The sequence below is a fragment of the Clostridium sp. AWRP genome, from assembly GCF_004006395.2.
Taxonomy (GTDB): domain Bacteria; phylum Bacillota; class Clostridia; order Clostridiales; family Clostridiaceae; genus Clostridium_B.
In genome coordinates this window covers 3863988-4094673 of sequence record NZ_CP029758.2, presented here as the reverse complement: position 1 = coordinate 4094673, position 230686 = coordinate 3863988, and the positions used below count along the sequence as shown (strand labels likewise).

Below are 230686 nucleotides of genomic sequence, written 5' to 3'. Positions count from 1 at the left end.
GATTTAAAAAAGGAATTGGAGAAAGAAGTCGAGTTCAATCTTGAAAGGGAAAAATTAAAAGAAGTCTTAAAGGAAATTGAGGTACAAATTTTAGAATACATTGATATTAGAAAAAAAGTAATAGACTATATTTTAAAGCTAAGAGAAAAAAATTTGGAACAGTACGAAGATGATGAAGATAAGGTTATAGAATATTTTAACCATGAAATGTACGAAAAAGAAGAACAGTATAGGCTAGTAAATAAAAGCATAAAAGAACTTACTATACTGAGCAATTCACCTTATTTTGGAAAGGTAAGGTTTAAGGATAATTATGGAGAGGAAGAAATATACATAGGTAGATTTGGTGTGACAGGAAGGAAAAGTTACGAACCTATTGTAATTGACTGGAGATCACCTGTATCTGCTTTGTTTTATGCAGGTAAACTGGGAGCTGTAAAATATACATCTCCTATGGGAGAAGTAGAAACAGAAGTGCTTTCTAAGAGACAATTTATTATAAAAAAATCTAATCTAGTAGGTATGTTTGATTCCAGCATAGATGTAAAAGATGAAATCCTGCAAATGGTACTTAGCAAAAATGCTGGTGAAAAGTTAAAAGATATTGTAATGACTATACAAAAAGAACAGGATAATTTAATAAGACAGCCTAGAACAGGAGCTATTGTGGTAAATGGAGTAGCAGGAAGTGGAAAAACTACTATAGCACTGCATCGAGTAGCTTACTTATTATACAATTATAGAAAGGTTCTTCAAGGAAAGGTACTGATATTAGGTCCTAATAGCATATTTATAGATTATATTTCACTTGTACTTCCAAGTTTAGGAGAGGAAAAGGTTACTCAAATTACTTTCAGAGAATTTGCAGAGGATATGCTAAATGTGCCTTATATAATGGATTTTAAGGATTATATGGAAAAAGTATTAAGTCACCAAAAAGATTTTTCTGAAGAAATTAAGTATAAGGGTTCTTTACAATATGTGCAGGATATAGATGATTTTATTGGCGGCTTGGAAAAAGATTGTTTTAAGATAGAGGATGTGTATTTTTACGATAAACTTATAATATCTGGAGAAGACATAGATAAGATGTTTAATTATTATTTTAAGGATATGCCTCTGTTTAAGAGAAGTGCCAGGATAAAAAGAGTCATATACTCAAAAGTAAGGGATGAAAGAAACAGGCTAATAATATCTATACAAAAAGAATATGAGAATAAGGTGAAGAGTCTAACGGAAAATGAACTAAATGATTGTGGAAATGAGCTGGAGTATAAAAGACGAAATGATATAAGAGATGTAGTAAAAGAAGTAATTAATATCAAAAAAAATAAGTTAATCTGGCTTAAAAATCCTGATGTAATTACATTATACAATGATTTTAATGGAAATAAACTGCTGATTTATGATGACTTAGCTCCTATTTTATATTTAAAAATAAAGTTGGAAGGGTTAAGATATAGAGATGAAGTAAGACATATAGTGATAGATGAAGCGCAAGATTATTCTCCGCTGCAGTTTCGGGTTATTTATGAACTTACAAGGTGCAGATCTTTTACTATAGTAGGAGATACCAATCAGAAAATTATATTTTCAAAAGAGATACCTGCCGTGGAGAAATTGGAAAGCATACTTCCGGATTTAGAGATAAAGCGTTTTTCATTAAATAAAAGCTATAGATCCACAAATGAAATAATTGATTATGCAAATAAATATCTAGATGGGGATAAAACCGTACCTCTAGTTAGAAGTGGAAAAAAAGTTGTGGAAAAAAGGGCAGATAATTCCAAAGAACTTGTGGACAAAATACTCGATAATGTTGTAAAATTAAAAGAAAGAGGTTATGAAAGTATAGCCATAATTTGCAGGGATTTAAAAGACACAGAAGCTATAGGTAATTTAATAAAAGCAAGAATTCATATAAATGTGCTCGATAGAGAAGATATGATTTATTCCAGCGGTGAAGTTGTACTTCCAAGTTATTTTGCCAAAGGTTTAGAATTTGATGCAGTTATAATGATAGATACCTGTGAAAAAAATGAAAATACATTAAAATATATAATGGCTACAAGGGCACTGCATGAATTATATGTGTATAAGACTTCCTCGATTAATTAAAAGTTTACTAAGCTTCAGGTTTAAATAAATTATCCTGAAGCTTAGTGTTTGTTTATCCAATTGCTACCATTGCTAATACTCCCATCGCACACAGCGAAAGCGACTATCACCAAATCAAAGATTTGGAATCTGCTTTTCTACCAAAGTGGGGGGATAAGCACTGCTACGCGTCTGGATAAGTTCTTCTAAGGTTTAGCTGGAGAGAGTAATCCTTATAAGCAAACTCCATCTGAACCTAAGAATCACTTGATAAAGGAGATATGGGCTATGGGGGATAAATTACTAGAATCAATTGAAAAAGCTGAATTAAATCATACACTTGATAAAAGTGAAATAGTTGAATTATTTAACAGTAAAGAGCATGATGAAGAACTTTTTAAAGCGGCAGACAGAGTAAGAAAAAAATATGTAGGGGATGAAGTGCATTTAAGAGGACTTATAGAATTTTCTAATATATGCAAAAGAAATTGCATGTACTGCGGACTTAGACGTGATAATAAAAATATTAAAAGGTATAGAATAGAGCCGGATAAAATAATTGAATTAGCAAAAAAAGCAGTAGGGTACGGCTACAAAACAGTTGTTTTGCAGTCTGGAGAAGACGATTACTATACGGTAGATAAGCTAAAATACATAATATCAAATATAAAAAAAATGGACATAGCTGTAACTCTCAGTATAGGTGAAAAAACTTTTGAAGAATATAAAGCTTTTAAAGAAGCTGGAGCAGATAGATATTTAATAAGGATAGAAACTACGGATCCGGAATTGTATGCAAAAATGGACCCCGGGATGAGTTATGAAAATAGAAAGCGCTGCTTGAAAGATCTTGGAAAGTTAGGATATGAAGTTGGTACAGGATGTCTTATAGGTCTTCCTGGACAAACTTTTGAGTCGCTTGCAGAGGATATATTATTTTTTAAAGAAATAGACGCAGATATGGTAGGAGTAGGGCCTTTTATTCCAAATGCAGATACACCTTTAAGAGATGAAAAAGGTGGAACGTTCATAAATGCTCTTAAAGTTATGGCTATAAGCAGACTGATTATGCCGGATATTAATCTTCCCGGTACAACAGCTATGGAAACTTTAAATCCAAGAGGAAGAACTATAGCTCTTCAGAGTGGTGCTAATGTAGTTATGCCAAATGTAACGGAAGGTGTGTATAGGAAACTTTATGCACTCTATCCAGGTAAAATTTGCACAGGTGATACTCCTGCCCAATGTAGGGATTGTATAACTGGTAAAATAATTACCATAGGAAGGGTCATATCTGGTTCTAAAGGATTTAGAGTAAAAAAATAGTTGAAATCATTAAATATTTGTGATAAACTTAGAACAATTTAATAAATTAGTTACCTTAGGGTAGAGGTGCTGTAACTATCAGTATTTATTTTTAGTCGGCGGACGTTGAAAAATAAAGAAAGGAGCTGCAGCCGAAAAAACTAGTTTGGCGAAACTGTTTTTGGCTTTGTACATAATATGTTCAAAGCTGTCATTGAAAAGGCATATTCATTTTATATGATTTAATGGATATACTTTTAGTGGAGAGCTACAAAGGTACACGACCATGCATGTTTGTGTAGTATAGGTGTTGTGTTCCTTTACTACACTATTTTTTTACAATCAACAATTTAGGGAGGAGTATTATGGCAATTATTGTTCAGAAATATGGAGGGAGTTCAGTAGGAACTCCAGAGAAGATAAAAAATGTAGCAAAAACGGTAGTTAGTAGGGTTGAAAATGGAGACAGTCTAGTAGTTGTAGTATCAGCTATGGGAGATACTACAGATGACTTAATAGCCCTTTCTAAAAAAATTACAGATACCCCAGATAAGAGAGAATTAGATGCACTTTTGTCTACTGGCGAAATGATGTCCTGTGCACTGCTTGCTATGGCTATCAAAGATTTAGGATGTGATGCTGTAAGTTATACAGCTTATCAAATTGGCATAAAAACTAGCGGACAGTACGGCAAATCTCTTATATGTGATATAAATGGAGAAAAAATAAAGAAAAGTTTGGATGAAGGAAAAGTTGTAATTGCAGCAGGTTTCCAGGGTGTAAATGATAAAGGAGATATAACTACTCTAGGAAGGGGAGGGTCAGATACCTCCGCTGTTGCAATAGCTGTAAAACTAAAAGGAAGTTGTGAAATATATACAGATGTAGATGGCATATACAGTGTAGATCCTAGAAAATATAAAGATGCTAAAAAGCTAGATGAAATAGATTATGAGGAAATGCTTGAACTTTCAAGTTTAGGTGCTCAAGTTATGCATTCTAGATCTATAGAATTAGCTCAAAAGTATAATATACCTGTATATGTGGGATTAAGCAATAGTGATATAAGAGGAACAGTTATTAAGGGGGTAGATAGTATGAATTTAGAGAGTAAACCAGTAACAGGACTTGCAACAAGTGATGAAGATGCAGCAATAACATTAACAAATATTGATAACGACATAAACATTATTTCCAATTTATTTGAGAAGATAGCAGAAAAGAGAGTAAATGTAGATATGATAAGCCAAACTGCACCTGTAAGTGGAAAGGTGAATATATCATTTACTGTACCAAAAGTTGATTTAAAAGACTGTCTTGCTATTTTAAAAAGCTATTTCAATGAAGAAACTAAGGTTGATATAGATGAAAACATTACTAAATTTTCAATAGTTGGTATAGGAATGAAAACTACATCTGGAGTAGTTTCAAAGATGCTTAAATTATTTAAAGAAAACAATATAGGTGTAAAGATGATAACTACATCTGAGATAAGAATTACTTGTGCTATAAAACAAGAAGATAAAATGAAGACTATAAATGTAGTAGCAAAAGAATTTAATTTATAGTTTTATTCGGGTAAAATTTATTGATAGTTATTATGAATCTTGACGTGTATTTAGGAGTATGTTTATGAAATTAAAAGCATACTTAAAAACTTTTAGGAGGAAACCAGTGTGAAAATGATGGGTAGCATGGAAATCAGAAACAATGTTTTATACATTGGTGGGATGAGTACAGGGGAATTAGTGAAAGAATTTAAGACTCCTCTCTATGTAATGGATGAAGAATTAGTAAGAGATAGGTGCAGGAGATATTACAAATCTTTTGAGGCTGGTAAAGCTAATAAGGTCACTTATGCAGGTAAAGCCTTTTTAACTCTAGCTATGTGTCAAATAATAAACAGCGAAGGCCTTTACTTGGATGTAGTGTCAGATGGAGAATTGTATACTGCTTTAAAGAGTGGCTTCCCTATGGAAAAAATTTATTTTCATGGAAACAATAAAACCTTAGATGAAATAGAAATGGGAGTGAAGTTAGGTGTAGGCAAATTTGTAGTAGATAACTTTTATGAAATGGAAAAGATAAATTCTACAGCAAGGAAATATGGAAAAATACAAGAAATACTCCTTAGAGTGACACCAGGAATAGAAGCTCATACCCATGACTATATAAAAACTGGTCAGATAGATTCTAAATTTGGTTTTACTGTGTTAAATGATGAAGTTATGAATATAATAAAAAGTGCAGTTGATTTTCCTAATTTAAAATTTGCAGGAATCCACTGTCATATAGGTTCTCAAATATTTGAGACAAAACCTTATGAAGACGAAGTTGAAATTATGTTAAATTTAGTTAAAAGAATAAAAGATGAATTGGGCTGTGAAGTAGAGGAATTAGACCTTGGTGGAGGATTTGGAATATACTATACCGAAGGGGATAAACCTAAATCTGTAGAAGATTTTTGCAGTATTATACTTCAAAAGGCAAAGGAAAAAGCTAAAGAGCTTGATTTAAAACTTCCTACGCTTGTTATAGAACCTGGCAGGTCTATAATTGGTAATGCGGGAACAACTCTTTATACTATAGGCTCTATAAAGAATATTCCAGGAGTAAGAAAATATGTATCTGTAGATGGAGGCATGGCGGACAATATAAGACCGGCTTTATATGGTGCAAAATACGAGTGTGTTCTAGCAAATAGAGTAAATGACGGCGCAAAAGAAACAGTTACTATAGCTGGAAAATCATGTGAATCGGGAGACATATTGATAAAAGATGTGGAGCTCCCGGAAAGCAAAAGCGGTGACATATTAGCTGTGTTTACCACAGGAGCTTATGGATATTCTATGTCTAGTAACTATAATAAGATTTTAAAGCCTGCGGCAGTTTTAGTAAAGGAAGGAAAGGCAAGGCTAATTGCTAAAAGGCAAACCTTTGATGATCTAATAGAAAATGAAATAATGTTATAATTTAAATCCATCCTGAGTGTGAATTAATATTTTGTGCTTTTATTGGGAACAATAATCAAAGCAAAATTCTTTTTCACAGGAAAGGATGGATTTTTTATGCTTTACATTGTATGCATTATAGGTATAGGGATAATTTTATTGCTCATAATGACTTATAACAAACTCAATAGGGTTGATTGTGGGAATGAAAATGTAGGAGAGGATATTTCTACACTAATTGTTGATAGAGAAGAATTAAAAAAATATGCTAGAGAAATATCAACTGTTCCATCTGCAGTTCAAAGAAAAAGCTGCAAGAAGCAATTAATAAAGAGTTTGGATAAAAGTTACGGAAGGATTTTAGCTGGATACAATTTTTTTGATGAAGAAATTAAAAATAGAGAGGAAATAGTATCCTGTGCGGAATGGCTTTTAGATAATTTGTATTTGGTAAAAAAGGAATACAAAGATATAAAAAATAATATGTCTGAAAAATATTACAAAAATCTTCCTGTAATGACTGAAGGTATTATGAAGGGTTTTCCTAGAATATATTACATTGCTAGGGAAATGTTATCGAAAACTCAAGGAACTGTAAAAGAAGATACCATAGAGACATTCATAAATGCATATCAGGAAAACACGATACTAAAAAGTGGAGAACTCTGGGCAATACCTATAATGATAAGGATAGCTTTGATTCAAAATATAAGTAGTATAACTGATCGTATGGTATTTATGCAAAAAGAAAGAAAGAGGGCAAAAAGTGAAGCAGAGGATATTATAAATTCTAAAGAGAATGAAAATGAAATAATTCATAAGTTAAAGGATAAAAATATTAAATTTACGCCCCATTTTACAGAAGGATTCATTAAAACATTAAGGGATAATTTTGTAGGAAATGCTGAAATATACAAATGGATAGATGAAGAGTTAGACAAAGAAGATAGCAGTGTTAAAAGGATGGTAAATATAAATCATCAAAAGCAAGGTATATGCCAGATTTCTATGGAAAATTCCATAAGTGGAATGGTAGAAATATCTTCATTGAACTGGAAAGAAAATTTTGAAAGATTGTCCTATGTAGAAGAAATATTGAAAATGGATCCTGCAGGAATTTACAGTGAAATGGATTTTAAGTCTAAGGATTATTACAGACATATAATAGAGAAACTGTCTAAAAATATAAACATACCTGAATCCTTTATAGCAAAGAAAGCTATAGAGTGTGCAAAAGAAGCTTGTGGAGAAGAATACGAAAAACATGTAGGGTATTATTTAATCGATAAGGGTATAAGCTGTCTTGAGAAAAAAATAAAAAACAGTACAAGAGAGTATAAAAATTTGCATTACAAAGCTCAAAATAAAATAACAGTTAACTTCTATATAGGTAGTATTGTATTTGGAACTATTTTTTTAGATGCGCTTATAAGTGGTATAAATTTTTATGTAGGAAATTTACCTTTGTGGAAATACATATTAGGAGCAATTGTGCTTTTTATACCTTTAAGTGATATATTTATATCCATATTCAACTGGAGTGTAAATAAACTTGTAAAACCAAGGTTTATACCTAAAATTGAATTTAGAGATGGTGTACCTGAAAAGTTCAGTACGGTAGTAGTAATACCTGCTATTATAAACGATATTAAGCAGGTTAAAAAACTGATAGGTGATATGGAGGTTTATTATCTCGCAAATGAAGAAAAAAATTTGTATTTTGCACTATTGGGGGATTTTAAGGATGGTTTTGAAAAAGAAAAGAAATATGATAAATTAATAGTAGATACAGCTTTAAATGAAATAGAAAAATTAAATAGGAAATATTCTGCAGATGGAAAAGATAAATTCTATTTTTTGAGCAGATTTAGAAAATATAATAAGAAAGAGGGAAAGTGGATCGGATGGGAAAGAAAACGTGGAAAGCTTATGGAGTTCAACTTTCTTATAAGGGGAAACGATAATACAAGTTATGATGTTATAAGTGGCGACATAAAAAATTTATATGATGTAAAGTATGTTATAACTTTGGATGCAGATACTAAATTGCCTAAAGACACAGCTAGATTCCTCATAGGAGCTATGGCTCACCCACTAAACATACCTTATCTGAATAGTGATGGTAAAAAAGTAATAAGAGGACATGGCATTATGCAGCCTAGAGTAAGCGTCAGTGTATTAAGTGCAAATAAAACGCTCCATTCTAGAATATTTTCAGGTGAAACAGGAATAGACGTATATACAAATGCCATTTCTGATGTGTATGAAGATTTATTTGACGAAGGTATATTTACGGGTAAAGGCATTTATGATGTAGATGCATTTAACAGCGTTTTAAAAGGTGAAATACCCGAAAATTCTGTATTAAGCCATGATCTTTTAGAAGGATCTTATGCAAGAGCTGCTCTTGTGACCGATATAGAACTTGTAGATGGATATCCTGCTTACTATAACACCAGCTGCAAAAGACTTCATAGGTGGGTAAGAGGAGACTGGCAGCTGCTTCCCTGGCTGTTTAAAAAAAGTTCTTTAAATAGGTTATCAAAGTGGAAGATAATAGATAACCTAAGAAGAAGTATTATAGCACCCTCCATAATGGTGTTGATTATAGTGTCTATGATATTATTTAGAAATTTAAATGACTTTTTGGTAGTAGCTTTTATTTCAATACTTTCACCTATACTTTTTGATGTATCTGAAACAGTAGTTTCTCCTGTAAAGGGAAATGGACTTTCAGGTAGAATAAGTAATTTTAAAACTGTAGTAGAACAATTTTTCCTAATACTAAGTTTTCTACCTTATCAAGCATATTTGATGATGGATGCTATAATTAGGACTCTTTACAGGCTTTTTATAAGTAAAAAAAATTTACTTCAATGGCAGACTGCAGCAGATGCAGAGGCCACTTGTAAAAAGGGTTTGGAAAGTTATTTAAGATCTATGTGGATAGGCAGTGTACTAGGTATTATTGTAGCTTTTTTAGGTTTTAGAAGTTCTGTAGAAGATGCTGTTTTGGTAATACCTTCCTGCATAATCTGGATTTTTTCACCATGGATTGCGTTTAACATAAGCAATGAAAGAAAAAATACTGAGGAAGAGATTCACAAGGAAGAAAAAAATATATTGAGAAGATTGGGAAGAGAAACTTGGGCTTATTTTGAAGATTTTATATCACCTGAAAGTAATTGGCTCTCTCCGGACAATTATCAGGAAGAACCTCATAAGGGAGTAGCCTACAGAACTTCTCCTACTAATATGGCTATGGGAATTTCGTCTAATATAGTTGCTTACGACTTAGGATATATAGGCATAAAAGAGCTCATATATAGGCTCCAGCATATAATATCCAATATGGAGTCTTTAGAAAGGTATAGGGGACATTTTTATAATTGGTATGACATAAAAAATAAAGTTCCTCTAAAGCCTAGATTTATATCTACAGTTGATAGCGGAAATTTAGTGGCATATATGTGGCTTACAGAAGAATCACTGGAAGAATATCTGAGCTATCCTATAATAAATAGAAATTTGCCAGATGGATTTAAGGATACTTTGAAGCTAGCGCAAAATGAATTATATAGTAATTCTAAAATTGAATATGCTTATGATAGTTTTATAGATAAACTTTCTAAGGATAATTTAAATATATTTTCCTTAGAAAGTTTCTTGCAGGATTTAAATAGAGAATGTATCAAATTCATAGGGATTGGTAAGAACTTATATTGGAATGAGAAAGTTAAAAATATGACCTGTAAATTTATGGATGAATTAAATGAATTCTTCCCCTGGATTTATTTTATAAAGGAAAATGACAAATTTCATGATTTTAGGTGTGAATTGAACGAATTGGCAACTAAAATTCCTTTAAAAAAGGTTCCGGAAGTTTTTAACAAATTAATTAATCTTATAGATAAAGATAATAAAAAAGATTTTTCAGAAGAAGAAAATAAATGTAAAGATGATTTGAAAAAATTATTATTGGACAGTAAATTAAATTTATGTAACTTCATATCTAATGTAAAAAATATAATAGGGAAATTGAAAAGCATTGATGAAGATCATAATTTTAGTATGCTTTATAGTAAAAAAAGACAGCTTTTTGCTATAGGATATGATGTTGAAAAGGATACTATTGGCAAAAATTATTATGACCTTCTAGCATCTGAGGCAAGGCAGGCTAGCTTTGTATCCATAGCTAAAGGTGAGATTAAACAAAATCATTGGTTTAATCTTGGCAGGTCCATGGCATCTATGGGAGGTGGAAAGGCATTAGTTTCTTGGTCTGGAACTATGTTTGAATATTTAATGCCCCTTATAATTATGAAAAGCTTCCCTAATACCTTGTTAAGTGAAACTTATGAATATGTGGTTAAAGCCCAAAAAAAATATGGTGAAAAAAGAAGAATTCCCTGGGGAATTTCAGAATCTGCTTATTATGACTTTGATATAAATTCTATATATCAGTATAAGGCTTTTGGAATACCGGCAGCTGGATTAAAAAGGGGACTTATTAACGAATTGGTAATTGCACCTTATGCATCCTTAATGGCTCTTCAGGTTGATTTTAAAAGTGCATTTTGTAACATAAAAAATCTTATAAAATCTAAGGCTGAGGGCAGATATGGATTTTATGAAGCTATAGATTATACAAGGGAAAGACTTGCAAGAAATCAAAAGTATGCTCTGGTAAAGTGTTTTATGATACATCATCAGGGAATGAGTTTTATGTCACTGGATAATGTGCTTATGGAAAATGTACTTCAGGAAAGATTTCATAGAATTCCTAGGGTAAAATCTGCAGAACTTTTACTTCAGGAGAAAATTCCTAATAATATAATCTATAATCATGAAGAACATAGTACAAATGAAAAATCTATAGTAAAGAATGAAAATATAATTGCTAGAAAGTTTACGGGAGCATGTACAGAAATACCAGTAGTGAATATAATTTCTAGCAACAATTATTCTATGATGATAACTAATAGCGGAAGTGGATATAGCAAAAGAGGGAACATGACAATTTATAGATGGCGTGAGGATGCTACAAAAGATGATACGGGAATGTTTTTTTATATAAAAAATATAAATTCAAATGAATATTGGAGTGCTGCTTATGAACCTTGTGAACATGAAGGAGAGGAATATGAAGTAGTATTTTCGCCTGATAAATCAGAATTTAGAAGAAAAGATGGAAACTTAAGAACTTATACAGAAGTTACTGTATGCCAGGAAGAAGAAGGTGAAGTGAGAAGAATTTCTATTACAAATACAGGGGAAAAGAGGAGAGAAGTTGAAATAACCAGTTATATGGAAGTAACCTTGTCACCTTATAATGCTGATTTAGTTCATCCTGCATTCCAAAAATTATTTATAGAGACTGAATTTATACACAATCCTGTATGTTTGCTTGCAAGTAGGAGACCTAGAAAAAAAGATGAAAAGAGGCCATGGTTAGTGCAGACTATAGCAGTGGAAGGAGAAGAATTAGGTACTATCCAGTATGAGACTAGTAGGATGAACTTTATAGGAAGAAATAGAAATCTAAGAAATCCAAGGGCAATGGATAATGATGCGCAACTTACTAAGTCCGTAGGAGCTGTAATTGACCCTATAATAAGTATTAGGGTAAGAATGGCCGTAGACCCAGGAAAAACATGTAAGGTAGCTTATACTACTGCAATTACAAGTTCCAGAGAAAAGGCAATTGAGATTGGAAATAAGTATAGAGATATGTGTAATGTAAATAGAGCATTTAAACTGTCATGGACAGAATCTCAGATGGAAATGAAATATTTAGGTGTGAAATCCAATCAAATAAATATGTATCAGAAAATGGCCTCAAGAATTTTATTCTTAAATAGCTCTCTTGAGCAAAGAAAAGAATATATTATAAATATACGAAAAGGACAGTCTGCTTTATGGCCTTATGGAATTTCAGGTGATTTACCTATAGTACTTGTTATTATAAGGAATGAGAATCATATGCCACTTGTAAGGCAGCTTTTAAGTGCACATGAGTATTGGATGTGGAAAGGGTTGTCGGTAGATTTAGTCTTTATAAATTTACAAGATAGCTCATATATGCAGTCTCTTCAAAATAAGTTAGGGGATGCTGTGAATTCCAAAGCTTCAAGATGTAAGAAAAATATAGATGGGGGAATATTTTTATATAACAAGGATACTATGAATAAAGAAGATATAGAACTCTTTATAGGCATATCTAAATTTGTACTAGATGGGGATAAAGGAGAACTGTTTGAGCAGATTGAAGATAGTTCATATTTACCAGAGGATAGTATGGAGAAGATTGATGAAAACACAAACTTAGTCTTTGAAAATAAATCTTCTTATAATTTTCAACTTCCAGAGCTTCAGTATTTTAACGAGGTAGGAGGATTTTCTTCAGATGGAAAAGCTTATACTATAGTACTAAAAGATCATAAGCATACTCCGCTTCCCTGGATAAATGTAATTTCAAATAAAAAGTTTGGATTCCATATTTCTGAAAGTGGTGCTTCTTATACATGGAATAAAAATAGTAGAGAAAATAAACTTACAACCTGGTCAAATGATCCAGTTATGGATGGGGAGTCTGAGAGTATCTATTTAAGAGACGAGATCACGGGACAGATATGGAGTATATCTCCCGAACCTATAAGAGATTTAGGACAATATGTAATAGAACATGGATTTGGGTATTCAAATTTTAAACATGAGGCTAATGGAATAGTAGGTGAAATGGATGTTTTTGCTGATATGGATGAAAGCGTAAAAGTGTTCAAAATAAAGCTAAAGAATATAAGTGGAAAGAGAAGAAAGCTTTCAATAACTTATTACGCAAAATTAGTATTGGGAGTTTGTCATGAGCAGACAGCACAGTATATATGTACAGGATTTAATAAGGAATTGGAATATATATATGCTAAAAATCCATATAGTGAGCACTTTAATCAAGGAATATGTTACATGAAAATTTTAGGAGGAGAAGAACTTTCTTATACTGCTAGTAGAAAAGAATTCATAGGTAGGGGAGGAGATATATCTAAACCTAAAGCACTGGAACTTCAGCAATTTTCTAATAAAGTAGGAGCAGGATTTGATCCTTGTTTAGCCGAGAATGTAAAAGTAGAACTGGATACAAATTCAGAAGAAGAGGTACTAATTCTATTTGGAGAGGAAGATAGCTCTGAAGAAGTAAGAAGGGTAGTTGAAAAATATAGTAGTATAAAAAATGCATATATGGAATTAGAAAAGGTTCAGGAGTATTGGTCGAAATTGTTTGGAACTATACAAGTGGATACTCCAGATGAATCTATGAATATAATGTTGAATGGATGGCTTATGTATCAGGTTATATCTTGCAGATACTGGGCAAGAACAGCTTTTTATCAATCCGGAGGTGCCTATGGATTTAGAGACCAGCTTCAAGATGTAATGGCTATTTGCTATATAGATCCATCTGAAACTAGAAAACACATAATATACAGTGCTTCAAGACAGTACCTTGAGGGGGATGTACAGCATTGGTGGCATCCGTTTGTTGAAAGTGGAATTAGAACTAGATTTTCTGATGATTTACTGTGGCTTCCTTATGTAGTAGAAGACTATATACAAAATACAGGCGATTACAGTATATTATCTGAAAGAGCTTTGTATTTGGAAGACAATGCCCTTCAAGATGGAGAAGACGAGAGATATAATATATCAAAGGTGTCAGAGGAGAGCGGAACCATATATGAACACTGCATAAGAGCAATTGAAAAATCCCTTAAATTTGGGAGCCACAATATACCACTTATTGGTTCTGGAGATTGGAATGATGGTATGAGTACTGTAGGAAATAAAGGCCAGGGTGAAAGTGTATGGCTTGGATGGTTTTTATATAATATACTGGATAAATTTATACCTATATGTACATTTGAAGGAGATGTGAAAAGTTCAAATAAATACTCAGAGCTAAAAGAATTTATAAGGGAAAATATAGAGGAAAATGCATGGGATGGTGGCTGGTATAGAAGAGCCTATTTTGATGATGGAACTCCACTTGGTTCTGTAATGAATGAAGAGTGTCAGATTGATTCAATTTCCCAATCTTGGGCTGTTATATCAGGTGCTGCAAAAGAGTCCAGAGCGAAAGAAGCTATGGAAGCCCTAGAAAGAAATCTCATAAGAGGAGATAAGGGAATTATATTGCTTTTAAGCCCCGCTTTTGATAAATCCAATTTAGAACCAGGTTATATTAAAGGATATGTGCCTGGTGTCAGAGAAAATGGAGGTCAGTATACCCATGCTGCTATATGGTCAATCTTAGCATTAGCTAAAATGGGATATAATAATAAGGCATACAGTGCATTTTCTATGATAAATCCTATAAACCATAGTAGCACATATTTAAATTGTCAGGCCTATAAAGTGGAACCTTATGTTATGTCAGCAGATGTATATGCAGTTGAGCCTCATACCGGAAGAGGAGGATGGAGCTGGTATACAGGTGCAGCAGGGTGGATGTATAGAGTTGGAATAGAGTCAATACTTGGAATGAAATTCAAGGAAAAATTAGGATTTACAGTTTCTCCTTGTATACCAGACAGTTGGAGTGGCTTTAGTATGAAATATACGAGAGGAAAGTGTGTTTATAACATAAAGGTTTTAAAAGACAAGGAAAAGGGAATATGGTTAGATGGAAACAAGGTTTCACAAGATATAATACCTTTTTTAAGAGAAGGCCAGCATGAAGTAAAAGTATATATATAATCCAGGAAAAAATTTCCATAGCATTTTTTACGGGTTTATAGTAGAATATATGATAATATTCGATATAGTTTAAATCCTTTGAAAGAGGGCAAGTAAATTTAAAAACAGATTTTTAGAGAGCTGTATGAGGTGGAATTACAGTAATTATGCTTGAATTGAATGGATTCTTGAGGAGAAAAATGAATTAAATTAGTAGTTTTAACCGTAAGTCTTACGTTATAAAGACAGGATATTTTGTAATCCATATGAGAAAAAGATGTAATTTTATCTTTTTGAATTTAGGTGGTACAGCGGTAAATACGCCCTATGATTTTTATATCATAGGGATTTTTTTTTATAAATGCTTAAAGGGAGGCAATAATCATGGAAGAAAAGAAAAAAGTAATATTTAGTGGCATTCAACCTTCAGGAAATTTAACTATAGGAAATTATTTTGGAGCTTTGAAAAATTGGGTAAAACTCCAAGACAAATATGATTGTTATTTTTGCGTAGTAGATTTACATGCGATAACTGTAAGGCAGGAGCCAAAAGATTTGAGAAGGAGGACCCTGGAAGTCCTTGCAATATATTTAGCAGCAGGTATAGACCCAGAAAAAAATACTATATTTATTCAATCCCATGTTCCTACTCACTGTGAAGCAGCATGGCTTTTAAATTGTTTTACTTATGTAGGAGAATTGGAAAGAATGACTCAGTATAAGAGCAAATCTAAAAAATACGAAAATGGTGGTTCTATAAGTGCAGGACTTTTAAACTATCCTGTACTTATGGCAGCAGATATATTGATTTATAATGCAGACCTTGTTCCTGTAGGTAAAGATCAAACGCAGCACGTAGAATTAACTAGAGATATAGCAGAGAGGTTTAACAATCTATATAGTCCTACATTTACTATGCCAGAAGCATATATACCAGAGGATGGAGCTAAAATAATGGATTTACAAGAGCCTACAAAGAAAATGTCTAAGTCATCAGATAATCCTAACAGCTACATACTTATTATGGATAAACCAGAAGATATAAAAAGAAAGATAAATAGGTGTGTTACTGACAGTATTGGAAAAGTAAAATATAATGATGACCAACCAGGAGTTAAAAATCTTATAAATATAATGAGTGCTGTAACTGGAATGAGCCATGAAGAAATAGAGAAAAAATATGAAGACAAGGGTTATGCTGAATTTAAAAATGATACTGCAGAAGCTTTAATAGGTGAGCTAAAGCCAATACAGGATAAAGTCAATGCGTTCCTTAAAGATAAAAAATATCTAGAGGACATATATAAAAAAGGTGCAGAAAAGGCTTATTATGTATCAAGCAAGGTACTTAGAAAAATGCAGAAAAAGATAGGATTTATTCCTGTTTCAAAGTAAATAGAATTTTTACAAATAAAATAGCCAGCTTCAATTCGATAGAGAATTAAAGCTGGCTTATTTTATTCTGTTTTACCTATATCTGATAGCTCAAGGCCTTTATTGTGTTCAAGTGCCCAACTAATAGACCACTCACTTTGAAATATTAAAAGGTCTCTTCCTTTTAGGTCTTTTACTTTTTTAGTATCACTTGTTAAAATAAGATCTTCTACCTTTGCGGTAGAACTTTCTATCCACCTTATAGCTCTATAAGGAAGCATGTCGACTTTTATATCTACATTGTATTCATTTTTCATTCTGTATTCCAGTACTTCAAACTGAAGAACGCCAACCACACCTATGATGATTTCTTCAATTCCTATATTTAACTGCTTAAATACTTGAATTGCACCTTCTTCTGAAATCTCACTTATACCTTTTATAAATTGCTTTCTTTTCATGGTATCTATGGTTTTTACTCTGGCGAAATGTTCTGGGGCAAACACCGGGATGCTTTCAAATTTAAATTTTTTATTAGCAGCACATAATGTATCTCCTATATTATAAATTCCAGGATCAAATACACCTAGTATATCACCTGCATAAGCTTCTTCTACTATTTCCCTATCTTGAGCTAGGAACTGTTGTGGCTGAGAAAGCCTTACTTTATTTCCTCCCTGGAAATGAAATACTTCCATACCCTTCTTAAATTTACCTGAACATATTCTCATAAAGGCAATTCTATCCCTATGTGCTGGATTCATATTTGCCTGTATTTTAAATATAAAAGCAGAAAAATCATCACTAAAAGGATCTACTTCTCCAATGTCTGATTTTCTTGGTAGAGGGGGTGTAGTTAAATTTAAAAATTCTTTTAAAAAAGGCTCTACTCCGAAATTGGTGAGGGCGCTTCCAAAGAATACAGGAGTAAGTGAACCTTCTCTAACTTTTTTTATGTCAAATTGGTCTCCTGCAATATTTAAAAGTTCTATATCGTCTTTTAGTTTTTCATGTAAAGCTTCACCTAATAAGTCTTTAAAAACATTGTCATCTACAGAGCCTTCTATGGATTCTACTGCTGTTTGACCATGATTTCCACCGTTAAATACTTCTATTAGACTTTTTTCTCTATCATATATTCCCTTGAAATCTTTACCGGAGCCTATAGGCCAGTTCATTGGGTAGGATTTTATTCCTAAAACATTTTCTAGGTCATCCATTAATTCAAAAGGATCCTTACTTTCTCTATCCATTTTATTTATAAATGTAAATATGGGAATTCCACGTAAACTGCATACATTAAACAGTTTTTTAGTCTGTGCTTCAACTCCCTTTGCTGCATCTATTACCATTACTGCACTATCTGCTGCCATTAAAGTTCTATATGTATCTTCACTAAAATCCTGATGGCCTGGTGTATCTAATATATTTATACAAAAATTATTATAGTTAAATTGCATTACTGATGATGTTACAGAAATACCTCTTTGTTTTTCTATTTCCATCCAATCAGACACTGCGTGTTTTGAAGCCTTTCTTGCCTTAACAGAACCAGCAAGTCTTATGGCGCCCCCGTATAATAACAGTTTTTCAGTAAGAGTTGTTTTACCTGCATCTGGGTGAGATATTATTGCAAAAGTTCTTCTTTTTTCTATCTCTTTTTTTAAGTCTGCCACTACCTTTTCTCTCCTCTTTTTTTATTAGTTTCATCACTGATTTTAACTTTATTATATATTAATGTCAACTTGTGTTGTTCGTAAAATTTAAACGTTTAATTCTAATGTTTATGGTTTAATATAAGGTCTTTTACGATTTAAACTTATTTTTTGTAAATGATATAATTATTATGAAATATTATTTAATGGTATAAGATAGCACCTATATATGGAGGGAACTTATGTATAAACTAGTAGGAATTGATATGGATGGTACTTTGCTTAGAAATGACAAAAGCATTTCAGAGGAAAATTACAATGCTATTCAAAAGGCTAAAGAGCTTGGAATAAAAATTGTACTAGCTACTGGAAGACCTTTAAAGGGAATTGAAAAGTATTTAAAACAATTGAAATTGACTTCAGAAGAAGATTATTCTGTAGCTTTTAATGGAGCAGTAGTTCAAAAAAACAATAATGGTGAAGTTATAAGTGAAAACTTACTTAAGCATAAAGATTTAGAATACTTGTATAGCTTAAGTAAGGAATTAGGTGTGAATATTCACACCCTTACTTTTGATTTTTGTGCTGCAGCTAAAGTAAATAAATATAGTAAATTAGAATCTTCTTTAAATAGGATGCAGCTTAAAATATTAGATTTGAACGAAATTCCTGATTATGTACCTATAGTAAAAGTTATGTTTGTAGATGAGGAAGTAAAGCTTTCAAGGGCCATAGAAAATTTACCTAAAACAGTATATGAGAAATATACTGTACTTAGAAGTGAACCATATTTTTTAGAGTTTATAAACAAAAATGTAAATAAAGGATTTGGTATACAAGTTTTAAAGGAGAAACTAAATATAAGTAGGAATGAAATAATATGTATAGGTGATGCAGGAAATGATATTCATATGATAAAATATGCAGGGCTTGGTGTAGCAATGGAAAATGCTTTTCCCGAAGCAAAAAGAGCTGCAGATTATATTACAAAAACTAATGAGCAAAATGGAGTGGCACATGTAATAAATAAATTTATACTAGAACAATGTGCTGCAAAATAGAATTTCAATAGAGTTTCTAAACGAAAAATCGACTTATACATAAAATACAGTTGAGAGTTAAGAGTGAATGATGATTTTCTTTTATTAACATTACAGAAAATTATCCATAACTCTTAACTTTCCACTTTCAATTATCCGCTTTTAGTTTTTAAATTAATTTTTCATAGTTTCTAAATAGTAATTACTTACATATATAGCCTTTTTCTTCTTGTAATAAAACATGTCTAATGGCTTCTGGATAAGTAATTTACCTTTAGCCAAAATAAAGTCTACTAATTTTACAGTTACATAAGCTAATAACATTCCAGCAAAAACATCTATTACCCAATGAACTTCTAGATATAGAGTTGCGAATATTACACTTAAACAGAAAAAACCAAATACACATTTCCATATTTTATTTCTTTCTCTAAGAACTAATAAAAACATAGCAAAACATATGGATGTATGCATAGACGGAAAACAATTAAGAGCAACACCTGCAGCAGCGCTTGGACTTAAATGTCTATCAAGACCATCAGGTTGTCCAAGTACGTACCATACTTCCTGTAAATGAAAAATAAGATAAAATGGAGTTATTAGAAATATCTGTACTACATGTGCAGATAAAACATAACGCAGCATTTTTTTAAAATCCTTGGCTAAGGTAGATCTATATATTGCAAGTAAAACGGGTAGTACAAAACCGTTATTATATACCATTCTAAAAAACCAGGTTAAAGTTTCTGTTTTATAAATTCTTGCAAAACTTCCATCGTTAAAAGGTATTTTACTAAATATAGGATTAAAATCTACTACTATTTTTCTACTTATTTGCCAATGCAGCATTTTCCCCCAAAATGCATATCCGTGCTGTTCTATGTAAAATATGAACGCAAAAAATGGAATACATAATATTAAGAAAGGGATTAATTTAATATCATTTCTAATATCTGAATAGACTGTAAAGCACATTAAAGCAAGCATACCCAAATATATCTTACTAGTCAAACTGATAGATGGATATTGAACTAGATACAAAGTCTTTTGTAAGAAATATAAACCTATAAGAATAAAGTAGTATTTACTTAGTAAATTCAATAATATTTTAAACGTATGCTGCGTAGTTTTCCATATTTTATTTTCTACAAATTTATACATGAAATTTATACCCCCCTTATGGACAAATAAATTATATCACTAGTAAAAGGGTAAGTATATAAAAAAATTTAACAATATTTTATCTTATTTTACATAAATATAACCTAATTATCTTTTTTATATTTATTTGGCATTAGGGAGGAATAAGTTAAAATTAAGTATAAAATGTTAATTTTATGCAGCATACTAAAATCGTTTTTTGCCAATAAATGCCGTGTCTATTATAAAAACAAAAGCACATATTAAAAGTAGTATGTTTATGAAAGTTAATCCTATTTTAAATATGAAACCTATAAATAGCAATATCAAAAAAAGACTGCAGAGCCATTTAAAAAAAATCATTTTAAAATCTCCCTTATATAATTAAATAAAAATATCAAATGTATAAAATAGTATTTCCTATTTTGTATGAATTAATTCAAAAGTGTATCGTTACATTTTGAATTTTTTATAAAAAAAAATATAATGTTATTAATTCAAGTTTAGGGGGTTATCATTATAATGGAACAAAAAAGATTAAGTGTAGGTGGTTTAAAAGTTAGAGATATTATTCAGGTATCACTTATGGCTGCAATAACTTATATTGCTACAGCTATAATTAATATACCAACAGGAGTATTGGTTAAAGGTGTTGTACATATGGGAGACAGTATGGTACTTTTAGCGGCTATATTAATTGGAAGAAAAAAGGCATTTTTATCTGCAGCTATAGGAATGAGTCTATTTGATGTTCTTTCATCCTATGTTATTTGGGCTCCTTTTACTTTTCTTATAAAAGGAATTATGGCTTGGGTTGCAGCAACTATTGCTTACAGGGGAGAATATAATGGTGAAAAGTTTTGGAATAATATAATCGCATTTATTGTAGCTTGTATTTGGATGGTAGCTGCATATTATGCAGCAGGAGTGCTTATAATGCATTTTGTTACAAATATAGCTTTTTCAAAAGCAATTATTTTATCTGCAGCAGAAATCCCAGGAAATATAGCTCAGAGTATTGTAGGGATAGCTATAGCACTTCCATTAGCAAAAGTTTTAAAGAGAGCTAATTTAGGTAAATAATAAAGGAGAGGTTTTTACCTCTCCTAATTATTTACCTAGTTCTCATTCTATTTTTTTCAGCTTTTCTTTTTCTTCTACATTCAGGACATCTTACGGGATCATTTTCAAATCCTTTTTCCTTATAGAATTCCTGTTCACCCTCTGTAAATACAAATTCTTTTCCGCAATCTTTACATACGATTGTTTTGTCTGCCATAAAAAAACCTCCTTAACCTAGGACTAATTTTATTCTTGATAACCTACCTCCTAGGATTAAAAGGAGAATATAGCACCTTGAAAAAATTTGACCTAATATAAATATTATAATTAGAGTAAAACTCTAAGCTAATTATACCATATTTTAATAAAAAAACAATATTTTAAATAATTATAGGCTTGTACCAATTCGTTGATATGACTAGGATAGGGGAAAATGTTAATTAACGCAAATGTTAATTTTAATTAAAGTTGAATGAATTAAAAATATGTCAAATAACAATAGTAATAGAGTATAATTAAATTAAGTTTTATATATTAAACTCAAAAAAGTAATGGGGTTGTTTTCATGGATATAAAAAAATTTTTTAATTTGTTAAAGAAAATGGAAGGACCGAAATTAGATTTTAAACAATTACTAAATATTGATACTGATAGTGGAAGAAAAGAATTAGCTAAGGATGTATGTGCTATAGCAAATTCTAGAGGGGGAAGAGGATATATTATAATTGGAATTGAAGACAAAACTAAGAAAATAATAGGAGTAGACAGGAATTTTGGTGAAGAACAAATACAACAGATAATAAGTTCTAGAATAGAACCTCCAATACCAATTTCTTTAGAAAACTTAAAGTATAAGGGAAAAGATATAGTTATTATAAATATATATGATGGACCTCAAAAACCATATCAGATGAGAGAAAACGGAGCTTTTTACACGAGAAGAGGTTCAACAAATGATACTATGCGTAAACAGGAAATAATATCGGCTTTTCAGCAAAATTTAAATGTAAATACGGAATTGTGTCCTATACCACATAGCAAATTAAACTGTATAGATACTTGTATAGTAGATAAGTATTTTTTGTCTCAAGGAATAAAAGTAAATGATGAAAATAGATTGGGGTTAATGGAAGATGCTTCAATAATATATATAGATAAAGATTCAGGCAAGTATATGGTAACGTTAGGTGGGCTTCTAATTTTTTCTAATATAAATAATGTATATATTCCCCATAATATGATAAAAATAGTTAATAAGATAAATAAAAATTTTAGAAAGGTGAGTATAATTCAAGGAAATTTACTGTCAATTATGGATAAGGCACAAGATGCTATTGAGAATATTATAACAGTAAAACCATATCCAACAGAGGGGGTAAGTGAAGGAATAAGAAATGCCGTAATGTATAGGGACTATTCTGATTTTTCTAGGGAAATAGAGGTTATAGTAAACTATAATAGTATAGTAATAACTAGCCCAGGAATGTTATCAAATAGAGAAAATGCAAGTTACTATAATTATGCAAGAAGAAATATGTGGATATATGAAAAAATAATTACACTGGATTCTAAAAAGAGATTTGCAGGAACTGCAGCAAGTTTTAGTAGAATTAAAAAGCTGTTTAAGAATGTGGGAAGAGTTAAATTTATAAATTCTATAAAAAATGATTATTTTAAGATTATATATCCTGGTACTAAGAAGTTGGATAGCTAATATACTAGTAATATGGATAGAAAAATAAAAATAATATTTTCCAAAATAATACACTTAAGTTATTGAAAAAATATTCTGAACATTATATAATTTATCTATAAGGATGACACCTGAATATTAAATTAAGGGGTGATAAAAATGATTCATGTATTTTGCAGCAAAAGAGGATCTGGGAAAACTAAAGAACTGATTAATTTGGCTAATGAAAAAATAATGATAGGGAGGGGGCATGTTGTCTATATAGATGATGATAGGGGACCACTGTGGCAATTGAATAGAGGAGTAAGATTTATAGTAACAAGTGACTTTAAATTAAAAAAAATAGAAGAGTTTTATGGTTTTTTGTGCGGCATACTTTCAGAGGATTATGATATTGATACAATTTTTATTGATGGATTGTTTAATATTGTAAAAGAAAATCTTCAGGATATGGCGCATTTATTTTATGCCATTGAAAAGCTGTCGGAGGAATACAAGGTTAATTTCTATATAAGTGTAAATGGAGAAAAAGAGGAGATACCTGAGTGTATTATGAAGTATGTAGCCTGATTAATGAAGTGAGTTGTTTGTGAGAAAATAATGCTGGTTTTTATATAGTTAAGACTGGAGAATATATCTTCAGTCTTAAAATTTTTTAAATAGCTTAAATTAGCATTGTTTTAGGTCAATTTAAGCTATTTATTTAACTAAATTAAAATTGCATAGGTAAATCATTTAAATGTTGATAAAAATAGGTTTTAAATATATACTATACAATATATAAGAGTACTATTGTACTTACTATTTGAAAGGTAGGGATTTAGGTTGCCTAACGTTTATGACATATTATTGGAACGTGGATACATAAAACAAAGTACACATGAAGAAGAAATAAGGGAACTATTAGGAAAAGAAAAAGTGACATTTTATATAGGATTTGACCCAACAGCAGACAGTCTCCATGTGGGACATTTTTTACAAATGATGGTTATGCATTATATGCAAGAAGCAGGACATAGACCGATAGCTTTGCTTGGTGGTGGTACTACAATGGTTGGTGATCCTACTGGAAAAACTGATATGAGAAAGATGCTCTCTAAGGAACAAATAGAACATAATGCAGAGTGCTTTAAAAAGCAGTTTTCAAGGCTGGTGGATTTCAAGGATGATAAAGCTATTCTTGCTAACAATGCAGATTGGCTTTTAAATTTGAATTATATCGAATTCTTGAGAGATATAGGAGTTCATTTTTCCGTGAACAAAATGCTTACAGCAGAATGCTTTAAACAGAGATTAGAGAGAGGATTGTCTTTCCTTGAATTTAACTACATGCTAATGCAGGGATATGATTTTCTAGAGTTAAATAGGAGATATGGCTGTGTTCTCGAATTAGGGGGAGATGACCAGTGGTCAAATATAATAGCAGGAGTAGAATTAATCAGGAAAAAGGAGCAGAAACCTGCTTTTGGGATGACTTTTACTCTTTTAACTAAAAGTGATGGTAAAAAGATGGGTAAGACAGAAGGAGGAGCTATATGGCTGAATCCTGAAAAAACATCACCTTATGAATTTTATCAGTACTGGAGGAATATAGGAGATGCTGATGTGGAAAAATGTCTGGCTCTTTTAACTTTTCTTCCAATGGATGAAGTGAAAAGACTTGGCTCACTTCCAGGTGAGGAGATAAATGAAGCTAAAAAAGTACTTGCTTATGAAGTAACGAAGATTGTACATGGTGTAAAGGAAGCCGAAAAAGCTAAGGAAGCAGCAGAAGCTTTGTTTTCTGGTGGACAAAATATGGAAAATGTACCTACTGTAGAGATAGGTGAAAATTCACTTGGATGTTCTGTAGTTGAATTACTTGTTAATTTACAAATACTCCCTTCAAAAAGTGAGGTAAGAAGGTTAATACAGCAAAATGGACTCACTGTAAATGACGAAAAAATAACTGATCCAAAACTTTTAATTACAAAGGATAGTTTTAAAGATGGAGAAATGCTTATAAGAAGAGGAAAGAAAAAGTATAATAGGATTATACTTAAATAATAAGCAATTCACAATGCACGATGCACAGTTCACAATTAAGGATGATTTTCTTTCGTTAGAACCTCAGAAAATCTAAAATATAGCACCATTGAAGCAAAGCTTCAATAAGATTTGAATTTAAAATTTTTCGCAGCACAGCGGAGAAAAATCTACCTAAATTGTGCATTGTGAACTGTACATTGTGAATTGCTTTAAATATTATATTTCCACATTATTAGAGCATCTTCTTTATTATCTCTGTAATATTCTTTACGTATACCGTTTTGTAAAAAACCGTACTTTTTATATAAATTTTGAGCACGTACATTGGATTCTCTAACCTCTAAGGTCATACTTTTTATAAATTCAATTTTGCATATTTCTATAAGGGCTTCTAAGAGTAAACTACCAACACCTATACCCCTATATTCTGGATGAACTGCTATATTTGTTATATGACCTTCGTCCAGTATAACCCACATGCCTGCATAGCCTATAACTATTCCTGATTTTTTAGCTACAACATATTTTGTAAGTGCACTGTTTTCAATTTCTTTCTCTAGAGACTTTCTACTCCAGGGTGTAGGAAAACATAAAGAATCTATTACAAGTATCCTATCAATATGTTCTAATTTTAAAGGGCAAATTTCTATATCATTCATGAACTTGAGACCTCAGCTTTTTTTCATATTCCCTTTCAGCTTGGGATTTTCTTAGATAAAAAGGTGCAAAACTATATAAATCGTCTTGTATACCGGATTTTAGAAGTTTTAATCCTAATTCACCTAAAGAAGAAGCTCTTGCCAAATTTAAATTTGCAGGTGAGAAACGAATTTGTTTTATATTTGAAATTAAATCATCCTTAAATTTTGGAACAGCATCTCCTATGAAACACACGGGTTCATTATAGTTGTTCAATGTTTTAATTAGATCTTCTATGGAAAGGAGCATGTGGTTGCCTATCATATTTAATTTATTATCTGTAAAATTATAGAGGGCGGTGTATACATTTCCTCTAAGTGCATCTAATATAGGACAAATAATACCAGAGGTATAACATAAATTATAGGCTAACGCATCTAATGAAGACACTCCTACAAAGGGTTTGCCTGTACCCTGGCTTAGTCCTTTTATTACAGCAGCTCCAATTCTAAGTCCTGTAAAAGAACCAGGACCTTTTGAAACAACAAAGCCGTCTATAGAATGAATATCCATATCTAAGTTTTTTAAAAGAGTATCTATCATAGGCATTAATACTGTGGAATGTTGCTTTTTATAATTAAAAGTAATTTCACCAAATAATTTATTGTCGTCTATTACAGCACAAGTTGCTGATTCGGTGGAAGAATCTAAACTTAATATTTTCATGTTCTTATTTTAGCTCCTTTATGTAATCATATCTATTACCATGATATTTTATTATTATTTTTCTACAATTTAAACCTTTTTCTGGGATTTTATAAATATTTACCCATATACATTCTTTAGGTATTAATTCCTCAATATAATTTGCCCATTCTATAATGCTTACAGCATCACTGAAAATATACTCATCAAATCCAATTTCAGCAATTTCATCTATATCATTAACCCTGTATACATCAAAATGGTATAATTTTAATCTACCATAGTACTCATTTACTATGGTAAATGTAGGGCTTGTTATAGGATCTTCTATATTAAGTCCCTTTGCTATTCCTTTTGTAAAATGGGTTTTCCCTGTGCCTAAGTCACCATTTAGACAAATTATGTCACCAGCATTTAATAAGCTGCCTATTTTTTTGCCTAGATTAATGGTATCTTCAACACTATTTAAAATAAATTCCACAGCAAATCACCTCATAGAATATTGTATCTAAAATGTATTAAAAAGTGAAGAAATATATTATTTCATTTCAGAATTGTAGGAAATAGGTATATGATCTTCATAAGAACTTAAATTAGGAAGATTACTTATTGCTTCCTTTAGATGGTTTAGCGCATGGTTACATATAAATCCTCCAGATACCATTTCGTCCATTATGTTAAAGGCTTTTTCCGAACTCATGCCATTTCTATAAGGCCTATTTTCTGTAAGGGCTTGATATATATCACACACTGCCATAATTCTGCATTCTTCAGATAATTCATCTGCTTTTAAGCCTTGAGGGTATCCACTGCCATTTAACTTTTCGTGATGATTTGATGCCCATTTGCTTATATTAGGAATATCGCCTATTTTATTTAATATTATTCTAGTATAATATGCATGAGATTTTATTATACCGAATTCCTCACTTGACAGAGAACCATTTTTGTCAAGTATATAGAGAGGAATGGATAGCTTACCTATATCATGCAGGAGACCTGCAATTTTCATTTCATGACACTTTTCTTCTGGATATCCAATGAATTTTGAAACTAAATAGGCCAGATTTGCTATACCCTGGGAATGAGTTGCAGTGAATTTACTTTTGTTATCTATTATGTTTGCAAATATTTTAGATATCGCTTCAAACTCATGGAGATTCATAAACATATTTAACTTGGGATGGGTTTCATCTAGTATAAAGTCAATAAAATCTATATTTTGAAGATTAAGCCAAAATATATCAGAAGATGCACTTTCTAAAAATGCATTTGCAATTGTTTCAGAAAAAATTTTTTTAGAATTTTTTCTAATCCATGAGATAATATTATTTTTTTGCTGATAGTTAGATATATTTTCGTTATATATAAGTTCTGTTAAATCAGAAATCCTTATTATTTGACTTTCTAGAGGGATCATATTTCCCTTTAATCCTATAGCGCCACTTCCATCAAAATTTTCATGATGATATAGTATTATATTTGATATATCATGAAAGTAGGGAAAAGACTTAGTTATTTTATTACCAATTTCACAATGTTCTTTTATAAATAGATTAGAAGAATGACTCTGAGATAAAAAGGTAGCAGCTCCTATATCATGCAGTAGAGCTGATACATAAAGTTGTTTTTTAAATTTATCACTTAATTTTAGATGATTTGCAATTTCAAGCGCTATATAGGTAGTCCTCTGGGAATGATGGATAAATCGATGATCCGAATAGTTTATATTAGTTATATTTTCAATGATTGGATCATTTCCAGTAAAGCTATCATATTTAGAACTCATTTGAGCTAAATCCAGTGCAATTGACATGGCCCTTATTGTTTTGTCCATACTAACCTTCATGGATAAACCCCCCTTAAATAGAATATAATCTGTACACCTAATTTTATCACAATGAAATGTGTCAATAAATACTTATGGATAAGCAATGTAAAAAATAAAAATTATTTGTAAAATAGGTATTGTGATTTGCAATGTTAAAATACATTATGTAAAATGTATTTGTTATGATTTAATTTGTTTGCATTCTGGATAGGAAGGTGAAACTCTTGAAAAGAGTATTGAGCTTAATTATGTCTTTTTTAATAATTTTTATTGTTGTTGGATGCAATAGTAAAGAAGAATATAAAAATAACAATAAATTGCAGGTAAGGAATAATGTACAATTAAATATAGTTACTACAGATAAATTTCTATATAATATGGTAAAGTCTATAGTAGGAAACAGACATATAGTAGAATATATGTTTAATGATAGAAAAAGTGAAGTAGATTTTAAATTTACTGAAGATAGTGTAAAAAATGTATCTAAAAAAGATATATTTTTTTACGTAGGTGCAGATTATGAGCCTTGGGTAAATACTTTTGTGGACAAATTAAATAGAAGTAAGGTTGGGGTTATAAATGTTTCAAGAGGAATAAATCTCTTATCTTATAGCAGAATAGTGAAATATAATAATACAATTTTAAAAGATAACCCTTATTATGTTAACAATATTGATAATTATAGGATAGCACTTATGAATATTAAAAACGCGCTTGAGGATAGAGATGCTAAGAGTAGAGATTTTTATGAGAAAAATTTCTCTGAAACTTTGAATAAATTAGATGATTATAAGAAAGAATTAAAATCAGTAGATGGAGAATTGAGCAATTACACTTTTATTGTTGTAGAAGATGAACTCAGTTATTTTGCAAAGTATAATAATTTGAAATTTTTAGATGTAAGTCCAAGGGAAGATAATAACATAATGCCTTTGGATTCAGCAGGTCAGAAAAATTTAGAACAAAAATTAAAGGATAATAAGGTAGTTCTTCTTTATAATAATGATGCTGTAGTTAAAAGTAATGAAGAGTTGATAAAAATTTATAATATAAAAACTTCTAAAATAGAGATTTATAATGGGGATTTTAACTATGCAGAAACCCTTAAACATAATATAAATAGTCTAGAAAATATTTATAAAAAATAAAAAGCTTGCATTTTATTAGTTTATATTATATAATTATTAACGTCTTAGGGGTATAGCTCAATTGGTAGAGTGCCGGTCTCCAAAACCGTAGGTTGTAGGTTCGAGACCTACTACCCCTGCCAAGATAAAGTCAGTAGAATCAATGGTTCTGCTGGCTTTTGTTGTGCGTCCAGTATGAATGCAATCTAAAGGGTGAAAGTTCCTAGCACGGGTTGATAGTACCAAGTGCATAGCTTAAGACAAGGGTGTCCATGGTGACGTGGAATCTGAAGGAAATCGGCGGCAAAACTTTGGTCTAATGGACACAAACTACATATAAGGCATATGTCTGTGGGTGAGGTTGCAACACAAACTGAAGCCCTAACCTATCCGAGACAGACGGTGTAAATGTAGCAGATAGATGGAGTAAAAGATTGGGTTCTTACCTGAGGAGGTCTGATAGGTATGTTATGGATATGAAATTAGAAATAATAATCTACGCAGTGATGTGTAGTTGAACTATCAGAAGTCAGCAGAGGTCATAGTACCACGCAGTATGCGTCAGCGTGGGAAGGACTGAACAATAGGAGGTTTCAGAATTTAAAAGATACGAAGAATTATGATAAAAGCAGACAACTTCATAAGAAAGGCTATCTACAAGGAAAGAGAGTGGAACTCAAAAGCAATGTAGAGTGCATAGTAATTCTTCTATGTCCAATAAAGGAAGTCATGGTATTGATGGCATGACATTAGACGAACTTTTGCAATATCTAAAAGAACATGGGTAGGAATTAAGGCAATCAGTACATGAAGGAAGATATAAACCACAACTTGTCAGGAGGGTGGAAATTTAAGTTTTTAGGATTTTCCTTTTATAGGGGTAAAGGCGAGTATAGAATAAGAATTCATGAGAAATCTTTGAATAGATTTAAAGCCAAACTTAAGAAATTAACTTCAAGAAGTAATGCAATGAATATGGAATATAGGTTTTTAAAATTAAAACAAGCAATAGTTGAATGGGTAAACTATTTTGCTATCGTGAATATGAAAAGTATTCTTAAGAAGCTTGATGAATGGTTAAGGCGAAGGGTAAAAAGGTGTTTTTGAAAATAATGGGAAAACATTGAAATAAAACACGATAATCTTGTAAAATTAGGAACACAAAATAATAAAGCATGGGAATTTGCTAATATAAGAAAAAGCTATTGGAGAACATCCAACAACCCAATATTAGAGAACGTACCTAGATTTGTGTAAAAAGTCAAGAAGTAACTTTTTATTTTAGTTACTTGCACATATGATATTACCTATCCATATTAAAGCTTTTACTATTATGCAATTCAAAATTCATTGTGTACTCTTGATATTATTTATCCAGTTTCTTAAAGGTTAATCAGTTATTCCCAAGTCATTTGACACGCTGACTGCAGAACTGCCTTCTTCTAATACAAGTCTTATAGTATCAGTTCTAAACTATGCATTATACCTTCCATCATTACCTGACATTTCTTGTCTCCGCCATATGATTATTATATCTAACTCATATGTGTTCATCAATTCGAGTACAGGTCGTAAAGCATATATCTGAGGCGTATGTTGTAGATTATCAGAAATAGCTTGAAGGTTATTTTTATATGATTATAATTGAATCTATAGATAATGTTGGATATAGGAGAGTATAGAGAATTGAATGAGAATGAGCAGTTAGTGTTAATTAAAGGAGAAGATAAGACTGAAGAAGTAAAATATTGTAGTTATGATGAATTAACAGGAAAATACAATGTGAATTTTAAGAATTCAGCTAAAACTTATAGCTATGTATATTTAAGCGTTGATTGGCAGAAAGCTGAACAGATTATACATATATCAGATGATATTGCTGTGTATGAAGGTGATATACCGTTATGGGGACTTGATAAGGTAATATATTTTCGTAGCAAGATCAAACTGTTTTATAAGAACGGATATAAAAGTCTTTATGATATGTATGATATTAGAATTGAGAAATCGGCTTTAGAGGATAAAAAGAATAATAATTGCTTTGAATATTTAAAAGAGATTGCAAATGAAATAAAGATGCCTAAGGGTGAAGGTGAGGTAGAAAGTAGTTTTTTAGGAAGTTTATATGAAAAACTCAAGTTTGTTAATCCGCATAGTGTGCTTGCTGATTACCTAAATCCTCATGAAATAAAAGATACTAAAATTAATAAAAATGCAATTTTCCCATTTGGTTTTAATCTAAGCCAGAAGGAAGCCACTGAAAAGGCATTATGTAATAAACTGAGTGTCATTGAGGGACCTCCGGGTACAGGTAAGACTCAGACTATTCTTAATATTCTTGCCAATATAATTCTGCAAGGAAAGACTGCAGCTGTAGTATCTAATAATAATTCAGCAACTCAGAATGTAGTTGATAAGTTGAAAATTTATGATATTGAGTTTATTGCTGCATATTTAGGCAAATCCGATAACAAGAAAGAATTCTTTAAAAATCAGACAGGAGTGTATCCTGATTTTGCATCATGGAAAGAAAATTATGAAAAACTTGAAAAGATTAAAGGAAGCATTGAATCAGATCAGGCAAATATCTTGAAACTTCTTGAAGTACAGGTTGAGCTTGCAAAGCTTAAGGAAGAATATTCTCAAATTGAACTCGAAGCAAAACGATTTAAAGAGGAAGCTAATAATTATAAAATAGATAAATCATTGAAATTTATTGGTAGAATTAATGCCGATAAGTTAAGAGATCTTATTTTTGAATATGAAATTAAAGATATACAATCATCATTTTTTATTAAAATTAGGAATCTTTTAAAATATCGGATAACAAGTTTTAAATTCTATAGAAATAATAAGGAGACTATAGTTAACGAATTAAGAAATGCATATTATGGGTTAAAGGTTAAGGAATTAATCGAGAGCATCGCAACATATGAAAAGCAGCTTAATAATCATAGTTTTGATAGTCTAATAGATGAATATACTAATAATTCAATGGCTATATTAAAGGATACTCTTGCTAATAGATTTAAGGGGAATAAATCAAGAAAATTATTTGGCATAAATTCTTTTAAGGCAAATTATAAAGATTTTATTAAAGATTATCCAGTTGTCTTAAGTACAACACATTCATTAAGAACATGTATACCGAGTGAGTATTTATTTGATTATGTAATAATCGACGAATCATCACAGGTTGATCTTGCTGCAGGTGCATTAGCATTGTCATGTGCTAAAAATGCTGTAATTGTTGGAGATTTAAAACAACTCCCTAATATAATTACGAGAGAAGTTAGAGAGAAATGTGATGATATATTAAAGAGATATTATGAATTGGATCAAGGGTATAGTTATGCAGATAACAGTCTTCTGTCATCTATAATAAGTCTCTATAAAGATATCCCTAAAACACTTCTTAAAGAACACTATAGATGTAATCCTAAAATTATTGAGTTCTGCAATAAGAAGTTCTATAATGATGAACTTATAATTATGACAAAGGAATCAGAAGATTGTCCTATAATGGTAAAGAAAACATCAGAAGGAAATCATGCAAGGTGTCGCAGAAATCAGAGGCAGGTAGATATTATTAAGCAGGAGATACTTCCTAGTTTTAATAAAGATGAAAAGTCCATAGGTATTATATCTCCATACAGGGATCAGATAAATCTGCTACAGAAGGAGATCAAGGATGAGTATGTGAAGATTGATACGATTCATAAATTTCAAGGACAAGAAAATGATATAATTATATTGTCTACTGTAGCAAATGAAGTCAATGATTTTATAGATGATCCAAATTTAATTAATGTAGCAGTTTCTAGAGCAAAAAAGAAGTTTATCCTTGTTACTAATAATGATTGTGATGATAATAAGGATAGCAATATTGCAGACCTAATAAGATATATAAAATACAGTAATGGTGAAGTAAGTATAAGTAAAGTAAGTTCTGTGTTTGATATGTTATATAAGTGTAATGCTCAAAAAATGAATAGATATTTAAAAGGACATAGCAATAATTCTGAATTTAATTCTGAAAATATAGTCAATTCACTTCTAGATAATATTCTAAAAGATTATAATTCAATTGGTAAAGTAATGCATTATCCTCTAAACTTAATTATAAAAGATAGAAGTTTATTAGATGACCGTGAAAAAGAATTTGTGTCATGTCCTTGTTCTCATAATGATTTTATTATATTTAATAAAATGGATAAAACGCCTATATTAGCAATTGAAGTTGATGGTACTGCATATCATGAAGATAATCTTAAACAACTTGAGAGAGATGAGATAAAGGATGAGATACTTAAAAAATATAATATTCAATGTTTAAGACTTCCTACTGATGGAAGTGAAGAAGAGAGGAAGATAAGAGATATTTTAGATAGCATATTGGCTTAAAAGTATTTGGTAAAAGAAAAATTATATATTCATTGAAGAGCAAAATATTTTTTAATATATAAAGCTAATTAATTAAAGGGAGATATTATAGGTGAAAGAGTACACTGACACAAAAAAGGATAATAAAGAAAATCATTTACATAGAATTTATATAGGTATCCTTGGAGACTATTTGGAGACTAAAGATATAAAAAAATGGATTATAATTTAATGTAAGATAATGATACTAAAGTGTTGATATACAAGGAATTGCTGAAAGATAATTTAAGTTAGAATAAGCACTTTACCGCACTCCAAAATTATAGGGCATATTAACATCTCCATTCACATGTAATAGAGAATTATTTGTGATTGTCACCTGTGTATTTTTATATATTTAGTACAACATTAACTAAATCTGTAAAAACTTTCTTTAAGTGTTTTGAAAACCAATTGATGGATCCCTGCCGCTCTTTCAGTAAGATATAGTTTGTGTATATATTTTAGAATTACTGCCTAAATCTTTCTTTAAATTCCATTTTGTACTCAGTGTTTTAGTGAAGAACTGGATATTAAAAGTATTTTTGATGCATTTTTGTATAAAATGGTGATATTATGTTGATAAAGGCTGATTTAGTATATAAGAATGATCATACAGATAGTAATTTAGAAGGAGGTTTAAATAATGGATTTTAGAATTACATTTGACCGAATACCAGAAATATTTGATAAATATAGACCTCGATATTGTGATGAACTCTTTACAGAAATTATTACTGTATCTGACTTAAATTCAAGCAAAGATGTACTTGAAATTGGTCCAGGTACAGGACAAGCAACAGAGCCTATTTTAAAAACTGGCTGTAATTATAAGGCAATTGAACTGGGGGAGAACTTTACAGAATTTATGAAAAACAAATATGGGACTTATAGTAATTTTGATATTGTAAATGCTGATTTTGAGACATACAATTTTGGAAATCAAACATTTGATTTAATATATTCAGCAGCTACAATTCAATGGATACCTGAAGAAATAGCGTTCTCAAAAGTTTACAATATACTAAAACCTGGTGGCATCCTTGCAATGTTTATGACCCGTTCAGATGAGAAAAGTGCAAATGAAGAATTGTACAATAGAATAGCCGAGGTATATAAAGAACATTTTTTTGTTAAGCAAAGATATAATCATAAAATGAAATATGATAATGTTGTGAATTATGGCTTTGTTAATTACAAATATAAAGACTGGAGAAAGGTAAGAAAACTCAATGCTGATGAATATATTTCATATATTAGTACACATTGTGAGCATATAACTTTAGAAGAACCTTATAAGTCCAAATTTTACATGGGAGTAAGAAAGGCTATTATGGATGCTGGCAATAAAATCATTATTAAAGATACTATTCCATTATATCTTGCTCAAAAGCCACTATAAATTTCAATTTAAGGTTGAGTAGTAGAGATTGTAATACAAATAGTAAATTTGTGGAGGAACAAGAAAATGATAAAAGACAGTTCAACCGAATGTTGGAATCAGGTGAATATAGACGAATGGATTGAAAAAGCTCAAACAAATGATTTTAGAATATATTACATAATGCCATACACATTAGAAAAACTTGGAGATGTCAAAGATAAATATGTTCTTGATTTGGGATGTGGCGAAGGTGGTTATTCGAGAGCATTATCACGTAAGGGAGCAATCGTTACGGCTGCTGACTGTTCAGAAGTTTTTATTGAGTACGCAAAAAATAAAGCAAAAGAAGAAAGTTTAAGGATTAAGCACTATGTTCTTAATTCAAATACACTAAATGTAATTGACGACAATTATTACGATATAGTGCTTTGCTCGATGATGTTAATGGATGTTGAAGATTTAGATGGGACCTTAAAGGAAATTCATCGTGTTTTAAAACAAAATGGAAAGGTATTCATTTCTATTTTGCATCCATGCTTCAAGGGCAAGAAAACTAAATGGATGCTAAATAATGAAAATATACAGGTGCTTGTTTCTGATTATCATAATCCAAAAGAATGGATTGGAGAAATCAAAGGAATGAATGCTCCAATTTTATATAGACATAGGACTTTGTCAGATTATATAAAAGCGTTTGTCAAAAATGGCTTTAAGTTAATTGATATGAACGAACCAATACCAACAGAAGAACACTCTCAAATGTCATCGAGAGTCGCTTGGTTGAAGAAAATACCGATGTATTTGTTTATAGAATTAGAAAAATAATTTCCAATTTAAGGGCGAATACTATAAATAGTAATTTATCTAACAGAATATTTGTATTTTTAGAAGGAGATTAGTAGGATTGTGTATATATGATTTTAAGACCAGGATACAGATTGTAAGGGGATGGTCAGATGATAAAAAATATTGCGTTACAACACCTGATGATAAAAAGTATTTGTTACGTATTTCAAAAATAGAGCAACAAGAACGGAAGAGGGTTGAATTTGAAATGATGCAGTGTGTGGAGGCTCTCGGTGTACCTATGTGTAAGCCGATTGCATTTGGCACTTGCGACGAAGGTGTATATTCCTTACAAAGTTGGATTGAAGGAAAGGATTTCGAAGAGGCTCTTACGAGATTAACTGATGCAGAACAGTATGCTTATGGAATTGAGGCGGGTCAAATACTAAAGCATATTCATACTATTCCAGCGCCTGATACACAGGAGGAATGGGAGGTAAGATTTAATCGTAAAATCGAGCGAAAAATCCAAATGTATAAAGATTGCCCGATAAAATATGAAAATGGACAGTCTTTTATTGACTATATAAATACGAATCGCTATTTGTTGAAAAGTCGCCCACAATGCTATCAGCATGGTGATTACCATGTTGGCAATATGATGATTGATTATGATGGTAAACTGCAGATTATTGACTTTGATAGAGATGATTTCGGTGACCCATGGGAGGAATTTAATCGAATTGTTTGGTGTGCACAAAAATCGTCACTTTTTGCTTCGGGCATGGTAAATGGCTATTTTGATGAAAATGTACCAATGGATTTTTGGAGATTGCTTGCATTATACATTTCAAGTAATACCCTATCATCTATACCTTGGGCAATTCCATTTGGGAAAAGTGAAATTGACACGATGATAAATCAAGCCAAAGAAGTTCTTGAGTGGTATGATAATATGCAAAATCCTGTTCCCATCTGGTACAAGGGTTGCATAAAATGAGCATAAAGAGAAGTCGCCAAATTTCCAATTTAATGAGGTGAAATAAATAAGGATAGAAGAAGGAGTATACAAAAGTATATATTTAGAGAAATATCAATATATATTCTTAACAAAATATTGGATGCTGCAAGAACTGGTTGGGACTGTTGCACTTGGATATCCTGATGAGAAACTAAATCCAAGACCGAGAAAGACACCGGAGAGCATTATTGAATATAGGCTTTAAAAATCAATACCTTTCCATTATGTCAATACAGAAGAGTATATTATGGCATATTATTTGAAATAGCCCAAGACTCCAATTTAAAGTTGAGTAGTATGAATTAGTAATTTGTAGTACAGATTATTTATATTATGTGACACGGTTCAAAGATTTCCTAAATGAGCATGAAGAGTACGCTAAAGAGTATAGTGATTTGAAAATATCTTTAACAAAGCAATACCCAAATGATAGGATTATATATACAAATGAAAAAGAAAGTTTTGTAAGAATGATATATCAAAAAATTGATTCTGGAAAATACAAGAGTAACATAATCAAATAAGCATAATTAGAAACTATTTTACTGCGGAATGTTATTAATATAATTCACTAATCGTAAAACTACCATATATGAACCATTGTAATTTATTGTTCCTTTACATTTACTTTTTAAAAAATATATTTTTAGGAGAGATAAGGTTGAAAATTTGGAGATAGGCTAAGTGACTTTCAAAAAATATTTGAAAGCATTGACTCCTCAATGTTAAAGCTTTGCTATGATTATGGACATGGAAATTTAGATGAGAATGACATTGACATACTTCGTAAATTTTACTATAGGCTAGGTAGTATACACGCACATGACAATGACCAATTAGCCGATATCCACTGGCCAATTGGAAATGTGGACTTGGGTTCAATTAAATGGGATGAAGAAATTAAATTTTTGAATAGCCTTAATTATAAAGGTGCTTTTATTTTGGAAGGTTACCAAAATGACCAGTTAGAATCTTTAAAGTATCTGAAGAAACTAAATTTGGTGTAGTTAGGAAGATACTAATAATTGTAAATTTACCATAAATATTGAAAAACTAAAAGATATTATTAATGTAAGTTCTTACCGCTCCACAGTATAACAAGGTTACCTAAGTTCACAACATTCTTATATTGTTCATTAATTATAAAAGAGGTCGGGGGGTTATAATATGAAAAAAGTAGCTATAATTTTAATTACTATATTGTTGCCTGTGTTTATAGGTTGTTCAAATAAAGATGTAATTAAACACAACTACACTTATAAAGGAGAAAATGAATTTTGGACTGCCCAATATAAGGTAAATTCCACAGGCACATTTACTAAGAAAAATGACAAGTTACATTATGAAGGTAATTCTAACGGAACATTAACAGTAACCTATAAGAAAAATATATCCAAGTTATCTTCAGTAAAACATCTGGAAATATCGTATAAAAGTAGTGCTGGAAGTGGAAGTATAGGGCAAAACTCTCCAAAGAAAAAAACTTATACTATGACATCAAGTAGTACAGATGGAGTAATAGAGGATAAAGACGAAGTAATAAAAGTTACCATAAATCTTGATGGAAATATACAAACAATTGAATTAAAAAATCATATGTAATTTTTATTGATTGCTTTCGCTTGTGTTACAATTTTCTAATTATATTACACTATAGGCTGAAGTTTTGAGACCTACTACTGTAAGATATAAATGCTTTCACGATTTAGTGAAAGCATTTTTTAAGAAACTGATTAACAGTATATTGTTCCTTTTTTTTATCACTATTTGACCTTCCAATTCTATCACATAAGCCTAGCAAAGCCACTTCATGGATATCTGTGTGCTCTTTCATGCCTTGTATATCTGCAAAGGGCAAATTATTTACTACAAAGAGTATTTGCATATGGTACCTGATAAGTTCGCAAACTCCTTCAATGAAGTCTTTATCTTCTGTAAAAAATAGCAAAAATTCTTTTGACAGAGCTGCTCCAACCTTATCATGGTCATAGGAGGTTATTTTACCCTTTCTGTCCTTGGTTGTAGAAGGTTTTCCAATATCATGAAGTAGTGCCGCCCACATAAATACTTTTTGATTTTTACTTTTTGATTTTACATTTGCTGCCTCATCTACTACAAGTAGAGTATGATTCCAAACAGTACCTTCTGGATGGTATTTTGGAGATTGCTTTGTAATATTCAGTTTGTATAGCATATCAAAGGGATACTGCTGAAATAATGGCTCATTATAGAGTCCCTTCAAATAATTCGATGGTTTGGAATCATTCAGTAAGTGATACTCTATATTCAGGTACAATCTATTCAAATTCATCATCTCTTAGTGTTGGGGCCTAATGCTTCTTTTTTTGTGTTATGATTTTGATTTTGTTTATCACTATGTGTAGAATTAACAGCATTACTTAGATTTTCTTGTATATTTTTGGATTTTATGTTTTCGTTTTTTTTACTCTTAGACATATCTTTCACCTCTAAAATCAGTATTCCAATATGAAAAATATTTATTCTACTGAAGCTTGTTTAAGGTGTGGAAGATGCTGAGACAATTCTTATAAAATCAACTTTTGCAGTTTAAAAATATTGAGACCTAAATGAATTCACAATTCACAGTTCACGATGCACAATTTCGGTAGATTTTTCTCCGCTGTGCTGCGAAAAATTTTAAATTTAAAGCTTATTGAAGCTTTGCTTCAATGGTGGTATATTTTAGATTCTCTGAAGTTTTAACGGAAGAAAATCATCCTTAATTGTGAACTGTGCATCGTGCATTGTGAATTAATTGTGTCGTAATTTTTTTATATTAAGTCAAAATTTTATATGATGGAAAGTTGAGTTATAAATTAATTGACTGTTTTTATCATATTCCACAATATAGGAAAAAATTAAATGTTTGACATACAAATCGGCAAAGTTTATACTTATATAGGTTTTTTAACATAATGTAGACTAAATTTGATAATTATGAGAAAATAAAAAGGAACATAGTTTTTTTATTAATAAATAATTTATATGAGGATGTGACTTATGCCAAGATCAAGAAAAACAAAAAGAATTAGGAAAAATAGAAAATTTAAGGTTATGACTTTAATTTGTTTTATAATAATGATTGCAGTTGCTTCTTTTTGTAACTATAAATTTCGCTTTCAAAAAAAATTGACTGCTTCTTTAGAAGTATCATCTTCTGCGGATTCTCATAAAAGTAAAAAAACAGAGGATGCTATACCTAAAAATGCATTAAATTCAATTCCTCAAACTACTGATTCTCAGAATAAAGATTTAAGGAAGTTTCCATATCCCTACAGTTCTATGCTTGCAATATGTTCTGATATTGATGATGGAACATTGGAAGAATTTGAAACGTATCATAAATTTTTAAATACCAAATCTGAGACGTCATATGGACAAGGACTAGGATTAGATATTGGAGATTCATTTTGGATGTATATGGGTGATAATAGCAACTCTGTAGTTGATGTTCATGGAAGACATAATGTGAAAGACATAATGACATTTTTTAATGGGACAAGTCAAACTGAAAAACACAATGCTGATGAAATAACTCACTATATTAGGTCAGGATGGATAGACTGTATCCATACTTTTGGAGATTTTTCAACTGAAAATCAAAAAGGTACTCTCTTTAATAGAAATTTGGCTAAAAACGCATGGAACGTTTTAAATTCTGAGAATTTAAAACAAACGGTATGGATAAATCATGGTAATAAAGCTAATAAACAAAATTTTGGTGCATATGGTACTGGAAAATTTATGAGTTATCAACAAGGGGACAACCCTAAATCACCTTACTACCATACAGATATAACTTTAAAAAGTGGTATTAAATATGTTTGGGATTCATGGTCAGATCACAATTTTGGACATGATTATCCACTCTATGAAATTTCATTGAGAGACGGAAAAAAAGTGTGGGGATTTCATAGGTATACAAATGATTTAGTAAATAATAAAATAGATTGGATCTGGACTCCCAAATATATTCACAGACAGCTTACGAAAGCCAATCTTGACAGCATAGTAAATAATAAACAATATAGTATAGTAGCACAACATCTGGGTATTAACACAGAAGATTTATTTACACAAGATAATATAAGTTCACTGAAGCTATTAAAAGAATACCAGGACAACAATAAAATACTTGTTGCGAAGACTTCCAGAGTTTTAAACTATGCTGATATACATAAGTACTTAACTTATCAGAAATTAACTCAAAACGGCAAAACTTATGTTAACATAACTTCCATAAATGACCCCATATTTGGAAGATACATTCCTACAATTGATAATATAAGAGGAATTACTTTTTATTGTGATAATCCTAAAAATATAGTGTTATTAATAAATAAATCCAAAATAGGTAATGATAATTTAGAAGTAAACCCTAAGGATGAAACAGGTAAAGCAAGTGTATCTATAAAGTGGTTTAAACCGGATTATAAAGATTACACACACAAATGAAGTTTTAAAAAATTTTTCGTATATAAGTTAAATTTTATTTAAATTGTACATAAAATAGTCCATATTTTAAGTTAAAGTATGGACTATTTTCTATTAACACAGATATTTAACATAATTGATTTAGTGTTATGTTTTTGATACAATCAACATAAGTAGACAAAAAGTAATAATAGTAATTAATTAAATTTAGTATTGATTAGTTTTGATTGATTTTATCATGAAATTACTTTAATGCTTACTTAAAACAAATAAAATAGTATGGGGGATGAAGTCTTTGAAAAAAAACAAAATGTTAATGTTGGTTTTGAGTTTATTACTAGTGTGCGGCATGTTTATAGGCTGTGGACAGAAAAAGCAAAGTACTACTACAAATGACACAGATAAAAAGACATTACTTATTTATTGTGCTGCAGGAGTAAATAAACCTATGGAGGAAATAGGCAAAGAATTTGAAAAGAAATATGGGACGAAAGTTCAATATACCTATGCTAATTCCTCAGAACTTATAAGCCAGATGGAAGTTTCTAAAAAGGGAGATCTTTGTGTATTAGCATCCAATGAAGATTATGAAACAGCAAACAAAAAAAATTTGGTTTTGGATAAAAAGGACTTAGTATACCATATACCTGTAATTGCTGTACCGAAAGGAAATCCTGCAGGTATTAAAAGCATAAATGATTTCACAAAACCTGGAGTTAAGGTTATTCTAGGAGATTCTAAAACTTCTCCATTAGGAAAACTTGCATCTAAATTATTTCAAAAACAGGGTATAGAGAGTCAGGTAAAAAATAATATAGTTTCTACAGTTACTACAGTAAATGAAATGGTAACGTTTGTTTCTATGAAAAAAGCAGATGCATCTATTATGTGGGAAGATAATGCTTTAAATGCGTCTAAAAGCATAGATTTAGTACAAATTCCTAAAGATCAAAATTTGATTAAAGTAGTACCTATATCTGTTTTAAAGAGTTCTAAAGATAAAGAATTAAGTGATAAATTTGTAAATTTTGTTACTTCCAGTCAGGCAAAATCAATATTTATTAAGTATAATTTGAAGCCTATTAAATAGAAACTAGAGGTCTTAAGTATGTCAAAAAATAATTATAAAGACATTCTTTTTAAAATTTATATATTTCTTTTTATAAGTATATTTATGGTTTTTATAACTTTAACCATATTTGTGGTTTTTCAAAAAAGTTTTCCTAACTTAGCATCTATCATTATGGACAAGGAAATACAATTTGCAATTAAATTGACATTATATACATCTACAATATCTACTATAATTTGTTTGATATTTGCTGTACCTATAGCTTATGGACTTGCCAGATATGATTTCTTTGGCAAAATGATTATAAATTCTATAATACAAATATCAAATTCAATTCCTCCAATTGCAGCAGGAATTGCTTTGCTTATGTTATTTAGTACAAAACAGGTTGAAAATATGATAAATAAGTTAGGTTTAGATCCAGTGTTTTCGGTTAAAGGAATTATACTAGCAAACTTCTTTATAAATGTTCCGTATATGATAAGAATTTTAAAGGGTACTTTTGAAGATGTGAATCCCAGACTTGAATTTGTAGGCAGAACTCTTGGATGCAGCGTCTGGGGAGCGTTTTTTAAAATAACAATTCCTTTAGCTAAAAACGGATTGATTTCAGCTGTAATAATTACGTGGATAAATGCACTTGGGGAATTTGGAACTGCACTTATGCTAGCAGGTGCTATTAGAATGAAAACGGAAACTCTGCCAGTAGCTATATTTTTAAATTTGTCAGCAGGAAACCTTGATAAGGCTTTAGCTGCTGCCACTATACTTATAATTATATCTATAATTTGTCTATTTGCATTTGAATGTGTGCAAAAATGCAGTACAAAGAAAGTTAATTACTAGAATTTCATAAGGAGGCTAATATGCTTAGAGTAGATCATATTTACAAAAAACTTGGTGATTTCGAACTTTGTGATATAAGTTTCGAAGTACTGGATGGAGAGTATTTTGTAATATTAGGAACTACAGGAAGCGGAAAGACTGTTGTTTTAGAAGCTATTGCAGGTGGGTATGATATTGATAGGGGAAATATATATATAAATGATGTTAACATAAATAATATTCCGCCGGAAAGTAGAAATATTGGATTTGTATATCAGGATTATTTGCTATTTCCCCATTTATCCGTTAGAGAAAATATATTATTTGGATTAAAGACGAAGAAAATGAATAAAAGTATTATGGATGAAATTTTGCAGAAAATAAGTTCAATGCTAAATATAGAACATTTACTGGACAGAAGGCCACTTACATTAAGCGGTGGAGAACAGCAGAGAGTTGCTTTTGCAAGGGCTGTTGTAACTTCACCAAAGATACTACTCCTTGATGAAATAAGTAGTGCTTTGGATCCAGGTACTAAGAAAAAGTTTCAACATAACTTAAAAAAAATGCATAGAGAATTAAATACTACAACTATTCAAATAACTCATGATTTTAATGAAGCAGTATACCTGGCAGATAGAATAGCAATTATGGGGAATGGAAAAATGTATCAAATAGGTACTGCTGATGAAATATTTAATCATCCTAAATCAAAGTATGTGGAAGATTTTATAGGTAATGGTATATGATTAAAATGTTTTAACAGAGGGGAGACGTTACAAATGTATATTTCAGATGAACTCATTGACAAATTTATTAAAGAAGATGTTCCCTATATTGACTTAACTACTTTAGTTTTAGAAATTGGTAATAAAGAAGGTAAGATACAATTTTTTTCAAGGGAAGACGGAGTACTATGTGGAACAGAAGAAGCGGCAAAAATATTTAGCAAATTAAATATAGAACTGACAAAAATAAAAGCTTCTGGCAGTTTAGTAAAGAAAAATGAGGTCTTTCTTGAAGGAAAGGGCAGTGCCAGTGACTTACATATGGCATGGAAAATTTGTCAAAATATTATTGACTATAGTTCTGGCATTGCTACTAAAACAAGGAAATTAGTTGATAAGGCAGCTAATATAAATTCAGATGTTTCTGTTATAACTACAAGAAAAAATATACCTGGTACTAAAGAATTAGCTATAAAAGCAGTTGTTTCGGGAGGAGGCTTTCCTCATAGATTAGGATTATCGGAGACTATACTAATTTTTAAACAGCATTTAAATTTTTTAGGTGGTATCCATGAATTAGCCAAGATGATTAAGAAAATTAAGGGTAAGGTTTGTGAAAAAAAAGTAATAGCTGAAGTTGATTCAATAGAAGATGCAGTTGAACTTTGTAAAAGTGGAATTGATGGAATTCAATTTGATAAGGTTCCCTGTGATAAATTAAAGGAAAATGTAAGTATTCTAAGAGATATTAGTCCATCTATGGTTATATTAGCTGCTGGTGGGATTAATGAAAGCAATATTGAGGATTATGTTGAAACAGGAATTGATGCTATTGTAACAACTTGTGTTTATTATGCAAAACCTATTGATATAGGATGCAAAATAGAGCCTATAATATAGATATTTATTAGGATTGATTATATTTCTGTTTTATATTAGTCTCATAATGGTGCTATCATATCATTATGAGACTAATTCTGTATCATTATAATAAAATTGTATTTCTATTTTATCTAACCTCAATTATAATCTGTTAGAAGAAAATTTAAAAAAATTTAGTTTTAAACAGTATTTTTGTCTTATGCCAAGAATTCTGCTTGTTATAATATATATATTTCCAATTTGTATATCACATTTTGGCTTGAAAATTGCTTGTATAATTTAAATAATTGAAAGGGGAGATTATTGATGAATAAAGAATTATGGAATAAATGTATACAATTTCATGGACATGAGTGTCCGGGACTTGCCATAGGATTTAAGGCATGTGAGGCGGCAGTAGAGAAAATGAATTTGAAATTTTCATCTGATGAAGAAGTAGTATGCGTTACTGAAAATGACGCTTGTGGTGTTGATGCGGTACAAGTTATAACAGGATGTACTTTAGGAAAAGGTAATCTAATATATAGAGGTACTGGTAAAATGGCTTTTTCATTTTTTAACAGAGAAAATGGAAATAGTATAAGGGTAGTTTTAAAACAATTTAAGGGCGAAATGAGTAGAGAGGAAAGAGAAAGGTATATTTTAGAATCACCGGTAGATGAAGTATTTGAAATAAAAAAACCTAAATTTGAGGTTCCCAAAACTGCAAGATTGTTTAATACAGTTATTTGTGATAAATGTGGAGAAGGTGTTCCGGAACATAAAATTAGAATGAGTGAAGGAAAGAAACTTTGTTTGGATTGTTTTGAAGAATATACGCGAGGGTGGTAAAAAGAATGGACATAAGCTTTTTTTCTAATTTATGGAATATTTCAAAAAAATCATATGATATGGAAGAAAAATTTTGGGATGAAAGGGCTGAAGAATTTAATAGCAAAGATATAGAAGAAAAGGAGAGTAGAGATTTTATCTCTATACTAGAATTTATTGAAGCAAGTAAAAATAATAAATTTAAGAACGTATTGGATATAGGATGTGGTACAGGATTTTATTCTAGAAAGTTTTCGGAAATATCTGAATGCGTTACTGCTGTAGATATTTCTGAAAATATGCTTAAGTGTGCCAAAAAAAATTTAAGGGCAAAGTGCAGAAATAATGTAAAATTTGTAAAAAAAGCATGGCCAGACTTAAGTTTAGAAGAATTTAAATGGAAAGAAAAATTTGATTTGGTTTTTGCATCTATGACACCAGCTGTGGATAGCTGTGAAGATCTTATAAAAATGATTGATTGTGGGACAAATTTGTATTTTTTAAGTGGATTTGTGGATAGAAAAGACAGTTTAAAAAATGATATTTCTGAAATAATTTTAGGATTCCATAATAATAAACCCTATGGAAATAAAATGTATAGTGCCCTTAATATACTATGGAATATGGGCTATTATCCAAAGATAAGTTATGTAGATTCAGATTGGAGTAAAAGTCAGCCTGTAGATCAATGTTACAAAAAATGCTTGCTTCATTTTGGAAGAAAAAAGTCTTTAACAGAAGAAGAAAAAGTTTTAATTAGAGATTACATAGAAAGCAAGTCAATAAATGGAATTGTAGAAGAAAAGGTAACTTCTAAAGTGGCATGGTTTTGCTGGAAAAAGTAGAAGCATATAAAATAAGCAAAGGAATTGGTTAAATTGAAAGAAGAGATACATGAAAATTACGAAGAGTATACAGGAAGAAAAAAGATTGTAATTTTATTTGTACTGTTGCTAATTATAATATTTTCTTTATTTTCTATTTGTGCTGGTTCATCAAATATTAAACTGTACCAAATTTTAATGACTATTTTTCAAAATGGGGATGGGTTATCCAATGTTGTAATCTGGAATATACGTCTCCCAAGAGTTTTAGCTGCTATTATAGCAGGTGCAGGTCTATCTGTTGCAGGATGTGTAATGCAAAGTAATTTGAGAAACCCTCTTGCATCACCGTCAACTTTAGGAATATCCAGTGCTGCAGCTTTTGGTGCAAATATTGCTATTATAGTATTTGGAGCAGGAAGCGTTAAAAGTACCGGTAGTGATGCAGTGCTTATAAATAATCCATATATAGTTACTATTTGTGCATTTTCCTTTTCTATGCTGGCTACTGTTGTCATTTTAATGATTGCAAAACTTAGAGCTCTTTCCTCAGAAGCAGTACTTCTTGCCGGAGTAGCTATAGGGTCACTTTTTTCTGCTGGCATTACACTCGTTCAGTATTTTGCCCAGGATGTTCAGGTAGCAGCTGTTGTATTTTGGACATTTGGTGACCTTGGACGTGCTTCTTGGAAAGAGGTAATTATAATGGCAATTCTTATCATAGCATCAGTAATTTATTTTGTTATAAGGCAGTGGGATTATAATGCTATGGACAGTGGAGAAGAAGCTGCGAAGAGTCTTGGAGTGAGTGTAGAAAGAGTACGGTTTGGCGGAATGTTTGTTTCTTCTTTAATCACTGCAGCAGCAGTTTCTTTCCTAGGTATTATAGGATTTATAGGACTTATAGGACCTCAGATAATGAGAAGAATTATTGGAGGGGATCACCGTTTCTTGATTCCGGCATCTGCACTTATGGGATCACTTTTACTTCTTGTTTCTGATACCCTTGCAAGAACCATAATTTCACCTATAATACTACCTGTTGGTGCTATTACGTCTTTTATGGGCGCACCTATGTTTTTATATTTGCTTATGAGGGGGTATAAGAAAAAATGATTTTATCTGTAAAGGGGCTTACATTTAAGTACCCGAGTAGATCTGTTCTTAAAGATATTAATTTTTCAGTAAAAAAAGGGGAATGTGTTGCGATTTTGGGGACAAATGGAGCAGGAAAATCCACCCTACTTAAATGTATAAATCATATATTAAAGGCACAGTCTGGTACTGTATTAATTGAAGGTGATGAAATTTTTAAGCTTAGCCCTATGAAGCTTGCTCAAAGGATAGGTTATGTTTCCCAGCAGCAGGCAAGTGTTAGGACTACTGTTTTTGATTCAGTGCTTTTAGGGAGAAAACCGTATATAAAATGGAATATTTCAAAAGAGGATATTGAAATAGTGAATAAGGCTGTTAAAACGCTGGGACTTGAAGATTATTCTTTAAGATATTTGGATGAGTTAAGTGGTGGTGAATTGCAAAAGGTTGTAATTGCAAGGGCACTTGCTCAGAAACCAGAGGTGCTTCTTTTAGATGAACCCACAAGTAATTTGGATTTAAAAAATCAACTTGAAGTCATAAGAATTATTAGGGAAATAGTTAACACTCAGCAAATTGCCGCCATAATGATAGTTCATGATTTAAATCTTGCTATAAGATTTGCAGATAAATTTGTTCTATTAAAAGATGGGAGTATTTTTGCTGCAGGTGGAAGGGAAGTAATGACACCTAAAAACATTGAAAGCGTTTATTCTGTTTCGGTAGCTATTGAAAAGTATAGAAATACTCCTGTAGTTGTACCATTATAAAAGGGAGAGGTTATTATGTATAAAAAATTTTCATGTATGATAGTTGCCATGTTATTTTTAATTACATGTGTATTTAGCGGCTGCGGCAATAAGGGAATATCTAAATCATCTGAGAAACCAGAAAAAATAAATTTAACTGATATGGATGGAAGAAAAGTTACGATTCCTGCAAATATTAAGCGCGTAGTGGCTATTGGATCAGCAATGAGATTATATTGTTATGTTAATGGTATAAATGAACTTGTTGGTGTAGAAAAGGCACAGCAGACAAGTTCTGACGGACGGCCTTATATGCTTGCAAATCCTGGACTTAAGAAATTACCTGTAATAGGACCTGGATTTCCAGCAGATCCTAATCCTGAATTAATCCTTAATGTAAAACCTGATGTAATTATTGCAGGAGATATTGTTGATAAATCAGGGGCTGAAGAACTGCAAAATAAGACAGGAATTCCTGTAGTAAATCTTACATGTGGAAATAATGTGGTATTTGATCAAAAGATGTATACTGCATTGAAACTTATAGGAAAGGTTATAGGAAAAGAAAAAAGAGCTAATGATATAGTAGATTATATGGAAAATTGTAAGAATGATTTAAGTAAGCGAACTAAAGACATACCAAATGAGGAAAAGCAGAGTGTGTATGTTGGCGCACTTTCCATGAAAGGAACTCACGGTATTGAAAGTACATCAGCTCATTATCCTCAACTTGAAATATTAAATGCTAAGAATGTTGCAGATGAAACTGGGAAAAGTGGATCAGTTATGATTGACAAAGAAAAACTTTTAACATGGAACCCTCAAAAAATAATTATTGACGAGGGTGGATATGCTTTAGTACAGCAAGATTATGAAAAAAACTCCAAATTCTATAATTCCCTTTCTGCAGTAAAAAATGGAGAATTATATGGCCAATTACCCTATGTTGCCTATTATAACAATATAGATACTGCATTAGCAGATACATATTATCTTGGTAAAGTTCTCTATCCTGAAAAATTTAAAGACATTAATCCAGAGAAAAAAGCTGATGAAATTTATAAGTTCCTTCTTGGAAAAGAACTTTATTCTCAAATGGCAAAAGATTATGGAGGATTTAAAAAAATAACATTGAAATAATTGAATAGGTTGATAAACACAAAATAGGCTTATATTGTAGATGTTCCTATAATCACAATATAGGCTTAGTTTTTAGCTGAAATTAATTGATTTGTTAGAATTTTTTTGATATTGTTATATATAGGTAAACAAAACATATATTGTTCAAGATAATTTAGATAAGAAGTATCAGGTGATTCTTAGGTTCAGTTGGATATGTAAAACATATTAAATAAAAGTTTAAATATGGAGGTAGGGTTTAATGGGAAAAGTAGTTTCTTTAAATATTAGTGAAAAAAGAGGAACTGAAAAAATTCAAGTTCCCTCAGTTAATGTCATTGAAAAATATGGTATTGAGGGGGATGCACATGCAGGAAATTGGGATAGGCAGATAAGTATATTACCTATAGAGGCGTTGAAAAAGGTTCCTTCTGATAAAGTTGCGGAAGTTAATAAAGGTGGATTTACTGAAAATATTACTATATCAGGTATTCCCCTTAACAATCTTGGTGTTGATAGTTTAATTCGAATCGGAGAAGTTGTAATTAAAATACTTTATGTAGGAAAAGATAAATACAAAGAATGTGGCAGGCCTTATATAGTTAGTAGAGAAGGCAGATTTGGCATAGTAGTTAAAGGTGGAAGAATAAATGTTGGTGATCCTGTAGAAGTTATCTAGTTTTATAATGATAAAACGTTCTCAAAATGAAATATGTATTTTCTCGGAATGATATTGTTTTAATAGGGACAATATCATTTTTTATATGCATTTTTATGTAAAAGCTTATCTTGTCCAATGGCTGTCGGCTCCAATACTTCCATGTATTCTATTAATATATATTAATTGAAGAATTGGTACAAAAGTTGCTAATTTATTTAAATAATATATTAAATTAGGCATTTTCAAAAATAGACTAGCATATAGACTAGTTATTTTTTGAAAATGCCTTAGGGAAGGTGATAAATTATGCATAGGAAAATTTTAAGTTTATTGCTTGTAACTGTATGTGTAATAACGCTTTTATTTGCAGGATGTTCTTCTAAATCAGCTGAAACTTCAGGTTCAAAATCTGAAAAGATAACTGTAACAGATTTAGTTGGAAGAAAGGTTACATTAAATGCAAAGGCAAATAAAGTTGTAGCCATTGGACCAGGGGCATTGAGACTTTACTGTTATATAAATGGTTCAAAAAAGTTAGTAGGTGTGGAACAGATGGAAAAAGGTAAAGCTGTAGGAAAACCATATATGATGGTAAATCCTGAAATTAAGAAGCTTACAGCTATAGGTCAAGGTGGACCTAATAATTCACCAGATGCTGAAAAAATACTCTCTGTTAAACCAGATGTAATTTTTTCCACTTATTGCTCAGACAAATCGTCTGCTGATGAGTTACAATCTAAAACCAATATACCTGTTGTAGTTATAAGTTATGGGAAACAATCTACTTTTGACCCTGATGTGTATAACTCTTTACAAATTATTGGTAAAGTTACTAACAATGAAAATAGAGCAGAGAAAGTAGTTAACTATATGAAAAATTGTAAAAATGACTTATATAAAAGAACTAAAGATGTTCCTGAAAATAAGAGACCAAGTACATATATTGGAGCTGTAAGTATGAAAGGTTCTCATGGTATTGAAAGTACTCAAGGAAATTACTCACTGCTTAAAGCTGTAAACGGAAAAAATGTAGTGGATGAAACAGGAAAAACAGGTACAATCATGATAGATAAAGAAAAACTTCTTAAATGGAATCCAGATAAGATTTTTATAGATGAGGGAGGACTGCAGGTAGTACAGGAAGATTATAAAAAGAATCCTGATTATTATAATAATCTTTCTGCAGTAAAAAATGGTGAAGTGTACTCACAGATGCCTTATAATTTTTATGATACAAATATTGAAACTGCCATGGCAGATGCCTACTATTTAGGAAAAGTTCTGTACCCTGAAAAATTTAAGGATGTTGATCCAGTAAAGAAAGCTGATGAAATTTATAAGTTTATTCTTGGAAAAGAAGTTTATTCACAAATGGCAAATAGCTTTGGTGGATTTAAAAAGATAACTCTAAAATAATAGGGGCTGTTGTAAGTTAAAAATAAACTTTCTCACATATAAAATTTTGACTTAATATAGAAATATTTCGACCTAAATGAATTCACAATTCACAGTTCACAATGCACAATTTCGGTAGATTTTTCTCCGTTGTGCTGCGAAAAATTTTAAATTTAAAGCTTATTGAAGCTTTGCTTCAATGGTGCTATATTTTAGACTTTCTGAAGTTTTAACGGAAGAAAATCATCCTTAATTGTGAACTGTGCATCGTGCATTGTGAATTAATTGCTTCGCAATATTTTTAAGTTGGAATTGATATATAATTAGCATATGCTATAATTATATATAGGGTACAAAAATAATTTTTAAAAATTAATGAAAAAGGTTTGAGGTGGGAATATGTATACTTGTGCTATGTGCAGTGAACATTATTGTAAAAAGGGAGAACTTGACAAATTGCCTCTTAATTGTCCATGCAATGAGAAAGAGGAACAGGATAAAATAAAAAAACTATATTCTGAAGATGAAAATTATAAATTGGCACATAATTCGGCATTAGTTGAAGCGGAAGGATATTGCAAAAAAACAAGACTTGAAGAGATAATGGACTTTGCAAATAAATGTAATTTTAAAAAATTAGGAGTGGCTTTTTGTGTAGGGTTAAGTAAGGAAGCAAAAATTTTATGTGAAATATTAAAACATAATGGATTTGAAGTTGATTCGGTGATTTGTAAAAATGGAAGTATACCTAAAGAATTTTTAAATATAAAAGACAGTCAAAAGGTAAGGCCAGGCACTTATGAACCAATGTGCAATCCTATAGGACAAGCTATTTTATTAAATAATGCTAAAACGGATTTGAATATAATTTTAGGATTATGTGTAGGACATGATTCATTGTTTATAAAACATTCTAATGCACCCATAACCGTTTTTGCAGTTAAAGATAGAGTACTTGCACACAATCCTTTAGGGGCTTTATATCTTTCAGATGGATACTATAAAAATAAGTTGTATAAATAATTGATAAAAGTTAATGCTATATAGTAAAATTTTAAATAAGGTTTATTTTTATAATGTATAGTATAGTAGCTTACTGAGTTTGAGAATTAGATTAATATTTTGGGGGAATAAAAAATGAATAAAAATGAATTTTATACTGATCTATTTCATAATTTTAGAAAACTTGTAGAAGACAATGGACTTTTAAATGATGAAATAAAAATAACAGGAAAAGCATTAACTGCAGAAGAGGCTATAGGAAATACTGAGAGAAAAGATTTTCCTATTATAAAAGGAAAAGAAAAATTACTTCAAGCAGATTTTAAAGGTGCCAAAGGTCAGGCTTTTACAGATATGCCCAATAATTTTCATGGGAATTTAAAACAAATAATTGAAATGCCTTTACAGACAAATTTTGATACAGCTGTATATATTGCTACTTTAAATGCTGTATGTAGATATTTAGGAATAACAGATAAGACAGTGCATTGTAAAGATGGGGAACCAGAAAAGTGTGCTTTAGAGTTAGTGGAATATATAAAAAATAAATATGGGAATCCTAAAATTGCGCTGATAGGGTTTCAGCCAGCTATGTTAGAAAATTTAAGTAAAAATTATAAAGTTAGGATTGTAGATTTGGATGCCAATAATATAGGAAAAGTTAAATATGGTATAATGGTTGAGGATGGAAGTAAACCAATTGAAGATTTATTGAATTGGTGTGATATTGTGGTTGCTACAGGCAGTACTGTAGCTAACAAAACAATAACAAGTGTTTTACTAGATAAACCAACTATATTTTTTGGAACTACCCTTGCAGGTACGGCAGCTTTGATGAAACTTGAAAGATTTTGTGCTTGTTCAAAGTAATGAAGAACAATAATTAGTGAAATTTTATATTCATTTTTAGATTAAATATATATAAAGTGAGGTAAAAGGATGAATATTGCAGTGGCAGCGGAGGGTGAAAATTTAAATAGTGTAGTATCTGATAAGTTTGAAAAATGTTTATATTTGTTGATTGTTAATATGAGCGATTTAAGTATTAAGGTTATAAAAAATGAAGAACCATGTAAAGGTTTATCTCAAAAAAACCTTGCTGATGAGATATTAAAGTGTGATTGTGAGGCATTGATTACAGGTGATATACAATTGACAGCATTTGATATTCTAGCAGATGCAGGAGTAACAAGGTTTTTTGGAGCAGGTTATTCAGTTGAGAAAGCTCTTGATCTAATGGATAAAAGATTATTAAAATTAATTAGAAACTGTAATGGGACAGATAGCTGTAGTAGCAATTACCACTAAGTATATTTATATTAAGTTAATAAAAGCACTCTTTTTTAACAATAATTTTAGATAATGAATTTACAATTATTTGTGATAAGGAGTGTTTTTTTGCAGCCATCGGATAAATATTTGTTATTTTAGAAATAGCATTATGCAAATATTAAAATTACTATCTAAAAATTTCATAAAATAGATGATATAATGATTGTCAAGGGTGATACAATATATTTGTCAGGAAGAAATATAAAGTTATTCTTGAACTCAGGTGGAGTTTGATTATGAGGAATACCTATCCATCTGAGTCTTAGAAGAACTTATCCAGAGGCGTATCAGCCGTTATCTCCCACCTAAAAAGTATGGGAGTGTTACGGATGGTAGCCATCGGATAAAATGATTTTAATATAATAAGGAGGATTAGATAGATGTTAGAATTAAAGAATTTATGTCTTGAAATAGAAAATGATAATGGAAAAATCAATATTTTAAAAGATATAAACTTAAAGTTTAAAAAGAATAAAATATATGTAATTACTGGTCCAAATGGCGGTGGTAAATCATCTTTAGCTAAAACAATAATGGGAATATATAAAGCTTCTTCTGGAGATATATTATTAGATGGAGAAAATGTCGCAGGTTTAGATATTACCGAGAGAGCTAAAAAAGGTATAGGCTTTGCATTTCAACAGCCAGCAAGATTTAAAGGTATAAAAGTAAATGAACTGCTAAACCTAGCTTCAGGAGATAATAAGGTAAATACATGTAAATTACTTCAGGATGTAGGACTTTGTGCTCAAGATTATATAAATAGGGATGTTGATTCAAGTCTTTCTGGTGGTGAACTTAAGAGAATAGAAATAGCAACTATACTTGCCAGAAACCTCAAAATTGCATTGTTTGATGAGCCTGAAGCAGGAATAGATTTATGGAGTTTTAACAAATTAGTTGAAACTTTTGAAAATATGAATAAAAATAAAGAAACGACTATAATTATAATATCTCACCAAGAGAGAATTTTAAATTTAGCAGATAAAGTTATCATACTTGCAGATGGTCAAATTAAAGAAATAACTTCAAAAGAAAATATACTTGATAAAATAAAAAAGAATGATAACTGTAAATGCGGCGAAGTTTGTCAAAAAGGAGGTACTTTTTAGATGTTGGATGAATTGGATAAAAGTATGTTAAGTCAAATGTCAGGACTTCATGAATTGCCAATTGGTGCTTATAATATAAGAAGAAATGGAGAAAAGGTTGGAAGAAATACTACAGCCAATATAGATATAGTTACAAAAAAAGATAAGCCTGGTATAGACATAATAGTAAAACCTGGTACTAAAGGTGAGAGTGTACATATACCTGTAATTTTAACACAAGAAGGGTTAAATGATGTTGTGTATAACACTTTTGAAATTGGTGAAGGGTCAGATGTACTTATAGTGGCAGGTTGTGGTATACATAATCCAGGTGAGAAAAAATCCCAGCATGATGGAGTACATGAATTTTTTGTCAGGAAAGGTGCTCGCATAAAATATGTGGAGAGACATTTTGGAGAAGGCAGTGGGAATGGTGAAAGAGTATTGAATCCTAAAACAATAATAGAGGTTGAAGAAGGAGGATATGCTGAATTAGAGCTAGTCCAAATAAAAGGGGTAAGCAGTACTAAAAGGGATACAGAAATAAAACTTCATAAAAATGCTAGAGCTGTAGTATCAGAGAGACTTCTTACATATAAAAATCAAGACGCAGAGTCGAAGATAAATGTGGAAATGGTAGGAAGAGATTCTTCTGCACGAATAATTTCTCGTTCTGTGGCACGAGACCAGTCAAAACAACTATTCCATTTAAATATGTCTGGATATGAGAGATGCAGGGGTCATATTCAATGCGATTCCATAATAATGGATAAAGCAACGGTACAATCTATACCTAAAATATCAGCATTTCATTCAGATTCACAACTTATACATGAAGCTGCTATAGGAAAAATTGCCAGTGATCAGCTTATAAAACTTATGTCACTGGGACTTTCAGAAAAAGAAGCTGAAGATACTATATTAAAAGGATTTCTTAAATAGCTGAAAGATGTAAAAATAGCATGTTAAAAATATCCTTTTTTAAAGATATTCTTGACATGCTTCATAATTTCACTGGTTATTGTGTAGAATAATTAATCAATTTTGTTTAATACATCAGCTATAAATTTCTTTTTCCCAATTCTATCCATAACTGCTGAAATTCTTTCAGCTTTATTGCCGGTTTGTTTATAATATTCCATAATGGTATCGACAACTGATACTATTTCTTCTTCTTTAAATATTTTTCCAAGTGAGTCTCCAATTCTCATTCCTCTTCCAAATCTTCCACCAACAAATATTTCTGCACCTTTTTCTTTAGCAGTAGCAGCATTACTGTTGCATACTCGTACACATTCACCACATTCTACACATAAGTTTTTATCATGAACTACTTTTTTATCTACTAACTGTAATGCTTTTTGTCGGCAATTTGTTACGCAAAGTCCACAGCCAACACAATTATCCGAATTAAATTTAGGTACACATCTTCCCATAACTCCGATATCATTTATATTAGCTTTTCCACAGTTATTAGCACATCCAACTATTCCTATTTTACATTTATGTGGAGTATCAGTTCCAAAGTATTTGCGGTCTAATTCTCTGCAGATTGCTTGGGTGTCAATATTGCCATGGAGGCATACAGTTCCCTTACAGGAAACTAAAGGTCTTACTTTTTGACCTGTACCGCCGTGGCGTAGTCCTAAAGCTTTAGCTTCTTGGATTACTTTTTCTGCATCTTCATCCTTGATCCATGGAACTTCAATTTGAAGTCTTGTTGTAAGTCCCGAATATCCTCGTCCATATTTTTCTGCAATTTTATTAATGTTGTTTAATTCTTCCACTGTAAAATTGCCGGCTTTACTTAAAAACCTAACTGAATAATGTTCTTTGTCATTTTGTAATAAAAATCCTAATGCTTTCATTTCTTTTTGTCTTTTTGCACTAACCATAGTGATTATACATCTCCTTTAAAGTTATCATTCATTTTTAATAAGATTGCTATAATAAGAAATGTCTTTACCTTTGTGTTTTATTTGTTTAGCAGTATTACTTGTTTTTATAATATCACTTGTGATTAAATAAGGGAATATACATTGTGTTATAATAATGATAAATAAAACCTCCAATATAAAATAGAAGTGGGTTTGACAACCACAACTAAAATATATTGGAGGTGTGTCTGAAATGGATAATAGTAGCTTATCACACAGCAAGTGGAATTGTAAATATCATATAGTTTTTGCACCAAAATACAGAAGAAATAAAAAATGATACAAAAATATATAAAAAAGCACCTTTTAGGTGCAGTAAGTAAAGACATGCGGTTGGCAGATCGTTCAGTGTGTGAGTAGCACTGCCAATAACATGCCATTATAGGGATAGAGCAAACCACCCTATTTTACGGGTGGTGCTGATTATACCAGTTAAATAATAACTTTGATAATTATATTAAGTAAAATTTTGTATGTTAGAAAGTTGAGGTTATTATTCATTAACAAGTTGCTCCACCAGTTAAATGAAGTTTTGCTTTTAATATTTCTTCTTTTCTCTGCAATATATCATCTGATAATAATTCGGCTTCTACATTTTCAAATCCAAGCCTTTCAATTGTCTTAGCAAAACGTTCTCCAGTTTTTCCTTTTTCTCTAAATAAGAGAAGAGCTTTTTCAATAATGCTTAATGCTTCTTCTTTATCTGTGAAAATCTTATTTAGTGCTTTGCCTGTTACTGTAAGTTTACCCCAACGGCCACCTATATAGATTTTGTAGCCTATGGTACCATCTTCAATTGCATCAAAATGACACTTCCCAATACAGCGTCCACAATTGTTACATATGTTGGTATCTATGTTCAAGATGCCATCCACTACTTTGGCAGCTTTCATGGGGCAAGCTTCTTCTACAGAACACTTTTTACATCCATTACAGCTTTCTTCATCAAAATTAGGTATTCTTTGACCTATAATTCCTAAATCATTTAAATTAGGTTTTACACAGTTATTTGGACATCCGCCTACTGCAATTTTAAATTTATGAGGTAGTTTTACATCCACATATCCTTCATAAAACTTTTTATGAATCTCTTCTGATAAAGCGTAAGTATCAATGAGACCATATTGACAGGTTGTTCCTTTACAACTTACTATAGGACGTACTTTAGAGCCTGTACCGCCAGTAACCAAACCCTCTTTTGCAATATAATTTCTGAAATCATCAATTTTATCATATGGAATACCCTGACATTCCATTGTAAGACGTGTAGTCATAACAACTGTACCATTACCATATAATTTAGCTGCTTCTGCAATGCAATTCATTTTGTCGGTGTTGATCTTACCATTTACAGTAATTACTCTTGCAGAGAAATTATCTGTACCCTTGTTACTTAAAAAACCAAGGGCTTTTACTTTTTTTTCATTTTCAGCACTAACTGTTAATGTAGCCATAAACTTGGTTCCTCCTTAAATAATATTTTATTTATTTAATATGGTTAAATGTTAATCCTCCTTCAAGGACCAATGTATTTTTATATCCATAAAATTTTAGTCGGTTTTGTAACATGTAAGCACGTTTTCCTTTTGCACATACAAGCAGTAATTTGTCATCTTTATTAAGGTTTTCCACTTCTCCATTTACCTTTGTAAGATCAATGTATTCTGCTGATTGTATCGTAGGAGTGATGGAGGCATCTATTATTTTGTAATCAGAACATTCTCCTCTCTGATAATCAGCAGGGGTAACTGTTGAGAAGTCACCATCTATCTTATTCAACAAGATATTCACAGTAGTTGTAAAAGGATGAATTGCTGTTGAAAAAGGTGGTGCATAGGCTAAATCCATGTTTTCTAAATCTTTTAAGGTAGCATTTAAAGTAAGTGCTGTTGCAGCAATATCAACTATTTTATCAACAGCACCTTTCCCAAGTACCTGTATACCTAGAAATTTTTTTGTAGTTTTGTCTGCAACCATCTTTATAATGAAGAAAGAAGAATCAGGATAATAATGAGCTTTGTCATCTACAACGCTTATAACGCTGATTGGATCATATCCTTGATTTGATGCAGCTTCTTCTGATAATCCTGTTTTTCCAACATTGAGTTCGGGAAGTTTTGTTATTCCGGTACCAAGAACACCTGGATAAGTTACTTTTCTATTGTTTATGTATTGTGCTAGTGTACGGCCTTCCATGTTTGCAGAAGAACCCATTGGTGACCATGCTGATGATTTTGTTATTCTATTTGTTACGCATACACAATCTCCAATAGCAAATATATCTTTTAAATTTGTTTGTAGATATTCATCTACTTGAATTGTCTTATTTGGCATTAGTTTAATACCAGAATCTTTTAGAAAATCAGTATTTGGCTTGATACCAATAGAGAGAATAACTGCATCCGTTTTCATTTTCCTTTTATCTGTTTGGATCTTTTCAACTTTTGTATCTCCAATAATAGCCTCTAATTTTGTACCAGGAAAAGCAATGATACCTCTGTCTGCTAGATGATTTTCTACATAATCTGCAATTTCAGGATCAAAACCTGGTAAAATATGATCTGCCATATCTATAACTGATACTTTTATATTTTGTTTAGCAAGATTTTCAGCAGTTTCTAAACCAATAAATCCGCCTCCAACTATAACTGCACGTTTTACATTACCGGATTTTAGTAAATCCTTTATTGCAGTAGCATCATCTGGTGTACGCAATACAAATACACCATCTAAATCTATTCCTTCAAAAGGAGGTTTTATAGGTTTTGCACCAGTGGATATGATAAGCTTGTCATACGAATAGGTAGAAGTCTCTTTTGTATTTAAATTTACAGCGTCTACTGTTTTTTTATCACTGTTAACTGCAGTTACTTCTGTTTCCGTTAAAACATTAACTCCAGTAAGCATAGAAAAGCTTTCAGGAGTATTTACAATTAATTGATCTCGTCTTTTAATAACATCTCCAATATAGTAAGGAAGACCGCATCCTGCATAAGAAATATCTTTGCTCATTGTTAGAATTGTAACTTCATCTTTTCTATTTTCACGTTTTAATTTTGCAGCTACTTTTGTGCCAGCAGCCACTCCGCCAATTATTAAGATTTTCATAATGTAACATCCTCTTTCATTAATATTTGTATAATCTTATATGTTTAGCAGTACTGCTTATTTTCATAATATCACTTGTTATTAAATAAGGAAAATGATATTATTTAATAATAATAATAGGTAAAACCTATTAAAAATTTGAGAGAGGATTATAACTAATATGACAATTCGACATTTAAAAATTTTTATTGCTGTAGTAGAGACAGGTAAAATGAGTACGGCTGCAGCTCGATGTTATATCTCGGAACCAACTGTTAGCCAGGCAGTTAGGGAATTAGAGGATCATTATGGTGTATTGTTATTTGAACGGATTGGTAAAAAACTATATATTACAGAAGCAGGGAAGAACTTATTTGCTTATGCTAGAATGCTAGTAAATCAGTTTGATGAACTAGAAGATAATATGCTGAAGGGATTTTCAGAAAAGCTTAGGATTGGAGGTACTATAACTGTGGGTTCCTGTATTATGCCTCAACTTATAAATCAATACCACAAAATAAAACCTCAGGTTGAGACCTTCGTTTATATTAATAATACTAAGTTTATAGAAGAAAAATTACTCAAATCTGAATTAGATATTGGTATTGTGGAAGGTAAAATTAAAAGCCGGGATTTAGTTGCGCTTCCAATGATAAATGATTATCTTGTAATAGTATGCAGTAAGAACCATAGATTTTCAGGATGTAGTAGTATTTCTGTTAAGGATTTGGAAAAAGAATATTTTGTAATGCGTGAAGAAGGAAGCGGTACAAGGGAACTTTTTGAGAACTATATTTCCAGGTGTGGAGCAAATATAAATATTAAGTGGGAAGTAACTTGTCCAGATATGATGAAGAAAATAGTAATTATGAATAATTGTCTTGCAGCTATATCTGCAAGATTAGTTGAAGAAGAAGTAAAAAAAGGTCTGTTGTATGTGATAAAAAGTAATGAACAAGCTTTAGACAGATCTTTTAGTTTGGTATATTACAAAAATAAATTTGTTAACGATAATATGAAGAGCCTGATGCATATATTAGAACAATATAAAGAAAATGATATTTTAAGCGGGATTTCTACTGGAACTTTAATGGACATATAATGTTTTTAAACTTAATCAGTGCTATTAATGTAAATATATTTGGATCATCGTTAATTCCATTAAGAAAAGCAAAAAAATTTTTTTCAGTCATAACAATTTCCGCATTTTTAGTCACACTAGAGTTTTTTCTTAGTGATTTTGTGTTTGCTTGAGTAGAATTTTGTACTATATTGATTTCTTTTGTATCTGCTATTTGTTGATTTAATCCACCTGGATTCACTAAAATACCAATGATTATTGGAATCCCAAATATTAAGTAGCCAAACCTTGGTTTATCATTTGGAGTACTTATTATTTTAGGCATTTGAAAAAATTCCCAAAACCAACAAAGCTATGGAAGCGAACATAACGTACTTATTCATAGTAGGGGTTATAAACATATTAATCTTTTTTGAAGAAACTAATTTATAAAAATAGAATGAAATTGCAAGAAGAAATATACACCATGTAAATTCTCCTAATGATATTTAAGGTGGAAGCTGTTGACAGTTTAGGTATATATGTATATTATATATGTAAATGCAATCGATTTGCAACAACTTTATTTAAGGAGTGAAAAAATGTATAGAAAAATAATCTCAATTTTAATGTTAATGTGTAGTCTTGTAACTTTTTCGGCATGTGGTAATGCTAATGTGAGCAGCAATAATAAGGCTGCAGATAAAAAGGAATCTCATGGAAAAATTCAAGTTGTAGTTTCCTTTAATGCTATGAGAGAATTTGCTGAAGCAGTAGGTAAGGATAAGGTAGAAGTTAAGACAGTAATTCCAAATGGGGTTGAGCCTCATGAATATGAGCCTAAAGCAAAGGATCTTGAAGATTTAAACAAAGCTAAAGTATTTGTTTATAATGGGCTTGGAATGGAGTCATGGGTGGACAAGTCTTTAAAAGTTATAAATAACAAACAATTAGTTGTTGTTGAGGCATCAAAGGGTTTTGAGTCAATAAAGAATACTGATGAAGGTGAAATTAAGGAACATGGACAAAATGATCCTCACGTTTGGGTAAGTTTAAAGGGTGCGGAATTTGAAGCAAAGAACATAAAAGAAGCTTTAGTAAAGGCTGATCCATCTAATAAAGATTATTATGAGAAAAATTATAAAGATTTTTCAAATCAACTTAACAGTTTATATAATGATTATAAGAAAAGGTTTGATAAAGTAGCTAATAAAAATTTTGTTACAGGTCATGCAGCCTTTGCTTATCTTTGTAGAGATTTTGGACTAAAACAAAATAGTGTAGAAGATGTATTTGCAGAAGGTGAGCCAACAACTAAAAAGATGGGAGAGTTAATTAATTACTGTAAGCAAAATAAAATAAAAACTATATTTGTAGAGGACATGGTAAGTCCTAAGGTTTCAAATACCCTTGCTAAAGAAGTCGGAGCAAAAGTGAAAAAGATATATACAATTGAAAGCAAGGAAGATAATAAAAATTATATTCAAAGTATGAAGAGTAATTTAGAATTAATATATAATAGTTTAAAATAGGTTAAGGCATTTTCAAAGAAATTAAAAATAGGAGTTATGCACTAAGAAATTAGTGTCTAACTCTTATTTTTGTTCTATTATGCATTTAATATAAATATTATAATTTAGTATAAACGTAATAGAGGGAGGTAAAGTACAATTGATAACTCAAAATGATAAATTGGGAAAAAACTTTCTTATAATGATTATTTTTATGCTTGTTTTTCCTATTTTGTTTTCAAGCATTTCAATATTAATGCTATCAATTCATTTTTCACTGCCTAATATTCAATTTAAATCTTTAACAGATAATAAAATGTTACAAGGATTTTCAACAATTTTTTTAAGTATAATTTTGGAGGCATTTCCTTTTATAATGGTTGGAACAATATTGGCATCTATAATTCAAATATTTGTTACAGAAGAAACTTTAGCTAAGATAATACCTAAAAACAAGTTTTTGGGATTATTAAGTGCTGCTTTAATAGGATTAGTATTTCCTATTTGTGATTGTGCAATTGTTCCTGTTGTAAGAAAATTAATAAAAAAAGGTATGCCATTACATATAGGTATTACTTTTATGCTTTCCGTACCTATAATAAATCCAGTAGTACTTGCTTCAACTTACTACGCATTTTCAAATAATATTTACATAGTTATTATGCGTGGTGGATTAGGTATTATTGGGGCAATGATTATTGGTAATGTGATTAGCATTATATGTGATAATAGTTCTGTATTAAAAAAGGTAGACATGGATTTCCAACATCATCACAGGCATTATCATCATCATGATAGTGATTGTCAATGCGGATGTGGACATTCCCATTATAATTCAGGTAAAAAACATAATATAGGATTAACAATTATGGAAGTAGTGGATCATACAACTATAGAATTAAATGATGTTGGAAGGTTTGTAATTATTGGTGCATTTCTATCTTCACTAATGCAAACAGTTGTACCAAGAAAATATATTTTATTAGTTGGACATGACAAAATATATTCCATACTTGTTATGATAGGTTTAGCATTTTTATTGGCAGTATGCTCTGAAACTGATGCATTTATTGCAAGAACATTTGTTGGGCAATTTACTACAGGGTCTATTATAGCTTTTCTTATATTTGGGCCAATGATTGATATAAAAAATACACTTATGTTAAGTGAGACTTTTAAAAGTAGATTTATAATAAAACTGATTTTTGTGATTTTTACAGTTTGTTTTATTATAGGAGCAGTAGTTAACTACTTACCTTTTAAGGAGGGATTGATATTGTGAAATTGAACAAAAGTGAATTTAAATGGTTTGTAATACTCATATGTTTTACTTATTATGTTTACAACTTACTTTCATCCGGGAAAATTTATCTTTATCTTAATCCTAAAATGATAAAATATGTTCGCTTTTCTTTCATTACTTTTCTTATACTCACCATTTTTCAACTAAGAAGACTTTTTATACCTACACAAATCAACAAAAGAAAGGTTTATTTTTGTGTGTTTTTAGTTCCATTGTTTTTAGGTATTTACATAAATCCGCAGGGATTAAATGATGAACTTATTTCAAAAAAGGGTGAAGTAGTAATGAAAAATAGCATAAGTAAAAACATCTCAACTTCCCAAACTCAATCAAAAAGTATTCAGAAAGATACTCCAAAAGATAATATTTTAGTTGTTGATGGAAAAAATTTTACTCATATAGCAGATGATATTTGTTATAATAATCCAAACAAATATAAAGGTAAAGATATAATTATAACAGGTTTTGTATTTAGGGATGGTGCAAATTCTAAAGATAAATTTTTAATTGCAAGATTAATGATGGTTTGCTGTGCTGCTGATACAGAGGTTACAGGATTAGTATGTGATTGGAATAAAGCTTCTACATTAAAAAATAACAAATGGATTAAAATCACAGGGAAAATTGATGTAGAAACTGAAAATATTAACGGTGAAAAGTCCAGTACTCCTGTTATAAGAGTTGAAGGTGTAGATTCAGCTCAAAAGCCACAAAATCAATATATATATCCAGAATAGCTTTAATATAAGGAAGAGAAGTAATAAAAAAGCCTATACATTTTATAATGCATGGGCTTTTATACTATAAATGAGAAGAAATAAATCTATAGATGTTTTCATATTGGCATTTGACAATAATTATGCATAGATGTATTATGAAAATAGCAAATGCCAATATATAAACAGTAATTAAATTTGTTACAAATAAAAGAATTAAGCTAGAAATTGCATTAAAATTTTTGGCAATACTATAAATAATGGAGGAATATTATTATGGAAAAAATTCAAGGAAATATGAAGTCATGTCTTCAACCGATGCCTAAAATATTAGTTTCTTGTAGGGATGTAAATGGTAAGAATAATGCACTAGCAGTAGCATACTGTTGTAACTGTAGTTATGACCCACCAATGATTATGGTAGGTATTGTTCCATCTAGATATTCTTATAAAATGATAAAAGAAACAGGTGTTTTTGTAGTAAATATTGTTACAAAAGAACAAAAAGAAATGTTTGAATATTTAGGTAGTCATAGCGGCAGAAATGAAGATAAATTTTCAAAACTTAATATTAAAGTTGACGAAGGAATAAAGGTAAATGCTCCTTTATTAGCAGACTGCCCTATAAACATAGAGTGTAAGGTAGAGGATTCTATAGTTACTGGTTCACATGAAATGTTTGCAGGAAAAATTGAATATGTTCATGCTGATAAAGAGATGATTAAAGATAACGGAGATATTGATTTTTCTAAAATTCAACTTCTTTAATTTAAATGAGTTGGTGATTAAAATGAATTTTAAAATAGTAACTCTCATAGAAAATAAACCTGGTGTTGATCCCAAATTATATAGTGAACATGGATTATCACTTTACATAGAAGTTAATGGATTTAAAATATTGTTTGATACTGGCCAAAGTGGAAATTTTATTAAAAATGCTGAAAGATTAAATGTTGATTTAAATAATTTGAATTATGTTATTTTAAGTCATGGTCATTATGACCATAGTGGAGGTTTTAAAAAGTTTGTAGATAAAGTTAAAAGCCCATATAAATTAATTGTAGGGAAAGAATTCTTTAATAGAAAATATAAATTTACAGAAGAGAAAACTTACAAGTATATTGGCAATTCCTTTAATGAAGAATTTGTTAATAAAAATAATATTCCAATAAAATATGTTGAAGAAGATATATTTTACATTAACAAAGATATAATGATATTTTCCAATTTTAACAAAAATAATGATTTTGAATTAACAAACCCCAAATTTCAAATAAAACAAAATAGAAACTATACATTGGATGATTTTTCAGATGAAATAGTATTAGTAGTTAAGCTTGATAAAGGATTGATGGTTATAGTTGGTTGTTCTCATGTAGGAATAATTAATATTTTAGAGACAATTATAGAAAAGACGGGTATGCCAATCTATGGTATTGTGGGAGGAACCCATTTGCTAGAAGCTAATGATTTAAGGTTAAATAGTACAATTAAGTTTATAAAAGAAAAGGATATACGAGTTTTAGAAATGTGTCACTGTACAGGAGAAAAAGCCATTAAAGAAATGAAACTTCAATTAAAAAAAAGATTCTTATATAACAACACAGGAAATGTAATTATCTAGATTTAATATTAAAAATATTAAAGGGCAATATACAACCTTTTAGTAAAAGTTTTTTACTAAAAGGTTGTATATTGCCCCTAAAATATTGTTTTTAAAGATTTTTATTATGATGTTTTAAGATCAATGTTAATCAAATTTCTTTCTCTAAAAAATTCCCATTATAAAATGTTGAACTCCAAGTGAAGTAAGTGCTAAAACTACCCAGCATGTAAAGCCTAATAAAATTGGACTTAAACCATTTTTTACAAGTTTTATAATATTAGTATTTAATCCTACAGATACCATTGCCATTACAATAATAAATTTTCCTGTCTCTGATAAAAATGTAGTAAATACAGTTGGCAGAGGAATAAATGTGCTAATTATTGATGCAGCCATAAAACCAAGTACGAACCAGGGAAATATTTTACTTAGCCTATAAGATCCTTCTTTATTTTTGGCTTCTTTCTTAGAAGTGTAAATAGCTAGCACCAATGTAATTGGAACGATAGCCAGGGTTCTTGTGAGTTTTACTATGACTGCAAGATTGCCTGCTGCATTGCTGTAGGAATAACCAGCGGCTACTACAGATGAAGTATCGTTAACAGCTGTCCCAGCCCAAAGACCAAAGCATTGATTACTCATGCCAAATAAATGTCCGAGGAATGGAAATAAAAAGGCTGCAATGGCATTAAAAAGAAATATGGTTGATATGGAATGGGCAACTTCCTGTTCATTTGCATTAATAACAGGAGCTGTTGCTGCAATAGCTGAACCACCACATATGGAGGAACCAATACCTATTAAAGTTGCCGTTTTCCCATTTATCCTTAATAATTTACCTACAATATAAGCAGTAATAAATGCTGCTGTTAGTGTGAAAGTCATTAAAAGAATTGTTTGTTTTCCTACTTTAAAAACATTAAAAAGATTCATGCCAAAACCTATAAGGATAATGGAATATTGAAGTAATTTTTTTGCAGTATAGGTTATACCTTCGTTAAAACAGCTTGGCCTTTTCCAAAATGCTAAAACCATTCCAAATAAAATTCCAAGCACAGGACTTCCTATAATAGGAAAAGCATTTCCAAGTAGCCATGCTGGAATAGCTATAATTAGTGCAAGTATAATTCCTGATACTTTATTAGTTATTGTTTTCATAATATCTCCTCCTATCTGCCATTCATAATACACCTTGACATTACATAAGTAAAATATTATTATTTAATTAATATAATAAGTATATACTAATGCATAAGGAGAATATTATGACTTTAAGACATTTTAAAATATTTGTTGCTGTATGTGACAAAATGAATATGACTAAGGCTTCTGAAACACTTTTTATGTCTCAGTCAGCAGTTAGTCAGGCAATTTCTGAACTTGAAAATCACTATGGTATACGACTTTTTGAACGGCTTTCAAGAAAACTTTATTTGACTCAGGCAGGAGAAAAACTAATGAGTTATGCTAGATATATTATTAAGTTAAATACAGAATTAGAAAATGATATGAAGACTTTGCATGAAAATGGATCTATACGTATTGGTGCAAGTGTTACTGTTGGAGCTTATGTTTTACCTAAATTTGTTTCACATTTTCAAAAAGTATATCCAGAAACTGATATACAAGTGTATGAAGAAAATACCACAAAAATTGAAAAAATGCTTCTTCACGATGAAATTGACATAGGTCTTGTAGAAGGAGAAACGACAAATTCAGATATTTTAAACAAACCATTTATGGATGACGAATTGATACTTATTTGTGGAGCTTGCCACAGATTTGCAAAACTTCCTTATGTGGAACCTTGCGAACTTCAAAAAGAAAAATTTATTATTCGTGAAAAAGGAAGTGGAACTCGTAAGACATTTGAAGATAAAATGATAGAAAATGAATTAACATGGAAGGCTTCATGGATATGTAACAATACTGATACCATAAAAATTGCAGTTGCAGAAGGATTAGGAGTGTCAGTTATTTCTAGAAATTCAGTGACAAATGAATTATCCTCTGGTACCCTTTGTGAAATACCTGTTAAAGGTATTAAATTTAAAAGAAAGTTTAAAATCATATATCACAAGAACAAATATTTAACAGAGACAATGAAACGTTTTATAGATTTATGTACAATAAAGTAGTAAGGTTATAAATGAATTTACAATGCACCATGCACAATTCACAATTAGGGATAATTTTCTTCCGTTAAAACTTCAGAAAATCTAAAATATAGCACCATTGAAGCAAAGCTTCAATAAGCTTTAAAAAGTTTCAAATTTAAAATTTTTAGCAGCACAGCGGAGAAAAATTTACCGAAATTGTGAACTGTGAACTGTGAATTATGAATTCATTTAGATCGTAATTTTTTTATATTAAGTCAAAATCCTATATAAGCGAAAGTTGAGTAATAAAAAAGGAGTGTAGATTATAATGTATGATTTTGAAAAAATGAGTATTTCTGAATTAGAAAAAAAGCTTGCAGAACTTAAAGACTCTCTTGAAGATATAGAAGAAGAAAGATCACTTGTACTAGGACAGAGAGGTATTCATTTATCTAGTGCTACAGTAGGAAAATATGAAGCAGAGATAGAACAAATAAATAAACGCATTAATGAGTTAGAAGAATTATTGCGGAAAAAACGCTGTGATTGATATTTTGGGTTAAATACAAAAATGAGTATTATAATTGGCATTTGATAATAATTATAAATGGAGTTATTATATAAGTAGCAAATGCTAATTATAAATTTAGGAGATGATTTCATGTCAGAATGTAATTCATGCCCATCTAATGGGGGATGTGATAAGGATAAGCAAAAATGTATGATTGAAAATAATCCTTTAAACAAAGTAAAAAAAATTATTGGCGTTATGAGTGGAAAAGGTGGAGTAGGAAAATCCTCAATTTCAGTTCTTATTGCAAAACGTTTAAAGGAACTGGGATATAGCACAGGTATCTTAGATGCGGATATAACAGGGCCAAGTGTACCAAGGCTTGTTGGTCTAAAAGACAAAAAAGTTATTTCAGATGGGGAATTAATGCATCCTGTAGATACAGATGATGGTATAAAAGTTATGTCTTTAAACTTATTAGTGGACAATGAAAATGATCCTGTTATTTGGAGAGGACCGATGATTGGTGGTGTAGTTAAACAATTTTGGACAGATGTACTATGGGGAGAACTTGATTATTTAGTTATTGATATGCCTCCAGGAACAAGTGATGTTGCACTGACAGTTATGCAGTCTATTCCTATAAATGGAATAGTTATGGTATCTGTTCCCCAGGATCTAGTTTCAATGATAGTTTCAAAAGCTGTAAATATGGCAAGGGCAATTAATATTGATGTATTAGGTGTTATTGAAAATATGAGCTATATAACTTGTCCGGATTGTGGTAAAAAAATAAAACCATTTAATGGAGAAAGCACAACTAAGTTTTTAGAAGAAATGAATTTGAAGCTTTTAGGAGAAATTCCTGTTTTAAATAGCGTAGGTAATTTATCAGACCCTACATATAAAAATGAAGATGAAGACCTTGAAAAGGTTTTTTATCCTATCGTTGATAACGTAATGAAGAGTTTAGAAAAATAAAGACAAATACTTATAAATTACCCGTAACCGTTTTGCAGTTACGGGTAGATTTTTTAAGCATATTCTGATGAAGTTAATTTAAAACAAAATAGTTTAAAGGGAGTTATGGGTATTTGAATATAAATTTATAAAAATATAAGTTATTGGCATTTGACAATAACTTATATTAGTGATAGTATTAAAATAGCAAATGCCAATAACGTAACTGAGATATGAGTTTATTTTAGAATATAGTTCATATCTATAGCAAAAGTATAATTGAAGATTTGGAGGGATAGTGATGAAAATAGCAATTTCATCAGCAGGAAAAAATGCTGAAGATTTACTTGATAGTAGGTTTGGAAGGTGTAAGTACTTTCAAATTCATGACACTGAAAGTGGAGAAATTAAAATCATAGAAAACAAAGGTCAAAGTTCAAGTGGAGGAGCAGGTATTGCTGCATCTAATCAATTAATAGATGAGAAAGTAAATGCTATTATTACAGGAAATCTTGGCCCTAATGCATTTGAGCTTATTCAAAAATCAGGAATCAAAGCTTATAAGTGCAGTAGTATAGATATAAACTCAGTTCTTCAGAAGTATAAAAATGATGAACTTGAAGAAATAAAAATTTCTGGTCCAGCACACCATTGAAGAATTTATTAAGTTGGAGATGAGTGTATAGTGAATATAGCAGTACTTAGTGGAAAAGGAGGAACAGGAAAAACTACAGTATCTACTAATCTTGCTCTTGCTTTAAGGGCAAATTATGTAGATTGTGATGTAGAAGAACCAAATGGTTTTCTGTTCCTAAAACCTAAAGTAGATATAGTAGAATCGGTGAAAGTAGAATATCCAATAATAGATGCCCGTAAATGTACTGTCTGTGGTTCTTGTGCAAATGCATGTCAATTTAATGCCCTTGCAAAAGTGAAGGATGATCTTTTTCTTTTTCAAAAGTTGTGTCATGGCTGTGGTGCTTGTGAAATTGTATGTAAATACAATGCTGTAACTTATGGTAAAAGAGAAATAGGGAAAATTGAAAAAGGGACATCAAGAGATATAAGATGCAGTAGAGGAATTTTAAATATAAGTGAACCTATGGCAGTACCTGTTATTAAAGAATTACTTGAGAATTTATCAGGAGAAGTTAATTTAATTGATTGTCCACCTGGAACTTCCTGTAATGTAATAAATACTTTAAAATATGCTGATGCTGCAGTGCTTGTTACAGAACCTTCAGAGTTTGGACTTCATGATTTAAAAATGGCTGTAGAACTTGTGAAAATGTATAACATACCTTTTGGTATAGTTATAAATAAAGACGATAAAAAGGACAATATAATAAAAAAATATTGTAAAGAAGAAAAAATTACGTTACTAGGTACTATTGACTATAGTAAGGATACAGCAATACTTTATTCTAAGGGCGAAATATTATATGATGATTTACATCACAAAGCAATATTTGATAAACTTTCACAGAAGATAAGGGAGGTGTTAGCTTGGAATTAGTAGTTGTAAGTGGAAAAGGTGGAACAGGAAAAACTACTATTGCAACAGCATTAGCTGAAATTGCAAAAGATGTAATAAGGATAGATTGCGATGTAGATGCCCCCAATCTTTACATGTTTTACAAAGGAAAAGATATAGAAAAAAAAAGTTTTATAGGTGGGAAAAAGGCTTCTATAAATGAATCTATGTGTAAAAAATGTGGAAAATGTGAAACCATATGCAAATTCCAAGCTATAACAGACTTTAAAGTAGATTTATTTGAGTGTGAAGGTTGTGGTTCATGTACATTAGTATGTCCTCATAATGCTATAGAATTAAAAGATCAAAATGTAGCAAATACTTTCATTACTGAGTTAGATAAAGGAATAATTTCAAGGGCAGAAATGAAAATAGGGGGTGATGGGTCAGGAAAATTAGTAAACTATTTAAGAAAAAATGGTAAAAAGTTTAATTGTGATGATAAGCTAACTATAGTAGATGGATCACCTGGTATTGGATGTCCTGTAATATCTTCTGTAGCAGGTAGTGATGCAGTGTTAGTTGTTACAGAGCCTACAAAATCAGGCCTTGAAGATTTAGCAAGAGTAGTAAACCTATGTAAACATTTTGAAATTTTTACTATGGTATGTATAAATAAATATGATATAAATGAAGAAATAACTAAAAAAATAGAAAATTTTGTATTTTTGCAAAATTTAGAGTTGGTAGGCAAAATTCCTTATGATGATACTGTTATGAAGTCCATAAATGAATTAAAACCTATAACTTTTTATAAGGAAAGTATGGCAGAAAAAGCTATTGAAGATATGTGGAATACTATAAAAAGCTTTTTCTAAATTTTTAGCATTAAGTATAAAATTAATAAAAATTATAAATTATCAATTAAAATATAAGGAGGAAATTTAAATGAAAATAGCAATTGCAAGTGATGGAAAGTATGTAAGTGGACATTTTGGACATTGTGAAGGTTTTACAATATATGATGTAGATAATGGAAAGGCATCTCAGGGACAATTTACTGCAAATCCAGGACATAGACCAGGATATCTTCCAGTGTTTTTAAAAGGTTTAAATGTAAATGTAATTATTGCAGGAGGTATGGGAGAAACAGCACAACAGTTATTTAATGAAAATCAAATTGAGGTAATAGTTGGTGCACAAGGTTTATGTGATGATATGGTACAAAAATATATTAAGGGTGAATTAAAATCCACAGGAAGTATTTGTGAGGAACATAAATACGAAGGACATTGTAATGAATAATCATTTCATGAATTAGGAATAGTAAAAGAAATGAAAATATTTAGTAGAAAACTCCTGCATATGCATTTTAAATGTTTTAATTGTAATAGTATAATTGATATAGATAGTCAAAGTTTAAACTTTGACTATGTGAGATTAAATCAAGTAATTCTTAGGTTCAGATGGAGTTTAAAACTCAATCTGATACCAAGAACTCTGTTTATAGGATTATGTAGTAAATGCAGGGAGGAGTTAAAATGCCAAGGCCAACAAAGTTTAGAAGAGTAGAGTTTTTCCCGGAAAATACTTATTTTGTACCCTGGGGAAAACATAAGTGTGAAATTGAGGAAATTGTTTTAAAGGTAGAAGAACTTGAGGCAATGAGGTTAAAGGATATTGAAGAATTAAATCAAGAAGAATGTGCTCAAAAAATGCAGGTATCCAGGCAAACCTTTCAAAACATCATAGATAGTGCCAGAAAAAAAGTAGCTGTTGCCTTAACAGAAGGAAATGCCATAAGAATAAATGGAGGTAACTATACTACAACCTATTGTAAATTTAAGTGTTTACATTGCGGTAATGTATATGAAATAAAATATGAGCAAGATAGATATACTTGTCCTATTTGTGGTTCAGAAGAAGTTATATGCAATAAAAAGGCAAAATTCTGCAGAAAATGGTGTAGAAATATGAAGAGTGATAATAACGTCTAATTGTGGAAAAACTATTTGAAAGTATTGCAAATAAGACTAAAAATGCTATAATTAAAATAGCATATGACAAAAATTGGAGGGAAAGTTTATGAAAATAGCATTACCTAATAACGGAAATATGGTTAACCAACATTTTGGTATGAGTCAGAGTTTTGTAATTGTGACTGTTGAGAACAATAAAATTGGAAATGTTGAAGAAGTATCTACAGTTCAGTTAGCTCATCAACATGAGGGACTTGCAAATTTACTAGTAAAACATAATGTTGATTTAGTAATAACTGGAGGTATTGGCGGAGGAGCTTTGATGGGATTGCAGCAGTGTGGTCTTAAAGTAATAAAAGGGGCATCTGGGGAATACAAAGATGTTGTTCAAAGTTACATTGATGGAAAATTAGAAGATAAAAATGAGCTTTGCAATCACCATTGTGAACATTAGGTCTGCAATTTTGATTAAATAGCTAAACACTAAAATAAATTAATATCATAATTAAAAAATAGTCCGCAGTGTTTTTTATCCGATGACTACCTGTGCTAATACTCCCGCTCTTTTCCAAGTGGGAGTAAAGAGCATCTACGTCTCTGGATGACAATTTCTAAGCATCAGATGGATTTAAAATTTCATCTGATGCTTAGAAATCTGTTTATAATAATAGACATTGATGGGCTATTTTATTGTTATTGAATAAAATCATAAAAGGAAGAGATATAAATAATAAAATTTTATAAAAGCAGGAAAGATAGGTTCTAATATAGAATAATATAAGTATAAATATTTACTAAATGAGAAAGAGGTGTTTGGTATGGCAAAAACTAAAATATTAATACCTTTAGATGGAACTGACAGGAGTATGCATTCTCTTGATCTATTAAAAAAAATGTTTAAGAAAGATGAAGTAGAAGTTACACTTATGAATGTTTCAGAAATAGTTATAGTAAATGATATGGTGATTACGGATAAAGTTGATAGGGCACGTGAAACAGGAGAGATTGTTTTAGACAGGGCAGAAAAAGAACTCCAGGGATATATTGTAAACAAGTTTTTTGATTTTGGATATGCTGGAGATGAAATATTAAAAAAAGCTTCACAGGATAATTTCGACATAATAATAATGACTAAGTCTACTAAAAAGGGATTAGCTAGGATGGTTGGTTCTGTTACTAGTAAAGTTGTTAAAAATTCGCCAAAGATAGTCATAATAGTTCCAGAATAGTTTAATTTAGTAATTGGATTAAGTTTCCAAACGCTTGTTAAATATATACCAAACTAGTATAGATATTTTTTAAAATACTAGATTTGAACAAGTAGCAGCTTACCTAAAAAAAGTTAAAAAAATTTTTTGATTTTTTTAAAAAGTCCTTTTCAAGTTGTACATTATTATGGTAATATGTAATTGAAGAAGTTATATAGTAATATTGTAAACGTTTCTTGAATTTTTTACATCCATGTAATGCTTGAAAAACTAAAATATGTCACACGCAATTGTATATTTCAAATAACAATATTTATTTTCTCATTAAATTCACAAATAATTTATTAATAACCAAGATTATACTTAAATGGATGTTTATTTTTTAACATTTTTTATAGTAAATATATTTATTTTATGTAGTAAAAAGGTTATAATTATAATTGTATTTATTACAATTAATTAAAATAAAAAAATAGGGTTTTAGGTAAAATTAAGTTATTTTAAGAAGTAATTACAACAAAAATTGAAGTTATTTCTTTAAGGAGGGAATTATTAAAATGGAAGAAAAAGCAAAGTCAATTGATCAGGCTACTTTACAATTATTGGACAAGGCAAAAAAGGATGGAGTAAGAACTGCTTTAGATAGAAAAGCAGACATGAAGGTACAGTGTGGATTTGGGTCAGCAGGAGTTTGCTGTAGAAATTGCAGCATGGGTCCTTGTAGAGTAAGTCCAGTACCAGGAAAAGGTGTAGAAAGAGGTATATGTGGTGCTACAGCAGATGTAATTGTATCTAGAAATTTTGCAAGAATGGTTGTAGGCGGAGCTGCTGCACATTCAGATCATGGTAGAAGTATAGCACTTAGCTTATACCACTCCAGTAAAGATGGAGACATAAAAGTTAAAGATGAAAAGAAATTGAAAGAAGTTGCAAAAATATATGATGTAGAAACTGAAGGAAGAGACATATATGACATAGCTCATGATGTAGCTAAAAGAGGATTAGATGATTATGGTAGACAAATGGGAGAAGTTAAGTTGCCACCTTCTCTTCCACCAAAGAGAAAGGAAATATGGGATAAACTTGACATAGTTCCAAGGGCAATTGATAGAGAAATAGCTGCAGTTATGCATTCAACTCATATAGGATGTAATGCAGATGCAGAAGCTATGATTAAAATGGCTATGAGATGTTCACTAGGTGATGGATGGCTAGGATCATATATGGCTACAGAATTTAGTGATATAATGTTTGGAACACCTAAGTCAATTGAGACAGAAGCAAATCTTGGAGTACTTGAAAAGAATTCTGTAAATGTAGTTTTACACGGACATGAACCTCTTCTTTCAGATATGATAGTAGAAGCAGCATCAGATCCAGAACTAGTTGAACTTGCTAAATCAGAAGGTGCTGATGGAATAAATTTATGCGGAATGTGCTGTACTGGAAATGAAGTTTCCATGAGACATGGTATTAAAATAGCAGGAAACTTTATGCAGCAGGAATTGGCTGTAGTTACAGGAGCAGTAGATGGACTTATAGTTGATGTACAGTGTATTATGCCAGCACTAGCAAAATTGTCCAAGTCATATCATACTAAGTTTATAACGACTTCACCAAAGGCACATATCACAGATTCAACTTATATCGAATTTGATGAAGAACATCCACTTGATTCTGCTAAACAGATTTTAAAGGAAGCAATATTAAACTTTAAAAATAGAGACAACAGTAAAGTAATGATTCCTGAATTGAAATCAAAGGGAATTGTAGGATACAGTGTTGAAGAAGTAATAAATAAATTGGATAAAGTTGTAAACACGCAAATAGGACCAATGCAAACTGTAAAACCTTTGGCAGATGTTTTAACATCAGGAGTATTAAGAGGCGCTGCAGGTGTAGTTGGATGTAACAATCCTAAAGTTACTCATAATTCTGCACATATTGAGACTATAAAGGGATTAATAAAGAATTATGTAATAGTTGTTGCTACAGGTTGTGCAGCTCAAGCAGCAGCAGAATATGGATTAATGCAATTAGAAGCAGCAGAAAAATATGCAGGACCAGGACTAGCTACTGTATGTAAGCTTGTTGGTATACCACCAGTACTTCATATGGGTTCTTGTGTTGATATAAGCCGTATATTAGACTTGGTAGGTAGAGTAGCTAATTTCTTAGGTACAGATATGAGTGATCTTCCAGTTGTAGGTGTAGCACCAGAATGGATGTCAGAAAAAGCTGTTTCTATAGGTACTTATGTAGTAACTTCAGGTATAGACACTTGGCTTGGAGTAACACCTCCAGTAACAGGCGGTCCAGAAGTTGTTGACATTCTTACTAATAAGATGGAAGACTGGGTAGGAGCTAAATTCTTTATAGAAACAGATCCTAAGAAAGCAGTTGAACAAATGGTTAATAGGATGAATGAAAAACGTAAAAAATTAGGTATCTAATAATAAAGATAAGCAATTGTCATGCCAAAGTTAAAATGGCTTAAAAGCTAAGTTTGATTTTGCATGGCTCAATATGATATAAAAATGTGTTCTCAAAATGATATGGAGCCAATATTTCATATCATTTTGAGAAGAATTTTGATTTATAGATGGTATAATGTAGAATAAAAATTATAATTTATCTACAAATACATAAATTATAAGGGAATATATTTGCAGATAAAAGTATATATTAAGTTTGTATTTTAAATAAATTATATAAAATGGTTGTTCAAAATGGGAGGGACTACATATGAAAATGAAAATGGCTATAACAGGCAAAGGTGGTGTAGGTAAAACTACATTTTCAGCGATAATGAGTAAAATATATGCAGAAGAAGGATATAATGTTTTAGCTGTGGATGCAGATCCTGATCCCAATTTGGCGTTAGCATTAGGATTTCCAAAAGAGATAGCAGATGAGATTGTTCCGATTTCAGAAATGAAAAAGTTAGTAGCAGAGAGAACAAATTCTACTCCAGGATCCTTTGGAAAAATGTTTAAAATAAATCCTAAAGTTGATGATATACCAGAAAGATATTGTAAGGAATACAAAGGTGTAAGACTTTTAACTATGGGAACAGTTGATACAGGCGGAACAGGTTGTTTCTGCCCGGAAAATGTTTTGCTTAAAAAACTCACGTCACATTTAATGCTCCAAAACAAAGATATCGTCATAATGGATATGGAAGCAGGTATTGAACATTTGGGAAGGGGAACAGCACAAGGTGTAGATGTATTTATTGTTGTTGTAGAACCTGGAATAAGAAGTATACAGACGTTCAAGCATGTTAAAAAATTAGCTAAGGATATAGGAATAGAAAAGATATTTGTGGTAGCAAATAAAATTAGAAATAAAGCGGACGAAGAATTTGTATTGGAAAATGTAGATGAAAAAGAATGTCTTGGATTTATACATTATAGTGACACAGTTGGAAGTTCTGATAGAGTCAATCAATCTCCTTACGATTCCAATGAGGAAACTGTTAAGGAGGTAAAAAATATAAAACAAAAATTAGAAATGGGGGTTTTTTAAATGACTTATAAATCAGACATCGAAATAGCTCAAGAATGCACAATGAAGGACATTAAGGAAATTGCAAAGAAATTAAATATTTCCGAAGATGATATTGAATTGTATGGTAAATACAAAGCAAAGGTAAATTACAACTTGTTAAAGACTACACCTAGTAAGAATGGAAAACTTATATTATGTACAGCTATAAACCCAACACCTGCTGGAGAAGGAAAAACTACTACAGCAATAGGTGTAGCAGATGCATTAAATAGAATGGGAAAATCTGTTGTTGTTGCACTTAGAGAACCATCTATGGGACCTGTATTTGGTATAAAGGGTGGAGCTGCCGGCGGTGGGTATGCTCAAGTAGTACCTATGGAAGACATAAACCTACACTTTACAGGTGATATACATGCACTCACTGCTGCTAATAATTTACTTGCAGCAATGATAGATAATCATATATATCAGGGCAATAAACTTAACATAGACCCAAGAAGAATTGCTTGGAGAAGATGCGTAGACATGAACGACAGACAGCTCAGGTTTGTAGTTGATGGATTAGGCGGAAAAGCCAATGGTACACCTAGAGAAGATGGATTTGATATAACAGTTGCTTCAGAAATAATGGCTATATTCTGTTTATCAAGTGACATAATTGATTTGAAGAAGAGAATTGCTAAAATAGTTGTAGGATATACTAGAGATGGCAAACCTGTAACAGCTCATGATTTGAAAGCTGAAGGAGCTATGGCAGCACTTCTTAAAGATGCATTGAAACCAAATCTAGTACAGACTCTTGAAGGAACACCAGCATTTGTACACGGCGGACCATTTGCGAATATAGCTCATGGATGTAACTCAATAATGGCTACTAGAATGGCTCTTCACTTTGGTGAATATGTAGTTACGGAGGCAGGCTTCGGTGCTGACCTAGGTGCTGAAAAATTCTTAGATATCAAGTGCAGAATGGCAGGATTAAAACCAGATGCAGTAATAATAGTTGCTACAGTTAGAGCATTAAAATACAATGGCGGAGTTCCAAAGGCTGATTTAAATAATGAAAACTTAGAAGCTCTTGAAAAGGGACTTCCAAATCTATTAAAACATGTAGAGAATATAACTAAGGTATATAAATTACCAGCAGTAGTTGCGTTAAATGCATTCCCTACAGATACACAGGCAGAATTAAAATTAGTAGAAGATAAATGTAAAGAATTAGGTGTAAATGTAAAATTATCAGAAGTTTGGGCTAAAGGCGGCGAAGGTGGAATAGAAGTTGCCAAAGAAGTACTTAGACTTATAAAAGAAGAGAAAAATGACTTCCAGTTTGCTTATGATGAAAAATTACCAATCAGAGATAAAATAAGAGCAGTAGCTCAGAAGATATATGGTGCTGATGATGTTACTTTCACAAGTCAGGCAGATAAAGAAATTGACGAGCTTGAAAAATTAGGATTCGGTCAAACTCCAGTATGTATAGCAAAGACCCAATACTCCTTAACTGATGACCAAACTAAACTTGGAAGACCAACAGGATTTAATATTACAGTAAGACAGGTTACAATTTCTGCTGGAGCAGGTTTTGTAGTTGCAGTAACTGGTTCAATAATGAAGATGCCAGGTCTTGGAAAAGTTCCATCTGCTGAAAAAATAGATGTAGATGAGAATGGAGTAATAAGCGGATTATTCTAAAACATTTAGGAGGAAACAATATGAAATTAGCAGATAAAAGTTGCACAGATTTTATAGAAGTTCTTGCATCTAAAGCTGCAACTCCTGGTGGAGGCGGAGGATCAGCTATTACAGGTGCTATAGGAATGGCACTTGGAGGCATGGTATGTAACCTTACAATAGGAAAGAAAAAGTATGCACAGTATGATGAAAAGGTAAAAGGCATACTTAAAAGATCTAATGAGCTTCAAGCAGAGCTTTTAAAGATGATGGATGCAGATGCAGAGTGTTTTCTACCACTTTCAAAGGCTTATGGAATGCCGAAAGACACTGAAGAGCAGAAAAAAATAAAAGAAGAAACTCTAGAAAAGTGTCTAAAACAAGCATGTAGTGTTCCAGTAAGTATTGTTAAACAAGCTTATGAAGCAATAAAACTCCATGAGGCACTTGTAGATAACTGTTCCAAACTTGCAATAAGTGATGTTGGTGTAGGAGTTCAGTGTCTAAGAGCTGCTATTATTGGAGCACAGCTTAATGTCATAATCAACATTAATTCCATTAAAGATCAGGAATATGTTAAAAAGGTAAAAGCAGAGACGGAACCTTTAGTTGAAGAAGGCATTAAGATTGCAGATAAGGTATATGAAAAAGTAGTTAGTGCACTTTCCAAATAAAATTATTATTCTCCGGAGGAAACTTGAGTTTCTTCCGGAGGCACTTGTAAATTAGTTTAGTATGGTACAGATAGCTAATTTTAATATGAAGGAGATATAAGTATGGGTCAGATAATTAAAGGTAAACCAGTGGCAGATGCTATAAGTGAAACTTTAACTAAAGAAGTTAATGATTTAAAGGTAAAGGGTATTACTCCAAAACTTACATTAGTAAGAGTTGGAGCAAACGGAAGTGACCTTGCTTATGAAAAAGGAGCTCTAAAAAAGTGCGAAAAAATTGGAATAGAGGCAGTTGTTAAAGAGCTACCAGCAGATATATCACAAGACAAGTTTATTAAAGAATTGAAAAAAATAAATGAGGACAAGACTGTAAATGCAATAATGGTATTCAGACCATTTCCTAAGCAATTAGATGAAAGCGTTATAAAATATATAATCGCCCCTGAGAAAGATGTAGATTGCTTTAGTCCTGTAAATGTTGCTAAATTGATGGAAAAAGATACAACAGGGTTTGCACCTTGTACACCATCTGCTGTTATAGAAATTCTTAAGCATTATGAAGTTCCTATGAAGGGAAAAAATGCAGTTATAGTAGGAAGATCAATGGTAGTTGGAAAACCAGCGTGCATGCTCTTATTAAATGAAAATGCTACAGTTACCGTATGCCATTCAAAAACTACTGATATGCCAAAGGTTTGTTCCCAGGCAGACATACTGGTAGTAGGCATAGGAAAAGCTAAAATGATAGATTCAAAATATGTAAAAGATGGTGCCGTAGTTATAGATGTAGGCATAAATGTAGATGAAAGTGGAAAGTTATGTGGAGATGTAGATACAGAAGACTGTGAAGCAAAAGCTTCAATGATAACACCAGTTCCTGGAGGAGTAGGCTCAGTTACGTCATCTATACTTGCACAGCATATTGTAAAAGCCTGTAAGCTACAAAATAACCTATAAACCTGTGAAATAAATGGAGGAATAAATATGATTATTTCAGAAAAAAAATCTTTTGATGAATTATTGGATTACCTTAAGGACAGTGAAAAAGTAGTAATCACAGGATGCTCTTTATGTGCAACTACTTGTAAAGTAGGCGGAGAAGAAGAAGTATTAGCAATGAAAGCCAAGTTAGAAGAACAAGGTAAAAAAGTTTTAGGATATAAAATACTTGACCCTTCCTGCAATCTTTTAAAAACAAGAAAAGATTTAAAGTCCTTAAAAGCTGAATTAAAAGAAGCAGATGCAGTTGTATCTCTAGCTTGTGGTGATGGGACTCAAACTGTAGCAAAATTAGTAAAGATTCCCGTTTATCCAGGTAATAACACTATGTTTATAGGTGAAGTAGAAAGAGTTGGGCAATATGCAGAAGCTTGTAAAGCTTGTGGAAGTTGTCAGCTTGGATGGACAGGAGGAATATGTCCAATTACAATGTGTGCAAAGGGACTTTTGAATGGACCTTGCGGTGGTGCAAGAGATGGTAAATGTGAAGTTGATCCTGAAAATGATTGTGCTTGGATATTGATATATAACAAATTAAAAGAACTAGGAAAGCTAGACAATCTAGACAAGATAAGAGACCCAAGAGATTATCAAATAAGTGCTCATCCTAGAAAAATAAATTTAAATGCTAAGTAGTAATCAGAAGGGGGATTAAAAAATGAGCTTATTGAAGGAAGCTTTTGAAAAGGGAGAGTTTGCAATTACAGCTGAAATGGCACCTCCAAAGGGAACGGATCTTTCTCATTTAATTGAATGTGCCAAAAAGATAAAAGGAAGAGTTCAAGGAGTTAATGTAACGGATTTCCAATCTGCTACGTTAAAAGCTACATCTTTAGCTACTTGTAAAGTATTAAAAGATGCAGGATTAGAACCTGTATTTCAAATAACAGGAAGAGATAGAAACAGAATAGCAATTCAGGGAGAATTGTTATCTGCGGGTGTTTTTGGAATTGAAAATGTTTTAGCTCTTACTGGAGATTATACTGCTACAGGAGATCACCCTGGTGCAAAGCCAGTTTATGATCTAGATAGTGTTGGAATATTACAGGTGGCAAGCATTTTAAATGGTGGAAAAGACATGGGTGGAACTGATTTAAAAGGGAAACCAGATTTCTTTTTAGGGGCCTGTGTTACACCTAGATATGATCCGTTAGAGCTTCAAGTTATAAAGATGAAGAAGAAAATTAAAGCTGGAGCTAAATTCTTTCAAACTCAAGCTGTTTATGATATGGAAACTTTAAAGAAATTCAAAGAAGAGACTAAAGCTCAAGGTGTAGATGCTAAAGTTATGGTAGGCATAATACCTTTAAAGTCGGCTGGTATGGCTAAATACATGAATAAAAATGTACCTGGTATATTCGTACCTGATGAACTTATAGATAGAATGAAGAATGCTGAGGATAAAGTTCAAGAAGGCATAAAGATAGCAGGAGAATTTATAAAGACCGTAAAAGAATCAGGACTTTGCGATGGAGTTCATATAATGGCAATTGGTGCGGAAGAAAATGTGCCATTAATATTGGACGAAGCAGGATTATAAAAATATAGGATTAAAAAATAAGGGGCGATTAGAAATGAAAGTAGTTGTAATTGGTGGAGGACCAGGAGGATATGTAGCTGCACTGCAAGCTGCTATTTTAGGTGCAGATGTTACTGTAGTTGAAAAGAAATATGTAGGAGGGACTTGTTTAAATGTTGGATGTATACCTACAAAAGCATTACTTGCTTCTACAGATATTTTAAGTGCGGTAAAACAAGCATCAAAATTTGGAATTAATATTGAAGGTGAAGTAAAACCTGATTTTGATGCAATTATGCAGAGAAAAGATAAAGTGGTAGATCAACTTGTAAAAGGTATAGAATTTATGTTTGAACATAGAGGAGTAAAGCTTGTAAGGGGAGCAGGAAAACTTATAAGCAATAAAGAGGTAGAGGTTACAAAGCAGGATGGATCTAAAGAGTCCATAACGGCAGATAAAATTATACTTGCTACTGGTTCTGTACCTGTTACTCCTGGAGTATTCAAGTATGATGGTAAAAAGGTTATAACTTCAGATGAAGTTTTAAATTTGGAGAAACTTCCAAAGTCAATGATACTAGTTGGTGGAGGTCCTATAGGATGTGAAATAGGATTCTTCTTGAATAGTATGGGAGTAGAAGTTAAGGTAGTTGAAGCTCTTCCACATCTTGCACCGCTTGAAGATGAAGATGTTGCAAAACAACTTCAGAGAATTTTTAAACAGCATAAGATAAAATATTTTGTAGGTGATGGTATAACTAGTGTAGATGTTAAAGGTGATACAGTAACTGCTACATTAGGAAGCGGAAAAGTTTTAGAGGCTGAAACACTTCTTATAGCAGTAGGAAGAAGGGCTTATGCTGATGGCTTAGGTTTGGATGATATAGGTATTAAAAAAGATCAAAAAGGAAGAATAATTGTAAATGAATATTTAGAAACTAATGTAGAGGGAGTTTATGCAATAGGTGATTTAATTCCTACTGCTGCTCTTGCACATGTAGCTTCAAGAGAAGGTATTGTAGCTGTTCAAAATGCAGTTTTAGATAAAAAGAAGAAGATGAGTTACAAAGCAGTACCTGGCTGTACATTTGTAGAACCAGAAATAGCTTCTGTAGGTATGAAAGAGAAAGATGCTGAAAAAGCAGGAATCGAGTACAAGGTTGGAAAATTTGATTTTAGAGGACTTGGAAAAGCTCAAGCTATGGGTAAATTCCAGGGATTTGTAAAGATTATTACAGATGAAAAGGACGTAATAATTGGAGCTGCTATTGTAGGTGATAGGGCAACAGATATGATTTCAGAATTAGGTGTTGCTTGTGAGCTTGGTTTAACAGCAGAACGAGTTGGTGAAGTTATTCATCCACATCCAACTTTGTCTGAGGCAATGATGGAAGCTCTTCATGATGTACACAAACAATGTGTTCATTCTGTTGATTAAATTGTTTAATGTGTATAGGGTTATCGTGCCCTATACATATAATATATAATTAAAGATGTTTTCTACATAAGAGGCATAAAATTTATAATAGGCTTTTTATAAGTAATCTGAAACACAGCAATATAAGGAGGTTGTACTATGGGATATAAAATAGCTGTAGCAGGTAAGGGTGGTACCGGCAAAACTACTTTGACAGGTCTTTTAATAGATTATTTGACAAAAAAAGGTTCAGGACCTATTTTAGCAGTAGATGCTGATGCAAATGCTAATTTAAATGAAGTACTTGGAACAGACATTGAAGAAACTATTGGAGAAATAAAAGAGGACGTAAATAGAAAATCACTTGAAGGGGATAATTTTCCTGGAGGTATGATGAAAGCAGATTATTTAAAGTATAAATTAAATGCATCAGTAGCTGAAGGAGACGGTTATGACCTTATCGTTATGGGAAGATCCCAGGGACCAGGATGTTATTGTTATGTTAATGGAATACTTAAAGCACAAGTGGATTCACTTTCTGGTAATTATGATTACATAGTAGTTGATAATGAAGCAGGAATGGAACATTTGAGTAGAAAACTTATAGATCCTATTGATACTCTATTTCTGATAAGCGATTGTTCCAGGAGAGGCATACAGGCTGTTGGAAGAATAAAACGGTTAGTTGCTGAACTAAAGTTAACAGTTGGCCAAATCTTCCTTATTGTAAATAGAGCTCCAGAAGGTAAATTGAATTCAGGAATAAAAGAAGAAATAAAAAAGCAAGAACTGGATTTAGTAGGAGTTGTGCCGATGGACCAAATGGTCTATCAATTTGATTCAGATGGAAAAGCATTAGTAGAGCTGCCAGAGGATTCTTCATGCAGAAAAGCATTGAATGAAATACTATCAAAAATTCAATTCAAAAATTAAATTAAGGAGGCATACATTATGTTCAAAAAACCAACACAAAAATTTTCAGGCAAAATTGGTGAAGTTGAAATTGGAACAGGAGAAAAAACATTAAAATTAGGAGGAGAATCAGTATTGCCATTCTATACTTTTGATGGAGATACAGGAAATACCCCAAAAGTGGGTATGGAAATTTTAGATGTATATCCAGAAGATTGGATAGATCCTTTAAAAGATATATATAAGGATGTTGCAAAAGACCCTGCTAAATGGGCACAATTTGTAGAAGAAAAATATAGTCCAGATTTTATATGCTTGAGGCTTATAAGCGCTGATCCAAACGGTACAGATGCTGCACCAGAAGATTGTGCTAAAACAGCTAAAGCAGTAGTTGAAGCTATAAAAACTCCATTAGTAATTGCAGGTACAGGAAACCATGAAAAAGATGCAAAATTATTTGAAAAAGTTGCTCAGGAAACTGAAGGACATAATATACTTTTAATGTCTGCAGTAGAAGATAACTATAAGACAGTAGGAGCTGCAGGTGTAATGGCTTATAATGACAAAGCTGTAGCTGAATCTTCAGTTGATATAAACCTTGCAAAACAGATAAATATTTTAATGAATCAACTTGGAATAGACAATACAAAGTTTGTTGACAACGTAGGATGTGCAGCAGGTGGATATGGTTACGAATATGTTATATCAACTTTAGACAGAGTAAAACTTGCAGCACTTGGTCAAAATGATAAAACTCTTCAAATTCCTATAATAAGCCCTGTTTCTTTCGAAGCTTGTAAGGTAAAAGAAGCAATGGATTCAGAAGAAGATTCACCACAATGGGGAAGTCAGGAAGACAGAACAATTTCCATGGAAGTTGCAACAGCATCCGGAATATTAGCGTCAGGAAGCGATGCTGTAATATTACGTCATCCAAAATCTGTAGAAGTAATTAGAAACTTTATTAAGGAATTATTAGGTTAATTAAAATTTATACTGGGATTAAATAAGGAGGATTAAAAATGGCTTTAACAGGATTAAATATATTTAAATTAACACCAAAAAAGAATTGTAAGGATTGTGGTTTTCCTACTTGTCTAGCTTTTTCAATGAAAGTAGCAGCAGGAGCCGTAGAAATAGGAAAATGTCCTCATATGAGTGATGAGGCAATGGAAAAATTAGCTGAAGCTACTGCACCAATTATGAAGACAATAACTATTGGTAAGGGAGATAATGAATATAAATTAGGTGGAGAAACTGTTTTATTCCGTCATGAAAAAACTTTTGTAAATAGAAATAGATTTGCAGTTGCATTTTCTGATAGTATGGATGATGCCGAAGTAGATGCTAAGATCCAACATATAAAAGATGTAGATTATGTTAGAATCGGTGAACAAATGAAAACCGAATTTGCTGCAATAAAATATGCAGGAAATAAAGACAAATATCTTGCTTTGATAAATAAAATAAAGGCAAGTGGAGTAAAGGTAGCTTATGCTCTAGTTTGTGAAGATGCAGCAGTAATGAAAGAAGCTCTTCCACTAGTTAAAGATGAAAATCCATTAGTTTATGGAGCTAATAAAGATAACTTCAAAGAAATGGTTGAACTTGTAAAAGGAGATAAATTAGCTTTAGGTGTAAAGGCAGACGGATTGGAAGCTCTTTATAGTTTAGTAGAAGAAATACAAAAATTAGGATATAAGAACTTAGTACTTGATCCAGGTGGAAAATCCATTAAAGAAGCTTTTGAAAATACAGTTCAAATTAGAAGAATAAATATTCAAGGTCAGGATAGAACTTTTGGATATCCTTCTATACTATTCCTAGATGAACTTACTAAGGCTGATAAATTTATGGAAGTAGCTTTATCTACATTATTTACTTTGAAATATGGCTCATTACTTGTTTTAAGTGATATGGATTATGCAAGAGCACTTCCTCTTTATAGTATAAGACAGAATGTATTTACAGATCCACAAAAACCAATGACAGTTGATTTGGGTATACATGGAATTAACAATCCAGATGAAAACTCACCAGTATTATGTACTGTTGACTTTGCCCTTACTTACTTCCTAGTTTCAGGAGAAGTTGAAAGATCTAAAGTTCCAGTATGGATGGTTATACCAGATGCAGGCGGATATTCTGTTCTTACATCTTGGGCTGCAGGTAAATTTACTGGTGCTGCAATAGCTGATGAAATAAAGAAGTGTGGAATATCAGAGAAGACTAAGAACAGAACTCTTTTAATCCCAGGAAAGGTTGCAGTTTTGAAAGGTGAATTAGAGGAACTTCTTCCAGACTGGAATATAGTAATTAGTAGTACAGAAGCTATGTTTATTCCTAAGTTATTAAAAGAGTTAACTGCTAAGTAGTAATTATTTAAGTAAAAAATAGGCAATGATTAAAAATTTTTAATTATTGCCTGACAATATAAATTAATACTATTTTATAAAGATTAAGGTAAATAGGAGGTCATCTGAACATGGATAAATTTATGATCATAGGCGAAAGAATTCACTGCATATCTCCATCTATAAGGAAGGCTATTGAGGAGAGAAATCCTGAACCAATATTTAAAAGAGCAAAAGAACAATTGGATGCAGGAGCTAATTATCTAGATTTTAATATAGGACCAGCAAGAAAAGATGGAGAAGAAATAATGCAGTGGGGTGTTAAGGCTCTTCAAAGTGAATTTGACAATGTTCCACTAGCACTTGATACAACAAATAAGAAGGCTATAGAGGCAGGACTTAAAGTTTACAATAGAGAAAAAGGAAAACCTATCATAAATTCTGCAGATGCAGGAGAAAGAATTGGAAATATAGATTTAGCTGCAGAGTATGATGCTATGAGCATAGCACTTTGTGCAAAAGAAGGAATAACAAAAGATAATGATGAAAGAATAGCATATTGTACAGAAATGCTTGAAAAAGGTATGGGTCTTGGAATGGAGCCTACAGATTTACTGTTTGATCCATTATTTTTAGTAATAAAGGGCATGCAGGATAAACAAAAAGAAGTATTAGAGGCTATTAAATTAATAAGTGATATGGGTCTTAGAACTTGCTGTGGATTAAGCAATGTTTCAAATGGAGCACCTAAGGAAATAAGACCAATAATGGATGCAACTTTTGCAGCTATGGCAATACAATGTGGTCTTACTTCTGCAATAATGAATCCATGTGATAAGAGATTAATGGAGACAATAAAGACTTGTGATGTTGTAAATGGTGCTGTTTTATATGCAGATTCTTACTTAGAGTTATAATTTAGAGTTATAATATATAATATTTTAAATTAGGAGGGGCTAAAAATGAATTTATTTCAAACTGTATTCACTGGTTCAAAGCAGGCTTTAGCAGCTGCTGAAGGCATAGTTAAGCAAGCTGTTGACGAGAAGGGTAGAGACTATAAAGTAGCATTTCCTGATACTGCATATTCATTACCAGTAATTTTTGCAGCTACAGGAAAAAAGATAACTAATGTAGGAGAATTGGAAGGTGCATTAGATATAGTAAGAAGTTTGATAGTTGAGGAGGAAATGCTTGATAAGCTTTTAAATTCAGGACTTGCAACAGCTGTTGCAGCAGAAATTATAGAAGCTGCAAAGTATGTCCTTTCAGATGCTCCTTATGCAGAACCATGTGTAGGATTTATCTCAGATCCAATAATTAGATCATTTGGAGTACCGCTTGTTACAGGTGATGTTCCAGGTGTAGCAGTTGTACTTGGAGAATTCCCAGATTCTGAAACTGCAGCAAAAGTAATAAAAGATTACCAATCAAAAGGATTACTTACTTGTTTGGTAGGTAAAGTAATAGATCAGGCTATAGAAGGCAAAGTTAAGATGGGACTTGACTTGAGGGTTATTCCACTTGGATATGATGTTACATCCGTAATTCATATTGTAAGTTTTGCTATAAGAGCTGCGCTTATATTCGGAGGAATTAAGGGCGGACAGTTAAATGAGATATTGAAATATACAGCAGAAAGAGTACCTGCTTTTGTAAATGCATTTGGACCATTAAGCGAACTTGTAGTTTCAGCAGGTGCAGGAGCTATAGCACTTGGATTCCCTGTACTAACTGATCAGGTTGTACCGGAAGTTCCTACATTGTTGTTGACTCAAAAAGATTATGATAAAATGGTTAAAACTTCATTAGAAGCTAGAAATATAAAGATAAAGATAACTGAGATTCCAATTCCGGTTGCTTTTGCAGCAGCATTTGAAGGTGAAAGAATAAGAAAGAATGATATGCTTGCAGAGTTTGGTGGAAATAAGACTAAAGCTTGGGAATTAGTTATGTGTGCAGAGCAGGGAGAAGTTGAAGATCACAAGATAGAAGTTATAGGACCAGATATAGATACTATAGATAAGGCTCCTGGAAGAATGCCTCTTGGAATGCTTGTTAAAGTAAGTGGAACAAATATGCAGAAGGATTTTGAGCCAGTGCTTGAAAGAAGACTTCACTATTTCTTAAACTATATAGAAGGAGTAATGCATGTTGGTCAGAGAAATCTTACTTGGGTAAGAATAGGTAAGGAAGCTTTTGAAAAAGGATTTAGATTGAAACATTTTGGTGAAGTAATATATGCTAAGATGTTAGATGAATTTGGTTCAGTTGTAGATAAATGTGAGGTAACTATAATAACTGATCCAGGTAAAGCTGAAGAATTGGAAGGCAAATATGCTGTACCAAGATATTCAGAAAGAGATGCAAGACTTGAATCATTAGTTGATGAAAAAGTTGATACTTTCTATTCATGTAATTTGTGTCAATCATTTGCACCTGCACATGTATGTATAGTAACTCCTGAAAGACTTGGACTTTGCGGTGCAGTTTCATGGCTTGATGCTAAAGCTACACTTGAATTAAATCCAACAGGACCATGTCAGGCAGTTCCAAAAGAAGGCGTGGTTGATGAAAATTTAGGTATTTGGGAAAAAGTAAACGAAACTGTTTCAAAAATTTCTCAGGGTGCTGTAACTAGTGTTACATTATACAGTATATTACAAGATCCAATGACTTCATGTGGATGTTTTGAGTGTATTACAGGTATAATGCCAGAAGCAAATGGTGTTGTAATGGTAAACAGAGAATTTGGTGCAACAACTCCTCTTGGAATGACATTTGGTGAACTTGCATCCATGACAGGTGGTGGAGTTCAGACTCCAGGATTTATGGGACATGGAAGACAATTCATAGCTTCAAAGAAGTTTATGAAAGGTGAAGGCGGACTTGGTAGAATAGTTTGGATGCCAAAAGAATTAAAAGACTTTGTTGCAGAAAAATTAAATAAGACAGCAAAGGAATTATATGATATAGATAATTTTGCAGATATGATTTGTGATGAAACTATAGCTACAGAATCTGAGGATGTAGTAAAATTCTTGGAAGAAAAAGGTCATCCTGCATTAAAGATGGATCCAATAATGTAGTAAAATTTTTTAAGTACTCAAATGATAGTGACAGGAGCAACTGTCACTATTGTTTTAATAAATGAATTATTGAGTTGAGAGTGTAAGTCTGAAATTTTGCATAAACCATTTACTCATCCAATTATAAAAAATTTAATTTATAAAGGAGTGTTACTTATGAATTTTCCAAAAGAATTAAAGTATAGTAAAGAACACACATGGGCAAAGATTGAAGGAGACACAGCACTTATAGGCATAAGTGATTTTGCACAGGATCAACTTGGAGAGATATTATTTGTAGAAATGCCAGATGTAGGAGATGAAATTACTCAAGGAGTTTCTCTTGGAGTTGTTGAATCATCTAAAAAGGCTTCAGATGTAATATCTCCATTATCTGGAGAAGTGCTCGAAATTAACGAAAAACTTGATGATGAACCAGAATATATAAATGAGAATGCTTATGATGCATGGATAGTAAAAATAAAAGTAAAAGATAGTGGAGAAGTTAAAAACTTAGTAGATGCTTCTGAATACGAAGCAGGTTTGAAATAAACAAAGGTTACTTTTCACAAGGAGGTATTCACAAAATATGGTAAAAGTTAAATTTACTCCATACAACAAAGAAATAGATGTTTTAGAAGGAGAAAATCTGCTGGAGGCTATAAGAAAAGCAGGTGTATTTATAGACACTCCATGTAATGGAAGTGGGTCCTGTGGAAAATGTAAAGTTAAAATAACAACTGGAAATGTTATATCAGAAGATAGCAGGCATATTACGGAAAAAGAAAAGAAGGAAGGATATGTGCTTGCCTGTCAGTGTAAGGTTAAAGAAGATATATCAGTAGAAATACCAGGAACTGCATCCTCTTCAATGCATGGAATGAAAATAGAAGATTTCTCAAGCAAGAGAGAATATGAAATATTTGAAAGAGCTAAAAATCAAATATTAAAATGTGGTATGGAATTTAGAACTTATGTAAGGAAGGATTATTTAGAGTTAGATCCTCCTAATTTAAATGATAATATATCTGATTTTGAAAGATTAAAAAGGCATATTAAAAATCATTTAAATTGTAATAATGTATTTTGTAGATTACCCATATTGAGGAAGATACCTCAGCTTTTGAGAGAGTCAGATTTTAAAGTAACCATAACTCATATACCTAGAGGAGTAGGTAAAACCACAATCATTGATATAGAAAAAGGGGATACGACAGATAAGATTTATGGAGTGGCAGTGGATATTGGTACTACATCTGTGGCAGCGTGCTTGGTGGATTTATACAATGGCGAATTAATTGCAAAAGCTTCATCTGGAAATGCTCAAATAAAGTATGGAGCAGATGTTATAAACAGAATAATGTATTCTACTAAAGGTAACGGACTACAGAAATTGAATTACGCAGTGATACAGGAAACGATAAATCCCCTCTTAAATAAGATGTATATGGATTCAGGAATAAGAAAGGAACAAGTGGTATCCTTTGTTACGGCTGGTAATACAACTATGTCTCATCTTTTTTTGGGGTTGTATTCAAATTTTTTAAGAATGGAGCCATATATACCTGCTTTTGTTAAGACTCCTTTTATAAAAGCTTCCGAACTAAATATAGAAGTTAACCCTGAAACATTTATATATTTGATCCCTTGTGTAGCAAGCTATGTAGGGGGAGATATAACTGCAGGTGTATTGTCTTCGGGAATGTGGAATACTGAAGATAATATACTATTTATAGATTTAGGAACAAATGGTGAGATTGTATTTGGAAATAAAGAATATCTGATGACCTGTGCTTGTTCTGCAGGGCCTGCCTTTGAAGGTGGAGAAATAAGTTGTGGAATGAGGGCATCAGGAGGTGCTATAGAAAAGGTTAAAATAGGCAGCGACTATGAACCTATAATTAGCGTTATTGGCAATGAAAAGCCTCTTGGAATATGTGGCTCAGGTATTATAGATTTAATATGTTCAATGATGTTTGCAGGAATTATCGATAGGAAGGGTAAAATAGTAAAAAATTTAAAAACTAATAGAGTTAGATTTGATGAAAACGGAATTGGGGAATATATTTTAGTTTTTAAAGAACAATATGATTTGGATAGAGATGTAAGTATAACAGATGTGGATATAGACAATTTTATCAGGGCAAAAGCAGCAATTTATTCAGGAATTACTACACTTTTAAATAACCTGGGAATGGATTTTACTATGATTGATAAAATCTATATAGCAGGAGGCATAGGAAATAGTTTAAATATAGGTAATGCTGTAAAGATAGGAATGCTGCCTGATATAGATCAGGATAAAATAAATTATATAGGTAATAGTTCTCTTATGGGATGTTATTTGACACTGATGAGTGAGGATGCAAGACACAAATTGGAGGAAATAGCAAATCATATGACCTATGTGGAACTTAGCGTAGATCCATTATATATGGATCAGTTTGTATCAGCTTGCTTTTTACCACATACGGATATAGAAAAATTTCCTACTGTTAAGAAACTTTTAGATAAGTCTCTTTAATCATATTGAAATTAATATTCTGACATTTTATCGTTATGTTATTTTAATAACATAGTAAAAGGAGTATACTTAAATTGAAGTTGATTTTTAACTTAGGGTAAACATTTATTTTGATATCAGAATTAACACCCTGTTTATATGTAAAATTTAAGAGGAGGTAATAAAAATGTGTGAATCAACAGCTTATTTGGTAACACCTGAAGGTGAACGTAAAATTATGGATTATGTAGTGGATATAATTCCAAAAGAAAATGGTAAGTTGTCATTGACAGACATTTTAGGAGAAGAAGAGATAATAGAAGGAATGTTAAAAGAAGTAAGACTTTTGGAGCATAAGATTGTAATAGAAAAGGCAATGTAGCTATTGTATAAGGAGGTACTAGAATGAACAACGAACATGAATGCTACCACCATCATGACGATACACCTCATACTCATGAACATTATCATGATGGTGTAGCTCATACTCATACACATGTTCACGATGATGATCACCATCATACACATGAAATGTTAGATGGAGATGAAAGTAAGGAAGAAAAGACATTAAAGATACTTTTGGGTCATTGGGTGGAGCATAATAAATCCCATGAAGAAGGATTTGCAGAATGGGTAGAGAAATCGAAAAATATGGGAAAAGTAGAAACTTCACAATTTATTGAAAAGGCAATCGGATTTATGAAACAGGCTGACAATATGTTGGAAGAAGCAGAAAAGCATATGGAATAGCTTAGATTAAAGTTTGTTAAACAACTTCAATTTTATGAAAAGATATGGGATTGAAGTTGTTTAGTACTATATACCATCTATGAGGAGATTATATAATTATTAGAAAATTAAAAAAATAATAATGCTATTTGTTTTGGAGGGATGTAATAGATGTACGAGAATGGTATAGACAAAAAACCAAAGGATCAAATACCCTATGATCACTATAAAAGTGTATTTAAAAATTTTAAACCTGAAGAAATGGCAAAAAATACAGGGTGCGTATACAATGAATCCAGAGGAGCGATAGAAGTAAAGTTGATGGGGAAAAATGTAATAGTAAAATATCCTTCCGGTGAGGTTCTTAATGAGGATGGTTCTGAAATAGAAAAATATCCTCCTAAGACTTTAATTTTGAGATATCTGATGCAGGGCAAAGGATTAGCACCTTCTGATAAATATATAACTTATAGAGAAGTAGATGGGGGAAATGTATATTATAGTAATTTTTATGGGAGATGTCTATTAAGATTATCTAAAACTTTTGGAAACAATATAAACAAATTTAAAGAAGTGTTTGAAAGTCTAGGAGCTCAAGAAGTAAGCATGGGGGATGCTGCTTATAAATTTAGATTTTTAAACAACATATATGTTATTTTTGCATTATGGGAAGGTGATGAAGAATTTGCACCTTCGTCCCAGATATTATTCAATAGTAATGTGCCATTTTATTTTACGGCTGAAGACTTAGCTGTGGTAGGAGACACATCTATAGGAATTATAACAAATTTAGCATATAAAAAATAAGAGATGGGGGTCTCGAAATGGAAAATAATATGTTAAAGCCAAATGAAATATGTAATGCTGCTGTAGGAGCGGGGTGTTCTAAAGCAGCACTAAATACTTATCAACAAGCAGTACTTGGAATACTCGCGGGGGCGTTTATTGCATGTGGTGGTGTTGTTTCTGCAGTTGCGTCTCATGGCATAGCGAATGTTGGAGTTGCAAAGTTTGTAGGAGGAGCTGTTTTCCCGGTAGGACTTATATTAGTAGTTATATGTGGAGCAGAACTTTTTACAGGAAATTGTCTTATGGTTGTACCACTAGTTGGCAAAGAGATAACCTTTAAGCCTATGATTAAAAACTGGATAGTAGTTTACATATTTAACTTTATAGGATCGGTTCTTGTAGCTTTTTTAGTATTTGAATCAGGGACTTTTGGAATGAGTAGTGGAAAGCTTGGTGGAACGGTTATAAAAGTAGCTTCAACTAAAACATCACTTTCTTTTGGTAGTGCTTTCTGCAGTGGAATAATGTGTAATTTTTTAGTATGTCTTGCAGTGTGGGGTGCTTTTGCAGCTAAAGATATAATAAGTAAGATTGTAATAATATGGTTTCCTATAATGACTTTTGTAACTTGTGGATTTGAGCATAGTGTTGCCAATATGTACTTTTTAACAGCTGGACTTTTTGCAAAATCCAATGCTTCATTTGTAGCAGCATCAGGAATTTCACAAGATAAAATAGTATCTGCAGCTGGAATAGTTCATAATTTAATACCTGTAACTTTAGGTAATATAGTCGGAGGATCAATATTTGTTGGGTTAGCATATTTTGTTGTTTATAAATATAAATCTTCTAAACCAAAGGAGAGCGTATATAGATAAGGTATTTTTATACCCTTGATTGTTATTTAATTATCATTCTTTATTCTTGAATAGTGTGATTGCATATGTTAAACTTAATTTAATATTAAGAAATATGGTTATAACAGAGTAAAAAGAGAGCCAAAATTTTAAGACATTTAATTGGTGCCTTAGGTTGGCTCTTTTTATTTTTTACTACTATATAAGGAGGAATATTCAGTGTTTGATGTTACTATCATAGGAGCTGGAGTTGTTGGAAATGCTATAGCAAGAGAATTGTGTAGATATAAACTTAATATATGTGTGATAGAAAAAGATTCTGATGTGGGAAATGGTACTAGCAAAGCAAATAGTGGTATAGTTCATGCAGGGTTTGATGCAGAACCAAATACGTTAAAAAGTAAACTAAATCTAATTGGAAATAGCATATTTGATAATCTTTCCAATGAATTGGACTTTACTTTTAAAAAAGTTGGTTCATTAGTACTTTGTTTTAATAAAGCTGAAGTAAAAGATCTGGAGAAATTAAAGCAACAGGGGATTGTAAATGGAGTTCCTGATCTAGAAATAATAGGAGGGAATAAAGTAAGAGAACTAGAACCCAATATATCAAAGAAAGCAGTTGCTGCACTATATGCTCCAACGGGAGGAATAGTTTGTCCTTATGAAATGACCATAGCACTGGCTGAAAATGCAGCTGTAAATGGAGTGAAATTTAAACTAAATACAAGAGTAATATCTTTAAAGAAGGGTAAGGCATTCTATGTAATAGAAACAAATAGAGGAAATATAAAAACGAAACTTATAATAAATGCAGCAGGATTGTTTTCAGATGAGATTAATAATATGATAAGTGATAGAAAGATTAAAATAATTCCAAGAAAAGGGGAATATTGTTTATTTGATAAGACATCAGAACATACAGTTTCAATGACTATATTTCAAGTGCCTACTGAGAAGGGAAAAGGAGTTTTAGTTACTCCTACAGTAGATGGAAATTTGCTTATAGGGCCTGATGCAGAGGATATAGAAGATAAAACAGATTTAACTACTACAAGTAGAGGGGTAGATTTTGTGCTTTCCAAGGCAGCTTTAAGTGTAAATAAGTTGCCAATGAAACAGATCATAACTTCCTTTTCTGGCCTTAGAGCACATAGTGTAGAAGGAGATTTTATAATTGGAGAAGCAGAGGATGCCGAGAATTTTATAAATGCTGCAGGTATTGAATCACCGGGTTTAACTAGTTCCCCGGCTATAGCAGAAATGGTTAGAGATATTGTAGTTAGTAGGTTAAAACCGGAAAAGAACGATAAGTTTAATCCTATAAGAAAAGGAATACCTAAATTTAGAGAAATGACAAATGAAGAGAGAAAACGTATGATTGCCAGTAACCCAAAGTATGGTAAAATTATATGTAGATGCGAAACTGTTACAGAAGGAGAAATACTAGATGCCATAAGGAGGCCTCTTGGTGCAAGAACATTGGATGCTGTGAAAAAGAGAACTAGGTCAGGTATGGGAAGATGTCAGTCAGGATTTTGCTTACCGAGAGTAGTTGAGATTTTGGCAAGAGAATTGAAGATCTCACCACAAGAAGTAACTAAGTTTGGAAATCATTCAAATGTATTAGTAGGAAAAGATAAACAGAGTTCTTGGCATCAGATAAATTAGAATGATTTGGAGGTTTAAAATATGCAAGAATATGATGTAGTAATAATAGGAGGCGGGCCTGCAGGTCTTGCAGCTGCTATATCAGTTAAAGAAGCAGGTATAGATAATATACTTATACTAGAGAGAGAAAATGAGCTAGGAGGAATATTAAATCAATGTATTCATAATGGATTTGGTCTTCATACTTTTAAGGAAGAATTGACAGGACCTGAATATGCTCAGAGATTTATAGATAAGGTAGAAGATTTAAAGATACAATATAAGTTAAATACTATGGTGCTTGATTTAAGTAAGGATAAGTGCATAACGGCTGTGAATGAAGAAGAAGGTATAATTGAAATAAAGGCTAAATCTATAATTTTATCTATGGGATGTAGAGAAAGACCAAGAGGAGCCATAAATATACCGGGAAGTAGATGTGCTGGAATATATACAGCGGGGGCAGCTCAAAAATTTGTAAATATAGAAGGATATATGCCGGGAAAAGAAGTTGTAATACTTGGTTCTGGAGATATAGGTCTCATAATGGCAAGAAGAATGACACTTGAGGGAGCAAAGGTAAAGGCAGTTGTGGAACTCTTACCTTATTCTAGCGGGCTTAAGAGAAATATAGTGCAGTGCCTTGATGATTTTCAAATTCCACTGAAGTTAAGCTATACTGTAATAGATATAAAAGGAAAGGAAAGAGTGGAAGGCGTGACTATTGCTGCAGTAGGCAAAGATAGAAAGCCTGTCAAGGGTACTGAAGAATATATACCTTGTGATACTTTGCTTTTATCCGTTGGACTTTTGCCGGAAAATGAACTTTCGAGAAAAGCTGAAATAAAGTTATCTGATGTAACAGGAGGACCTATAGTTGATGAAAGTTTAGAGACTAATGTAGATGGAATATTTGCCTGTGGGAATGTATTACATGTTCATGATTTAGTTGATAATGTAACATTAGAAAGCATAAATGCAGGTAAGAATGCAGCTAGATATGTAAAAGGTGTAAAAAGATTTAGCGGACATGAAATAGAAGTTATAGCTGCTAGTGGTGTCAGGTATACAGTACCAAAGTATATAAATCCTAAAAATGTAGAAAAATCAGTAGATGTTAGATTTAGAGTAGGGGATGTATTTAAAGATAGTTTTATATCAGTTTATTTTGATAAGGCGAGAGAAATGTATATAAAAAAGAGAATACTTACTCCCGGAAAAATGGAAACAGTTAATATTAGTAAAGAGCTGCTGAATAAATATACGAATTGTAGGGAGATAACAATAAAGCTGGAAAGGGAGAAGTAGTATGAATACAAGAGAATTAACTTGTATAGGATGTCCTATGGGATGTCAGCTTTTAGTTAAGCTCAACGAAGATAAAGTTGTAGAAGTCACTGGAAACAATTGTAAAAATGGAAAAGAGTATGGAGAAAAGGAATGTACTAATCCTACTAGAATAGTTACTTCTTCCGTATATGTAGAAGGTGGAGAAATAGATGTACTTCCGGTTAAAACGGAAAGGGACATCCCTAAAGACAGGGTATTTGATTGTATAAAGCTGCTCAAGGGGAAAGTTGTTAAGGCACCTATTAAAATAGGAGATATAATAGTAGAAAATGTAGTAAATTTAGGAGTAAATATTATAGCTACGAAAAATGTAAAAAGAAGTAAGAGAATCTAATCTCTTTACTTTTTTTGATACAGCAAGCAAACAGTAGTGTAACAGTAAATAAATATTATTCTAGAAGAATATGTTATAATAATATTAAGAATTTACTGGAGATAAAGCTAGGAGGTATAATATGGATAAAATTACATTAGATGAATTGACAAATCAGCTTGGAAACTTTACACAGTTAAAACTTGAAAGCATACCAGATATAGATTTATATATGGATCAGGTAACTACTTTTATTGAAGAAAAGTTAGGATATTTAAAGAGAAATAAGGAAGATACGGCTATTACTAAAACTATGATAAACAATTATACTAAAGCAGGTATACTAATGCCGCCTAAAAAGAAAAAATATTCTAAGCAGCATATGATACTTATTATATTGACATATTACTTAAAACAAATTTTATCCATAGGTGATATACAGAGCTTATTTTCTTCTCTAGCTGAATCTATAAAAGAAGGAGAAGATCATACAAAAGATTTAGATAAGATATACCAGGATTTTTTGAAAATAGAAAAAATTGAAATTGAGAGTTTTGTAAAAGATTTTAAATCGAAAATTACTGAGAATGATACTTTTGATTGTAATGGCAAAGAACTGGAACAGGATGAAAATAAACTTATAACAGTTGTAGTTATGTTGATTGTAAGGGCGAATATAGAAAAGAAAATGGCGGAAAGTATAATAGATAATTTCTTTGGAAAATAAATTGTGTACATAAACTTGCAGACTTGCAAATTTATGTACAAGTACAATAAGAGTTTAAAAAATTATTTAAATAGTTTATTAAAACAATCTTTGCAAATCATGACTGTACCTTTGTTTGCAGATATTAGTTCACTACTACTTACTGATTTTTGGCAAATTTCACATACGCGATGTTCATGCTCCTCATGGAAACTTGATGTTTTTTTAGTGTTTTTAAAGCTTCTTTTCTTATTTGGAGGAGGTGAGTAGTTTATAGGTTCATCTATGGTATCTTTTTTAAAAACATTGTAGCTCATGTCATAAGTACTCTCACCAAATAACTCCAGTTCAAATCTAGGATAATCCTGATCATAATGTTCTTCTATGATTAATCTTCTAATTTGGGCATCATTTATTATGAGCCCACTTTTTTCAATACCATCAAATATACTTTTAGTTATGTTGTTGGTATCAGGGTGTCTTTTTTTACTCTTATAGTATACTTTTAAAAGGGCTATAAGGGATTCTTCTATAACTAGTCCAGGATTTTGACTCCTGCATTCATAAGCTATTTCTTCTTCATAGAGGGCATATCTGTCGTGATATTTTCCAGAATTATAGGGCAATATGGCTCTTCCATTTACGTTAAACAGCTTAAAATTTGATTTGGATATAGGAGAACCTTTTACTATAATTTTTGCATAAGGTTTGATCATATTTATTTCTCCAGTATATAAAGTTTAGATAGTTCAATTTATCACATATGAAATTTTGACTTAATATAAAAAACTTGTGAAGCAACTTTTTTAATTAATAGTTAAGAATAAAGAATTAATAGTTAATGTGGATTTTTTTCCGTTACACTACAAAAAATCTTTGATTAAGCTTTTCATCACTCGTTTTGCTAAAACGAAACATTGCTGATTTATATAAATTTAAAGATTTTTTGCGACAGCTAAAAATCATCCTTTATTATTAATTTTTCATTATTAATTCTTAACTTGCCAAGCTTTGCTTCGCAATATTTTTAAAATGTGAAAGTTGAGTTAAATAATAATATGTCTATATTATACCATATGCATGAATTTTAAGTCCCGGGAAATAATTATGAAGTACAATGGAGTGCGTAAGTTTTATAAATGAATTTGTAATACTATTACGTCCTTTTAATTTTCACTTCTTCCCTCAAAATAGTTATACCATAAAAAGCTTATTAAAAATAACAAAATAGTCGCAATTAAACAAATATATATCCCACTATGAAATTCATTTATTAAAAACAAATGCTTACCATTATCAATTTTTAGACTAATATAATAACCAGGTATTCTACCTCCCCAGCTGCAAGGAGTCCATTTCCAAATTCCATCTCCAAGTCCTGTAAGCATAAGGGCAGTAATAAAACTTTCTGCTATTCCAAGTCCTATAGACGCTCCACTTCCAAATCTAAAACTACACAACAAATGCAATAAGTATAAAAAGATTTCACAAAACAATAAAATTAAAGTCATCTTCCCATAGAAGACTGCATTAAATACATTTTTATGAACTAAAAATTCTAATCCCAAACCTAAAATACCAATAGCTACAATTAAAGAACCTAATCCCATAAGAAGCAGCATACACAATTTGCTGAAAAATTTAAGCAGTTTATGCCTTGCCATCAAAATTTCCTGAAAATTTCCTGCATCAGCTTCCTGTTCTACAACCATGGCACAGACAATTCCAATTATAAGCGGAAATCCCGTTGATAAGACTTCTGAAACAGTGTCTATAGTTGCAGGCAATGATGTGTAATATGATGCTACAAATAGCATTGAAATTAATATTGGAACTATAATGTGTATCCATATTATTGGAGTATGACGTATTTTCTGAAAATCTGATCTTATAAGTTTAAAAAGTTTACCCATTTATTTTGCCTCCTGTCCTTCATACCATTTTGTAGTTAAAATTGTAAGTATTACAAATAAAACTACTGTAATTATAATTCCAGGTAAAATAACACTATGTGATAATAACTCAGGTTCAAATCTTTTACTTCCAGGAACAGCTGGAAGTCCATTTGGAAGTATTTTCACAATTGGACACATTAATCTAGCTGGAATTGCATATGGTATTAACCATAATACTTTTTTTAGAGAAAATATTACCGCCCCTAATTCATATGCAGCAATATTAATTAATATTGTTGGAAACATTCCAACTTTACTTCCGAGAAACAAGCAAAGAGGTACCTGCCATAAAAAAGTAATGACTAAAACTAAACTCCCTAATGCTGAGTTTGTTATTGGAACTCTTCCTTCTGGATTTTGAAAAGGAAGAACATTACCAATTACTACACCTCCAAATAAATGAATTATAGAAGCAATAGCAATCATAAGCACACACACAAGTATCTTGGATATCCATACTTTTTTAAGATCTACAGGAAGTGAAAGCACTGCCATGTTTTTCATTTTGTTGTCTTTGACAGCAACTAATGTACATAACAAAGATACCATTCCTGGAAGCAGTATTGAGTACCACCAGTTATACATGTTTATTTGAAAATATGAAAGTTCTAGTGCCAATGCAGAAAGTATTGTAAAAATTGGTGCCAGAAAAATAAGCTTTCCTATAAATGTATGCTTTATTTTCAAATATTCTGATTTAAAATAAGCTTCCATACTATTCACCGTCCCTTCTATATTTTCCAGCAACTTCTATAAACAATTTTTCAAGATCTTCTCCCTTTTTCATATCTCCCTGATATCCTAAAATTCCACCTGAAATAATTCCAATTTCTTGAACTACCTGTTCAACTTCACTTAGTATGTGACTCGACAATATCACTGTAATCCCCTGCTTCGGAAAAGATCGAATCAATTCACGAAGTTCCTGTATACCAAAAGGATCCAATCCATTAGTGGGTTCGTCTAGAATTAAAAGCTTTGGATTGTTTAAAAGAGCAATTGCAATTCCAAGCCTCTGCTTCATTCCCATAGAAAATTGCTGTGCTCTTTTTTTACCTGTATTTTTCAAATCAACTATTTCAAGAACTTCATCAATTCTTTTATCAGGTAGTCCCAAAACTGTAGTACGTACTTTTAAATTTTCCTTTGCAGTAAGATTTCCATAAAGGGGTGCACTTTCAATTAGCGCTCCCACATTTTTCAAATCATTTCTGCTCCAGTTATGGCCTTCAAAAAAGATTTCTCCACTACTTTTATGCAGCATTCCAGTGATCATTTTTAGTGCTGTAGACTTTCCTGCTCCATTTGGTCCAAGAAGCCCATAAATAGAATTTTTTTTGACTTTAAGTGATATATTGTTCACTGCCATTTGTCCCTTGAAATTTTTACAGAGATCTTTAGTCTCTAAAATTAAATCATTCATTGTAATCATCCTCCTGTTTGATTACATAGTAATTTATAATTATAAAGATTTTATAAAGATGCACCTCTGGGGTGCAATTTTTCCCAATGTTACTATACTATAAAAAGGATAAGTAGTATAATTCAATGGTAGCTAAACAAGTGGATTAGAGACAAATTTTAATAACTCAACTTTCGCACATATAAAATATTGACTTAATATAAAAATATTGCGAAGCAATTAATTCACAATGCACGATGCACAATTTACAATTAAGGATGATTTTCTTCCGTTAAAACTTCAGAAAATCTAAAATATAGTATTATTGAAGCAAAGCTTCAATAAGCTTCAAATTTAAAATTTTTCGCAGCACAGCGGAGAAAAGTCTACCGAAATTGTGCATTGTGAACTGTGAATTGTGAATTTATTATATGAAATGTAGGAAGGTAAGAAATTATGGAAAGAGATATAAAAATACTTGCTATAGAGAGCAGCTGTGATGAAACTTCTGCAGCTGTGGTGGTAAATGGAAGAGATGTTTTGTCTAATATAATATCTTCGCAGATAGATATACATACGAAATTTGGAGGAGTAGTGCCAGAGGTAGCCTCAAGGAAACATATAGAGGTTGTAAGTCTTGTAGCACAGCAGGCTATTGAAAAGGCTGGTATTACATTTGATGATATAGATGCTGTAGGAGTTACTTATGGACCAGGACTTGTAGGGGCACTCCTTGTAGGACTTCAGTATGCAAAGGGTTTGGCTTATGCACTTAACAAGCCTTTAGTAGGAGTAAATCACATAGAAGGTCATATAAGTGCTAATTTTATACAATATAAAGATTTAAAACCTCCTTTTGTATGTATGGTTGTATCTGGAGGGCATACTTATTTGGTGTATATGAAGGACTATGGAAAATTTGAGGTTATGGGTCAAACTAGAGATGATGCAGCTGGAGAAGCCTATGATAAAGTTGCAAGGGCTATTGGACTTGGATATCCAGGAGGACCTAAAATTGATAAGTTAGCGAAAGAAGGAAATCCAGATGCAATTAAATTCCCTAGGGCAAATTTTCATGATGGAAGTTCCCTTGATTTTTCCTTTAGTGGGTTAAAGTCTGCTGTGTTAAACTATTTAAATCAAAAAGAAATGAAAAATGAAAACATAAATAGAGCTGATGTAGCAGCGTCGTTTCAAAAAGCTGTAGTGAGCTTTTTAGTAGACAATGCTATGAAGGCATGCAAGTTGAAAAATGTAAGCAAAATAGCTGTAGCAGGAGGAGTAGCTGCAAATAGTTGTCTTAGAGAAACTTTAAAAAATGCAGGTCATGAAAAGAATATAGAGGTTTTATTCCCAGAGATTATATTATGCACGGACAACGGAGCTATGATAGGAAGTGCTGCATATTTTGAGTATATGAAAGGGACTAGAAGTCCTCTAAGTTTAAATGCAATTCCAAATTTAAAACTAGGAGAAAGATAGAGAAGTTATAGAGTCCCTAAATAAAAATTTGATATATACAGTAGAATATGCTGCCAAGTTTCACCACCGTAAAAACTTTTAATAAGTCTAAAGCTCGGTATTTTGAAAATCTAAAGGACTTAGATAAACTCGTACCTCAGACAATATCTAAGTCCATAAGATTTTCTAAAATACCTCGCTAAGACTTGTGGAAAAGTTTTTAAAGGTGGTTTAAATTTTGGCAGCATATTTACTTTGTATAAGTTGAAATTTCAATTAGAAACTCTATTACGTTGAATAATTTACCACAATATATTGAGTAGCATAAATAATATATAGAATATACTATTTACAAAATGCATTACACGATATATAATAAATGGTATCGATATTGATTTTCTGTATGAAGAAAAATTGCAAATAACATACTAATATATATATTATCAAACTGTAAACTATAGATAATAAATTCCATTGTAACGTATACATACAGTATTCACATACTATACAACAAAATTTAAAAAATAAAAGTATTATGCAAGGCAAAAAAAATAAAAATTCAATTGAAATAATTTTAATACTTATATATAATAGTAATGTGACTCAGATATTTAATAGTAAATATTAATAAATATTAATGAATATTAATATTTATACAAAATATATAATTTTTATAAAAGGGGATGGCGTATTTGTTAAAGAGGTTTAAGAGGGTTCTTGTAGCGAATAGAGGAGAAATAGCCATAAGAATATTCAGAGCATGCAAGGAATTGGGAATAACTACTGTAGCGATATATTCAAATGAGGATAAGAGATCTCTTTTTAGAACTAAAGCTGATGAATCCTATATGATAGGAAAAAATAAGGGACCTGTAGAAGCATATTTAGACATTGATGAAATAATAGATATAGCTTTGAAGAAAAATGTAGATGCAATACATCCGGGTTATGGATTTCTATCAGAAAATCCTGAATTGGCAAAAAAATGTAAAGAAGCAGGTATTGAATTTATAGGGCCTACATCAGATATGATGGAGATGCTCGGTGATAAGATAAAATCTAAAATTGTTGCAGAAAAGGCTGGGGTTCCAACAATACCAGGAGTTCAAGAGGCTATAAAGACAGAAGAAGAAGCTCTAAAATTTGCTAAGTTCTGTGGATATCCTGTTATGATTAAAGCAGCTGACGGTGGCGGCGGCAGAGGAATGAGAATAGTAAGGGAAGAAAAAGATCTCATAGAATCCTACAACAGTGCTAAAAACGAATCTAGAAAAGCTTTTGGTTCAGAAAAAATATATATTGAAAAATATATTGAAAGTCCAAAACATATAGAAGTGCAGGTACTCGGAGATAAGTACGGCAACATTGTCCATCTATATGAAAGAGATTGTTCTATACAGAGGAGACATCAAAAGGTTATAGAATTTACACCATCTTTAGCTCTCTCAGAAGAGAAAAGACAACAAATATGTGAAGATGCTTTAAAAATTGCAAGAACTGTAGGATATACAAGTGCAGGTACCTTGGAGTTTTTGGTTGATAAAAACGGAAATCACTATTTCATAGAGATGAATACTAGAATTCAGGTAGAACATACTGTAACTGAAATGGTTACAGGAATAGATATAGTTCAAGATCAAATACTTATTGCAGAAGGGCATTCACTTGATTCTAAGGAAATAGGAATAAAATCTCAAGATGATATAGAGTTAAAAGGATATGCAATACAATGTAGAATTACGACAGAAGATCCTTTAAATAATTTTGCACCAGATACAGGAAGAATAGATATGTATAGAACTGGTTCTGGATTTGGTATAAGACTTGATGGAGGAAATGGATTTACAGGTGCAGTAATAAGTCCTCATTATGATAGTTTGCTAGTAAAAACGGTATCTTGGTCAAGAACTTTTGAAGATGCCATAAGAAAGGCAATAAGGTCTATAAATGAGACTGTTATATCAGGAGTAAAGACAAATGCAGACTTTATAATAAAAGTGTTAAGTCATGAAAAGTTTATAAAAGGTGAATGTGATACTAATTTTATTGAAGATAATCCAGATTTATTTGATATAAAACCAAAACTAGATAAAGAGATGAGTGTACTTAAATTTATAGGAAATAAAGTAGTAAATGAGACTCGTGGAAAAAAGAAAAAATTCAATATGCCCATTATACCAAAAGTGGAAGAAAATGTTAAACTAAGTGGAACAAAGCAAATACTTGATAATAAAGGAGCAGATGGATTAGTTGATTGGATAAAATCACAAGATAAGCTTCTTATTACAGATACTACTATGAGAGATGCCCATCAGTCACTTATGGCAACTAGGGTGAGAACTAGAGATTTGCTTAAGATAGCAAAAGCCCAATCAGTATTGACAAACGATCTTTTCTCCATGGAAATGTGGGGCGGAGCAACTTTTGATGTAGCTTATAGATTTTTAAATGAATCTCCTTGGGAAAGACTTGAAAAACTTAGAGAAAAAGTACCTAATATACTATTCCAGATGCTCATAAGAGGAGCTAATGCAGTAGGATATAAGAACTATCCTGATAATGTTATTAGAGAATTTATAAAACAATCTGCAGCTTCAGGCATTGATGTATTTAGAGTATTTGATGCTTTAAACTGGCTTAAAGGAATGGAAGTTTCTATAGATCAGACATTAAAGGAAGGAAAGATAGCTGAAGCATGTATGTGCTATACAGGAGATGTATTAGATGACAAGGAAGATAAATATACACTTCAGTACTATGTAAACTTAGCTAAAGAAATAGAGAAAACTGGAGCACAGATTCTTGGAATAAAGGATATGTCTGCCCTATTAAAGCCATATTCTGCTTATAAACTTGTAAAAGCACTTAAGAATGAGGTATCTATTCCAATACATCTTCATACTCATGATACTACAGGTAATGGTGTGGCAACAGTACTCATGGCTGCCGATGCAGGACTTGATATAGCTGATACTGCATTCAATAGTATGTCTGGGCTTACTAGCCAGCCAGCTTTGAATTCAATAGCAGCAGCACTTAAAAATACACCTAGAGATACTAAGTTAGATGCAGATAATCTTCAAAAAATATCTAACTATTGGGAAGATGTAAGGCCTATATACAGTCAGTTTGAGTCAGGACTTAAGTCAAGTACTGCAGAAATATACAAGTATGAGATACCAGGAGGTCAATATTCAAACTTAAAACCTCAGGTTGAAAGTTTTGGGTTGGGAGATCGTTTTGAAGATGTAAAGGAAATGTATAAGAGAGTTAATAAAATGCTTGGCAACATAATTAAAGTAACTCCTTCTTCAAAAATGGTAGGAGACCTGGCTATATTCATGATACAAAATGATTTAGATGAAAAGAATATTTATGAAAAAGGTAAGAATTTAACTTTCCCAGATTCTACAATTTCTTACTTTAAGGGAATGATGGGTCAGCCTATGGGAGGATTTCCAGAAGAACTTCAAAAAGTAGTTTTAAAGGGAGAAGAACCTTTTACAGTAAGACCAGGAGAACTTTTACCACCAGAAGATTTTGCCAAAATAAAAGAGTATTTAACTAAAAAATATAAGAGAGAATTTAATAATAAAGAACTTATAAGCTATGCTATGTATCCTGATGTATATGAAGGTTATCTTAAATTCTTAAGTGAATATGGTGATCTTAGCAGAATGGAAAGTGAAACATTCTTCTATGGACTTGCGGAAGGAGAACTTTGTGAAGTTGAAATAGGAGAAGGAAAGAGTTTATTTGTACAGTTATTAGAGATTACAAAAGTTGATGATGAAGGATACAGATTCTTAGTATTTGAGGTAAATGGTATTAAGAGAGACATAAGGATAAAAGATAACTTGGCTTTCTCTGGATCAGGAATAAAAGAAAATTCATGTGTTATGGCAGATGAAGATGATGAAAAAGAAATAGGATCAAGTATACCTGGAAACATTGTTAAAGTACTTGTAAAACCAGGAGATAAAGTAGAAGAGGGCCAGAGCTTAATTGTAATAGAAGCTATGAAAATGGAAACAAATGTTTCAGCTGCTGAAGCAGGAGTAATTGATGGAGTATTTGTAAAAGAAGGCCAGCGAGTTAAAACTGGAGAACTTTTAATTAAATTAAAATAGGATAAATATTATTAAAGGTACTATTAGAGTTTCTAATAGTACCTTGTTTTTTAATACTCTATAGCTTAACTTCACTAACTTAACCAGTTATGTTAGAATATATTAATAATGACAATTTAGCGGTGTAATTTATAGGAAAGAGGTATGAAGATGAACAAAAATATTGGATTTATTGGATGCGGAAACATGGCTCAAGCTATAATTGGCGGAATAGTAAAGTCAGGATTAATTAACAGTAAAAATATAATGGTAAGTAATAGATCTTATGAAAAACTTAAATCTACTGAAGAGAAATACGGAATTTTGACAGCTAAAAGCAATGATGAAGTGGCTAGATTTTCAGATTTGCTTTTTTTGAGTGTAAAACCAAATGTATATAAGAAAGTTATAAAAGAAATAAAAGATGAAATAAAAAAAGATGTAGTTATTGTTACTATAGCTGCAGGTGTAGATATTAAATCTGTAGAAGGATGGTTTGAAAAAAAATTATCTATAATAAGAACTATGCCAAATACCTCTGCTCAAGTAGGGGAGAGTATGACTGCAGTATGTGTTAATGGTGTAGTTAAAGAAGAAGATTTAAATTTTACGCTGGATATTTTTAAAAGTTTAGGAAGAGCGGAAATAGTAGATGAAAAACTTATGGATGCAGTTGTAGGTGTAAGTGGATCTTCAGGTGCCTATGTATATATGTTTATAGAAGCACTGGCAGATGGTGCAGTTTTAAGTGGAATGACAAGAAAAATGGCCTACGAATTTGCAGCACAGTCAGTTTTAGGTGCAGCAAAAATGGTACTTGAGACAGGACAGCATCCTGGAATACTCAAAGATAATGTATGTTCTCCAGCAGGTACAACTATAGATGCAGTTTATTCACTTGAAAAAAATAACTTTAGGGGAACGGTTATTGAAGCTGTGAAAAAATGTACAGAAAAATCAATTGAAATGTCAAAGCGTGTTTGATGTTATAGTAAGAAAGGTGCAGAACATATGGAAGGTATAGGATTAGTTTTAGAAGGCGGAGGTATGAGAGGATTATACACTGCTGGAGTATTAGACTTTTTTATGGAGAAGAATTTGTATTTCCCTTATGTTATAGGAGTATCGATGGGAGCTTGTAATGCATGTTCCTACATTTCAAGACAAAAGGGAAGAAACAAAAAGATAAACATAGACTATGTGAATGATTCCAGATATTTGAGCTGCAGAAATTTGATATTTAAAAAGGGACTTTTTGGAATAGATTTTATATTTGATGAAATACCAAATAAATTAGAGATATTTGATAAAAAATCTTTCAATAATGCAAGTGAAAAATTTATAATAACAACTACAGACTGCGATAGAGGTGAGCCTGTATATTTTGATAAAAATCAATGTTTAGATGAAGAAATATTTAATGTGATAAGGGCTTCTAGCAGCTTACCTTTTATGGCTTCTATAGTAAAATTTAGAGGACTAAATTTATTAGATGGAGGAATTTCAGATCCCATACCTATAAAAAAATCTATAAAAGATGGGAATAATAAAAATGTAATTATTTTAACCAGAAATAGGGATTATGTAAAAAAGCCTTTTAGAATGAAATTTTTAGCTAATAAAATATACTATAATTATAAAGGCTTAGTGAATGCAATGATAAACAGACATAAAAAATACAACAATACTTTAAGCTATATAGAACAGCTTGAAAAAGAAGGAAATGTATTTGTGATAAGGCCTAAAGAGCAGCTTAAAGTTAGGAGAATAGAAAAAGACAAAAATAAACTCACTGAACTATATAATCAAGGGTATAAAGAAGCCTCACAGTGTTATGATAAATTAGAGCAATGGATTGTGGGGTAAATAATAGGAAGGAAGAATTGATATGGATTTAGGGAAAACATACAGTGGATTTAAATTACTAGAAAAGAAAAAATTAGATGAGATAAATTCTGAGGGAATGCTTTTTGAACATGAAAAAAGTGGTGCTAAATTATTTTTCCTAAAAAACGAAGATGACAACAAAGTATTCTCAATAAGCTTTAGAACGCCACCGGATGACAGCAGAGGCGTTCCGCATATACTTGAACATTCTGTATTGTGTGGTTCAAGAAAGTTTCCTGTAAAAGAACCTTTTGTAGAACTAGTGAAAGGTTCTCTCAATACTTTTTTAAATGCGATGACATTTTCAGATAAAACAATGTATCCTGTAGCAAGTGTTAATGACAAGGATTTTGTAAATCTTATGGATGTATATTTGGATGCAGTTTTTTATCCTAATATATACAAATATCCAGAAATCATGATGCAGGAAGGGTGGCATTATGAACTTAACAGCAAAGAACAAGACTTAACTTATAAAGGTGTAGTATACAATGAAATGAAAGGTGCTTTTTCATCTCCAGAGTCTATACTTATTAGAAAAATGATGGAATCTCTCTATCCAGATACTCAATATGGAGTAGAATCTGGAGGAGATCCGGATGTGATACCGGAACTGACCCAACAGCAGTTTGTAGAATTTCATAATAAGTATTATCATCCATCAAATAGTTATATATATTTGTATGGTAATATGGACATTATGGAAAAACTTAAATTTTTAGATGAAGAGTATTTAAGTAACTTTACTAGAAAAAATGTAGATTCTACTATATTAAATCAGACTTCTTTTAGTAGTGAGAGACAGATGACAATTAAATATCCTATTTCAAGTAATGAAAGAGAAGAAGATAAAACATTTTTAAGTATGAATTATTCAGTGGGGAGAGCTGTGGACAGTGAGCTGTACCTAGCCTTTGATATACTGGAGCATTTACTTTTAGAAACTCCATCTTCACCTTTAAAAAAAGCACTAATCGATGCCAATATAGGAAAGGATGTATTTGGAGTATTTGAACCAAGTATGCTTCAGCCTATGCTTGGAATAGTATGCAAAAATTCTAATGAAAGTGAAAAAGATAAATTTAAGCAGGTAGTTGAAACTACTTTAAAGGATATGGTTAATAAGGGTATTGATAAAAAGCTTGTAGAAGCTTCTTTGAATATAAAGGAATTTCAGCTTAGAGAAGCAGATTATAGGGGATATCCTAAGGGATTAATATATGGTATGAAGTCCATGGATAGTTGGTTGTATGGTGAAAAACCATGGATTCACCTAAATTATGAAAAAATATTGGATAAGATAAAATCTGAATTAGACAACAATTATTTTGAAAAACTTATAGATAAATATATTTTAAAAAACAACCATAGGTCTATGGTAATAGTTAAACCTGAAAAGGGTCTTGAGGAAAAGAAGGAAAAAGCGTTAAAGGAAAAACTAAGTAATTTTAAGAAGGGACTTTCAGACAGTGAATTAGAAAACATAATACAAGATACTCTAAAATTGAAAAAGAGACAGGAAAGTGGGGACAGCAAGGAAGACTTGATGAAAATACCACTTTTGTCCATATCAGATATAGAACCAAAGGCCAAGAGATTGAAGCTTGAGGAAAAGGAAGAGGATAAAGTAAAAGTATTGTTTTATCCAACATTCACTAATGGAATTTATTATTTAAACCTTTATTTTGATAGTAATACAGTAAAAGAAGAACTTATTCCATATGTATCACTTTTAAGTGCGGTACTTGGAAAGGTCAGTACTAAAAATTGTTATTACGAAGAACTGGCCAAAGAAATAAATATATATACAGGTGGAATAGGTTATTCTGCTCAATCTTTTGGAGAAAATGGAAACAGCCACAAATTTTATCCTAAGTTTGTAGTAAGATCAAAGGTTCTTGTGGATAATTTACCAAAGTTAATTTCAATATTGAATGATGTAATAAATCATACAAAATTTGAAGAAAAGAAGAGATTGAGGGAAATAATTCAAGAAACTAAATCTAGAATAGAGATGGCCATTTTTGAAAGAGGTCATGTAGTAGCTGCAAATCATGTTTCATCTTATTTTTCGCCTATAAGCAAATATGAAGATATGCTCAGTGGTTTAGAATTTTACAAATTCATATCAGATTTAGAAAAGAATTTTGATAGTAAGTCAGAGGAAATAAGTAAAAAATTAGAGGAAGTTTCAAATAATATATTTAATAAAAATAATCTTACTGTAAATATAACCTGTGATAAAAAAGATTATGGCAATTTTAAAAGTGCTTCTAAGGATTTATTTCATGAATTAAAAGATAATGAGATATGTAAAGTAGAGTATAATTTTGATTTGAAGCCTAAAAATGAAGGACTTATGACTTCATCTAAAGTTCAATATGTAGCTAAGGCCTATAACTATATAGATCTTGGATATTCTTACAGCGGCAGTCTTCAGGTATTAAGATCCATAGCTAATTATGAATATTTATGGAATCAGGTAAGAGTTCAAGGAGGAGCTTATGGAAGTTTTGCATCTTTTCAGAGAAACGGAAATATGTTTTTTACATCCTATAGAGATCCAAACTTGAAGCATACTGTTGAGGTATATGATAATGCAAGCAAGTTCTTTGCAAATTTTAAAGCAGACAACAGACAGATGACTAAATATATAATAGGTACTATATCGGATTTGGATTTTCCACTGTCACCTTCCATGAAGGGAGAACGTGCTGCTGAATACTATATAAGACACATAAGTTATGATGACCTACAAAAGGAAAGAGAAGAAATACTAAGTACTAAACCTGATGATATAGCAGGATTTGCAGAACTTATTTCCAGTGTAATGAATAAAAATAATGTATGTGTACTTGGAAATGAACAAAAAATAAAAGAAAATAAAGATATCTTTAATAATATGCTTAGTTTGTTTGAATAAGCGTAAAATAATCCACAGAGTGAATACATAGTTATTCACTCTGTGGATAACTTTTAACTTTAAAACATTTTACTAAACTGCGGTATTTTCAGGTGTATTATCATACTTTCCTGATTTTAAATCTATAACCCAGTGTCTAATACTCTCGTAAAGTATAACTACCAATATAGCCATAACGATTAGAGATAATACTGTAAGTGTAGTTTTACCGTGTGGAATGTAGTTGCCAGTTATATTTTCAACTGAAGCTGTTAAGGTTGCCACACTTATAAATGCCATAGGTATTACAGTGATAGGCATGTATTTCTTTTTGCCCATTCTTATAAGTACGGATGTACCTATTGCAAAGGCTATAGCTGCTAAACTTTGATTTGCTACACCAAATAGAGGCCATATAGTGGATATATTACCTGTATATAATAGGTAACCCCAACATACAGACATAAGCAAGCTGAAGAATATTATGTTAAACCAAGAATCTTTTTTTGCAAGAGGTTTGCAGAATTTACCGATTAAGTCTTGAAGTAAATATCTACCTATTCTGGTACCTGAGTCTATAGTAGTAAGTATAAATAATGCTTCAAACATTATACAGAAATGATACCAGTAAGACATCAATCCTTTAAGTCCAGGAATCTGATAGAATACGTAAGACATACCAACTGCAAGAGATACAGATCCACCAGTTCTTCCTGCCAAGTTTTCTCCTACTAGCTGCTGCAGCATAGGAAGTTCTTTTGGAACCATACCTAGTTTTGCAAATACAGCTGGTGCTGAATTTATGGCAAAGTAATCAGCTGTTGGAAGACAAGTTGCAGCAATTAATGCCATTAAAGCTATAAATGATTCTAGAAGCATAGAACCAAAGCCTATAGGAAGAATATCTTTTTCATTTGAGATAAGTTTAGGTGTAGTACCAGAACCTATTAATGAATGGAAACCTGATAGAGCACCACAGGCAATGGTTATAAATACAAATGGGAATACCTTACCTGAAACTATAGGACCGCCTCCAGCTACAAACTTAGTAATAGCAGGCATCTGAAGGGTTGGTCTTACAAATATAATACCTATTGCAAGGACAAACATAACTCCAAGTTTCATATAAGTACTCAAATAATCTCTTGGCAGTAACAAAAGCCATACAGGAAGTACAGCTGCACAAAAACCATAAGCTGCAAGTATAAGTGACATTTGTTTTACATTGAAAGTAAGAAATGGTGCTAAAGCTGAATGCTGAACAGTTGGTCCTAAAATAACTCCAAGTAATATAAGTACCATACCAATAATTGTACCTTCAGCTATTTTACCTGGTCGTAAAAACTTAAGATAAATACCTATAAAAAGTGCGACTGGGATAGTAAAACCGACTGTAAACGTTCCCCATGGACTACTGTTAAGGGAGTTTACTATTGGAAGTCCAAGACCTGCCATTGTTATTATGAGTATGAATATAACTGAAATTGATGTAATGTAGCCCATTCTTTCACCAAGATTTTTTCTGGCAATTTCGGCAATTGATTGTCCATCTTGTCTAACTGAAGCAAATAAGATAACCATGTCGTGAACGGCACCGCCTAGTACACCCCCTATTAAAATCCAAAGTGTACCTGGAAGATATCCGAATTGTGCTGCTAAAACTGGTCCTATAAGTGGTCCGGCACCTGCAATTGCAGCAAAATGATGGCCAAGAAGTATCCATTTGTTAGTTGGTACATAATCATGTCCATCTTCGAACTTTTTAGACGGAACCTCTCTTGTTTCATCTAATGCTAGAACTTTTGCTGCTACAAATGATCCGTATATTCTGTAGCCTGCGACTAATACGAGAGCACCTATAATTACTAGTACTATAGAATTCATATAAAAACCTCCTTTTTAATTTTTTAATAATTATAAATAATCCATTAATAATTAATTATATGAATTTTATTACATGTTTATAATAGTCTGAATTTATTGATTTTCATACCCAAATATTCCAAAGTGCAAAAAAATGGATGCGAATGGTTAAAAATAACAAGCGAATGGTATTTACAATAAGTTGAATAGCATAATTGAATTTTACAGTGTGAAAATTTATAAAAAAAATTCACAGTGTGAATATATTTTCATACACACTGTGAATAAAACTTTTAAGGATAAACTTTATTTAACTAATTATTTTTTCTTCTTGAGGCTTATCATAATCTCCGGACTTTAAATCTTTAATCCAGTGTCTTATGCTTTCATAAAGTATAATTATTACTATAGCTATGAGAATTATAGATAACACTGTAAGTGTAGTTTTATGATTTGGAATATAGTTTCCTGTTATATTTTCAACTGATGCAGTTAAAGTAGCCACACTTATAAATGCCATAGGTATTATTGTAATAGGTATATACTTTCTCTTGCCCATTCTTATAAGTACTGAAGTACCTATTGCAAAGGCTATAGCTGACAAACTTTGATTTGCCACACCAAATAGAGGCCATATTGTAGATATATTACCTGTGCACAGTAAATAGCCCCAACAGAAAGACATAAGCAAACTGAAGAATATTATGTTAAACCAGGAATCCTGTTTTGCAAGAGGCTTACAGAATTTCCCGAATAAATCCTGAAATAAATATCTTCCTATTCTAGTACCTGAGTCTATAGTAGTAAGTATAAATAATGCTTCAAACATTATGCAGAAATGATACCAGTAAGACATCAATCCCTTAAGTCCAGGAATTTTATAGAATACGTAAGACATACCAACAGCTAATGATACTGAACCGCCAGTTCTTCCTACTAAGTTTTCTCCTACTAACTGCTGCAGCATAGGGAGTTCTTTTGGAACCATACCTAGTTTTGCAAATAGAGCTGGTGTTGAATTTATAGCAAAGTAATCAGCAGTTGGAAGACAAGTTGCTGCAATTAATGCCATTAAAGCTATGAAAGATTCTATAATCATTGATCCATAACCAACAGCTAAAATATCCTTTTCATTGGCAATAAGTTTAGGGGTTGTACCGGTACTTATCAATGAATGGAAACCTGATAGAGCACCACAAGCTATAGTTATAAATATAAATGGAAATACTTTACCTGGAACTATAGGTCCTCCACCATTTACAAATTTAGTAAGAGCAGGCATTTGAAGTTCTGGTCTTACAAGTACAATACCTACTACAAGTGCGGCCATAACTCCAATTTTCATGTAAGTGCTTAGGTAACCTCTCGGAATAAGTAAGAGCCATACAGGAAGAACAGCTGCACAGAAACCGTATATAGCAAGTATAAGTGACATTTGCTTTACATTAAAAGTTAAATATGGAGCAAGTGCTGAACTTTGGATAGTTGGTCCTAAAATAACTCCTAATAATATAAGTGCCATACCAATTATAGTACCTTCACCTATTTTACCTGGTCTTATAAATTTAAGATAAATACCTATGAATATTGAGACCGGAATAGTAAAACCTACGGTAAAAGTTCCCCATGGACTACTGGCAAGAGAGTTTACTATTGGAAGCCCAAGACCTGCCATAGTAATTATTAGTATAAAAATGACAGAAATTGATGTAATATAACCCATTCTTTCGCCTAAATTTTTTCTTGCAATTTCGGCTATGGATTGACCATCTTGTCTAACTGAAGCAAACAATATGACCATATCGTGAACTCCTCCAGCTAGTACACCACCTATTAAAATCCAAAGTGTACCTGGAAGATATCCAAATTGTGCTGCTAAAACTGGTCCTATAAGTGGTCCAGCACCGGCAATGGCTGCAAAGTGCTGTCCTAAAAGCATCCATTTGTTTGTAGGCAAATAGTCATGTCCATCCTCAAATTTTTTAGCAGGAACTTCCCTTGTTTCATCTAGAACTAGGACTTTTGCAGCTAAAAATGATCCATAAAGTCTGTAGCCTATGACTAATACTAAAGCTCCTATAATTACTAGTACTATAGAGTTCATATAAGTACCTCCTTGTAAAATTTTTAATAAATTAAAAGTTCTTGATTAATAAATAACAATGGTAACGTTATTACATATTGATAATAGTCCGAATTTATTTGCTTTCATACTAATATACTCTAAAATGGTAAAAGAGGGTGATAAATAGTCGAAAATAGACGTTAATCGGTAAGAGGTATTTATATAATAAAATTAACAAAGCAATTGAATTTTGTTATTATAATATAAGGGGTGCTATTATATTTTTTAGGTACAAAAGTTAAGATAGTTGGTCCCTGTTAGTTCTCATAGATAATTATACGGGGAGTGATATACTTTGATTTATCTTAAATTACTTCAGAACATGGCCTTAATTGCTTTATCTGCATATATGTACAATCATTCTAGTATTTTAAAACAACTAATTAAAGATGAGCTAGGAACTGTAGATAAAATTCTACTTGTAATATTTTTTAGTATTTTAGGTATTTTAAGTAATTATACGGGTGTAAATGTAGAACCGGCTAATAACATTAATTCGGAAAATATGGTTCTAGGGTATCTGGGAATGCATGATGCTATAGCTAATACAAGACCTATTGCGGCCATAGTGTCCGGATATATTGGAGGACCTTTAATTGGAGTTATAGTAGGATTGATTTCAGGAGTCCATAGATATACTTTAGGTGGATTTACGGCTGTTGCCTGTACTATTGCAACTATAGTAGAAGGGTTTATAGGAGGTATTGCAAGAAAATATTCCAAGGACGAAAGCCTTAACGTAAAACACGCATTTTTTGCTGCCATAGTTGCAGAATGCTTTCAAATGATAATAATTTTAATATTTGCAAGACCCCTTATAAATGCACTTATATTAGTAAAAATTATAGCTGTCCCGATGATACTTATAAATTCATTAGGTACTGTTATTTTTATAAGTATAATAAAAAGTGTTAAGGAAGAATATAATAAAGTTGGAGCTATAGAGGCACAAAAGGCTTTAAATATTGCAAAGAGAACTGTAAAATATATGAGAAAAGGACTTGGTGAGGAAACAGCTAAAAATGTATCAAAAATAATATATGAAGTAGCAAATATTGATGGAATACTTATAGGAGATAAAAGTGATATTTTGACTTGTTCTGTTAAAAACATAAATAAGATAAGCTTAAGAGAAAGTATATATAAGTGTGATAAAATTCCTGTGTATAAAATCATAAATGAAGGACAGATGTTTTTTGTATGTGCACCATTTAATATACCAAACTCTGGTTTTCAAGGAGTACTGGGACTTGGATTGAAGTCAAAAAAGGATATTAACAATTATTTTATACAATTTGTACAGGAATTAAGCGATTTACTTTCTAACCAGATAGAATTATATAAACTAAATAAATTAGCAGAAGAAGCATCCATAGCAGAATTTAAAGCGCTAAGATCCCAGATAGAACCTCATTTTTTGTTTAATGCTTTAAATACCATATCGTCGTTTTGTAGGACAAACCCCTCTAAAGCTAGGGAACTTATCATAGATTTATCAAATTATTTTAGACAAACTTTAAAGAGAGAAGATGATTTTGCCTATTTAAAAGATGAATTAGAATTTACTAAATCATACATTTCTATTGAAGAAGCTAGATTTGGAAATAGGCTGAAGCTAATTATTGATATACCAGATAAAATGATGACAGCCAAGGTTCCTGCATTCATACTACAGCCTATTGTAGAAAATGCTATAAAACATGGAATACTACCTAAACCTGAAGGTGGCAGTGTATATCTTAAGGCATCTTTTAAGGATAAAGACATACTATTTTCAGTAGAAGATACCGGGGTAGGTATGAGTAATGAAAGATTAAATGAAATTTTAACTAAATGGCCTGGAATAGGATTGAAGAATGTAAATGAAAGATTAAAACTATTATATGGGGAAGACCATGGACTAAGTATAGAGACTTCTTTAAATAATGGAACTAAAATTAGTTTCCTCATATCAATGAAGGAGGTTTCATCGGTAAATGGATAAACTGAAATGTGTTATTGTAGAAGATGAGATTCCTGCTGCGGAGGAATTGAATTATATAATATCAAAATATGAGGATTTATGTATAGAAGGAATTGCATACGATGGTAAAAGTGGACTAGATCTTATAAAAAATAAAAAACCAAATGCTGTATTTTTAGATATAAATATGCCTTTAAAAAATGGTATTGAACTGGCAAAAGTCATTAAAAAATTTGATAAATCAATAGATATAATATTTGTTACTGCTTATGAACAATATGCGGTTCAGGCTTTCGAAATATATGCCCTTGATTATGTACTTAAACCTTTTGATGAAAAGAGAATAGCTGTTACTATAAGAAGATTAATTAGCAAATGGCATGAAAGAAATTCAGAAAATGAAAAAATACCTAATATACTAAATGAAATAGTAAGTAAAATAGACAAAGAGAGCAATTTGGTAAAAAGAATTCCTTGTGATAGGCAGGGAAAGATAATATTAGTAAATGTAAAGGATATCTATTATTGCTATATAGAAGATGATAAAACCTATGTTAAAACTAAAAATGACAGATATCTAGTGGGAACAACTCTTTATCAGATAGAAGAGAAAACTAATTTTTTTAGATGTCATAGGAGTTACCTGGTAAACATGGACAATATAAAAGAATTATATTCTTGGTTTAATGGAACTTACAAGCTAGTTATGGATGATGAAGAAAAATCAGAAATTCCTATAAGCAGAAGTAACGTAAAAAAATTGAGAGAATTGCTTAAGATATGAACTATAGAGTTTCTAAGCAAAAAATTAAATTGTGAAAAGGAGAAATGTATTATGGCAGTAGTAAATGTAAGTCTTCAAGTGTTACCCGTAGTAAAGGATAAGGATTTGTATGGTGTTGTTGATAAGGTTATAGAGTATATAGCTTCTACCGGTGTAAAGTATGAAGTAGGACCTATGGAAACTACTATGGAAGGTGAATTAAGTGAACTTCTGAAAATAGTAGAAAAGGCTCAAAGTATATGTGTAGAAGGAGGGGCAGAGAGAGTTGCATCTGTAGTAAAAATAGATTATAAGCCAACAGGTGTGACTATGGAGGAGAAAATTGGAAAATACAGATAAATTGGTTTTCAACTTTTGTACAAGGAAGAGGTAAAGAATAATGAACATCAAAGATATAGCGGTTTTAGGAACTGGAACTATGGGACATGGTATAGCATTACTTTCTGCAAAAGCAGGATTGAATGTAGCTATGTATGGTAGGTCTGATGCAAGTTTGGAAAGAGGATTTAATAATATAAAATCTAGCTTAAATAGTTTAAAGGTTGCAGGAAAATTATCAGATAGCGAATGTGGAGAAATTTTAAGTAAAATAAAAGGTGTTAAAACAATTCAAGAAGCTGTTAAAGATGCTGATTTTGTAATAGAATGTGTAGCTGAAAATTTGGAGTTAAAACAGGATATCTTTAGGCAGTTAGATGAAATTTGTCCATCAAATGTAGTTTTGGCTAGCAATACTTCAGGACTTAGTCCAACAGCTATAGCTAAAAATACAAAACGTCCTGAAAGAGTAGCAATTGCACATTTTTGGAATCCACCACAGCTAATTCCGCTGGTAGAAGTAGTACCAGGAGAAAAAACATCCGAGGATGCAGTGAAAATAATCATGGATTGGGTTGAATTTATAGGTAAAAAGGCTGTTCGTATGGAAAAGGAATGTTTAGGCTTTATAGGAAATAGACTTCAACTTGCACTTCTTAGAGAAGCCTTATATATAGTAGAACAAGGTTGGGCAAAACCAGAAGAGGTAGATAAAGCCATGGAATATGGACATGGTAGAAGATTACCTGTTACAGGCCCATTATGCAGTGCAGATTTAGGAGGCTTAGACATATTTCATAATATATCTACATATTTATTTAAAGATTTATGCAATTATACAAAACCTTCTAAGTTAATGCAGGATAAAGTTGAAGCTGGAAATTTGGGAAGTAAGAGTGGACAAGGGTTTTATAATTGGACACCAGAAGCTTTAGAAAAGAAACAAAAAGAACGTACAGAAGTACTTTTAGACTTTTTAGAGAGAGATTCTAAGGGAAAATAAAGTTTTTAAATAACAAAGTACAAAGTTCAAATATCAAATAAGGATAATTTTCTTCCTAACATCAGAAAATAGAAATAATGCGAAGCAAAGCTTAATCAAAGATTTTTTGTAGTGTAACGGAAAAAAATCCACATTAACTATTAATTCTTCATTATTAACTATTAATTCAAAATAGCTTATGAATATAGTAGGAGGATTTGGAATGATACTTATAAAAAACGGATATGTCATTGATCCATTGAGCAAGTTAAATGAAAACATGGATATTTTAATAGATAATGAAAATGTGGTGAAAATTGCTAAAAACATAGATGAAAAAAATGTAGATAAGGTCATAGATGCGTCTTCTTGTATAGTTGCTCCAGGTTTTATAGATATACACAGTCATTTTAGAGATCCTGGTTTTACTTATAAAGAAGATATATTTACTGGAGCAAATGCAGCTGCAAGGGGAGGATATACAACGGTTATATGTATGGCGAATACTAAACCGGTGGTAGACAATATTGAGACTTTAAACTATATATTAAACAAGGCTAAAATGGCAAGAATTGAAGTACTTCAGGTAGCTTCTATAACAAAAGGAATGGATGGAAAAGAAATTGTAGACATGAAAAAGTTAAAGGAAGCAGGAGCAGTAGGATTTTCTGATGATGGTAAACCAATTATAAGTTCAAAAACAGCAGTTGAGGCTATGAAGATGGCAAGGGAGCTTGATGTAGTTCTTAGCTTTCACGAAGAAGATCCGGAACTAATAAGTGAAAATGGAATAAATTCAGGGAAGATAGCAGATGCATTAGATATAAAAGGTTCTTCAAAAGAAGCAGAAAATGTGCTTGTTGCAAGAGATGCAGCACTTGCAATATCAACTAAAGCAAAAATTGACATTCAGCATATAAGTTCTGGTTTATCTGTTGAACTTGTTAGATGGGCAAAAAGAATGGGTGCAAATATAACGGCAGAGGCAACACCCCAGCATTTTAGCATAACAGAAGAAGAAGTCTTGAAAAAGGGAGCAAATGCAAAAGTAAATCCACCTTTGAGAATGGAAAGTGATAGAAAGGCTATAATTGAGGCGTTGAAAGATAACACAATTGAAATAATAGCTACAGATCATGCACCTCATTTAAAAAAAGAAAAAGAAGGTAAAATTTCTAAAGCACCAAGTGGAATGATAGGTCTTGAAACTGCACTTTCTCTTGCAATTTCAAAATTGGTTAAGCCAGGATATTTAAGTTATATGGATGTTGTAGAAAAATTTACTCTAAATCCTGCCAAATTATATAGATTGGATAGGGGATATATAAAAGAAGGACATAGGGCAGATATTGTAATATTTAATCCTGAGGAAGAATATGTGGTAAGTGATTTCTATTCTAAGTCCTGTAATTCTCCTTTTATAGGTGAAAAGTTGTATGGAAAAGTAAAGAGAACGATATATAAGGGAACTATTGTGTATGAAGACGAAAGATAGTGTGATATGTGAGAAATAAGGTATAAAGGTAACATAAAAAGTGAAATGCCTCAAAATAGAAGCAATAAATGTCAAGTTGTAAAAAGTACAAATTAAATATTATGTATATGAGCCTTGCTTAATTAAAAGAAGCAGGGCTTTAATTATGAAATCATGTTTCCTGCAAGTTGATTTTTTCAACTAAGATCAACTATAACTCCATTTACGGGAAATAGGTCAACATCTAAAATAGTATTTAGAGGCGATAGAAAGAAATGAATATTTTAATAATGTAGATAAACAGAGTTCTTGGCATCAGATGGAGTTTTGACTCCACCTGATGCTTAGAAATCGTTATCCAGGGACGTAGCTGCTCTTTACTCCCACTTGGAGAAAAGCAGATGTCCCAAATTCTTTGATTTGGTGACAGTCGCTTTCACAGAGTGCGTGGAAGTATTAGAGCAGGTAGTCATCGGATAAATGATTTAAGGATAATAATTGTAATGGAACAAATACTCGTATAGATGAGAAAATAATCAAGAAAAAACTAAAAGAAAGGTTAGGTGAAAAAAGTGAATGCAATAAATATAAAAAATCTTAAAAAGTCTTATGATGGTCAGATTAATGCTTTGAACAATATAAGCCTAAGTATACCAAAAGGCGAGATATTTGGATTTCTTGGCCCTAACGGTTCAGGAAAAACCACTACAGTTAGAATTCTTAATGGAATTCTTTCGGCAACGTCAGGATATGCTGAAATTTTAGGGATACCTGTGGGAAAAAATAATATTGAGATTCATAGATTATGTGGAGTTATGACTGAAAGTTCTTCCTGCTACGAAAACCTTACTGCTGAGCAGAATCTTATATTTTTTGGCAAAATGCATGGAATGAGTGAAAAATTGCTTAATGAACGTACTAATTTTATACTGAAGAGGCTGGAGTTATTAGATGTAAAAAACAGGAAGATAAAATCTTTCAGTACGGGAATGAGAAAGAGGCTTTTTCTGGCTGTAGCATTAGTTCATAATCCTAAGATTTTATTTCTTGATGAACCTACTTCTGGTTTAGATCCAGAAAATGCACTAAATGTTACAAGGCTTATAAAAGAACTTGCAGAGGAAAACGAGGTTACAATATTTCTTTGTACCCATCAATTAAAATATGCTGAAGATATCTGCACACTATATGGTTTTATAAATAATGGTAGTATCCTCGGGTTAGGTACATTTGAGGAACTTGCTTTAAGGAAAAATGCAGCTCTTCAATTAAAAATTAGAGGAAAAAATATTTCGGAAAAACTTGGATTTATCCATGAAGGTAATGATATATATAGCAAATCTATTTTAGGAGACAAGGAGGTAAATACTTTGATACAAGGAATACTGACAAGTGGTGGAGAAATTTACGAGGCGATGCAGAAGAAATGGTCACTAGAACAACTTTACTTTAAATATATAAAAGGCACATCTAATGATGTAACTTTATAAGTCTGGGGGTGTTAGAGTATGAATATAAGTGAAAAAGCATTGATCTATAAAGATATAAATGAAATAACAAGTTCAAAACGTGTTATTATGCCTATGACTATTGTACCGATTATTTTGATTGTAATCATACCATTAGGAATACTTATTGGTGCGAACTTTATTGGAAATGATTCAAGTATGCTTACAAAAATGACTCCTCTCCTAAGAAAATTGCCTCCTGAATATGCAGCATATACTCCAGCTAAGCTTTTAATAAAAGTAAGTATAGACTTTATGTTTCCATCATATTTTCTCATAATTCCAATAATGTGTTCAGGAGTTATTGGAGCCAGTAGTTTTGTTGGAGAAAAAGAGCATAAAACTTTGGAGTCTCTACTTTATACACCAATATCAATGGAACAACTGCTTAGAGCTAAGATTTTAGGCGTTTTTGTGCCATCTTACATCGTGACTTTCATTTCATTTATAGCCTTTGGCATTATATGTAACATAGGTGGTTTTATCTATTTTAGAGGACTTATTTTTCCAGACATAAAATGGCTCATAATCATACTTTGGATTTCACCTGCAATCAATTTATTATCACTAACATTTACTGTTATGGTATCGGCAAAGTCAGAAACCTTCCAGGAAGCACAGCAGGTAAGCGGCCTTCTTGTTATTCCAGTGATTCTTCTATTAGTAGCTCAAATGACAGGTATACTTTTACTAAATAATATTGTAATGCTTATAGCAGGTGGTGTTCTCTTAGTACTTGATTATCTATTGATAAAAAAGATTTCCTCTAAATTTATCCCTGAGAAATTGATTTAAATATATGTTTGTAATTCTTTGAATGTACTTTAAATTCAAGTTAAAAACTACATTTAATGTGTAGATATCAACAATTTATAGCTGTTTCTAATTTAAAAATAAACTTATGCGTAGAAATATTTTACAATAAACAAGTACATTTAAATATTTTGTATATAAGTCTTAGTTGAAAATTTATGAAAAAGCTTAGGACTTTTGAATTGTCTGAGGTACGAGTTTTCAAAAGTCCTTAGGTTTTTGTGAATTTTCTGCTTAGACTTATCAAAATATTTAATCGTGCTTGTGGTTGTAAAAATATTCGGAGCATAAGTTTATTTTTATTTTGAAATTCTATAAATCTATAACATTTTCTCCCAGTCAGCATATAAAGTGTCTATTTCATTTTGTGTATCTGAAAGTTCCTTATTTACAGCACTGCTTTTTTCAGGATTAGAATAAACTTCCTCTAGGCACAGTTTCTTCTGAAGTTCAAGTACGTGATCTTCCAAATTTGAAATTTCTTCTTCAATGTTTCTAACTTTAGATTTCTTTTCACGTTTAGACTTTTCAAGTTCTCTTTTCTTTTTTTTCTCATGTTGTATTTGAGTTTTAGTCTTTGAACTTTGCTCTTCTTCCATTTCAAATCTTAAGGGATTCTTTTTCTTTTCCACATAATAGGTGTAATTACCTAAGTATTCTTTTGCACCATTCTCATTTAATTCATATATTTTATTGACGGATTTGTTTAAAAAGTATCTATCATGGGAAATTACAAGCACGGTACCATTGTAGTTTAATAAAGCTTCTTCTAAGGCTTCACGGGACGTTATATCAAGATGGTTTGTAGGTTCATCTAAAAGTAAAAAATTAGATTTAGACAATATGAGTTTTAATAGATTTATCCTGCATTTTTCTCCACCACTTAAAGAAGATATTTTTTTAAACACATCATCTCCTGTAAATAAAAAGCTGGCTAGAGCATTTCTTATTTCTGTAGTGGTAAGTTTTGGAAAACTGTCCCATACTTCGTCTATAATTGTTTTTTCAATATTTAAGTCAGATTGTTCTTGGTCGTAGTAGCCTACCAGTACATTTTTGCCTAATTTGCAAAGACCATCATCCTGTTTTAATTTGCCTAAAATTATTTTAAAAAATGTAGTTTTGCCTCTACCATTTTCACCAATTAAAGCTGTTTTTTCTCCTTTTTTTATATCAAAATTTAAGTTTTTAAACAATAGCTTTTTATCAAAACTTTTACTTAAATTCTCTACGTGGAGTACGTCATTTCCACTGTTTATCTGAGTTTTAAATGTTATGCCTTTAATTTTTTCATCTTTGTCAGGAGCAGCTAGTCTGTCAATTTTGTCTAACTTCTTTTGTCTGCTTTCTGCTGCCTTTATGCTTTTTTCCCTGTTAAAAGATCTATATTTTTCAATGATTTCTTCTTGCTTTTTTATTTCTATTTGCTGTATATTATAAGCTTTTAACTGGACTTCATAATTTTTTTGCTTTAACTCCAAAGAAGTAGTATAATTTCCGTTATAAAAATTTATATGACCGTTTATGAGTTCCATAGTTGACTGGGTTATAGCATCTAAAAAGTATCTATCATGAGATATTATTATGATAGTACCTTTATAGGATTTTAAATATTCTTCTAACCATTCTATAGCATCTAGATCCAGGTGGTTAGTAGGTTCATCTAAAAGAATGATATCAGGTTTAGATAAAAGCAGTTTACAAAGTGCCACCCTTGTTTTTTTCCCACCACTTAGCACAGTTATAGGATCGAGAAATTCATTTTCTTGAAAACCTAATCCACTTAAAACTCTGTTTATTTCAGCTTTGTAGGTGTATCCACCTCTGTTTGTATAAAGCTCTGAACAGGTGGTATATTTATCTATCAATTTATTTCTATATTCTTCATTTTTGGCATCGTAAGGTTCGTTCATCAAGGTTTCTAATTTATTCAATTTATTTTCTAAATTAATTAGATCCTGAAACACAGTAAGCATCTCGTCATATATAGTATTTGAAGAATCCAATGACAGATGTTGAGTTAGATATCCTACTGTTTTAGCCTTATCTATAAATAAATTTCCACTATCATAATTTATTTTACCTGTTAAAATGTTAAATAAGGTGGATTTGCCAGCTCCATTTGGACCGATTAATCCCACTTTTTCTCCATCATTTATGTTGAAAGTTATATTTTCAAGTATAATTTCTACTCCATAACTTTTATGAATATTATTGCAACTTAAAACAACCATTAGTAACACCTTCCTTAATCATTAACATTTTACTATGTATAGTAACTTTTTTGTAGTCCTATGTTATAATTATAATTAGAAAATTATAATATGGACTAATTGATGTTTTAAATTTATTTTTAAAAGAAATTATAATTAGTTAACTTTCAAGTACATTTGTAAGGATTGGTAATGTAGGCAAATTAACAATGGTTGTTAATGCTCATTATTTATAAATGTTAAAAGGTAACTAAAAAAGGTGAGTACTATGTTGTATAAAACATGTAAATAATTAATATAATTTACATATAAATGTATTGATTTATGTCTGTATGAATAGGATAATTAAATATATATCAAAGTAATTTATTTAGATACAATAATGGTATTCTAAAAATCAAAAAGTATTTAAGAGAAATCAAAGAATATAGAAGAAGGTGTAGTATGGATAAAAAAAAGAATATATCAATGGCTGTTATAAAGAGATTGCCAAAATACCATAGGTATTTAATGGATTTAATGAAAAATGACGTAGATAGAATATCCTCTAAGGAATTAAGTGAAAAAATAGGGTTCACAGCTTCACAAATAAGGCAGGACTTAAACTGTTTTGGAGACTTTGGACAGCAGGGATATGGGTATAACGTAGGTGAACTATACGGTCAAATATGCAATATACTTGGTCTTACGAAAACTTATAGGACTGTTATAATAGGTGCAGGTAATATAGGGCAGGCTATAGCTAACTATACTAGATTTGAAAAAATAGGTTTTCGGTTAGAAGCTATTTTTGATATAAATCCTAAACTTATAGGTATTAGAATTAGGGATATCGAGATAAGGGATATAGATTATTTAGATGATTACTTAAAAGAAAATAGTATAGATATAGGAGTTATATGTGTACCTAACAATAATGCCCAAAAGGTTTGTGATATTTTAGTCAAAAACAAAGTTAAAGGTATTTGGAATTTTGCTCCTGTAGATTTGGTTACGCCAGAAGACATAAAGATTGAAAATGTTCATTTAAGTGATAGTTTATTAACATTGACATGTCTTTTAAATGATATAGATTAAAAACTTAAATGAATTCTTTAAGTTAAAAAATTCATTTGTTAGAAAATAAATTTAAATTATAAATATTTATAAAAAATGAGCAATATTATGAATATAGTTTATATTTTTAGCATATTGTAATTGTTTTCTTGTGCAATTTTCATAATTATATGATATAATTATATAGGTTTATATTAGGTCAAATATGAGTTGAGAAAGGGGCAAAAAGCCGTTTAATCAGATGTATCTTATTGGGGGGTATTTACTGATGCTGTAGGGTGAATTTCATCCGAATTTACGCCCTCGGAGTGGAAGACCGAACGAAAGTAGCTAATTAGCAAAATCGAACACTATGAAAAGGGAAATAGGCATAGATCTTATGATTTATGTACTAAAAAAATGGCATAAAAGTATGTACAAGATTGTTAACAAAAAAAATTTATCACCAAACATATTCTTAATGGATATTGAGGCACCAAGAGTTGCAAAATCCTGTTTACCGGGACAATTTATTATAATCAAAATGGATGATAAAGGTGAAAGAATACCTCTTACTATCTGTGATTATGATGCAAAAAAAGGAACAGTTACTATAGTATTTCAGACATTAGGGGCTTCAACTAAAAAAATGGCTAAATATGAAGTGGGAGAGTATTTTGAAGATTTTGTTGGACCACTTGGACATTGCTCAGAACTTGTAGAGATGGATCTTAAAGAACTTAAGAAGAAAAATATAATGTTTGTAGCAGGTGGTGTAGGTACTGCACCAGTTTATCCACAAGTAAAGTGGCTTCATGAACATGGAGTAAAGGCAGATGTTATAGTTGGATGTAAATCAAAAGATTATCTGCTATTTGAAGACGAATTGAAACCAATTTGCGATAATTTATATATAGCAACTGATGATGGAAGCTATGGATATAAAGGTTTTGTTACAGATCTTTTAAAAGAACTTATTGACAAGAAAGAGAAAGAATACGATTGTGTAGTTGCCATAGGACCTATGATAATGATGAAGTTTATAACTCAAGTTACAAAACAATATGGAATTAAAACAATAGTAAGTTTAAATACTATAATGGTAGATGGAACTGGAATGTGCGGAGCTTGTAGAGTTACTGTAGGCGGAGAATTAAAATTTGCCTGTGTAGATGGTCCTGAATTTGATGGTCATCTTGTAAATTTTGATGAAGCTATGAGAAGACAAGCTATGTATAAGACTGAAGAAGGAAAGAAACTTCTGAAAGCAGAAGAAGGGGACACTGGAAGCAGAGAAGGCAAAAAGTGTAGGGCAGAAGAAAAATTTGAAAGAATGAAAAGAGTACCTATAAAGGAACAGGATCCTAAAGTTAGGGCTACTAATTTTGATGAAGTTTGCCTAGGGTACACTGAAGAAGAGGCTGTAAAAGAAGCTTCAAGATGCTTGAATTGTAAAAAGCCTATGTGCGTTACTGATTGTCCTGTTACAATAGCTATACCTAAGTTTGTTGAACAGGTAAAAAATAGAAATTTTGAAGAAGCTGCTAAAATAATATCAGAATCAAGTGCACTTCCTGCTGTATGTGGAAGAGTATGCCCTCAGGAAACTCAGTGTGAAGGAAAATGTGTACTTGGCAAAAAAGGTGATGCGGTTGCTATAGGTAAGCTAGAAAGATTTGTAGCAGATTGGTCAAGGAAGAATAATATCGATCTATCTAAGACTTTACCTAAAAACGGCAAAAAAGTAGCTGTTATAGGGAGTGGTCCTTCAGGACTTACTTGTGCAGGAGATTTAGCAAAGCTTGGATATGACGTTACTATATTTGAAGCACTTCATGAAGCAGGAGGAGTACTTGTATATGGTATTCCAGAATTCAGACTTCCAAAGGATACTGTAGTAAAACATGAAGTTGAAAATGTAAAGAAATTAGGAGTAAAAATAGAGACAGATGTAATAATAGGAAGAACTGTTACTATAGATGAACTTGTAGAAAAAGAGAAATTTGATGCTGTATTTATAGGTTCAGGAGCAGGACTACCAAGGTTTATGGGAATACCTGGAGAAAACTTAAATGGAGTATTCTCTGCAAATGAATTCTTGACAAGAAGTAATTTAATGAAAGCATATAGAGATGATTATGCAACTCCTATAAAAGCAGGCAAAAAAGTAGCTGTAGTAGGAGGCGGAAACGTAGCTATGGATTCTGCAAGGACAGCTCTAAGACTTGGAGCAGAAGTATACATAGTATACAGAAGATCTGAAGCAGAACTTCCAGCAAGAGCAGAGGAAGTACACCATGCAAAAGAAGAAGGAATTAAATTCAATCTTTTAACTAATCCTGTAGAAATATTAGGAGATGAAAAAGGTTGGGTTAATGGAATACGCTGCATTAAGATGGAACTTGGAGAACCAGATGCATCTGGGAGAAGAAAACCAGTTGCAATAAAGGGATCAGAATTTGATTTAGATGTAGATACTGTAATTATGGCCCTTGGTACTTCACCAAATCCACTTATATCAACTACAACAAAGGGACTTGAAATGAATAAGCGTAAATGCTTAATAGCAGAAGAAGAGACTGGGCTCACTACAAGAGAAGGAATATATGCAGGTGGAGATGCCGTAACAGGTGCTGCTACTGTAATACTTGCAATGGGTGCAGGTAAAAAAGCTGCTAAGGCTATAGATGAATATCTGAAAAAATAATTATATATTGAATAAAGAAGCTGTATCAGATTTTTGGTACAGCTTCTTTAATATTCGTTGAAAATTATCTTAATAAAATGGTATACTATCAGAAATAAGTATACGATTTTGGTAAAAATTTTACGGAGAAAAGGAAGTATAATATGGATTTCAATTATGTAGAGGATTTTGAAAATGGGATTATAATAAAAAATGTTCGAAATTTTGAATTAGCTCATATATTCGAATGTGGGCAGTGTTTTAGATGGCATAGAGAAGAAAATGGCAACTATATAGGCGTAAGTTTTGGAAAAGTAATAGAGGTAGAAAAAAAGGGAGAGGATGTGATTTTATATAATACATCGCAGCAGGATTTCAAGGAAATTTGGGCAGATTATTTTGATTTGTATAGGGACTACAATGAAATAAAAAATATACTTAATAAAGATCCTGTTTTAAAGAAAGCTATAGAATTTGGAGAAGGGATTAGATTATTAAAGCAGGATCCTTTTGAATTGATAGTTTCTTTTATAATATCTGCTAATAATAGAATCCCGATGATACAGAGGGCTATAAAAAATATAAGTAAAAAATGGGGAGAGCCTTTAGAATATAAAAACAAGATTTATTATAGTTTCCCTAAAATAGATAAATTAAAGGAAGCTACTTTAGAAGAACTTGCTTCTTGCGGAACTGGCTTTAGAAATAAATATATTAAAGACACTGTATCGAAGATTTATTATAATGGAACTAAAACTAAAGAAAATTACGATGAAAAATATGATATTGATTGGATTAAAGATCAAGAGGATGAGGTATGCCATAAAGAGTTGCAAAAATTTATGGGCATAGGTCCTAAGGTATCAGATTGTATTATGCTTTTCTCTATGCAGAAATACTCTGCATTTCCCGTAGATGTATGGGTTAAGAGGGCTATGAATTATTTTTATCTGGCACCAGATGTATCACTAAAAAAGATAAGGGATTTTGGAATAAGCAAGTTTGGTAAGTTGTCAGGATTTGCTCAGCAGTATCTATTTTATTATGCTAGAGAAAATAATATAAAGTTATAGAACATATATTATTTATCTGTATCATTTTTAAATGTAATCTGTTTAAGTTCATTTGCTAAAATTATATTAAAAAAGCATTGATACATAAAACAAAATTGTATAATAAAAATGTATTACATCTACTGTTACATTTTATATTTAAAGCTGTTATAATAAAATAAACAGTTTATAAAGTGTAGCAGGAGGAAAACATAAGATGAAAGATTTTGAAACACCCTTAAAAAAACTAAAGTATTTGGTGCTAAAGGAGGTTTCTTCTTTAACAAGAGAAAACAAATTAAGTGAAAGAGAGTTGAAAAAAATACCCTATAAAATAATTTCTGGTGACAAGGAAGAATATAGATGTTGTGTGTATAAGGAAAGGGCGGTTGTATATGAAAGGGCTCTTTTGGCTTCAGGATTTGTTCCAACATATAATACTACATTGGATCTAAAGAAAATTGTAGATAGAGAACACATAATGTATGTGCTTTCAGCTGCCTGTGATAAATGTCCTATATATAAATATCGTGTGACAGAGGCTTGCAGGGGATGTATTCAGCATAAATGTATGGAAGTATGTCCGGCAAAAGCAATATCTAAGGTAGATGGAAGGGCTCATATAAATCAAGATATTTGCAAAGAGTGCGGCATGTGCAAAAAAGTATGTCCTTACAACGCCATTGCAGAAGTAATGAGGCCTTGTAAAAAGTCTTGCCCAACTGGAGCTTTGGAAATAAACTCAAAAAATAGGATGGCAATGATAGAAAAAGAAAAATGCATTAATTGTGGTGCATGCATGGCAGCATGTCCATTTGGAGCTATATCAGATAGAAGCTATATTTCTGAGGTAACTAAGGCACTTATGGGTGAGAATAATGTGTATGCAGTAGCAGCACCTGCTATAATAGGACAGTTTGGATGCAAAGTTACAGTAGGTAAGTTAAAAGATGCATTTAAAAAAGTAGGATTTGAAAATATGATGGAAGCAGCTTGTGGGGCTGATGCAGTAACTGTAAATGAAAGCAATGAATTTGTAGAGAGAATGAAAAATGGCGATAAGTATATGACAAATTCATGCTGTCCTGGATTCATGGGTTATATTGAAAAAGAATTCCCAGGTGAAGTAGCAAAAATATCAAGTACGGTTTCACCAATGATTGCAGCAGCAAGGGCAATTAAAAATCAGGATAAAAATGCTGTAGTAGTTTTTGTAGGACCTTGCACTGCAAAAAAGTCAGAGATAACTATAGAATCAATAAAAGAGGCAGTAGACTATGCTATGACTTTTGAAGAAATAGCAGCTTTGTTTGGTGCTTTTGATGTTGATCCAGAAAATTGTGAAGATGTGCCAATAGACGATGCATCTGTGTATGGAAGAGGATTTGCACAAGGTGGAGGCCTTACAGCAGCTATAGAAAATTATATAGGAGAAGAGAAAATAGATATTAAATTTGAGCCTGTAAAGGTAAGTGGAAAAGATGAGATAAAAAAAGCTATGAATTCAGCTAAAATTGGGAGACTCCCGGGTAATTTTATAGAGGGAATGATGTGTGAAGGTGGATGTATTGGTGGACCTGCTACTATGGTTTCTTCTATGAAAGCTAGAGGACAATTGATTAAATTTAGTAAACAATCTGATAAAAAATCTGTGCTTTCTAATGAAAAACTTAAAGAATTTGGAGATGTAAATCTAGAGAGATAAACTATAAGGTTTGTAAAGCAAGAATCAACTTATACTACGGATATTTTTAGCAATTAAAAATTAACATTCACTATTCATTCTTAAGTGTTAACTTAAAAATATGTCTGCGTATAAGTTGATTTTTAAGTTAGAATACTGATATTGTTAAATAAAGTTTAATAAATTATACAAAAAATTGTGATAAGATTTAAAGTATATAACAAAATAAATTGAACATAATGAATATTAATTACATTAAATTAGGTGGTATGGATTGAAAAGATTAAAAAGAATTTTAAAAAAATATAGATCTTATATAGTGTTAGCAATTATATTGTTTATATTAATTGGAATTGCATATGAATATTATAATAAATACATGTATATATTTAGAGATCCAAATAAAATAAAGAATTGGATTATGTCCTATGGCAAATATGGGATAGTAGTATTTTTGTTTGTTCAATTTTTGCAGGTAGTTGCTTTTTTTATACCTGGAGAGATTGTTCAAATTGCAGGAGGATATATATATGGAACATTGTTTGGAAGTATTATATCAATTTTAGGCATAACTTTTGGCAGCATAGCAGCTTATAGTATATCTAGAATTTATGGAAAGCCGCTTGTAAACAAAATAATATCTGACAAGGATTTAAAATTTTTTCGTAAAATGTTGAACTTAGGAAGTATAAACTTTATAGTATTTTTGTTATATGTAATTCCAGGAATACCTAAGGATGTTCTAGCTTATATATGTGGAATATCAAACATTAGCTTTAAACATTTTATATTTTATTCAACTTTAGGAAGGCTGCCTGGAGTAATTATTTCAGCATATTTTGGATCAAAAATATATACTGGAAATAAAATAGTTCTTATATTAATAGGAGTCACAATGACACTTTTATTTGTAATAGGCGTGCTAAAAGGAGAAAAAATAATAGCTAAGATAACGAAAAATAGAACTTCAGAAAGCGATAAACAACTTTAATTGGATTGTTTATTGCTTTTTTAATAAACAGAATTCTTGGCATCAGATGGAGTTTTGACTCCACCTGATGCTTATTAACAGGCTTCTTAGTGCAGGTAGTCATCGGATAAATTTTAGATATTTTGTATATATAAACCTAATTGGAAGATAATAATGGATATGGTTTTACATATGAAAAGTTTATATATTAAGATATGTATGAAATTAATAGTAATAAAGCGAAATAGCTATCTAATTAAAGAATAATCAATATTTTTACTGTAAAATAGGTTAATAACTGGTAAATTTAAATTTGAAAATATATATATTATTCATTATTATAATAATTGTATTAGCACTCACAATTAATGAGTGCTAACAATAAAAGCTAAAAATTAATTTTAAATACATTTAAATATTTTTAAGGAGGGGTTTAGATGAAAATTAGACCACTTGGAGACAGAGTTGTAATTAAAAAATTGGAAGCTGAGGAAACTACAAAGAGCGGTATTGTTTTACCAGGAAGTGCTAAAGAGAAACCACAAGAAGCAGAAGTTGTGGCAGTAGGAATTGGTGGAACAGTAGACGGAAAAGAAGTTAAAATGGAAGTAAAAGTAGGAGATAAGGTGTTATTCTCCAAATATGCTGGAAATGAAGTAAAAATAGACGCACAAGAGTACACTATTTTAAAACAGGACGACATATTAGCTATAATTGAGTAGTTGATTAATTCAAACAGAAAAACAAGTATTTATATAACGGTTAATTGTAAGGAGGGTTTTTTATGGCAAAAAGTATTTTATTCGGTGAAGATGCAAGAAAATCAATGCAAGAAGGCGTAAATAAGTTAGCAAATGCAGTAAAAGTTACACTTGGACCTAAGGGAAGAAATGTAGTACTTGATAAGAAATTTGGTTCACCACTTATCACAAATGATGGTGTTACAATAGCAAAGGAAATAGAATTAGAAGATCCATATGAAAATATGGGAGCACAGCTTGTAAAAGAAGTTGCTACAAAGACAAATGATGTAGCAGGAGATGGAACAACTACAGCTACTTTGCTTGCGCAAGCAATAATAAGAGAAGGCTTAAAAAATGTTACAGCTGGAGCAAATCCAATGCTTATAAGACAAGGTATAAAGATGGCTGTAGACAAAGCCGTAGAAGAAATTAAGAAAGTTTCAACAACTGTAAAGGGAAAAGAAGATATAGCAAGAATTGCAGCTATATCAGCTTCTGATGAAGAAATAGGTAAATTAATAGCTGATGCAATGGAAAAGGTAGGCAACGAAGGTGTCATAACTGTTGAAGAATCAAAAACTATGGGAACTGAATTAGACGTAGTTGAAGGTATGCAGTTTGATAGAGGCTATTTAAGCCCATATATGGTTACTGATTCAGAAAAAATGGAAGCTGCAATAGAAGATCCATATATATTAATAACAGACAAGAAGATATCAAATATTCAAGACATATTACCATTACTTGAGAAAATAGTTCAACAAGGAAAGAAGTTACTTATAATAGCTGAAGACGTAGAAGGAGAAGCACTAGCAACTTTAGTTGTAAATAAGTTAAGAGGAACATTTACTTGTGTAGCAGTAAAAGCACCTGGATTTGGTGACAGAAGAAAAGAAATGCTTCAGGACATAGCAATACTTACTGGAGGACATGTAATATCAGAAGAATTAGGAAGAGACTTAAAAGAAGCTGAATTAGAGGATTTAGGAAGAGCTGAATCTGTAAAGATAGACAAAGAAAATACTACTATAGTAAACGGACGAGGAGATAAAAAAGCTATAGCAGATAGAGTATCCCAGATTAAGGTTCAAATAGAAGAAACTACTTCAGATTTTGATAAAGAAAAACTTCAAGAAAGACTTGCAAAACTTGCAGGTGGAGTAGCTGTAGTAAAAGTTGGAGCAGCAACTGAAACTGAATTAAAAGAGAAAAAATTAAGAATAGAAGATGCGCTTGCAGCTACAAAAGCAGGTGTTGAAGAAGGTATGGGACCAGGAGGCGGAACTGCTTATATAAATGCAATTCCAGAAGTTGAAAAATTAACTTCAGATATACCAGATGTAAAAGTTGGTATAGACATAATAAGAAAAGCATTAGAAGAACCAGTTAGACAGATAGCAGCAAATGCTGGTGTTGAAGGTTCTGTAATAATTGAAAAAGTTAAAAACAGTGCAGTTGGTGTTGGATATGATGCATTAAAAGGTGAATATGTAAATATGGTAGAAAAAGGTATTGTAGATCCAACTAAGGTTACAAGATCAGCACTTCAAAATGCAGCATCTGTAGCATCTTCATTCTTAACTACAGAATCAGCAGTTGCAGATATTCCAGAAAAGGCTCCTGCAGGTCCAGCAGCAGGTGCACCAGGAATGGGCGGAATGGAAGGAATGTATTAATCTAAAAGCAAATATGAATGGAAAATTGAACCCTAGCATTATGTAAATGCGGGGTTTAATTTTTATCCGATGACTATCTGCTCTAATACTCCCTCTTTTCCAAGTTGAAGTAAATAGCAGATACGTCCCTGGATAACGAGTTCTAAGCATCAGGTAGAGTTAAACTCCATGATGCTAAGAACTCTGTTTATATTAAAGCAGTATAATAGAAAGTTTTTTAAATACCTGTATATAAGGGGAATTTAAAGGGAAATCTATAATATAATTTAGGACTATTTTAGATATATGAGGAATTTTTCATTGACAAAAAGAAAAAAATTGAATAAAATAGTGTAAATAGTTATTAAAAGAGATAGAAATTCATTAAAATTTGTAAAAAGTGAATATCTTTTTGTCCAGCTCATATATACCCTCAATAAGGGAGGGAGTATCTACCGGAAGCCGTAAATTTCTGACTATGAGCGGAATTATTATGGTACAAGTCATATTAATTTCGCATACATATGGGAATTTAATATGGCTTTTTTATTAAATCTTATCAAAAATGATTAAGCAGAAATATATTATATTATAATTTAGGAGTGATTTTAATTGGCAAAAATTTTAAAAAAAGCATACACTTTCGATGATGTACTTTTAGTACCAAACAAATCAGAGGTTTTACCTAGAGAAGTTTCTTTAGCTACTAATCTAACTAAAACTATAAAGTTAAATATACCTCTTATGAGTGCAGGAATGGATACTGTTACAGACTCAAAAATGGCTATTGCTATGGCTAGAGAAGGTGGTATAGGTATAATACATAAAAATATGACCATAGAAGAACAGGCTATGGAAGTAGACAAGGTAAAAAGACAGGAAAATGGAGTAATAACAGATCCTTTCTTTCTTTCACCTGATAATAGCATAAATGATGCACTTAGCCTTATGAGCAAGTATAGAATATCTGGAGTGCCTATAACCATAGAAGGGAAATTGGTTGGTATAATTACTAACAGAGATATAGTTTTTGAAACAAACTATAATAAGAAAATTTCCGAGGTTATGACAAGAGAAAAACTTATAACAGCTCCAGAAGATACTACTATAGAAGAAGCTAAAGAAATATTAAAAACAAGTAAAATAGAAAAGTTACCTTTAGTAGACAAGAATAATAATTTAAGAGGACTTATAACCATAAAAGATATAGAAAAAGTAAAGAGATTTCCAAACAGTGCTAAGGATTCTAGAGGAAGGCTTTTATGTGGTGCTTCTGTAGGAGTTACAAAAGATATGATGGAAAGAGTAGATGCTCTTGTACGAGTAGGAGTTGACGTTTTAAATGTTGATACAGCTCACGGACATTCTAAGGGAGTTTTAGATGCAGTAAAAACTATAAAAGAAAAATATCCAGATGTACAAATTATTGCAGGAAATATTGCAACAGCGGAAGCTGCTAAAGATTTAATTGAATCTGGTGCAGATGCAATTAAAGTAGGTATTGGACCTGGATCTATATGTACTACTAGAGTAGTAGCAGGAGTAGGAGTCCCACAACTTACTGCAGTAATGGACTGCGTAGAGGAAGCTAATAAATGTGGTATACCAGTTATTGCAGATGGTGGAATAAAGTATTCAGGAGATATAGTAAAGGCATTAGCTGCTGGAGCAAAAGTAGTTATGATGGGATCAATGTTTGCAGGTTGCGAAGAAGCACCAGGTGAAACTGAAATATATAAAGGAAGAAGTTATAAAGTTTATAGAGGAATGGGCTCTCTAAGTGCAATGGCTTGTGGAAGTAAGGATAGATATTTTCAAGAAGGAAATAAAAAATTAGTTCCAGAAGGTGTAGAAGGAAGGGTTCCTTATAAAGGATCTGTAGCAGATACTGTATTCCAACTTTTAGGAGGAATACGATCAGGAATGGGATACTTAGGATCACCTACTTTAAATGATTTGTATGAAAAAGCTACTTTTGTAGTTCAATCTTCAGCAGGACTTAGAGAAAGTCATCCACACGATATTTCCATGACTAAAGAAGCTCCAAATTACAGTGTTAGACAGTAAAAATTATAGTCGAATAGAAGTTTTTATAATATAATTGTATTTGTAATGTTTAATATAAAATGATTTTCTATAATTGGTTAGGAGGAAGTTCATGGAAAAAGAAATGGTCGTTGTAGTTGATTTTGGCGGACAATATAATCAACTCATAGCAAGAAGAGTTAGAGAAAATAATGTATACTGCGAAATACTTCCCTATACTTGCTCTATAGATAAGATAAAGGAAAAAAATCCTAATGGAATAATATTTACAGGTGGACCCAATAGCGTATATGGCGAAAATGCTCCTAGAATAAGTGAAGAGATATTTAAATTGGGAATACCTATTTTAGGTATATGCTATGGACATCAACTTATATGTAATATATTAGGTGGAAAAGTTAAAAGTGCAGAAGTAAGGGAATACGGAAAGACAAAGATAGAACTTGATGCAGATAGTGATTTATTTTCTAATATAGATAAAAATCAAATCTCATGGATGAGTCATACAGATGTTGTATCAGAACCTCCAAAAGGATTTAAAGTAATAGCAAAGACTAATGGATGTCCTGTTGCGGCAATAGAAAACACTGATAAAAAAATATATGGAGTCCAATTCCATCCTGAAGTTGAACATACACCTTTTGGAAGAAAAATGCTTTCTAACTTTTTATTTAAGATATGCAATTTAAAGGGAGATTGGTCTATGTCTTCTTTTGCAGATGAAAAGATAAAGTTAATAAGAGAAAAAGTAGGAAATAAGAAAGTAATATGTGCCATGTCCGGTGGAGTAGATTCTTCCGTGGCAGCAGTTCTTGTACATAAGGCTGTAGGAAAGCAGCTTACCTGTATATTTGTAGATCATGGCCTTTTGAGAAAAGACGAAGGGGATCAGGTAGAGCATGTATTTAAAAAGCAGTTTGACATGAACTTTATAAGAGTAAATGCTAGAGATAGATTTTTAGGAAAATTAGAAGGTGTATCAGATCCTGAAAAGAAGAGAAAGATAATAGGAGAAGAGTTTATAAGGGTATTTGAAGAAGAAGCTAGAAAATTAGGAGATATAAGCTTCCTAGTTCAAGGCACCATATACCCAGATGTAGTTGAGAGCGGTCTTGGGACTTCTGCAACTATAAAGAGCCATCATAATGTAGGTGGACTTCCAGAAGACATGGATTTTAAGCTTATAGAACCACTTAGAGAATTGTTTAAAGACGAAGTTAGAGCTGTGGGAGAAGAACTCGGAATACCCCATAAATTGGTTTGGAGACAGCCTTTTCCAGGCCCTGGACTTGCAATAAGAGTACTTGGAGAAATTACTGAAGAAAAGCTTGCAATAACAAGAGAGGCAGATGCTATATTTAGAGAAGAAATAGCAAATGCAGGCTTAGATGAAAGGATATGGCAGTATTTTGCTTGTCTTCCTAATATACGTTCTGTTGGAGTAATGGGTGATGAAAGAACATACTGCTACACAGTTGCATTGAGGGCTGTAGTATCTAGTGATGCTATGACTTCCGATTGGGCAAGAATACCATATGATGTTTTGGACAAAGTAAGTAGAAGGATAGTTAATGAAGTTAAAGGAGTAAACAGAATTGTATATGACGTAACTTCAAAACCACCTTCCACAATTGAATGGGAATAAAACATATATATTTAAATTTAATATTAGTAAAAATGGAGTGCTGTAGAAATACTTTTTAAAGTAGTTTTGCAGCACTCTATTTTTGCATATATGAAAAAATTTACCTAGAAAAGTCAACCAAATTGAGCATTAATAAGACATATTAGTAATTGATAGAATTAAATTTTTATAATATACTGAAAATATATGATTATTTAAATTACGACAGAATAAACAATTATAACTGAAATTAGACCATAAATTTACAAATATTTTGTGATTGAGGAAGGGATTTATTATGATTTCTATAAATATGCTGGAACAGTTAAAAGCTATATTAGAATTGCAATTAGACATGATACCTGGTGGAGTGTTATATTTAATTGTTGAAGGAGACACATTTACATGGAGAAAAGCATCAAAACAATTTGATTTGGATATGTTTAAGGTTGGTGATAAATTAAATTTAAACAGTATAGTAGGTAGGGCAATGAGAGAAAATAGAACATTAATGGAAGATGTTCCAAGATCCCTTTATGGGGTAAGATTAAAGACAATTGCAGAACCCTTAGTGGATGAAAGTGGAAAAGTTGTTGGGGCACTTTCAATTGTATTTCCAAGGCTTCACCTTATAGCAAAATCCTTTAATAATTTTGCACCTGTTTTATCCGAAATGTTTCCAGAAGGAGTTTTTATCTATTTGACTGATTTATACAAAGTAATGTATAGACAAGCCTCAAAACAGTTTGATATGCCTACTGTAACTGTAGGATATAAATTATTAGAAGGCGACATTGCAAAAGAAGTTATAGATAAGAAAAAGCAAATTGCAGTAGAACTTGACAGTTCAAAGCATGGCATTCCTACTTTGGATGCATGTTACCCATTGTTTGATGAAGAAAACTCAAATGAAGTTGTGGGTACATTAGGAATAGTGATTCCAAAAAAAGTTGCAAGTGATCTAAGAGATATGTCTGCTAATCTTGAAAGCGGTATTTCTGGAATTGCTTCTGCAATTGAACAGTTATCCATATCTGCAACAAACATACACTCAAATGAAATGGATCTTAATAATGGTATTAAGGAAGTAATAGATTTGTCTGAAGAAATTAATACAGTATCAGTATTTATAAAAAATATTGCTGACGAAACAAATATGCTTGGATTGAATGCTGCCATAGAGTCAGCTAGAGCAGGAGAAAGCGGAAAAGGATTTGAAGTTGTTGCACAGCAGATAAGAAAATTATCTAAACAGTCAAAAGATACAGTTCCACAAATTAAGAAATTAACGGACAGCATTAAACAGAAAGTTGATGAAACTCGAGAAAAAAGCCAGGGTTCTCTATCAGAAAGTCAAGAACAAGCGTCTGCTACAGAAGAGATTACGGCGAGTATACAAGAATTAAGTTCTATGTCAGCAGAATTAAATAAAATTGCACATAAATTGTAAAGGACATTGTATTATAAAAATGTATTTAAGAGTGTATCATAACAGTATGTGGTTGTGATACACTTTTAATATGCAATACATTAATAAATAATGTAATCAGGAAAATTGATATATATTAAAAGATAAAAAGTAAAAATAAAAGGCAAATTTATTAATTTTTTAAGGATTTTAGTATAAACTATTTTATAGATATATAATTATGGAGGTAAAATATGTTTAAAGGATGTTTGAACTTGGATTTGAGTAAATGTGAGAATTATTTGAAAAATTATGAGATAGAAGCCCTGGAACCTTTTATAAATCAGGCTCATGAAATGCTGCATAAAAAAACAGGAATAGGCGGCGAATTTACAGGATGGATTGGTTTGCCTCTAAATTATGACAGAGAAGAGTTTGAGAGAATAAAAAAATGTGCTAAAAAAATTAGAGATAATTCTGATGTCCTTGTAGTCGTAGGAATAGGAGGGTCTTATCTGGGAGCTAGAGCAGCTATAGAAATGTTAAGTCATACTTTCTATAATAATTTGCCTAGAGAAAAAAGAGGTGGTCCTGCAATATATTATCTGGGAAATAATATGAGTTCAACTTATATGGCAGATTTTATGGAGATCATAGATGGAAAAGATATATCTATTGATGTAATATCCAAATCAGGTACTACAACAGAACCCGCCATAGCATTTAGAATGCTTAGAGAATTACTTCAAAATAAATATGGTCGTGAGGGAGCAAAGGAGAGAATATTTGCTACAACGGATAAGAAAAAAGGTGCTCTAAAATCTCTGGCAGATATGGAAGGATATGAAACCTTTGTAATTCCGGATGATGTTGGAGGAAGATTTTCTGTACTCACAGCAGTAGGTATGCTTCCAATAGCTGTAGCTGGTATTAATATAGATCAATTAATGCAAGGTGCTGCAGATGCAGTTATTGCCTATGGAAATTCAAAGTTAGATAAAAATGATGCCTATAAATATGCAGCAGTGAGAAATATTTTACAAAGAAAGGGTAAATCTATAGAAATATTAGCTAATTTTGAACCATGTTTGCACTATTTTGGAGAATGGTGGAAACAACTGTATGGAGAGAGTGAAGGAAAAGATAATAGAGGAATATTTCCAGCAGCAGTAGATTTCTCAACAGATCTTCATTCTATGGGTCAATATATACAAGATGGATTTAGAAGTTTAATTGAAACTTTTATAAATGTTGAGAAACCAAGAAAAGAGGTTACAATAAAGTCGGATGAAGGAAACCTTGATGGATTGAATTTTATTGCAGGAAAAACTATGAATTTTGTAAACCAACAAGCCTTTAGAGGTGCAATTTTAGCTCATAGTGATGGAAATGTACCTTGTATAGTATTAAATGTACCTGAATTGACAGCATATTATTTTGGACATATGGTGTATTTTTTTGAAAAGTCATGTGCTGTAAGCGGCTATCTTATGGGAATAAACCCTTTTGATCAACCTGGTGTTGAAAAATACAAGAAAAATATGTTTGCACTTCTTGGAAAACCTGGTTATGAAAATATGAAATTAGAACTTGAAAAACAGATATAGAGGTTTTAAGCAAAAATCAACTTATACTTCGGATATTTTTTACAACCTTCAGCTCGTTAAAAATTTTTCACTAAGACTTATATACAAAATATTTAAAAGAGCTTCATTATTGTAAAAATGTGCCTCCGTATAAGTTGATTTTTAAGTTAGAAAACCTATAAAGATTTTTATAAATTAACTGTTAAGTATGTAAATATAATATATAATAAAAAGTGTTGTAATATATTTTTATAGGTGTAGGGGGGAGATTATTTGAAAAAGTATTTTATAAAAAGATTTGTAATATTTACACTTATATTTTTTGTGTTATATTTTATTAACCTGCAGGATAAAAATTTTGGATCAGTTTTTAAAATTATTGGCATTTCTTTATTGTCAGGGGGGTGCCTTGGAGGACTTATGCTTTTGCTAAAGATTACCTTCGGAAAGATGGGACAAAAAAGAAATCAATAGTAAAGGAGAAAATACGTAAAATTATACGTTGTGGATTAGATGAAAATATTAGTAGATGCAGATGCCTGTCCTGGAAAGTCTATAATAGAAAAGGTTGCTAGAGAAAATAATGTGGAAGTTATAATGTACTGCGATATAAATCATGTTTTAAGCAGCAATTACAGTACTATTAAGTACGTGGATGGTGGATTTCAAAGTGTAGATATGGTTCTTATAAATAAAGTTGAAAGTGGAGATATAGTTATAAGTCAGGATTATGGGGTAGCAGCTATGACGTTAGGTAAAAAAGCTTATGCCATAAATCCTAAAGGGTACATATATGATGACAATAATATGGATCAACTTCTTTTTGAAAGACACATATCTTCAAAAATAAGAAGGTCTGGGGGAAAAACCTTCAGCCCTAAGAAAAGAACAAAACAAGATGACGAGAGACTTGAAAAAAACTTACTTAAATTAATACTCAGCTGTAAGGATAACTTTTACAAATGAGAATGGAATACTCCTTTTAAAATAGTTTATTTTTAAAGGGAGCATTTTTGATTTTAGCTAGGTCTCAATATTGTTATACATTAGATATATTCCAATTTATTGACTTAGTGTTAAATTATAATAGAAATATACAAAAAATACTATTACAGAATATGGAACTATAGTATAATAAAATTATGGGAATTAGTGCCTAGGAATATTATTTTACATGGGGGATGATGTAGATGAATGAACTTGCTATAAGCTGTAATCTAGAAAGTCCACAGGAGCAAAAATCAAAAATTATTATAAATATATATAATAACTTAAAGGAAAAACTTGTTTATAAGTATATGATTGGATGTAATGGAACCTGGACTGTGTTAAAAGATTTTACAGAATGTGAGAATGTAGAGTGGATTCCGAAGAATGAAGGAAAGTATATATTAATGGTACAAGCTAAAAAGGTAAATGGAAGTAAAAGTTTTGATTATGTATCCAGGATGGACTATGTAATAGGAAAAGTGGAGGAAAAACTAATAACTGCTGTACATATGGATAAGAAGAAATTAAAATTAGGTGATAAATTAAATATAACAGTTAGTACATCTAAAATGCCTCTTATGTTTAGATACTGGATAAAGATAAAAGATGAATGGGAAATGATAAAAGACTATTGTGCTGAAAACACACTTTCATGGACAATTAAAAGTGAAGGTAAGTGTCAAGTATTAGTAGAATGTAAAAATGTGGACTCAAAAAATAAATATGATGACTTTAAAATTGAAGAATTTCAGGTGCTTCCCTTAAAAGAAATTAAGATAACGGATTTCAAGTGTCTGACTGATAAAATTTTAGAAGATTCTGAACTTACTTTTCAAGTAGATGCACAGTATGATATAGATAGAACTATACTTTATAAATTTTTTAAAATAAGTTCTAATGGACAGGTACAGTGTGTACAAAATTATTCTACCAAGAGGACAGTAAGTTATGTGGAACATAAGAGCGGTGAGTACAAGCTCTTATGTATGGTAAAAGACATGTACTCCCAAAATAAATTTGACGATAGGGCTATGCTCAATTTTGAAGTTAAAAAGTACAGTAAAATTTATATAAAAAATTTTACTACAGATATAAATTATCCACAATTATGTGGAACAAAAGTAACTTTAAAGGCGGAAACCATAGGTGGAAGAGAGCTTTTATACAGGTATATAATTTATGGAAAATCCAGTGAGGATTCTGGATATACTCATTTTAATAGTTATGTTTGGGAAAGTAAGGCTCCAGGAGATTACAAGATAACTTTGATGGTGAAGGATAAATCCTTTCAGGGAAGTTATGAGGCTATGGAACATTTAAATTATGTTATAGATGAGAAAAGCGATGAACCTGTCAGAATTGAAAAAGTTTTAATGGATAAAAATGATCATGTTCTAATAAATGAAAATATTAATGTAGATGTAGAAGCATCAGGAGGGGTAGATCTTAGATACTCATTTATAATAAGGGAAAAGGAAGTAGAGTTATACAAGATAAATTATTGTAAAAATAGCCACATGAAATTTATTCCTAAAAAAGAAGGAAATTATGAACTGGAGGTTAGAGTAAAAGATAAATATTCAAAGAGAGAATATGACTGTCATTCCATAATAAATATAACGGTTCTAAGCTATATACCTGCTGCAATTGATTATGTGCTGTATCCAGCAAGGGAGTATTATTTAGTAGGCGATAAAATTTCTATAAATTGTATAGTTCAAAATACTAGAAATGTGGTTATGAAATATGATCTCAATATAAATAATCATCAGGTGGAAGAGACGGATTTTGTGAATGAAAAGACCTATGTGTTTATACCAAAATACAGTGGTAGATATAAGGTAGATATATTTGCAAAGAATGTTAAAGGAACCAGAGAATTTGATTGCAAAAAGGAAGTTACAATTAAAGTAAATGAAGCACTACCTGTAACAAATACGAGAATAACCTGTGACAATGCAGATTTTATATGCAATAAACCAGTTATATTTACAGCTCATAGCGAAGGTGGTAAAGATGTACTATATGAATTTTATATAATGGAGAAAGGGGATTGGAATTTAGTTCAGAACTATAGTAAAAAAAATTACTATACACTTATTCCCTTTGAAAAAGACGAATACAAAGTGCTTGTACTTAGTAAGAGTCAGTACGATAAAGTGTTTTATGAAGATTATACCATATTTTCCTTTAAAGTTAATTGAATAGCTATAAAGTTATTACATATTAACACGATGAAAATAAATAGATTATGTTTTTAAGCGGGTGAAAAAATGAGTGTAAATAACGTAAGTAATGAGAATCAAAATACAAATCTTCAAAAAGTATTGCAATATGAGATGATGACTCAAATATTTAAACAAGCCTTTGGAGATTCTGATTCCTTTCAACTTGTAATGGAAAGCTTAACTAAAGCATTATCAGACAGCAGTGGAAATATTGACTTGTCTAAATTAAACTTGGGACAAGAAGATCTTAGTAAACTAGGATATGGGGCAGGCCAAAGGTTAAATACTGTTTATAATAGTGTAAAAAGTGACATACAGAGTGGATCTGCAAGTATTGATCAGGCAATTGCAAATGCTTCAAGAAAATATGGGGTGGATGCTGATTTGATAAAGGCAGTTATAAAACAAGAATCTAATTTTAATCCAAATTCTACATCCGGTGCAGGAGCTGAAGGACTTATGCAGCTTATGCCAGGTACTGCTAGAGAACTTGGAGTTACGAATTCATATAATATAGATCAGAATGTAGATGGAGGTACCAGATACTTAAAAGAAATGCTTAATATGTATGGAAATAATAAAGAACTTGCATTAGCTGCATATAATGCGGGTCCCGGAACCTTGCAATCTAGGGGTGTTAGTGGTACTTCAGGTATTTCAAGATTGCCTTATGAAACGAGAGATTATGTACAAAAAGTTATGAAATATTACGGAAAATAGTACAATTTTTTATAATTAGCTTTAAATGACATGATAATAAATATTTAATTACACAAAATACAGGATATTAGTAGAGTATATTAATATCCTGTATTTTTGTGTGATGCCAGGAACTCTACTTATGAATAAATCAAGTTAATTATCTGAATTTTGAGTTAAGAATTCTTAATTATAATAGTATATTTTATATAAATGCAGAAAAAGGTATAATATATGAGAGGAGGCGAAAATATGGATAGAATAGACAAGATTTTATCAAATTTAGGTTTTGGAACCAGAAAAGAGATAAAAGCTGTAGTAAAAAATGGAGAAGTAAAAATAGATGGTACTGTTATAAAAGATAGTTCCATGAAAATAGATCCTGATAAAAGTACAATAGAAGTTGGAGGTAATGTTGTAGAGTACAAAAAAAATATATATTTATTAATGAATAAGCCTCAAGGAGTAGTGTCGGCAACTTTTGACAACTATGATGAAACAGTTATAGATATTCTAGAGCCTGAGTATCAGGCGTTTAAACCATTTCCAGTAGGAAGGCTAGATAAAGACACGGAAGGACTTTTGCTTATTACAAATGATGGTGAGCTAAATCACAGGATGATATCACCTAAAAATCATGTAGACAAAGTTTACTATGCTGAAATAGATAAATATTTGGATGAAAGAGATGTAAATAGGTTTAAAAAGGGAATACAACTAAAAGACGGATATAAATGTTTACCTGGTAAACTACATATTATAGAATCGAATGAAGATGGTGCTAAGGTAGAGGTTACTATACAGGAGGGAAAATTTCATCAAGTTAAAAGAATGTTTAATGCATTAGGAAAAAATGTAGTTTATTTAAAGAGAATAAAATTTGGACCTATGGAGTTGGATAAAGATCTAAATTTGGGACAATATAGGGAATTATCTAAAAATGAGATTGAAAGTATAAAAAGAATTTGAATATGAATTAAATTCAATCATAATTATATTAAATTTACAATTATATTTGCATAAATGTATGAGATTTTACTTGATATTTTATTCAAGTTTTACTATAATTAAGTTGCAAGGATAAATAAAAGGAATGAATAGCCCCCTTTTTATTTATGAGCAAAACAGTCCATGCCCCAATGGGCTGTTTTGCTTTTTTGAATTTAATTATCTACAATTTTATAGATTAATGTTTTAATACGTGATAAAATTAAAGGGGTGATATTAACATTAAATGTACATGAATAAGGAGTGTAGTTCATGGAAGAATATAAATCTAAATTACAGAGTAAAGAAATGGATTACTTATGTGAGGCAGTATTGTCTTTAAAGACAAAAGAAGAGTGTTATAGATTCTTTGAGGATATATGTACTATAAATGAAATAAAGGCATTAGAACAGAGGCTTCAGGTAGCTGGAATGTTGAAAAACAAAAAAACATATTTGGACATTGCAGCTGCAACAGGGGCAAGTACTGCTACCATAAGTAGGGTTAATAGGTGTTTGAATTATGGAAGTGACGGTTATAAGATAGTCCTAGGAAGATTAAAATAACATATTCAATCAGTACAAATAAATTTTTTGTGTGTTGATAAAAATATCAGCACATTTTTTATGCTTTTCATGATTAAATTAATTGTAGAATGTTATAATATTAAACAGGAAGTATCTCTGTATCTAATTTAAATTAGGGGAGATAAACAAACAGGAGTGAATGTTATGGATTTAAAAAGTCTTTTGAATAAAGAACAGTATGAAGCAGCCGTATATGTAGATGGCCCTCTATTGATTTTAGCTGGGGCAGGTTCTGGAAAGACCAGAGTTTTAACTTATAGAATTGCGCATATGATTAAGGATCTAAATATATATCCTTCTAAAATACTAGCTATAACTTTTACTAATAAGGCTGCAGGAGAGATGAAAGACAGGATAAAAGAGTTAGTAGGAGATGAAGTAGATGGAATGTGGGTATCTACATTTCATTCAAGCTGTGTAAGAATACTTAGAAGAGAAATAGACAAATTAGGATATAATAAGAATTTTGCAATATATGATAGTTATGATCAAAAAGTGCTTATAAAACAGTGTATGAAAGAGTTAAATATAAGTGACAAAGATATAACTGACAGAGAGATAATAAATAAAATTAGTGGACAAAAAGATAATTTAATATCTCCACAGCAATTTAAAAAGGAGAATGAAGGAAACTTCAGAATGAATAGAATTGCAGATGTTTATTTGTTATATCAAAAAAAGCTCAAGGACAACAATGCACTGGATTTTGATGATCTTATATATAAAACTGTACAGCTTTTTAAGGAAAATGAAGATGTACTGGAATTTTATCAGAGAAAGTTTAAGTACATAATGGTAGACGAGTATCAAGACACCAATAGATCTCAATACGAGTTTGTAAGGCTTCTTGCAAAGGAACATAAAAATATATGTGTAGTAGGAGATGATGATCAATGTATTTATGCTTGGAGAGGTGCGGACATAAAAAATATTTTAGATTTTGAAAAAGATTATCCCAATGCAAAGGTAATAAAGTTAGAGCAAAATTATAGATCCAAGGGTAATATATTGAAGGCAGCTAATGATGTTATAAGTAATAATTCAAATAGAAAAGAAAAAATGCTGAGAACTGAAAGTGAAAATGGAGACAAAATAAAATTGTATAGGGCTTATTCAGATATAGATGAAGGCAGATATATTGCATCTAAGATCAAAGAAATATTGAAAAAGGATGAAGGCAAACATTACAAGGACTTTGCAATACTTTATAGAACTAATGCCCAATCCCGTATATTTGAAGATGTATTTATGAAATCAAACATTCCCTATAGAATTATTGGAGGCTTAAAGTTCTACGACAGAAAAGAAATAAAGGATATTATGGCTTATTTAAAATTTATAAATAATCCTTTGGATGATGTTAGTTTAAGAAGGATAATAAATGTGCCAAAGAGAAGTATAGGGGATTCTACAGTACAGAAAATACAGGATTTTGCTAATTCTATGAATGAATCCATGTATAATGTACTTTTATCTATAGACGAGGTTTTAAATTTAACAAAGAGAAATATTAATTGTATAAATAAATTTGTGAGTCTTATAAATAGTTTTATAAGAAGCAGGGACAAGATTACTGTGTCCAGCCTTATAAAGGAGATATTAGATACTACTGGATATTTAGAGGAACTCAAAGATTCAAAGGAGGCAGATAGTATAAGCAGGGTAGAAAATCTACAAGAACTTGTATCTGCTGCTGCAGAGTTTGAAACTTCTTCAGAAGATTCGTCTCTTTCTGCATTTTTGGAGAAGGTGACTTTGGTTTCAGATGTAGATAATTTTGATCAAGATGCTGACTCAGTTGTACTTATGACAGTACATAGTGCTAAAGGGTTGGAGTTCCCTGTAGTATTTATGGCGGGAATGGAAAATGGAATATTTCCGGGAACCCAGTCTTTAAATGAGTTTAAGGAAATGGAAGAGTCTAGAAGGCTTTGTTATGTTGGAATAACAAGAGCTAAGGAAAAACTTTATATGACTTCTGCGGAAACCAGGAGGGTATTTGGAAGAATGGTATCTTACCAGCAGTCTAGTTTTATAAGTGAGATATCTCATGACCTTATAGAGTATGACAGCTTAAAAAAATCCGATTTTACTAGTTCTATAAATAAGCAATTAAATAAAAATACTTTTTCCTGGGGTAAAAAGGTTCACCAAAATAATTTGATAGAAAATCCAGTATCTCCTTCTGTAGAAAGTGTTCCAAAGGGTAATTATTTAAAATTAGAGAATATAAAAGAAGGAACAAAAGTTAAACATGGGAAGTTTGGATTAGGGACTATTGTAAGTATATCTAAAAGTGGTAGTGATATAAAACTTACTATAGTTTTTGATAAGATGGGAATAAAAAATTTAATGTACGGAGTAGCACCGCTGGAAGCTGTATAAGATTCATTGATTGTTTATGGAGGATTTTAACGTTGATATATGAAGATAGGTATAATGAATTAAAGAAAATAATTGCTTATCATAATGATAGGTATTACAATCAGGATAATCCTGAAGTATCTGATTATGAATATGATATGTTAATGCAGGAACTGAAGAATATAGAAAAAGAACATCCGGAGATTATCACTCCGGATTCTCCTACTCAGCATGTAGGAGGTAATGCTAAACGTGAAGCAGGTGTACTTGTTAGACATAGGGTACCTATGTTAAGCCTTAGGGATGTTTTTAACAAAGAGGATGTTGAACAATTTGTTAATGATGTTAAAGCTCAATTTCCTGATGTAGAATTTGTAGTAGAAACAAAAATTGATGGTTTATCAATGGCTTTACGCTATGAAGATGGGAAGCTTATAACTGCTATTACTAGAGGTGATGGTATTGTCTATGGTGAGGATGTTACAGTAAATGCTAAAGTGATAAATGATGTAGTAAAGTCACTTAAAGATAAGATTCCGTACCTGGAGATTCGAGGAGAAGTTTATATGACTAAAGAGGCTTTTGAGAAAGTTAATGAACATCAGGAACTCTTGGGTAAAAAGGTATTTGCTAATCCTAGAAACTGTGCAGCAGGGACTCTTAGACAGTTGGACAGTAAAGTTACAAAAGAAAGAAATTTATCTCTTTTTATTTTTAATGTTCAGGATGTTCGGGGGATGGAGTTTAAAACTCATACCCAAGGGTATGAATTTCTAAAAAAACAGGGTATTAAAGTTATTGAGAATTATACAGTATGTAAAACTACTTGTGAAATATGGGATGCCATTGAAAGAATTGGTGAAAACCGTGGAGATTTAGATTACGATATTGATGGTGCGGTTATTAAAATTAATAATTTAGCATACAGAACTGAGCTTGGCAGTACTTCTAAAGTACCAAAGTGGGCTATTGCTTATAAATATCCACCTGAAGAAAAAGAAACTAAGCTTCTTGATATTCAACTTACGGTAGGAAGGACTGGGAGGATTACCCCTGTTGCTATGTTTGAGCCAGTAAGGCTGTGTGGTACAAGCGTATCAAGAGCCACTCTCCATAATCAAGATTTTATTGATGAACTGGATGTGGGTGTTGGTGATACTATCGTAGTATATAAATCAGGAGAAATTATCCCTAAGATTAAAAAAGTTATACACGAAAAACGTCCTGAAGGAACAGTTAAATTTCAGTTTCCAGATAAGTGTCCTGTATGTGGCAGTCCAGTTGCTAGAGAAGAAGGTGCAGCTGACATTAAGTGCACTAATATTAATTGTCCATCTATGCTTGTAAAAAGAATTATTAATTTTGTAAGCAGGGACTGTATGGATATTAAAGGATTTGGTGCAGCTTATGTTGAACAGCTTGTTGATAAAGGATATATAGTTGATATACCAGATATTTATTATCTTAATAAACATAGGGATAAGCTTGTTGAAGAAGGTATAATCGGAAAAGAAAAGAACACAGATAAACTTCTTGATGCCATTGAAAATTCGAAGAAAAATGATCCGCAGAGGTTATTAGCAAGTTTAGGTATATCTAATGTTGGTAAGTCAACAGCTAAAGAACTTATGAAATATTTTAAATCTATTGATAATCTAATTAACGCAGATATTGATGAAATCAAGAAGGTATCTGATATTGGTGATATAAGTGCCTCAGCAATATTTGAATATTTTAAAAATGAAGATAACCTTAAAATTATAAGTGAACTTGCTAAATGCGGTGTAAATATGGTAATGAATGAAGATAAAGAAGCAGATAATTTACTTGAAGGCAGCAAGTTTGTTATTACAGGAACACTTCCATCAATGGGAAGAATTGAAGCAAAGGAGCTTATAGAGAAGCACGGCGGCAAGGTATCAGGTTCGGTATCTAAGAAAACTACATATGTACTTGCAGGGGAAGATCCTGGAAGCAAAGTAACTAAGGCACAGGAATTAGGTGTTAAGGTAATATCTGAAGTGGAGTTATTACAAATGTTTAAATAAAAAGAAATAATAGAAATTTTTAAACAGGGAAATATAATAAGGAGCATAGAAGAATTATTAAAATTTTCAATTAGAATAATAGATAAAAATGAATTTGAAAGCAGGCTATAAATATTTACAAAGAGGTAAAAAAGGATTATGATAAGAATAGTTTAATTTTATATGAAAGTTAAACTATTTGTATAGTATAGAGGTTTTAGGTAGAGGTAGCTTATTTTCTTCAATATGTTACTAAATTTTGCTTGGGATCACTATAGTGGAGGATAAAAATGAAAAGGACAATAAATTTATTAGGGTGGATAGGGGTTATTTTTACTATCTTGGCATTGATATTAACGCTCCTTACTACATATCATTTTACATATGTAAAGTACTTTAATGGTTATTGCACACTGCAGTGGAGCATATTTGTTACTATGGTAGCTTGGGCTATAAATATGATAATTTCTAGAGCTAACTTTAGAAATATAGTATACCCTATAACATGCGTAGTGATAGCTTGCGCAACTATGTTTTTTATGTATATGAAAGTTTATTAAGGCTATAGAGACAATCTTTTGGTAGATTGTCTTATTTTTTTAGGTGTGCCCAACTTGGGGCGACAGCTTGGGGGTGAATATATTGAAATCTATTGGAATTGTTACAAATAGCAATTCTTTAGTGGCTGAATTTTTGAAAAGCAGTGTAGAAAATATATATAAGGGTTTTGTTGTAATAAATAATTATTATTTGAATGAGCTTAAAAGTACAGATAAGATAGATGATGATGTGATATTGATAATGAATCATGGAATAGCAATTGAAATAGAGAGATATGTAAAAAATAAAAAAAATATAATAGTTATTGAGAGAACGATAAAAGAAAATGAAGTTTATAAAATATTTAATATTCCCCAAGGTACTAAAGCTCTTGTGGTAAATAATGCGAAATCAGCTACATTAGAAACCATATCTCTATTATATAGGATAGGTGTAAATAATATTACCCTTATACCTTATGACGAAAATCAAAATTATGAAAACATAAAATTTGCAATAACTCCTGGTGAAGTTTCCAGAGTGCCAAAATATATTGAAAAAGTTATAGACATAGGAAATCGGTGTATTGATATATCTACTTTTATTAATATTTCTAATAAATTAATGTTTAAAAGCAGAGTAATTGATACCAGGCTATTTAAATATTCGGAAAAAATTGTAAATTTAGATATTGGTATCAAGGATAAATATAAAGAGCTTTACATTAAAAATGAAGATTTGAATGCAGTACTTAATATGTCCAAAGAAGGAATAATTTTTACAGATTTAGATGGGAGGATATCATTTTACAATAATGCTTTTGAAAAGTTATTCAATATAAGAGAAAATATAAAATGTAAAAATATAAAAAATGTATTGGATAAAAATTTGGTATGCTTGCTTGGGAAAAATAGTGTTAAGGACGAACTTATAGAATATAGGGATAAGTTTATAGTAGTTAATAAAGAAATTGTTAACTACTATGGACAAAAAAAAGGATGCTATATTAGTATAAGTGAAGTTACATATTTAGAGCAGCTTGCAAAAAAACTAACATTAAAATATACCAATAAAGGACTTATAGCAAGGTATGATTTTAATTCCATAAAAACAAATTCAAACAGCATAAAAGAATGCATAAAACTAGGAAATAAGGTTGCAAAATCAGATTTGACAGTTTTAATAACAGGTGAGAGTGGTACTGGCAAGGAACTTTTTGCCCAATCAATACATAATGCATCTTTGAGAAAAAACAGACCTTTTGTTGCAATAAATTGTGCCGCAGTTCCTGAAAGCTTGCTAGAAAGTGAATTGTTTGGATATGAAAGCGGGGCGTTCACAGGCGCACGTAAAGAAGGAAAGGCAGGATTATTTGAACAAGCTAATATGGGAACTATATTTCTGGATGAAATAGGTGATATGCCCTTAACACTGCAAGCCAGATTGCTTAGAGTGCTTCAGGAAAAACAGGTAATGAGGATAGGTTCTGATGGACTTATAAATGTTGATATTAGAGTTATTGCAGCTACAAATAAAAATTTGCTTCAAATGATAGAAAAAGGACAATTTAGAAAAGATTTATTTTATAGAATCAATGTACTTCCTATAAATATACCACCTGTAAGAGAAAGAAAAGAAGATATCATTTCTCTTATAAAATATTTTATGGGAAGAAAAAAGACCATAAGATTATCTGATGAAGTCATAGAAATTTTTATGAATTATTCTTGGCCGGGCAATATAAGGGAAATTCAAAATGTTGCTTCCTATATAAAGATTATGACTGATGATGAAGAAGTAAAAGCTAGAGACTTGCCTTACTATTTGGTTGACTATAATATAGACTTTGATAAGGAAATTACGTATTTGAAATCTAAAAACTGTATTTTAGATTCAGTATTAATATTGAAAATTGTTAAGGAACAGGGAATTTTGAAATCAGGAATTGGTAGAAAAAGCATAAAAAAGATTATGGAAACAAAAAATATAAAACTAAGTGAAGCTGAAATAAGAAGAATAATGAGTATTTTAAACAAATTATCATTAATAACATGTAACTTGGGAAGAAGCGGAAGCAAAATTACAACAAAAGGGGACAATTTTTTAAAATGGATGGAAAATAGGGTAAAATTATAACCTAAATAGCCTATTCAATATAAATAACCTATGCAAATAAAACGTGCATAGGTTATTTATTTGCTTTAACTTATGGCATGAAAAATGCTTATAAAATAAATAATTATGAAAGGTGGGTGAGATTTACATAAGACTCAATATTTTGACTATTTTAAACAAAATATATTTTCAGATTAAATGAAGAAGGGAGATTACGAAATGAATAACACAAAAAAGTTTGGATTTTGGAGTATTGTATTGCTTGGAATTAATGGCGTAATAGGTTCTGGTATTTTTTTACTTCCAGGTAAAGCTTATGCTGTAATGGGTTCTAAAAGCATAGGGGCTTATGTTATAGATATGATTCTTGTATTATCCATGAGTCTTTGCTTTGCTGAGGCTGCGGGATTGTTTGATAAAGCAGGAGGACCATATATTTATGCAAAAGAAGCTTTCGGCAATTTTGCAGGTTTTGAAGTTGGAGTAATGAAGTGGATTGTAAGCATTGTAGCATGGGCTACTATGGCAGTGGCATTTCCAACAGCATTGGGGGCAATATGGCCTCAAGTTGCACATGGAATGATGAAAAATATAATAGCTATTTCAATAATATTAGGATTAGGCATAATTAATATTTTAGGTATAGAAATAGTAAAGTATCTTAATAATATTGCAACTATTGCTAAATTATTGCCTCTTATACTTTTTATAGCAATTGGAATATTTTTTATAAAAGGTGGTAATTATATTTCAACTGTACCTATAAATTCATCTGCTTTAGGTTCAACACTCATAGTTGTATTTTATGCTTTTACTGGATTTGAAACTATTGCAGTTGCAGCTGAAGATATGGACAACCCAAAGAAAAATTTACCTATTGCAATAATAATTACTATGGTTTTAGCGTCTACTATTTATGTACTCATACAAGTTGTATCTATTGGAATATTAGGAACACAACTTGCTCAGTCTTCGACACCTGTAGCTGATGCGGCAAAAGTTTTTTTAGGACCATTAGGTAAAATTTTAGTTACTATTGGAACTATTATTTCCATATTAGGAATAAATATTAGCTGTTCTTTTAATACCCCAAGATCTGCTGTTGCATTATCTGAAGGAGGAGTGCTTCCAAAAGTAATAAGAAAAAAAAGCAGGTTTGGCACACCGTATGTAGCAATTATAATAACAGTTTGTGTTGCAATTCCTTTGGTTTTAACGGGAAGCTTTATACAGCTTGCTGCAATAAGTGTTGTATCAAGGTTTACCCAATACATACCTACATGTCTTGCAATTATTATGCTTAGAAAAAAGAGACCAAATGAAAAATCAACATTTAGAGTTCCATTTGGACCAGTACTTCCGATACTAGCTGTGGCAGCAAGTATATGGATTTTGACAAAGGCTACTCCTAAACAATTGATTTGGGGACTTGGTGCCTTAGTCATTTGTGCACCTATTTATTTTATAATGAAGCATTATAAAGTAAACAATTTATCTAAAAATGTGAATGCTTAAAAATTAAAGATATTATAAAAATTATATTGAATTTAAAATAGTTTTCATGGAGGAAAAGATATGAATACAATTATCGGAATATCAGGTAATATATTAGCAATGGAAGGTGGACCAGTTCCTGGCATGAAAAGGACATATGTGAATAGTGATTATGTTTCATCTGTAACTTCGGCTGGGGCCTCACCTATAATACTTCCTGTGATTGAAAATGAAGAGTATATTTTTGATCAAGTAAAAAGAGTTGATGGAATAATTATTTCTGGTGGATATGATGTGAATCCCATATTATATGGAGAAGAACCTAGAAAGGCTCAGGGATTCACTTCATATGAGCTGGATAATTTTAATTTTAAGCTCATTAAGGCAGCATGCAGCTTGAAAAAGCCTATACTTGGCATTTGCAGAGGATTACAAGTAATAAATGTATATTTTGGAGGAACATTATATCAAGATCTTGATGATAAAGATGGATTTTATATTAAACATTCTCAAGATTCCAGTAGAGCCTTTACAGGGCATACTATACTTGTAAAAAAAGATAGCATATTGTATCCAATACTTGGAGAAAAATCCATGGTAAATAGTTTTCATCATCAAGGTATAAAAGATTTAGCAAAGGGATTTAAGGTTGGTGCAGTAGCCAAAGATGGTGTAATAGAATCCATAGAGAAAATAAAGGATAATTTCATTTTGGGTGTTCAATGGCATCCGGAGGGACTTTCAGGTAATAGCGATCAAATGCTTGAAATATTTAAAAAGTTAGTGTCTGTTTCAAGGAACAAAAGTGCATAAGATTTTTTTATGATATTGATATATCAACTAAGATGATATAAAATATAACAAAAATGCAATGAGGTTTATCATATTTATTCTGTTGAAAACGGATAGCTAAGACTATCCGTTTTTGTACAAAATAGGTTTGAGGAATAAAATAATTATTTAGTTTTTACTCCATTAATAAAAAGTGAATAGGAGATGCATTTATGAGAGTGAAAAAAGAAGAAATGAAATATGTAGCCCAGCTTGCTAAACTTGAATTTAATGAAGAAGAAGAAAAAGAAGTCATAGAAGAACTAGATAGAATGTTTAAATATATGGAAAACTTAAATGAACTAGATACAGATGGTGTGAATATAACCATAAATCCATATTGTATGGAAAATAAATTTAGAGAAGATATTGTGGAAGAATCTATGGATATAAAAGAAGTACTGGATAATTCACCACAAAATCTTAAAGAATATATAGTAGTACCCCAGGTAATAGAATAATTTTACAGGAGGTGGTTTTATGAAGTTGACTGCACATGAAATTAGAAATATGTTAGAAAACAAGGAAATAAGTGTAGAGGAAATTGTAAGTTCATATTTAAATAGAATAGACAAATTTGATACTACATTGGGAGCTTATTTATATGTAGAAAAAGAGGGAGCACTTAAAAGAGCAAAAGATTTGGATAAGAAAATAAAACATGGTGAAAAAATGGGAAGACTTTTTGGAATACCTGTTTCTATAAAAGACAATATAAGTGTTAAGGGTATGCAAAACTCTTGTGCTTCAAAGATGCTTCAGGGATACATATCTCCTTATGATGCTAGCGTAATAAAAAGAATAGAGGCTGAGGATGGAATAATAATTGGGAAAGCAAATATGGACGAATTTGCCATGGGATCTTCAAATGAAAAAAGTGCTTTTAAGTTAGCCAGAAATCCATGGGATTTAAGCAGAGTTCCAGGAGGGTCTTCAGGAGGATCAGCTGTTTCAGTTTCAGCTGGTGAATCTGTAATGTCACTTGGAACGGATACAGGTGGTTCTGTAAGACAGCCTGCATGTCTGTGTGGTGTAGTAGGTTTAAAGCCAACTTACGGAAGAGTTTCTAGGTATGGAGCAGTTGCTTTTGCTTCAACTTTAGACCAAATAGGTCTTATGTCAGCAGATATAGAAGATTGTGCATGTTTAACCCAATGTATAGCGGGACCTGATAAAAATGACTTTACTACAGTAGATATGAAAGTACCAGATTATAGCAAAAGTTTGACTAAAGATATTAAAGGAATGAAGATAGGTATACCTAAAGAATATTTTGAGGATGGGTTAGATGATAGAATTAGAAAATCCATAGAAGAAGCTGTAGATGTACTAAAAACAAATGGAGCTGAGGTTAAAGAGTGTTCTATTCCACTAGTAAAGTACTCCATGGCAGTTTATTATGTAATTGCAAGTGCTGAAGTTTCCTCAAACTTAGCTAGATTTGACGGAATAAGATATGGGTATAGATCAAAAAATTTTAAAGACTACAGGGACTTATATTTTAAATCTAGAAGTGAAGCACTGGGAATGGAAGTTAAGAGAAGAATAATGTTAGGAACATATATGCTTTCTAAAGGCTATTATGATGAGTATTATGAAAAGGCACTTAAAGTTAGAAACCTTATAAAAAACCAATTTAAGGAAGTCATGAAGGAATTTGATGCACTTATAGCACCTACTTCACCTACTACTGCATTTAAAATAGGCGAGAAGAAAAAGAATGCATTATCTATGTACCTTTCAGATGTTTATGTGCTCCCTGCTAATGTATCCGGCATGCCGGCTATATCTGTGCCGTGTGGTATGGTAGATGGACTTCCAGTAGGATTTCAAATTATGACAAATTATTATAGAGAAGACACAATCTTTAATATAGCGTATAGTTTTGAACAATCTACTAACTGGCACAAAATGAGTCCGCAAATTAGTGAGGTGTAAAAATTATGGAATATGAATTGGTAATTGGTCTGGAAGTTCATGTAGAGCTTTCAACAAAAACTAAGATGTATTGTGGATGCAGCACTGAATTTGGAGGAGAACCCAATAGTCATGTTTGTCCAATATGCCTTGCACTTCCAGGTGCGCTACCTAGAATAAATAAAAAGGTAATAGAGTATACCATAAAATCGGGAATTGCTCTTAATTGCTCAATAAATAAAAAGAGCAGAATGGATAGAAAAAATTATTTTTACCCGGATTGCCCTAAGAATTATCAAATAACTCAACACAGATTCCCTCTATGCAGCGATGGATACATTGAGGTAGAAAATAGTGAGGGGAAAAAAAAGAAAATAGGTATTGAAAGAATACATATGGAAGAGGACGCAGCAAAATTAATCCATACAAAGTCAGGTACCTTGATCAATTATAATAGGGCAGGTGTACCTCTTATAGAGGTAGTGTCCAAACCAGATATAAGGACCCCAGAGGAATCTACCTGTTATCTTCGTAAGTTAAAAAATATTTTGAGATCCATAGGAGTTTCAAATTGTAAGATGGAACAAGGTTCTTTAAGATGTGATGGTAATATATCTATAAGACCTAAAGGCAGTAGAAAATTTGGTGTGAAAGTGGAAATAAAGAATGTAAATTCTTTTAAAGCTCTTGAAAAAGCTTTTGAGTATGAATATTTAAGGCAAGTAAAGGCTGTAGAATCTGGAGAAAAGATAATACAAGAAACCAGAAGATGGAATGAATCCAAGAATAAAACTGAAGTTATGAGGGCTAAAGAACAAGCTAGAGATTATAGATACTTTCCAGAAGGGGATTTAACAGCTATAAATATTTCAAATGAATGGATAGAGAAAATAAGAAAAACTATACCTGAACTTCCTTATGATAAAGTTGAAAGATTTATTAAAGAGTACAATGTCTCAAAACACGATGCTGAGGTACTAATATTAAATATGAGGGCAGCAGATTTCTTTGAGAAAACTGCTAAGCTAAGCCAAAATCCTAAAGCTGCTTTTAACTGGATTATGGGAGATATATCAAGGCTTATGAATGAAAGATCGGTATCATTAAGTAAACTTAAATTTAAGCCGGAAGATCTAGTAAGTTTAATCAAATTTATAGATTTAGGTATGATTTCTAATAATATAGGTAAAGAAATAATGGAGGAAATGTTTGTAAGTGGTGCAAAACCTGAAGAAATAATTGATAAGAGGAATCTTTTACAAAACAGCAGTGAAGATGAAATCCTGAAGATAATAAAAAAGGTTATGAAAGATAATCCTAAACCATTAGAAGATTATAAAAATGGTAAGAAAAGAGCTATTAAATTCATGATAGGTTTAGTTATGAAAGAAACTAAGGGAAAGGCAAATCCTAACATTGTAAATGACATTGTAAATAGAGAATTTAATAAAAACTAACTAGATAAAGGAATAGAAAACTATTTTAAAGCTTTCTTATTCCTTTTTCTTATTGTCTGGTTTAGTTAAAGAGCTGCCATCTTTCTTTGTCAAAAAATATATATATTGAGTTAGTTTTTCTACTAAATAGTTTCTATATTTTAATTGAGATAACATTTTCTTCATAATTATAAATCCCCAAATTGAAACAAACATAATAGTACACATAGTTAAAATACCTAAAATTTCTAATACAAGTATCATATTTACACTCCTTATATCTAAATGTACGTGAACATTATATCATAAAAAGCATGGATTAAAAATAATACAGTCTAATTTGTTTATTTTTATAATAAGTGACAATAATTTAAATAGTATCCTATGAATTGGGAATGAGGAGATATATATGAAGAAATTTATTTATATAATGTTAGGTATGCTCATAATTTCCATAGTTTCTATAACTTTAATTGGAGGAGCTTTGCAAAAGAAAGTTGAGCAAACTGAAAGCAATAATTATAAGAATAATGTGATATATAATTTGGGTAAGTTACCTGAAGATCTTATAATGCTTGATTCCAATAATTTAAGGGAAAAGGATATACTTGCAAACACATTTGAAGGGCTTGTGAATTGTGATGAAAATGGAAAAATAGTTCCTGCACTTGCCGAAAGCTGGGATATAAGTCAAGATGGAACTAATTATACTTTTAAAATAAGAAAAGATGGAAAGTGGAGTGATGGTTCTGATATTACTGCAGATGACTTTGTGAACTTTTTTTCTGATATTTTAAATAAAAATACAAATAACATATTTTCAGATCAGCTAAATTGCATATTTGGAGTAGAAGATTATAGAAAAGGCAAGTGTGATTTTAACAATGTAGCGATAACTGCTTTGAATAATAAAACACTCAATATAAGATTAAATTATCCCTGTAATTATTTTTTGAATATACTCTCTCAGCCTATATATGCACTTAGAAATATTGATTCTAAACTCATAGATTGGAAAAAGGACTATAGATCAATAATGTATTCAGGAAGTTTTTGTATAAACAATATATCTGACAGCGGGGAGATTACATTAAAGAAGAATTCTCATTACTGGAACAAGTCACAGGTGAAAAGTAATAGTATAACATTGAGTTCTTTAAAAACTAGGGAAAGTGCACTTGCTGCATTTCAAAGTTCTACAATAAATGTGTTCACAGATCCTCCTTTAGGAGAATTAAAAACTATAGAAGGTAAGGCAAAATATAAAGTTTCACCTTTACTTCAAGGGGAAGGGATAGCTTTTAATTTAAAAAGGAGTGGTATTGCAAATGACAATAGTTTTAGGAAGGCAGTAGCTGCTTCTATTAATAGAGATAATATAGTTAAAAACATATTAAATAGCACTGCTTTGGAGGCAGACTCTTATATACCTCGATATACAGGAGATGGACTGAATGGTAAATATATAAATAAGGTATTTTTTCAAGGTAATGAAGATATAAAAAAGGCTTCTGATATGATGAAAAATGTAAGTCCTAGTTACGGAGAAACTTCATTAAAACTCATATATTTGGACACAGTTGAAAACAAAAAGATATGTGAAACCATAGGTAAAAGTATAAAAAAAACTGTTGGAATAAATGTGAAGTGTGAAGGATATGAATCTTCTAAATTCAATGAGAAGTTAAAAAAAGGTGATTATGATATGGCAGAGATAAAATACGAGGGATACTATGATTATCCTATGTCATTTTTGGATATGTGGAGGTCTACATCCCAATATAATTTATATGGGTATAGAAATGTGCAATTTGACAATAAATTTATGAATGGGTCATTTGAGAAAGATGGAACTAAAAGAATAGAAATACTTAAGGAAATGGAAAATATGTTGATGGAAGACATGCCAATTATCCCTCTATATTTCAATAATGTAATTATAAGTGAAAAAGACTATGTACAGGGTATTTATACTAATAAATTGGGAAATATAAAGTTAGATAAAGCTTATTTAAATGTTCATTGATAGGGCATATGGTACTTTTTGCAAGGCTTGAAAAGGTCTCATAAATATGAGACCCTTTTGCTAATTAGAATTGAAATTTGTAAATTGGTTTGAGTCGCTTTTTAATTGTTCTTTTGGAGTAAAATATATACAGTTTGTTTCTAAAGATGAAAGGTTTGTAATAGCATTAATTTGATCTAAGGTACATTTTCCGTTCTTTTCGTGTATGCAACTTTCCGAGCAATTAATATTCATCATTAGGTATCACCTACCTTATAGAAGCAGACTTAGTTTTAAAGCTAAATTATGAAGTGCTTGTACTGTAGTTATATTATTATGTCCCAAATGTTAAAAAATATTTTTAAAAACTTTTAGTGTTGCTGTACTACTAGTGTGCTATATTAGGACTTAAAAGATGTATTACAAGAAAAAATATAGACATATTTTTATAGGCGTCAAAGGAAGTTTTTACAGATTTAAAACTTTCCTTTTTTCTACTGTAAGTTACGTATTTGGTAAAAACAGGTGCTATCTCACATGATTCAGGTGATGGAATTGAATCTGTTTTAAAATTTTGTTCTTCTCTTAAATCTTCAGATTTAAGAGAAAAGTTTTCGTACCTTTCTGCACTACTTAGATCAGGGGCATCAGGCCAACTTAAAATTATACCTGAGTCTATAAGCTGACGCTTAAATATGTCAAGTACTATTAAACTGTTTTTGTCTTTATCCTTATATACATCTACATCTATGAGAAAGACTGTAAGATATAGAATTATTTCCAAACATGTAAATTCAATGTTTTTTTTGGAGGTATTTTTAATAAATAATCCTTTTTCTGCATCATACAACTTTAAAAGTCTTTTAAATATAAAGTCAGCATTGTCCTTAGACTTTATAATATTTGTGTACTTATATATAAGCATATAATTTATATAATTCAATGAATCATTTTCTACATCTGTTTCTCTTAAAGGTTCAGCTAAGGTGTTGTCAGAATAAAATTTTTCAAATATGAGCTCTGATATGTCGAGTATTAAATCTTTACAGGTCAAGTCTTTGGAATAACTGTAGAATATATTAAGACCAAAGCATAATTTTGTAAGTTCTTCAAAAGATAAATCATACAAGTCTTCTTTTAATTTTATAAGCATATTTAAAATGTCAAAAGAAAAATTCCTAAAGTCCTCCTTTTCCTCTCCTTCAAGTAAAGTACTGCATTTGTAGTAGGCAGCCATTAAAAGTGCCTGAGATGAAAATTTGAATTTTTTATTTTTATCTGCAAATTTTAAGTCATCCATAAGGGAACCGTCTTCTAGTTTTTTATCTGTAAATACACCTTCATTATTTCTAAAGTGCAGGGCATAAAATTTTAATTGACTTTTACAAAGTGATTCGTACAGTTGCCCTAAATTATAATTTCTTTTATCTATGTTGTTAAATAGATTATAGTAATCAGAAAGTTCCAGTAAACATAGAGTCATAAGTGTATTGCTATCTATGTTTATTTCTTTTTTAAATTTATCCTGGTTCCAACATAACTCATTGTCCATATTTATGAGAATAGGGTTTGCTTTCCTATAAATACATATAAGTGGAGAAACACCTTTAAATGTGTTAATATCAAAGTTGGGTATGTTTTTTATATCAAGTTCTTTAACTGGAGTGGAAACTCCGCATTCTGAGTGCAGTACAATTTCCTTTAAAGATTCTTTTGATAAATAAAATAGTTGATTTTTGATGTTAGCCGGGTTTACCTTATTAATTCTCAAAAAAGGTCCTATATATTTCAAAATATTCACACCTACCATAAATTAATCCTTATATATATAATATGAGGTGAGATGTAAAATAGTGCTTGTTTATTTTTAGAAAGAAGGAATTTTTATGAAAGCTGGAAAATTAAATTGGGAAGATTTAAAAACTATAATAGATGAAAATAGGAAAGTAGTACGAGAAGATGTGAGAATAAGAAGCGGTATAGGAGAGGACTGTAGTGTAGTTAATTTTGGTGACATGGAATGTGTCATGTCTACAGATCCTATTACAGGGGCTAGTGTGAACAGTGGAAAGCTTGCAGTTCATATAAATTGTAATGATATAGCATCTTGTGGAGTCAAGCCTGTTGGAATTTTAGTTACGATTTTAGCTCCAGAAAGTAGTTCTTTAGAAGACATAAGAAGAATTATGGAAGAAATCAGTGAGGAAACAGAAAAGATAAATGTGGAAATTTTAGGTGGGCATACGGAAATAACAAGAGCTGTAAATAAAATGGTAATATCCTGTACTGTAATAGGAAAAGGAAAAAGTGGAGAAGCTGTAGCTACTTCGGGTGCAAAAGAAGGGGACGATATACTGGTAACAAAACATTTGTGCCTGGAAGGAACTAGTATTGTAGTAAATGATTACGAGGATAAATTAAAGAATATACTTACCCCTGAGGAAATAAAAGAAGCAAAAGATTATATAAAATATATAAGTGTGGTAAAAGAAGGAATTTTATCAGCAAAATTAGGAGTAAATTCTATGCACGACATAACTGAAGGTGGAGTACTAGGAGCATTGTGGGAAGTTGCCAAGGCAAGTAAAGTGGGATTTAAAGTATATAAAAATAAGATGCCAATTACTAAAATAACAGAAAAGATATGTAGTAAGTACGCAGTTGACCCTTTGAGGTTTATATCTTCAGGAAGTATGCTCATTACTACAAAGGATGGAAATAAACTCATTAAATTTTTGAAAAGCCAAAATATTAATGCATATATCATAGGTAAAATTACCAGAGAAAAGGGAATATTGGTTTGTGATGAATTTGAAAAAGAAGTTGTACCACCTAAAAGAGATGAGTTATTTGTACTAGAGGAAAAGTTGAAATAATTGATGTATAATTAGTAATATAGTTTTGATTTTGGAGGTAAAGTATGAGAATTGATGGTAGAAAATATGATCAAATTAGACCTATAAAAATAACAAGAGATTATACAAAATATGCAGAAGGATCAGTACTTATAGAAACAGGAGATACAAAGGTAATATGTACTGCTTCTATAGAAGATAGAGTACCTCCTTTCCTAAAAGGAAAAGGAGAAGGATGGATTACATGTGAATACAATATGCTGCCTAGGGCTACTCAAGTTAGAAAAATTAGAGATATAACCAAAGGAAAAATTGATGGAAGGACAATGGAAATACAAAGAATAATAGGAAGAGCACTTAGGTCTGTAGTGGACTTGAAAGCTATGGGAGAAAAAACTATATGGATTGACTGTGATGTAATTCAAGCAGATGGAGGAACTAGAACTGCTTCTATATCAGGAGCTTTTGTAGCACTAGTAGATGCTGTAAATAAACTTCATAAACGTACCCCTTTTACAGTTTATCCTATAAGAGACTTTGTCAGTGCTATAAGTGTGGGAATAGTAAATAATGTGAGAATGCTTGATTTATGTTATTTAGAAGATTCAAGAGCTCAAGTAGATATGAACATAGTAATGACGGATTCAGGAGAGTTTGTTGAAATACAGGGTACTGGAGAACAAAGCCCATTTACAAGAGAGGACTTGCAAGAATTTTTACGTTTAGGTGAAAAAGGAATAAACAATATGATTCGTGCACAAAAAGAGAGTTTAAAAATGGATTCTCTATGGATAGGTACAGGAGGAAAGTAATGAAGAAACTAGTAGTGGCAAGCAATAATTATAATAAGATAAGAGAAATTAAACAAATACTCTCTAAATATCCTATAGAAGTTTTGTCTATGAAGGACATGAATTTAAATGTGGATATCTTAGAGGATGGAGAAACATTTTCAGAAAATGCCTATAAGAAAGCCAGTACTATATACCATATGCTGCAGGATAAGTGTATGGTTCTTGCAGATGATTCAGGATTAATGGTTAAAGGACTAAATGGGGCGCCAGGAGTGTACTCTGCAAGGTTTGCAGGGGAACATGGAAATGACAAAAAAAACAACGAAAAGCTGTTAAACCTTTTAGAAGGCATGAAATTGCAAGATAGAGAAGCAAAGTTTGTATGTGCACTAGTACTTATAGTTGATTCAGAAAGGACATTTAGAGTTGAAGGCGAAGTAAAGGGTATGATATGTGATGAAGAGAGAGGAAATAATAAATTTGGCTATGATCCGCTGTTTTATGTGCCCGAATATCAAAAAACCTTTGGAGAGCTGCCCTATGAAATAAAAAACTCTATAAGCCATAGGGCTAATGCGCTTAAAAAATTGGAGGAGCAAATGAGGGACATTATGGAGGAGGTTTAGAATTTGCAAATAGGAGTAATAAGTGATACACATAGATATAAGCAAGTGGTAAAAAAAGTTATACAGGTATTAAATCATATGGATTTGATTATTCATCTTGGAGACAATGTAGAGGATGTAAAAGAAATAGAGAAATTTTATCATGGTAACATTATAAACGTAAGAGGAAATTGTGACTTTACTCTAGATGTCCCTCCTGAAAGGATAGAAATCATAGAAGGTAAAAAATTTTTAATAACTCATGGGCATAGGTATGATGTTAAATACGATTTGTCTAGGTTAAGATATAGGGCTTTAGAGGAAGAGGCAGATATAGTCCTATTTGGGCATACTCATGTATCTGAAATAGCCTATGAGGATGGTATATACTTTGTTAATCCAGGAAGCCCGTCTTTGCCTAGAAATGGGCTGAAAAGCGCTGCTATCATAAGCATAAATGATAAAATTATAAGGCCAGATATCATAGAATTATAAATAAAAATAAAAAAAAGTAAAATAGGGTATTGACGAATTAGAATATATCGTGTAAAATAATTGATGTTGTCAGGAGTTACAAAAAAGATTTCAAGATAAACAAGATGATTTCTTAATAGCGGGGTGTGGCGCAGATGGGAGCGCGCGTGGTTTGGGACCATGAGGTCGCAGGTTCAATCCCTGTCACCCCGACCATTTAATTAAGATAGAGCTTAGTTAAATGTAAGGAAGAAATAAAATAGTGAATTCTTTTTATTTGACATGAAAGATTATGCGGGTGTAACTCAATGGTAGAGTGCTAGCCTTCCAAGCTAGTTATGAGAGTTCGATTCTCTTCACCCGCTCCAAGCGTGCGTCTTTAGCTCAGTTGGATAGAGCAACGGCCTTCTAAGCCGTGTGCCGGGGGTTCGAATCCCTTAAGACGCACCATAAGCGCCATTAGCTCAGTTGGTAGAGCATCTGACTCTTAATCAGGTTGCCCGGGGTTCGAGTCCCCGATGGCGCACCAAGATGTGGTGAACGTAGTTCAGTTGGTAGAGCGCCAGATTGTGGTTCTGGTTGTCGTGGGTTCGAGCCCCATCGTTCACCCCACTGTTGGGGTGTAGCCAAGTGGTAAGGCAATGGACTTTGACTCCATCATTCGTAGGTTCAAATCCTGCCATCCCAGCCAAAATGGTTTACTAGCTCAGTTGGTAGAGCACATGACTTTTAATCATGTTGCCCGGGGTTCGATTCCCCGGTAAGCCACCATTTTAATTTAAAATTATTACATTAGTCTATGCAGGTGTGGCGGAATTGGCAGACGCACTAGACTTAGGATCTAGCGCTTTACGGCGTGGGGGTTCGACTCCCTTCACCTGCACCATTTGTAATAATAAGTACAACTTTTATATATGCGGGAGTGGCTCAGTGGTAGAGCGTCACCTTGCCAAGGTGAACGTCGCGAGTTCGAATCTCGTCTTCCGCTCCAAATAAATTGCGGGTGTAACTCAATGGTAGAGTGCTAGCCTTCCAAGCTAGTTATGAGAGTTCGATTCTCTTCACCCGCTCCAATATGCGTCTTTAGCTCAGTTGGATAGAGCAACGGCCTTCTAAGCCGTGTGCCGGGGGTTCGAATCCCTTAAGACGCACCATGACTAGCGTTATTAGCTCAGTTGGTAGAGCATCTGACTCTTAATCAGGTTGCCCGGGGTTCGAGTCCCCGATGACGCACCACAAATTCAATTTAATAGCGGGGTGTGGCGCAGATGGGAGCGCGCGTGGTTTGGGACCATGAGGTCGCAGGTTCAATCCCTGTCACCCCGACCATTTAATTTAATAAAGATATGCGGGTGTAACTCAATGGTAGAGTGCTAGCCTTCCAAGCTAGTTATGAGAGTTCGATTCTCTTCACCCGCTCCATTTTCATATTTATAATTAAATAGTATGAGCACCCATAGCTCAGCTGGATAGAGTGATGGACTTCGAATCCAGAGGCCGGGAGTTCGAATCTCCCTGGGTGCACCAGAAACCATTGATAACACTACATTCTAGTGTTTTTTATTTTGCCCAAATTTAGATAATTGTCCCCAAATTGTCCCCCAAGTTTTCAATAGATATATTATTCGATATTAAAAAGACTATTTATTTTATCAACTGCTTCAATTTTTTGCTCAGGCATGACATGAGTATAAATATTTGCTGTGGTAGAAATATCACTGTGGCCCAGAAGCGTTTGAACTGTTTTTATTGGAACACCCTTTTCAAATAACCGAGTGGCATATGTATGCCTTAAGCTGTGAAATTTTTTGTGAGGTATATTATTTTTGCTTAATATTTTACTATACATTTTTCTAAGATTTTCAGGACCAGTTGGTGTTCCAAGTGGAGTAGAAAAGATATAGTTATTTTCAGTATAAGCAGATCCTGCTTTAAGTTTTTCCTCTTTCTGTTCTAATTCACGTTTTTTTAATACTGGAATTAAATTTTCAGGTATTGGAACAGTTCTAATAGAATTTTTAGTTTTAGGTGATTGCTCTATTAGTTCATAATGTTTTTTGGCACCATCAAATAGATATACACTTTTTAAAGAACGTTTTACTGATACAGTGCTATTTATAAAATCTATATCACTCCATTTAAGTCCCAATAGTTCACCTTCTCTTAATCCAGTACCAAGAGCTAAAAGAAATAATGCTTTTAATCTATTATGTTCGATAGCTTTTATAAATTGACTTTGCTCATCTAGTGTAAATATAGTTATGTCATTCACTGTTTCTTCTTCACGTACTGAATTATCTTCAGGAAGGGTTATTGATTTTCCCATACAATAATTTCTTATCATGTATCCTTCAGCAATACAATAATTAAAAAATGATTTAAGCAGCTTATTTAAATTTTTGACTACATTGGTACTTTTGCCAATAGCTATTAAATTATTATAATATCGCTGTATATCAAGTCCTTTGATATCTTTTAATTTTATAGGATACAATGGTGAAGGTTTTATATAAAGTCTATAAATACCTTCATATCGTTCAAAGGTAGAAGGCTTAACTGTATTTTTAATTTTTTCAAATAGCCATAATTTACATACATTACCTACGGTAAGTTTATCGTAATCATTGGAAAGTCCGCTATTTAAGCCATTCTTATATTCTTCCAGTTTATCTTCTGCCTCTTTTTTAGATTTACCGTAAAATGTTTTCCTGATTCGTTTTCCATCAGAATCTCGACCTAAATCAACACGAAGTCTGTAATATTTTTTACCATTCCTAACACAGTTAGTTTTAGTGGCCATTATATCACCTTTCTTTCATAAGTATAAATTTCGTACTTTTAAGAAATCAGTATTTAACAGTTTCTGTTCAACGGAATTTGTTGTTCCAAAATTAATTTATGTCACCAACGGACACAGTGTCCATAGCTTAGTACATTTTTCATACTGAGCTTAGTTTTTCAGATTTTAAATCCGCTAACAGCCATTATTTGGGTGTGAAAAATATTCATATCTAATTTACGTTGAGTACTTTCCTTTTAAAAGAGTTCCAAATTATACAATAGGACTTTTTTACATATATCGTTTTTAATAGCGGCAATATTTTGCTGTATGAATTTCGTATATCAAGGTAACTGATTATTAGTTAATTGGTTTACAATAAGTAAAGCTTTCAGAAGTTATTTTGATAAAATTTTATATAATTCAGGACAAGCTTTTTTTAGAGCTAAGTCTTGAGAATACATTATGTCCAGATCAATTCTTTCCTTTAAAGTTTTAAAATTTTCTTTAGAGATGTTATTTTGAGGGTAAACGCTCAATTTATCTTTAATACTATCTTTATAGTTTTCTAAGTTGGTAGTATGTTGATTTTCTATAAAATCTATTAACGATTTAAAGATATCCATTAAATAGTCAATAGAAGAAAAAAAGTCTATAAAAAGTTTAATATCATATTTGTAGAGCAAATTTAAAAATTTAATTAATTTGTTTAATTCATTTAAAGTATCTTTTTTTGGCATTACAGGCATATCTTTAAAAAAGTAATTAAGCATTTCGATGTTTCCTTTTTCGTTAGTATTTTCTAATAGTGAACTTTTATTAAGTGTTTTAGGCATGTTATTAAGAAGAATCTCAAGTGAATCTGAAAACTCTTTTAATGCTTCTTTTCCATTTGGTATTGAGATAATTGATGTTTTTCCACTATCTTTTAAATTTTCTTGTATTGTATTATCTGTATTTAGCAAATCTTGCAAACATAATTTTTCATAACAAATTAGATCGCTTAACTGTACATCTAAACTTAGTGCTATGTTGCTTAATACTTTTATGGTAGGGTTTCTACGGTTATTTTCATAATTTTGTATAGTAGTGGTAGTGACATTTATGCTTTGAGCTAACTCTTTTTGTGTTAATCCTTTTTTAGTCCTAAATTTTTTTATATTTTCACCAACATTCACAGTATCACCTCAAACTTATTATATATTAACACTAACAAAATGTATATATATAAATAAAAAATAGTGTTGACACTAACAAAATGTTATTATAATATATAAATATAGATTAACAATTTGTTAGTGATAAAGAGGTGATTAAATGTTAAAAGTAAATATTAATAAAATTATTTTAGCAAGAGCAGAGGCCAGAATGACTGTTAGAGAACTTTCAAGGGTTTCTAAATTAGCTGTAAGCACTATCAATAAGATTGAAAATGGCTATGCAAAGCCCAATCCAGTTACTATAGGAAAGTTAGCAAAGGCTTTAAATGTTGAAGTAGAACAGATAATTGATATTGAAAAATAGTAAAAATTTATCGTATCTTAAAATTTGAAAATGACAGCTCATGTACAAACATTAAAAAGAGTCAGTGCTTCAATAAATTATTAGAAGGAGGAAAAAAGTGAGTAAATATGTCCTTAAAGTAGAGAAAATTGGAGTTGATAAACCAAGGAATTTTGGTGTGCCATATGGAACTGAGGTTACTGTAAATCATTTTCATTTTATGGAAAATCAGATTTCAAGGATAGAAGTAAAGAAAATTGAAGATTGCCAGGATACAATTTTTATAAATTTATATAGTGGAAACATGAGAATAGGACATGTAGTTGCTAAAGGAAAAGATTATGTATTGGATATAGACACTATTGGAAAATTACAGCGATATTACGATATAAGGCCAGCAGCTGAATTTGATAAGGAGGGATAGGAATGGAAAAATATAAAGTTTTACAAAGTAAGCCAAGCTCTAAAAAGGTTATGGATATTGAAGAATTTCGTAAGGAATATGAGTTAGGTAAACAGGCAGCTTATAACTTGGCACATAGAAAAGGAGCTCCTGTAATTAGAAATGGAAAAAAATTTCTTTTTGTAAGATCAAAAGTTGATGAATGGATGGAGAGCTTAATTGGAGAACAAATTTAGCAATGGTATACAAAAGGCTAACAAGTAGGTGGTAAGATGGACAAGATTAGGCCATATATAAAATTAGATTTAGAAATTGCTAAAATGGAGATTGAAAATAAGCAAGTAGAGGCTTGTTTTGGTAGGTATATAGCATATAAAGAAAATTTACAGAGAATAAGCAAAAAAAATTTCTTGCCTAGAGGACAATTTTATCTTACTGCAAGAGGCGTATATGAGGACTTGAATTTATCTAGTACAAGAGAGGCAAGTAGATTAATTAAATTATTTGAAAGTCATGGTATAATTAGGTCTATTTTTAAGTCAAATAGTAAGAAAAAACCATCTATATATTCTTATATTACAGCTGAAACGGTTAATGAAACGGTTAACGAAACGGATGGTGAAATGGTTAAAGCATTGAGAAATAAGGTATTACATAGTTATGCTGAAACGGTTATTGAAACGGATAATGAAACTAAAGTTGAAACATCTAAAAAAGAATATATAAAAAGAAATAATAAAAAGAATATTAATAGTCATTTCAAAAATGACAAGAAGTATTTAGAGATATTTAATTACTGGAATAGCAAAAAGATAATAACTCATAAAAAATTAACTAAAGATATGGAAAATGCAATAGATAAAGCTTTAAAAACATATTCAGATAAAGAAATAAGACAAGCAATATACACCTATTCACAAGTACTCCAGAGTGATTTCTATTTTAATTATAAATGGAGCTTAAAGGATTTTCTTAATAGAAAAAATGGAATAAGTACGTTTATGGATGAAGGTACTAACAAATGTAACTATGATGAATATTTAAAATCTAAACAACTTAAAGAAAAAAACAAATCAAATAGTAGTAATGAGTGCAGGCCAAATGCAGGAGCATTTCAAGAAATTGAATAATGTGATTTATAAAATAGGAGGGTGATAAGACATGAAACTTTATAATATACAAGCTGAAAGAGATTTGTTGGGATCTGTGATTATTAAACCTGATAATTTATGTGACTGCATAGATTTATTGAAAAGTGATGATTTATTTGAGGATAGTCATAAATTATTATATTCCGCTATTGTGAGATTATATACGAATGGTAGAGATATTAATATAACTACTATTGCGGAGGATTTAAGTTCAAAATTGAGTTTAGTTGGTGGAATAACTTATATTTCACAGCTTACAGGTCAGACTCTGCAGCCTGAAAGTGTAAAATCATATGCTGAGATAATAAAAAAGTATTCCAATGCTAGAAAATTGCTTGCACTATTGAAAAAAGATGCAACAAAAATAGAAAAAACAGATGCAGACATAAAGGACATAGTAAGAGAATTACAGGATCTAAGTTTAGAGTTTGAAAGCAAGATTAATGTAGATAGCGGAGAATTAAACAAGCCTATGGTAAATGTATTGGACAGTCTTGAAAAAAGATATCTAAACGGGGGAGCTATACAGGGAATAGAAACAGGTTATAGGGTATTAGATAAAACCTTAAATGGATTAAATAAAAGTGATTTCATAGTTGTATCTGCTAGGCCTTCAATGGGTAAAACTGCTTTTGCAATAAACATAGCTTTGAATATAGCTAAACAGCATAATATAAGCTTTTTTTCGCTAGAAATGTCAAAGGAACAGTTGCTGGAAAGGGCATTGGCAGCTAAAGCTCTAATTCAAATGAATAATATTAAATCAGGCAAATTAACAGATAAAGAATGGATGAGGGTAAGCCAAGAAAGTGGTATTATAGTAAATTCCGGTTTGAAAATATATGACAAAATATATTCGCTAAATGGCATAAAAGCAGAGTGCAAAAAGAGAAAATTACAAAGTGACTTAGATGTAGTCATAATAGATTATTTAACTCTCATTGATGGTGCAGAAAAATCAACTAACAGGGTTCAAGAAGTAAGTAAGATATCTAGGCAGTTAAAGCTTATGGCCAAAGAATTAAATATAAATGTCATTGCATTGGCGCAGTTAAGCAGGGCACCAGAGGGAAGAAATGACCATAGACCTATACTTTCAGATTTAAGGGAATCTGGTTCAATAGAACAGGACGCAGACATAGTTATTTCTCTTTACAGAGATGAGTATTATAATCCCAATACTGATGATAAAGGCATTATAGAGGCTATAATTGAAAAGCAACGAAACGGTAGAACTGGAACAATAAAACTAGCGTGGATACCAAAGTATCAATTAATTACAGATCTGTGTATAAAATAGGAGGGTGATTAAAAATGAGTAGATCTAATTTATTAATTGAATATAAAAAAGAGGTAATAGAGTATTTAGCAAATGTAGGCTTGATGTCAAAAGATACAGAAACTAACAGGATGATATATAAAAATCTTGCTGAAATGGTTTATATAATTCTTAATGAGGAGCATGATGATAAATTTTATAATCAATGTTTACATTTTATTGATTGTGTTGCTAATAATCTTTTAAAAATAAATATTTATTCAGCAGAGTATAAACCTGAGCCAGCTGGAGAAATATTTAAAAAGTTATATGCAAAACTTAAGTGTTTACTAAATTTAGAGGAAGTTTAAATGAAGGACAAGCCATTAATTGTAATTATACGTAGCGTAAAAATTAAATATCTGCAATGTAATGATATTGATTTGAAAAAGTATATTGGCAAAGTCCTTGCAGGGGATATTGACATTAAACGTGATAAATTAATAGAAAATTCAAAAAAATAAGGGGGATTGAGGATGAGGGAAATTTTAGATTTGATAAAAGTTATCTATAAAAGTAGCAAATTCTATTTACTAGAAAAGAGTTTTAAAAAGGTTAGAGGTATGAAAGCTAAAATAGATGGCATTACATATATAGTTATTAATAGTAATATAGCAACCATAGAAAAAAGTAAAACACTTCATGAATTAATAAGGGAGCAGCATGATATTTTTATCAGTCAAGGCAGGTGAAGCATAAGTGATTAAATTAAAGGCATCATATGATACGGAGGAGGAAAGGGATAAGCTAATAAAGCTTATAGAATATGGATTTAGGGTTAAAAGAGGACCAAAAACATATAAAAAAGAAGGTCCATATAAAAAAATACGAATGGACCTCTTAAATAAATAACTAAGCTTACATATCAAGTAAGTCTTATAACACAAGCAATTATAAGTTTACTTGATATGTAGGGCTTATGTCAACGGAGGGTATTAAATTGGATAAAAAATATGAAAAAGTATTAGGTAAACAGAAATATTACTTTAAATATCTTAATGATTTATTTGGAATAATTAATAGATCACAGACAGATCGTTTGGGACTTTCTTCATTAGCTATAGATTGTTTTAATTATGGTGTTATGATAGGAAAAAGGCAGCAGAGGAAAAGAAACATAGGCAGTGATAATATATGAGCTTATCAATATTTATGGCTTATATAGATTATTGTAAGGCATATCATAAAAAACCTAATATTAAGGATCTGCAGCAATGGAAGAAAGAATATAATCATAGATGAATAAAAAATTTAACTACTATGTAAAATAGGTATCCGTTATTTAGGGTGCTTATTTTGTCTAATAAAGAATATTGAGTTAACAGATACAATACGTGTAAATAAAAAATTTTTATCAAAACATTCTGAGTTAGAATTAATACTAAATAGTTCTAACTCAAAAAAATATATAATATCAGTGCAAAGCACTGATATATCTACGGTTTAATTACTAAATGATAAAGCTCTTATTTTTTTACTCAATGGCCGTTAGCTAAAGTATAATTATTGTATTGATAATACTAACTAAAATAATAATAAATTAAAAAATGTGAAATACAGTCTTATGTCTGTTTTTTACACGAATCGTTGCCATACCCCATTTTACAATAGTTTTATTATCTATAAGATGATTAATAGCTTCACATAGTTTATCAGAAACAGCACTTAGTGATTTAAATAATTTATTTTTAAAAAACTTCTCACGAATTTCATTCCAAATCATTTCAATAGGATTAAGCTCAGGAGTATGATGAGTTGGTCTATTAAAGGTGCCAATAACCTGCCCAAGATATTAGCAGAAAAAGCAAGTAAGAGGATATGCAATGTAATTGATGAAGTATGTTCTGAAGTTATTCCAGAGGATAAATTAGAGACAATAACAGAAATGATCCCACTAACAGCAGCTGACGTAAATAGGAAAGCAAAGAAAAGCAATACAGAGTATTTTTGAGCGGAGAAATTTTAGTGAACTTATTTATAGATAAGTTTAAAATTCCGGACAAAAAGTTAAGGGGATAAGTACGCCCTTTCGGGTTGCGGGCGAAGCCCTTTGAAAATGAAATTTTTAACTAAAGTTGTAATGGAAAAATTCAAAAAATAAATTGCCCACTAGAACTTGACACAAACTCTTGCTGAGAACCACTTGCATTATATATCTAAAAGATATATAATGGCTATATCTTTTAGATATATAACAAGGAGGAATCATAATGATTAATGAACTCTTTATTTTGGGTGAATTAATGGAGGAACCGCAAAGCGGTTACGACCTCCGTAATGGATTGCAAATTTTTTTAGGTCGTCATCGTAAAATTAGCTATGGGGTACTTTATCCTTTGCTTGAAAAATTAAGAAATGAAGGTTTTCTGGAGATGACGAATGTAGAATCAAACGGAAAGACCAAAAAAATCGCTTCCATTACCAAAAAAGGGGAAAAGCGTTTTTTTGAACTCATGAAAATGCCTGTTCCTGATGGTGCACATAGTGCTGATCTTTATCTGATAAAGCTCAATGTAATGCAGCACCTTTCTTTAAATGAACAGATGCAATTGTTAGATAAATTCTATCAAGAGCAAAAAGATATCATTCAGGATGCGCGGCAAGCACTTAACAAATTAGCGAAAGAAAATTCAAGAGATCACTGGTATGCAAGCAAGAAATTTCAGCTGTTGTTAAACCAAGCTGACGTTACAATTGAGTGGATTAACAAATTTAAGAAAGAATTAAAGAAAGGACGGTAATAGAATGTCAAAAGAAATAAGAATCGCCATATTAATGGCTGCCAGTCTCTTTATGGAAATGCTGGACGGAACAATCGTAACCACTGCACTACCAAAAATGTCTCAATATTTTCATACAGGTGCAGCAACCACCGCTCTACTCGTAAGCGCGTATTTAATTACCTCGGCCATTTTTATTCCGTTGAGTGGATGGATGGCCAAACGATTTGGAAAAAAGAAAATCTGGATCATTGCTGTAATAATCTTTACTCTTAGCTCGTTAACAAATGCCTTAGCGCCTAACTTCCTTTTCCTTTTATTAACGAGAATCATACAAGGCATTTCAGGCTCTCTGATGACCCCCACGGCAAGACTGATTGTCCTAGAAAAGACACCGGCTTCAAAGTTATTAAAAATGGTTAGTTACCTCATTTGGCCTGCATTAATAGCACCCGCTATTGCACCGCTGGTCGGTGGGTTTATCGTGACTTACTGGAGCTGGCAATGGATTTTCCTGATTAACGTTCCAATCGGTTTCATAATCGCTTTATTGGGTATCAAATGGATCGACGCCGATGATGGTAAAACGAAAAACGATTTTGATCTTTTAGGATTTATAGAGATTACCTTTGCATCAGGTGTAATTTTAGTTGGAGCGGAACTGGCTACACATGGCAAAAATTATTGGGTTAGTGCAATGGGCTTGATAGCCGTAGGTGTAATATTGGGTCTCATAGTTTTTAAACATTTGAAAAAAACAGAAAATCCATTATTCTCAATTCAAGCATTAAAAGTAACTTCCTTTCGGATTTGTCAGACAAGCGGTTCGGTTTTGTGGCTGTGTGTTGGGGCATTGCCCTACATACTAACCGTTTTTTTACAAACAGTTTTTCATTGGTCCGCCGTCAAAGCAGGTAGTTATGTGCTGTTCATTTTTATTGGAAACATTGGCATTAAACCTTTTACCAATGCAATTATTCGCAAACTGGGCTACCGCAGCGCTCTGTTGTCATCCTTCGGAATGGTATTTATTACATCGGTTGCTTTAGCATTTATTCGCTCCAATACTTTTCCTGTTTATATTATGTTTCTTGCCTTGGTCTCAGGTGTAGGGCGTTCATTGGCCTTAACAAGTTATAATGGCCTGAGTTTTTCTGAAATAGCACCTCAAGATCGAAACAGCGCAAATACATTGAATGTTGTCGTCATGACATTAGCTCAGGGGCTGGGGATATCACTGGTTACCGTTGTTGTGGATATACTGCAATTTTACTTCTCTATTCACACCGCATATGAATTGGGCTTTGTTTTCCTTGGCTTGTTGATGATATTCCCGGTAATCGAAGTACTGTTTTTACCTAAAAATATAGGACACACCACAATCAGTTAGTGTTACTTGCTGGAATATATAAATTATCTGGAGAAAAATGGTGATACTAATTATGTTTTGAAAGTGGCGATATTATCCAATCCCACCCTGTAATAGATTTTACAATAGTTTTATTATCTATAAGATGATTAATAGCTTCACATAGTTTATCAGAAACAGCGCTTAGTGTTTTAAATAACAGTACTTACGCAGAATGATTTAATCATAGGAAAATCAATAGCTTAAACATTAAACTATTATATAAAAGGTTGTTGCTATGGGAATTACCATAAATTAATCATATAGTTGAAGTCCCTATTTGTAGTATATTTTAGACAGGGATGTATTTTGGAAAATAACAATAATTTCTTTAATAATATTTCTGTTAACAAATATGGAATTCATGATTTAATTATGGATTTAGTATACAAATTTAATTTTGATAAATCTTTATTTCCACAAAATAGCACTATTACATTTGTAACTTTTTGTATGGGAATAATTCTTTTCAATAATCCTGCTGCTACGCATATTGCTCAAAAACTTGCATGGGTATCTCATGATTCATTAACGAGATTATTACCGTTAGTTTCTATAAATAATAACAATATCATTATTTTATTTATCCAGTGTATACAGTCACAAACGGCTAAACTGGGTTATTTAATCATTGACGATGTTATTATCAGGAAACCTTTTGGTAAAAAAATTTTTCCAACTACTTCCGTTTATGATCATACAAATAATAGATATGTATGGGGAATGCATATAGTTGTTTTGTTGTGGTCAAATGGATGGTTTAAAGTACCTGTTTGCTTTCGAATATGGATTCCAAAGCAAAAATGCGAAGATTATCACACAAGGCTTGAACTGGCAATAGGATATGATAACCTTCGCTCACAAATTTGGATTACAGGTCGAATACGTCACATTCGATACCTAGTATTCCTCAAAAGCATTATTAACTTTACTAAAAAAATGTAACTACCACTACGTGTGTATGCTTAAAAATAACCGTAAGGTAACTTATAAAAATAGGTTTAACCTTAATGTAAAAACTGTAAGTATGCTTTTCAATAAAAGGCAGTACAGATTTTATCCAGCTACAGGTTTTTATATCAAAGCTATAAGGCCTAATACCAGCAGCTGTGTTATGAAGTGAAAAGTATCTTCAATAAATTGGATAAAATAAACGACCATTTGATTTACTTTATTTTATATTTTACACGTTAACGAAAATAAGCCATTTTTGTAGTAAATAAATTCAGTAAATAATTCAGAGTAAATATATTGACTTGATTTAGCGTTTAGATTACTATAAAATTACTAATTATCGTAGAAAGGATGTTTTAATGTGATATTTGGATATGATCGTGTAAGCACGCAAGAGCAAAATTTAGACAGGCAATTGGATTCATTAAAATTAGCAGGTGTAGAAGAAATAGTACAAGAAAAAATAACTGGAACAAAATCAGATAGGCCTGAATTAAATAGGCTCTTAGATAAAGTAAGAAAAAATGATGTTATATTAGTATCAGATCTTACAAGGTTAAGCAGAAGTACAAAAGATTTATTTAGTTTAGTAGATCAGATTGAAAAAAAGGTGCAAATATTAAAAGCCTAAAGGAAAGTTGGTTAGATACTACAACACCTCAAGGAAAATTAATATTTACTTTTATGGCTGGAATAAGCCAATTTGAAAGAGATTTAATAAGCCAAAGAACAAAAGAGGGTCTTGCTGCAGCAAGAGCACGCGACGGAAAAGGTGGCAGGAAAGCAAAGTTTGACGATAATAAAAAGAAGGCAATATATAAATTATATCAGCAGAAAGAAACAACAGTAAAAAATCTATGTACTATGTTTAATATAAGTAAACCTACTCTATACAAGGTTATAGAAGAAATTAGTAAGAGCCAGGTATCATAGTGATATTATAAAGTTATAATTAATACGCAGTTGTAATTTATTGTTCATCAACATAATCTAAAATGACAGTCATCTCTTGACATTTACTTTGGACAGATAATATTCCACTTAAACAGAAAAATATATTTAATGTTCTGCTCAAAAGTGTCAACAATGTAGTAAATGAGGGAATGGGTATGGATTTGTGTAAAAACCAAATCTATACCCATTATTTTTGTATAATGGAATGGAAGATTTGGAACAATATTCTTAAATAAATTAGGAGGAGTTTCAAATGAAAGAAATTGAAGTACCAGATATCGATTATAAGGAAGAAGTTAAAAAATGCAAAACTATGGAGGACGTAGTTGGCAGAAATGGTTTGCTGCAGAGACTTTTAAAGGATGTTATACAAAATATGCTTGAGGCAGAAATGGAAGAACTGCTTGGCAGAGAAAAATATCAAAGAAGTGAGGATTCAGAAAATAAAAATTATAGAAATGGATACTCAAAGAAAAGTATTAGGAGCAGTGTTGGTGATGTAAATCTTGATATACCAAGAGATAGAAAAGCTGACTTTGAACCTAAAGTTGTAAAAAAATATGAAACTGTATGCAATGAACTGGATAAGAAAATTATAGGATTATACGCAAGAGGTATGTCTACAAGAGACATTCAGTCAGAACTGGAAGAATTATATGGCATCGATGTATCGCCAACAATGATATCAAAAATAACTGATAAAGTTATGGATTCAGCTGCACAATGGCAGAATAGGGCACTGGATGACGTGTATCCTATTGTTTATATGGATGCAATACATTTTAAGGTTAGGGAAGAAAATAAAATAGTCACAAAAGCTGCCTATATATGTATGGCCCTTGATATGAAAGGATATAAAGATATTTTGGGCATATGGATTGGTGAAGCCGAAGGAGCAAAATTCTGGCTGTCAGTTTGCAATGATTTAAGAAATAGAGGAGTAAAAGAAATACTGATTGCCTGTATGGATGGACTAAAAGGGCTTCCAGATGCAATAAAATCCGTATTTCCGGATGTTAGTATTCAAAATTGTATAATACACCAAATAAGAAATTCTATTAAGTATATAGCTTCCAAAGATAAAAAGGAATTTATGAAAGATTTAAAATGCGTATATAAAGCACCTACTGAAGATTCTGCAATTAACGGCCTGGATAATCTAAAGAAAAAATGGGATCAGAAGTATAGTATAGTAATTGAATCCTGGTATAATAACTGGGATAAGTTATCAACATATTTTAATTACTCACCGGAAATCAGGAAAATTATTTATACTACAAACGCATTAGAGGGTTTCAACCGACAGCTTAGAAAGTTTACGAAGATAAGAACAGTATTTCCAAATGATGAAGCACTTAGAAAATCTCTTTACCTAGCTACTGAGAAAGTCATGGAAAAATGGACTTCTCCATCCCAAAATTGGGGAATGACATTGGCACAATTAACTATTGTGTTTAATGATAAACTAGGCGAAGAGATACTCTAAGATTTAGCTAAAATTTTTATATTTTTTCTTATTTTATTGCATAATTAAGTATATTATACAAACAATAAGAATGTAATATTAATCAGTATTAGTATTACTCAAATATAAAAAAATATAACTGAAAATCAAAATTTCCAGTTATATAAAACTAAATCAAATCTATTTTACACAAATCCATCTATATTCTCGTAAATGATGACACTTTTGAATTGTGTCTATGAGGTATTTTAATTAAATTTTGAGTACCACACGCTATAAGAATTAATTGTAAAATATGATGGCTTAATTTAATGTGTTAAAAATATATTTGACTTTCATACATTAGCTTGTTCAACAAAGCGTACCCCCATGTTAAATGCGTTTTGGCAGTCTTGAGGAAATTGTTCTTCTCTAACTTTTCTTTTTTTCTTTTCATCAAATAATGGTGCAACATATTTTGAATAATCATCAAATTGGTACGTGTCATTGATGACTAAGGATTCAAAAGAACCAAAGGTTTTTTCCACATATAGTTGTAGAGATTTAAGTTCATCTTCATATTCAGCTTTAAATTGCTCGCTGGTTACATTCATTGTATAAATGAATCCAGCTGGTATTTTTTGGGGGAAAAGACTTGAATGATTTGTATCATAAACTAAATATTGGAATATGAGTCGTTCTAAAAAAGATCTCATGGCTCCGGTAACTGAGTGTAAGTATATTGGAGAGCCAAAAATAATTGCATTGGCATTTGAAACTTTTTCAAGAATAGGTGTTAAATCATCCTTTAAGGCACATTTTCCATAACTTTTTCCATTTTTTATCTTACAGGCAAAACAACTTACACAACCTTTATAATTTTGATCATAAAGATGAATAAGCTCTGTTTCAGCACCACAGGAAGATGCCCCTTCCAGTGCCTTAGTAAGAAGAGTAGCTGTATTTTTATTTTTTCTAGGACTCCCGTTAATTGCGATTACTTTCATTAAGTTTACCTCCATTTGCATGATTAATTGATTTTATGTTATGAATTATATATCATAATAAGAAAGAAAGTAAGTATGCACTTATTTGTTATATACTAACTATAAGGTAAGTAAAGGAGCAATATTATGGATAGTTTTGAAGATAAATATGGATCTTGCGGAATGCATTATACAATTTCTATAGTTGAGGGAAAATGGAAGTGGATTATACTATGGAAAATATATAAAGCTAAGGTAATAAGATATAATAAATTAAAGAATAGTTTAGAGCCTATTGCTCATAAGACATTAAGTGCACAGCTGAGAGGACTTGAAATCAGCAATCTAATCCATAGAGAACAGTATAATGAAGTTCCACCTAAAGTTGAATATTCCTTAACGGAAGAAGGAATGACATTAATACCAATTCTTGAACTTATGAGCAAATGGGGCGATGAACACATTAAAAAATAGATCTATTTTGAAAACTAAATATTATTCTGGTTACAATCACATAAATTAAAGCTAATATAAAGAAAAATACGATAGAAAGAAACTAATTTATTTCTTATAGCTAAACGGATTAACTACGATTTTATGTGGAATATCGCACACTGATAAATATTGACACTTTTATGACTGTTGATATGGTGATATGTATTCAATCTGAAGTAGAGTTAAGTCGGAATGTTCTTATAAAGCGGATTATTAACAAGGTTATCAACATATTATACACAGAAAACTGTATAGAAAGAAAAGAGGTGAGTTTTAGTGAGAGTTTGGTACTTACAATACACTCTCTCACTAAAGATAATATATGAAAAATAAAATATCTTTAAATAGTATAGCTGGAGATATATTGGATGTTGGATATTTTTAACTACAGCAAATGAAAAATGCTTATGAAGCGGATAAGCTAAGGATCGAGTTAGATAATTATATACCAGAAGGAAAGAAAATATAAGTGAAAGGCAGTAGATATAGGTAGTTTGTTTGATTCTTATACAAATGCTATGAATAAATTTTTCTTTAAATATTAATATAAGGGGTGATCTGTTGGTTACTCCTTTTTTAAATTACTATTTGAAAATGAGAGTTGAATACATGGAGGGATAACATGCGTACATTAAAACCAATTGAAGAAAAGCTTATAAAGTATTTTAATAGAGATAAAAAAATGAAAGTAGAGCGGATCATTATTAAAAGTTACGTTGCACACAATACTCCGAAAAAAGTGCAATAATAACGTTCCGAAAGAGTACATGGATGAAGTGTTGATATTAAAGGGTCTTAGGAGGCTGGTGTTATGGAACTTTACTAATAAAAGTTGATAAAACTACAGTTTTTTCAATATAATCAAAACAAAACGAATACTAAAATAGGCTTTAAACGTTGATATAACTAAGCTTATGTGTGTAATAATGTTTTGAAGTACTACACCCTTTTTACGGAACATTACTATTAATAAAATACAGTGTAAGCGCTGAATTATAAGGACTTAAGGTGATTGGAACACTGTTATTTTTAATGCAACGTTATTTGTGTGCAATCATATTTTTAGATTTTATAAAAAAGGAACTATCTTTACATTTTGTACCCCCTAAAAAGGAGTTATTATTTTATCTAAATATTTTCGTTGATTTATTAGGAGGAGTTGAGATGGATACAGAGACATTTAAAAATATAGAAGACCAATTATGTGACCACTTCATAAAGTTGAAGGAAATAGCCTATTTAGAGCAGGAATGTGAGGAACTTAAAGCACAAGCGGAAAGTATTGAATATGATATAAAAAGTTGTAATGTAAGTATTGATCCAGAAAGACATATGAGCCCACTTCTCATGGAAAAAGTACAGACAAGTCCTACAGGTGAGAGTGCAGCGGAAAAAGGTATTATAAGAGAAATAGAGAATTTAGAGCATGAATTGGATTATGTGAAAAGAAAGGTATTTGAAAATAGATCCAGGATAAGAGAATTAAATAGGGACACCACTAAATTAACAAAAGTTCTCTCAACTCCTCCGCTGCCCAAAGAATATATGGATTTTATTACTTACAAATACAAGTTAAATAGGAGTGTTACCTGGATAGCTAATGAAATGTATGGAGGGATTAGGAGTACCGCTTATAGGAGAAGAAAAGAGGTTATAAATTACATATCAGAGTTAGGTATGGTTAAAATGACTATACCTAAAGTTGTTTGAAGGGTAGGGGATTCGTAAAATGCGAATCCCTTTTTACGATTTTAGTTTATGATGTAGTGGAATTAATGAGATACAGAGTCATAAAAGAGTTATAGGTAGAATAAGATAAAAACATTAAATAATAAATGTAAAGTTCTGAAAGAATTTTATTTATATGTTATAATATCACAAATAGTGCGAGCTGCGAAGCAGCATGCGAGTGCGTGATGTTTCCTCTTGCCAACGGAAGTGATTCGGTTGGCATTAGTAAGTTATTAACATATAGTAGGAAAATCCTATCAGGTAATGCCTAACCAGTAGCCTGTACCGAGTCCTTGGAGTCGAATCGGTAACGTTAGATTTAAGCGTAGGACAGGGAGAAAACGAGCCAAAACGAAAGTGAAGCTATTGAGCCGCGAAATTATTATCTAAATGAAGAGGTCGATACAATTATTTGTGTAGCAGACAACATTATACAAATCAATATGGTAAGATTTATATAACTCTTCCGGGGTCTGAGTGCTTGGCGAGTTTGATGATAAGTATGTTATTAGAACAGCTGAGATCCTATAATGTCTGAGAAATTAGTATGCAAAATCAAGTAAGGGAACGAGCAAGATGAGCAAAAGCATTATAGGAAGTCCGACTAACTCATAGTACTGTAGAAATCTGTGAAAGCAGGCGGAGGGAAGGGGTTAGCACAACATAGCTTCAAGTGAGCTTCAAATTATGCAGACAGGAGAGCTGAAGAACATGATTAATGAGCTACTTGGAATACAATATAATATAGAAAAAGCTAGATTAGATGGAAAGGTTCAAAACCTTGCATATTATATCAATGAAAGTGCTATTATAGCTAGCCATAAAGAAATGGATAGAAAGAAAGCAAAAGGCATTGATGGAGTATCAAAAGATGATTATTCTGTAAATCTAAAAGCTAATGTGGAACGTTTGTTAAAGCAAATGAGAAATGGGAGCTATCAGCCAGAACCTATAAGAAGAACATATATTCCAAAAGACGGAAGCAAGAAGATGAGACCTCTAGGAATATCTTGCTATGAAGATAAGCTAGTAGAAAACGTAATAGCAAAGATATTAATAGAAGTATATGAACCTAAATTCTTTAATGAATCCTATGGATTTAGACCAAATAGAAGCTGCCATCAAGCAATTAGAGAAATCATAGAGGATGTTCAATATCATAAGGTGAGTTACATTGTTGAAGCTGATATAAAAGGATTCTTTAATAATGTTGATCATGAATGGTTAATAAAGTTCCTGGAACATGATATTGCAGATAAGAAATTTATAGAGATAATTAAGAAATTCTTAAAAGCTGGAATAATGGAAAATGGTAAATACCTAGACAGTGAACGAGGAACACCGCAAGGTAATGGAGCATCTCCAGTTCTTGCAAATATATATTTACATTATGTACTGGACTATTGGTTTGCTGTCAAAATCAAAAGGAAATGCAAAGGCGAAGCCTATTTGATAAGATATTGTGATGATTTTGTATGTTGCTTTCAAAATAAATGGGAGGCAGATGGGTTTTATCAAAAGCTAATAGAAAGATTCGATAAATTTGGATTAGAATTTGCTTTAGAGAAAACTAAGATACTAGAGTTTGGTAGATTTGCAAAGAAAAATAGAGCAAATCGAGGATTAAGAAAGCCAGAAACCTTTGACTTTCTTGGATTTACATTCTATTGTAGTGAAGATGGTAAGAAAGGATTCTTTCGATGTAAGGTTAAGACTAGTAAGAAGAAATTCAGAAGTAAAGTTAAGACTATGAAAGAATGGATTAAGAAGAATAGGATAATGCCAGTAGGTGAATTGATTAAGAAAATTAATCAGAAACTAAGAGGACACTATCAGTATTATGGGGTCACTGATAATACAAGAAGTGTGAAGTGCTATCAAAATGTTGTAAAATGGTTGCTCTTTAAATGGTTAAATAGAAGAAGCCAAAGGAAGAGCTATACAATAGAAACATTTTACAATGGTTTATTGAGAACTTTTCCGTTATTAGAACCGAAAATAAGCGTAAGTTTATTCTATAGATGATTAATATGATGTGAAAAGCCGTATGCCTTAATAGGGCACGTACGGTTTTGCAGAGGAACATGGGCGGTGACGCCTATGTTTACTTAAGAGTAATAAGATGATGAATTTTATTTAAAAATCTAAGATGTAGATTACTCAAGTAGTATTTATTAACTTTAGGAGTGTTTCATGATTAAAATAAAAATAAAAGAAAAGTTTAAGAAAAAAATGTTAAAATTAAAGTCACTTTTTTATTTAGCTTTAACATATATTATATTTTATAAAACGTATGAATTGCTAGGAAACTTAGATGAAATATTTAAGTATGGAAATATAATATATAATATTATAAAGTCAATATTGAGTGTTGGTAATATTATAGCCTCCTCATTAATAGGATCAATAATATTTTATTACATAATTGAATTTAAAAATTTTAATGATAACTGGCATAATTACATAGATTTGAAAAGTTGTATTTCTTTTTCTATAGATTATAATATACAATTTGTTAAGAATGTGAAAGGATTCGGAAAATTGATAACTAATAATGATATGGCTATAAGGAAAATAGATGATACATTAAATCAGATAAGTATTACTATGAATAACATTGAATTTATAAAAAATAATAGAAAGCAATTAAAAGTTTACTTATATGAAAATAAAAGTGAATTAGAAAATATGAAGAAATATTTTAACAAAAGTATTAAATATTTTAAAGATGGACAAGAAAATATATCCAAAATGCAATTTAAGCCTATATTAGAATTATATAAATCTTTGTATCACAGTAAAAATGTTACAGGATGTTTCAGGCTTAATTATGATAGTTATAGCTATTTATCAATGTTAGTTGATATTTACATTGAGCATTTAGATCAATGCACAAAGTTATATTATGCATTATGCTTAGTGATTATAAATCACAATTTTATTGGTTTTGCTAATAATTTAGAAAATGATTCTATTATTGAAGAACAATTTAAATAACGACAAAGGACAATCAAGGGATACTATATATTTTTGTAGAAATACTTTATAGAAATATTATGCAAAGAGGGATGGTATTATGTATTTATCTGAAGAACAAATTATTAAAGTAATAATTGAGTACGTAATGGATAAAAGATATACTCAAGCTATTTTAATAGAAGGTGAGTGGGGTTCTGGAAAGACATTTTTTGTGAAAGGAAAACTGTTTACTGAATTAAAGGATCATATTGGAACAAAAACCGAATATAAACAAAGTATAATATATACTTCACTTTATGGAATTGAAAATTTACAGCAAGTAATGAAAGAAATATATGCATCTTTGATGGAATCATTTTTAGATGATAAAATAGGTCAAGGTAAAGGGGAGGCCATAGGTAAAGGTATAAATTTTATGTCAAAGCTAGTATCTGCTGGATTAGGACATTTTAATATAGATAAAGAAGATTTACCTAATATTACAGAATTAAAAAAACTTAAAAATGCTGTTTTGATTTTTGATGATTTAGAAAGATGTAATATATCTGTTAATCAGATATTTGGATTTATTAATAATCTTGTTGAACATAATGATATTAAAGTTATTATCGTTGCAAATCAGGATGAAATTGGAAATATGAAATTAACTGAAGATTTAGCTCAGAAATATGCTATTGTATTAAATAAAAATTTGTGTTTACAAACTGGTAACGATAAGAAAGAAGGTAATAATGGTAGTCAAGAACAAAATCAAGATAAGCCTATCAGCAAAGATGAACTTATTAAATATACTGAAAAATTGTTTTCAAATGATATTTTGTATAAAAAGATAAAAGAAAAACTTATAGGTGTAACAATTCATTATCATTCAGATTTTAGGAATGTATATAAATCAGTTCTTAAAGAGTATATTAAAGATAATGATGTTAATAAATATCTTTTTACTAAAAGAAATCTTGTTTTAAATATTTTTGAAAGCAAAGAACATTATAATATTAGAACTTTGATATTTGCTATCATGGCATTTGAAAAGATAGATATTTTAATAAAAGAAATAAAATTTGAGCAGAAGTACATTGATGAACAGAGGGAAAATATTTTGAAATATTGTATGACATTAGCTATCCATTTAAAGTTAGGTAAGAAACCATATTCATGGAAAGATGGAACTGTTAAGTCAGGAAATATAAGCATTGATGATGATTATCTGTTTGGAGAACATATTTTTGGATACAAATTTGTTGATGATTATTTATTATATCGAAGTTTTAATTGTGAGGAAATAAAAAATCTTCTTATTCATATTATGGAAGATCGTAAAGAAGAAGATCAATATAAAAAATTTCAAAATTCATTAAGTTATAATAGTTTAGTAGCGTGGTGGGAATTAGAGGATGATGAAATAAGAGATAAATTGACGTACATTTTAAAAGAATTAGAAGAAAAAAATATCATCCTATATACTTTAAAAGTATAATTGTTACTTTAATGCAGCTAAAATATAAAGGATTTAAAAAAATTGTATATAATGAGTATGTATCTAAAATGGTAAATTATTTACAAGAAATGGAAGAAAGCTTTGATAAACAGATTCTGGAAGTATTTAGTACTGATGAAGATTTTTTGAATGAGTATAATAAAATTGTTAGTCCTATAAGTGATATATTAGAAAAAAAGAAAAAAGAAAAAAGAAATTAATGATTGCTTATTAATTATGGATGGATGGGGAGAAAAATTTTATGAATATTGCCATAATAATAAACAACAAATTAATGTATTAGATAATAAGTTTTTCTTTAATATTGATATTGAAACAATGCTAAAAAAAATTGAAAAATCATCTGTTAAGGATTTGTACGGTTTATTATCAGGAATAGAGGAAATATATAGTTTTAGTAATCTTAATGATGTTTTTAAGGCTGACATTAATAATTTAGAAAAGATTATTAGCAAATTAGATATTGATCAATTATCTGATGGAAAAATCACTAAAAGATTTGCATTAGAAAAAATCAAGGACAAATTGGATAAGTTATTAAGATCAATAAAACATTAATGCTGGATTTTAATAGTATATAGGCTATATTGATATTATAATGAACTTTTGTTTAAGTATGAAATATTCTTATTAAGTACATTAAAATATAAAATATCTACGTTATAATATTTATATACTTGTGGTATAATATTAGTAATAAGAGGGTGGATTATGAATTTAGTCTGCTTAGTAAAATTGTATAATGGTTAAATAATAGATAGGTCTCGGAAAAGGCTATCTATTATTTTTTTTGGAATTATTTATGTTTACTTTAGTATCAGATGATATTTCATCAGGTCTTAAAGTAATTTTATTTTCAATTTTTATATCCGAATTTTTGTTAGATAATGCTACTATAACAATAGCAGTTATTGAAAACAAACTAAAGAATAACAGTAAGTATCCTTCTGACATAAACTGCATCACCTCTTCTTCATACGCAGACATTATTAACCATAATCCACCCACAAATAAAGAAGAGGTACCTATACAATTTTTCTTATTACATTTTAAATTATAGCATATACTTTGATTACTGGAAACTTGCGAAAAGGGAAACTCCACTTATGTAGGTGAGTAGCAAAATGATATGTACCTTTTATATTGAGCATATAACCATTATAAGAGCAACTTATAAATAGACATATAATTATTCAAACAGATAACTTAAAGCTAATTATACAAGCTGTGTGGAAGATATAAGCATATAAATTTGAACAATAGGTTGAATACACAAATATTTTAATGTATAGTCATTTTTAACTTTGCATTAAAAGACGTTGATATTACTTGAGTTATGTATATAAAAAATTGTCCCCATTTTGTCCCCAAAGTTTTAAATTAGTATGAAAAATATTAAATTTCAACGATGATGTATAAGACGCAAATCCTTGATGTTAAGCCGTTTTAAAAAATAATAAAAAGTATTGATTTATGAAATTCGAATCCAGAGGCCGGGAGTTCGAATCTCCCTGGGTGCACCAGTATCAACGCTTTCACGATATCGTGAGGCCTTTTTTATTGCCAAATAACACAACCACCATAAAAATATATAAACACAAATAAAAAGATGCCCTATGAATTTATAGAGCGAACAAATCATTATCTACATATTTTGTCTTTCCATAAAACTGCTTTCGTACAAGCTTTCCGGTATCATCGTGTCTTATAGTAATTGTAGTTCTCCATTCCTTTAGAACTCCATCTTTATAATATTTTTGTATGGACCCTTTAGCATTTGCTTTTTTAGAGGGCATATATTACCCATTCCTTCCATATGTAATTATGACTGCTGTTTGACTGTGTATTTTGATGAATTTAGTGTATCATCAACCACATCTGTAAAAGCTTTTTTTAAGTGTCTTAAAAAATAATTTTTATTAAACTCATTTCCATTGATATATTCTAAAATCTCATATTTAAGCTTTATTTTGGATTGTTCATCACAGAATAGAACAAGGTTTTCAAGTTTATCTATTATTGAATCAAGCCCAACTTTTGTAATAAATTTAAGCTTGTTTATATCTTTAAGTTTATCCTTGTAGGTTGTAAAGAATTTTCAGAGAGACAGTGGACTTGCAGTTGATGGTATTGTTGGGATTAATACGTGGAATAAGTTGTTTGGATAAATATTGTGGATAGTTGTCTTCAATACATATAAGGAATGTTTCTATCACGAAGTTTATGGAAACATTCCTTATAACATAAAGATTCATCAAGAAATTAGAAATCATTACTAGACAAGTAAAGAACCTAATAATGCTAATTTTCATTGAAATTTATAAGTAATTCTATATATGAAATAGAAAAAATATGAGGAGAAATGATAAATTAGTGAAAAGCTTACTTTTCAGTACATGATATGCTTGTTTTCATTACTTCTAAATCTCGAGAAAAATGCTTATGTAAAAGATTTTAAAATTTTTTATTTTCTATATGAAGGAATTTTATATAATATATAGAATACATACTAAAGTATAGTAATATCAAAGAAAAATATAGATTATCCAATTTTTCTTTGATGAAATGTAATTTCATCATCAACTCTACATGAAATGGTAGCTGTAAAAACAGGAATTGTAGGAGGTATAGATAGAGGCAAAAAGTAATTTTATTACATTCAGTATATAATAAAGAGTGAAAGGAGACTTACGAATGTTAAAAAAATTAATAAATTTTTGTATAACTACCACTATAGTATTTGGTATATCTACTGCAGCATATGCTAAGACAAGTTATAATGTAACAAGACTTTGTGGTAATGATAGATATGAAACGTCAATAAAAATTGCAGAGAATTTTCAGAGCGGTACCCTTCAAAATGTAATACTTGCAAGTGGGAGTAATTTTCCTGATGCATTGGCAGGAAGTATTCTATCAAAGAAATATAATGCACCAATACTTTTAATAAATAGTGACCTGAATAGTAATTCAGAACAATTAAATTATATAAAAAATAATGTTGATAAGAATGGAAACGTATATATTCTTGGGGGTACTGGATCTGTAAGTGATAAATTTGTAAATCATATAAAAGATTTAGGATATAATAATATCACAAGACTTGGAGGAGATAATAGATTCAGCACAAATAAAGAAATAGTTGATTCTATGAATGTTAAAAGTGGAACTCCAATTGTAATTGCAAATGGCTATGGTTTTGCGGATGCATTAAGTATATCAAGTGTAGCAGCAGACAATGGTTATCCTATATTTATGACGAAAGCTGATAGTCTACCAGATGAAACTAAGGACTTAATTTTAAGTATCAATCCAAGTACGGTTTATATAATTGGTGGACAAGCCTCAGTGGAAGATAAAGTGTTAACACAGTTAAAATCACTTGTTCCATCTTTAAGTGATGATAATATAAAAAGAATAGATGGACAAACTAGATATGATACTTCATTAAATATATGTAAATATTTTAATGTGAATACAGATACAGCTGTACTTGCAAGTGGAGTAAATTTTCCGGATGCATTATCTGGAAGTACACTAGCTTCAAAATTGAATGCACCTATAATACTTACAGATGGCAAAAATATAACAAATCAAAAAAGTTTTATGGACCCAAAAGGCTATAAAAATGTAACTATACTTGGTGGATTTGCTTCGGTAGACTTAGCTGTAGAATATCAGATAGTAGATCCATCAAAAATTCCTCAGGCTGAAAAAGATTATTTGAATAATTTGAAAAATTATTGCGAGTCCTATAAACAGGAAACAGATACATTTTTAAATAACTTGGATACAGTCCAAAATAAAATTAGCAACTTAAAATCAACATCAACTTATAATACTGTGAAGGATATAGATAATAGCATATCCCAATCAATTTCAGCGGTGAATGAAGTCAATTCATATCTGTCAGATTATAAAAATAATTTAAACAGCTTAAAAGATAAAGTTGCAAATTTACAGGTACCAGACAAACTTAGTAACTTGAATAGTCAGTATTTAAATAATATAAATACTCAAATTGATGATATAGGTAAGTCTATAGAGTATATGAACAGTTATGTATACAAGTTTAATTCTTTTAAACAGGCAGTAGATGATTTAGATTTTGATAAAGCTAAATCTATAGGAAATTATATAATTCAATCGCCAGATATACAAACTGGAAGTGCTGGGATATCAAGTTTATACGATACAGTTAATGCAGCTATAAATAGTTTACAACAATAATTTTAATTTATTAGAATTGAAAGATGTCATTCCTAGATTTTTATGTTTGGTGATGACATCTTTATTATATTTATAAAGGTGGATACAATTCTGTTTTTTTACTATAGTTGAGAAAGTTTCATAACATATATAGATATCCAAGTTGATAAATAAATGATTCTGAATTTTATATATAAAACTCCAAATACTATAAGAAATAAATATGGTATTCTAAGAATTATAATACTCTAATCAATATGTATCCAGTGCTTCAGTTTTATGTTATTAATTTAAAATATAAGATATTATTTACTGCTATTTATATTAACTTATTCTTTTTATAGGATCATGACCATATATTTCATACATTATACCTGTTTTCTTGTCCACACCAATTAAGTAATCAGTAGCAGAATGATCAACTTTATCTTCTGTATAAAATAGGTAATATTTATTGCCTGCTTGTTCAGCCATTTCATCCGAGTAATCACTTCTCTTTGGTACAAATATATCACAGTCGGTAAATTTATTACAAACTATTTGGTATGCCTGCTTTTGAGTTAATAAGTTTTCGCTGCTGTTTGAGTCTTTACAATTTTGACCATTTTTAGCATTTGTTACTTCCAATTTATACTTTGCTTTTTCTTGCTGCTCTTGAACTGTTTTTGCAAATGCATCTTTTAAATTCTTAACATCTGAATTATTAGGATCTATCTTTAAGGCTTCATCCAGATATTTATTAGCATCATCGTATTTGCTATTTTTAGCGGCATCATTAGCAAGTTGGATGTCCTTAGATATTTCTTGTTTCTTAGCATTTTCATCTTTTAGACTTTGAGCTAAAGCTAGATTATTTTGAATATCAGGATCATTTTTATAGTTTAGAGCCTTCTTAAATGTTTGAATAGCCTTATCATAATCTTTCCCAATCATATATTGTTTTCCTTGGCTAGCCAAGCTGTTGAAAACTTTTGATTCACTATATTCATTGTATTTATACATGCCAAACGCTGATAGAACAAAAATTATAATTAGTAATAATATGACTAATAATATTTTATGTGTTTTATTCAATTTTATAGTCCCCCCTGTTGATATTTATTCTATAAATCATACAAAATTCCTTTATAAATATTACATATAAGTAAAAAAGAAATAAGTAAGACATAAAATTTAAGTTAATGTAAATGTAAAAAGTAATAATGTTTAATTATATATAATATTGTGGTAAAATATGTATAAATATTAAAAAATAGGAGAAGAAAGTAATGAAATATGATGATGTAAATTATACTTTGGAAAAACATCTTGAAAATATATGTGATCAAAATCATAAATAAGATCAAAGAGATTTGTACTCAAATCTGTAACACAAGCGGGAATTCGAATCTCCCCGGGTACACCACAAAGCATTGATAACACTACATTCTAGTGCTTTTTATTTTGCCCTAAAATAAAATTTGACCCCATAAATTTATATAAACCATTTATGTTATAATTTTTATATGTTTAGGTCGAAGTCGTAAATTATTATGTAGTTACTCAAATTAATATAAAACCCAAACATATTGGTGCAGTTTTATACATTCAAAATGGAGGTTATAATGGATAATTTGTGGGAACGCTCTATACCTTTTTATAATACCAGCATTAAGGAAATAACAGCTATATTCACAGAATATGATAAGCATTTTGAAATATTGAATTATTTCCCTATAAATGTTGGCTGTAGAAACAGTAATTATAAAGTTCATACGAATAAAGGATACTTTTTGTTAAGGATATGCCCATTAAACGATATTAGTTATAAAAAAGAGAGAACTATTAGTGAATTATTTTATGGGTACTTAAATATCCCTAAATTGCTTTTTGTATCTGAGGATAACATTACACAAAGAATATGTTTAATATACGAATATATATATGGTGAGTCTATACAAGAAATGTTGATACAAAAAGGTAAGTTAGAGAATAGCATTATTATTCAAGTTGCCGAAAGTGCTTCATATATACATAACTGTTATATTACAAATAAAGGTGTATTTGATAATGATTATCCACCGTTTGTAACATGGTATAATTTATTTCTTGAAAAAGAAATTGTTGCAGAACGTATTGGAAAGAAAATTAAGGAAAGAGTTAAGACGCTTATAGCAGATAAAAAAAGAGACTTGTACGAAATTGATAAGTATATAAGTTTTACTCACTCAGATTTTCGTCCTGCTAATATGTTAATTGATAAAAATAATAGTGTTTGGATTGTTGATTGGGAATTTTCCGGCTTTGGTCACAGTTTAGGAGATATAGGGCAGTTTTTTCGATATGAAAATAGCTTTAACCAAAAGCAAATTAGAATATTTCAGGAGGCATATAATAATTCTTCTAAAAGAAGTTTGCCATCTGATTGGTATAAATTGAGCAAACTTCGAGATTTAGTAAATCCACTACAAATGCTCGGTGCAAAAGAAAATCTTCCACAAAAATATACTGACTTAAAAGATATTGTTTTAAATACATTGGCTTTTTTTGGTTACTAATATTTGGTTGAAAAATTACTTTATTTATAGGACTCATTTTGGTTTATATGCAGTTTTCTTATTAAAGTAATAATTAATAAGTAGTTACTGTAAATAATGACATAATAACTACACTTAAAGTATTGGTATAGCTAGATTTAACACTGAATTATTTGAAATTATCTCTATAGTAATATATGATGAACTAAAATTGATAATCGTGTGGGAGGTATTGTATGTTTAATTTAGAGACCTAGTAGAAGAAACTTATGTTATTGGAGATTGTAATACAAAAGGTGCTATTATGGTGTTAAAGGCTGATTTAGCATATAAAATTGCGCACCCCAGCTAAGGTTAATTAAACTAGCAGGTGGAAATGCTGCCTGAATAAGACAGACAGGGGTTACTACTGCTGAGCTATCCATCAATTGAAGGTTTTATTTGTAAATAATAGGGCAGCAGTTATCTGCTTGTTTATAATCCTTGTACAGTGCATAAGATAAACATTTTAGTCCTCCTCTGCATTTTTCTGAGTATGCACATTTAAAACATTTATCAGGAATGTTTTTATTTCTTAAGTCTTTGAATACATTATTATTAAAATAAATATCCTTTAGAGAAGTTTTAAGAGCATTCCCACATGGTATAGGCATTCGTCTGCAAGGAAGTACATCTCCATTTTCAAGAATAGTAATTAAGGAGTCTCCTGCACTGCATCCATAAGGCATTTCTCCACTTTTTAGAAATTGCAAAGCTCTATTGGAATAAATTTCAAGACCATTTAGTTTATTCCTAAGAGTTTTCTTCTTTTCATTAACTATTATAGAGAAATATTCTAAGGCCTCTTTAGAAGTAAATAACATATCCAACATATCCTGTCCGTTTCCTATAGGAACAAGTCTATCTGTCCATAATTTTGAAGCCTTATATTTTCGTGCATACCTGGCAACTACAGGAAATTCTTTATAATTACCTTTGTGTGCCGTAAATGATACTAAAGTTCTTATATTATGTTTTCTGAGTATTTTAACAGCATTCCAAGTTCTATCGAAATTTCCTTTGCCTCTTAAAGCATCGTGAGTTTCTCTGTTTCCATCAATACTTACTTGTGTATGAGCTACATTCAAACTTTTCAATTTTTTAGCTATGTCATCTGTAATATAACTGCCATTAGTAAGTATTCCAAAAGAAAAATACTTTTTATTTTTACTAAATACGTTCAATATCTGAAGAAAGTCTTTCCTGGTGAAAGGTTCTCCTCCTGTTATATTTATATGTCCTCTAATAAAATCTTTATTTTTACTTTTTGAATAAAGTCTTAATAGGTCTTTATATTGCTCTAAAATATTAAGAATTTCATTAAATGAAAGCTCTTTTCCTGCATAGCATTCTTGATAACAGTGTTTGCACCTTTGATTACATTTTGCTGTTATATGCCATTGTAAGGTTAACCGGCTGGTTGGTACACAAAACATATCAATCCCCACCACATCCACCGCATGATGAACAACTACTACAGCTGCTGCAGGAAGAACAACTGCTGCAAGATGAGCATCCTCCTCCTGGGGTATTATTTGAAGATGAATCATCAATAGAAGAATGATAATTTTGAGCTGCTATTATAGAGCTAAATAAAATTGTTTCAGGATAATTTATCAATGAAGTTGGTCCATATAGACACATATAATAGTCTAATTCTTCATCCGATGCGTTTGACGAAGAAACCTTTGGATATTTTGATTTCATTTCATCTATTATTAATGGTTTAGTGCGGACTCTATTAATTAAGGAGTAAATAAATAACATCAATATATAAAGAACTACTAATCCTAAAATAGGTTTTCCGTTAATAATGCCTAGACAAAGTTTCATTATAAATGGGATTGTTAAAGCTAGAAAGCCTACTGTACTTATAATTTTTTCATTATCATTGAATGAATTGATATTAATAGATTTTTTATTCTCTAGTTTTTTTCTAGTTTTTTTAATGAGATTTTCAACTTTTTCAAGCAAAATGTCTGAATGCATGATACTATCTGGGGTATCTCCATTAGCATAATGTTTTAAAATCTCCAGTTCTATTTCATCTGGAACAAATAGAGAGATTTTACTATCTTTATTTGTTTTTAAATAAGGATTAATTTTCTCACCTTCTAATGAAAGATATTTGTCTTTCCATAGCTTATAAAGATAGAACTCAATAATTTCGCTGTATACATTGTTATCTTTTAGCACTATTAATTCTATTGGTGTTATTAGATTTTCTTGAAGTATCTCTTTATGATATCTATGTCTTAATCTAGTTCTAGTAAAAAATAGAGAAATTCTTGTAAAAAGAATAACGCATAAAACATATTTAAAAAATAGCACAAGAAATTGAGGTCCAGGTATACTCTTTAAATAGTGTATCACTTTAATCACTCACCTTTATATTTTTTAATTAGTTTAGAGATATTAACCTATAGGTTGTACATTGTTATAAGAAAGAGAAAAATCCTTTTTTTGCATATCTAATAAATATGCTGGAGATATTCTTATAATTTTATCATTAACTTTTATTACTATAGTTTCATAAAATTCACTTAAACAATTTAAATTTGTTTTCTTAGTTGAGTATCCTATGATGTCACACTTATAAGCTTCATTTTTATTTTTATAATATATGTCTTTTAAATCAGCTGCTGTACGGCTTAAAAGTTTCCATTCTTTTAACTTGTTTACCTTGTCATCTAAAGTGTTAAAAATAGTAGTTGAATTTAAATCAATAGTTTCGTTGGAAGTATCAAAACTATTTCCTTTATTGAAATTTTTAACCAATTCTAGGAATTTGGATTCATTTAAAATTTTTATAGAAGATCCGTTTTCATTCAATTCAGCTGCTTTTTCTTCTTTGGAACTCATTCCATCTTCACCTACAAGAGATTTATCCTGATTCCCAACTATTAAGTAATCTGTCTTTTTAGATACACCACTTTTTAATGTGCCACCTAAGTTAACTACTTTTTGCATAGCTTCTTTTCTACCTAAACTTTCAAGTTCACCTGTGAAGACTACATTTTTATTATAAAATGGGCTGGATGTATCAATAATATTGTCATTGTCAGGTTTAATTTCAGATATTTTAACTGTATTGAATTTGTTATTAGTGAAACTATTTTTAGTATTTGTAATAAAACCTTTTTGAGGATTTAGATCTTTAAAAGTTTTTATTGGAAGGCTAGTATATGTATGACAAAAAGATTCAAGATTTTTTTTATGAGCACGTTTTATGCATTCAATTACTAAATTGGCACATGCTACAGCATCATCTAAAGAATTATGATGATGTCCTAAATCTACTCCAAAATATTTGGCACGATCTTCTAAGGACTTACCAATTCCTTTCCCTCTACATAGTTTTGTGGATATAGGTATACTGCAGATATAGTTGAAATTGGGCATAGAAATATCATATTCTAATAAGCAATTTTTTAGTACTGACATATCAAATACGGCATTGTGAGCAATTATTATATTATCATCAAAATAAGTATGTATATAGTTCCATATATCAGGAAAAAGAGGTGAATTCTCTATGTCCTTAGGAGTTATTCCATTTATAGATATATTCTTTTTATTAAAATCAAGAGTTGGTGGATGAATTAAAAAGTAATCTTTTTTACATATTTCATTATTTTTTACAGCAGCAATTCCAAGTGAACAAGCACTGTTGAAATTATTATTTGCTGTCTCAAAATCTATTGCTACAAAATCAAATAGCATAGTAGTTTCCCCCTTATATTTTATTCGTAGTTTCTGTCTTTTTTATCACCTCGCAATACTTACATTATACATGTTACTTTCTAAGTAGGTACTGTGTCAATATAGGTGTATCTTTAAATAGTATATCTATATTATCTTAATGTGATTTTTGAAAATAATAGTGTTATTATAGTGATTATAAGGATGATTTAGTATATAAAAATCCTAATACAAATAGTAATTTGTAAGCATTGAGAAAGAGGATATAGGGTAGTATGGATAAAGAAATTACAAATAAAAAGTTCTGGGAAAAGGTTGCAAAACTATATACACCAATGCAGGAAAGAAAAAACGCAAACCTATACCGGGAATTATGTGAAATTATATCAAAATTGTTGAATGAGGATATGCAGGTATTAGAATTGGCTTGTGGAACCGGACAACTTACATTTCCACTATGTAAAAAAGTATCTTCTTGGGAAGCAACGGATTTTTCAGAAAAAATGATTGAAGAAGCAAAGACAAGAGCATCTAATTTACCTGTTACTTTTACTGTACAGGATGCGACGAACCTACCATATGAGGATGGAAGGTTTGATACAATCGTTATTGCAAATGCACTTCATATTATGCCAAATCCTGATAAAGCACTAACAGAAATTCGCCGTGTGCTAAAAAAAGGTGGATTGTTGATTGCACCGACATTTGTATATGATGAAAAAATCAATAAAATACGAATTTGGATAATGGAAAGAATTGGGTTTCACACTTTTCATAAATGGAAATCTGATGAATATGTAGAATTCATCCGAAAAAATGGCTTTGATATAATTAATAGCTCTGTAATTGCAGGAGAAATGCTGCCAGAATGTATATTGATTTGTAAAACATAAATTTAAATTTAATGAGGTGAAATAAATGAGCATAGAAGCAATTTACAATAGGAGGAGTATACGAAAGTATAAATCTAAAGAAATACCAATAGATATTATTAATAAAATATTGGAGTCCGGAAGAGCTGCACCATCAGGGAAAAATAGACAGCCCTGGAAGTTCATTGTGTTTGGAGGAATTAGAAAGGAAGAACTTCTATCGAAAATGGACGCTGGAATCCAGCGTGAATTAAATGAAGAAGCATTATTGCCTAATTCAAGAGATGGAATACCAGATGCAAAGAATACTTTACGAATTATGAAAGAAGCTTCAATTATCATCATGGTTTTTAATACAAATGGTAAATCGCCATTTAAAAATATCACTACGGCAGATGAACGATTTACAGAAATTGTAGATACACTTTCTATAGGTGCAGCTATTGAAAATATGTTATTACAGGCAGAAGATTTAGGAGTAGGTACATTATGGATTGCAAATACATGTTTTGCATATGATGAACTGGTAAATTATATTGATGTAAAAACACAGCTGGTTGGGGCTGTTGCACTTGGATATCCTGATGAGAAACCAAATCCAAGACCAAGAAAGACGCCAGATAGCATTATTGAATATAGACTTTAAAAATTTACATTTATTTTACACAGCATATTCAAAATTGTCATTATAAAATGGGATATCTTAAATTTGAGACATCCCATTTAGAAATCTTTATTTAGGGAGACAACGGCTGGCAGCCATCGGATAAATTAAAATTTATACTTTAAATTTATGAACCATTTCATTAAGTTTTTGTGCAAGTTCAGCTTGACTTTGAGCAGATTCAGAAACTTCACTTACAGCCTTTGTTATCTCATTTATACTGCTCATTATCTCTTCTGAACTAGCTGCTGATTCTTCTGAAGTTGCCGATATATTTTCAACTGAGCCGCCTATGTTACTTATAGCATTATCCATTCGTTTTGATGAAGCTGAAATTTCCTCAGCCATATTTTTTATAAATGCAGCATCTTTTTCATATTGTATGCCTGTATCCATAAGAAGTTTATAATTAGGATTTACATTATTTGATATATAATCTAAGATATCTTGTCCACTTTTAGATAAAGAATCAAAGGCGCTTTTTACTTGAGAAACCATGCTTTGTATACTTACTACAGCTTGAGAAGATTGTTCTGCCAAATCTCTTACTTCATCTGCAACTACAGCAAAACCTTTTCCTTGTTCCCCAGCTCTTGCAGCTTCTATTGCAGCATTTAATGCAAGGAGATTTGTTTGTTCTGCTATATTTCCAATAGAATCGGCCATAATTTTAACTTGTTCCACAACTTTGCCATCCTCAATAGATTTTATAATATTATCGTGTTTTTCTTTGTATATTGCATTTCCATCCTCTATATTTTTAGCCGCTTTATTTTTTATTTCAACTGCACGTTTACTTATTTCGTTTGAAGAATTTTGGGTACTTATTGATTTATCTAATAATTCATTAGTTGAAGTAGAAATCTCCTGCATAGAAGCGTTTACCCCTTCGGTTGTTGAACTTAATTCTTGTGCACCTTGTGCTATTTGTTCAGTGGATTCATTTGCAGCTTCCATCATAGATGTAATTTCCTGAGTAGTTGCAGATAGTTCTTCACTAGAAGAACTTATATCTCCAGCACTATTCATTATTGAACTTATTAATTTTTTCATATTCTCACAAGCTTTATTTAAAGCTTTTCCTAAGTTTCCTATTTCATCTTTCCTATCCACTTTTATAGATTTAGTTAAATCTCCATCTCCCAAAGCTTTTGCTAAATCTAAAACCTTAGTAATTTCTTTTGAAATCATAAGTGCTATAAATAAACCAATAATAACTCCAAAAACAAGCCCTACTATAATTATTATATTGGTAATAACCAAAGATGATGTATATGTAATTTGATTTTGATTATCTGCGTTATCTGCTTCATTAAAATTTGCTGCTATTAATTTATCCATATCACTGTAAATTTTCATTCTTGCCTTAGTGATATTAGAAAAATTTCCTTGTGCATTTTTATAATTATTTTCATCAATAAATTTTAGAACTTTATTAAATGCCTCTTTATATTCATTTCTATCCTTTTTTAACTGTGAAAAAGTTGAATTTTCATTCTTAGACAATAATGTATTCTCATAATTATCTATAATTGAGTCATTTTTAGCACTTAAATCACTAATTTCTTTTTTTAAGTTATTTTTATCATTTAAATTTTGTTGATAAACAATTTTTAATAAATCTGATCGAATATCTGCAAAATTTTGTTTTACAGTCATTAAGCTTTCTATTGATTTAAGATTATAATCATGCATAGAATTAGCATTAGAATATATGATCTTCATATTGTGTAATCCAATAAATCCAACTATACCAATAAATAAGGCCACTAGAACAAATGAAGATATTAATTTTTGTATCATTTTTAAATTTTTAAACCACTGCATAACTTATACCTCCTTAAAATTTTACTGAAATTTGCCCCAAAATGTTGAATATATTAAGTAAAACCCTAAAAACAATAATTAAGGTGAATAATATGTATATTCGACAAAAATATTTATTATCCTTTGATAAAATTATGAAATATTAATATAAAATTAAATTGAATTATCATTTTGATAAAAATTAAAAATAAAGAATTTCAATAAAAGTAATAAATTATATTTTTGAGAATATCATGTAATGAGGTGATTAATATGAAACAAGAAGATATAAGCTGCGTAGTAGATCATGAAAAATTAAAATTACATATAATATATATTATAATCATTAGTATAGTAGTTATAGCAATTTTTATAACAACGTCGTGTTATTGGAATATCAAATTTGTAGATGAAGTGTCTTTTGCAGTGGCATTATCATCAATAATATTATCAATAATTGCTATAATAGTGACAATAAATGGGGAACAGAAATCTAATAATACAAAGAACAAACTCGAAAATGTATCTGATAATCTTGTAGACGTATCGCGAGAGACAAAGAGCAAATTTGAGGATGCATTTGATAATCTTGCAGATGTATCACAAGAAATAAATGCAGCAGCAAACAGACTGAATCAGATTAATGATATGAAGTTTAAAATAGAAGAATTAAACAAGAATTTAGACGGAATGGATTCTAAAATTAGTCATAAGATGAGAGATTTGGAATCAACAATGACTAGCTTAATAGGTAATGAAGCTAATAGTTTAGATAGTGAAGATAATGATAGTTATATTAAAACATTGAAAAACTTCTTAAAATATAGTAAAAATAATACAGACAGGAAAATTATTGTTTGCACTATATATTGGATTAATTCAATAAGTGAGATAATAAAAACTAATAAAGATAAAGATTTTAAATTTAAGTATTGTTTTGAGAAATATAACCAATATCTCAATGATATTGGTGGAAATAAAGGTCTCCAATATTATTATTTAGGGGTGGCAACAGTATTTGCTAATAATGTTTGGGTTAAAAAGCAAATATTAAATGAAATGGAAGAGAAATATTATAATGAAAAAAGTATGCTTCAAAATCAAATAGAAAAGAGATTCAACAGCTAAAATAGGTTAAATAGAGTAAGATTCATAAAAACTTGCAAAGAAGATATAATTATTCAAGGGGATGGTATAGATTTGTGTGAAAAATCAAATCTATACCATTTTTTTAAATGAATATCACTTTAATAAATAGAAACAAACTTTAAAGTTTTATAGTACCATTTAAGCACTTATTTGACGGCCAATTAATAATTTTGTTGTTAAAATTAATTTCAACGTGATCATTTAGGACCCTAATACGTATACTTCGAGAATTATTTCTATACTTTAATATATTAGCTAAACATATAGCTTTTTCTAGACCGTCTCCCCGTTGGTAGTTACATACTTCATCTGGTTGAGCCATCCGAGAGCCATTATATATTGATAAGTTAGGCATACTCTCCAATGTATTTATAACTTCATCTTCACTTAAGTTTTGGTACATATTAATTGAAACAGGATTTCGCTCTAAGGCTGCCTTGATAAAAGGATCCCATTCGGTTCTGGAAAAATCTCTTAATGCATAAAAAGCAAGATCTGCAGAAACGTTTGTGTCTCTAATAGACTCTAAATAGTTAACAATATCTTCACGGCTCATTTCTGAAGATAATTGTATTGGTTCTGACTTAATAAAATTTTTATTATTTCCAGGAAGTCTTGGGTCTATATTGCAAAATTCACATAATGAAGTTAAAATCTCCTTTAGTGGTATATTAGGTAAGTTAAGTTGATCCATTACACTGATAATATCATTCTCATCATTAAAATCTACTTTGTGTTTTTTAAAGAATTCATCAAAGTTATTAAGACATATTCTATTTTGTATCGGTTCCTGAGAAAATTCATACTCATCAATCTCAGACAGCAGTTTGTCCCTCGTACTCTTATTTATCTTAAAAGAACTAGTATGCTCATAAGCATAGGCCTTTTCAGCAGGAATATATCTGTGAATGCCGTGGTACTCATGTTTAATTTGAAAGAATTTCTGAAGATGGCTCTCCTGCCTAAGAAAATTGCATAACATCTCATAATCTATATCATGTACAAGGAACTTCTTGAGCTTTTTTTCAAAGTCCGTATATACTTCATGATTTATGGTTGCTTCGGGATATACCACATGGACAAAACCTGTGTTATGAGAAATAATTGTAATTTGCTCATTTCGTATTGCTCTTTGAGCTTTTACCGTAAGTTCAGTACCGTTAAACCACATATTTTTAGTAACAATTCTTCTATTATTTGTTACTATTCCACCCTTTACATCTACAAAATTTTGTGAATGAAGTGGTGTTGCAAGCAGGTATATGTCTTTAAGAGGTATTTTACATATTATAAACAGTGCAGCGGCATAAAGAGTAGATAAGGACACACATTCACCTGCACCCTTTTCGTAGTTCTTTTTGTATTTGAATGCATTCATTGCCTCTACAGTTTCAGTCTTCCAATAAGGAATCTCATTAGAGTTATATTTATCAAGACCAAAATGTCGTCTAATATCCATACTAAAATAATATTTGTCTCCTTCATAACCAAACAAGGCGTTACTCCTGCTTATTGTTTCAACATTCATAAATGGTTCAAAACGTGCTATTTCATTCTCTTTAGTTGTAAGTCCCCATGTATCAATATCTAAATTAAAATCATAATTGTCCATTATATACTGCTTAAGTCTTAATATTTTCCTATATGGATTTAGTTTGTCAATATCCTTAAACCATTCATCCTTCTTCCATTCCCATATAATTGGAGACATTATGTTTGCTAGTAAGAGACTATATAGAAGTTCCGGAAATATGAAAATCTCCATATCTGATAGGGTAACTGCTGATGAATATTTTTCTATATTCTTATTATTAAAAATCTTAAACACATCCTTTTTATTGATAAAATTATACTGCTATGTATATAAATTTTAACATCTTCATAGTGCAGCTACAAGTCTAGAATATGGCGAAAATATTATTTATGCTTATGAAACTAAAATTTTTTTGATGATTTAAGGTTACTTTTGACATATAAAAGTTTTATTTTTTAAGTGATTCAAGTGATCAATTCTTTTGTTTGTAAATAGTTGAGTATCTATGAAACTTTATCATAAAAATAATACATTTTTTACATATTTATGGAGAAGAAATGGAACTTGTACTATAATAAAAATATATATTAGGATGCTTAATTTTTTGATTATGCAAATTCCTCAATTATAAAAACACTCACTAATCAGCTGTGAAGGAGAAAAGATGAAAAGAAATTTAAAGTTTTACAAAACACTGTTTGTGTCAACATTTTCAGTTAGCGCTTTCACCTTTGGAGGCGGATATGTGATTATTCCACTGATGAAGCATAAATTTGTTGATACACTTCACTGGATTGATGAAAATGAAATGCTGGATATCGTTGCTATTTCACAGTCTTTGCCGGGGTCAATGGCCGTCGATGCTTCTGCTTTGGTCGGTTACCGTCTGGCTGGTATTCCTGGAGTAATTGTGGCGCTTATCTCAACGATTTTACCACCGCTAGTCATTATAGCTGTTGTTTCACTATTTTACCAGGAATTTAAAACGAATCCAGTAGTAAATGCTGTTCTAAAGGGAATGCAGGCGGGAATTGCGGCTGTTATTGCTGATGTGGTGATTTCTGGTGGGACTGAAATCTGCAAATCGAAAAACGCTCTTTCAATTTTTATCATGATCGCTTCCTTTTGCGCAATATATTTTCTAAGTGTAAATGTGATATGGGTTATTCTGATCTGCGGTGCATTCGGTGGTATTTTAACAGCCATTCAAAAACGAAAGAAGACGATGAAAACATGATTTACTGGCAATTGCTTTTGAGTTTTCTGCAGGTGGGGCTTTTTAGTTTCGGCGGTGGTTATGGAATACTTCCGCTGATTCAGCAGCAGGTTGTCACCCAGAATCACTGGATGACGATGAAGGAATTTGCTGACGTAGTGACGATTTCTCAAATGACACCAGGACCGATTGTCTTGAACGCTTCCACATTCGTGGGAATGAAAATGGCAGGGGTAACAGGTGCTATTGTGGCGACTTTCAGCTGTGCATTTCCAACGACAGTACTAGCGATTATTGTTGGCTACTATTATTACAAGTATCGAGACATGACGCTTGTAAAAGGAATTTTTGAAGGGCTGCGCCCGGCTATTGTTTCCCTGATTGCCACAGTGGGAATGTCTATTCTGTTTTTATCACTGTTCAATTCCGAAGTATTCACTTTTAGTGTATTTTCTCATGTAGATTGGAAAGCTGTAGTCATGTTTCTAACCTGCCTGTTCATTCTGCGTAGATGGAAAACGAACCCGATTTACATCATGCTTGGTTCTGGAGTCGTCGGGATAGTAGTTTATCTTTTGCTGGGGTAATAAAAAAAATGTACTTTGCTGCAATTATTAATTCTATCAGATAAAATTTCTATACCTTTTTTTGTATCTTTATATTTACAAATTAATGCTAAATTCAAATAACTGTATTCATAATGCTTGTTTTTATTAATTGCTCTCTTATAGAAGCCAATTGCTTTTTTATCATATTAGTGACTGTAATTTTTCAAATAGTTCTGTATGTTTTTTCTTTAAATTGATTATCTTAAAATTATTATTAACAAAAGTGTGTAATGTACTTCCTTTTGCAATTTCCTTTTGGTCATTTTCTCTAATAACCGAATAGTTAAATTCTGCTTTAACTGGTGTTAATTCTTTAATCCAAGTCTTTATTATTAGTTCATCTTCATATTTTGCACCCTGTAAGTATCTGCAATTACTTTCAACTAGAGGAAACATTATACCGTCTTTCTCCATTTGTGAATAACTTATACCAGTCTTTTTTATAAACTGTGTTCTAGCTTCTTCAAAGTATATATAATAATTAGAATGATGAACTATACCCATTTTATCAGTTTCTGCATATCTAACAACTACCCTTGTTTCATTTATGTACAAGCTTGACACGTCCTCTCCATGATAGAATTATTATACATAATATTATAACACCATTCATTATAAAGAAGAATCCTTGAGAGGTGAGGATAGCTGTCATAAAAAGTAATAGAGAGATATTGTATAAAATGATATAATTTACTTATAGATTAATGAGCAGCGGTAAATTTCTGCAATCTTGAAAGGAGGAAGTAAAGAATGTTTGGTGAAAAGTCTAATAAAAGATTTGAGGAAATTTTTAAAGAGGGTACTACATTTGGATATAAGGTGATAGTGGATAAAGAAACAGGTGTTGAATATTTATTTAGTTATGATGGATATGCTGGTGGATTAACGTTGTTGGTTGATAAAGATGGAAAGCCAATTATTAAATCAGATAATGAATAGTATTCTTAATTTGTGTATTAGCAGATAGTTCAATTCAAATTTAAACTATCTGCTTTTTACTGTTCATAGTGATTTGAAAAACCGATATTGCAACAGAGCCATACTTATTTAACAACTAGTATTTAAAAGATTTAAAGAAATTTAGAAATATTAATTTAAGATTATAAATAAAAGTAATAAAGTGGGATCATATGGTATAATTAGGTATGTGGTTTTATTACATAAATAAGTATCTATGTAATAATTTTAAAATAGAAGGTGGTTGTATTGAAAAGTGTCTTTCTAGCAATGTGCGTGTCAGCTGCATTACTTACGAGCTCAGGAGGTCAATATGCTAAACCAATTAGTAATATGAGCAACGAAGTTAAAGTAAGTAATATGGAACCGATAGTTGAAGATGGAAACTGGCTATATGAATCTGATAAAAATGATAAATTAGTAAAAATTAATGCTGATGGAACAAATAAGAGTTATATTGGACAGGCATCTGGGAGGATTATTGGTGTTGCTAATAACTGGGTTTATTATGTTAATGGTTACATTGGTTCTATTGGAAGTGGTGGCATATATAAAACAAGAGATAACCAAGTAATTAAACTAACAAGTGACGATTATATTACTGATGCTGTTTTCTATAAGGGTTATATATATTATGCACTAGGACCTGAAATGGATGAGAATCATGTGGTAAGGGGTGGACTATATAAGATTGATACGGATGGAAAAAATAAAATTAAGCTTTCTAATCAACTGGTTGATAATATAAATATATATAAAGATTGCATCTATTATAGTGGTGTAAGTTCTGTCACTAAGTGCAGCACAATTAGTGAAGAGAAGCCGGGTATATTTAAAATGAGCATCGATGGTACTAATAAAATAAAGATTTATAATAAATATGCTAAATTCTTAAAATTAAGTGATAGTAATATTTATTTTAGTGATTTTGAAGATAACTATAAATTATATAAGATGAATATTGATGGCACAAATATAAAAAAATTAAATGATGACATTAGTTGGGACCTTCAAGTAAGTGGAAGCTGGATATACTATAGCAATAATCCTTACGATGGACATACTGCAATGATACTTCCGCTTGATCAGACAAAAGGGAACATTTATAAGATAACTACTGATGGAACTAATAGAACTAAGCTAAATAGTGAGGCCAGTAGGTTAAATGAAGTATTAGATGGATGGATATATTATGGTAATTGGTCTGATAAGATTTATAAAATGAAATTGGATGGCAGCAATAAATTAGTTATAAAGTAAGTGTTATTACAATTTGTGGTTTGTCAAGGAAGTGCTTTATCTTAAAGAAGCCTTCCTTTTATTTTTGCTTAAAAATTTAATTATGGAGGTACAAAATGATAAGTCTACATTTAACATTTACATGTTTGATTCAGGCAGCTACGACATAAAAGGGTATGGATATATAAGAAAAGAACAAATAGATTGGTATAAAAAATTATCAACTAATCTAAAAAAACAATTTGGCAAAATAATTCCATCATTTATGTTTTTTCATATTCCATTGCAGCAGCAATATAAGGTATGGCAAAGTGGAAAAGCCATAGGAGAAAGAAATGAAAAAGAATCTCCACAATCTGTTGATAGTGGATTGTTTTCTACACTCATTGAAATGGGGGATGTGAAAGGAGCAAAAGTAATTATTTTAAATGAAAACAATTTAGAAAAGTTTAAAACATATACAAAAATTTTATCTTACATAAATGTATAAAATATTACCGTAAATTTCTACATCATGTAGGGTGAAATGTAAACGTATAAATATTATACTATATACATACAGAAGATTTAAAATGTTCAAGTGTATTTCAAAAATTATGGGGGTGAAATAACATGATACCAAAAGAGATGACTGCAATACGTGATAAAAGAATGATGGCCGCACTAAACATGGAGAAACCGGATAGAATTCCAATTATGCTTTCCGGTCAGATGTATTTTAAATTCATAGATCTAACAATGACTATATCTGATTGGTGGGATAGGAAATAACTAGTAGAGAATACTTTCATTTCTAAAGTATAAAAATTTATATGAAAAGTTTTTTAAAATCAAAGAGCGAAGAAGGGAGTTTAAAGTTATGAGTAAAGGTATGAGTAAAGGTAAATCAGCAATTATATTTGCAATATTTTCTTTTTCATTTCTGGTTATGGCACAAGGAGCAACTTCTCCTGCACTTGCAAGTATAGGTCAGGCCTTCCCCAAAATAGATTTTAGTGTAGTGGTACTTATAGCTACATTACCATGTTTAACCACGATTCCATTTTCAATGATAGGAGGAAAATTAGCCGGTAATATTATGACATTTAGAAGTGTTACAATTATTGGAATAATTCTTACTATCATTGGTGGTGCTTTCCCTTATTTTACAAATAGCTTTGTTGTAATTCTTATTATGAGGGCTATATTGGGAGCTGGGGTAGGTTTAATATCTCCAATTCCATCAGCACTTATTATGAACTTTTTCCAAGGAAAAGATGTAGAAAATCTCATGGGTTACAATAGTGTTATTCAAAATATAGGTGGTATCGTATTTCAGATGCTTGGAGGATTTTTATGTGTTATTAGCTGGCGAACTACCTTTTTAACTTATCTTTTGGCTGTTATATCTCTTATCGTAGTTATTTTCATGTTACCTGAGCCTCAGAAGGTAGAAAAGGCAAAGAACGAAAAAGTAAAGATGCCTGGTATGGTATATGTATGGTCAATAATTTTCCTAGTTTATACTTTAATAAATTACCCAATGTTAACGGGTATATCATCTTTAATAGTTGACAATAAATTGGGAACTTCAGCTAGTGCAGCGATGGCACTTACTATGTTCTCTATAGGTGGGATGTTCACTGGTGCAATTTTTGGAAAATTATATCATATAGCTGTAAAGTACACCATAGTTGTAGGAACGGTTCTCCATGCTATAGGATTTGTGATTTTGATCTATGGAAATAGCGTTTTTATGTTTACTGTTGCAACAACTATTGTTGGAATGGGATTTGGACTTGTGGTGCCAGCTGTAATTATGTATGTTGGTATGCCGGTGCCTCAGTCAGCACAGCCTTTTGCAATTTCTATAGCTCTTGCATTTATGAGCATAGGTGGTTTTGTTTCAAGTTTCTTCTTTGCTTTTGTTGAGAAGACTTTTAATATATCGTCTATGAGATTTCCATTTGTATTTGGTGCTGTATGTCTTGTGATCTACTCAATTGTCCAATCAGTGGTTAATCTAAAGACATCAAAGCCAGAGTCAATAGGTGTGAAATAATAGAAATTATTGTACTAAACTTATTAAAGATTTTGATGGTACCGGATTAATTCTTTCTTCAGGATGTATAATACCATTTAATGCTGAGGTTGAAAATGTAAAAGCTATGGTTTCAGCTGCTACTAGTAAGTAGAAACAACCAAATTATTTTTGAAACTTACAACGAGAGTAAAAACTATTTTAGTTTACTCTCGTTCTTTTATTAAACAGTTTTTAAAAATACTGCATATTTTCTGTCTGCTATCATAATATGGTTACTAATCCATTCAGATAAAAAGTCTATAATTTCTAATATTACTTTCCTTTGATTATCATCTATATCCTCTCTAGAGGCAACTTCATTTATTTTATATACATAAAAACCATGTTCTTCTTCTTGATCATGAATATGATCATAATTATATTTTTTTAGCATATTTTCTTCATACTCAAAATGATATTTTGTATATTCTAAAAGCTCATCAAGTATTGTCATTATTTCATCATATCTATCATATCCATCATCTATTACTGCAATATCATAGGCTTTTTTTCCTATTTCCATTAGTTTTTTGTGTTGTTTATCTATTTCATCGATATTTAAATTAAATTCGTCTTTCCATTTAAATGCCATTTCGCCATCTCCTTTTTATTAACATAAATTATTAATAAATAAATATTATCATATATTTTCAGCAAATGCAAGTACGTTTATTATTTTATTTAGCTTTCGCAGTTTAAAAAAATTTTATATGCGTTAAAGTTGAGTATTTAAGTAAACATAAAAAATACTTTTGCATTATTAGTATAAGTTAGGCAAGAATTACTAGTAATATGTTATTATGTATTTAAGGGGTGAAGGTATGAACAAGGAAAATAATTATGAGATTTGTTATGAAAATATGCGTAAGGAATTTGTTAAATATAATCCAGAAGAAGTGGCTAAAAGAAGCAGGTCTTATTATGATATTGAAAAAAAACAATTTACATTAACTTGTTTTAACAAAGAATACTTAATTTCTTATCCAGAGGGGAATATTGTATTAAAGTATAATAAAGATAAAGATCCATCTGTAGATGTAAATACAATGCTTATGCTTAAGATGCTTATGCTTAGTTATCTATACAGGGCTACTAACAGCAGTCTAACAAATAAGTGGGTGCCTTTTAGAGAATTAGAAGGAGTTGGTCATGCTTATCAGGGATTTGCAGATCGCGGCATAGATAAATTAGTTGAATTCTTTGGGCATAAGGGAGACCTTTTCTTGGAAGCCGGTCTTAAGCTAGGTGGAAAAAAAGTTGATGTTGGAGACGTGGGAATAAAGATTAATATATTACCTAATGTGCCTATGGTATTTGGTTTATGGACAGCAGATGATGAGTTCCCGGCAGATGCCACTATTCTTTACGATTGTTCTGTAGTTAATGAGCTTCATGTAGAGGATTTAGCTGGATTATGCTTTGAAGCGGCTGATGAAATAATTAGATCTGCTAGGTCAATTCACAGTTAACAGTTCACAGTGCACAATTTTGGTAGATTTTTCTCCGCTAATGATGCATCGTGCATTGTGAATTGATTATTTTATACTATTTCTTAATCCTTAATAATTTTATTCCATTTAGATGCGGAATCTACCACTACTATTATTACTATAGCAATCATTATTGTCATAAGAAAAGAATTTAATATCATATTTTTAGGAATATAGGTTTTGAATATGGACCATGTACCAGCACCTACAGTAGTAACAAGTAAAGCTAACATTGGAATTAAGGTTATGAGGGCATAACTTCTTTTTTTACTATGCTTTAATATTATAGTAGTTCCTATAGTTAAAGCTAAAGTTGCTAGAAGCTGGTTAGCCACACCAAATATAGGCCAGATAGTTGATATGCTTCCTCCAAACAATAAATATCCCCAGGCAAAAGATACCAAACCACTAGTTATTATAATTCCTGGCCACCAATCGGTTCTTTTCAAAGGTTTATAAACTTTTCCTGCTATATCTTGAACTATAAACCTTCCAACTCTAGTACCTGCATCTATAGTTGTCAATATAAATAGAGCCTCAAACATTATTGCAAATTGATACCAATAGGACATTAAGTATTTTAAAAAGGGTATCCTGGAAAATATATAGGCCATTCCTACTGCTAAAGATACTGCACCGCCGGGTCTATGTGCTATATTTTCTCCAACAAGCTGTGAAAGTTGAGGCAGGTTAACAATTTTATAACCTGCAGCTTGTAGTTTGCCGAAAGCTGCTGCACTAGTATTTATGGCAAAATAATCTCCAGGTTGAAGAACTGTAGCTGCAATTAGTGCCATTACTCCTACAAAACATTCTGCCAGCATAGCACCATATCCTATCATAGGAATACTTTTTTCATTATCTATAAGCTTTGGTGTAGTTCCTGAGGATATTAAGGCGTGGAAACCTGATATTGCTCCACAAGCTATAGTTATCATCAAGAAAGGCCATAGTGGTCCTGGTATTATAGGGCCTCCACCAGATGCAAATTTAGTTACTGCAGGCATTGCAATTGTAGGTCTAACCAATACTATGCCTAAAGCCAGGACAAGTATAGTGCCTATTTTCATATAAGAACTTAAATAGTCCCTTGGAGCTAGTAAAAACCATACAGGTAAAGTAGCAGCAAGAAAACCGTAAGCTGGGAGGACAAGTTTTAATTGGGTTTCGTTAAGAGTAAAGTAGGTTGCTAAACTAGATGCTTTAACAGCAGGTCCTAGTACTACTCCTAAAAGTACTAATATAACTCCTATAGCTGAAGCTTCTCCTATTTTTCCAGGTCTAATATATCTCATATATATTCCTATAAACATAGCTATTGGTATAGTAACTGCTACTGTAAAAGTACCCCAAGGATTAGAGTAAAGGGCATTTACTATGACAATGGCAAGTCCTGCCATAGACAAAATTACTATTAAAAGGACTGCTATACTGCTGGCTGTTCCTGTAATCCTACCAACTTCTTCCTTTGCAATTTCTGCTAAAGATTTGCCATCATGTCTAACTGAAGCAAATAAAATTACCATATCATGTACTCCACCGCCTAGCACTGCTCCTATAAGCAGCCACAAGTAGCCTGGCATGTATCCAAATTGTGCAGCAAGAACTGGACCTATAAGTGGGCCTGCACCAGCTATGGCAGCAAAGTGGTGTCCAAAAACTACCCATTTGTTAGTTGGCACGTAGTCTCTTCCGTCATTAAATTTATTAGCAGGAGTTTCCCTGTCCGGGTCTATCATTAAGACTTTAGTAGCTATAAAATATCCATAATAACGATATGCAATGATTAAAACTAATGCAGCGATAATAACTAAAGTTATTGCGTTCATATTTTGAGACCTCCATTATTCTAAATTGTTATACCTTCCTGGGGATGGCCATGCTCCCCCACCAAAATAGGAATCCATTTCCCTATTTATACTTCTAAATTCGTCATCTTCATAATGTATTGCATCTACAGGACATATTTCTCTGCATTTATCACAGGTTATGCATTTGGTGTCATTAATTTCAAATTTATCATGTCCTTCATATATTGCATCTACAGGACATATATTTGCACATTTATGGCATTTAATACATTTTAAGGTTATAAAATAGCGCATAGTAGCATTCATTATTATCACCTCCCTCATAGTTTTTAAGTTATTACAATGCACTATACTTTATTTATTCCGCATATTTTATAAAAAATACACAAGTATTTAATTAAAAAAATTGTATAAAAAATGTGACCATATAAAATGATCACATTTTTTATTAAAAACTATTTTTAATTTTTTGTGCTTTTACTAGTAGAAGAGGTTAAAGCGTTTATAATAGCAGTTTCTTGATCTTGAGTAACAGATCCTGAAGTTACTAGGGTATCAAGTTTAGTCTTTAAGAAAGTTGTGGATTTTTCTTTCTTAGCTTGAATGTTTGCATTTTTATTAGAAGTAAGTAGATTTTTTATAGCAGTTTCTTGATCTTTAGTAATAGTGCCTGAAGTTACTAGAGAGTCTAAGAAGTTAGTTTTTCTTGCAGTTTTTTTACTTTGAAAATAGGCTTTACGTTCAGCTTGAGTCATATTTTTGACTTTATCCATTTCAGCTTTTTTTTCAGCTTTTTTTTGACTACTGCTATTTAATATAGCAGTTTCCTGATCTTTAGTGATAGTACCTGCAGTTACCAAGGAATCAAGAGTAGTCTTCAATGAATCTTTAGTCTTTTCTTTTTTTGCTTGAGTATTTGATTTTTTATTAGTTTTAGAAGAAGTTAGAAGATTTAATGCGGCAGTTTCTTGATCTTGAGTGATGGTACCTGCGGTTACTAGAGGATCAAGTTTAGTTTTTAAGAAATTTTGATTATTTTTTGTTTTGAAATTTTTACTAGAGCAGTATACTGATTTTGCTGTCTTGTTAGAAAGTGAGGCTGCGTTAACTGTAGTAAATCCTGTACCAATTGATACAACAAGGGCTAAAGCGGATACTATTTTAAGGTTTCTTTTTAACATTTTTAATTACCTCCTAAATATTTCTTTGATTTATCACATAATCTCACTGCTCTGTGACAGCTTTATTACAAATAAGTGAATAGGATGTTAACATTGATAAGTATGGATAAAAGAAGAATAAATAGTAGGAGAAAATTCTTATAAATGGTGATATAATTTATCTATACCCTAATTGATAAAAGTAGTATATCAGATAAAAATCTTTCAAATAAAGGTGAAAAAGATGTTTTTTAAAATAGTCAGATTGATAAGAAGTTTTATATTGGCATCAGTATTGGACAAGTATAAAGAAGAATTTGTTGTAAATATTAATGGGATTAATTTAACTAGGGGAAAAATTACAGCAGTAACTTTCATTGTTATAGAAGCTGCAGAGCTTGTAATTTTGTTTACTATAGGGGAAAATATTTTTCCAAAGAAAACTGACATATATTATTCAGCTATGGATATATTACTAATTTTGACAATGATGGTATATTTATTTATATTTGCTAAATTAGAAAATAACATTTCTAAACATGAGACAAGTATTAATGTTGTTGGAGTATCTTTTACAATCATGATATTGTGTTGGTGTGCAGGTGTATCTTTGTTGGATCAATTATATTCTGGGCAGATTATTGTATATGCCATATCAATTATAGCAGTTGCTGTAACTCCGATTTTTAAACCAATTACATTATTGATTATGTATTTAATTGTTCATTTACCATTTCTTTTTCTTCTGCCATATTTTCAGAAATCAAGCGATATATTGTATGCAAATTGTACTAATAGTACTATTTTTTTAATAATATCCTGGATGATATCATGTATGAGATATAAAAATCAAGTAGATGATTTTAACAATAGAAAAATAATACAGAAAAAAAACGATGAATTAGAGAGGGTAAATCAAAAATTAGAAAAACTTTCTCAAATTGATAGTTTAACAGGTATCTTCAACCGTTTTGTATTTGATAAAACAATAGAAGCAGAATGGGATAGGTGCAGACGCTATTTTATACCACTGTCATTAATTATGATAGATATTGATTTTTTTAAGGGATTTAATGATAGTTATGGTCATCAAGCTGGAGATGATTGTTTAAGGCAAGTTTCAAGGGTACTTTCATCTTCTGCAAGGCGTTCCTCAGATACTGTTGCCAGATATGGAGGAGAGGAATTTGCTGTTGTACTTACCCATATGGAAAAAGAAAGTGTGCTGGAATTTGCAGAACAATTGAGAAAAAAGGTTGAACAGTTAGCTATTCCACATATGTACTCTTCTATTTCCAATTATATTACCATTAGTTTAGGAATTTGCACTGTTACTCCATCTGATATGTTATCTATTGAACAATTTATTAAGACTGCAGATGAAGCTTTATATGAAGCTAAAAAATGTCGTAACAAGGTTGTAAGTGCATAGGCAGATTAAGTGTATCAAAAGAAGTTTTGGATGAAAGAAAATAATATTACTATACAAAACTAACTATAAATAACATAAATACTGGGGATTTGTCATCCCCAGCATAAAGGTAATTATCAATGTATTGAAAAAAGAATATTCTGGTTTATCTAAAACTTAAACATTTAGTAGCTTTAATACATTGATATCCTTATAATAATAGAATGTACGAAATCCAAATTATTATACTATAAACAGAGTTATTATATTGTTTACATAGTGTTCAAAAAATAAATAGTTATTTTATTTATAGGACATTAAATTGTAACAAATAACTAATATAATTATAAGTGTCCTAAGGAAATAGACTTAGCGAAAATGAAAACAATAAAGTGTAGTACATAATTGATATAATTGATATCCCCTCAAAGATAAGAATAAAAGGATGGACAAATATCGCCATCCTTTTATTTTGATTTTTTTATTACAGACTCCAGATAAGATTAGAGCCTATCGTTTAATCCAAGCTCATAAGCATATATAATTTTTGAGGTTGTTTGATTAAAATTAGGAAAATCAATTCCTAATTCCCTTGCGGCTTCCATATTAAATTTATCATTTGAATGTTTAAACTTAATATAAGGGGTTTTATTATTTCTTATGTTTGTCATATATAATCACCTCTATTATATAGTGATAACCAATTATACAGCCTTGTATTCAGAAAAAGTTGTGTATAAAATAAAATTAATTACTTATCGAATTAGTATACTTAGAGAAACTTATTAAAAGAGATTCCTAACCTGTAATAACTAACATTGGCAGCAGTAATCTAATTGGAATTTTTCATTATTGATATGATTTATTGAAATGTGATATACTTACTTATAGAAATTTAAGATTTTAATTAGTATCTTTTATTAATAATAGAATTTAAAAATAAAGGCATATAGTGTATAAAACTTATCCAGGGTTTAGCAAACCTATGTACATAAGAATTCTAATGGATTAAAGTCAAAGAATTCTTTATACACAGCATAAAACTTGCAGTTTTTGTAAAGCAGGTGAGTTGTTTGCAGATGATAACATTGGATAAATTAAATGCGCTATGTGCTTTTTTTATTTTTAAATATAATAGAAATATTTTATAAGGGAGGTAATTTATTAGAACTGCTGATTACCTATTAAACTAACCAAAAGAATTATGATAAAATTGGTGAAAATTGTAAAGATAATTGTACTGAAATGTAAATGAATAAGGTTAAAAAGCAATATAAATTAATGCCGAGGAGTGAAAATTCATGTTTCTTATGATTGATAATTATGATTCATTTGTATACAACTTGGTAAGGTATTTAGAAGAACTAAATGAAGAGGTTAAGATTTGTAGAAATGATAAATTAGCATTGGAAGATGTGGAAAAAATGCATCCAGAAGGGATTATAATTTCTCCAGGACCTAAGTCACCTGAGCAATCGGGCATTTGTGTGGATATAATTAAAAAATTTAGTGGTAAAATTCCTATTTTAGGTATATGCCTTGGACATCAATGTATCGGGTATGCCTTTGGGGCTAATATAATAAAGGGTAAGGAGCCTGTACATGGTAAAATATTCAAAGTCCATCATAAAAATATAGGAGTATTTAAAGAAATCAAAAATCCTGTAGAGGTTACAAGATATCATTCGTTAGTAATAGAAAAGGAAACACTTCCTAAGTGTCTTAATATAACCTGTGAAACTTCAGATGGAGTTATAATGGGGGTTAGGCATGAAAAGTATCTTGTTGAAGGAGTACAATTTCATCCCGAAGCAGAGCTCACAGAATGTGGACATGAAATGCTTAAGAATTTTATAGAAGAAGCAAGAATGTTTAGTAAGGGGGAATTATATGAAGTTCTTCATTGAAGAAATAAAAACAGAATTAGATGCTTTTGATATTTACTCGCTGTTTAAAGAAGACAGAACAGTTACCATTTTAGACAGCGGCATGGGAGCCGAAGATTTAGGCAGATACTCTTTTATAGGATTAAACTCTTTTACTACTTTTAAATATGAAAATAATATTTGTACTATAAATAAAAAAGAATTTAATGGCGACCCTTTTGACCAACTTAAAAAACTTATTGCAAAGTACAAAATTGAAAATAATACAGAGCTTCCATATATAGCTGGGGCTATGGGATATTTCTCTTATGATATAGAGAGAACTATAGAAGAGCTTCCTGTTATGACTATAGAAGAAATAAAAATACCTGACTGCTATTTTTATTTCTATGATAATGCAGTAATAGTAGATAACTTAAAAAAGAAGACTTATATTACATCTTTAGGTATATTAAAGTCAGAAAAAGACAGCATTAATGAAATAAAAGATAAAATATCCAAAGGACATAAAATTAAATATGGAAAAGTAAATGATAGTGATACAAAATTTGTATCAAACTTTGGCAGGGAGGAATATGTAGAAACTGTAGAAAAGGTCAGACAGTTTATAAGAAATGGGGATATTTATATTACAAATCTAACACAAAGATTCTGCTGTGAAACAAAAAAAGATCCTTATGAAGTATATAAAGATTTAAGGCATATTAATCCAGCACCATTTGCTGCATTAATGAATGTTGAAGATTTTAGTATAGTATCTTCTTCACCGGAGAGATTTTTAGAAGTAAGAAATAACCTTGTTCAAACAAGACCTATTAAAGGGACAAGACCTAGAGGTAAAAATAAAGAAGAAGATTTAAAAAACAGACAAGAACTTATAGATAGTGAAAAAGATAGGTCTGAGTTATTAATGATTGTAGACTTAGAGAGAAATGATTTAAGCAAGGTATGCAAGCCATATTCTGTAAAGGTAACAGAACTTTTTAAATTAGAGGAATATAGTACAGTATTTCACTTGGTATCAACTGTTGTAGGAAAATTAAAAGATAAGTATACAGCAATAGATTGTATAAAAGCATGTTTTCCAGGTGGTTCTATAACTGGTGCACCTAAAGTCAGGTCTATGGAGGTAATTGAGAAATTAGAACCTACTAGAAGAAATATTTATACAGGGTGCATAGGATACTTAGGTTTTGATGGTAATGTGGATTTAAATATAGTTATTAGAACTATACTTATAAAAAATGGAAAAGCTTATTTAGGTGTTGGTGGAGGAATTACCTGGGAATCTGATGATGAAGCAGAATATGATGAAACACTTGATAAGGCTAGAGTTTTGATGAAAGTATTGTAAAGGGGTGAATAGCAGTTATGATGCTCTTAAATGGTAAGCTGGTAGAAGATGATAAAGTTTTTTTAGATACCGGTTTTTATTTTGGAAGAGGACTTTTTGAAACTATGCTTGTAAACAATGAGCCGCTTTTTCTTGAAAATCATTTGTATAGGATAAATAAAGGTCTTTCTATTATAGGAATAGATAAAGAAATTACTGAAGACGAAGTTATGGATGCTGTTAACAAGCTTCAGTGTAATAATTGTGTGCTGAAGTTAGTAGTTACAGAGGAAAATACGTTGTTTAATATTAGAAAGAACAATTATACTGAGGAACAGTATAAAATAGGTTTTAAAGTTAAAATAAGTTCTGTTAGGAGAAATGAATTTTCTCAACTTACATACTTAAAATCTTTAAATTATTTAGAAAATATATTAGAACATGAAAAATGTATTGATGAGGGATACAATGAGGTGCTGTTTTTTAATACAGAGGATAAACTATCAGAGGGCAGTGTATCTAATGTGTTTTTTACAAAGAATAAAAAAATATATACTCCATCTAAAAAATGTGGATTACTTGAGGGTACAGTAAGAAAGTTCATAATAAATAACTTTAATATTACTGAAGGTGAATTCAGTAAGGAAGATTTAATGTCTGCAGATAGTGTTTTTTTAACTAACAGCATTATGGGAGTAATGAAGGTCTCTAATATTTATGATAGAAGTTTTAATGAATGTAGTATTATTGAGAAAATAAAAAAGGTTTATGAAGCACAATTAAAGAAACATTAAATATAGCTTTTCTAAACGAACAATCAACTTATGCTCCGGATATTTTTTACAACATTTAGCTCGTTAAATATTTCTGCGTATAAGTTGATTTTTAATTTAGAAACGCTATAAGATTAATGAAATCTATAATATTGGGAAATATATTGTAAGAGGGGAGGTATAAATATGGATAGAATAGGTGTCAATAATTTTATTTCCATTATTATAGGAATATCTTTAGTTTTAACCTGCTTTTTAATCTTTTATTTTTTTCAAAAGCATCTCTTTAGTAAGTATAAAAATAAAGTAAAGAATATAGTAGATAAAGATGATGATCATTTAAGTTAGCCTTTTTTCTTTAAGATTAAAGCTGCAAAGAAAAGAAACATTTCTAATCCTGTTTCAACAAATACAGCTATAAGGGGATATGAGTATAAACTAAAGTTTACTAGATCCAGGCTATTTTTGAAGGAAGTTATACCGATAACAAAAGAAACTAGTATGGAAGGAAGAACCAGAGGCTTATATGTATTTAGTCCTATAATTTGAGATATACCGGTGCTAAAAGCCCATATCATACTGCCAGATGCTGTAATTGCTGCACCTATCATAATCATAAGCCAGATAGCCTCCACCCGTTCAAAAAAATCACCTAAATGAACAAATCTTGTGAGTTCAAGGCTTACATTAATCATATTTTTAGATTGTGGATAACTGAAAATTCCTATTGTACTAATAACAAGTGAGAAAATGACAAAAGTACCTGAACTGACAGCGGTAAATTTTGCAATAAATCCGTTTTCTGGATGATTGCAAATGGGAATATACATACCCATAATAATACATATTCCTATAAAGGATAGAATAAGAGGAGTACCTGTTAAAGCTGGATATAGGCCAGCTTCCAGTTGTGGTTTAAGTCTATCTATTTTTACATCAGGAATAAAAAACAAAAATAGTACAATACAACTAAATAAATAAAAAGGACCTAAAATTTCACAAACTCTTCCTATTACTTCTATTCCTTTTAAAACAGCGTATCCAACTACAAGATAAGAGGAAATAAGAATTATTTGTACTGGAGTTTTTGGAAAAAATGCAGTATTAAGTATTATACTCAGTCCTCTTTGCAGTGCAGAAGATACGAGCAAGAAGAAAATGGGAAATAATATTCCTATGATTTTACCTAACTTTTTTCCAAGAATAGTCATGCTGTACTGCACCATATTCTGACCTGGAAATCTTATGCCCATATAAGCATAGACAACAGCAAGGAGTACATCTAACACCCAGGCTAAGATTACAGATAGCCAGGCATCTCTTCTTGCTTGAAAAATTAGCAATCGAATTACGTGCAGTCCGGTAAAAGATGTAATTATACAAAAAAGCATCCATATAAATTGATTTGTAGTGATAACTTCTTTTTCATGCATATTTATTCACCTCAATCCGAAATTTATAATTTATTAAAAAATGTTTTTCCAATAGGCTCAAATAATTTTTCTATTAAATCTATGGGAGTTGCCATGCCTAAATTTATACTAACTTGAAAAAATAAAGCCATAATTAATAAAATCACAACACACGATAATTCTTTCCACATTTTTTTTTTTACTAGAGGTATTCCCTCAAGTATTCCTATTAGGAATGATGAAATAATTACAATAGCAGTCATTTACTATTTTCCTCCTTGGTTGTTATAACAGGATCTTTAACTATTCCTATATTAGTTACTTTAATTTTGAAATTAATTTCATATTTTATATTTGGAAATATTTGAGACCAATTTTTTTTTATATTAATCCATTCTTTTGGATTATTGTTGTATATTTTAGTTGAAAAACCAATGAAGTCTGTATTTAAGTCCTTTTGTGATTTATATATTAATTTATTTAATTGACTTTCTAGTGTAGATTCAATATTATATTGAAGATTATTTATAGCTTCAGGGCTGATATTAATATTTTGTGTTTCCTCAATAAAAGCAGTACCACTACATTGAATTTCCGTATTAATACCATTTTCAGTTAAATGAGGAATTATTTTGTCAGATTTTTTAAAAACATCTATAGTTACGTTATCATTTATACCTGATTTAATAGGAAAGATAACTTCATGACCCTTTGCATAATCGACTATCCACAAAAGGCTCTTAGATTCTTCACTGGTAAGTATTCCCATTAAATGATTATTTTTAAAAATGGCCATTCTTTCAACTGTAATTTTGGCAGCAGTACTATCTTTTGATTTTTCTATATCGATTACAGGGGCAAAGGTCGATTTTGATTCATTTTTTGACTCTATAATAAAATTATTTATATTTATAGGTACAATAGGTCCATTTTTTTTAAATAAGGTCATCATGCTATTTATAGCAGTTGAAGTTGCAGAGTCACCAAGTATTCTACTTTGTAAAATTTCCCTAGCTGGTTTATTTGAAACAAATATCCAACTAGTACTTCGAATTTGACGATTTCTACTTAAATAATCCATTACTTCAGAAACTTCTGATTCCGACTCACATAATTCTCTTGATAAAATGATTACTTTGGCATGTGAAAAGTCAAGTAATACAGGATTATTTTTTGAAAAGTTTTGCATTGTACTAAAAATAGAATGACCAGTGCTTACTTGAATAATAGATTTATTTTCTCTTTTAGATACAGTAGAATCACCTTTTGAATGGCTGGGATTAATAATCTCTAATGTTATAAGAAAAGTGTTATTACTGGATATTTTATCAATACCAATGCCAGCCACAACATTAATTTCATTTAGTTCGCTTTTATCACTACTACAACCGTAAAGTGAAATGGAAAATGTAAAGATTAAAATATAAAATAATGTCGATTTATACTTCATATTTTATTGTCCTTTCTCGTCTTTGTTGTTTTTAGATGATGACTTTTGCCGATGCAGATTATTAGCATTGGCAAAGTGAGGTCTGCATTTCATATAAGGCCAAGGAAATCTTATTAAAGTATCTTTCAAATCCTTTAAACTTAAGGGAGCTAACGGAGAAAGATATTTTACACCAAAAGAACTTAATGATGATAGATGAATTAAAAGTATAATGATCCCTAATAAAATTCCATATAGTCCCAAAAATGCGCCTAAACACAGCATGGAAAAACGTAAAATACGAATGGTATACCCCATATCATAAGACGGAATGCTAAAAGAAGCTATTGCTGTAATGGCTATAACAATAACCATAATAGGAGAAGTAATCCCAGCTTTAACAGCTGCATCACCAATAACAAGTGCACCAACAATACCTACAGTTTGGCTAGCTGATGAAGGAAGACGTATACCTGCTTCTCTAAGTGCTTCAAAGGTTATTTCCATGAACAATGCTTCAATAAAAATAGGAAAAGGAACTCCATGGGCAGCTCCCATAATGCTAATAAGTAAAGGTGTAGGAATCATTTCTTTATGATATAAAATAATTGCAACAAAACATCCTGGGAGCAGCAGCGAAATCACAAAGAAAATTAATCTTATGAAACGTACAAATATGGTAGTAGTATATCTTTCATAATAATCCTCACTAGTTTGCAAAAATTGAATTAAAGTAGCAGGAAGTATTAAAACGCAGGGAGTACCATCTACTAAAACGGCTACCCTGCCTTCTAAAATTCCAGCGGCAACTCTATCTGGTTTTTCACTGTGCTGAATTTGTGGAAATAATGTATAATGAGTATCTTCTATCAGCTCTTCTATATATCCACTTTCTAGAATAGAATCTATGTCTATTCTTTCAATCCTTTCTTTTAATTCTTCAACAATATGATTATCTACTATTCCCTGTAAATAGGTGATGCTTATTTTTGTCTGAGTTTGTTTTCCGATTATAAAATCTTCAACTTTTAAATCTGAAGATTTTATTTTTCTTCTGAGTTGTGAGATATTGATGGAAATATTTTGTGTAAATCCTTCGTTTGGACCTCTTATGACCTTTTCAACATCAGTTTCCGATACGTCTTTTTCTTTCCACCCGGGAGTTGTCATTTCTAAGGCAATATCATCATCGTCTATCAAAAGTACAGTATTTCCATTTAAGAGAGCATTTGTAATTTGACCCATAGTTGATAATTCACTTATTTTTGTAATTTGGAGAAAATATTTTTTAATTATTTCTACAGTATGATCACATTTTAAATCATTTTCAGTAACACCTTTAATATTCATGATAGAAGGTAATATGCTTTCATTAATTGCTCTTATATCCGAAAGTCCATTAAAAAAAATGAGTATGCAGGAACATTTCATTGAATGTATAACAAATTTGTGGTAAACAACATCAGCACAATTTGAAAACAATTGCTGTAATACATGTAAATTATTCGAAAGAGATTTATTTAAGGGCAAATTATATCTATCATCAGATAACTTTTGTACATAAATAGGATTTGAAGTGTTTTTAGAATTAAAAAACTTCTTCACAATTAAAGATCACTCTCCTAGAAAAAATTATTTTATAATTTATCCGATGACTACCTGCTCTAATACTCCCACTTATCCAAGTGTGAGCAAAGAGCAGCTACGTCCCTGGATAACCATTTCTAAGCATCTCATGCCAAGAACTCTGTTTATGCTTATTCTCTGCATTACAGGTAAAAATATTCAATTTTGATTTTTGTACTTTTACAAAAAAATATTAATATATTATAATTATATACAGGAATATTTTAAATAAATAATAAAAATATTGGTGTATTTTTAACAAATACATATTAAATTATAAAAGAGGGATAAAAAATATGATTGTTACTTGTAGGAATATATTAAATTTACCAGGACTTGAAAAAATGAGAGTTGTAGCTGGGAAAGGAGGCTTAGACAGGGGAATTACCTGGGCACATGTAATAGAAGTACCTGATGTTAGTGATTTTGTAAAAGGAGGAGAACTTTTATTTATTACTGGTATAGCAATAGGAAATAATTCAGAAGTTCTTCTTAAATTTATCAAAGACATTACTTCTAGAAATTTATCCGGTCTTGTTATAAATATAGGTCCTTATATAAAAGAGACACCTGAAGAAGTTATAAATTTTGCAAATACTGCAGATTTTCCTATATTTGAGTTACCTTTTGAGGTTAAATTGATAGATGTGACTCAAATTATCTGCAGGGCTATTTTTGCACGAAATGCACATAAGGAATCTGTGAATAATTTTATGCGAGAAGTGATTTTTGAAAATATAAATATTGATGAGGAAATGTTAGACAGGGCAATTTTATATGGATACAAAAGAGAAAAGAAATATTGCAGCCTAATAGTTGATATTGATGACTTTAGTTCTTATATAAAGAAAAAAAATATAGTGGATGAAGAGATTATAGCAAATATAAAAAATCGTGTGCAAGATATAATAGAATATGTTTTGGAAGAAAATAGTAAAAAATATTTTTATGCAGTTCAAAGTGATGCATTTTATTTTATGGTATGTTCTACCATAGAAAATATAGACAGGATTGCAGAATCTATAAGAAAAGAAATATCAAAGAGGATGGGTGATATTACTGTAAGCATAGGATTAGGAGATGAATGTAGTGATTTAGAAGATTTTAAATGTGTAATACTAGAGGCAATGAAAGCATTAAAGTTATCTAAGATTTTTGGAAAAAGGGATTATGTCATAAAGTATAAGAGCTTAGGTATATTCAGGCTTTTTTTTGATATAGAAACAAATGAAGAGATGAAAAAACTATTTGATGAAAATTTACTTAAACTTAAAATGTATGATGAAAAAAACTCTTCTGTGCTAGTAAAAACATTAATTGCATATTTAAAGGAGAATAGAAACTTGGGTAAAACTGCAGAAAAGCTGTACATCCATAGAAATACTATAAAATATAGGATAAACAGAATAGAGGAAATATTAAACTGTGATTTGAAGGATGATGAAATTGCCTTTAATATTATGCTCTGCATAAAAATTGGGGTATTTTTGAAATTGATTTAATGATAATTTATAATGAACAAAAATTTGTAAGTATATTTGTTGATAGTGGACATACTAATTACATTTAAAATATGGTAAATTATATACATGAAATTTAATAAATTGTTAAGCAAACAATAAATAAATTAATAAACTGCAAATTAAGCAAGTTAGGTGATGGAATTATGAATTATTCAGTTTTTCAATGTCCCAACAAAATAATATATGGGAAAGATACCGTAAATTTTATTGGAAATGAAGCAGCGGTGTTTGGAAATAAGGCAATGATAGTTACAGGAAAACATTCATCAAAAAAGACAGGTGCATTAGATAAAGTTTACTATAGTTTAAAAGATCAGGGAATAGATCCTGTTATATTTAATAAAGTAGAATCAGATCCTAGTGTAATTACTGTAAGGGAAGGAGTGAAAGCAGGAAAAGAAGAAAAAGTAGATTTTATAGTTGCATTAGGTGGAGGAAGTGCTATGGATGCAGCTAAAGCCGTAAGTATGGTTATAGGAAATGGAGGGGATATTTTAGATTATGAAAAAATTCAGCCTAAAACCTATGGTATACCTATTATAGCAGTTCCTACTACAGCAGGAACTGGAAGTGAAGTTAGTAAGTTTTCTATAATAACAGATACTGAAAGAAAGATAAAGATGCTTATTTCAAGTAATTTTATAATACCTGAAATAGCAATTTTAGACCCACTTTTGACTATGATGATGCCGCCTCAGGTTACGGCAGCTACAGGGATGGATGCTTTCACTCATGCAATTGAGGCATATATTTCAAAGGCTGCACAGCCAATGTCAGATACATTTGCAATAAAGGCAATAAAGATTATAAGCAGTAATATTTCACGGTCAGTCCTTAAAGGCGATATTGAATCTAGGGAAAAAATGCTTCTTGGACAGATGTATGCAGGACTTGCTTTTAGCAATGCATCTACAGCACTTGTTCATTCAATGTCAAGGCCTTTAGGAGCTTATTATAAAGTTCCCCATGGAATGGCAAATGCAATTTTGCTTACAGAGGTTATGAAGTTTAATAGAGCTTCTTGTGCTGAAAAATTTAAAGTTATAGCAGAAGCTATGGGAGAAAATGTAGAAGGAAAATCTGTAAGAGAGGCAAGCTTGATTGCAGTAGATACTATAAGGTCTATTTTCTTGGAAACAGGACTTCCAGTATCACTTAAAGAAGTTGGTGTAGACAAAGACAATTTTAGAAAGATGGCAGAAGATGCTATGGAAAGTAAAACTACGGTGCT

General features: G+C 31.0%; 207 protein-coding genes, 16 tRNA genes, 3 pseudogenes and 2 riboswitches (2 of these 228 only partly in view). Of the genes and pseudogenes, 180 read left to right on the top strand and 46 right to left on the bottom strand.

Annotated elements, in window-relative coordinates:
• The 6 genes from DMR38_RS19110 to trpS form a co-directional block, all read left to right on the top strand.
• Positions 1 to 2118: the 3' portion of a UvrD-helicase domain-containing protein gene (locus DMR38_RS19110; protein ID WP_127723012.1), read on the top strand. It extends 12 nt beyond the left edge of the window; 2118 of the gene's 2130 nt are visible here — the last part of the coding sequence; its start codon lies beyond the left edge, outside the window; its stop codon occupies positions 2116 to 2118.
• A 267-nt stretch (positions 2119 to 2385) separates the two neighbouring features.
• The gene (gene hydE, locus DMR38_RS19105) at positions 2386 to 3423 is read left to right on the top strand and encodes a [FeFe] hydrogenase H-cluster radical SAM maturase HydE (protein ID WP_127723010.1); all 1038 of its coding nucleotides are present in this window, start codon (positions 2386 to 2388) and stop codon (positions 3421 to 3423) included.
• A gap of 53 nt (positions 3424 to 3476) precedes the next feature.
• Positions 3477 to 3681, top strand: a riboswitch (Lysine riboswitch).
• A gap of 86 nt (positions 3682 to 3767) precedes the next feature.
• Positions 3768 to 4970: an aspartate kinase gene (locus DMR38_RS19100; RefSeq protein ID WP_127723008.1), complete on the top strand. Its 1203-nt coding sequence runs from the start codon at positions 3768 to 3770 to the stop codon at positions 4968 to 4970.
• 108 nt (positions 4971 to 5078) lie between these two features.
• Positions 5079 to 6374 (top strand): diaminopimelate decarboxylase, encoded by a 1296-nt coding sequence (lysA, locus tag DMR38_RS19095; protein ID WP_127723006.1) that lies wholly within the window; start codon positions 5079 to 5081, stop codon positions 6372 to 6374.
• Positions 6375 to 6470: 96 nt separating this feature from the next.
• Entirely contained in the window at positions 6471 to 15107 is an 8637-nt protein-coding gene (locus tag DMR38_RS19090) for a glucoamylase family protein (protein WP_127723004.1), read from the top strand.
• A gap of 363 nt (positions 15108 to 15470) precedes the next feature.
• Positions 15471 to 16481, top strand: a complete 1011-nt coding sequence (gene trpS / locus DMR38_RS19085; RefSeq protein ID WP_127723002.1) for a tryptophan--tRNA ligase — start codon at positions 15471 to 15473, stop codon at positions 16479 to 16481.
• A gap of 62 nt (positions 16482 to 16543) precedes the next feature.
• Here the strand turns inward: trpS and DMR38_RS19080 are convergent, their stop codons facing one another.
• On the bottom strand, positions 16544 to 18136 hold the full coding sequence (locus DMR38_RS19080; protein WP_127723000.1) for a peptide chain release factor 3: 1593 nt from the start codon (positions 18134 to 18136) through the stop codon (positions 16544 to 16546).
• A gap of 221 nt (positions 18137 to 18357) precedes the next feature.
• On the opposite strand from DMR38_RS19080, the gene yidA reads away from it, so the two are divergent.
• The gene (gene yidA, locus DMR38_RS19075; protein ID WP_127722998.1) at positions 18358 to 19176 is read left to right on the top strand and encodes a sugar-phosphatase; all 819 of its coding nucleotides are present in this window, start codon (positions 18358 to 18360) and stop codon (positions 19174 to 19176) included.
• Positions 19177 to 19329: 153 nt separating this feature from the next.
• Here the strand turns inward: yidA and DMR38_RS19070 are convergent, their stop codons facing one another.
• Complete coding sequence (locus DMR38_RS19070) at positions 19330 to 20316, bottom strand: phosphatase PAP2 family protein (RefSeq protein ID WP_127722996.1); 987 nt, start codon at positions 20314 to 20316, stop codon at positions 19330 to 19332.
• Between the two features lie 501 nt (positions 20317 to 20817).
• Here DMR38_RS19070 and DMR38_RS19065 point away from each other — a divergent pair.
• Complete coding sequence (locus DMR38_RS19065) at positions 20818 to 21378, top strand: ECF transporter S component (protein WP_127722994.1); 561 nt, start codon at positions 20818 to 20820, stop codon at positions 21376 to 21378.
• Between the two features lie 31 nt (positions 21379 to 21409).
• On the opposite strand, the gene DMR38_RS19060 is transcribed toward DMR38_RS19065, so the two are convergent.
• Positions 21410 to 21574, bottom strand: a complete 165-nt coding sequence (locus DMR38_RS19060) for a zinc-ribbon domain-containing protein (protein ID WP_065078347.1) — start codon at positions 21572 to 21574, stop codon at positions 21410 to 21412.
• 348 nt (positions 21575 to 21922) lie between these two features.
• Between DMR38_RS19060 and DMR38_RS19055 the strand changes: the two genes are divergently transcribed.
• From DMR38_RS19055 to tyrS, 3 genes are all read left to right on the top strand, one after another.
• Positions 21923 to 23071, top strand: coding sequence for an RNA-binding domain-containing protein (locus DMR38_RS19055; protein WP_127722992.1), 1149 nt, complete (start codon positions 21923 to 21925; stop codon positions 23069 to 23071).
• Positions 23072 to 23209: 138 nt separating this feature from the next.
• Positions 23210 to 23620, top strand: coding sequence for a hypothetical protein (locus DMR38_RS19050; RefSeq protein WP_127722990.1), 411 nt, complete (start codon positions 23210 to 23212; stop codon positions 23618 to 23620).
• A 255-nt stretch (positions 23621 to 23875) separates the two neighbouring features.
• Positions 23876 to 25096 (top strand): tyrosine--tRNA ligase, encoded by a 1221-nt coding sequence (gene tyrS / locus DMR38_RS19045; protein ID WP_127722988.1) that lies wholly within the window; start codon positions 23876 to 23878, stop codon positions 25094 to 25096.
• A gap of 191 nt (positions 25097 to 25287) precedes the next feature.
• On the opposite strand, the gene rimI is transcribed toward tyrS, so the two are convergent.
• Genes rimI through DMR38_RS19025 form a run of 4 tightly spaced genes read right to left on the bottom strand, consistent with a single transcriptional unit; the run spans position 25288 to position 28271 of the window.
• Complete coding sequence (rimI, locus tag DMR38_RS19040; protein ID WP_127722986.1) at positions 25288 to 25737, bottom strand: ribosomal protein S18-alanine N-acetyltransferase; 450 nt, start codon at positions 25735 to 25737, stop codon at positions 25288 to 25290.
• Complete coding sequence (tsaB, locus tag DMR38_RS19035) at positions 25730 to 26443, bottom strand: tRNA (adenosine(37)-N6)-threonylcarbamoyltransferase complex dimerization subunit type 1 TsaB (RefSeq protein WP_127722985.1); 714 nt, start codon at positions 26441 to 26443, stop codon at positions 25730 to 25732. The genes rimI and tsaB overlap by 8 nt, the downstream gene beginning before the upstream one ends.
• A gap of 4 nt (positions 26444 to 26447) precedes the next feature.
• Positions 26448 to 26903, bottom strand: coding sequence for a tRNA (adenosine(37)-N6)-threonylcarbamoyltransferase complex ATPase subunit type 1 TsaE (gene tsaE, locus DMR38_RS19030; RefSeq protein ID WP_127722983.1), 456 nt, complete (start codon positions 26901 to 26903; stop codon positions 26448 to 26450).
• 57 nt (positions 26904 to 26960) lie between these two features.
• The gene (locus tag DMR38_RS19025; protein ID WP_127722981.1) at positions 26961 to 28271 is read right to left on the bottom strand and encodes an HD-GYP domain-containing protein; all 1311 of its coding nucleotides are present in this window, start codon (positions 28269 to 28271) and stop codon (positions 26961 to 26963) included.
• A 230-nt stretch (positions 28272 to 28501) separates the two neighbouring features.
• Between DMR38_RS19025 and DMR38_RS19020 the strand changes: the two genes are divergently transcribed.
• The 9 genes and pseudogenes from DMR38_RS19020 (at position 28502) to DMR38_RS18970 (ending at position 38595) form a co-directional block, all read left to right on the top strand.
• Positions 28502 to 29401 carry a zinc ABC transporter substrate-binding protein gene (locus DMR38_RS19020; protein WP_243124366.1) on the top strand — a complete coding sequence of 300 codons (900 nt, stop codon included), beginning with the start codon at positions 28502 to 28504 and terminating at the stop codon, positions 29399 to 29401.
• A gap of 46 nt (positions 29402 to 29447) precedes the next feature.
• Positions 29448 to 29523, top strand: a tRNA-Trp gene (locus tag DMR38_RS19015).
• A gap of 664 nt (positions 29524 to 30187) precedes the next feature.
• Positions 30188 to 30487: a group II intron maturase-specific domain-containing protein gene (locus DMR38_RS19010; RefSeq protein ID WP_207670765.1), complete on the top strand. Its 300-nt coding sequence runs from the start codon at positions 30188 to 30190 to the stop codon at positions 30485 to 30487.
• Positions 30488 to 31039: 552 nt separating this feature from the next.
• Positions 31040 to 33784: an AAA domain-containing protein gene (locus DMR38_RS19005; protein ID WP_243124364.1), complete on the top strand. Its 2745-nt coding sequence runs from the start codon at positions 31040 to 31042 to the stop codon at positions 33782 to 33784.
• Positions 33785 to 34448: 664 nt separating this feature from the next.
• Complete coding sequence (locus tag DMR38_RS19000; RefSeq protein ID WP_127722977.1) at positions 34449 to 35204, top strand: class I SAM-dependent methyltransferase; 756 nt, start codon at positions 34449 to 34451, stop codon at positions 35202 to 35204.
• Between the two features lie 48 nt (positions 35205 to 35252).
• Positions 35253 to 36011 carry a class I SAM-dependent methyltransferase gene (locus DMR38_RS18995; RefSeq protein ID WP_243124362.1) on the top strand — a complete coding sequence of 253 codons (759 nt, stop codon included), beginning with the start codon at positions 35253 to 35255 and terminating at the stop codon, positions 36009 to 36011.
• A 79-nt stretch (positions 36012 to 36090) separates the two neighbouring features.
• Positions 36091 to 36972, top strand: coding sequence for a phosphotransferase (locus DMR38_RS18990; RefSeq protein WP_127722975.1), 882 nt, complete (start codon positions 36091 to 36093; stop codon positions 36970 to 36972).
• Positions 36973 to 37673: 701 nt separating this feature from the next.
• Positions 37674 to 38000, top strand: a pseudogene (locus DMR38_RS18975) (TIM barrel protein); the annotation flags it as partial.
• 160 nt (positions 38001 to 38160) lie between these two features.
• Positions 38161 to 38595: a hypothetical protein gene (locus tag DMR38_RS18970; protein ID WP_127722971.1), complete on the top strand. Its 435-nt coding sequence runs from the start codon at positions 38161 to 38163 to the stop codon at positions 38593 to 38595.
• 103 nt (positions 38596 to 38698) lie between these two features.
• Here DMR38_RS18970 and DMR38_RS18965 read toward each other — a convergent pair whose 3' ends face one another.
• Positions 38699 to 39304, bottom strand: coding sequence for an HDIG domain-containing metalloprotein (locus DMR38_RS18965; protein ID WP_347562557.1), 606 nt, complete (start codon positions 39302 to 39304; stop codon positions 38699 to 38701).
• Positions 39304 to 39450 carry a hypothetical protein gene (locus tag DMR38_RS22010; RefSeq protein ID WP_175413069.1) on the bottom strand — a complete coding sequence of 49 codons (147 nt, stop codon included), beginning with the start codon at positions 39448 to 39450 and terminating at the stop codon, positions 39304 to 39306. The genes DMR38_RS18965 and DMR38_RS22010 overlap by 1 nt, the downstream gene beginning before the upstream one ends.
• Positions 39451 to 40014: 564 nt before the next feature.
• Here DMR38_RS22010 and DMR38_RS18960 point away from each other — a divergent pair.
• The 17 genes from DMR38_RS18960 (at position 40015) to DMR38_RS18880 (ending at position 55975) form a co-directional block, all read left to right on the top strand.
• Positions 40015 to 41469: a hypothetical protein gene (locus DMR38_RS18960; protein ID WP_127722967.1), complete on the top strand. Its 1455-nt coding sequence runs from the start codon at positions 40015 to 40017 to the stop codon at positions 41467 to 41469.
• 274 nt (positions 41470 to 41743) lie between these two features.
• A complete protein-coding gene (modA, locus tag DMR38_RS18955; RefSeq protein ID WP_127722965.1) occupies positions 41744 to 42538 on the top strand; it encodes a molybdate ABC transporter substrate-binding protein in 795 nt (264 codons plus the stop codon).
• 18 nt (positions 42539 to 42556) lie between these two features.
• Positions 42557 to 43366, top strand: coding sequence for an ABC transporter permease subunit (locus DMR38_RS18950; RefSeq protein WP_127722963.1), 810 nt, complete (start codon positions 42557 to 42559; stop codon positions 43364 to 43366).
• A 20-nt stretch (positions 43367 to 43386) separates the two neighbouring features.
• Positions 43387 to 44094: an ATP-binding cassette domain-containing protein gene (locus tag DMR38_RS18945; RefSeq protein ID WP_127722961.1), complete on the top strand. Its 708-nt coding sequence runs from the start codon at positions 43387 to 43389 to the stop codon at positions 44092 to 44094.
• 33 nt (positions 44095 to 44127) lie between these two features.
• Positions 44128 to 44973, top strand: coding sequence for a ModD protein (modD, locus tag DMR38_RS18940; protein ID WP_127722959.1), 846 nt, complete (start codon positions 44128 to 44130; stop codon positions 44971 to 44973).
• A gap of 288 nt (positions 44974 to 45261) precedes the next feature.
• Positions 45262 to 45786, top strand: coding sequence for an FmdE family protein (locus tag DMR38_RS18935; protein WP_127722957.1), 525 nt, complete (start codon positions 45262 to 45264; stop codon positions 45784 to 45786).
• A gap of 5 nt (positions 45787 to 45791) precedes the next feature.
• Entirely contained in the window at positions 45792 to 46610 is an 819-nt protein-coding gene (locus tag DMR38_RS18930; RefSeq protein WP_127722955.1) for a class I SAM-dependent methyltransferase, read from the top strand.
• Positions 46611 to 46643: 33 nt separating this feature from the next.
• Entirely contained in the window at positions 46644 to 47705 is a 1062-nt protein-coding gene (locus tag DMR38_RS18925; RefSeq protein ID WP_243124360.1) for an iron ABC transporter permease, read from the top strand.
• Entirely contained in the window at positions 47702 to 48454 is a 753-nt protein-coding gene (locus tag DMR38_RS18920; RefSeq protein WP_127722951.1) for an ABC transporter ATP-binding protein, read from the top strand. Before DMR38_RS18925 ends, DMR38_RS18920 begins: the two co-directional genes overlap by 4 nt.
• A gap of 15 nt (positions 48455 to 48469) precedes the next feature.
• Entirely contained in the window at positions 48470 to 49573 is a 1104-nt protein-coding gene (locus DMR38_RS18915; RefSeq protein ID WP_127722949.1) for an iron ABC transporter substrate-binding protein, read from the top strand.
• 241 nt (positions 49574 to 49814) lie between these two features.
• The gene (locus DMR38_RS18910) at positions 49815 to 50231 is read left to right on the top strand and encodes an MOSC domain-containing protein (protein WP_127722947.1); all 417 of its coding nucleotides are present in this window, start codon (positions 49815 to 49817) and stop codon (positions 50229 to 50231) included.
• Positions 50232 to 50519: 288 nt separating this feature from the next.
• Positions 50520 to 51629 carry an iron ABC transporter substrate-binding protein gene (locus tag DMR38_RS18905; protein WP_127722945.1) on the top strand — a complete coding sequence of 370 codons (1110 nt, stop codon included), beginning with the start codon at positions 50520 to 50522 and terminating at the stop codon, positions 51627 to 51629.
• Positions 51630 to 52007: 378 nt separating this feature from the next.
• The gene (locus DMR38_RS18900; protein ID WP_127722943.1) at positions 52008 to 52631 is read left to right on the top strand and encodes a DUF1847 domain-containing protein; all 624 of its coding nucleotides are present in this window, start codon (positions 52008 to 52010) and stop codon (positions 52629 to 52631) included.
• A 114-nt stretch (positions 52632 to 52745) separates the two neighbouring features.
• A complete protein-coding gene (locus tag DMR38_RS18895; protein ID WP_127722941.1) occupies positions 52746 to 53480 on the top strand; it encodes a DUF364 domain-containing protein in 735 nt (244 codons plus the stop codon).
• 69 nt (positions 53481 to 53549) lie between these two features.
• Positions 53550 to 53918 (top strand): NifB/NifX family molybdenum-iron cluster-binding protein, encoded by a 369-nt coding sequence (locus DMR38_RS18890; RefSeq protein WP_127722939.1) that lies wholly within the window; start codon positions 53550 to 53552, stop codon positions 53916 to 53918.
• 404 nt (positions 53919 to 54322) lie between these two features.
• Positions 54323 to 55054: an ATP-binding cassette domain-containing protein gene (locus DMR38_RS18885; protein ID WP_127722937.1), complete on the top strand. Its 732-nt coding sequence runs from the start codon at positions 54323 to 54325 to the stop codon at positions 55052 to 55054.
• Positions 55055 to 55975 carry a SufD family Fe-S cluster assembly protein gene (locus DMR38_RS18880; RefSeq protein ID WP_127722936.1) on the top strand — a complete coding sequence of 307 codons (921 nt, stop codon included), beginning with the start codon at positions 55055 to 55057 and terminating at the stop codon, positions 55973 to 55975.
• Positions 55976 to 56067: 92 nt separating this feature from the next.
• On the opposite strand, the gene DMR38_RS18875 is transcribed toward DMR38_RS18880, so the two are convergent.
• Positions 56068 to 56928, bottom strand: a complete 861-nt coding sequence (locus DMR38_RS18875) for a 4Fe-4S binding protein (protein WP_127722934.1) — start codon at positions 56926 to 56928, stop codon at positions 56068 to 56070.
• A 235-nt stretch (positions 56929 to 57163) separates the two neighbouring features.
• Between DMR38_RS18875 and DMR38_RS18870 the strand changes: the two are divergent.
• Positions 57164 to 57238, top strand: a pseudogene (locus DMR38_RS18870) (IS200/IS605 family transposase); the annotation flags it as partial.
• A gap of 232 nt (positions 57239 to 57470) precedes the next feature.
• On the opposite strand, the gene DMR38_RS18865 reads toward DMR38_RS18870, so the two are convergent.
• Together DMR38_RS18865 and DMR38_RS18860 are read right to left on the bottom strand one after the other, a co-directional pair.
• Positions 57471 to 58424 (bottom strand): (4Fe-4S)-binding protein, encoded by a 954-nt coding sequence (locus DMR38_RS18865; RefSeq protein ID WP_127722932.1) that lies wholly within the window; start codon positions 58422 to 58424, stop codon positions 57471 to 57473.
• Between the two features lie 31 nt (positions 58425 to 58455).
• Positions 58456 to 60078, bottom strand: coding sequence for an FAD-dependent oxidoreductase (locus tag DMR38_RS18860; protein ID WP_127722930.1), 1623 nt, complete (start codon positions 60076 to 60078; stop codon positions 58456 to 58458).
• A gap of 160 nt (positions 60079 to 60238) precedes the next feature.
• On the opposite strand from DMR38_RS18860, the gene DMR38_RS18855 reads away from it, so the two are divergent.
• Complete coding sequence (locus tag DMR38_RS18855) at positions 60239 to 61159, top strand: LysR family transcriptional regulator (RefSeq protein ID WP_127722928.1); 921 nt, start codon at positions 60239 to 60241, stop codon at positions 61157 to 61159.
• On the opposite strand, the gene DMR38_RS22430 is transcribed toward DMR38_RS18855, so the two are convergent.
• Positions 61134 to 61463: a hypothetical protein gene (locus DMR38_RS22430; RefSeq protein ID WP_243124358.1), complete on the bottom strand. Its 330-nt coding sequence runs from the start codon at positions 61461 to 61463 to the stop codon at positions 61134 to 61136. The two genes, DMR38_RS18855 and DMR38_RS22430, sit on opposite strands and share 26 nt — an antisense overlap.
• Positions 61456 to 61539: a hypothetical protein gene (locus tag DMR38_RS22425; RefSeq protein WP_243124610.1), complete on the bottom strand. Its 84-nt coding sequence runs from the start codon at positions 61537 to 61539 to the stop codon at positions 61456 to 61458. Before DMR38_RS22425 ends, DMR38_RS22430 begins: the two co-directional genes overlap by 8 nt.
• Before the next feature lie 180 nt (positions 61540 to 61719).
• Between DMR38_RS22425 and DMR38_RS18845 the strand changes: the two genes are divergently transcribed.
• From DMR38_RS18845 to DMR38_RS18825, 5 genes are all read left to right on the top strand, one after another.
• Positions 61720 to 62649 (top strand): metal ABC transporter substrate-binding protein, encoded by a 930-nt coding sequence (locus DMR38_RS18845; protein WP_127722926.1) that lies wholly within the window; start codon positions 61720 to 61722, stop codon positions 62647 to 62649.
• Between the two features lie 139 nt (positions 62650 to 62788).
• Entirely contained in the window at positions 62789 to 63910 is a 1122-nt protein-coding gene (locus tag DMR38_RS18840; RefSeq protein WP_127722924.1) for a permease, read from the top strand.
• Positions 63907 to 64668, top strand: coding sequence for a TIGR03943 family protein (locus DMR38_RS18835; RefSeq protein WP_175413068.1), 762 nt, complete (start codon positions 63907 to 63909; stop codon positions 64666 to 64668). The genes DMR38_RS18840 and DMR38_RS18835 overlap by 4 nt, the downstream gene beginning before the upstream one ends.
• 255 nt (positions 64669 to 64923) lie before the next feature.
• Positions 64924 to 65415 carry a flavin reductase family protein gene (locus DMR38_RS18830; protein ID WP_127722920.1) on the top strand — a complete coding sequence of 164 codons (492 nt, stop codon included), beginning with the start codon at positions 64924 to 64926 and terminating at the stop codon, positions 65413 to 65415.
• Positions 65416 to 65437: 22 nt separating this feature from the next.
• Positions 65438 to 66271, top strand: coding sequence for an MBL fold metallo-hydrolase (locus DMR38_RS18825; protein ID WP_127722919.1), 834 nt, complete (start codon positions 65438 to 65440; stop codon positions 66269 to 66271).
• A 144-nt stretch (positions 66272 to 66415) separates the two neighbouring features.
• Here the strand turns inward: DMR38_RS18825 and DMR38_RS18820 are convergent, their stop codons facing one another.
• Positions 66416 to 67411 (bottom strand): YeiH family protein, encoded by a 996-nt coding sequence (locus DMR38_RS18820; RefSeq protein WP_127722918.1) that lies wholly within the window; start codon positions 67409 to 67411, stop codon positions 66416 to 66418.
• Positions 67412 to 67518: 107 nt separating this feature from the next.
• Between DMR38_RS18820 and DMR38_RS18815 the strand changes: the two genes are divergently transcribed.
• The 33 genes from DMR38_RS18815 to DMR38_RS18645 all read left to right on the top strand — a co-directional run bounded on the left by DMR38_RS18815 (position 67519) and on the right by DMR38_RS18645 (position 99529).
• A complete protein-coding gene (locus DMR38_RS18815; protein WP_127722916.1) occupies positions 67519 to 68391 on the top strand; it encodes a LysR family transcriptional regulator in 873 nt (290 codons plus the stop codon).
• Between the two features lie 289 nt (positions 68392 to 68680).
• A complete protein-coding gene (locus tag DMR38_RS18810) occupies positions 68681 to 68902 on the top strand; it encodes a hypothetical protein (protein ID WP_127722914.1) in 222 nt (73 codons plus the stop codon).
• A gap of 111 nt (positions 68903 to 69013) precedes the next feature.
• Entirely contained in the window at positions 69014 to 69844 is an 831-nt protein-coding gene (locus tag DMR38_RS18805) for an Mrp/NBP35 family ATP-binding protein (protein WP_127722911.1), read from the top strand.
• Between the two features lie 280 nt (positions 69845 to 70124).
• Entirely contained in the window at positions 70125 to 70478 is a 354-nt protein-coding gene (locus DMR38_RS18800) for a NifB/NifX family molybdenum-iron cluster-binding protein (RefSeq protein ID WP_127722909.1), read from the top strand.
• 30 nt (positions 70479 to 70508) lie between these two features.
• Entirely contained in the window at positions 70509 to 71339 is an 831-nt protein-coding gene (locus tag DMR38_RS18795) for an ATP-binding protein (protein ID WP_127722907.1), read from the top strand.
• Positions 71330 to 72175, top strand: coding sequence for an ATP-binding protein (locus tag DMR38_RS18790; protein ID WP_127722905.1), 846 nt, complete (start codon positions 71330 to 71332; stop codon positions 72173 to 72175). Before DMR38_RS18795 ends, DMR38_RS18790 begins: the two co-directional genes overlap by 10 nt.
• 70 nt (positions 72176 to 72245) lie before the next feature.
• Positions 72246 to 72602: a NifB/NifX family molybdenum-iron cluster-binding protein gene (locus DMR38_RS18785; RefSeq protein ID WP_127722903.1), complete on the top strand. Its 357-nt coding sequence runs from the start codon at positions 72246 to 72248 to the stop codon at positions 72600 to 72602.
• A 236-nt stretch (positions 72603 to 72838) separates the two neighbouring features.
• Positions 72839 to 73294: a DUF134 domain-containing protein gene (locus tag DMR38_RS18775; protein WP_127722899.1), complete on the top strand. Its 456-nt coding sequence runs from the start codon at positions 72839 to 72841 to the stop codon at positions 73292 to 73294.
• An 88-nt stretch (positions 73295 to 73382) separates the two neighbouring features.
• Positions 73383 to 73730: a NifB/NifX family molybdenum-iron cluster-binding protein gene (locus DMR38_RS18770; RefSeq protein ID WP_127722897.1), complete on the top strand. Its 348-nt coding sequence runs from the start codon at positions 73383 to 73385 to the stop codon at positions 73728 to 73730.
• Positions 73731 to 74094: 364 nt separating this feature from the next.
• Positions 74095 to 74505 carry a universal stress protein gene (locus DMR38_RS18760; protein ID WP_127722895.1) on the top strand — a complete coding sequence of 137 codons (411 nt, stop codon included), beginning with the start codon at positions 74095 to 74097 and terminating at the stop codon, positions 74503 to 74505.
• A gap of 536 nt (positions 74506 to 75041) precedes the next feature.
• Positions 75042 to 76937: an anaerobic carbon-monoxide dehydrogenase catalytic subunit gene (cooS, locus tag DMR38_RS18755; protein ID WP_127722893.1), complete on the top strand. Its 1896-nt coding sequence runs from the start codon at positions 75042 to 75044 to the stop codon at positions 76935 to 76937.
• A 298-nt stretch (positions 76938 to 77235) separates the two neighbouring features.
• On the top strand, positions 77236 to 78012 hold the full coding sequence (locus DMR38_RS18750) for a carbon monoxide dehydrogenase accessory protein CooC (protein WP_175413145.1): 777 nt from the start codon (positions 77236 to 77238) through the stop codon (positions 78010 to 78012).
• Positions 78013 to 79689 carry a formate--tetrahydrofolate ligase gene (locus DMR38_RS18745; RefSeq protein WP_127722891.1) on the top strand — a complete coding sequence of 559 codons (1677 nt, stop codon included), beginning with the start codon at positions 78013 to 78015 and terminating at the stop codon, positions 79687 to 79689.
• A gap of 20 nt (positions 79690 to 79709) precedes the next feature.
• Positions 79710 to 80342 (top strand): cyclodeaminase/cyclohydrolase family protein, encoded by a 633-nt coding sequence (locus DMR38_RS18740; RefSeq protein WP_063600847.1) that lies wholly within the window; start codon positions 79710 to 79712, stop codon positions 80340 to 80342.
• A 102-nt stretch (positions 80343 to 80444) separates the two neighbouring features.
• A complete protein-coding gene (locus DMR38_RS18735; protein WP_127722889.1) occupies positions 80445 to 81299 on the top strand; it encodes a tetrahydrofolate dehydrogenase/cyclohydrolase catalytic domain-containing protein in 855 nt (284 codons plus the stop codon).
• 27 nt (positions 81300 to 81326) lie between these two features.
• On the top strand, positions 81327 to 81977 hold the full coding sequence (locus DMR38_RS18730) for a methylenetetrahydrofolate reductase C-terminal domain-containing protein (RefSeq protein WP_127722887.1): 651 nt from the start codon (positions 81327 to 81329) through the stop codon (positions 81975 to 81977).
• A 22-nt stretch (positions 81978 to 81999) separates the two neighbouring features.
• Entirely contained in the window at positions 82000 to 82881 is an 882-nt protein-coding gene (locus DMR38_RS18725) for a methylenetetrahydrofolate reductase (RefSeq protein WP_127722885.1), read from the top strand.
• A gap of 34 nt (positions 82882 to 82915) precedes the next feature.
• On the top strand, positions 82916 to 84298 hold the full coding sequence (gene lpdA / locus DMR38_RS18720) for a dihydrolipoyl dehydrogenase (RefSeq protein WP_127722883.1): 1383 nt from the start codon (positions 82916 to 82918) through the stop codon (positions 84296 to 84298).
• Between the two features lie 138 nt (positions 84299 to 84436).
• On the top strand, positions 84437 to 85210 hold the full coding sequence (locus DMR38_RS18715) for an AAA family ATPase (RefSeq protein WP_127722881.1): 774 nt from the start codon (positions 84437 to 84439) through the stop codon (positions 85208 to 85210).
• An 18-nt stretch (positions 85211 to 85228) separates the two neighbouring features.
• Positions 85229 to 86173: an acetyl-CoA decarbonylase/synthase complex subunit delta gene (gene acsD / locus DMR38_RS18710; RefSeq protein ID WP_127722879.1), complete on the top strand. Its 945-nt coding sequence runs from the start codon at positions 85229 to 85231 to the stop codon at positions 86171 to 86173.
• Positions 86174 to 86211: 38 nt separating this feature from the next.
• Positions 86212 to 87564 carry an acetyl-CoA decarbonylase/synthase complex subunit gamma gene (acsC, locus tag DMR38_RS18705; RefSeq protein WP_127722877.1) on the top strand — a complete coding sequence of 451 codons (1353 nt, stop codon included), beginning with the start codon at positions 86212 to 86214 and terminating at the stop codon, positions 87562 to 87564.
• A 110-nt stretch (positions 87565 to 87674) separates the two neighbouring features.
• Positions 87675 to 88460, top strand: a complete 786-nt coding sequence (gene acsE / locus DMR38_RS18700) for a carbon monoxide dehydrogenase/acetyl-CoA synthase methytransferase subunit (protein WP_013240360.1) — start codon at positions 87675 to 87677, stop codon at positions 88458 to 88460.
• A 45-nt stretch (positions 88461 to 88505) separates the two neighbouring features.
• On the top strand, positions 88506 to 90632 hold the full coding sequence (acsB, locus tag DMR38_RS18695; RefSeq protein WP_127722875.1) for an acetyl-CoA decarbonylase/synthase complex subunit alpha/beta: 2127 nt from the start codon (positions 88506 to 88508) through the stop codon (positions 90630 to 90632).
• Between the two features lie 156 nt (positions 90633 to 90788).
• Positions 90789 to 91163 carry a glycine cleavage system protein GcvH gene (gcvH, locus tag DMR38_RS18690; RefSeq protein ID WP_127722873.1) on the top strand — a complete coding sequence of 125 codons (375 nt, stop codon included), beginning with the start codon at positions 90789 to 90791 and terminating at the stop codon, positions 91161 to 91163.
• A gap of 37 nt (positions 91164 to 91200) precedes the next feature.
• Positions 91201 to 93135 carry a corrinoid activation/regeneration protein AcsV gene (gene acsV, locus DMR38_RS18685; protein WP_127722871.1) on the top strand — a complete coding sequence of 645 codons (1935 nt, stop codon included), beginning with the start codon at positions 91201 to 91203 and terminating at the stop codon, positions 93133 to 93135.
• A gap of 166 nt (positions 93136 to 93301) precedes the next feature.
• Entirely contained in the window at positions 93302 to 93496 is a 195-nt protein-coding gene (locus DMR38_RS18680; RefSeq protein WP_065079728.1) for a CooT family nickel-binding protein, read from the top strand.
• A gap of 23 nt (positions 93497 to 93519) precedes the next feature.
• Positions 93520 to 93864, top strand: coding sequence for a zinc transporter (locus DMR38_RS18675; RefSeq protein ID WP_127722869.1), 345 nt, complete (start codon positions 93520 to 93522; stop codon positions 93862 to 93864).
• Positions 93865 to 94014: 150 nt separating this feature from the next.
• The gene (locus tag DMR38_RS18670) at positions 94015 to 94650 is read left to right on the top strand and encodes a DUF3786 domain-containing protein (protein WP_127722867.1); all 636 of its coding nucleotides are present in this window, start codon (positions 94015 to 94017) and stop codon (positions 94648 to 94650) included.
• Positions 94651 to 94667: 17 nt separating this feature from the next.
• A complete protein-coding gene (locus tag DMR38_RS18665) occupies positions 94668 to 95510 on the top strand; it encodes a formate/nitrite transporter family protein (protein WP_127722865.1) in 843 nt (280 codons plus the stop codon).
• A 198-nt stretch (positions 95511 to 95708) separates the two neighbouring features.
• Entirely contained in the window at positions 95709 to 97160 is a 1452-nt protein-coding gene (locus DMR38_RS18660; protein ID WP_127722863.1) for an NAD(P)/FAD-dependent oxidoreductase, read from the top strand.
• A gap of 21 nt (positions 97161 to 97181) precedes the next feature.
• Positions 97182 to 98447: an FAD-dependent oxidoreductase gene (locus DMR38_RS18655; RefSeq protein ID WP_127722861.1), complete on the top strand. Its 1266-nt coding sequence runs from the start codon at positions 97182 to 97184 to the stop codon at positions 98445 to 98447.
• 1 nt (position 98448) lies between these two features.
• Positions 98449 to 98823: a DUF1667 domain-containing protein gene (locus tag DMR38_RS18650; RefSeq protein ID WP_127722859.1), complete on the top strand. Its 375-nt coding sequence runs from the start codon at positions 98449 to 98451 to the stop codon at positions 98821 to 98823.
• Positions 98824 to 98944: 121 nt separating this feature from the next.
• Positions 98945 to 99529, top strand: coding sequence for a DUF1836 domain-containing protein (locus tag DMR38_RS18645; protein ID WP_127722857.1), 585 nt, complete (start codon positions 98945 to 98947; stop codon positions 99527 to 99529).
• A 62-nt stretch (positions 99530 to 99591) separates the two neighbouring features.
• On the opposite strand, the gene DMR38_RS18640 is transcribed toward DMR38_RS18645, so the two are convergent.
• The 4 genes from DMR38_RS18640 to DMR38_RS18625 all read right to left on the bottom strand — a co-directional run bounded on the left by DMR38_RS18640 (position 99592) and on the right by DMR38_RS18625 (position 102886).
• The gene (locus DMR38_RS18640; RefSeq protein WP_127722855.1) at positions 99592 to 100224 is read right to left on the bottom strand and encodes a RusA family crossover junction endodeoxyribonuclease; all 633 of its coding nucleotides are present in this window, start codon (positions 100222 to 100224) and stop codon (positions 99592 to 99594) included.
• Between the two features lie 450 nt (positions 100225 to 100674).
• Positions 100675 to 101421 carry a lantibiotic immunity ABC transporter MutG family permease subunit gene (locus tag DMR38_RS18635; protein WP_127722853.1) on the bottom strand — a complete coding sequence of 249 codons (747 nt, stop codon included), beginning with the start codon at positions 101419 to 101421 and terminating at the stop codon, positions 100675 to 100677.
• Entirely contained in the window at positions 101422 to 102177 is a 756-nt protein-coding gene (locus tag DMR38_RS18630; protein ID WP_127724163.1) for a lantibiotic immunity ABC transporter MutE/EpiE family permease subunit, read from the bottom strand.
• Position 102178: 1 nt separating this feature from the next.
• Positions 102179 to 102886 (bottom strand): lantibiotic protection ABC transporter ATP-binding protein, encoded by a 708-nt coding sequence (locus DMR38_RS18625; RefSeq protein ID WP_127722851.1) that lies wholly within the window; start codon positions 102884 to 102886, stop codon positions 102179 to 102181.
• A 435-nt stretch (positions 102887 to 103321) separates the two neighbouring features.
• Here DMR38_RS18625 and tsaD point away from each other — a divergent pair, with 435 nt between their 5' ends.
• The 5 genes from tsaD to DMR38_RS18600 all read left to right on the top strand — a co-directional run bounded on the left by tsaD (position 103322) and on the right by DMR38_RS18600 (position 113245).
• The gene (gene tsaD / locus DMR38_RS18620) at positions 103322 to 104347 is read left to right on the top strand and encodes a tRNA (adenosine(37)-N6)-threonylcarbamoyltransferase complex transferase subunit TsaD (RefSeq protein WP_127722849.1); all 1026 of its coding nucleotides are present in this window, start codon (positions 103322 to 103324) and stop codon (positions 104345 to 104347) included.
• A 662-nt stretch (positions 104348 to 105009) separates the two neighbouring features.
• Positions 105010 to 108456 (top strand): pyruvate carboxylase, encoded by a 3447-nt coding sequence (locus DMR38_RS18615; RefSeq protein ID WP_175413067.1) that lies wholly within the window; start codon positions 105010 to 105012, stop codon positions 108454 to 108456.
• 150 nt (positions 108457 to 108606) lie between these two features.
• A complete protein-coding gene (proC, locus tag DMR38_RS18610; protein ID WP_127722845.1) occupies positions 108607 to 109419 on the top strand; it encodes a pyrroline-5-carboxylate reductase in 813 nt (270 codons plus the stop codon).
• A gap of 27 nt (positions 109420 to 109446) precedes the next feature.
• Positions 109447 to 110301, top strand: a complete 855-nt coding sequence (locus tag DMR38_RS18605) for a patatin family protein (RefSeq protein WP_127722843.1) — start codon at positions 109447 to 109449, stop codon at positions 110299 to 110301.
• A gap of 22 nt (positions 110302 to 110323) precedes the next feature.
• Positions 110324 to 113245 (top strand): insulinase family protein, encoded by a 2922-nt coding sequence (locus DMR38_RS18600; protein WP_127722841.1) that lies wholly within the window; start codon positions 110324 to 110326, stop codon positions 113243 to 113245.
• 72 nt (positions 113246 to 113317) lie between these two features.
• Here DMR38_RS18600 and DMR38_RS18595 read toward each other — a convergent pair whose 3' ends face one another.
• Positions 113318 to 115108: a carbon starvation protein A gene (locus DMR38_RS18595; RefSeq protein ID WP_127722839.1), complete on the bottom strand. Its 1791-nt coding sequence runs from the start codon at positions 115106 to 115108 to the stop codon at positions 113318 to 113320.
• A 289-nt stretch (positions 115109 to 115397) separates the two neighbouring features.
• The gene (locus DMR38_RS18590; RefSeq protein ID WP_127722837.1) at positions 115398 to 117191 is read right to left on the bottom strand and encodes a carbon starvation protein A; all 1794 of its coding nucleotides are present in this window, start codon (positions 117189 to 117191) and stop codon (positions 115398 to 115400) included.
• Positions 117192 to 117507: 316 nt separating this feature from the next.
• Here DMR38_RS18590 and DMR38_RS18585 point away from each other — a divergent pair, with 316 nt between their 5' ends.
• From DMR38_RS18585 to DMR38_RS18550, 7 genes are all read left to right on the top strand, one after another.
• On the top strand, positions 117508 to 119196 hold the full coding sequence (locus DMR38_RS18585; protein ID WP_127722835.1) for a LytS/YhcK type 5TM receptor domain-containing protein: 1689 nt from the start codon (positions 117508 to 117510) through the stop codon (positions 119194 to 119196).
• Positions 119189 to 119959, top strand: coding sequence for a LytTR family DNA-binding domain-containing protein (locus DMR38_RS18580; protein ID WP_127722833.1), 771 nt, complete (start codon positions 119189 to 119191; stop codon positions 119957 to 119959). Before DMR38_RS18585 ends, DMR38_RS18580 begins: the two co-directional genes overlap by 8 nt.
• 51 nt (positions 119960 to 120010) lie before the next feature.
• The gene (locus tag DMR38_RS18575) at positions 120011 to 120298 is read left to right on the top strand and encodes a thiamine-binding protein (RefSeq protein ID WP_127722831.1); all 288 of its coding nucleotides are present in this window, start codon (positions 120011 to 120013) and stop codon (positions 120296 to 120298) included.
• A gap of 40 nt (positions 120299 to 120338) precedes the next feature.
• The gene (locus tag DMR38_RS18570; RefSeq protein WP_127722829.1) at positions 120339 to 121280 is read left to right on the top strand and encodes a 3-hydroxyacyl-CoA dehydrogenase family protein; all 942 of its coding nucleotides are present in this window, start codon (positions 120339 to 120341) and stop codon (positions 121278 to 121280) included.
• 202 nt (positions 121281 to 121482) lie between these two features.
• Positions 121483 to 122754: a dihydroorotase gene (locus tag DMR38_RS18565; protein WP_127722827.1), complete on the top strand. Its 1272-nt coding sequence runs from the start codon at positions 121483 to 121485 to the stop codon at positions 122752 to 122754.
• Positions 122755 to 123305: 551 nt separating this feature from the next.
• On the top strand, positions 123306 to 124223 hold the full coding sequence (locus DMR38_RS18555; protein ID WP_127722825.1) for an ABC transporter ATP-binding protein: 918 nt from the start codon (positions 123306 to 123308) through the stop codon (positions 124221 to 124223).
• Positions 124224 to 124241: 18 nt separating this feature from the next.
• Positions 124242 to 125036 (top strand): ABC transporter permease subunit, encoded by a 795-nt coding sequence (locus DMR38_RS18550; protein ID WP_127722823.1) that lies wholly within the window; start codon positions 124242 to 124244, stop codon positions 125034 to 125036.
• Between the two features lie 338 nt (positions 125037 to 125374).
• Here DMR38_RS18550 and abc-f read toward each other — a convergent pair whose 3' ends face one another.
• Positions 125375 to 127288 (bottom strand): ribosomal protection-like ABC-F family protein, encoded by a 1914-nt coding sequence (gene abc-f, locus DMR38_RS18545; protein ID WP_127722821.1) that lies wholly within the window; start codon positions 127286 to 127288, stop codon positions 125375 to 125377.
• Between the two features lie 423 nt (positions 127289 to 127711).
• Between abc-f and DMR38_RS18540 the strand changes: the two genes are divergently transcribed.
• From DMR38_RS18540 to gatB, 26 genes are all read left to right on the top strand, one after another.
• Complete coding sequence (locus tag DMR38_RS18540) at positions 127712 to 128344, top strand: redox-sensing transcriptional repressor Rex (protein WP_127722819.1); 633 nt, start codon at positions 127712 to 127714, stop codon at positions 128342 to 128344.
• A 331-nt stretch (positions 128345 to 128675) separates the two neighbouring features.
• Positions 128676 to 131009: a bifunctional dihydroorotate dehydrogenase B NAD binding subunit/NADPH-dependent glutamate synthase gene (locus DMR38_RS18535; RefSeq protein ID WP_347562535.1), complete on the top strand. Its 2334-nt coding sequence runs from the start codon at positions 128676 to 128678 to the stop codon at positions 131007 to 131009.
• A gap of 143 nt (positions 131010 to 131152) precedes the next feature.
• Positions 131153 to 132061, top strand: a complete 909-nt coding sequence (locus DMR38_RS18530; protein WP_127722817.1) for a DNA glycosylase — start codon at positions 131153 to 131155, stop codon at positions 132059 to 132061.
• 196 nt (positions 132062 to 132257) lie between these two features.
• The gene (locus DMR38_RS18525; protein WP_127722815.1) at positions 132258 to 133745 is read left to right on the top strand and encodes a 4Fe-4S dicluster domain-containing protein; all 1488 of its coding nucleotides are present in this window, start codon (positions 132258 to 132260) and stop codon (positions 133743 to 133745) included.
• Between the two features lie 253 nt (positions 133746 to 133998).
• Positions 133999 to 134715 (top strand): TVP38/TMEM64 family protein, encoded by a 717-nt coding sequence (locus tag DMR38_RS18520; RefSeq protein ID WP_127722813.1) that lies wholly within the window; start codon positions 133999 to 134001, stop codon positions 134713 to 134715.
• 416 nt (positions 134716 to 135131) lie between these two features.
• Positions 135132 to 135416, top strand: coding sequence for a co-chaperone GroES (gene groES / locus DMR38_RS18515; protein ID WP_013240324.1), 285 nt, complete (start codon positions 135132 to 135134; stop codon positions 135414 to 135416).
• Positions 135417 to 135478: 62 nt separating this feature from the next.
• A complete protein-coding gene (groL, locus tag DMR38_RS18510; RefSeq protein WP_127722811.1) occupies positions 135479 to 137113 on the top strand; it encodes a chaperonin GroEL in 1635 nt (544 codons plus the stop codon).
• Positions 137114 to 137493: 380 nt separating this feature from the next.
• Positions 137494 to 137591, top strand: a riboswitch (purine riboswitch).
• Between the two features lie 113 nt (positions 137592 to 137704).
• A complete protein-coding gene (gene guaB, locus DMR38_RS18505) occupies positions 137705 to 139159 on the top strand; it encodes an IMP dehydrogenase (protein WP_127722809.1) in 1455 nt (484 codons plus the stop codon).
• Between the two features lie 91 nt (positions 139160 to 139250).
• Positions 139251 to 140783 carry a glutamine-hydrolyzing GMP synthase gene (gene guaA / locus DMR38_RS18500; protein WP_127722807.1) on the top strand — a complete coding sequence of 511 codons (1533 nt, stop codon included), beginning with the start codon at positions 139251 to 139253 and terminating at the stop codon, positions 140781 to 140783.
• 277 nt (positions 140784 to 141060) lie between these two features.
• A complete protein-coding gene (locus DMR38_RS18495; protein ID WP_127722805.1) occupies positions 141061 to 142212 on the top strand; it encodes a methyl-accepting chemotaxis protein in 1152 nt (383 codons plus the stop codon).
• 212 nt (positions 142213 to 142424) lie between these two features.
• Positions 142425 to 143777: a glucose-6-phosphate isomerase gene (locus tag DMR38_RS18490; protein ID WP_127722803.1), complete on the top strand. Its 1353-nt coding sequence runs from the start codon at positions 142425 to 142427 to the stop codon at positions 143775 to 143777.
• Positions 143778 to 144029: 252 nt separating this feature from the next.
• A complete protein-coding gene (locus DMR38_RS18485; RefSeq protein ID WP_127722801.1) occupies positions 144030 to 144230 on the top strand; it encodes a hypothetical protein in 201 nt (66 codons plus the stop codon).
• 39 nt (positions 144231 to 144269) lie between these two features.
• On the top strand, positions 144270 to 144722 hold the full coding sequence (locus tag DMR38_RS18480) for a YaiI/YqxD family protein (RefSeq protein ID WP_127722799.1): 453 nt from the start codon (positions 144270 to 144272) through the stop codon (positions 144720 to 144722).
• A 224-nt stretch (positions 144723 to 144946) separates the two neighbouring features.
• Positions 144947 to 146950 (top strand): triple tyrosine motif-containing protein, encoded by a 2004-nt coding sequence (locus DMR38_RS18475; RefSeq protein ID WP_127722797.1) that lies wholly within the window; start codon positions 144947 to 144949, stop codon positions 146948 to 146950.
• Between the two features lie 69 nt (positions 146951 to 147019).
• Positions 147020 to 147694 (top strand): lytic transglycosylase domain-containing protein, encoded by a 675-nt coding sequence (locus tag DMR38_RS18470; RefSeq protein WP_127722795.1) that lies wholly within the window; start codon positions 147020 to 147022, stop codon positions 147692 to 147694.
• A 231-nt stretch (positions 147695 to 147925) separates the two neighbouring features.
• Positions 147926 to 148642: a pseudouridine synthase gene (locus DMR38_RS18465; RefSeq protein WP_127722793.1), complete on the top strand. Its 717-nt coding sequence runs from the start codon at positions 147926 to 147928 to the stop codon at positions 148640 to 148642.
• Between the two features lie 291 nt (positions 148643 to 148933).
• A complete protein-coding gene (locus DMR38_RS18460; RefSeq protein WP_127722791.1) occupies positions 148934 to 149227 on the top strand; it encodes a YerC/YecD family TrpR-related protein in 294 nt (97 codons plus the stop codon).
• Between the two features lie 165 nt (positions 149228 to 149392).
• On the top strand, positions 149393 to 151633 hold the full coding sequence (pcrA, locus tag DMR38_RS18455; RefSeq protein WP_127722789.1) for a DNA helicase PcrA: 2241 nt from the start codon (positions 149393 to 149395) through the stop codon (positions 151631 to 151633).
• Positions 151634 to 151665: 32 nt separating this feature from the next.
• Positions 151666 to 153660 (top strand): NAD-dependent DNA ligase LigA, encoded by a 1995-nt coding sequence (gene ligA / locus DMR38_RS18450; protein WP_127722787.1) that lies wholly within the window; start codon positions 151666 to 151668, stop codon positions 153658 to 153660.
• 269 nt (positions 153661 to 153929) lie between these two features.
• The gene (locus tag DMR38_RS18445) at positions 153930 to 154199 is read left to right on the top strand and encodes a hypothetical protein (RefSeq protein WP_127722785.1); all 270 of its coding nucleotides are present in this window, start codon (positions 153930 to 153932) and stop codon (positions 154197 to 154199) included.
• Positions 154200 to 154272: 73 nt separating this feature from the next.
• Entirely contained in the window at positions 154273 to 156315 is a 2043-nt protein-coding gene (locus DMR38_RS18440; RefSeq protein WP_347562556.1) for a sigma 54-interacting transcriptional regulator, read from the top strand.
• A gap of 198 nt (positions 156316 to 156513) precedes the next feature.
• Positions 156514 to 157809: an APC family permease gene (locus DMR38_RS18435; RefSeq protein WP_127722781.1), complete on the top strand. Its 1296-nt coding sequence runs from the start codon at positions 156514 to 156516 to the stop codon at positions 157807 to 157809.
• A gap of 60 nt (positions 157810 to 157869) precedes the next feature.
• Positions 157870 to 158601, top strand: a complete 732-nt coding sequence (locus DMR38_RS18430) for a gamma-glutamyl-gamma-aminobutyrate hydrolase family protein (protein ID WP_127722779.1) — start codon at positions 157870 to 157872, stop codon at positions 158599 to 158601.
• Positions 158602 to 158792: 191 nt separating this feature from the next.
• Entirely contained in the window at positions 158793 to 159080 is a 288-nt protein-coding gene (gene gatC, locus DMR38_RS18425; protein ID WP_127722777.1) for an Asp-tRNA(Asn)/Glu-tRNA(Gln) amidotransferase subunit GatC, read from the top strand.
• A gap of 19 nt (positions 159081 to 159099) precedes the next feature.
• Complete coding sequence (gene gatA / locus DMR38_RS18420; protein WP_127722775.1) at positions 159100 to 160557, top strand: Asp-tRNA(Asn)/Glu-tRNA(Gln) amidotransferase subunit GatA; 1458 nt, start codon at positions 159100 to 159102, stop codon at positions 160555 to 160557.
• Between the two features lie 5 nt (positions 160558 to 160562).
• A complete protein-coding gene (gene gatB, locus DMR38_RS18415; RefSeq protein ID WP_127722773.1) occupies positions 160563 to 161993 on the top strand; it encodes an Asp-tRNA(Asn)/Glu-tRNA(Gln) amidotransferase subunit GatB in 1431 nt (476 codons plus the stop codon).
• A gap of 36 nt (positions 161994 to 162029) precedes the next feature.
• On the opposite strand, the gene DMR38_RS18410 is transcribed toward gatB, so the two are convergent.
• Complete coding sequence (locus DMR38_RS18410) at positions 162030 to 162236, bottom strand: hypothetical protein (RefSeq protein ID WP_127722771.1); 207 nt, start codon at positions 162234 to 162236, stop codon at positions 162030 to 162032.
• A gap of 145 nt (positions 162237 to 162381) precedes the next feature.
• On the opposite strand from DMR38_RS18410, the gene DMR38_RS18405 reads away from it, so the two are divergent.
• Positions 162382 to 163998 carry a peptide ABC transporter substrate-binding protein gene (locus DMR38_RS18405; protein WP_127722769.1) on the top strand — a complete coding sequence of 539 codons (1617 nt, stop codon included), beginning with the start codon at positions 162382 to 162384 and terminating at the stop codon, positions 163996 to 163998.
• 60 nt (positions 163999 to 164058) lie between these two features.
• Here DMR38_RS18405 and DMR38_RS18400 read toward each other — a convergent pair whose 3' ends face one another.
• Positions 164059 to 164235, bottom strand: a complete 177-nt coding sequence (locus DMR38_RS18400; RefSeq protein WP_127722768.1) for a hydroxymyristoyl-ACP dehydratase — start codon at positions 164233 to 164235, stop codon at positions 164059 to 164061.
• Between the two features lie 130 nt (positions 164236 to 164365).
• A complete protein-coding gene (locus DMR38_RS18395; protein WP_243124607.1) occupies positions 164366 to 165778 on the bottom strand; it encodes a hypothetical protein in 1413 nt (470 codons plus the stop codon).
• An 85-nt stretch (positions 165779 to 165863) separates the two neighbouring features.
• Between DMR38_RS18395 and DMR38_RS18390 the strand changes: the two genes are divergently transcribed.
• The 19 genes from DMR38_RS18390 (at position 165864) to DMR38_RS18300 (ending at position 170232) form a co-directional block, all read left to right on the top strand.
• Complete coding sequence (locus DMR38_RS18390) at positions 165864 to 166853, top strand: AIR synthase family protein (RefSeq protein WP_127722764.1); 990 nt, start codon at positions 165864 to 165866, stop codon at positions 166851 to 166853.
• 44 nt (positions 166854 to 166897) lie between these two features.
• The gene (rph, locus tag DMR38_RS18385; RefSeq protein ID WP_127722762.1) at positions 166898 to 167644 is read left to right on the top strand and encodes a ribonuclease PH; all 747 of its coding nucleotides are present in this window, start codon (positions 166898 to 166900) and stop codon (positions 167642 to 167644) included.
• A complete protein-coding gene (locus DMR38_RS18380; RefSeq protein ID WP_127722760.1) occupies positions 167644 to 168252 on the top strand; it encodes an XTP/dITP diphosphatase in 609 nt (202 codons plus the stop codon). The genes rph and DMR38_RS18380 overlap by 1 nt, the downstream gene beginning before the upstream one ends.
• A 3-nt stretch (positions 168253 to 168255) precedes the next feature.
• The gene (locus tag DMR38_RS18375) at positions 168256 to 168726 is read left to right on the top strand and encodes a metallophosphoesterase (RefSeq protein WP_127722758.1); all 471 of its coding nucleotides are present in this window, start codon (positions 168256 to 168258) and stop codon (positions 168724 to 168726) included.
• 119 nt (positions 168727 to 168845) lie between these two features.
• Positions 168846 to 168921, top strand: a tRNA-Pro gene (locus tag DMR38_RS18370).
• 78 nt (positions 168922 to 168999) lie between these two features.
• Positions 169000 to 169073 (top strand) — tRNA-Gly (locus tag DMR38_RS18365).
• Positions 169074 to 169078: 5 nt separating this feature from the next.
• Positions 169079 to 169155, top strand: a tRNA-Arg gene (locus DMR38_RS18360).
• A gap of 3 nt (positions 169156 to 169158) precedes the next feature.
• A tRNA-Lys gene (locus tag DMR38_RS18355) sits at positions 169159 to 169234 on the top strand.
• A gap of 7 nt (positions 169235 to 169241) precedes the next feature.
• Positions 169242 to 169317 (top strand) — tRNA-His (locus DMR38_RS18350).
• Positions 169318 to 169321: 4 nt separating this feature from the next.
• Positions 169322 to 169396 (top strand) — tRNA-Gln (locus DMR38_RS18345).
• Between the two features lie 4 nt (positions 169397 to 169400).
• Positions 169401 to 169476 (top strand) — tRNA-Lys (locus DMR38_RS18340).
• Positions 169477 to 169506: 30 nt separating this feature from the next.
• A tRNA-Leu gene (locus DMR38_RS18335) sits at positions 169507 to 169591 on the top strand.
• 30 nt (positions 169592 to 169621) lie between these two features.
• A tRNA-Gly gene (locus DMR38_RS18330) sits at positions 169622 to 169696 on the top strand.
• Between the two features lie 8 nt (positions 169697 to 169704).
• A tRNA-Gly gene (locus DMR38_RS18325) sits at positions 169705 to 169778 on the top strand.
• Between the two features lie 4 nt (positions 169779 to 169782).
• Positions 169783 to 169859: transfer RNA gene (locus DMR38_RS18320), tRNA-Arg, on the top strand.
• 6 nt (positions 169860 to 169865) lie between these two features.
• Positions 169866 to 169941 (top strand) — tRNA-Lys (locus tag DMR38_RS18315).
• A 17-nt stretch (positions 169942 to 169958) separates the two neighbouring features.
• A tRNA-Pro gene (locus DMR38_RS18310) sits at positions 169959 to 170034 on the top strand.
• A 19-nt stretch (positions 170035 to 170053) separates the two neighbouring features.
• Positions 170054 to 170127: transfer RNA gene (locus DMR38_RS18305), tRNA-Gly, on the top strand.
• A gap of 28 nt (positions 170128 to 170155) precedes the next feature.
• Positions 170156 to 170232: transfer RNA gene (locus DMR38_RS18300), tRNA-Arg, on the top strand.
• A 94-nt stretch (positions 170233 to 170326) separates the two neighbouring features.
• On the opposite strand, the gene DMR38_RS18295 is transcribed toward DMR38_RS18300, so the two are convergent.
• Together DMR38_RS18295 and DMR38_RS18290 are read right to left on the bottom strand one after the other, a co-directional pair.
• Positions 170327 to 171505 carry a site-specific integrase gene (locus tag DMR38_RS18295; RefSeq protein ID WP_127722756.1) on the bottom strand — a complete coding sequence of 393 codons (1179 nt, stop codon included), beginning with the start codon at positions 171503 to 171505 and terminating at the stop codon, positions 170327 to 170329.
• Between the two features lie 377 nt (positions 171506 to 171882).
• A complete protein-coding gene (locus DMR38_RS18290; RefSeq protein ID WP_127722754.1) occupies positions 171883 to 172662 on the bottom strand; it encodes a helix-turn-helix transcriptional regulator in 780 nt (259 codons plus the stop codon).
• Between the two features lie 139 nt (positions 172663 to 172801).
• Here DMR38_RS18290 and DMR38_RS18285 point away from each other — a divergent pair, with 139 nt between their 5' ends.
• From DMR38_RS18285 to DMR38_RS18220, 17 genes are all read left to right on the top strand, one after another.
• Positions 172802 to 173008 (top strand): helix-turn-helix transcriptional regulator, encoded by a 207-nt coding sequence (locus DMR38_RS18285; RefSeq protein WP_127722752.1) that lies wholly within the window; start codon positions 172802 to 172804, stop codon positions 173006 to 173008.
• Positions 173009 to 173105: 97 nt separating this feature from the next.
• On the top strand, positions 173106 to 173411 hold the full coding sequence (locus DMR38_RS18280) for a hypothetical protein (RefSeq protein WP_127722750.1): 306 nt from the start codon (positions 173106 to 173108) through the stop codon (positions 173409 to 173411).
• 2 nt (positions 173412 to 173413) lie between these two features.
• On the top strand, positions 173414 to 173626 hold the full coding sequence (locus DMR38_RS18275; RefSeq protein WP_243124356.1) for a helix-turn-helix domain-containing protein: 213 nt from the start codon (positions 173414 to 173416) through the stop codon (positions 173624 to 173626).
• A gap of 36 nt (positions 173627 to 173662) precedes the next feature.
• Positions 173663 to 174520 (top strand): hypothetical protein, encoded by an 858-nt coding sequence (locus tag DMR38_RS18270; RefSeq protein ID WP_127722746.1) that lies wholly within the window; start codon positions 173663 to 173665, stop codon positions 174518 to 174520.
• Positions 174521 to 174551: 31 nt separating this feature from the next.
• On the top strand, positions 174552 to 175841 hold the full coding sequence (gene dnaB / locus DMR38_RS18265; RefSeq protein ID WP_127722744.1) for a replicative DNA helicase: 1290 nt from the start codon (positions 174552 to 174554) through the stop codon (positions 175839 to 175841).
• Positions 175842 to 175855: 14 nt separating this feature from the next.
• Positions 175856 to 176170, top strand: a complete 315-nt coding sequence (locus tag DMR38_RS18260; RefSeq protein WP_127722742.1) for a hypothetical protein — start codon at positions 175856 to 175858, stop codon at positions 176168 to 176170.
• On the top strand, positions 176171 to 176323 hold the full coding sequence (locus DMR38_RS22005) for a hypothetical protein (protein ID WP_175413065.1): 153 nt from the start codon (positions 176171 to 176173) through the stop codon (positions 176321 to 176323). It begins immediately after the preceding gene.
• A 12-nt stretch (positions 176324 to 176335) separates the two neighbouring features.
• Positions 176336 to 176551, top strand: a complete 216-nt coding sequence (locus tag DMR38_RS18255) for a hypothetical protein (protein WP_127722740.1) — start codon at positions 176336 to 176338, stop codon at positions 176549 to 176551.
• Positions 176552 to 176558: 7 nt separating this feature from the next.
• The gene (locus DMR38_RS22000; RefSeq protein ID WP_175413064.1) at positions 176559 to 176711 is read left to right on the top strand and encodes a hypothetical protein; all 153 of its coding nucleotides are present in this window, start codon (positions 176559 to 176561) and stop codon (positions 176709 to 176711) included.
• Between the two features lie 88 nt (positions 176712 to 176799).
• A complete protein-coding gene (locus DMR38_RS18250) occupies positions 176800 to 176997 on the top strand; it encodes a hypothetical protein (protein WP_127722738.1) in 198 nt (65 codons plus the stop codon).
• A 609-nt stretch (positions 176998 to 177606) separates the two neighbouring features.
• On the top strand, positions 177607 to 177810 hold the full coding sequence (locus DMR38_RS18245) for a hypothetical protein (RefSeq protein ID WP_127722734.1): 204 nt from the start codon (positions 177607 to 177609) through the stop codon (positions 177808 to 177810).
• A gap of 259 nt (positions 177811 to 178069) precedes the next feature.
• Positions 178070 to 178600: a PadR family transcriptional regulator gene (locus DMR38_RS18240; protein ID WP_127722732.1), complete on the top strand. Its 531-nt coding sequence runs from the start codon at positions 178070 to 178072 to the stop codon at positions 178598 to 178600.
• 4 nt (positions 178601 to 178604) lie between these two features.
• Entirely contained in the window at positions 178605 to 179969 is a 1365-nt protein-coding gene (locus tag DMR38_RS18235) for an MFS transporter (protein WP_127722730.1), read from the top strand.
• A 285-nt stretch (positions 179970 to 180254) separates the two neighbouring features.
• Positions 180255 to 180932, top strand: a complete 678-nt coding sequence (locus tag DMR38_RS18230) for a transposase (RefSeq protein ID WP_175413063.1) — start codon at positions 180255 to 180257, stop codon at positions 180930 to 180932.
• A gap of 370 nt (positions 180933 to 181302) precedes the next feature.
• Positions 181303 to 181572 carry a recombinase family protein gene (locus DMR38_RS22670; protein WP_347562534.1) on the top strand — a complete coding sequence of 90 codons (270 nt, stop codon included), beginning with the start codon at positions 181303 to 181305 and terminating at the stop codon, positions 181570 to 181572.
• The gene (locus DMR38_RS22665; RefSeq protein ID WP_347562555.1) at positions 181560 to 181874 is read left to right on the top strand and encodes a recombinase family protein; all 315 of its coding nucleotides are present in this window, start codon (positions 181560 to 181562) and stop codon (positions 181872 to 181874) included. The genes DMR38_RS22670 and DMR38_RS22665 overlap by 13 nt, the downstream gene beginning before the upstream one ends.
• 274 nt (positions 181875 to 182148) lie before the next feature.
• On the top strand, positions 182149 to 183381 hold the full coding sequence (locus DMR38_RS18220) for an IS256 family transposase (RefSeq protein ID WP_127721009.1): 1233 nt from the start codon (positions 182149 to 182151) through the stop codon (positions 183379 to 183381).
• A gap of 314 nt (positions 183382 to 183695) precedes the next feature.
• Here DMR38_RS18220 and DMR38_RS18215 read toward each other — a convergent pair whose 3' ends face one another.
• The gene (locus DMR38_RS18215; protein WP_127722725.1) at positions 183696 to 184346 is read right to left on the bottom strand and encodes a flavodoxin family protein; all 651 of its coding nucleotides are present in this window, start codon (positions 184344 to 184346) and stop codon (positions 183696 to 183698) included.
• Positions 184347 to 184472: 126 nt separating this feature from the next.
• On the opposite strand from DMR38_RS18215, the gene DMR38_RS18210 reads away from it, so the two are divergent.
• From DMR38_RS18210 to DMR38_RS18185, 7 genes are all read left to right on the top strand, one after another.
• A complete protein-coding gene (locus tag DMR38_RS18210; protein ID WP_127722723.1) occupies positions 184473 to 184799 on the top strand; it encodes a helix-turn-helix domain-containing protein in 327 nt (108 codons plus the stop codon).
• 1185 nt (positions 184800 to 185984) lie between these two features.
• Positions 185985 to 186530, top strand: coding sequence for a transcriptional regulator (locus DMR38_RS18205; RefSeq protein WP_127722721.1), 546 nt, complete (start codon positions 185985 to 185987; stop codon positions 186528 to 186530).
• Between the two features lie 732 nt (positions 186531 to 187262).
• The gene (gene ltrA / locus DMR38_RS18200) at positions 187263 to 188576 is read left to right on the top strand and encodes a group II intron reverse transcriptase/maturase (protein WP_127720920.1); all 1314 of its coding nucleotides are present in this window, start codon (positions 187263 to 187265) and stop codon (positions 188574 to 188576) included.
• Between the two features lie 168 nt (positions 188577 to 188744).
• Positions 188745 to 189548, top strand: coding sequence for a hypothetical protein (locus tag DMR38_RS18195; RefSeq protein ID WP_127722719.1), 804 nt, complete (start codon positions 188745 to 188747; stop codon positions 189546 to 189548).
• 79 nt (positions 189549 to 189627) lie between these two features.
• Positions 189628 to 191007, top strand: a complete 1380-nt coding sequence (locus DMR38_RS18190) for a P-loop NTPase fold protein (protein ID WP_127722717.1) — start codon at positions 189628 to 189630, stop codon at positions 191005 to 191007.
• A gap of 68 nt (positions 191008 to 191075) precedes the next feature.
• A complete protein-coding gene (locus DMR38_RS21995; protein ID WP_175413062.1) occupies positions 191076 to 191228 on the top strand; it encodes a hypothetical protein in 153 nt (50 codons plus the stop codon).
• Positions 191229 to 191244: 16 nt separating this feature from the next.
• Positions 191245 to 191586 carry a hypothetical protein gene (locus DMR38_RS18185; RefSeq protein ID WP_127722715.1) on the top strand — a complete coding sequence of 114 codons (342 nt, stop codon included), beginning with the start codon at positions 191245 to 191247 and terminating at the stop codon, positions 191584 to 191586.
• Positions 191587 to 191802: 216 nt separating this feature from the next.
• Here DMR38_RS18185 and DMR38_RS18180 read toward each other — a convergent pair whose 3' ends face one another.
• The gene (locus DMR38_RS18180; protein ID WP_063556243.1) at positions 191803 to 191982 is read right to left on the bottom strand and encodes a hypothetical protein; all 180 of its coding nucleotides are present in this window, start codon (positions 191980 to 191982) and stop codon (positions 191803 to 191805) included.
• A 668-nt stretch (positions 191983 to 192650) separates the two neighbouring features.
• Positions 192651 to 192824, bottom strand: a complete 174-nt coding sequence (locus tag DMR38_RS21990) for a hypothetical protein (RefSeq protein WP_175413061.1) — start codon at positions 192822 to 192824, stop codon at positions 192651 to 192653.
• A gap of 300 nt (positions 192825 to 193124) precedes the next feature.
• Here DMR38_RS21990 and DMR38_RS22420 point away from each other — a divergent pair.
• Positions 193125 to 193196: pseudogene (locus DMR38_RS22420) on the top strand (peptidoglycan-binding domain-containing protein); the annotation flags it as partial.
• A gap of 526 nt (positions 193197 to 193722) precedes the next feature.
• Positions 193723 to 195258: a cell wall-binding repeat-containing protein gene (locus DMR38_RS18170; RefSeq protein ID WP_127722713.1), complete on the top strand. Its 1536-nt coding sequence runs from the start codon at positions 193723 to 193725 to the stop codon at positions 195256 to 195258.
• A gap of 303 nt (positions 195259 to 195561) precedes the next feature.
• On the opposite strand, the gene DMR38_RS18165 is transcribed toward DMR38_RS18170, so the two are convergent.
• Positions 195562 to 196311, bottom strand: a complete 750-nt coding sequence (locus DMR38_RS18165; protein WP_127722711.1) for a hypothetical protein — start codon at positions 196309 to 196311, stop codon at positions 195562 to 195564.
• 530 nt (positions 196312 to 196841) lie between these two features.
• On the opposite strand from DMR38_RS18165, the gene DMR38_RS18160 reads away from it, so the two are divergent.
• Entirely contained in the window at positions 196842 to 197774 is a 933-nt protein-coding gene (locus tag DMR38_RS18160) for a phosphotransferase (RefSeq protein ID WP_175413060.1), read from the top strand.
• A gap of 416 nt (positions 197775 to 198190) precedes the next feature.
• Here DMR38_RS18160 and DMR38_RS18155 read toward each other — a convergent pair whose 3' ends face one another.
• The 3 genes from DMR38_RS18155 to DMR38_RS18145 are packed head-to-tail and all read right to left on the bottom strand — an operon-like array spanning position 198191 to position 201515.
• Positions 198191 to 199342 carry a radical SAM protein gene (locus DMR38_RS18155; protein ID WP_127722707.1) on the bottom strand — a complete coding sequence of 384 codons (1152 nt, stop codon included), beginning with the start codon at positions 199340 to 199342 and terminating at the stop codon, positions 198191 to 198193.
• Positions 199230 to 200165, bottom strand: a complete 936-nt coding sequence (locus DMR38_RS18150; protein ID WP_127722705.1) for a hypothetical protein — start codon at positions 200163 to 200165, stop codon at positions 199230 to 199232. The genes DMR38_RS18155 and DMR38_RS18150 overlap by 113 nt, the downstream gene beginning before the upstream one ends.
• A gap of 42 nt (positions 200166 to 200207) precedes the next feature.
• On the bottom strand, positions 200208 to 201515 hold the full coding sequence (locus tag DMR38_RS18145; protein WP_127722703.1) for an exonuclease domain-containing protein: 1308 nt from the start codon (positions 201513 to 201515) through the stop codon (positions 200208 to 200210).
• Positions 201516 to 201769: 254 nt separating this feature from the next.
• Between DMR38_RS18145 and DMR38_RS18140 the strand changes: the two genes are divergently transcribed.
• Both DMR38_RS18140 and DMR38_RS18135 read left to right on the top strand, forming a co-directional pair.
• On the top strand, positions 201770 to 202387 hold the full coding sequence (locus DMR38_RS18140; RefSeq protein WP_127722701.1) for a class I SAM-dependent methyltransferase: 618 nt from the start codon (positions 201770 to 201772) through the stop codon (positions 202385 to 202387).
• A 25-nt stretch (positions 202388 to 202412) separates the two neighbouring features.
• On the top strand, positions 202413 to 203012 hold the full coding sequence (locus DMR38_RS18135) for a nitroreductase family protein (protein ID WP_127722699.1): 600 nt from the start codon (positions 202413 to 202415) through the stop codon (positions 203010 to 203012).
• Positions 203013 to 203144: 132 nt separating this feature from the next.
• Here the strand turns inward: DMR38_RS18135 and DMR38_RS18130 are convergent, their stop codons facing one another.
• A complete protein-coding gene (locus tag DMR38_RS18130) occupies positions 203145 to 204857 on the bottom strand; it encodes a methyl-accepting chemotaxis protein (RefSeq protein ID WP_127722697.1) in 1713 nt (570 codons plus the stop codon).
• A 252-nt stretch (positions 204858 to 205109) separates the two neighbouring features.
• Between DMR38_RS18130 and DMR38_RS18125 the strand changes: the two genes are divergently transcribed.
• Positions 205110 to 205964, top strand: a complete 855-nt coding sequence (locus DMR38_RS18125) for a hypothetical protein (protein ID WP_127722695.1) — start codon at positions 205110 to 205112, stop codon at positions 205962 to 205964.
• 139 nt (positions 205965 to 206103) lie between these two features.
• Here DMR38_RS18125 and DMR38_RS18120 read toward each other — a convergent pair whose 3' ends face one another.
• Positions 206104 to 207813 (bottom strand): hypothetical protein, encoded by a 1710-nt coding sequence (locus DMR38_RS18120; RefSeq protein WP_127722693.1) that lies wholly within the window; start codon positions 207811 to 207813, stop codon positions 206104 to 206106.
• A gap of 370 nt (positions 207814 to 208183) precedes the next feature.
• Between DMR38_RS18120 and DMR38_RS18115 the strand changes: the two genes are divergently transcribed.
• Positions 208184 to 208756: a chromate transporter gene (locus DMR38_RS18115; RefSeq protein WP_127722691.1), complete on the top strand. Its 573-nt coding sequence runs from the start codon at positions 208184 to 208186 to the stop codon at positions 208754 to 208756.
• Entirely contained in the window at positions 208753 to 209322 is a 570-nt protein-coding gene (locus DMR38_RS18110; RefSeq protein ID WP_127722689.1) for a chromate transporter, read from the top strand. The genes DMR38_RS18115 and DMR38_RS18110 overlap by 4 nt, the downstream gene beginning before the upstream one ends.
• Positions 209323 to 209484: 162 nt before the next feature.
• Here DMR38_RS18110 and DMR38_RS18105 read toward each other — a convergent pair whose 3' ends face one another.
• A complete protein-coding gene (locus DMR38_RS18105; RefSeq protein WP_127722687.1) occupies positions 209485 to 209898 on the bottom strand; it encodes a thioesterase family protein in 414 nt (137 codons plus the stop codon).
• Between the two features lie 195 nt (positions 209899 to 210093).
• Here DMR38_RS18105 and DMR38_RS18100 point away from each other — a divergent pair, with 195 nt between their 5' ends.
• The 5 genes from DMR38_RS18100 (at position 210094) to DMR38_RS18085 (ending at position 213580) form a co-directional block, all read left to right on the top strand.
• Entirely contained in the window at positions 210094 to 210282 is a 189-nt protein-coding gene (locus DMR38_RS18100; protein WP_127722685.1) for a DUF6440 family protein, read from the top strand.
• A 267-nt stretch (positions 210283 to 210549) separates the two neighbouring features.
• The gene (locus DMR38_RS18095) at positions 210550 to 211560 is read left to right on the top strand and encodes a DUF5050 domain-containing protein (protein ID WP_127722683.1); all 1011 of its coding nucleotides are present in this window, start codon (positions 210550 to 210552) and stop codon (positions 211558 to 211560) included.
• Positions 211561 to 211642: 82 nt separating this feature from the next.
• Entirely contained in the window at positions 211643 to 212029 is a 387-nt protein-coding gene (locus DMR38_RS18090; RefSeq protein WP_175413058.1) for a hypothetical protein, read from the top strand.
• Positions 212030 to 212151: 122 nt separating this feature from the next.
• The gene (locus DMR38_RS21985; protein ID WP_175413057.1) at positions 212152 to 212310 is read left to right on the top strand and encodes a hypothetical protein; all 159 of its coding nucleotides are present in this window, start codon (positions 212152 to 212154) and stop codon (positions 212308 to 212310) included.
• 88 nt (positions 212311 to 212398) lie between these two features.
• The gene (locus tag DMR38_RS18085) at positions 212399 to 213580 is read left to right on the top strand and encodes an MFS transporter (RefSeq protein ID WP_243124354.1); all 1182 of its coding nucleotides are present in this window, start codon (positions 212399 to 212401) and stop codon (positions 213578 to 213580) included.
• Between the two features lie 202 nt (positions 213581 to 213782).
• On the opposite strand, the gene DMR38_RS18075 is transcribed toward DMR38_RS18085, so the two are convergent.
• Positions 213783 to 214193, bottom strand: coding sequence for a bacteriohemerythrin (locus DMR38_RS18075; RefSeq protein WP_127722681.1), 411 nt, complete (start codon positions 214191 to 214193; stop codon positions 213783 to 213785).
• Between the two features lie 229 nt (positions 214194 to 214422).
• On the opposite strand from DMR38_RS18075, the gene DMR38_RS18070 reads away from it, so the two are divergent.
• Entirely contained in the window at positions 214423 to 215070 is a 648-nt protein-coding gene (locus tag DMR38_RS18070; RefSeq protein ID WP_127722679.1) for a DUF3786 domain-containing protein, read from the top strand.
• An 83-nt stretch (positions 215071 to 215153) separates the two neighbouring features.
• Here DMR38_RS18070 and DMR38_RS18065 read toward each other — a convergent pair whose 3' ends face one another.
• The 3 genes from DMR38_RS18065 to DMR38_RS18055 form a co-directional block, all read right to left on the bottom strand.
• Positions 215154 to 216920 (bottom strand): carbon starvation protein A, encoded by a 1767-nt coding sequence (locus DMR38_RS18065; RefSeq protein WP_127722677.1) that lies wholly within the window; start codon positions 216918 to 216920, stop codon positions 215154 to 215156.
• A gap of 15 nt (positions 216921 to 216935) precedes the next feature.
• Positions 216936 to 217208, bottom strand: a complete 273-nt coding sequence (locus tag DMR38_RS18060; protein WP_127722675.1) for a 4Fe-4S binding protein — start codon at positions 217206 to 217208, stop codon at positions 216936 to 216938.
• 155 nt (positions 217209 to 217363) lie between these two features.
• Positions 217364 to 218083, bottom strand: a complete 720-nt coding sequence (locus DMR38_RS18055) for a hypothetical protein (RefSeq protein ID WP_127722673.1) — start codon at positions 218081 to 218083, stop codon at positions 217364 to 217366.
• A gap of 244 nt (positions 218084 to 218327) precedes the next feature.
• On the opposite strand from DMR38_RS18055, the gene DMR38_RS18050 reads away from it, so the two are divergent.
• A complete protein-coding gene (locus tag DMR38_RS18050; protein WP_175413056.1) occupies positions 218328 to 219494 on the top strand; it encodes a diguanylate cyclase in 1167 nt (388 codons plus the stop codon).
• Between the two features lie 482 nt (positions 219495 to 219976).
• Here DMR38_RS18050 and DMR38_RS21980 read toward each other — a convergent pair whose 3' ends face one another.
• Positions 219977 to 220144: a hypothetical protein gene (locus DMR38_RS21980; RefSeq protein ID WP_175413055.1), complete on the bottom strand. Its 168-nt coding sequence runs from the start codon at positions 220142 to 220144 to the stop codon at positions 219977 to 219979.
• Positions 220145 to 220774: 630 nt separating this feature from the next.
• On the opposite strand from DMR38_RS21980, the gene DMR38_RS18045 reads away from it, so the two are divergent.
• The 4 genes from DMR38_RS18045 to DMR38_RS21975 all read left to right on the top strand — a co-directional run bounded on the left by DMR38_RS18045 (position 220775) and on the right by DMR38_RS21975 (position 223813).
• Positions 220775 to 221380 (top strand): aminodeoxychorismate/anthranilate synthase component II, encoded by a 606-nt coding sequence (locus DMR38_RS18045; protein ID WP_127722669.1) that lies wholly within the window; start codon positions 220775 to 220777, stop codon positions 221378 to 221380.
• Entirely contained in the window at positions 221364 to 222713 is a 1350-nt protein-coding gene (pabB, locus tag DMR38_RS18040) for an aminodeoxychorismate synthase component I (RefSeq protein ID WP_127722667.1), read from the top strand. The genes DMR38_RS18045 and pabB overlap by 17 nt, the downstream gene beginning before the upstream one ends.
• 17 nt (positions 222714 to 222730) lie before the next feature.
• Positions 222731 to 223486, top strand: a complete 756-nt coding sequence (locus DMR38_RS18035; protein WP_127722665.1) for an aminotransferase class IV — start codon at positions 222731 to 222733, stop codon at positions 223484 to 223486.
• A 165-nt stretch (positions 223487 to 223651) separates the two neighbouring features.
• Complete coding sequence (locus DMR38_RS21975) at positions 223652 to 223813, top strand: hypothetical protein (RefSeq protein WP_175413054.1); 162 nt, start codon at positions 223652 to 223654, stop codon at positions 223811 to 223813.
• Here DMR38_RS21975 and DMR38_RS18030 read toward each other — a convergent pair.
• Genes DMR38_RS18030 through DMR38_RS18015 form a run of 4 tightly spaced genes read right to left on the bottom strand, consistent with a single transcriptional unit; the run spans position 223810 to position 227911 of the window.
• Positions 223810 to 224898 carry a GerAB/ArcD/ProY family transporter gene (locus DMR38_RS18030; protein ID WP_127722663.1) on the bottom strand — a complete coding sequence of 363 codons (1089 nt, stop codon included), beginning with the start codon at positions 224896 to 224898 and terminating at the stop codon, positions 223810 to 223812. The genes DMR38_RS21975 and DMR38_RS18030 overlap by 4 nt on opposite strands.
• 23 nt (positions 224899 to 224921) lie before the next feature.
• Positions 224922 to 225140, bottom strand: coding sequence for a hypothetical protein (locus tag DMR38_RS18025; RefSeq protein ID WP_127722661.1), 219 nt, complete (start codon positions 225138 to 225140; stop codon positions 224922 to 224924).
• Positions 225137 to 226327, bottom strand: coding sequence for a Ger(x)C family spore germination protein (locus tag DMR38_RS18020; protein ID WP_127722659.1), 1191 nt, complete (start codon positions 226325 to 226327; stop codon positions 225137 to 225139). The genes DMR38_RS18025 and DMR38_RS18020 overlap by 4 nt, the downstream gene beginning before the upstream one ends.
• A gap of 3 nt (positions 226328 to 226330) precedes the next feature.
• Positions 226331 to 227911 (bottom strand): spore germination protein, encoded by a 1581-nt coding sequence (locus DMR38_RS18015; RefSeq protein ID WP_127722657.1) that lies wholly within the window; start codon positions 227909 to 227911, stop codon positions 226331 to 226333.
• Between the two features lie 317 nt (positions 227912 to 228228).
• On the opposite strand from DMR38_RS18015, the gene DMR38_RS18005 reads away from it, so the two are divergent.
• Both DMR38_RS18005 and DMR38_RS18000 read left to right on the top strand, forming a co-directional pair.
• The gene (locus DMR38_RS18005) at positions 228229 to 229434 is read left to right on the top strand and encodes a PucR family transcriptional regulator (protein WP_127722655.1); all 1206 of its coding nucleotides are present in this window, start codon (positions 228229 to 228231) and stop codon (positions 229432 to 229434) included.
• 164 nt (positions 229435 to 229598) lie between these two features.
• Positions 229599 to 230686, top strand: the 5' portion of a protein-coding gene (locus DMR38_RS18000) for an iron-containing alcohol dehydrogenase (RefSeq protein WP_127722653.1). 58 nt of this gene lie beyond the right edge of the window; the window shows 1088 of its 1146 coding nt (coding positions 1-1088); its start codon is at positions 229599 to 229601; the stop codon falls past the right edge of the window.

Coding starts and splice junctions, on each gene's coding strand:
- DMR38_RS18135 (WP_127722699.1), top strand. CDS start 202,413: ATGAGCATAGAAGCAATTTACAATAGGAGGAGTATACGAAAGTATAAA.
- DMR38_RS18920 (WP_127722951.1), top strand. CDS start 47,702: ATGATTTTATCTGTAAAGGGGCTTACATTTAAGTACCCGAGTAGATCT.
- DMR38_RS18725 (WP_127722885.1), top strand. CDS start 82,000: ATGAGCTTATTGAAGGAAGCTTTTGAAAAGGGAGAGTTTGCAATTACA.
- acsD (WP_127722879.1), top strand. CDS start 85,229: ATGTTCAAAAAACCAACACAAAAATTTTCAGGCAAAATTGGTGAAGTT.
- rph (WP_127722762.1), top strand. CDS start 166,898: ATGAGAATTGATGGTAGAAAATATGATCAAATTAGACCTATAAAAATA.
- DMR38_RS18970 (WP_127722971.1), top strand. CDS start 38,161: ATGAAAAAAGTAGCTATAATTTTAATTACTATATTGTTGCCTGTGTTT.
- DMR38_RS18745 (WP_127722891.1), top strand. CDS start 78,013: ATGACTTATAAATCAGACATCGAAATAGCTCAAGAATGCACAATGAAG.
- DMR38_RS18785 (WP_127722903.1), top strand. CDS start 72,246: ATGAAAATAGCAATTGCAAGTGATGGAAAGTATGTAAGTGGACATTTT.
- DMR38_RS19025 (WP_127722981.1), bottom strand. CDS start 28,271: ATGAAGGTTAGTATGGACAAAACAATAAGGGCCATGTCAATTGCACTG.
- DMR38_RS18670 (WP_127722867.1), top strand. CDS start 94,015: ATGTACGAGAATGGTATAGACAAAAAACCAAAGGATCAAATACCCTAT.
- DMR38_RS18935 (WP_127722957.1), top strand. CDS start 45,262: ATGAATAAAGAATTATGGAATAAATGTATACAATTTCATGGACATGAG.
- DMR38_RS18630 (WP_127724163.1), bottom strand. CDS start 102,177: ATGGAAGCTTATTTTAAATCAGAATATTTGAAAATAAAGCATACATTT.
- DMR38_RS18805 (WP_127722911.1), top strand. CDS start 69,014: ATGTCAGAATGTAATTCATGCCCATCTAATGGGGGATGTGATAAGGAT.
- DMR38_RS18625 (WP_127722851.1), bottom strand. CDS start 102,886: ATGAATGATTTAATTTTAGAGACTAAAGATCTCTGTAAAAATTTCAAG.
- DMR38_RS18650 (WP_127722859.1), top strand. CDS start 98,449: ATGAATACAAGAGAATTAACTTGTATAGGATGTCCTATGGGATGTCAG.
- DMR38_RS21975 (WP_175413054.1), top strand. CDS start 223,652: ATGGATAGAATAGGTGTCAATAATTTTATTTCCATTATTATAGGAATA.
- DMR38_RS18865 (WP_127722932.1), bottom strand. CDS start 58,424: ATGGCTACATTAACAGTTAGTGCTGAAAATGAAAAAAAAGTAAAAGCC.
- DMR38_RS18965 (WP_347562557.1), bottom strand. CDS start 39,304: ATGAATTTGAATAGATTGTACCTGAATATAGAGTATCACTTACTGAAT.
- groL (WP_127722811.1), top strand. CDS start 135,479: ATGGCAAAAAGTATTTTATTCGGTGAAGATGCAAGAAAATCAATGCAA.
- ltrA (WP_127720920.1), top strand. CDS start 187,263: ATGATTAATGAGCTACTTGGAATACAATATAATATAGAAAAAGCTAGA.
- DMR38_RS18855 (WP_127722928.1), top strand. CDS start 60,239: ATGACAATTCGACATTTAAAAATTTTTATTGCTGTAGTAGAGACAGGT.
- DMR38_RS18130 (WP_127722697.1), bottom strand. CDS start 204,857: ATGCAGTGGTTTAAAAATTTAAAAATGATACAAAAATTAATATCTTCA.
- DMR38_RS18910 (WP_127722947.1), top strand. CDS start 49,815: ATGGGAAAAGTAGTTTCTTTAAATATTAGTGAAAAAAGAGGAACTGAA.
- gatA (WP_127722775.1), top strand. CDS start 159,100: ATGAAGTTGACTGCACATGAAATTAGAAATATGTTAGAAAACAAGGAA.
- DMR38_RS18900 (WP_127722943.1), top strand. CDS start 52,008: ATGTATACTTGTGCTATGTGCAGTGAACATTATTGTAAAAAGGGAGAA.
- DMR38_RS19070 (WP_127722996.1), bottom strand. CDS start 20,316: ATGTATAAATTTGTAGAAAATAAAATATGGAAAACTACGCAGCATACG.
- DMR38_RS19065 (WP_127722994.1), top strand. CDS start 20,818: ATGGAACAAAAAAGATTAAGTGTAGGTGGTTTAAAAGTTAGAGATATT.
- DMR38_RS18595 (WP_127722839.1), bottom strand. CDS start 115,108: ATGAATTCTATAGTACTAGTAATTATAGGTGCTCTCGTATTAGTCGCA.
- DMR38_RS18565 (WP_127722827.1), top strand. CDS start 121,483: ATGATACTTATAAAAAACGGATATGTCATTGATCCATTGAGCAAGTTA.
- DMR38_RS18055 (WP_127722673.1), bottom strand. CDS start 218,083: ATGTTAAAAAGAAACCTTAAAATAGTATCCGCTTTAGCCCTTGTTGTA.
- hydE (WP_127723010.1), top strand. CDS start 2,386: ATGGGGGATAAATTACTAGAATCAATTGAAAAAGCTGAATTAAATCAT.
- DMR38_RS18605 (WP_127722843.1), top strand. CDS start 109,447: ATGGAAGGTATAGGATTAGTTTTAGAAGGCGGAGGTATGAGAGGATTA.
- DMR38_RS18905 (WP_127722945.1), top strand. CDS start 50,520: ATGCATAGGAAAATTTTAAGTTTATTGCTTGTAACTGTATGTGTAATA.
- DMR38_RS18180 (WP_063556243.1), bottom strand. CDS start 191,982: ATGTCAGAAGGATACTTACTGTTATTCTTTAGTTTGTTTTCAATAACT.
- DMR38_RS18735 (WP_127722889.1), top strand. CDS start 80,445: ATGGGTCAGATAATTAAAGGTAAACCAGTGGCAGATGCTATAAGTGAA.
- DMR38_RS18615 (WP_175413067.1), top strand. CDS start 105,010: ATGGCGTATTTGTTAAAGAGGTTTAAGAGGGTTCTTGTAGCGAATAGA.
- DMR38_RS18005 (WP_127722655.1), top strand. CDS start 228,229: ATGATTGTTACTTGTAGGAATATATTAAATTTACCAGGACTTGAAAAA.
- DMR38_RS18895 (WP_127722941.1), top strand. CDS start 52,746: ATGAATAAAAATGAATTTTATACTGATCTATTTCATAATTTTAGAAAA.
- DMR38_RS18945 (WP_127722961.1), top strand. CDS start 43,387: ATGCTTAGAGTAGATCATATTTACAAAAAACTTGGTGATTTCGAACTT.
- DMR38_RS18170 (WP_127722713.1), top strand. CDS start 193,723: ATGTTAAAAAAATTAATAAATTTTTGTATAACTACCACTATAGTATTT.
- DMR38_RS19010 (WP_207670765.1), top strand. CDS start 30,188: ATGAAGGAAGATATAAACCACAACTTGTCAGGAGGGTGGAAATTTAAG.
- DMR38_RS18145 (WP_127722703.1), bottom strand. CDS start 201,515: ATGCTATTTGATTTTGTAGCAATAGATTTTGAGACAGCAAATAATAAT.
- DMR38_RS18020 (WP_127722659.1), bottom strand. CDS start 226,327: ATGAAGTATAAATCGACATTATTTTATATTTTAATCTTTACATTTTCC.
- DMR38_RS19055 (WP_127722992.1), top strand. CDS start 21,923: ATGGATATAAAAAAATTTTTTAATTTGTTAAAGAAAATGGAAGGACCG.
- DMR38_RS18190 (WP_127722717.1), top strand. CDS start 189,628: ATGTATTTATCTGAAGAACAAATTATTAAAGTAATAATTGAGTACGTA.
- DMR38_RS18715 (WP_127722881.1), top strand. CDS start 84,437: ATGGGATATAAAATAGCTGTAGCAGGTAAGGGTGGTACCGGCAAAACT.
- DMR38_RS19020 (WP_243124366.1), top strand. CDS start 28,502: ATGTCTTTTTTAATAATTTTTATTGTTGTTGGATGCAATAGTAAAGAA.
- DMR38_RS18760 (WP_127722895.1), top strand. CDS start 74,095: ATGGCAAAAACTAAAATATTAATACCTTTAGATGGAACTGACAGGAGT.
- DMR38_RS18435 (WP_127722781.1), top strand. CDS start 156,514: ATGAATAACACAAAAAAGTTTGGATTTTGGAGTATTGTATTGCTTGGA.
- DMR38_RS18845 (WP_127722926.1), top strand. CDS start 61,720: ATGTATAGAAAAATAATCTCAATTTTAATGTTAATGTGTAGTCTTGTA.
- DMR38_RS18550 (WP_127722823.1), top strand. CDS start 124,242: ATGAATATAAGTGAAAAAGCATTGATCTATAAAGATATAAATGAAATA.
- DMR38_RS18825 (WP_127722919.1), top strand. CDS start 65,438: ATGAATTTTAAAATAGTAACTCTCATAGAAAATAAACCTGGTGTTGAT.
- acsC (WP_127722877.1), top strand. CDS start 86,212: ATGGCTTTAACAGGATTAAATATATTTAAATTAACACCAAAAAAGAAT.
- DMR38_RS21985 (WP_175413057.1), top strand. CDS start 212,152: ATGATACCAAAAGAGATGACTGCAATACGTGATAAAAGAATGATGGCC.
- DMR38_RS18235 (WP_127722730.1), top strand. CDS start 178,605: ATGTCAAAAGAAATAAGAATCGCCATATTAATGGCTGCCAGTCTCTTT.
- yidA (WP_127722998.1), top strand. CDS start 18,358: ATGTATAAACTAGTAGGAATTGATATGGATGGTACTTTGCTTAGAAAT.
- DMR38_RS18680 (WP_065079728.1), top strand. CDS start 93,302: ATGTGTGAATCAACAGCTTATTTGGTAACACCTGAAGGTGAACGTAAA.
- DMR38_RS18185 (WP_127722715.1), top strand. CDS start 191,245: ATGGATGGATGGGGAGAAAAATTTTATGAATATTGCCATAATAATAAA.
- DMR38_RS18960 (WP_127722967.1), top strand. CDS start 40,015: ATGCCAAGATCAAGAAAAACAAAAAGAATTAGGAAAAATAGAAAATTT.
- DMR38_RS18065 (WP_127722677.1), bottom strand. CDS start 216,920: ATGAACGCAATAACTTTAGTTATTATCGCTGCATTAGTTTTAATCATT.
- gcvH (WP_127722873.1), top strand. CDS start 90,789: ATGAATTTTCCAAAAGAATTAAAGTATAGTAAAGAACACACATGGGCA.
- DMR38_RS18640 (WP_127722855.1), bottom strand. CDS start 100,224: ATGATCAAACCTTATGCAAAAATTATAGTAAAAGGTTCTCCTATATCC.
- acsE (WP_013240360.1), top strand. CDS start 87,675: ATGGATAAATTTATGATCATAGGCGAAAGAATTCACTGCATATCTCCA.
- DMR38_RS18275 (WP_243124356.1), top strand. CDS start 173,414: ATGGAAAAATATAAAGTTTTACAAAGTAAGCCAAGCTCTAAAAAGGTT.
- DMR38_RS18470 (WP_127722795.1), top strand. CDS start 147,020: ATGAGTGTAAATAACGTAAGTAATGAGAATCAAAATACAAATCTTCAA.
- DMR38_RS22425 (WP_243124610.1), bottom strand. CDS start 61,539: ATGTTTATAACCCCTACTATGAATAAGTACGTTATGTTCGCTTCCATA.
- DMR38_RS18775 (WP_127722899.1), top strand. CDS start 72,839: ATGCCAAGGCCAACAAAGTTTAGAAGAGTAGAGTTTTTCCCGGAAAAT.
- DMR38_RS18830 (WP_127722920.1), top strand. CDS start 64,924: ATGGAAAAAATTCAAGGAAATATGAAGTCATGTCTTCAACCGATGCCT.
- DMR38_RS18035 (WP_127722665.1), top strand. CDS start 222,731: ATGATGCTCTTAAATGGTAAGCTGGTAGAAGATGATAAAGTTTTTTTA.
- DMR38_RS18390 (WP_127722764.1), top strand. CDS start 165,864: ATGAAAGCTGGAAAATTAAATTGGGAAGATTTAAAAACTATAATAGAT.
- DMR38_RS18540 (WP_127722819.1), top strand. CDS start 127,712: ATGGATAAAAAAAAGAATATATCAATGGCTGTTATAAAGAGATTGCCA.
- pabB (WP_127722667.1), top strand. CDS start 221,364: ATGAAGTTCTTCATTGAAGAAATAAAAACAGAATTAGATGCTTTTGAT.
- DMR38_RS19000 (WP_127722977.1), top strand. CDS start 34,449: ATGGATTTTAGAATTACATTTGACCGAATACCAGAAATATTTGATAAA.
- DMR38_RS18210 (WP_127722723.1), top strand. CDS start 184,473: ATGGATAGTTTTGAAGATAAATATGGATCTTGCGGAATGCATTATACA.
- DMR38_RS18880 (WP_127722936.1), top strand. CDS start 55,055: ATGTTGGATGAATTGGATAAAAGTATGTTAAGTCAAATGTCAGGACTT.
- DMR38_RS18675 (WP_127722869.1), top strand. CDS start 93,520: ATGAACAACGAACATGAATGCTACCACCATCATGACGATACACCTCAT.
- guaA (WP_127722807.1), top strand. CDS start 139,251: ATGGAAAAAGAAATGGTCGTTGTAGTTGATTTTGGCGGACAATATAAT.
- DMR38_RS18645 (WP_127722857.1), top strand. CDS start 98,945: ATGGATAAAATTACATTAGATGAATTGACAAATCAGCTTGGAAACTTT.
- DMR38_RS18535 (WP_347562535.1), top strand. CDS start 128,676: ATGAAAAGGGAAATAGGCATAGATCTTATGATTTATGTACTAAAAAAA.
- DMR38_RS18155 (WP_127722707.1), bottom strand. CDS start 199,342: ATGATTCATCTTCAAATAATACCCCAGGAGGAGGATGCTCATCTTGCA.
- DMR38_RS21995 (WP_175413062.1), top strand. CDS start 191,076: ATGGTAAATTATTTACAAGAAATGGAAGAAAGCTTTGATAAACAGATT.
- DMR38_RS18815 (WP_127722916.1), top strand. CDS start 67,519: ATGACTTTAAGACATTTTAAAATATTTGTTGCTGTATGTGACAAAATG.
- DMR38_RS18950 (WP_127722963.1), top strand. CDS start 42,557: ATGTCAAAAAATAATTATAAAGACATTCTTTTTAAAATTTATATATTT.
- DMR38_RS18770 (WP_127722897.1), top strand. CDS start 73,383: ATGAAAATAGCATTACCTAATAACGGAAATATGGTTAACCAACATTTT.
- DMR38_RS18205 (WP_127722721.1), top strand. CDS start 185,985: ATGGATACAGAGACATTTAAAAATATAGAAGACCAATTATGTGACCAC.
- DMR38_RS18215 (WP_127722725.1), bottom strand. CDS start 184,346: ATGAAAGTAATCGCAATTAACGGGAGTCCTAGAAAAAATAAAAATACA.
- modD (WP_127722959.1), top strand. CDS start 44,128: ATGTATATTTCAGATGAACTCATTGACAAATTTATTAAAGAAGATGTT.
- DMR38_RS18635 (WP_127722853.1), bottom strand. CDS start 101,421: ATGGGTAAACTTTTTAAACTTATAAGATCAGATTTTCAGAAAATACGT.
- DMR38_RS18075 (WP_127722681.1), bottom strand. CDS start 214,193: ATGGCATTTAAATGGAAAGACGAATTTAATTTAAATATCGATGAAATA.
- DMR38_RS18490 (WP_127722803.1), top strand. CDS start 142,425: ATGTTTAAAGGATGTTTGAACTTGGATTTGAGTAAATGTGAGAATTAT.
- groES (WP_013240324.1), top strand. CDS start 135,132: ATGAAAATTAGACCACTTGGAGACAGAGTTGTAATTAAAAAATTGGAA.
- DMR38_RS18255 (WP_127722740.1), top strand. CDS start 176,336: ATGAGGGAAATTTTAGATTTGATAAAAGTTATCTATAAAAGTAGCAAA.
- tsaB (WP_127722985.1), bottom strand. CDS start 26,443: ATGAAAATATTAAGTTTAGATTCTTCCACCGAATCAGCAACTTGTGCT.
- DMR38_RS18460 (WP_127722791.1), top strand. CDS start 148,934: ATGGAAGAATATAAATCTAAATTACAGAGTAAAGAAATGGATTACTTA.
- trpS (WP_127723002.1), top strand. CDS start 15,471: ATGGAAGAAAAGAAAAAAGTAATATTTAGTGGCATTCAACCTTCAGGA.
- DMR38_RS18810 (WP_127722914.1), top strand. CDS start 68,681: ATGTATGATTTTGAAAAAATGAGTATTTCTGAATTAGAAAAAAAGCTT.
- DMR38_RS18465 (WP_127722793.1), top strand. CDS start 147,926: ATGGATAGAATAGACAAGATTTTATCAAATTTAGGTTTTGGAACCAGA.
- abc-f (WP_127722821.1), bottom strand. CDS start 127,288: ATGGTTGTTTTAAGTTGCAATAATATTCATAAAAGTTATGGAGTAGAA.
- DMR38_RS18915 (WP_127722949.1), top strand. CDS start 48,470: ATGTATAAAAAATTTTCATGTATGATAGTTGCCATGTTATTTTTAATT.
- DMR38_RS18140 (WP_127722701.1), top strand. CDS start 201,770: ATGGATAAAGAAATTACAAATAAAAAGTTCTGGGAAAAGGTTGCAAAA.
- DMR38_RS18060 (WP_127722675.1), bottom strand. CDS start 217,208: ATGAATGCTACTATGCGCTATTTTATAACCTTAAAATGTATTAAATGC.
- DMR38_RS19060 (WP_065078347.1), bottom strand. CDS start 21,574: ATGGCAGACAAAACAATCGTATGTAAAGATTGCGGAAAAGAATTTGTA.
- proC (WP_127722845.1), top strand. CDS start 108,607: ATGAACAAAAATATTGGATTTATTGGATGCGGAAACATGGCTCAAGCT.
- DMR38_RS18380 (WP_127722760.1), top strand. CDS start 167,644: ATGAAGAAACTAGTAGTGGCAAGCAATAATTATAATAAGATAAGAGAA.
- DMR38_RS21980 (WP_175413055.1), bottom strand. CDS start 220,144: ATGACAAACATAAGAAATAATAAAACCCCTTATATTAAGTTTAAACAT.
- DMR38_RS18665 (WP_127722865.1), top strand. CDS start 94,668: ATGGAAAATAATATGTTAAAGCCAAATGAAATATGTAATGCTGCTGTA.
- DMR38_RS18740 (WP_063600847.1), top strand. CDS start 79,710: ATGAAATTAGCAGATAAAAGTTGCACAGATTTTATAGAAGTTCTTGCA.
- DMR38_RS19050 (WP_127722990.1), top strand. CDS start 23,210: ATGATTCATGTATTTTGCAGCAAAAGAGGATCTGGGAAAACTAAAGAA.
- DMR38_RS18445 (WP_127722785.1), top strand. CDS start 153,930: ATGAAAAGGACAATAAATTTATTAGGGTGGATAGGGGTTATTTTTACT.
- DMR38_RS18820 (WP_127722918.1), bottom strand. CDS start 67,411: ATGAAAACAATAACTAATAAAGTATCAGGAATTATACTTGCACTAATT.
- lpdA (WP_127722883.1), top strand. CDS start 82,916: ATGAAAGTAGTTGTAATTGGTGGAGGACCAGGAGGATATGTAGCTGCA.
- DMR38_RS18530 (WP_127722817.1), top strand. CDS start 131,153: ATGGATTTCAATTATGTAGAGGATTTTGAAAATGGGATTATAATAAAA.
- DMR38_RS18405 (WP_127722769.1), top strand. CDS start 162,382: ATGAAGAAATTTATTTATATAATGTTAGGTATGCTCATAATTTCCATA.
- DMR38_RS21990 (WP_175413061.1), bottom strand. CDS start 192,824: ATGCCCTCTAAAAAAGCAAATGCTAAAGGGTCCATACAAAAATATTAT.
- DMR38_RS18600 (WP_127722841.1), top strand. CDS start 110,324: ATGGATTTAGGGAAAACATACAGTGGATTTAAATTACTAGAAAAGAAA.
- DMR38_RS22005 (WP_175413065.1), top strand. CDS start 176,171: ATGAAGGACAAGCCATTAATTGTAATTATACGTAGCGTAAAAATTAAA.
- DMR38_RS18750 (WP_175413145.1), top strand. CDS start 77,236: ATGAAAATGGCTATAACAGGCAAAGGTGGTGTAGGTAAAACTACATTT.
- DMR38_RS18260 (WP_127722742.1), top strand. CDS start 175,856: ATGAGTAGATCTAATTTATTAATTGAATATAAAAAAGAGGTAATAGAG.
- DMR38_RS19100 (WP_127723008.1), top strand. CDS start 3,768: ATGGCAATTATTGTTCAGAAATATGGAGGGAGTTCAGTAGGAACTCCA.
- DMR38_RS18570 (WP_127722829.1), top strand. CDS start 120,339: ATGAACATCAAAGATATAGCGGTTTTAGGAACTGGAACTATGGGACAT.
- DMR38_RS18115 (WP_127722691.1), top strand. CDS start 208,184: ATGAAAAGAAATTTAAAGTTTTACAAAACACTGTTTGTGTCAACATTT.
- DMR38_RS18125 (WP_127722695.1), top strand. CDS start 205,110: ATGAAACAAGAAGATATAAGCTGCGTAGTAGATCATGAAAAATTAAAA.
- DMR38_RS18475 (WP_127722797.1), top strand. CDS start 144,947: ATGAATGAACTTGCTATAAGCTGTAATCTAGAAAGTCCACAGGAGCAA.
- DMR38_RS19090 (WP_127723004.1), top strand. CDS start 6,471: ATGCTTTACATTGTATGCATTATAGGTATAGGGATAATTTTATTGCTC.
- DMR38_RS18070 (WP_127722679.1), top strand. CDS start 214,423: ATGAACAAGGAAAATAATTATGAGATTTGTTATGAAAATATGCGTAAG.
- tsaD (WP_127722849.1), top strand. CDS start 103,322: ATGGAAAGAGATATAAAAATACTTGCTATAGAGAGCAGCTGTGATGAA.
- DMR38_RS18085 (WP_243124354.1), top strand. CDS start 212,399: ATGAGTAAAGGTATGAGTAAAGGTAAATCAGCAATTATATTTGCAATA.
- rimI (WP_127722986.1), bottom strand. CDS start 25,737: ATGAATGATATAGAAATTTGCCCTTTAAAATTAGAACATATTGATAGG.
- DMR38_RS18890 (WP_127722939.1), top strand. CDS start 53,550: ATGAATATTGCAGTGGCAGCGGAGGGTGAAAATTTAAATAGTGTAGTA.
- DMR38_RS18800 (WP_127722909.1), top strand. CDS start 70,125: ATGAAAATAGCAATTTCATCAGCAGGAAAAAATGCTGAAGATTTACTT.
- DMR38_RS18090 (WP_175413058.1), top strand. CDS start 211,643: ATGGAGGTACAAAATGATAAGTCTACATTTAACATTTACATGTTTGAT.
- dnaB (WP_127722744.1), top strand. CDS start 174,552: ATGAAACTTTATAATATACAAGCTGAAAGAGATTTGTTGGGATCTGTG.
- DMR38_RS18885 (WP_127722937.1), top strand. CDS start 54,323: ATGTTAGAATTAAAGAATTTATGTCTTGAAATAGAAAATGATAATGGA.
- acsB (WP_127722875.1), top strand. CDS start 88,506: ATGAATTTATTTCAAACTGTATTCACTGGTTCAAAGCAGGCTTTAGCA.
- DMR38_RS18270 (WP_127722746.1), top strand. CDS start 173,663: ATGGACAAGATTAGGCCATATATAAAATTAGATTTAGAAATTGCTAAA.
- DMR38_RS18730 (WP_127722887.1), top strand. CDS start 81,327: ATGATTATTTCAGAAAAAAAATCTTTTGATGAATTATTGGATTACCTT.
- DMR38_RS18220 (WP_127721009.1), top strand. CDS start 182,149: ATGAAAGAAATTGAAGTACCAGATATCGATTATAAGGAAGAAGTTAAA.
- DMR38_RS18875 (WP_127722934.1), bottom strand. CDS start 56,928: ATGGTTAGTGCAAAAAGACAAAAAGAAATGAAAGCATTAGGATTTTTA.
- DMR38_RS18045 (WP_127722669.1), top strand. CDS start 220,775: ATGTTTCTTATGATTGATAATTATGATTCATTTGTATACAACTTGGTA.
- pcrA (WP_127722789.1), top strand. CDS start 149,393: ATGGATTTAAAAAGTCTTTTGAATAAAGAACAGTATGAAGCAGCCGTA.
- DMR38_RS18400 (WP_127722768.1), bottom strand. CDS start 164,235: ATGATGAATATTAATTGCTCGGAAAGTTGCATACACGAAAAGAACGGA.
- DMR38_RS18195 (WP_127722719.1), top strand. CDS start 188,745: ATGATTAAAATAAAAATAAAAGAAAAGTTTAAGAAAAAAATGTTAAAA.
- DMR38_RS18100 (WP_127722685.1), top strand. CDS start 210,094: ATGTTTGGTGAAAAGTCTAATAAAAGATTTGAGGAAATTTTTAAAGAG.
- DMR38_RS18285 (WP_127722752.1), top strand. CDS start 172,802: ATGTTAAAAGTAAATATTAATAAAATTATTTTAGCAAGAGCAGAGGCC.
- DMR38_RS18160 (WP_175413060.1), top strand. CDS start 196,842: ATGGATAATTTGTGGGAACGCTCTATACCTTTTTATAATACCAGCATT.
- acsV (WP_127722871.1), top strand. CDS start 91,201: ATGGTAAAAGTTAAATTTACTCCATACAACAAAGAAATAGATGTTTTA.
- DMR38_RS18495 (WP_127722805.1), top strand. CDS start 141,061: ATGATTTCTATAAATATGCTGGAACAGTTAAAAGCTATATTAGAATTG.
- DMR38_RS18655 (WP_127722861.1), top strand. CDS start 97,182: ATGCAAGAATATGATGTAGTAATAATAGGAGGCGGGCCTGCAGGTCTT.
- DMR38_RS18410 (WP_127722771.1), bottom strand. CDS start 162,236: ATGATACTTGTATTAGAAATTTTAGGTATTTTAACTATGTGTACTATT.
- DMR38_RS18580 (WP_127722833.1), top strand. CDS start 119,189: ATGGATAAACTGAAATGTGTTATTGTAGAAGATGAGATTCCTGCTGCG.
- DMR38_RS18430 (WP_127722779.1), top strand. CDS start 157,870: ATGAATACAATTATCGGAATATCAGGTAATATATTAGCAATGGAAGGT.
- DMR38_RS18575 (WP_127722831.1), top strand. CDS start 120,011: ATGGCAGTAGTAAATGTAAGTCTTCAAGTGTTACCCGTAGTAAAGGAT.
- DMR38_RS22010 (WP_175413069.1), bottom strand. CDS start 39,450: ATGTCTAAGAGTAAAAAAAACGAAAACATAAAATCCAAAAATATACAA.
- DMR38_RS18930 (WP_127722955.1), top strand. CDS start 45,792: ATGGACATAAGCTTTTTTTCTAATTTATGGAATATTTCAAAAAAATCA.
- DMR38_RS18030 (WP_127722663.1), bottom strand. CDS start 224,898: ATGCATGAAAAAGAAGTTATCACTACAAATCAATTTATATGGATGCTT.
- DMR38_RS18590 (WP_127722837.1), bottom strand. CDS start 117,191: ATGAACTCTATAGTACTAGTAATTATAGGAGCTTTAGTATTAGTCATA.
- DMR38_RS22430 (WP_243124358.1), bottom strand. CDS start 61,463: ATGCCTAAAATAATAAGTACTCCAAATGATAAACCAAGGTTTGGCTAC.
- DMR38_RS18110 (WP_127722689.1), top strand. CDS start 208,753: ATGATTTACTGGCAATTGCTTTTGAGTTTTCTGCAGGTGGGGCTTTTT.
- cooS (WP_127722893.1), top strand. CDS start 75,042: ATGGAAGAAAAAGCAAAGTCAATTGATCAGGCTACTTTACAATTATTG.
- DMR38_RS18025 (WP_127722661.1), bottom strand. CDS start 225,140: ATGACTGCTATTGTAATTATTTCATCATTCCTAATAGGAATACTTGAG.
- DMR38_RS18480 (WP_127722799.1), top strand. CDS start 144,270: ATGAAAATATTAGTAGATGCAGATGCCTGTCCTGGAAAGTCTATAATA.
- DMR38_RS18295 (WP_127722756.1), bottom strand. CDS start 171,505: ATGGCCACTAAAACTAACTGTGTTAGGAATGGTAAAAAATATTACAGA.
- DMR38_RS18240 (WP_127722732.1), top strand. CDS start 178,070: ATGATTAATGAACTCTTTATTTTGGGTGAATTAATGGAGGAACCGCAA.
- gatC (WP_127722777.1), top strand. CDS start 158,793: ATGAGAGTGAAAAAAGAAGAAATGAAATATGTAGCCCAGCTTGCTAAA.
- DMR38_RS19005 (WP_243124364.1), top strand. CDS start 31,040: ATGTTGGATATAGGAGAGTATAGAGAATTGAATGAGAATGAGCAGTTA.
- DMR38_RS18525 (WP_127722815.1), top strand. CDS start 132,258: ATGAAAGATTTTGAAACACCCTTAAAAAAACTAAAGTATTTGGTGCTA.
- DMR38_RS18245 (WP_127722734.1), top strand. CDS start 177,607: ATGATGAGTTGGTCTATTAAAGGTGCCAATAACCTGCCCAAGATATTA.
- DMR38_RS18860 (WP_127722930.1), bottom strand. CDS start 60,078: ATGAAAATCTTAATAATTGGCGGAGTGGCTGCTGGCACAAAAGTAGCT.
- gatB (WP_127722773.1), top strand. CDS start 160,563: ATGGAATATGAATTGGTAATTGGTCTGGAAGTTCATGTAGAGCTTTCA.